This window comes from Streptomyces sp. NPDC002088 (assembly GCF_040296605.1).
Classification (GTDB): Bacteria; Actinomycetota; Actinomycetes; order Streptomycetales; family Streptomycetaceae; genus Streptomyces.
In genome coordinates, this window is sequence record NZ_JBEOXO010000005.1 from 113,055 (window position 1) to 330,773 (window position 217,719).

Consider the following 217,719-nt stretch of genomic DNA (forward strand, 5'->3'; position numbering starts at 1 on the left):
ACCTGCGTTTTGAAGTTGGTCCACGCGTTGGTGATGGCGGTTCGCAGCCCGGTCCAGAAGGAATCCCATCGGCTGCGGACGCTGGTCCAGATGCTGTTCCACGTGGTGACCAGCCAGGTCTTCAGCGTGTTGAAGATTTCCTTCGTCTTCGTCCACAAGCTGGTGAACCAGCCGATGATCGCGTTGACCAAGTCGGGGATGATCGAGTGGCCGACCAGCACGTCGTACAGCCACGTGAACCCGTCGACGATCCAGCCCACGACCTGCGCCGCAGCGTCCGCGAGCGCGGTCAGCCAGCCGATCACCGTGGTGATCACCGGGACGAGGATGCCGATCGCGCCCGCGAGGACCGTCGCCAGCAACGACGCCAACCCGGTGATCAGCGGCATGAGCGGGGTGATCACCTGCAACGCCAGATTCAGCAGTGCCACCGCCAACTGCGACAGCGGCGGGATCAAAGGCAGGATCGCCGTGACCAGTTGCGGGAGGATCGGCGCCATCGCCGCCAGGAACTGGCTGGCCATCTGCACGATCGGCACCAGCGCCGCCACCACCGGCACCAGCCCCTGAGCCAGCGCCGCAATCAACGGCACCAGCGCATCCCCGAGCGCCGACAGCATCGGAGCCCACGCCGACAGCAGCGTGCCGATCAGCTCGCCCAGTGGCTGGAGCAGCGGGAGCAGCCCGGTTACGACGCCCACCAGGATGTCGCCGATGTCGCCGACGATGGGCAGCAGCGCGTCGATGATCGGCGCCAGCGCCTTGCCCAGCGTCTCCGCCAGCTCGGCGAGGACCGGGCCGAACTTTGTCGCGAGGTCCGTGATCACCGGGGCGAGTGCCTCCAGCAGCGGAAGCAGCGCCTGGATCACCGCGCCGAGCGTGGTCGCGAAGAGTTTCGCGATGGCGTTGACCGCCTGGAAGATCGTTGTGAGGGCCTTCTGTACCTCCGGCATGGCCGTGATCCGCCGCAGCTCAGCGAACACGCTGCTGAGCGCACCCAGCGCGTTCCCGCCGCCCGCCGCCGCGGCACCCATGATGTTGCCGAGCGTGCCGAAAATATCCCCGAGCAGCTGGCCGAACTGCTTGGCGATCTCGACTGCGCCGTTGATCGTGTCCTCAAGCGCACCCGACTTGAACGCCGCGCTCAGCTTCTCCGAGATCCGGGTCGCAGCCTCACCGGCCGCAGTCGTCAGCCGCGCGAACGCCGGAGACGCGGCCACGCTGATCTGGGCAAGCCCGGTGATGATCTGCCCGGGCAGCTTGGACAGCGGCTTCATCCCCGCGGTGAGCCCGTCGAACATCTGCCGGAGCGTGCCCGTCTTAGCCAGCTCGGTCGTCGCCCGCATGGCGTTGGTCGCCATCGAGTTGAGGACGCCGGCCATGCCGACGAGGCCGTCCCGGACGGACGGCAGGACCGCCACCGACATGGTGGTGAACGTCTGCCCAAGCCCCTGGAAGAGGCGCTGCTGGACGTCGAGTTTCAGCGCCCGCCAGGCAGCGCCCTGCGCGATGACCGCGTTGACGAATGCCCGCGCGTTCGGGGCGAGTTTGGCCATCGCGTCGCCGAGCGCGTTCGTCCCCGACGACGCCTTCGTCTGCGCGTCGGCAAGAGCCTGCGCCGCCTGAGCGACAGCATCCTGCGCGTCCGCGATCGAGCGGGCGCCGTCCTTCGCCGCCTCCACCGCCGCGGCCTGCGCGTCCGCAACATCCCGCTGCGCGCGGGCAACACGCTGCGCCCCGTCCTCCTGCGACCGCGACGCCTCCAACTCCGCGTCCGCGAGCGCGCTGGTCTTGTCGGTGACCGCCTGCTTCGCGTTGGCAATATCCTCCTGCGCCTTCACCACCGTCTCGGAGCCCTCGACGCCGGCCGCGTTCGCCGCGTCCGTCTCCGTCTGCAGCCGCTGTGTCTCGGTGGTCTGCTCTTTCAGCCCTTGGACGGCCTTGTCGTAGGCGAGCTGTGCCTTGTCGAGGTCTTCCTTCGACGCGGCGGCGCCCTTGGCTTTGACTGCGGCGAGTTCCTGCTCGGCGTCTTGCAGGTCGAGGACGGCTTGCCGCTGGTCGAGCTGTGCGTCGACGAGTCGGCTGTTGAGGTCTTCGAGTTCCTGGGCTGCTTCCTTGCGGGCGCTGTTGAGGTCTTCTTGCGCTTTGCGGGCGTCGCGCTGGGCGTCGGCGAGGTCCCGTTCGGCGGTGGCGACCTGCTGTGCGGCCCGCCGGTTGGCGTCCGCTACGTCCTCGATGGTGTTCTTGAGGTCGAGTTGGGCGTCCTTGATGTCCCGGGCGGCCTTCACCCGTGCCTGGGCGGCGTTGACCTCGGCGTCTTTCACCGCCTGCTGGGCCTTCGCCAGGCTGCGTTCGGCGTTCTCGACCTGCCGCACCGACGACGTGGCTGCGCCCGCGCTCTTGGTGGCCGGTGCGAACGCGGCCTTGAACGCGGCGCCGACACCGGACATGCCGACCTTGATCGCGGCGAACGCCGTCGCCAGCGACAACACGGCCGGAACGGCCACCGCTGCGGCCGGGCCCATCGCTGCCAGGGACTGGCCGAGTGAGGCCATCGTGGGTAGCGCGCCGACGATGACCGCGGCGAGCCGGGCGATCGTCGACGACATCATGCCGACCCCACCACCGCCACCACCGCCGATCCGCGACAGCACCGCGAGGCTGGACCTGTTCACGTTCAGGCGGACGTCGACATCCCGCCTGCGGGTCAGCACCGCGATCTGAGCAGCGGCCGCGCCGGTGTCCGCGTCCGCCTGCACGGTCATCTGCCGACGGCGGGTGAGGGCGGCAAGAGAGTCGGCGGCGACGCGGGTATCGACGTCGATACCGATACGGACCTGCCGGCGCTGGGTCAGGTTGCGGATCTCGGCTGCAGCGACGCGGGTGTCAGCGGACGCGCGGATGTTGACGACGCGGTCTGCGGTGAGCCGGTCGAGTTGGACCTGTGCTCGGCGGAGTGCGGCGTCCTGCAGTTTGGGGATGAGGTTGACCGTGAGGTCTTGCATCCGCAGGCGGGATAGGGCGGTCTGGTCGAGGTTGACTTTGACCTTGAGGGAGCGCTCGCGGGAGAACCGTTCCAGTTGGGCGATGGCTTCGCGGTCTTCGAGCTTCAGCTGGAGGCCGACGGTGTTCCGCTTGGACTTCAGCCGGTCCATCGCCCGGTCGTAGGCGGACTCGTCGGCCGTGACCTCGACGTACCCCTCGGCGATGCGAAAGCTCCCGGCCATCTACCCTCCCTGTGCCACGCTCACGAGCCCCGGGAACTGGGCCCGGAACTGGGTCAGCGAAACCTCGGTCTCGCCTGCGCTCTGCCGTGGTGGCGGGGCGCTGTTCTGCGTGCGGGTTGGGGTGGTGCGCTGGGTTGGTTCGCGTGCCTCGCGTTCCTCTTCGATGCGGGCCGCCATCACTCCTTGGTAGGCGGGCAGGCGGTGTGCGAGGGCGAAGTAGCGGCGGCTGCTGATCTCGACGTGCTCAAGGTCGAGGTGGTAGATCGCAAGGAAGTCGGCGTCGAGATCCTCGACGTGGTCGAGGATCCACATGACTTGCTCCAGCCGGGCCCTGACTGCTTCGAGCCAGGCCGAGCCGAGGAGCCATTCATGCAGGCTGGTCAGCCACGCGCTTTTCCCTCCTTCTCCTTTTCCTTCTGGCCGAGAGCGAGATCGACGATGAGCTGCACGATCTTCTCCAGCTGCTCCTCCGTGACGGCCTTGGACTGCTCCAGCGCCATGTACGCGTCCTCGCCCAGAACACGGATCAGCAGCGGCGGGGTCGCCAGTTCGTGCCCGGACTCCCGGGCCTGGCGCAGGTACTGCAGTGCTGCGCCCGGTGGGATTTCCTTGGGGATCGTGTACTCGTCGGTGCCGATGTAGAAGAGCGGGACGCGTTCTTCCTCGACGTCGTCGTCGGCAGGGATGTGGATTGGCTCGAACTCAGCCAGCGGGTCGCTGCCTGCGGTCTTCTTGGCGGCGGCCCGCTTCTGGGCTGCGGTCGTCTGGCGGGTACGGGTGGTGGGTGCCATGGGTGGTGCTCCTCGCTACGGACAGGGACGGGTGTGCGCGTCAGCTGGTCTGGTCAACAATGTGGAAGGGGGCGATGGACGCGGACACGTAGTGTCCGGACAGCTTGATCGGGATGAGGGTCTGCTTGTCCTTGGTGTAGGCGAGCTCGCTGCTGTCGGTGTTGAGCATGCGGCGGCCGATGACCCGGCGGCGGAACTGGTTGGGCGCGTACCCGTCCATGATCACGGCGAAGTAGTTCGGCTGCGTCGCGCTGGACGAGACGTTGGGGTCGTAGCTCTTCCACCCCGCTCCGGACGCGGCGGTGCCGCCGTTGAGGCTCATGGAGAGGTTCTCCAACGTGGGCTCAGCCAAGCTGGTCTCGATGGTGAAGTCGACCTTCGTCAGGCGGGAGGCGACGCGGACGGTGATCTGGTCGACTTCCAGCTCCGAGTAGGTCTGGTCGATGGACAGCTTGACGCCGTCCTGCGTGCCGCCCAGGTCCGTCCACGCTGACGCGGCCGGGGTGGTGTTGACGGCGGAGTCGGTCGGCTCCAGCGCGCCAGCGGCGCCGGAGTACAGGGTCGCCGGTCCCTGAATCAGGTTGGTCGTGATCACGCTCACTGGTCAGTTCTCCTTGCTTCCGGCCGCGCCGGTCTTCTTCGTGGCCGCGGGTGCGGTCGTGGTGGTGGGCGCTTCGGCCGCGGTCTGCGGTGCGGGTTCCGGCTGCTCGCCGTCGCCGATGAGGAGGTCCTGCCGCTTCAGGTCGAGGTATTCGGCGTCGCCGACCTCGATCGGCTTGTCGGGCTGCATGGTGGTCCGGACGGTGGGCATCAGGGGTAGTCCTCCCGACGGAGTGGAAAGCGGTGGTGAGCGAACTGCGGCAGGTGCGGCAGAGCGATGGTCTGCTCGGGCGGGATCGAGCGGGGGCAGCCGATGATGCGGATGTCCCCGGTCAGCAGGAACTCCAGCTCGCCGCGGGAGTTGTGGACGATGACGCGCCCGTTCCAGGTGAGGAGGTCCCCGTGCGGGGTGTTCTCCCGGATGGCGTAGCGGCTCACGCAGCCACCTCCGTCCAGGCGATGACGAGGCCGGGGATCATGTAGCGGGCGTAGGACGACGGATCGTCGGGGATGCGGCGCGGGTCGCCGGTGGTGTACGCGGACAGCACCTGCGCCTGCGGGTAGCCGTCGGGCAGCGTGACGCGCTGCGGGACGGCGGGGTGATCCCAGCACGCAGCCTGAATCGCGGCCGCCAACGCGGCAGCCTTGTTCCACGGGGGCTTCTGCGACTGAGGGTTGACCGCCCAACAGTCGACGCCCATCACGGGGTCACGGAGCGGCACGTACAGGTTCGGAGTGCCGCCCGTCGTAGTCAGCGTGACGAACCCGCCGTCAGCCCACGAGATGGTGGCATCACCGCCCGGCTTGGGGAGGGTGGTGGACACGCGGTCGCCGACCACGCCCTTCAGCCAGGCGATGGCGACGAGCTCGGGGGTGGCGCGCAGCGCGGGCGTCGTCATGCCGTCCTCCGCTGGAACAGAGCCGGCCGAAGGTAGGGCATCGGCGGCGTGCCCGGGTGGTTGACGCGGGCCACGGGGTGATCGGCGCCGGGCCAGTAGAGGGCCTTCTTGTTCCGCGGCAGGATCACGTGCGGGGCCGTGCCGAGTTCGACGTCGGTGGCGTAGTTGCAGTCCAGCGAGCCGACGCGGAGCACCTTGTCGTGGCACTCCGCGCGGAGGGAGTCGTGCAGGCGGCCAGTGCGCTTGTGGACGTAGTCCCGCGCGTCACCAAGGATCGCGGCGCCGATGACGTCGCCGAGCCAGTCGTTGATGGCTGCATCGACGTGCTCGCGCGCGGAAGGGTCGATCCGCACACCGGATCGCGCCATGGCCGCCTCCTCTCCGAAGGTGGTGTCGTACTGGCCGGGCCCGGTCTCCCCGGGCACTGGTGGCCGATGCTGTTGTCAGGTCGTGCGCCGCAGGTCCAGCCGAAGATCGGCCGCCACTGCAGGGTTCGCCATCGAGGACACGGCTTCGACGATGTAGACCGCGCCAGTGCGCTCGTCACGCACCCGGTCCTGGTCGGTGATGTCCGTGCCGGCCGTCACGCGGGCGACGGCGTAGCGGACGATGCGGGGAGTGGGGTCATCGCGGGTGGTGATCCGGCGGGACTGCTCGGTGAGGCTGGCGGTGATCCCGGTCAGGTGCGGTGTGTCGGTGTCCTGCTCGTCGCCGTAGGCGTCGGTGGTGGTGCCGCGCAGGACGGTCAGGCGGGTGGTGGCGACGGCTAGCACGGGCCACCGTCCAGGGGCTGCCAGCGCGGATCGTCGTCGTCCGCTGTCGCTGAGGTCAGGTTCATCGTGCGCGGGATATGCCCGCCGCCCGCCATCGGCCCGATACGCAGGGGCCGGATCCGCTTCCACGACAGGCGGTCAATGCAGCGCTTCGCCAGGGGCGCCAGGACCAAAGCGTTCGCGTGGGCGAGGGTGCCGGATACCTGGTCCTGGTTGTAGTTCGTGAGGTCGATGTTGGTGAACGCGTCGGGGTGCTGGGTGATCCATGCCGCCTGGTAGGCGACAGCGAGTTGGAGTAGGCGCAGGTTCTTCGGCGAGATGTTTCCCGCGTCGGAGGCGTCGGTGGTGGTGTCGGCGAACATCTCGATCACGGCCTGCGCCTGGCCGAGTTGGCCGTCCGTCACGGACATGCCGGTAGCGTCGATGACCTGCTGCGGAGTAGCCCATGCCATGTCAGATCACCGGCCTGACGATGACCTCGTACAGCCACACACCACCGCGGGCGGAGGCAAGCAGGGCGTCGCCGCAGATACGGAACCCAGCGTCGACGGCTGCCGCGATGGTGGCCTGCCGGTTGGCGAGGTGGGTTTCCTCGTCCGGGCCGTCAGGCTCGGCGGGGAACTCCAGGTAGAACACAGAGAGCTCAGGCGCAATAGGCGCCTCGGCCGTGGCTGCGCCGGGAGTCTCCCGGGCGGCGACAGGGCCGTCTTCTTCTACGGGCGCCGAGTCCTGCGGGGCGTCGTGATCGGTGAGGCGTTCGATCAGCTCTGCGCGCGAGCGCGCCGTGCCGAGGCTGCGGCGCTGGCACTCAGCCCGCAACTCCTGCACGCTCATCTGCTCGTAGTCCACCACGCCTCCATGTGGTTCACCGGTGCCGCCGGGGTGGCACCCACCAAGCCCCGACGGCAGATCCGGGGATCCGTCACACGAGCGTCGACAGATCGACGCCCTACACGATCAGCCCGATCGTCAGACCCGCTCCAGGCCAGCCCACGCGTTCTCATTGCCGACGCCGAACGCCTTGCGGACACGGAACTTCACCGCAGTGTCATCGGTGGAGTCCTGCGCGCGAGCCTGGTCCACCAGAGACTGAGGCTGGGTCCGGTCGCCACGCTTGAGGTACTGCCGGTTCCCGAAGAACAGCAGGTCGTTCCCGCCCGGGGAGCCACTGTTGGTCGGCGACGTCTTGCAGCCGCGGGACCAGGCGATCGGCACGTCGAACAGGGTGTCCGGGGTGCCGGCCGTGCCCTGGATGAAGATCGGGCGGCCCTGGCCGTCGGTGGCCAGGCGCAGCGCGTCACGCCAGCCCGGGGCGGCGATGACGAGAGAGTCCGCGAGGGACCAGAACTTGCCGGCCTCGACCTTCTTGAACGTCGAGCTCAGCTTCTCGTACAGGGAGTTCCCGCCGCCGGACGCCGGGAAGGACACGTTCGTGCTGGTCCACTGGGCATAGTTCGCGTCCGCCGTGTAGCCGGTGGCGGAGTTGGTGGTGCGCAGCGCCTTGTACAGCGACGTGAACGGGACCGTGGTGCCGTTCTCCGTGCCGGTCACGGCGAGGCACGCGTTGTCGAAGGTGTCCGCGTAGCTGACGGCCCAGTCCATGCCCTTGGTCTGGATCGTGTCGATGACGCTGTCGGCGTCCGACAGGTCGTCCTCGTCGACGACGAACTGCGCGAGGAACCTGCGAGCCTGCAAGGTGATGTAGTCGTTGGCGCTCGTGTCCGCGGTGTACGTGGTGCCGGCGGACACGGTGAGGCCGCCACTGCGCAGGATGCGCTTGGTGGCGGAGGACATGATGTGCGGTCGGGCGTAGCGCTCGACTGCGGAGTCCATCTGGACGCGGGTGATGACGTCGGAGTCCCATTCGATCGGGATCCAGTTGTCGATGATGTCGGTGCTGGCCACGACGGGCACTCCATGGGAACGAGGGGCTCACAGCCCGCACGGATGGTGGGTGCCCTCTTGGGCGAACTGTGAGCGTCCTGCTCGTTCCTGCTGGACCCCGTGGGGTCCGGGTGCGCCGCTGGCGCGTTAGCCGTGTAGCGCCCGCGCGGCGAGGGTCTCGGCCCAGTTCTTGGGCTCGGGCTTCGGCGCGGGCTTGTCAGCCGTGTCAACCTTAGCCGCAGGTGCGCCATTCTGGCCAGAACCGGTGCTCCCGTTGGACGGAACGGCAGGGTTGCGGGTGCGTTTGGCGGGGGTGAAGCCCTCTGGGAACAGCTTCTTGACGTTGTCGACGCGCTCGGCGAGGTCCTCGGGGTCGTCGGCGTCAGCGCCGTCGAGGTCCGACAAGGGCATGATCAGGTCCAGGCGGGTGCCGTTCCAGCCTGCTTCCGAGAGGGCGCCGAGGAAGTTCGTGGCGAGCTTCTTCGCTCCGCGCATCCCCTCGATCTTCGCCTCGGCGACCGCGCGGTCGACACGCTTCTGCGCGTCCGCCTGCGACATCCCCGGCTGCTGGCCGTCGGCGGCCGGGCCTGTGGGCTCCGGTTCCGGCGTGGGCTCGGCGTCGAGCCTGTTGCCGGTCTTGGGGTCGATGCCGTGCTGCTTGAGGTACTTGCGGCGGGCCGCGGCCTCCCCGGATGCGGTCCTCAGCTTCGCGAGGGTCGCCTCGTACTCCTCGCGGGACGGCGGGGCCCAGTCGTCGGCGGGCTCGCCGTCCGGCTCCGGCTCAACGGACACCGTCGGGTCGGCCGCTGCGGGCTCGTCGCCGCCGTCGGCGTAGAGCACGAACGGGCTGTCGTAGGGGTGGGCCCAGCCGGGCATGTTGGGTGCCATGCGGTTCTCCTTCACGTGCGGGCTGCCGCGGTCGCAGCGGCCTGGCGCCGGACACGCGCGGACAAGCCACGCTGCGCCAGCAGTGCTTGAGCCGCCCTCCGCCGGGCGGCATGGGACTCGGACGGACGGCCCCGGCCCACGGCAATCGACTGCCACGCCTGGTCACGGAGCAGCGCGGGGAGGGTCCCCGGTCCGGTGTCCCAGTCGGGCAGCCAGGGCACAGCCCGGCAGTGGCAACTGATGTGAGCCGGCGGTCCGTCAAGGGCCGCAGCGGAAGCGCGCCGCGCCCGGGGGTCCATGGACAGCCCGCCCGGGAAGCGTCCGTCGCGGTTGGAGATGCGGCCGGCGTAGGCGAGGCAGGTCACGCACGCGTCGGGTTCTGTGACCCAGAGCAGGTGGGCGCCGTAGTGTTCTGCGGTCTGTGCGGCGCCGCCGTTGATGGCTCGGTGGATTGCCCACGCGATCGTCTGCCGCACCATCGTGATCGCCCGGCGTACGGCTCCGAGCCCGGTCAGGACGCCGCGCCATCCGTTGCCGGACACCATCCGCGGCGATAGCAGCCGGGCCGCCAGTCGCAACTGTTCGCCCACCGTCGTAGCTAGCGATGCTGCGGCGCGCACGGCATCCTCCGGCACGCCCACGTCCGGCACCTCGTGCCGTCGACCTGTCGCACGGGTCAGGAAGCCAGCAGCGTGCCGGGCGCCGAGCCGGGCCGCACTGTCGAGCGCACCTTCCAGAGCTCGTTGGGATCGGGTGTCGAGGCCGCGACTCGCCTGGTCCACGTCCTTGCGCACGCCCGCGAGCAGGCTCGTCAGCTTCGCGCCGGAGCCTGCCGCAGTGAGCGTGCCGAACGCGGCCACCCACGCAGTCAGGGAAGCGGCAACCAGCGCGGCCAGCTTCGGGCCCGCCCCACCGTCCGCCTCTTCGGCCACGGCGTCTTCGAGGGCAGTAGCCTCGGCGGCCTGCTGGTCCTGGACCAGGGTGGCGAGCTGCTGTGGGGTGGCGGGCATCAGCGGTTGGCCTCACTCTCGCCAAGGTTGCTGGCCGCACCGAGGACCTGGTCGAGGAGCTGGGTGACCTGCGCCTGATCGATGGCGCCCAGCTGGACGCCGGTGCCGAGGGCTTGGACGGCGTTGCCGATGGACGCGAGGAGGTCGACGCGGCGCTGAAGTTCGGCGTCGTCATCGAGCGCGGACATCCACTGTTCGACGAGTTCGGGCGGGCATCCGTTCTCGATGAGGGCGCGTTCACGGGGCACGCCTGCTTCGATCTTGCCGTTGACCGTGGCCCAGCCTTCAGGGTCGTCGCGGTAGTCGGCGGGCTGCCAGCGCACCGTGACGTCGATGTCGTCGTAGCCGAGGAGGAGAAGAGCGAACTCGAACGCGTCCCCGTGCGTCGCGCCGAAGCTGCGCTGCCGTGCCTGCACCCGAGCGGTCTGCGAGGCACGCGCCTCCACCCGGGCCTTCCCGCTGATGGCGTCGCCGGTCGAGTCGAACTCGGCGAACGGTGTTCCCGTCACCTGCGCCATCGCCTTCACGTACCGATCGAACGGCGCGAGGTAGACCTGCGGGTTCGCAGCCTCAAACTGGCCCACGCCCTTGAGGCCCTGCAGCATCCACATCTCGCCCGGGTCGTTCCTGAGCTGCGACGGATTGAGAGAGGACTCGGGGTCGCCGCCGAGGTCCTCAGGGTTGTCCGGGTCGAAATCGGCTTGCATGCCGGACTGGTCGACCTGCGGATCGATGAGCCCGTACCGCTGCGGCAGCGACTGGAAGTCCACCGTCGCCGCATGCGACACCACCAGCTTGTTGATCAGCGACTGGGGGCCGTAGGCGGCGTAGTGCTCGGGCCGGCCGTAGGGGCGGCCTGTCCGGTAGTGGAAGAACGGGATCACGCCGTAGGGATTGGGGAGGATCGCGTCCTGTCCATCGCCCGTGTACGGGGCCCACTTGTCGTTCTTCTTGGTGTGCTTGCCTTCCCACACCCAGCGCTCGATCCGGGCGGGGTCGTCGTCGCCGTTGTCGGGGTACCAGAGGTCGGCGCGGATGTTCTGGTCCTTGCCGCTGCCGACGCACCAGGACTTGATGGCGAGTTTCTTGCGGAGGGGGTTCTCTTCGTCGTAGATGACCCGCACGGTGGCCGCGCTGTTGACGAGCATGTCGACGCCGAGGATGCCGCCGTCGGCGTCGAGTTGGGGCCACACCATGAGGTACGCGTCGCCTTGGGAGCAGGCGCGGGTGTGGAGGCCGGGGAGTTCTTCGTCGAGCTGGTTGCGTTTGATCAGCTCGCTGATCTCGGCATCGGCGTCGCCGTCGCCTGTGGTGATCGCGGTGATGTGGAGGCGGTCGGTGACGGCGGTGACGGGGATCCGGGCGAAGTTGATCTCGTCGAGTTCGTCGAGGTTCGACTTGGCCAGCATGCGGGCGACCTTGTCGGAGGCGAAGATCTCGTCGACGTCGCCGTCGAAGTAGGCCTCGGCTTTCGCGTAGCCGGGGCGGGCGGCGGCGAGTTCGGCGTAGGCGTTGACGAGATCTGCTGTGCCTGCCATCCCTACACCTCCACCGTGACCTTTGAATCGAAGGTTACAGCCTCGCTCCACTGGCAGGTGTGAAGGTGGCGGGCTATCTCGGGCTCACAGAACTCAGCGCAGCACGCTTCCTGGCTACAGGAATGAACCTTCGGACCGCCGACCCCACCGCGTCGACCATGTCGTCGTTCGGCCCCTTCGGGAACGTACACATCTGCTGCTCCAATTCCGGCAGCTTCCGCGCATGCAAGACCCGCCCCCGCTGGTAGTGGTTCAAGACCCCTTCCGCGCGCGCGAACTTCGACTCCGACTGAGTCACCGGCTTCACCCTCACCGGTAGGTCATGCAGCACCGACCGCCACGTGTCGTGCCCCTGATTCACCTCCAGCAGAATCAATCCGATCTGCGGAAACTCGTCCAGGATCGCCAGCACCCGACTCCGCAGCAGCGGGCCCGGCGTCAACTTCACCGCCCACGCCGCGTGCACCGTGCAGCGCTGCCGCTGCGCCGACCACGACACGACCGCCAGCCCAGTGAAGTCGCTGCTCTTCTTCGCGGTGACCGCCGGATCGATGCTCAGCATCATGTGCGTCACCGAGTCGGCGCCGCCCTCATCCGGGTAGCGGAAGTCGTCCGGAGTCCACAGCGCCCCGTCCGCGGCGAGGGGGTCGTTCGCCATGTTCTTGGCATACGAGCGGGTGTGCCGAATCTCCAGCAGGTAGCCGATCGGCCACTTCGCCGGCCACATCGACCGCTCCGTGCCGTCCGGACGCTGCACGATCGGCAGGCTGTGGTGCGGGCGGATGCCTTCCTCTCGCACCCAGTCCTCGGCGTGGACGCCCTTCGCGGCCCGGACGAGCTGGTGGATGATGCTGCCCGGCATAGTGACGGTCCCGCAGATCACGACGCGGGCGTACACGTTGAGCGGGAAGATCGCGTCGACGAGGGTGGTGCGCCGCTTCCGGGCCAGCTCCGCCGAGTACGACGATTCGTCCGGTTCGATGTCGTCGCACAGCAGCAGGTCGGGGCGCTTCTCCTCGACCTTCATGCCGAGGCTGGAGCTGTCGATGCCGCGGGCCGCAAACACGAAGCCGCTCTTGGCGACGTACATGTTCTGCGTGTCGGCGACGCTCGCCCCGGACGGCCGCTTGGCCGGGGCGCACAGGTCGGCGAAGTCTCGGCGTAGGAGCGTGTTGTTGTCGATCTCCCGCTTGAACGTGGCGAGGTGCGTCTCCGCCTGCGTGGCGGACGCGGCGAACGCTGCGGCGAACTGGACGTGCCCGTGCGCGGCAGCCCACATCGGCAGCAGCAGAAACCACCACGTGCTCTTTCCCGTGTTGCGGGGGGCGATGTAGGCGTCCCGTTCCGCGGCAGGCTCGGTGGGCGGGCGGACCCAGCGACGGCCGGCGCGGCACCAGTCGAGGTGCGCATCGCCGAACGTGATCCGCCCCTCGGCGTCCTTGAGGTGGTGGCGAAGATAGGTCACGGCAAAGAGCAGGGGCGACAGGCGCGTGAGTGTCCGCCGCCCCTCGGGGGCGGCCAGCAGCCGCTCATCAAAGGTGGCCAGCCATCCTTCGAAGTCGAAGGTCTCCGCATTTGCGTGAGGGTCATAGGGGTCCGTGATCCTCGCGCCGCTCAGCTCGGGGAGCTGGATTGCTTCACTCGTCATCGCGCCAGCCAGTACGGGTGACGATCCGCTGGATCGTCGACTTGCTCAGGCCGAAGGCCAGTTGAAGCAGTCCGCGCGGTTCTCCGCCGTCGGCCCGCCGCCGAATCTCCGCAACGATCTCCGGCGTCACCTTGGCCATCGGGTGGTCAACGCCTCGCTTCGGTGCGCCCGCACGCTTGATCGCGGGTTTGTAACCCGAACTCGTCTCCGTCCATGAACGCCCTTGGAGCGCGCGTCCAATCGCGCTCAGGCTGATGCCGTACCGCTGGCTCAGGTCGCTGAGCTTCCAGCCTTGATCTCTCAGTTGCCTCGCCTCGGCAAGGTCTTCCTCGGTGAGTCGGGCCGCTGGATGTGACTCACCGGTACTGGGTGTCCTTCGATCGCGCTCAACCATCTGGCGCATGTTCTCTTGATGCGTTCCCTCAGAGAGGTGGGCCGGGTTGCAGCAGGGCGGGTTGTCGCACGAGTGCAGGCAATGTGGCTCTGGCCAGCGGCCGTGGGTCAAGAAGAAGGCGACGCGATGCGCGGGCTGATTGCGGCCGTTCAAGTGGAACATGCCGTAGCCGAGCCTTGTCGTGTTGGCGGTGTACGGCCAGCATTCATCGCTTCCCGTCTTGGCGACCTTGGACCAGAAGCGTTCGACGGCGGGTTCGTTCCGCATGTTGTTCTTGGTGGTGGGATCGCCGTGGGCGCGCCAGCGCTGATAGTGCAAGTTGCAGTATCCGCGCCCGTAGTGGGGGCGCTCGCAGGCGGGCACGGAACAGGTCTTTTCCATATCCACATGATACCGGCGAACTTGCTGCATGCTGGAGTGAACCAGCAATCCCGGACGCCCACTTGCGGTGCGCAAGGCGTGGGCGGTCATTCAGTCGACTCGCTCTTGAACTGGCGCTCCTGGGCGGCGACGCGGGCCTTGGCTTCGCGGAGCATCTCCTGGAGTTCGAGATCCTGCTGTGACACCTCGTGGACGGTGGTGTCGACCTTGACCGCGGCTTCGATCCCGGTGAGCTTGGCGCGGCGTTCGCTGTTCCTGTTGCGGGCGTCTTCGATTTTCACGAGGCGGTCGATGGCTTGGAGGACGGGGGCGTCGTCTTCCATCGGCTTGTTGGTGTCGGGGTGGAGGATGACGCGCCCGTTGTTGACGGTGATGTGCCGGGCTTCGAGAACCTTGCGGGCCTTGGCTTCCAGCCCGTTGAGGCGGACGAGCTGGGCGTCGAGGCGCTGGAGCTCCATCTGGATGAGTTCTTCGCCGGGTTCACGGATGGTGGCGCGGATGATGGTGGAGATCGCTTCGCTGACGGCTTTGGCGTTGGAGAAGCCGGGCACCATCTCGGCGATCTCGGTGTTGCTGTAGCCCTCGCTGCGGAGGCGTGCGGCCTGCGCGTTGCGTTCCGCGGTCTCGATGCTGGCGAGGTAGCGGCCGTTGCCGCCACGGCGGTCCTGGTTGGGGTTCCCGGGTGGGTTCGGCATTGGTCTACCTCCTGCCAGCCTGTACCTTTGAATCGTAGGTTACGGCAGGCGTGAGGCTTTGATTCGTACCCTGGATGGGGTGGTGGCGATGGTGTCAGCACGCGGAGGGCGCTACGGCTACGTCGCAACCACCCGCCAGAGAACGTACAAGGCCCTGCGCCGGCAGGGCGCATCGAAGTCCAAGGCGGCCCGCATCGCGAATGCGGGAATCACGCGGGCCGGCCGTAGCCGGATGGCGCGCAAGGCGGCCCGCACGCGGCAGATGCGGGGCAGGAAACGTCACTGAGGACAGGTGGCGGGCGGCAAGGGGCCCCGGGGTGGCTGTGGCGGCACACTCCGGGGCCCGGGCGCGTTCAGGGGCAGGTCTCACCGAACTTCACCGCGCCGAACTCCACTGGCTGACCGGACAACTTCGCGCCGGCCTTCGGGGTCTGGGCGCAGACCTGCCAGTTCGACTCGACGAGCACGAACCGGTCGTCGCTGCTGGCGTCCGTGACCGTGATGGACGTGCCGGAGTCGAGCGCGGCGCGGGCGGCCTTCACGGACTTGCCCTTGAAGTCGGGCATCGTGCCACCAGCTTCGGCCGGCTCGGCCTGATCGGTCTTGGGGCAGGTCTCGTCGAGCTTCACCGCGCCGAAGTCGAACTCGGTGTCCGTGGCCACGGTCTTGCCAGCGGCGACGTTCTGCGAGCAGACCTTCCAGTTCCGGTCGAGGGCTTGGAGGCGGTCGCGGCCGAGGGAGTCGTGGGAGGTGAGGCTGTAGAACCCGGCTGTTTGGGCGGTGTCTTGGGCGGATTGGAGGCCCATGCCGATGAAGTTGGGGACGGCCTTCTTCTCGCTGTTGCTGGCTTTGGCGTCGCTGCTCGTGGTGGAGCTGTTGGCCGTTGGTGCGCTGCTGCTTGTCGCGGCTGTGCTGTTGCTGGTGTTGTCGTTGCTGCCGATCGCGTTTCCGATGGCGCCGAGTACGAGAACTCCGCCTGCGATGCCGCCGATGATTTTCCAGTTGGCCATGGTTCCCCCCAGTGTGGTGCGGGTTGTGATGGGGGTGGAGCGTAGGCGTGGTGTGGGGTGGTTGTGGGGGTTGTGACGGGGCTGTGACCGGATCGGGTGGTCCGGGGGATACAACAGAGGCCCCCTCCCGCGTGGCGTGGGAGGGGGCCCTCTGGCATGCGTGGGGTCAGGCGTGAGGCGGCTTCTCAACACCGTCGAACTCCGCCTCCAGTCGCTTACGCGCCTCGGCAAGCTCGTTCTGATGCCCGGCCAGCGCGGCCCGCGTCCGCTCCAGCGCGGCCGCATGCTTCGCCTCCAACATAGTCAGCCGCTCAACCTGCGCCGCGTGGTGCGCGATCCGCGCACTCAGGATCTCTGTACGAGGCCTGTGCGGGCCGGCTGGACCGCGTGGCTGTCGCGGCTTGTTCAACTGGGCGCGGGCGAACGTGAGGAACTCGTCCCGCACCACCCACTTGGTGCGCCTCTCTCGCGGCCCAACCAGCCGGACGACCTTCGGGAAGTTGCCGTGGCGGTTGGCCCAGTTGGAGACGGCGGATCGGGTGACGCCTACGAGGTCGGCGGCGGCCGCGAGGTGGATGAGCTCGCTCTCGCGACCCTTGTACTCGGGGCGCAGCCAGACGGTGGCCTGGTCCATTAGTCCTCCCAGCCGCGGGCGACGTCCAGGGCGCGGCGCAACGCCGACGCGAGCGGCAGCCGCTGCTCCTCCGGCACGACGATCGACGCGGCGACGATGCCGTGATCGTCAGCCTCCTCCATGGCGGTCAGGACGAACCCGCCGCCGATCGGGCCGAGGACGAGCCCGTGGTGGTCGCCCAGCCAGGACCCGATACGGCCCTTCGGCGTGCCGTCGGGGTAGTGCGACTCGTGCTCCCACGCCTCGGTGATCGGCTCGCTCAGCACGGCGATCAGAGCGGGCAGGTCGATCGTGGTGATCGCGGCCTGCGCGGCGTGCGTCTTGTCTCGGGTGACACGGAGGTACACCTCGGCGGCGCCGGGGTCTTCGCGGAGGCCGGCGGGGATGACGGTGAGCGTCGTCCCGTCAGGCGCGGTGTAGTCCCAGGGCTGGGGGGTGAGTTCGGCGATGACGGTGTTGAGGGCGTCGCGGAAGTCCACGGGGTCTCCTTTGGGCGGGGCCGGTCGGCGGTTCAGGCGGTGGGGCGGAGGTCGGCAACCAGCACGGTGGCGTTGTCCGCGCGCCGGTCGGGGACGGAGCGGGCGGTCGCGACGGCCGTGTCGACGAAGCTCTCGGCAGTCTCGCTGAGGTCGCCCATGAGAAATGCCGAGAGGTCATGTCCCGCGTCCTCGTGCGGCTCGTACCCACCATCAGAGGCGAGGAGCAGACGGCAGCGCTCCGGCCCCCAGGTGACGGACTCGATGGCCGGGTGACCGTACTGGTCCTTGTTCTCCTGGTCGGTCTCGATCGCGCCGAGGCAGGAGGTGATGATGTTCCGGTTCCCGCCGGGCATGCCGCCCCGGGGAGGGAAGACGCGGCGCAAATTGTGGTCGGCCGTCAGGCGGCGAACCGTACCGCGGACGAAGATGTACGCGCGGGCATCGCCGCACCAGGCGATCGTCAACGGATGGCCGGGCGCGGTGACGGCGACGGCCGCCGCGGCGGCCGGCATGTGGTGGCGCATCCAGGTGTCATGGCGCTCGGGCTCGGCGGCGTACCGGTCGTACACGGCGCGCAGTCCGGTCTCGGCGTCGCCGCGGCGCGCGGCTGCACGGGCCAGCTTGCGGGCTGCGTCGCGGGTCCAGTCCCGGACCTCGTCAGAGGAGCCGATGCCGTCGAGGAGGACATACGCGCGGGCGCCGGACGGGGCGGTGTACACGGCGGTCGCGTCGCACTGGTGGGAGCGGTCGCCGATGAGCTGGGCAGTGGCGTAGTTGCGCATGATCTTCCTTACGCGGCGAGGGCGAGGCGAGCGGCGACGGTCTTGTAGGCGGGCTTCCTTGGCCGGTACACCGTGGCGATCGCGGCGACCTCGCGCACGGTGTAGCGGGTGCACTGGCGGGCGCGGCCGTGGGTGTAGCTGACGCCGGCGGTGCCGGTGACGCCCGCCTTGGTTGCGTTCTTCCGCAGACTGCCGGCCACCGTGCGGGCTTCCTTCGGCGCGAGGCCGGCGGCGATGCAGTGGGTGGCGAGGGTGCCGGCGCCGGTGCGGCGGATCTTCGCGGCGGCGCGGTTGGTGCGGGTGCGCTGGGCGAGGATGCGGCGGGCGGTGCGGGTGCGGTCGGTCATCGGGTCCCCCTTGCTCGTTCCTTGTGGCTACACAGTATCCATAACTGTGTAGCCACACAAGCTATTCGCCGAAGAAACTCTGTGGGAACATGAAAGGCATGACCGAGGCCACCGAGCACACCTTCATCACCCGCTTCCGCATCCCGAAACGGATGTGGCAGGCATACGGAACAGCCGCCGCACGACAGGGCGTTGACCGCAGCGCCGACCTCGTCGACCACGTCCGCGCGTTCATCAAGGAACACGGCAACGAGCAGGAACTCGCCGCGCTCGCGGCCGCCGAGCAGGAGCTGACCGAGCGCCGTGCGCGCAAGGGCGGCCGGCCGAAGAAGGAGCAGACCGCATGACGTACCGCCCGTACCCCGACGCCGACCGTGCCCTGCACCAGCTCGACCGGCACACTGCTACGCCTCGGCCGCTGCACTTCGCGTCGCCCGCCACTGCGCAGCTATTCGCTGGTGTCGCTGCTGCCGTGCAGGAGTTCGGTTCGTCTCTTGCCGCTTCGCTCGACAGGATGCGTGCCGCCTCGGAGCGCCCGGCGAGCAGCGAGGAGACGAGCGGATGAACGAGATCACGGGCCGCAGCAGCCCGTTACACGTGCGTCAGAAGGACCTACGCATCGGGGATGTCCTTTACGGAGGGGACGACGAGCCCCTAGGGGCAGTCTGCGAAGGCATCCGTCGCGGCAGAGGCGTCTACATCTACGCCACCTGGCGCATCGTGGCGACTGGCGAGACATTCACCGACGGCCGCCACGAGAACGACGGAAACTTTCTGATGCGGCGCGGACCGGCGGCCGGACCCCGTGAGGATCTGTGGGACAAGCTCGGCATTGATCCGGACCGGGTCAGCCGCGAGGAGTTCGAGGCGCACATGGACGCCTACGACCGGGCCGTAGCCACGGGCCCGGTGCGCCCGGGCGAGGAGCCCACGTGAGCCACCCCCTCGTGCGTTTCCTCCTCGCCCGCTACGACGAGGAAGACCCAGCCCACACCAACTCGGCCATCAACGAACTGCGTGACGAAGCCACCGAGATGGAATGCCACCTCATCGCCAGCGACGACCCCGACGCATACGGAGAGCCCAAGCGAGACGTCGCATGGGCGGTGCTCCGGCTACAGGCCCTCAAGTACCGGGACCACCCGGGCTTCAACGACACCTGGCGCCTGGTGGCCAACTCCCGCCAGCCACCGCAGGAACCCACGCCATGAGCAGCCGACCGCAGCGCACCCTCTGGAACGTCCGCCTCACCGTGCGCGGACGCTGGTGGCGCACCGCCGCCTACTGGGGCGACGCTCCGGGCAGTCACACGGGGTTCTGGCGCACCGACTACTGCGGGCTGAAGGGGTGGAACTACCGCGTCGGCAGCCTCGCCCGCTGCCTGACCGTCTTCGTCCACACTCGGCCAGCCCGCTGACCCACCGCATGACGAAGGCCCCGCCCGAACAACAGGCGGGGCCTCTGCGTGCGCCGGGTCAGCCCTGCGCCGTAACGTCAGTGATCTCCACCGACACCTTCGTGGACGCCGAAGCCGTCTGAATCAACGTCGGCGTGTAGTTCAGACTCGTCCGCTCCGACAACTCCGCCGTCTCAATCACCGGCCCAGACTCGTCACCGTGGATCTCGTAGGTGATCTCATACACCGCGTCCGGGTCGACGCTCCCACTGTCGACCGCAAGCGTCAGGTCCGGCTCCACGGTCAGGTTGCAGCCCGCGGACCCGAAGCACTGCCGCGACTTGGTCTTCAAGTCGATCGAGAAACTGCCCGCGTCAAGGGTGGTGTACGTCGGCTCGGTGTCCGCGGCAGCATCGGTCACGTCTGCGTCCGGGGTGCTCGACGCGGAGGCGGCCGCGGACGGCTTGCTGTCGTCGTCTCTGGACTGCACGACCACGACGCCCGTGCCGACGATCGCGGCGATGACGGCAACAGCAGCACCGATGATGATCGCGTTGGTGCGGTTCTTCTTCAGCGGGGCCGACGGTGCGGACGGCGGGAAGGCAGGCGGCAGCGGCGTGATGCTCATGATGTCCCCCCAGGACTTGAGTGTGCGGGGGATCGTAACCGCCGACACCGACAACACGGGGCGGAAACGGCGAAACCCCGCCGCGACGGGGGAACGCGGCGGGGCATCTTCAGGGCCGTGCCGGTCACCACCCGGCGCGAGACTCCAGTGTGACAGGCGCGGTCAGTCGTCGTCCTCGTCGAGCGCAATCTCAACCTGCTTGATCTTCCCGCTCGTCGACAGCTCCGCACGGACTGGATTGTCCTGCGGGACGCCAGCCTTCTTCGCAGCCTCGACGAACGCAGCGAGCTCGTCGAGGGTCATGTCTTTGTCTTCACCGGTGAAGCGCAGCGCGGCGGGCATGGACTCATAATGCCCCGTTACCGCTATGTCCCCAAGAGGAACGGACTTGGTGGTGTCGAACGGACTCGGCAGGGTCGTGCACGACGGTCGCGGCCAAACCAATGGGCTCTGCACGCAACCTCTCCCCTGACCCCTCGCCCGTGCCGTTGTTGCTGTTGTTGTTGTCGCCTGACCTGCAACAACAACCGTCCCCATGGGAGTCGGCAGCAACGGGGGAGGGGGCGGGCGGGATGGCCTCCCGGCGTACGGCCGGCCCATTCCCCTCTCGCGTACGGCTGGGCTTCCAGGGGATGCCCTCGGCCTCCAGGAGAGCTTTCACGGCCTTCGTGTTGGGGAGGCCTAGGTCGTCGCAGAGGACGGTGAGGAGGACGCCCTTGTCGTCGCCGACGAGGCGGCGCAGGGCCTCGCCAACGTCCGGCGGCGCGGCCTCCTCCTCGGTCTCGTCGTCGTCGCCGCGGCGCTGCCTGATCCATCCGGCGGCCTTCTGCCAGCCGAGACAGCCGAGGACACCAACCACGACGTACGCGGTCTCGGGAAGGACGGCGACGATCCCCCACATGGCCAGCACGGCTACGGCGGCGAGGATGAGCTTCGCGGTCCGCTCGCTCATCACACGCGGCTCCCCCGCGTCTTCGGGCTGCTCCTCCCCCACGGCAGTCTCGTCGTCGCTCATCCGAACACCCCGGTGAAGCCGACGCCGGCGAGGTTCACGCCGCTGCCCAGCGGAATCGCCGCGACACCAGCCACGTTCCCGGACAGGGCGATCAGGACCCCGGCGACGCAGCCCAAAAGGATCTTCCCCTTGGACTGCTTCGGCCCCCACTTGAGCAGACCCAACAGGACAACCGTCAGCAGGAACACGACCACGTAGCCGCCATCGGTGAGGGCAAGCTGGTGCGCCCGGGTCACGTCGGGCGCGTTGCCTCCGACGCCCCAGACCAGCGCCGTATACCCGGCGACATTGCCTGCCCAGAGCGCCACCCAGGCCGTGACCCCGAGCGCGGACCAGGAGCCGAGCGCGGCAAGCGCGGCAAGCATCCCGTACAGCAGGGCGAGGACGAACGGGACGAGCGCGCCCCACCGCTTCTTCTCCTTCAGGTACCAGCGCATGACGAACGCGAGGACGATGCCGACCCCGAGGGCTACGCCTCCGAGGTTGATGGCCATGTACGGCATTTCAGTGGCTCCAGATCGTGGCGACGTACGCGGTGGGCAGGGCGAGGAGGAGGACGGTGCAGGTGGCCGGCCACAGGTAGAGGCCAGGTATCTGGCGGGGTGCGATGCGGCAGAGGCCGATCGCGGCGAGGAGCGCGGCCAGGGGCCAAAGGACGGCGGTCACGATGCCTGCCCCTCGATCCGGCGCCGTGTCCGGGCGACGGTGTCCGCGGACACGTCCTGTCCGTGGATCTCGCGGACGTAGGACAGGACAGCGGACCTGTCCGTGATCCCGGACGCGAGGGCTGTCCGGACGGTGTCCGTGACGGTCTGTCCGGGCGGGGCGATCGGCCGGACACGGCGGACAGGCGGACGCTTTGACCTGCTGTCCGTCCTGTCCGGACGGCTGTCCGTGTCCTCATCGAGGATTGTCCGGACAGTGTCCGTGTCCGTGTCGATCCCGGCGGCCGCGAGATGGGCGACGATGTCCTCGGCGTCCGCGTCCGGGAAGGTGTCCGCGGCAGCCCGGACAGCGGACCGGACAGTCGCCGCGCGCCGGTTGTCCGGGCTCGTGTCGGTGTCCGGGGCGGACAGCCGCTGTCCGGTCTGGACCGGGTCAAGGAGATCGAGGCGGACACCGACCGCGCTGCGCAGGGTGTCCCACGACCGGCGCGGGTACATGATCCAGCCGAGGGTGGGGATGTGCGGGAGCCGCTCGGCGATGAGGCCGCGGGCGGCGCGCTGCTCGTCACGGATGTCGCGGCGGTGCAGCTCGAAGAGGAGCTCGACGCCGGCGGACAGGGAGGCGAATCCCGCGGCGGCCGGCATGCCGCCGAGGTCGTGGCCGTGGTTCCAGTTGAGGATGCCGGCGACGGAGACAAAGGCGAGGATCGCGAACCGGGGCAGTCCGGCGGGGGTGCCGCGTTCGACGGCGCGGCGGGCGTAGGTGGCGCAGATGAGGCCTGCGGCGTCGAACATGACGGAGAGTGCGATGGCCAGGCCGCGCGGCATGCCCCAGCGCATGAGCTGTCCGGAGAGGGACCAGGCGGCGGCGACGAGGAGCATGCCGAGGACGAGGGCCCATGCGAGTCGGGTGGGGTTGGAGAGTTTGCGGCCGTTGGCGGCTGGGGTCTTCACGGTGCTCCTCCGGAGCGGAGGCCGCCTCCCCGCGGGGGGAGGTTCGCGGGGAGGCGGCGGTCTGGGTGGGGTTATCGGCGTCGGGCTTTCCAGCCGTGCCAGGCGGCGAGCGCGAGGCCGACGGCTCCGGCGGCGACGAGGGTGATGGCGAGGGCTTGCTGCATGGCGTCCTCCGGAAGGAGGCCGGCCCCCGCGGGGGGAGTGTTCGCGGGGGCCGGCGGTCTGGGACGGTGGTCAGACTTGGCGGCGGCGGAGGGCGCGGCTGGGGTTGTCCCCTTCGCGGGCGACACGGGCGCGGTAGGCCTCGCGGCGTTTGCGGCTGGCCCGGTCGGAGGCGCTCTCCTGCCCGGCGTATTGGGTGGCGGCGAGTTGGCGGTCGTTGCCGGGTCGGAGCCAGGAGAAGGCGCCCATCAGTGCCCCCCGGTGTGGAGGACGAGGCCGAGGGCGGTACAGGAGACGAGGACCGCGATCACGGTGAGGGCGCGCAGGGTGGCACGGCCGGGCGGGCGGGTCACTGCTTCCGCCCCGCCTTCAGGACCTCGTCGGTGCTGTGCCCAGCGGCGAGCGCCTTGTCGAACAAGTCGTTGGCGCGCCATTCGGCGGCCTTCCAGTCGGGGTCGTCGTCGCAGTTGCGGACGCCGACGTTCTGCGCGATGTCGCGGCAGGCTTGGGCGGCCTCGGCGTAGGCGGTGAGCGCCGGGCTGTCCTGCGGGGGCTGTCGATCGGTACCGTGTGTCACGGTCGTTTCTCCTGGTAGCTCAGGGGATTCGGCTGGCCCCGGCAGGAGGTGCGAACTCCCGCCGGGGCATTTCTCATTGGCGAGCAACGGGCGGCTGCTCAGTACCGAGCGTACGGGATATCCCGTACACTGGCAACGCGGCCTGCCCACGGAAGGGACAGGGCATGGAGAAGGAGGTGCAGCGCGTGCTGGACGCTCTCGCAGGTCTCTCCGAGATCGACGACCCGAAGACGCGCGCGCTCGCTGTGGCGAGGGTGTTGAAGGAGTGGCCCGAGCACAGCAAGGCGCTGCGGGAAGTCCGGCGGCAAGCCGTGCTGGAGCTGCTCGCGCCCGAGGACGCCTCTGTTCGGAAGGTCGCAAAGGAACTGGGCGTATCGCCGACGACGGTCCAAGACATCACGGCGGGCTACTCGCGGTCCGGTAAGGACCGGGAGAAGAAGCCCAGCAGCGAATGAGAGAAGGCCGAGCGGTGTGAGAGACCGCCCGGCCGTAAGCAGCCCGACCCAAGCAAGAGAGAGGCGCTCCCTTGAGCGTAGACCACATCCACGGCGGCCTCCCCTGCGGGACGCACCGCACCTACAAGCTGGGCTGCCGCGAGTTCGACGCACTGCTCGCCCGGTCGGCGGGCCACTGCGAGGCCTGCGGCATCCCCACCGAGGAATCCGGGCTCCAGCAGCTCATCATCGACCACGACCACCGGTACGGCTTCGAGGCGGTACGCGGTCTGATCTGCTCGTCCTGCAATCAAAGGCTGGGCGGCATGGAGCACAGCGCCCCCGTCGGCGAGCGGCACTACATCCCGGAGTTCGCCGAGTACATCCGCAAGGCGTGGTTCGTACAGAGGTCGCGTCTCGCTCTACTGCAGGAGCCCGACCCGGATGCGCCAGATCAGGACTGGGTGACACGCTCCGTGCTCATCTTCGTGCGCAGGCTGACGACCGCGACGGGCCAGCAGCCGGAGGTAACGGTGTACCGGACGGACGCCCCTGGTGCGCTCCAGCTTCGCGCCATGGTGCGCCACGTGACGGCAGACCATGCGGCGATCGAGTGCTCCACGCGGCTCGTAGTGCGGAACGCAAGCCAGCAGGAGATCGAGATCGAGTCGATCCGTGTGCGCCACTACCACGTGGACGACTGGTTCGATGGCATCCCAACTGCGGTGAAGCACATCAAGGAGGAGCGCGCCTTCCACGCGGAGCGGCGTGCCCAGACTGTCGCAGCGCAGGAGGAGTTCTACGCCAAGTGGCGCGCCGAACGTGAGGCGAAGAAGGAGGCGCCGTCGCCGAACGTGGAGCGCGTCATTCTGGACCGCTTCAAGGGCGGTGTGCAGTTCTCCAGCCGCGACGTCATGGAAGCTTCCGGCTGCGGCCTCAACACAGCGCACCGCACGGTGAAGGCGATGATGGCGAGCGGCGCAATCCGCCCGGATGGTGTCGGCCCGAAGGTGAGCAGCATGGGTCGCGCGCCTGCTGTGTACGTAGTGGTTCCCTCGTGAAGTACAGGCCTCAACCCGACCAGCAAGGAGAGCCCGTGTCCACAACCGTTGATCCGCGTACCGAGATCCTGTCCGACCTGTGCCACCCCGAGTGGAATCCCGTCACCGAGTCGCACGGCCTTGCCCACGACGACGCCGTGAAGCTGGTCGACGCCTACCGGGCGGCAGTCGTCACCGAGGTGGTGGAGGCGCTCCAGGCGAAGGCGGGCGAACTCTCGGCTGAGGCCGAGGAGGAGATGCGCCGGGACCTGGAGGAGAAGGCGCAGGTCTGGCATGAGGCGGCTACCGTGGCGGCGAGGCTGAAGCGCGCGAAGGCGAGCGATCAGACGTGAGCAGCGCGCTCCCCGAAGGCCACCCAATCCCATGGGGCCAGCTCGTTCCGTACGAGCAGCAGCAGGGCGGCTACTGGCTCTACCCGCGAGGCTGCGACGTGTATGGCAGCGGGCGCGTGTGGGTCAGCGTGCCGCGCCCACAGAACAACCAGGGCATGTAGCCCTGGCCAACGGCAACGCCCCCGGCCAGACGGTCGGGGGCGTTCTTGCTGAAGAAGCCAATCAGCACCGCGGGCCGGTGGTTAGCAGCATGGAAACCACAACCCGCACACGAATCGTACGCGCGGGGGCCGGCAGGCACGGAACGCTCACATCATCCGGCAGACCCGCCACAGCCACTCGGCCGCACGGAGGCAGCGGTGTTCGACGAGCCAGCCGGCCGTCCCGTCGATGTGGTGGTGGGCGCGGAGCCGAGCGCGGGTGGCGAGTGAGAGGCGCGGTGCGAGGACGCGAAGTTCAGGCATCGGGCTGCTCCTTGATCCATGTGGCGGGCGCGAGGGTGAGCCGCCCGTTGGCGCGGTCCCACCAGTACGGCTTGCCGAACAGCCAGACGACACGGAGGGCATCGGGGTCCCGGATCACGGCTGCTCCTCTCCGTCGAGGGCGCGGATCGTTGGGCACGGGTACGGCACGCCGTACTCGTGGGTGCACTCGGCGCAGGACCCGTACTCCTCCCGGTGTAGCGCGCGGAGGCGGTCGATGGCTTGTGCGTCTTCGTCGCCGAGGAGTTGGCCGAGGGTTCGGTGGAGCGTGGTGGCTGTGTCGTGTGGCAGGAGCAGCGGCGGTTCAGTCGCTGCCGGGCGGGGCGGTATGTCGAGTGCGGCAAGGATGAGTGCGGTGTCGATGGTCACGGGGTGCGCGGCGGCGAGGGCCTGCACTTGGGCGAGCGCGGCCTCGGCGCGTTCCAGGCGGACGTTGGCGACCTCGGTCCGGCCGCGCATGCGGGCGAGTGCGGCCTCGCATTGGGTGAGCGTGTAGGTGGCGGTGGCGAGTTGGCGGCGCAGCTCGGGATCGGGGGCGGGCTGGTCGAGGGTGTCGCACATCGAGCAGGTGAACCCGGTGGCGACGCGGCCTCGGGCGACCGGGCAGGTCTCGCGGTGCAGCGCCTGGACGCGGGCGATGGCGGCCTCCAGCCCACGGATGCGCTCGGCGTACTCGCCCTTGGCCTTGCCGCGGCGCAGGGACTCGGCGCGGAGTTCGTCGCAACGCTTCTCGCTTCGGGCGAGCTTGGTACGGAGTCGCATGCAGGTCTCGTCGAGTTCGCTGATCATCGCGTTGCGCTTACGGAGTTGCTTGCGCGCGAGGAGCGCGATGAGCTTGTTGATCACTTGTTCCTCCGTGCTGCGCGTTTGAGTGCGCGTCGGGTGGCGCGGTTGGGCGGTGCGGGGTCGGGTGCGTCGTCGTTCACCAGCTGCTCGGTGCGGACGAGTTCGGTCTGCCAGGTGACGCCCGGCTTCGGCGCGTGCTCCCCGCGGGGTCCGCTGCTCGGCCCGGTCACGACGTGTGCTCTTCGGGTTCGGCGTGCAGCTGGGCGACGATCCCGTGGAACGGATCCGTGCACCGGTGATCGTGAACAGTGCCGTCGGCGTGTTCGCTGAGTCGGCAGCACGGAGTGAGCGGCGGCGGCACCTCGCCGAGCGCGCGGCGTCTGGCCCACTCGCACTCGGCGACGGTGCGACGGTGGTCGGCGCGCAGCCGGGCGGCGCACCAGGCGAGGAACACCGCGACGTACAGGCCAGACCCGGCCAGCCACGGGTGGTCGATGGCGGTGTAGCAGGCGCCGGCGGTGAGGAGGGTGGCGCCGGCTGTGCAGCCGTGGGCGTAGTGCAGGGTGCGGGTCATCGCTGTGCCTCCGGGGTGCCGAGGACCGCGCGGGCCACAGCGAGGGCGTGCGTGGAGGGGGCGCCGGGTCCGGTGGTGAGGAACGCGTCGTGTCCGGCGGGGTCGTCGTGGAAGACGTCGTCGGCTGCGCGGATGCCGCATTCGTAGTGGTGCGCGGCCGAGTCCAGCCAGTCGGCGAGGGCGAGGCCGACGGTCGGGTCCATGGCGGCGGCGTAGTCGGCGTGCTGGGTGTGCATGTGCGCCATCCGTTGGGACGAGCTTCCGCGATTGAGGAGTGGCCAGGAGATGGTGCGGCCGTCTTCGCGGGTGAGGTAGTCGCCGTAGAGGAGGCTGCTGCCGTCGGGGTCGTCGGGCCAGCGGGGGTGGGCGTGCCAGTTGGCGGTGGGGGTTCCGTCGGGGTCGGTGCTGGCGGCGGTGGCGAGGGTGCGGAGGCGGAGGGCTGCTGCTCGGATTTCGTCGGCGGGTGTCATTGCTGCTCCTGGTGGTGGGGGCCGCCCCGGGGTGCGGGGCGGCCGAGGGGCGGGGTCAGTTGGTGGGCCAGAGGAAGACGGCAGGGACCGCGTCGTCCGGAGCCTGGGTCCAGTCGTCGGGGTTCCGCTCGGCGAGGCGCTGCGCCTCGGGCATGTAGCGCTCGCCGAGCCATGTGGTGTCGGCGCGGTACATGGCGTGGTCGGCGTCGACGAGTGGCGAGTGGCCGTTGCCTTCGGCGTCTTTGGCGATGACGACGAGGGTGTCGTCGGGGAGGTTGAGGGCGTCGAGGGCGGCGCGGAGTTCGGCGAGGGTCATGCGGCTTCCTGTTCGGTTTGCGCCCACGAGGGACGCGAAGGGGGCTGTGCGGCTTTGAGAGTGGCGCGAACCCCCGGGAGTGCCCTCAGGGCCCGCGAGGCCGCGAGAGCCGCCGTGAGGGCCTCCCGTGCGGCCAGTGGTGCCCACGCGACGACCACAAGCACCGCGTGCAGGGCGAGCGCGCCCACGAGCGCGAGCAGAACGATCCACACGGCGAGCGCCCAGCCGAGGGTGATAACGGCGTCGAACGCCTCCCCGATCACGACGGGCTCCCGAACGGGCCACGCTCCGGGTAGCCGTTGCAGCGGACGGGGTCCATGCCGGGCTGCGGCTCCCAGCCGTGCGGGGCGTGGTGCACGCGGAGGGCCACAGCGCTGCACGGAACGGCGGGCGTCTGCGTCTGGGTGTCGGGCTGCTCCCCGACAACAGGCCGCTCGGCAGTGGGGTCGGTGCAGTCCTCGAAGGCGCAGGCGATCTCACCGTTGACGCGGATGTGGCTGTCCATGGTGTGGCCGCAGGCGAAGCATCGGCGGGTGTCCCCGGCAAACGGCTCCGTGGGGAGATGCGTCTCGGCGGGCTGCGCCTCGTCGGCCATGCGGCGCAGCCCGGCGAGCACGACCCGGTCGTCATCGGTGAGCCTGCCGCTGCGAGAGAAGTTCCGCTGCTCGACGAGATCCAGGGCATAACCGAGCATCTCCCGCTGCCCGGCGCTCAGCGCGGCCCGGTCGGCGGGCGCGTGCAGCACGGCCAGTACAGCCTCGGCGCAGCAGGCGTACTCGTCCGGGAGGTCGGGGTCGGCGAGGTGGACCAGGTCGTGCTCAGTGAGAGCGGCGGCGACCCGTTGCACCAGCGCGGCCCGGTCGGTGGCGGGCGACAGCACGGCCAGCACCGCGTCGGCGAGCTTGTCGTAGTGCTCGACCGTGGACGGGGCCATGTCCCGGAGTCCGAGACCGGACCCGTACTCCCAGCCGTCGGCGCGGGCGAGGGTCTCGGCGATCTGCTCTCGCAGCGCGGCCCGGGTGGTGGCCTCGACGGCAGGCACGGCGTCCCCGTCGAGAACCCGCAGCAGGTGCTGGCCCGCAACACGGCTCGGCTCGCTCATGGTCGGGCGGGCCCACGCCTCGGCGACAGCACGCACCCGGTCGAGCAGGTCGGTCTTCCGGTGCAGCGCCTTGCAGGCCTGCTCGTAGGCCCACGCGGTCGGGTAGGGCTGCCGGTCGTGGGCGATGGCGAGGTCCCGCTCGCGGCGCAACTCGGCCTGCTCGGCATCCGCGACAGCGATGACGGCGTTGGTGATCGCCTCGTAGAACGGGCTGTTCCCGTATGCGGTGTCGCCTGCCTCGCGGAGGGCCTGCGCGTACCGGTCGCGGCGCTCGTCGGCCTGCGGGTCAGGGGTGTTGGTCATGGTCGTCTCCAGGGGGTGCGTAGGGTTGGTCGGGCCGGCCGCCCCGATACCCGCGGGGCGGCCGGTCCTGCGTCGGGTGGGTCATGCGGGCAGATCGCTGAACAGGTCGAGGCGGTCACCGAGCGGACGGTTCGCCCACAGCACCTCGATGCGGGCCTTCGCGCCCTTCGCATTGCCGGTCATGGACGCCTGCTCGTACCGGTGCCAGCCCTCGTACAGCTCGTCGTAGAGCGGGCTGTGGTAGCCGGACAGGACGACCGTCGCCTGGCAGTCCGCCAGCGCGGCCGCGAGCCCGCGGTGCTCGGCCTCGGACTTCATCTCGCAGCGGTAGTTGTTGCCCCACCCGCGGGTCGTACCGAGGTACGGCGGGTCGACGTACAGCAGCACGTTCGGCCGCGCCCCGTACCGGGCGATCAACTCCAGCGCGGGCAGGGCATCGAGGGAAACCCCGTGCAGGCGCTCCGCAGCGGCGGCGAGGCGGTCGGCGTAGGCCTCGAGGTAGCCGGGCATCGACGTGGACGATCCGGCCGGGTCGATGTAGTGCCGCCAGCCCGTGTTGCGCAGCGTCCCGGATCGGCCCTGGGAGAGCCGCGACCAGATACGGCGGGCCAGCTCGAGCTCATCCGTCGTCGGGTCCCAGGTGGCGGCGAGCTCGGCGCGGCCGTGCGGGGTGAGCATGCAGGCGCGCAGCAGCTCGGTGGGCCGGTCGCGGAGCACGCGCCAGAACGTCATCAGCTCGCCGTCGAGGTCGTTGACGGTCTCCATGCGGGCGGGCTGCTTGGCGAGGAGGACGGACAGGCCGCCGGCGAACGGTTCGACGTAGTGGTCGTGGTCGGGGAGGAGTCCGGCGATCCAGTCGGCGATGCGCTGCTTCGATCCGAAGTACGGGACGGGTGACTTCAGCGGCGCGGTCACTGGTCGGCCTTGTCGTTGGCGGCGGCGTCCTCGGGCTCGGGCTGGTGTTGCGCCTCGATGACGTGGGTGGTGATCGCACAGACAAGGCGGTGCGCACGTCGTTCGCCGTACTGGGCAACGGTCTCGGCGTAGTCCGCGCGCGCGTCGTCCCCGTCGGTGGTGGCCGCGCTCCACGACGTCCACATGCCGCTCGCACGCCGGGACTCGATCTGCCACACGCGCTGGGTCGGGATCTCCGGGGCTGTGCCGAGCAGCGCTTGCCGGAGTTCGTACTGTGCGCCGAGGGCTTCGACGCCGGGGTCTGAGCTGTCGAGGATGAGATCGCCGAGGGCTTGGAGTGCTCGGCGGGCGGCGGCTTCGAGGTGGTTGGGCTGGTCGGTCACGGTCTGCTCCTGGCGGGTTGGGGTGGTTCGGGTTGGGTGTGGGTGGGGTCAGATGGCGGACTCGTCGTCGACCAGGCCGACGGTGCGGCGCAGCTCGTCGTGCTTCTCGTCGCCGGTGCCGCAGAGGGCACGGCCGTCCCGCAGTTCGTCCCAGCCCGCGCCGACCACGCCGTCGAGGGCGTCGCCCAGGGACGGGAAGTGGTGGTCGTACTCGGCTTCGTCGTAGCCGTAGCCGCAGGCGGCGCACTTGACGGTGATGCAGGTGTGCCGTTCGAAGCCGTCGGGCAGTTCGGTGGGCGTCTCCCAGACCATGCGGCGCCCGTTCGGCATGGCCGCGCTGCGGGGCCGGTCGGCGTGCATCTCGGCGTTGGTGTGGGGCTTCAGGGCGCAGACGAAGCGGCCGTCGGGGGACGGGACTCCGCACGTGCCGGGGAGGGGCCGCGGCCGGTTGTTTTCGACCCAGAGGCGGACGGCTCGCTCGACCTTGTCGAGGGCGGTGTTCCCTCGGCTGACAGCGGCGTTGTATTCCGGGCTGTCGGTGAGGGCGGCTGCGGCAGCGCGCACGCAGCGCTGGTAGGTCTTCGTCGGCTCCTCGATCTCGTTCATGAGGGCCATGAGGGCGAGGTGGCGGTCGGTGGTCATGGTCTGCTCCTTGGGCGGGTTGGGTGTGGGTGGAACCGGGGCCGTCACGCGGCTGCGGCAGTGGGGATGGCTCCGGATCCGCGGCAGGGGTTGGCGTGGGGTCCGTGGCGGCGGATGCGGCCGGCTTGGGTGAGGAGGTGTCGGACGGTGCAGGCCGGGCAGGCGGCGCGGGTGCGGGGTTGCGGTTCGGGGCGTGGGACGTGAAGGCCCCAGCCGCTTGTCATGAGGTATTCGGCGGCTCGTTCTGCTGCTGCTCGCGGGGTCTGCTGGTGGGTGGGGGTGGCGAGGCGGTAGTCGTCGAGGGCGGCGGCGATGACGGCGATGGCGGCGGCGGGGATGGTGGTCACTGGTCCTCCATCGGGAGTTCGGTTTGCTGGCCGGTGCGGGCGCTCTCGATGGCGAGGCAGCGGCGGCAGATGTCCGGGTAGTGGATGGCGAGGGATCCGAGGGCGATGGCGCGTTGGAACTTGACGTGGTCGGCGAGGGTGCCGTGGGCGGCCATGTCGTCGATTGCTTCGTTGGTCATGAGGGGTTCGTCGAGGGGCTGGTGGCAGCCGCAGGGGCAGCCGGTTTCTCCGGGGAGGCCGAGGGCGATCATGTGGGCCCAGCAGGCGTGGTGCTTGTGTTGGCGGCAGGCGGGGCAGATGGTCGTGTTTTCGCCGAAGGGGACGACGACTTTGCCGGGGCGGAGTTCGGAGTCCTTGGCGCGGTAGCCGTGGGTGCGGCCGGCTCCTCGGGTCATGGGGTGGTCTCCTCGTCGGTGTCGTCGTCTTGTCGGGTGGTGCGGTAGTCGTCGATGGCCTGGTCCCAGTCGGCGGCGGGGAGGTTGCGTTCCGGGGATGGGGCGGGCGGGCTGGTGCCGGTGGGCCATGCGCCGGGTCGGTGGTCGGGTGGGATGGGGATGGCGCCCCAGCTGGGCTTGCGTTTGCGTTTGCTGCTGACCGCAGGGTTCTTGGTGGGTTGGATGAGGCTGCGCATGTAGGCCTTGAGGTCGCCGTCGGCTTTGAGGGCGGTGATGTCGTCGCGGTGGACGGGTTGGTCGTTCATGCGGTGGTGGCCTCTTCCTGCTGCTCGCGCATGGCGGTCTGGGCTTCGTCGATGCGGGAGGGGTGTGGGGTGGCGCGGCGGCGGTTGCTGGTGGCTCCGCCCTTGGGGTCGATGCGGCGGGAGCGGCAGGGTTCGCCTATGTCGGCCTGGCACCAGTCGCAGGGGACGGAGAGGGCGTCGGGTTCGCCGGCGGTGAGGGCGGCTCGGCGTGCGGCTTTTATGGGGCGGTGGGCGTCGAGGAGTTCGTCGACCTGGCGGGGGACGTAGGTGCCGAGGGTCTTGAGGCGGGCGGTGACTTCGTCGGCCGCGGCTCCGGCGGTGATGGCCTTGACGGTGTTCGGCGGCTGGTAGCCCTGGGCGACGGCGGTGCGCTGGCCGCGGAGGGCGGCGAGGTAGCCGATGACGTCGTCGGGGTCGAGGTCGGGGAAGTCGTTCGGTTCGAAGGTGCCGTTGTCACGGTGGAGGCGGTCGCGGACTTTGGTGTTCCAGCGGTCGGCGATGTCGGAGGGCTTGATGGGGAAGGGGCTGGTGGCGTAGTGCTCGCCGACGGCGTTCATGGCGAAGTCGGCGGGGACGTCGGCGAGGACGGTGGCCCACAGGGCGGCGAGTGCCATGACTTCTTTGGGGTCGGAGGGCAGGAGTCGGGGGTCGGCGTAGGACACCTGCTTGAGGAGTTGGGGGATTTGGTCGCGGTTCACGTGTTGTCTCCTGCGGCTCGGAGTTGTTCGGTGAGTTGGTCGAGGACGTCGCGTGCGGCGTTGCGCTTGGCGAGCGCGGCGTCTTCGCGGGTCGTGAAGTGGCCAGCGCTGGGGAGGGCGCGCAGCTGGGGGAGGCCGTTGGATTCGGGCTGCGCGTAGTCGTCGTCGTAGCGCTCGTCGCGCAGCCAGTTGGCGGAGAGCTTGGTGAAGCGGAGGTCTTCGCCGGCGCGCTCGCGGGCGTAGGCCTGGGCGGCTTCGACGATCTTCTTGGGGTCGGCTCCGTTGGCGATGGCGTTGCGCCATGCGGCTTGGGTGGCCGGGCGGTCGCGGCTCTTCGGGTAGGTCAGCCAGAACGCACCGAAGGCGGTGAGGTCTTCGTCGGCGGGAGAGGACGTGTTCTTCCCCGTCTTCGTTTCACCGTTTTCTTCTTTAGACGTACCAGCGTGTGGCACGTCGGAAAGCGGTACGTCGGTGCGACCTGCGGGAATGGTCGTTTGTCCTGATGGGACCGACGTACCAGCAGGTGGTACGTCGGCGGGGCTCTCCGACGTACCGGCGTGTGGTACGTCGGACTGACCTGCGGGTTCCTTCGTTTGTGCAGGTCGCGCCGACGTACCGCCGTGTGGCACGTCGGTGAGGGTGAGCACGGTGCCGTAGCGGCCGCCGGGCAGGGCGTCCTTTCCGGCGGTGAGGTAGCCGTGTTCTTTGAGCTCGGCGAAGGCGGCGCGGAAGGCTCGGCGGCCGGGGCTGTTGCTGCCGTGCTTGGCGACGGATGCCCGCCACATGTCGTCGGCGGTCGCCTCCCAGCTGTCGGGGCGGCTGAGGAGTTCGATGAGGATGCCGCGGGCCATGTGGCTGAGCCGGTCGTCCCGCACGGTGGCGTTGGGGACTTGGAGGAAGTCGCCCGTCAGCCTGCTGCGCCGGATTCTCACGTGCTGTCTCTTCTCGTTTGCGCTGGTCAGGGCATGGCTGTGAAACCCCCAGTTCAGGGCGGCTTGATCGGCGCCTCGCCTGCGTCTGATTCTACTCCAGGGTGACCGGTCACCCGAGGGTCAAACGAGAGTCCAACTGTCACAGCCTGGTGACCGGCCAGTGCACGGTCAGCTACGCTGTCGATATGACGACGAAGGGGCTGCCCGGCCGCGTAGTCCGCATCGACGATGAGACGTGGGCGGACTACGAGAAGGTGTGCCAGGAGAAGGGGCTGGCCCGCGCTGCGGACATCCGTGTCTACGTGAAGCGCGAAGTTGCCGCGTGGCGCAAGCGGCAGCGCGACATCCAGGCTGCGAAGAACATCGCCGAGTCCTGACACCGTTCCCCTCCTCTCTCTTCCGGGCCCCGCCATCCGCGGGGCCTTCGTGCTGTCCGGCTACGCGATGCGCCCGGCTCGTGCCGCCCGGGTGCCGCGCCACACCCCGACCCGGGACCTCTCGCTGGTAGGTCGGCTACTGCGGTCGGTGCCGGCGTCTTCGATCAGGCGCTCGCGCGCGAACCTCTGTGCTGCGTTGCCCCAGTCCGCTTTCGGGTTCGGCGGTTCGGGGAGGCCGTACTCGCTGGCCACCTCGTAGGTGGTGAAGCGGCGGCCGGTCTTGGCGACCTCGACGAACGTGGGGCGGATGCGGTCGACCCATTCCGCGTAGGTGAGCTCGGCGACCGTGGGGAGGGTGCCGTCGAGGGTGGGCTGTACGGGCATCGGGTCCTCCGGGTGTTCGGTGGTGCGGGCGTCGCCTTTGAAGTGGGCCAGCGAAGGGGTTTGCCGGTAGACGGAGTTGGGGGTGGGCCCGCCCCGTTTGGGGGAAGTGCGGGGCGGGCCCGGTGGCGGCCGTGGGGGCGGCCGCCGATTCAGGCGGTCAGGAGACGTGCGCGATCAGCAGCCACTCAGCAGGGGGAACCTCCGCCAGACCGAGCGCCCGGCACGCCTCGACGAGGCTGGCCTTCCACTCGGCGTACTGCTCGGCCGTCACCCGCTCCGGCGCCACGACCACGGGATCGCCGAGTTCGGCCTCGGTGCACCGGGTGACGAGAAAGGTGTCCTCGTTGTCGTAGCGGCCCGCATGGAGGTAGCCGACGTGGTCGTCGCCCTTGGCGCGGGTCATGAGCGGGGCGAGGGCCTCTTGGAGGACGTCGCTGCTGGTGTCGGGGATCTGCATGCCGTAGGCGAGCCAAGCGGAGGTGTAGTAGCCCATCAGCCCGCCACCTCCGTCATGACGTGGCGCTCCCACTTGCCGCCGAACACGTCGTCGCGGAACCGGTTCGGCGTGACCATGCCGAAGTCCTTGCCGCACTGGCAGCGGCCGTAGAACTCGCAGTCGCCGTACTCGATGACGAGCGCGTGCCCGCCCTCCCAAGTGGTGCGGAAGTCTTCGTCGTCCTTCGGGAGGCTGGTCGAGGGGGCGTAGCGCTCGGTCAGGGAGTCCCAGCGGATGTGGGGGTTGGGGCCGACGGCGAACTTGATGCCGAGGGTGCGGGCTGCGTTGAGTGCGGCGACGAGCCGTATGACGTCGGTTCCCTCGACGGGGATCTGGAGTTCGGTTTGGCTGGTCATCGTGTTCTCCTTGGGGTGGGTGGCCCCGCCGAATTCGGGTCGGCGGGGCCGTCTGCTGGTCAGCTGTTCTGGCGGATCGTCCGGGTCGACACCCCGAACTCGGTCGCCAACTCCTTCACCTGCTCGCCGTCCGCGACCCGGCGACGGATCTCATCCCGCTGCGCGGGCGTGAGCTTGGTCGGCTCGTGGAAGGGGGGCGGGGGCGGCAGGGAACCCGGCTGCTGCCGGGGTGCGTGAGCCACGCACTTCCAGCCCGTTCGGAAGAAACGGACCTGCCCCTTGTGCTCGCCGACTGGCGCGTCGCACGGTTCCGGCTCCCGGGCGCTCACGCCGCGTCCTGCGTCTGCTCGGCCAGCCGCTTGCGGCGCTGCAACTCCTTGTGGAGAGCGTGCCGCTCCCCGCCCGTGAGCCCGCCACGAACCCCGAACCTGCGGTCCCGGCCGGCGTTGCCCTCGGCTGCCATCTCCGCGCGCAGACACGCCATCCGCACGGGGCACAGGTGGCACAGCCGCTTCGCTTCCTCGATGGCCTCAGCCCGGCGATCCGGCGCGAACCACAACTCGTCCTGCTGGCCGCGGTACTCGGGCTGTGCGCAGAGTGCCTGCATGTGCCAGCCGGGCGTGGTGGTGGTGTCAGGGATGGACCCGGTGTAGCTCATGCCGCCTCCCCGAAGATCGCCGCGTACTGGGTGTCGAGCTGGGCGCGCATCGGCTGGTCGGCGACGTGCGCCGGGGCAACGCACCAGGCGGCCCCGCAGCCGGGCCGGACCTGGCCGACCGGGTCACGCCGGTACTGCTGCCGGAACGCGATGGCGCGGGCCTGATGGCGGCGGTTGCCGTGGCAGACGATCGGTGTGCCGGCAGTGCCGCGGGGGCCGACCCACTCCAGGTGGCCGTCGTCCGTGGCGAGGGCGTAGGTGGCCCACTTCTGTTCGAGGGTCAGCACGTTGGCCCTGGCGGGTGGGAGTTGGAGTTCTGCACGGATACGTCGGATTCGCTTGGTGGCGGTGCGCAGTTCGCGGCCGATCGCGCGGTCGGGGTAGCCGGCGGCGAGGAGGCGGATGATGTCGGCGCGGGGTGCGCCTTGGGGTCCGGGCATCAGGCAGCCACCGCCGGCATGTTGTGCCACTCGACACCGCGCAGTGCCTGCTCCGCCCACGCGTCCGGTACTTCCGCGAGGACGTGGCCGAGGGAGTGCAGGCCGAGGGCAAGGAGGATGTACGCGTCGCTCTGGTCGTAGCGGTGCTTGCCCTCGGTCAGCAGCCCGTACCGCTCGTGCACGGCGTCCCGGACCATGGCCTTGCCGACGTCGTACCGCTTGTTCTTCGGGACCGAGGCGGGGACGGGGCGGGCCTTGCCGGTGGCGTACACGTTGCGGGACTGCGGGTTGATGACGGCGTAGGGGATGCCGCGCTTCCACAGGTCCTGGCGGATCATCCACCGCATGGCGGCGAGGGCGTCGGCGCCGGTGTTGTTCTTGGAGAATGCGGCGCCTTCGATGACGACGTAGTCGGCGTGGCGGTAGAAGGTGGCGCAGCCTTCGAGCTGTTGGGCGAAACGGGGGTGGAGGTCTTTGGCGGGGGCGTGGACGTAGTCGGTCCAGCCAACGCCAGCGACTCCGGTGACGATGGTTGCGGCGTCGAGTGCGATGACGAGGGGCCGGGGCCCGGCCGCCACAGGGGCGGCCGGAACCTCGACGTCGAAGAGAGTGCTCACGCCTCGCCCTCCTCGTCGGGCCACACGATGCGCGGCTCGATACGGACGGCCCGGCCGTCGCGGACGATGACCCGCCACAGGTCGGTGTTCTCCTCGCCCTCGCATTCGAGGCGGCCGGTGAACGTGTGACCGGGGAAGGAGTCGACCGCGGCCTGCACCTCGTCGACGAGGCCGCGCTCGCGGTACTCGTCGATCTCCCGCATGACGAGGGCGGTCGCGGTGCGCTTCAGCAGCGGGCCCTCGTCGGTGTCGACGCTCTCCTCGCTGACGCGGAGGACGAGCGACGGGTCGTAGCTGCTGGTGATGTTGTCCGGCGCGAACCGGCTGTCCTTGAACTCGGGCCAGGTGAGGGGCGGTTCGATGGTGAACTCGCCGCGGACGTGGGTGGTGTAGCCCATGGGTCAGTCCCCCGTGGTGGTGGTGATGGTGACGTGGCCGTGTGCGTCGCACCGGTGCGCGCCGTCGTGGACGACGACGGGCACTTCGGCGTGGCAGCCGATGCAGTGGCGGAATGCGGCGGTCGGCCAGCCGGGGCCGTGGACGGCGAGGGCGGGGATGAGGACGTGCGCGGGCACGTACTCTTCGGCCGGGCGGACACGGCGGGCGCGGTGTCGGCCCTGCTGTCCGCCGGTGATGGCGTAGCGGACCAGGAAGGCGGCGCCGACGAAGGAGGCGGCCAGCGCGGACACGCCAGCGTGGATGCGGTCGTTCACGACGGCCTCCTGCACGTGCAGCGCAGGTTCGCGGTGGTGATCGTGGCGAGCTGCGCCGCCAGATCCCGCGCGTGCGCCTTGGCCTGGCGCAACTCGTCCGACTCGGTGCGGGGCTTGCTGCTGCCGCCGTCGATCGGGCGTCGGGCTTCCCGCCCATCGGCCAGTTCCCCGGACAGTTCGACCAAGTCCGCGCGGGCCCGGTTCAAGTGGGTGTTCAGTCCGGCGATCTCGGCCGCCCGCTGTGCCGCGATCCTGTTGATGCGGGCCGCATCAGCAAGGAGGTCGTCCCAGCCCCGTTCCAGGCTGGCGTCCAGCGCGACCGCGAGGCCCTTGCGGTAGACGTCGGCGGACGGCAGCAGGTCGGCGTTCAGGAGCCTGCGGGCCTTGGTGAGGTCCTCGGTGAGACGCTCGTTGACGAGGGCGGTGTCGGTGTACTTCTCGGACACGGACTCGGCCGTGTACTTGAACGCGTCACGTTCCTCGATCAGTTGGTCGCGTTCGCTGCGCAGTCGGCCGGTCTCGGCGCGGGCGGCGGCCAGCTCGGCGTTGTGCCGGCGGCGGGAGACGAACCACATCACGCCTCACCCCCGACCGGGCGCAGCGGCCACGTACCGTCGATCACCGCGTCCGGATTGTGCTTGGCCCCCGACTTCTGCGGGTCCCGAAGCCACGCCTGATACGACGCCGCGTCCTCGGCAGCCCACCGAATCTGCCTGCGGTGAAGTTCGTCCACGTCGATGCCGGTGAGGTCGTTGAACCGGTCGTAGGGGCCGCGCCGGTTGCGCAGCTGCTGCACCCAGTCGGGCCGGTCCTCGGGCCGCGTGTGGGCGATCGCCCCGATCCGGTACGCCACCCGCGCGGACTGCAGGGCGTCGTACTCCGCGCCGTGCGCCTTGTCTTCCTCCCACGGCAGGTCGTACATCTCGGCGCTGGTGCGCATCTGGTACGGGCCCTGCGTCTCCGACACCCGCCGCCGGTACGGGGCGGCGTGCTTGTCGATCACCATCGTGTCGATCACGCGGGTCAGGGGCTGGCGGCAGATCCCTTCCAGCGAGTCACCGGAGTAACGCAGGCACTCCTGGTTGAGGAGGTTGAGGTCGTAGCTACCGAGGTTGTGGCCGACGAGCGGGACGCCGCTGGCGACGACCTCGGCCACGGACTTGGCGATCTCACCCACCGCCTGCTCGGCGGGCGCGCCGTGCTCGGCGAGGTACTCGTCCGTCAGCTTGTGGACCGCGATCGCGCCAGGCTCCTGCGCGATCCCCGGGTTGACCAGCCAGGTGCGGGTGTCGGTGGGCAGGCTGCCGCCGACGAGGATGAGGGCGCAGGAGACGATGCGCGCGGTCTGCGGGTCCTTGTCGCTGCTCTCGAAGTCCAGCGCTGCGAGACGCTGCGTGTGCCACGGGATGCCGGGACTCATGTGCTTCTCCGTTCGATGGTTCGTGTGGTGTCCTTGGACCGGCCGCCCCGCAATGCCCGCGGGGCGACCGTCAGTTGTGCGGGCTACCTGCTGCCGGGCTGCGCGACCGCGGGCCAACCGGCCGGCGGACGCTCCCCGTCCTCGACGACCTCGACGACATACGCGCCGTCCTCGTCCGGCCCGGGGTCCTCGCCGCCGCCCGTCGGCTGCTTGTTCTCCTCGTCCTTCGCCGCGGCGATCGCCATCAGCTGCTTCGACAGCGGGTCCGTGCCCTTCGGGTGGACGGCGCCCGCGTGCTGCGCCTCCATCCACAGGTCACGCACGTCGTCGGAGTGGAGCAGCCCCTGCGCCTCGGCGACCCAGTCGCGGCTTTTCGGCGCCTCGATCGCCGCCCGCGCCTGCCCGGCCGCGTCGGGGTTGAGGGCGGTCGCGGCGTTGACCGGTCCGGCGAGCGCCTGCCGCGGGGTGATGCCGCGCAGTTCGACGACGACGACGGGGAACTTCTTCGTCTCGCCGTTCGCGACGCGCTGGCGCGGTTCGATCCGCAGGTTGACCGGGATGAACCCCTCGCCGTTCGTTCCGGCGAGGACCATGTCGACCATGCCGCCCCACTCCTGCGCGGCGTAGAAGGAGTGGGTCTCGGCCCGCCACATGCCCATGCCGGACAGGTCCGGGAGCATGACGTTCAGGCGGGAGGTGGTGGAGCAGACGGTCCCCTTCTTCTGCTGGTGCCAGTCCTCGCCGAAGCGGGCCAGGCAGATGCAGGGCTGGCGGGAGATCGTCTCGGTCTCGCCGTCGCAGCGGCGCTGGCAGCCGCCCTTGGACCACATCTCGTTGTACTGGTTGAGCGGGTCGCCGGGGGTGATCAGCGCCTCGATGGAGGGCGTCTTCGTGATGACGCGCCACTGGGTGATTGTCGAGTTGAGGGGCTGCCACTGCTCGGGCTCGCCGCCCCACAGCTCGGCCGCGCGGCGGACGTGCTCCTCGCTGTGGGAGGTGACGACCCAGTTCACCGACCGCATGGGCCGGTTGCCCTGGGTGTAGCCGGTGCGCAGGCGGCCGTGCTCGGCCGCCCGGGCTTGGATGTTGCGGAGTCGGGCCCCCATGTCAGGCTGCCTTTCGGGTGGTGCGCGCGACGCCCTCGGGGGCGGTCAGCGCGGGGTAGGAGGACTTCGCGGCGTGCAGCCAGCGGGTGGTTTCGAGGGCGCCGCGGAACGCGCGGTGGGCTTCCCGGCCGGCGGGCATCGGCACCAGGGCGTGGCTCTTGGCGCGGAGGTTGAGGACGCCGGTGCGTTCGATCTTCGGCATGGGCTGCTCGGTGTCGTCGGGGAGCAGCACGGTCTCGGCGTAGCGGAGCGCGGCGAGTTGGAGGGTGTTCTCCGGGTAGACCGACGAGGCGCGGCGGGTGGCCGAGCTCTTGTAGTCGATCAGCCACAGTTCCAGCCGTCCGCCCGGCCCGGTGGGGAGCCAGATGATGAGGTCCCCGGTGCCGGCGTATCCGAGGCGCCGGTGCAGGACGGTGATCTCCGTGGCCTCAACGTGCTCGTCGAAGTCGACGCCCCAGGAGGCGAGCCACGTGTCGAACTGGTCCAGGTAGGGCCGGACCTGCGGGTCGTCGGGGATCGGTGCGTTGAGGAGGCGGGCCTCGGCGGCAGCGTGGACGCGGTCGCCGAGATCGGCGGCGTCCTCGCGCACCTGCCGGTGGATGGCCTTGATCTCCTTGGTGAGGCCGGCCCTGTCGAGGAGGACGCGGCGAGCGATGTCCACGACGTTGTCGAGGACGTACTCGACGGTGAGCTTCACGCCCCACGGGACGAGGGCCATGGACTTGTTGACGGCGGTGTCGATGACGTTGGTGACGGAGACGAGGTCGGGGCCCCCGGCGGGGTCGCTGTAGTAGCGGCCCTGCGGGGTGTCGTGGGCGTGCTTGGGGTTGGTCACCGGCCGCGGTCCTTTCGGTGGCAGGGGCAGGGCAGCCACGTCAGCGCGGCGAGTGCGGCCAGGCAGCCGGCGGTGACGTCGGCAGTCGACGCGGTGGCCGGGTCGGCCAAGGGCAGGAGGTTCGCGGCGTAGGTTGCGGCGAGCGCGAGGGCGAGGACAGCCGCCCAGTAGGCGACCGTGAGGAGGACGAAGCGGGCGCTCATCCGGTCACCTCGCCGGTGATCTCGACCCAGCCGTCCGCCCATTCCTCGTCCCGCAGCGACGCGGAACTCCAGGGACGGCCCGCGCCGGGCTGCTCGAACCCGAGCGCGCGCCGGTTGCCGGTGGTGGGGTGGATGGCCACGGCCACGCACTGGAAGTTGGGCCGATCCTCGGGAGCCCGGAACGGGGCGTTCTCGGTGTAGGTGCGGCCGGGCTCGAAGAACAGCGGGGCGACACCGGCAGGCAGCAGCGTGTTGTCCGGCCGGACCGCGCCGCGCGAGATCTTCGACGCCATCAGTTCGACGGCGTCGGCCTGCAATGCGTGCTGCTTGCTGCCTGTAGCGCGGTACTCGCGGGCCTTCTTGCCCAGCCATCGCATGATCTCCGCGTCGCGCTCGGCGATGACCTCGGCGGCATGTGCGTTGACCAGATGTTCGGCGTGGTCGACGTCGGCGAGGGTGGCGATCCCGCCGTAGCTGTCCTCGGACAGGGCGGCGATGAGCTTGCGGCGGGCGTTCATGCGGCGGCACCGCCCTTGCGGCGCTGCGCCGGGATCGACACCACGGCGGCCGTCTTGGGCTTCGGCTTCGGTGCGGCGGACAGCATCCGCTTCCCAAGCTTCCGCAGGGACTCGCCCCGTACCGGGATCTCGTGGCCCACCCGCTCAGCCAGCTGTTCCATCAGCAGATGCTCCGGCTCCCAGCCGTCGTGCTTACGCTCCCGAGCCATGCCCCGGTCCTCGACGAGCTCCAGGAACAGGCCGAGGATCTCCTCGTCGTCGGCGATCGTCTCGATCACGTAGGTGAAGTAGTCCTCGAAGTCGAGGAGCAGGCCGTCCGGGATGCGGCGGGTAGAGATCCGCATTGGGTCGGTGATGACGGGGCGGCGGAACAGGCGGTGCAGGGCGAGTCGGATGCGGTTCATCGGGCGGCTCCGTGCGGGGTGTTGAGGTGGAGAGCAGCAGCCAGCAGCAGGCCAGCGAACGTGACGCGCAGGTGGTCCAGCTCGGCGAGCAGCAGCTCGTGGGCCTGGGCCGTGGTCTTCACGGCGCGTCGGGCGAGGGGGCGTGGGTCGAAGTCGGCGAGGTCGGCGTCAACCGTGAGGAACCAGACGGCGGACGCCGCCCCGTAGATCCCGACGGCGAGGGAGCCCATCTGCGCCCACTCCGCGGGGGAGGTCGTGTGCGCGCTCACTCGTCGGCCTCCTCGTCGTACTCGGAGTCCAGCTCCAGAGCCGTGACGATGTAGCCCGTGGCGGACTCCTCGTTCTGCCCCGCAGTGACGACCAGCTCGGCGACGCGGTCCTCGTCGTCCTCGATCCAGTCGAAGGCGAGGGTGGTCCCCTTCGGCCACGAGCGGCGCTCCGTCGTCTCGCAGTGCTCGCGGGCGGCGGTCTCGGTGCCGTAGTGGCCGAGGGTGATGCCGGAGTCGGGGTGTTCGGCGCGGTAGACGGTGACCGGCGCGGCCTCCAACTCGGCGACCCGAGCGGTGGCGTCACCGAGGTCGGACTCCAACTCGGCGATCTGATCCGCCGCGCCAGCCAAGGAGGCCTTCAGCCTGGGGACCTCGGCGCGGAGGTTGCGGCGGTCCCGCTGAACCGCGAGCATCGCCGTCCGCAACCGCCGGTACGCCTGCTCCTCCTCCCACAGGGAGAGGCGCGCCCCGGTCAGCTCCTCCTCGACCACATCCAGCGTCCGCTCGCCGCCACGCATCTGCTCCCACAGTGCGAGCACCGCTGGGATCGCCGTCTCCAGCCCGCTCACATCCCAAGCGCCCATGTAGTAGTTGGCCGTCGACACGCACTTCTCGGGCCACGCGTCGCACATGCACAGGTGCTTGTGCATCGCGTCGTTCACCACGCGGTCCCCGGCGGCGGTGAGCGCCTCGATCTGCTGCGCCGACAGCGCCTGCGGCTCCGGGCCCACCGGCATCGGCAGCACATCCGCCACCGCCCGCAAACCGTGCTCACGAAGCTCGGCATACGACGCCATCACGTACTCCGGGCAGCACGCCGGCGCACCGGCCACCGCGTACAGGCCGCGGCCCTCACGCGTCATCGCGCGCCGCACCCATGACGACCCGTCCTGCAGCGTCACGAACTTCGGGTCGTGCGACACCGGGGCGCTCATGCCGCCACCGCCTCAGCGGCCACCGGCAGCGACAGCAGAACCTCAACCCGTACGTCCCGCCACGTCGACGTCAGCACGTGCTGCCGCATCCGCTCCCCACCGATCTCGTACGTGTGGTCGGCTCGGACGCTGCCGCCCAGGAACTTCATGCAGTCGTCGAGCACCTGCACGCCGCCGTCGTGGATGTAGCCGACGAGGACGGGGCTCGTCCGGGAGACCGTCCACGACATGTGCTCGGACAGGTCAGGACGCTCGGTCAAGAGCTGCACCAGCGCGATCGCCGCGCTGAGCTGGGTAGACTGACTGGCCATTGGGGCCTCTCTTCCTGTGGTGAAGGGGTCGCCGATCGGGGGTCGCCAGGCCGGTCAAAGCGGGCGGCCCTTCGGCGTTTGGTGGGTCAGGCGGCGTCAGCCGCGGGGACCGTCGGCCTCGCGAAGGCGGCCGAAGCGAACAGCGCCCGCAGATGCTCGATCTGCTCGGGCCGGAACTCCGGTGCGGCTGCTGCGATCTGCCGCGCTCGCTCGGCCGCGGCCGGGCCGAGGCGGCGCTCCGCTTCCTCGATGGAGAAGTCGCCCGCCATCAGGCCGGCACCGCCGCGATGTGTGCCTCGGTCGGTTCGACCGGGGCGGGGACGGTGCGGCCGGAGTGCTTCCAGAGCACCAGTAGGTCGACTCCAAGCCGTTTGGCAATTGCCAGAGCCTCGTCGTAGAGCGAGGTTTCGCGCCTGCCGTTGCGCAGGGCGTCGATCTTGCTGGGGTGGCAGCCGGCTGCTTCGGCGAGATCGCGGACGCTGACTGCCTGGCCGTCGCCGTCGCGCTTCATGAGCTGGACCAGGAGGTCAGCGCTTACGAGGACCATGGGGTTCTGCTGCGGACGCATGTATTCACCTCCGTAGACGCTTTGTGCGTTTGCGTGAACAAGGGCGACAGTACACGGGGGTAGACGTGCTGTCTACGGAAACGCACAGAGTAGTTAAATCGAGACATCACCCTTCGCGGGGATGGCGCGTGAGGGGTGTTCGCGTAGACACTTTGTGCTGAGCGGTGAACAGCTGTGTCCGCTGACCTGGCATTTGCTCAGTGATCGAAAGCCGTAACGTAGACATCAGGCGTCACGACGAGGAGCGAAGAGGCAGAATGCACGCCATGACTGAGCAGCGGACCGACTTCACCGACCTCGTGCGACAGCGGCGTGCGGAACTGAAGATCACCGTCCGCAAACTTGAAGAGCTGGCAGTCGATCCTGAGACGGGTGTTCAGGCCAAGTTCGGTTGGATCAGCAAGCTGGAGCGCGGCGGCAACACGGACGCGCCGTCGGCCGCCATCCTCCGGGCGCTGTCCGTCGGACTCTCCGTGCCGTTGCGCATCCTTCAGGAAGCTGCCGCCGCTCAGTACCTCGACATGGAGTCGTTCATCTGGAGCCAGGACCGCACAACCCGCGTGCTCGTCGCCCACATCGAAGAAATGACAGATGTGGAGCGGCAGCAACTGGCAGAGATCGCGGAGACCTTTGCCCGGAGGCGTGCGCAGCGTAGTGAGGGTGGCGGGGGCAAGTCGGACGATTAGTACGACTTTCCATTACTCAGTGATTCACTCTGGTCACACCCTGATCGGTATGGCATCGTCGGTGATCCGCCTGGGGGGCGCAAACGGATCACTCCGTATGGGCGCTCGAACGTTAGATCGAGCGCCTGATGCGGCTGTACCTGGGGAGGCAGTGCGATGGCGGATGAGGACACTACCGGGTCGCGTGACGACGACCCGTCCGGCGATGGAGCGTCTCAGCCGGACAGAGAAGAAGCACCCCGAGCGGAATTCAGGATGGAGCTGGTCGACCGGCTTCCCGGTGGCCGAGCGGTCATCGGAGTTGAGCAGGAGGGCGAGTTCATGTGGCTCGCATCCAAGGAGCATGTCAGCAAGCAGGCGGTCGACGAGTTCACCGACCAGTTGACGCGGATCGTGAACGAGGGCTGGTGGGTGCAGAACTGGCCCGGCGCTCGCGCCTGAAACCCACCCATTTGAAGCCGCAGGCCTACAGCCTGCGGCTTTAATGGTGTCTTTCGTGATACATGGGCGTGCCCATCGCGTAGCCCCCGATCAGGATCGTCCCGTCGTCCTGCGGGAAGAAGCCGACGGGGTTCGCCTGCGGCTGTCCATGCGGGTCGACGGTGGCCAGCCGCCCCAGCCGCTGCGACTTCAGATACGCGCGCTCGGCCTCGCTGAACTCGGTCATGGCAGCAGCCAAGCACGCGGGGCCGGACGGGCACATCGGATCATCGGCCTAGGTCCGAGGGCTTACCGCGGGGCCGGGGCCCGGTACGTCATCCCCACACCACCGCGCCCAGCCAGGCCCCCATGATCAGCAGGCAGGTGAACAGCTCTGCGAGGACGCTCCAGCCGCCGGCCCGCATCGCCGTGCGCACCGCCGCCCTGGCCGACCTGGACCGGCCGAGGCGGAGCCGTTCGCAGAGGTAGATGCCGCCCAGGAAACCGGGGATCGCGCCGAGCACGGGTATCAGGAAGAAGCCGGCGAACGCCCCGGCCCCCGCGTACACCGCCATACGGGGAGTGGCACCGCTCTCGCGCAGCCGTCGGGGCGGCAGGGCCCAGCGCACCACCTGGTAGAAGAACAGCGCGAAGGTGGCGCCCACGAGGACGCCCCAGGCGACCGGCCGCGGATCCTTCAGCGCCCACCACAGGACCCCGGCCCACACCAGCCACGATCCCGGCACGCCGGGCACCAGCACTCCGCACAGGCCGAGCAGGATGACGAGGCCGACCAGCAGGAGTTCCCACACTCCCATCTGCCCAGCGTGCCTGAGCCCGGGGGGAACCGCAGGTCAGTTCCGTGCCACCCAGCCCCGTTCGTACACGTGCCAGCCCAGCTGCAGCCGGGTCGTCACTCCGGTCAGTTCCATCAGCCGCTTCACCCGGCGCTGCACCGTCCGCAGGCCCAGGTCGAGCTGCTTGGCGACGCTCGCGTCGGTCAGCCCGGCCAGCAACAGAGAGAGGATCTCCAGGTCGGTGGCGTCGGGTCCGTCCGGCTCCTGCTCCGTGACCCCGGTCGCGCCGAGCCGCAGCGGCAGGGCGTTCCGCCACACCGACTCGAACAGGCCCGACAGCAGCTCCAGCAGCCCGCTGGAGTGCACCACGAGCGCCGCGGGTTCGGTCATCCGCGAGGTGAGCGGCACCAGGGCGATGGCCCCGTCGGCGACCACCAGCTTGGTCGGCACCTTGTCCACGACCCGTACCTGCTCGTCGCGGCCGAGCGCGGCGGACAGCTCCGTGATGCCGTGCGGCTGGTCGAGCACCGCCCGCTCGATCACCACCCGGTAGCGGACCCCGCGGTCGGCCGCCTGCTCCTCCGCGTCGTTCTCCATGCCGGTCACGGCGACCGGACGGTCGGTGACCAGGGCGCACACCTCCTCGCTCGCCCCGAGCTGGAGCTGGAGGAAGCGCTGGGTGACGGCGGCCGCGCCCGTCACCACCTCGACCAGGTCGTGCACGGCGGGCTCGGCCGCCGTCGCCCGGTACTCCTCGGCGAGCAGCGCCGCGGCGAGCTCCGCCTTCTCCAGTTCGTGCCGCTGCTGGGTGAGCAGCGCGCCGAGCGCCACCCCGGGCGGGGCGGCGACCCAGCGTCCGGGCCGGGCCGAGGACTGGGCCGCGAGCCCGTGCCGCTCCAGCCGGCGCAGGGCACGCTCGGTGTCGTGCTCCCCGAGGGTCAGCCGGCGCGCCAGATCGGGCACGTCTGCCGCGCCCACGGACACCAGCGCGCGGTACGCCGACTCGTGCATCGCGTCAAGACCTATCGCTCCCAGCATGGAGTGTCGTCCCTCCCCAAGACTTCCCGAAGGCAAAACCGGCGGTCAGGCCCGTGGCGGGAAACGGCCACGGCGTAAACCCGCCGCCGCACATCATCGCCGTACCGCCGGTCAGTCTGCCAATGTGGCGCTACGGCAGTGCAATGTGATCATCCGTCACAGCCGATCTTCAGGAAAGTGGTCCACACTCTGCCGGGGCTGCCGAAGGCGCCCGGGCCACCAGACGTCGCCGGGCGGTTCTCCCGTGGGGGGTGGAGCCGCCCGGCGACTTTTCCGCCTCACCTTTCGTTTCTTCTCGCCTCACCACTCGATTCTTCTCTCGCATCGCTGTTCGATTCTTCGCCCGACACGCCGTCCGACGCGACAAGACCGCGCCGGATTTTCCTGATGCCCCGTTTTCATACGGCCCGTGCGGTGGACAATCAGGGGCATGAACCAGCAGGGGGGAAGGCCCATCGGTCAGGAGGACGACTGGTGGGGGCAGCTGTACGACGACTTCACCGAGGACACGGGACCCGCGGCCGCGGCCGACTCGCTGGACGACCGGTTCGCCTCGGCGGCGGGGACGCTCGAGGCCGGGAGAGCGGCGCCGGAAGACGCGGTTGCCGGCGGCGGGCCGCCACGGCAGCGCGCGCCCTGGGAACCCCCGTCCACCACACCCGAGGGCCCCGCGGCCTTCCCGCCCGGACCGATGCCGCCGGGGTTCGAGCAGCGCACACCCCGGGAGCGTACGAGCTCCACGACCGGTCCCGCCGTGACCGGCGGTCGCACCTCCATGGAGGTCCCCGCCCCGGAGGCCGGCACCGCCGCCACCGCCGCCACTTCCGTCACCGCGGAAGGCGGCCCGCCCGGACCCACCTCCTCCCCGGCCGTCCCGCCCCGGGCCGTGCGCACGACGGAAGGCGCCGCCGCACCGGGCATCCGCACCGCCACCCGCCTCGACCTTCCCGCCGTCGACTACGTCGGCTCCGGCCCGCCCACCTACGACGCCGAGCCCACCGCACTGCCGACCGCCGACCCCGACGACCTCGACGACCTGGTCGCCGACACCGTGCTCGACGGGGCCCGCTACGGGGCCTGCACCCTGCGCGCGGTGTCCGCGCGCGGGGACTCGGCACGGTTCCGGGGCGAGCCGCGCCGCGACTCCCTGCTCACCGCACGCTTCGGTCACGGCGAGACGGCACTGGTGCTGGTGGCGATGGCGACCGGCGCCCGCGCCACGGCCGGGGCGCACCGGGCGGCCGCCGAGGCCTGCCACTGGATCGGCCGGGCCGTAGGCCGCAGCCACGCCCGGCTCGCGCAGGACATCCGGGCCGGCCGGCGAGGTGACCTCAAGTCCGGCCTGCACCGCCTCACCGACCGCAGCCTCGGCAAGCTCCGTGCCAGCGCCGCCGAACAGGGCATCGATCCCGACGAGTACGCGGCCGGCCTGCGCTGCCTGCTGCTTCCCGCCGACCCCGAATGCCGTACGCGTGTCTTCTTCGGCGTCGGCGCGGGTGGCCTGTTCCGGCTGCGGGACGGCGAGTGGCAGGACATCGAGCCGCGGGTCACCGAGATCACGGGGGAGCCGGTGGTCGGCTTCGGCTCGCTGCCCAGCGAGACCCCCGAGGGCGACCGGCTCACCATGGACCTGGGTATCCCGACCCCTCCGAGCCCGTACGAACCCGCCCCGGAACCGCCCCGCGAACCCTTCCGCTTCCGCGCCTCGATAGCCCGACCGGGTGACACGCTGCTGGTGTGCACCGGCGGCCTCGCCGAGCCGCTGCGCGGCGAGCCCGAACTGTGCGGGTATCTGGGCGGGCGGTGGTCGGGCCCGGTGGCGCCCGGCCTCGCCGCGTTCCTCGCCGACACCCTGGTCCGGGTCAAGGGGTACGCGGACGACCGTACGGCGGCCGCTGTTTGGGAGGCGTAACGGCACTCGCTGTGAATTCATGGAACCCAAAGGGATCCCCGGAGACCGAAGGGGCACACAGCGTCATGGCCAAGCAGAACGTAGCCGAGCAGTTCGTCGACATCCTCGTCCGCGCCGGAGTCAAGCGCCTCTACGGCGTGGTCGGCGACAGCCTGAACCCGGTCGTGGACGCCGTACGCCGTAACTCCGCCATCGACTGGATCCACGTCCGGCACGAGGAGACGGCGGCCTTCGCGGCCGGCGCCGAAGCCCAGATCACGGGGAAGCTGGCGGCCTGCGCGGGCTCCTGCGGGCCCGGCAACCTGCACCTCATCAACGGCCTGTACGACGCCCACCGCTCCATGGCCCCGGTCCTGGCCCTCGCCTCGCACATCCCCTCCAGCGAGATCGGCCTCGGCTACTTCCAGGAGACCCACCCCGACCAACTGTTCCGCGAGTGCAGCCACTACAGCGAACTGATCTCCAACCCGAAACAGATGCCCCGGCTGCTGCAGACCGCCATCCAGAACGCGATCGGCCGCGGCGGGGTAAGCGTCGTCTCCCTCCCCGGCGACATCGCCGACCAGCCCGCCCCGGAGAAGGCCGTCGAGACCGCCCTCGTCACCGCCCGCCCCTCCGTCCGGCCCGGCGACACCGAGATCGACCGGCTGGTCGAGATGATCGACGAGGCCGAGAAGATCACCCTGTTCTGCGGCAGCGGCACGGCGGGCGCGCACGCCGAGGTCATGGAGTTCGCCGGGAAGGTCAAGTCGCCGGTGGGGCACGCACTGCGCGGGAAGGAATGGATCCAGTACGACAACCCGTACGACGTCGGCATGAGCGGACTGCTCGGCTACGGCTCCGCCTACGAGGCCACACACGAGTGCGACCTGCTGATCCTGCTCGGCACCGACTTCCCGTACAACGCCTTCCTGCCCGACGACGTGAAGATCGTCCAGGTCGACGTCCGGCCCGAAAACCTCGGCCGGCGCTCGAAGCTGGATCTCGCGGTGTGGGGCGACGTGAAGGAGACGCTGCGCTGTCTCATCCCGCGGGTGCTGCCCAAGGACAACCGGCGGTTCCTCGACAAGATGCTCAAGAAGCACGCGGACGCGTTGGAGGGGGTCGTCAAGGCGTACACGCGGAAGGTGGAGAAGCATGTGCCGATCCATCCCGAGTACGTCGCGTCGGTACTCGACGAGCTGGCGGACGAGGACGCGGTCTTCACTGTCGACACCGGCATGTGCAACGTCTGGGCCGCCCGCTACATCTCGCCCAACGGCCGTCGCCGCGTCATCGGTTCCTTCTCCCACGGCTCGATGGCGAACGCGCTGCCGATGGCGATCGGCGCGCAGTTCACCGACCGTGGCCGGCAGGTCGTGTCGATGTCCGGGGACGGCGGATTCTCCATGCTGATGGGCGACTTCCTGACCCTGGTGCAGCACGACCTCCCGGTGAAGGTCGTCCTGTTCAACAACTCCTCCCTCAGCATGGTGGAGTTGGAGATGCTGGTCGCGGGCCTGCCCTCGTACGGCACCGCCAACAAGAACCCCGACTTCGCCGCCGTCGCCCGCGCCTGTGGCGCCCACGGTGTGCGCGTCGAGAAGCCCAAGCAGCTCGCCGGCGCCCTGAAGGACGCCTTCCAGCACAAGGGCCCGGCCCTCGTCGACGTCGTCACCGATCCCAACGCCCTGTCCATCCCGCCGAAGATCAGCGCCGACATGGTGACCGGCTTCGCGCTGTCCGCGTCGAAGATCGTGCTGGACGGCGGAGTCGGCCGGATGCTCCAACTGGCCCGCTCCAACCTGCGCAACGTGCCGCGGCCTTAGACCGACCGGCAAATGGGGGGCGGCGTCGCGGGGCTGGGCACGCACTCCCCCACTGCCTTGAGGGCGTGGGAGGTGCCCCCAGCGGCGTTGTCGTCAGTCAACAACTCCCCCATAGCCTTAAAGGCATGGGGGGACCCCCATCGCGTTGCCTCCCTCCTCCGCCTTGCAGCTGCACGCACCCAGCCCCGCTCCTTCTCCCACCCCCCATTTGCCGGTCGGTCTTAGCAGCCGACTCACGCCCGCCGCAGTCTCAGGGTGCGGATCTCGAACGGCCGCAGGACCGTGGGGCCGGAGGTCACCGACGTCTCGGGTCGCGGCCGTTCGAGGAGATCCGTCACCTCTGTCCGGGACACCGGGAAGTCCGCCGTCAGCTCGAACCGGGCCCGCCCGCCCCGGGACTCGTAGAGCCGTACCACCACGTCTCCACTGCGGTCGTCCGCGAGCTTGACCGACTCGATCGTCACGGCCGGGTCGTCCACGCGCACCAGCGGCGCGAGGAGCGGTGCCTCGGTCACCCGCAGTGGCAGGTTGAGCGCCAGCCCCTCCGCGACCGCGTCCCCGACGCCCGCCCCCGGCAGCAGCGCGTACGTGAAGCGGTGCGTCCCGAGGTCGGTCTCGGGGTCGGGGCTGTGCGGGGCACGCAGCAGGGTCAGGCGTACGGTCGTGCCGAGGCCGCCCTCGTACGGGGTGCGGGTCACGTCATGGCCGTACGTCGAGTCGTTGAGGACCGCAACGCCGTAGCCCTCCTCCGCGACCCGCAGCCAGCGGTGGGCGCAGATCTCGAAACGAGCCGTGTCCCAGGACGTGTTGGCGTGGGTGGGCCGGTGGATGTGGCCGAACTGGATCTCGGCGGCGGAGCGTTCGGCGTGCACATCGACCGGGAAGGCGGCCTTGAGGACCTTCTCGGACTCCTGCCAGTCGACGTCCGTGACGATGTCGAGGCGGCGGCTCGCTGCCGTCAGCCGGATCTCCTGGGTGATCCGGGACCTGCCGAACGTCCGGGTGACCCGCACCGTCGCCCGCAGCGGCCCGTCCGCCACCAGCTCCACCGACTCGGCGTCCGTCAGGTCCGTGTGCCGGCGCCGGTAGTGCCGGTCGATGTCCCAGGCATCCCAGGCGTTGGGGTGGTCGGGGTGCAGTTGGAGGAGGTTGCCCCGGCCGCACAGGACTTCACGGTCGGCGTTCAGGTCCCGCACGGACTCGATCAGACCGTCGGCGTCGATCCGTACCCGCGTCCAGGCGTTCTCCAGCACGATGGTGCCGCCCGTGCGTTCGGCCCGGACGGCCTCGGAGGCTGTCGCCGTGATCGCCGCGGTTCCCAGCCCCGGCACCGTCACCACGCCGTCCCCGACCACCTCGGTCCGCTCGTACGGCGATGAGTTGAGCACCGCCCGCTCGCCCGGCCCCAGCGCCCGCACCGCCTCCGCCGTGATCTCCGCCAGCTCCACCAGTACGCGCGCGTACGTCTCCCGTGCCTCCCGGTGCACCCACGCGATCGACGAGCCCGGCAGGATGTCGTGGAACTGGTGCAGCAGCACCGTCTTCCACAGCCGGTCCAGGGCGTCGTAGGGGTAGGCGTACGACGGATTGCGCACCGCCGCCGTCGTGCACCACAACTCTGCCTCGCGCAGGGCGTGTTCGCAGCGTCGGTTGCCCTGCTTGGTCTTGGCCTGCGTGGTGTAGGTGGCCCGGTGCAGTTCGAGGTACAGCTCGCCCGACCACACCGGCGCGTGCGGACCGTACTCCTCCTCGGCGGCCGCGAAGAAGGCGGAGGGCTTTTCGATCTCCACCCGTGGTGAGCCCTCCAGCGAACGCAGGCGCCGCGCCTTCTCCAGCATCTCCCTCGTGGGACCGCCTCCGCCGTCGCCCCAGCCGAAGGGGACCAAGGAGCGGGTGGCGCGGCCCTTGTCGGCGAAGTTGCGTTCCGCGTGGGCGAGTTCGCGGCCGTGCAGCTGCGAGTTGTAGGTGTCGACCGGCGGGAAGTGGGTGAAGACGCGTGTGCCGTCGATGCCCTCCCACCAGAAGGTGTGGTGGGGCATGCGGTTGGACTGGTTCCAGCTGAGTTTCTGAGTGAGGAACCAGCGGATTCCGGCCAACTTCGCGAGCTGCGGGAAGGCAGCGGTGTAGCCGAAGGAGTCGGGCAGCCAGATCTCCTCGGTCTCCACGTCCAGCTCCTCGGCGAAGAAGCGCCTGCCGTGGGTGATCTGGCGGGCCAGCGCCTCACCGCCGGGCATGTTGGCGTCCGACTCCACCCACATCGAGCCGACCGGCGCCCAGTTGCCGTCCCGCACCGCCTTCCTGATGCGCTCCCAGATGTGCGGCTGGTGCTCCTTCACCCACGCGTACTGCTGGGCCTGCGAACAGGAGAAGACCAGCTCGGGGTAGTCGGCGGCGAGCGCGGTGACGTTGGCGAAGGTGCGGGAGGCCTTGCGGACGGTCTCGCGCAGGGGCCACAGCCACGCCGAGTCGATGTGGGCGTGCCCGGTCGCCGAGACGCGGTGCGCGCTCGCCGAGGCCGGGCGGGACAGGACGTCCGTGAGGGCCGCGCGGGCCGCGGGTGCGGTGCCCGGCACGTCGTGCAGGTCGAGCGTGTCGAGCATGTCCTCCAGGGCGCGCAGGATCTCGTGGCGCCGCGGGCGGTCCGCGGCCAGCTCGTACATCAGCTCCGACAGCACCTCGATGTCGAGGACCAACTGCCACACGTGCTCCTCGAGTACGGCCAGTTCGGCAGAGCGGAATCGGTAGACGGGCCGATCCCCCGCGGTCAGGACGTCTCCCAGGTGCGTCGGCTCGAAGCCGTGCAGTACCGCCGGGTTGGCCGCCGCTTCCAGGAGCAGATGGACCGGCTCGCCTCCCCCCGCGGGGTGGCCGACGGTCAGGTGACGGTTGCGCGGGTGAATTCCCTTCAGCGGCACGCCGGCGGCGTCGTACAGCAGCCCCTCCGCCTGGAAACCGGGCCCGTCGCCGGTGAACCCGGGGTCGATCACCGCCTCCACCCGGCGGCCCGCCCACTCCTCGGGCACCCGCCCCTCCAACCGGAACCAGCTCGTCGACCAGGGCTTTCCCCACTCCGTGCCGGTCGTGAAGGGCTCGTAGGCCGCCTGCAGGGCTTGGTCCACCGGCACCGGCTCACCCGGCACGTGCCACACGGACAGGACCAGCGGCACCTTGGCCCCGTACTGCGCGGGCCGCACGAACTGTCGCAGAGCGCGCTCCAGGCGCGCCTCCACCAGGGTTCGGTCGTCGTGCACGGCGCTCTCCTCGGCGGCTCGGACGGCACTGTCAGATGTCCTGTACCCGCCCGGGCGGCTCTGCGGACACGTGTCCTGGCATCCGTCCGAGGCGCCGTGCGCGTGGCCGAACACCTGGTCGTTGAGGATTCGACATGACTGCCGCCGTGCCTGTGGGGCATGGATCCCCGTGAACGTGTTCGAGCTGGAGGGGAACCGACATCGGCGCGCGGGCGGGGGGTCATGAAGAGGCAGGCACGGGGGAGCGGTCCCATGGCGATCGGCGTCACCTCGGCGAGCACGAGGACAGCGGACGAAGAGGCCGACGGCGCCGGGGAGCGGGCGCAGCCGCCGCAGCTGCGGCGCAGACTGGGGCGGGCGGACCTGCGGGCGGTGCCCGAGGCACGCCGGGCGCTGCGCGAACTGCTACGGCACTGGGGGAAGCCGGGTCGGTCGGAGATAGCGGAGCTGCTCACCAGCGAGCTCGTCACCAACGCACTCGTGCACACCGACCGCGAGGCAATGCTGACCGCCACCGTCGGGCCCGACGGGCTCCGGGTGGAGGTACGGGACTTCGTCACCCGCCGGCCCCGGCTGCGGGTACCGGACACCGACGACGGTACGCACGGCAGGGGTCTGGTCCTGGTGCAGTCCCTCGCGGACGCGTGGGGTGTGCAGCCGCACGGGGTCGGGAAGGCGGTGTGGTTCGAGCTCGACGCGGAGGCCGCATGACGAACCGCATGACGAACGCTCATGACGAACGCTCATGACGAACGGGAGGGGGTGCGGCTCGCCGGAGCCGCACCCCCTCCCGTGATGCCCGGTCCCGGGCTGTCGGCTCAGCCGAACTGCTGCTCGAGGTCCTTGAGCTTGCGCTCCAGGGAGTCGAGGCGCGGCAGGGCCATGGTGTCGTCCTCGGTGGTCAGGTCGACGGTGATCGGGTCAGAACTGGTCCGTACGGGCTGAAGGGACGGACGTGAGGGCACGGGCGGCAGGGGCTCCGGCGAGGATATGGCAGGCTCCGCGGCGGCTCGCTCGGAGCCACGCTCGAGGGCCTGTGCCTCCATCTGGCGGCCGCCGCCGCGGCCCACGAAACCGCGGTGGCCCCGGCTGATCGCCTTGAGCTGCGCCCGCTCGACCCGCTCCTTGTCGCGGCGCCGCAGTCGGGCCGCTTCCTTCTGACGCTTGTCCTCGCGTACCTCGTCGACCGCCTCGTCCAGGCTGCGCACGCCTTCCAGGAGCATCAGCGACCAGGCGCTGTACGTCTCGCGCGGGGCCCGCAGCCAGCGGACGATGCGGATCTGCGGCAGCGGGCGCGGCACCAGACCCTGCTCGCGCAGCGCGGCCCGGCGGGTCTGCTTCAGCGCGCGGTCGAACAGGACCGCCGCGGAGAGGGACATGCCGGAGAAGAACTGCGGCGCGCCGTCGTGGCCGATGCCCCGGGGCGCGTGAACCCAGTTGAACCAGGCAGCGGCACCCGCGAACGTCCACACGAGTATCCGGGAGCCGAGGGCCGCGTCGCCGTGGCTGGCCTCGCGCACCGCGAGTACGGAGCAGAACATCGCCGCACCGTCCAGGCCGAACGGCACCAGGTATTCCCAGCCGCCGGAGAGGCCGAGGTTCTGCTCACCGAAGCCGACCAGGCCGTGGAAGGAGAGCGCGGCGGCCACGGCCGCACAGCAGAACAGCAGTACATAGGAGGCTGTGCCGTATATGGCCTCCTTGCGCCTGCGGCGCTCTTCGCTGCGCTCCCACGAGTCGTCCGCGCTCGCGTCCTTCCCCGAGGAGCGCTTTCCGCGCGCCAGCACCGCAACCGCCGCCAGCATGCCCAGGAGTAGTACGGCGCCGGGAAGCAGCCAGTTCAGCGATATGTCGGTCAATCTCATCTGGGGTCCCTTGCATTGGGATAGGGCGTAACGCCCGCCATAGTGGCCCAATTCCACCGGCCCTCAGGGGGTTTCGGGGCAAGAGGCCGCCAAGGAGGTGCAAGGGGATGCCCAGGGCGGCGTTCTGCTCGAACTGCCGCGTGAGGGGCGGGAGTTGAGTTCGAATAAGACTACCTGTACGGGTGGTTCCACGGAAAGTTCCTGCGGCAAGTGAGGAAGTTGTGAAGTGCCTGTAACCGTACGGGGGTCGCGTTCGTGGGTGATCTTACGGGACGCGTGGACGCGTCCCGTCCTGAGGGGGCGTTAACTCGCTGCGACGGCCGTCAGCTTGGTGACCCGGTCGGCGTCGCAGGTGCGCGGGCAGGTGGCGCAGGTGTCCTCCGGGCGCACCGTGTAGAACATGCAGCAGCTCGCCCGGTCCCGGGTGGGCAGCGGCTCGCCGTCCGGCCCGGTCAGCTCACGGAAGGCGGCCGAGCCGACGTACGGCTTGGTCGCGCCCGGCAGCAGCAGCTCCAGCTCGCGCATGGCGCGCCGCTCCTCGCCGAGCAGGTGGGCGACGTACCAGAGCCCCTCGACGACCTCGTCGGTCACCATGCCCCACAGGGCGCGCCCGCGCCGCCGCATGCGCGGTCCGAACCCGGCGAGTACCGGCTCCATGTGCTCGGCGACCGCCGCGCGTACCTCCGCGCGCAGCGCCTCCTCGCCGGCGACCACCCGGGCGCCGGGCAGCGCCGCCGCGGGATCGTCCGGCAGGCAGGCGAAGGAGGCGGCGCGGACGGCCATGCGGCCGGCGGTGCGGTCGTACGAGACGTGTGTCACGGGGATACGGGGCACCCGGCGGTGCAGGAACCAGGGCACGGTGATCAGCAGGCAGGCGGGCCAGGCGTACCGGTGCAGTCCGAAGCTCGCGACGACGTCCGGGCGTGCCTTCTGTCCGTAGTCCCGCACCACCTGCGCGTCGTCCCAGGCCAGGAAGGCCTCGAGCCCGGCGCCGTCGTCCGTGAGCGAAGCGGCGCCGACCCAGCCGTCGCCCTCGGGGGCGGCTTCCCCGGCGCCGAGCTCCGTGACGGCCAGCCCCGGGTAGACCTCGGTGAGGCGGGCGTACGCGTCCGTGACGGCCGATGTGAGCAAGGGCATACGGGGACCACCGAATCACGGTCGATTGAGGGCGACTGAAGGTAAGCCTTACCTTAGCCCGCATACGTCGGGATTTGAACGGGGGACTTCTGCGCCTAAGGTGCTTGACGGACGAGTAGCAACCCGCCGTAATGACCCCAAGTACCGACAAGCCCGGAGGAGGGCCTGTGAAGCCGAGCGCGCAGGGCTCCGCCGGGATGGGCATCCCCGAGACGCGTCCGGGAGAGGCCCGGGTGCCGGCGCGGCCGCAGGCCGCGGAACGGGGCCGGGACCGCGAGCGCGAGGTGCCGTCGACCGGCGCCGCCCGCGGCGAGCACACCCACTGCGAGCAGCCGATCCCGCACCCGCGTCCCGCCGTCCAGCGGTCCTCGGTGCGCGGGCAGATCCTCGACGCTTTGCGCACCGCGCTGGTGACCGGGGAGCTCAGGCCGGGCGAGGTGTACTCGGCGCCCGTGCTGGGCGAGCGCTTCGGGGTCTCCGCGACGCCCGTGCGGGAGGCCATGCAGCAGCTCGCGCTGGAGGGGGCCGTCGAGGTCGTCCCCAACCGCGGGTTCCGCGTGATCGAGCGCGACGCGCGCGAGCTGGCCGAGCTCGCCGAGGTCAGGGGCCTGATCGAGGTCCCGGTGATGTTGCGCCTCGCCCGCGCCGTGCCGGCCGACCGCTGGGCCGAGCTGCGTCCGCTCGCCGAGGCGACGGTACGCGCCGCGTCCACGGGCTGCCGCGCCACGTACGCCGAGTCCGACCGCAGCTTCCATCGCGCGGTGCTGGCCCTCGCGGGGAACGAACAGCTGGTCCGTATCGCCGACGACCTGCATCGCCGCGCGCAGTGGCCTCTGGTCGGGGGTGCGGTGCGGCAGCAGCGCGCGGAGCTGGTGGCCGACGCGGCGGAGCACATGGCCCTGCTGGAGGCGCTGACCGCGCGGGACCTGGATGTGGTGCGGTCCCTGGTGCGGGAGCACTTCGCCGGGGCGTCCTGAGCCGCGCACGTGCCGTGGGCTGCCGTGCGGGGTGGGTCGCGCAGCCCGGCGCTGCCGGGTTGCCGCCCGCGCCCACCCGTGCCGCCCCGGCGGCACGACTGCCCGCGGTCTGACGGGTCGGCTGAGGGGGCATCGGCTGTGCCGGTCTGTGTCGGCGCGGGTGGTGCGGCTGTCTGTGGTGTGACGGGTCGGCTGAGGGGTCGTCGGCTGTGCCCGTCTGTGTCGGCCCGGGTGGCGCGCGGCTGCCCGTGGCCCGGCGGAGCCGTTATGCCGTCGCGGCCGGTGGCGTCGGTGCCAGTTGTCGGGCCAGCCATGTCGGTACGCCTCCGAGGAGTCGGTACAGGCGTCGGGCCTCCTCGCGCAGGCGTGCTGCCTCCGGCTCTGTCTCCGCGTCCGCCAGGGACGCCAGGGCGGGTGCCGTGCCGACCAGGTAGCCCAACTCCTCCCGGATCCGGAGGGATTCGGCGAAGCCGTGCCGGGCCTCTGCCAGTTCGCCGTCCCGGAGGGCGAGGCCCGCGAGATGGCGCCAGGTGAAGGACAGGAGCAGTGCGTCCGAGTGCGCTGCGGCGCCCGCGTGGGCCCGGCGGTAGGCGGCGCGTGCCGCCTGCGGGGAACGCGACAGGTTCTCGGCGAGCAGCCCCCGACGGAAGTCCAGCAGGGCCCGCCCCGCCACCCCCGGAGGGATCAGCGCCGCCGCCCGCCCCAGCGCGGCCCGCGCCTCGTCCGCCCGGTCGCGCACGCCGTGCAGCGTCGCCGCGTAGGCGAGTTGCCCGCGTTCGCAGGCTGCCGCGCCGCGCTCCTCGTCACCGGCCGCCAGCGCCTCGGCCGTACGCAGCGCGTCCTCGGCGTCCTGCCAGCCCTGCTCGGTGTACAGACACCGTTCGACCAGCAACGCGGCCCGCTGCAGCGCGGCGGCCGGGGTCTCCGGCCGGAGCAGGGCCGCCGCGTCGGCCCAGCAGGCGCGTGAGCGCAACCGCCATACCGCGGTCTGGAGGGGATCGTCACCAGCGGTCGTTCCGTTACCAGACATGGCGGTATGCGCCACGTTGCCCTCCCCGAGCACGCCATCGAGCTTTGAGTGGTGGCGGCATTCCAGCACCAATCCTGGCGCCTGGCCAAGGGGGTGGGTGAAGGATTTCACAAAGTCGTGGGACGGGGAGAGCGCTTGATCCCCTTCCGTCCCACGCCGCCGTGACCTCAGCTCATGCGCAACGCCAGGAAGAAGTCCAGCTTGTCCTCGAGCCGCGACAGGTCACGGCTCGTCAACTGCTCGATCCTCCCCACCCGGTACCGCAACGTGTTGACGTGCAGGTGCAGCCGGGACGCGCACCGGGTCCAGGAGCCGTCGCAGTCGAGGAACGCCTCCAGGGTGGGGATCAGCTCGGCGCGGTGGCGGCGGTCGTAGTCGCGCAACGGGTCCAGCAGACGGGCGGTGAAGGCCCGGCGGACGTCGTCCGGCACGAAGGGCAGCAGGAGCACGTGCGAGGCCAGTTCCTGGTGGCCCGCCGCGCAGACCCGGCCGGGGCGCGCCGCCGCCACCCGCCGGGCGTGCCGTGCCTCCTCCAGCGCCCCGCGCAGTCCCTCCGCCGAGTGCACGGCCGCGCTGACGCCGAGCGTGAGCCGCCCGTCGTCGTCGAGGCCGGCCGACAGCGGGTCCCGTACGGACTCCAGGAGTACGTCGGCGAGGACCCCGGCCTCGGAGCCGTCGTGCTCGCTCGACACGGCCGGCAGCGGTACGAGCGCGATGGCCTCGTCGCCCGTGTGGGCGACGGCGATGCGGTCGGAGGGCTCGGGACCGGTGGCGAGCGGGTCGACCAGGATCTCCTCCAGGAGCGACTGGGCGACCGGGCCGCCCTCGATGCCGGCGCCCTCCCACTCGACCCGGGCCACGACCACCTGCCAGAGCGGGGCCGCCCCGAGGCCCGGCAGCAGCACCGGCGCCGCGACCCGCAACCGCGCCGCGATCTCGGCGGGCGCCGCGCCCGTCTGCACCAGTTCGAGCACCTCCTGCGCCAGACGCCGCCGGACCGTGCGCGCCGCGTCCCGCCGGTCCCGCTCGACCGCGATCAGCTGGGTGACGCCCTGGAGCAGGTCGAGCCGCTCCGCGGGCCAGTCCCCGGCGTCCGCCTCCACCGCCAGCAGCCAGTCGGACAGCACGGTCTCGCGCACGTCCCGGGAGCCCCGCGGGGAACGGCTGCTGCTGCGGATCGGGAAGAGCGAGTACGTGGCGGTGCCGAGCGTCACCCGGTGCGGCCTGTGCCGGCCCGTGCGGGTGGCGGTCAGGTGTTCCGCGGCCAGCCTGGCGCACACCTCGGCAGACAGTGCGGGGCCCGTCTTCGGGCCCGCGATGAGCCGGCCGGCCGGGGAGAGGACCCAGGCCCGCAGGTCCAGGTCCGAGCCGAGCAGATCGAGGACCACGTCCGGGCCGCCGCCCGCCGGGCCCGAGGTCATCATCCGGCGGTGCCGGTCGACCACGGCCGCGAGGTCCCCGGCGCGCTCACCGGACACCTGCCGGACGACGTGCTCGGTGATCGTCGCGAACGCCACCGACTCGTGCACCGCGAACAGCGGCAGCCGGTGCCGGGCGCAGGCCACGACCAGGTCCTCGGGCACGTACCCGAACTCGGCCGTACCGGCGGCGACACCCGCCACCCCGGCCACCGCCAGGGTCCGTACGAACGGCTCGGAGTCCTCGGCGTCCCGGCGCCACGCCAGTCCTGTCAGCACCAGCTCACCGCCCGCCAGATAGCGGCTGGGGTCCTTGAGGTCGGTGGTCATCACACCGCGTACGGTGCGGTCGAGCTCGTCCTCGCCGCCCAGCAGCCGCAGGCCCAGCGCATCGGTCTCCAGCAGTGCGCGCAGCCGCATTCTCGTCGCCGCCGTTCTTTGTCTCGAAATCTACGATGAATCTTGAAGGGTCTTGTGGTGAGGGGACCCGGCGAGAGGGTTCTCGGCGCGGGAGCACGTCGGCCCGGAGGGACCGGGCCGAGTCTCACGTTTCCACAGGAAAACCAAGAGGTTACTGATGCCCTCCGTTCATACGAATCTACAAGATGCCCGTGCTGGCCAGCCAACTCCTTCATGGTTTCGGTGACTGACCCCGTCGGAGTACCGCGCGGTGTACTGAGCCCACTCCGCGTAAACAGCACATGAACGAGCCGGCCCCGCCGCACACGATCTGGCTCGATCCGTACGACCCACGAGACGAAGAAGAAGAGAGCCGGTCATGGACTTCCTTCGCCCCGCCAGCTGGGAGGAGGCGCTCGCCGCTAAGGCCGAGCACCCCACAGCTGTGCCGATTGCGGGTGGCACCGATGTGATGGTCGAGATCAACTTCGACCACCGCCGGCCCGAGTACCTGCTCGACCTGAACCGCATCGGCGACCTCTACGAGTGGGAGGTCGGCGAGGAGAGCGTGCGGCTGGGAGCCTCCGTCCCGTACTCGAAGATCATGGAGAGTCTGCGCGCCGAGCTGCCGGGTCTGGCCCTCGCCTCGCACACGGTCGCCTCTCCGCAGATCCGCAACCGCGGCGGCGTCGGCGGCAACCTCGGCACCGCCTCCCCGGCCGGCGACGCCCACCCCGCCCTGCTGGCGGCCGGCGCCGAGGTCGAGGTCGAGTCGGTGCGCGGCTCGCGCCTGATCCCGATCGACGCCTTCTACACCGGTGTGAAGCGCAACGCGCTCGCCGCCGACGAGCTGATCCGCGCGGTGCACATCAAGAAGGCCGACGGCCCGCAGCAGTACTCCAAGGTCGGCACCCGCAACGCGATGGTGATCGCGGTGTGCGCCTTCGGCCTGGCCCTGCACCCGCAGACCCGCACGGTCCGCACCGGCATCGGCTCCGCCGCGCCCACCCCTGTCCGGGCGAAGGCCGCGGAGGAGTTCCTGAACGCGGCGCTCGAAGAGGGCGGCTTCTGGGACAACGGAAAGATCATCACCCCGTCGGTCGCCAAGCAGTTCGCGGACCTGTGCTCCGGCGCCTGCAACCCGATCGACGACGTCCGGGGCACCGCGAGCTACCGCCGCCACGCGGTCGGAGTCATGGCCCGCCGCACCCTGACCTGGACCTGGGAGTCGTATCGCGGCACCGCCGCCCGCACGGAGGGAGTCGCGTGATGCGCGTCAATTTCACGGTCAACGGCCGTCCGCAGGAAGCCGACGACGTCTGGGAGGGCGAGTCCCTGCTCTACGTGCTGCGCGAGCGCCTGGGCCTCCCCGGTTCCAAGAACGCCTGCGAGCAGGGCGAGTGCGGCTCCTGCACGGTCCGTCTGGACGGCGTGCCGGTGTGTTCCTGCCTGGTGGCGGCGGGCCAGGTGGAGGGCCGTGAGGTCGTCACGGTCGAGGGGCTGGCGGAGTACGCCAAGCAGCGGTCCTGCGGTACGGCCGCGTGCGGCACGACGCTCGACGAGGCTCAGCGGTGGCAGGCGAAGGGCACCGACTCCCACACCGGCGAAGGCACCGAACTCTCCCCGGTCCAGCAGGCGTTCATCGACGCCGGCGCCGTCCAGTGCGGCTTCTGCACGCCGGGCCTCCTCGTCGCCGCCGACGAGATGCTGGAGCACAACCCGAACCCGACCGACGCGGACATCCGCGAGGCCCTGTCGGGCAACCTGTGCCGCTGCACCGGCTACGAGAAGATCATGGACGCGGTCCGCCTGGCGGCCGCCCGGCAGGGAGAGGCGGTCTGACGATGCCGACCAACGGCGCACCCACGAAGATCACCCAGGGTTCCCGGACCAAGGGCGGCATCGGCGAGTCCACGCTCCGCCCGGACGGCACCCTCAAGGTCACCGGCGAGTTCGCGTACTCGTCCGACATGTGGCACGAGGACATGCTCTGGGGCCAGATCCTGCGCTCCCCGGTCGCGCACGCCGAGATCGTCTCGATCGACACGAGCGAGGCCCTCGCGCAGCCCGGCGTCTATGCCGTCATGACCTACGACGACCTGCCGACCGACGTGAAGAACTACGGCCTGGAGATCCAGGACACCCCGGTCCTCGCGCACGGCAAGGTACGCCACCACGGCGAGCCGGTCGCCATCGTCGCCGCCGACCACCCGGAGACCGCGCGCCGCGCCGCCGCCAAGATCAAGGTCGAATACCGCGAGCTGCCGGTCATCACCGACGAGGCCTCCGCGACCGCACCGGACGCCATCCTCGTCCACGAGGGCCGCACCGACCACCACATCGGCCACGTCCCGCACCCGAACATCGTCCACCGCCAGCCGATCATCCGCGGCGACGCCGCCGAGGCCGCCGAGCGGGCCGACGTGATCGTCAAGGGCGAGTACTACTTCGGCATGCAGGACCAGGCCTTCCTCGGCCCCGAGTCCGGTCTCGCCGTGCCCGAGGAGGACGGCGGCGTCCACCTCTACATCGCCACCCAGTGGCTCCACTCCGACCTGCGCCAGATCGCGCCCGTGCTCGGCCTGCCCGAGGACAAGGTCCGCATGACGCTGGCCGGCGTCGGCGGCGCGTTCGGCGGCCGCGAGGACCTGTCGATGCAGATCCACGCCTGCTTGCTGGCGCTGCGCACCGGCAAGCCCGTCAAGATCGTCTACAACCGCTTCGAGTCCTTCTTCGGCCACGTCCACCGCCACCCGGCCCGGCTCTACTACGAGCACGGGGCGACCAAGGACGGCAAGCTGACCCACGTCAAGTGCCGCATCCTCCTGGACGGCGGCGCGTACGCCTCCGCGTCCCCCGCGGTCGTCGGCAACGCCTCCTCGCTCGGTATCGGCCCGTACGTCGTCGACGACGTCGAGGTCGAGGCCATCGCCCTCTACACCAACAACCCGCCCTGCGGCGCCATGCGCGGCTTCGGCGCGGTCCAGGCGTGCTTCGCCTACGAGGCGCAGATGGACAAGGTGGCCGCGCAACTCGGCCTGGATCCGGTGAAGTTCCGGCAGCTCAACGCCATGGAGCAGGGCACGCTCCTGCCGACCGGCCAGCCGGTCGACTCCCCGGCGCCGGTCGCCGAACTCCTGCGCCGCGTCAAGGCGATGCCGCTGCCGCCGGAGCGCCAGTGGGAGAGCAGCGAGGGCGCGGACGTACGACAGCTGCCCGGCGGTCTGTCCAACACCACGCACGGAGAAGGCGTCGTACGCGGCATCGGCTACGCGGTCGGCATCAAGAACGTCGGCTTCTCCGAGGGCTTCGACGACTACTCGACGGCGAAGGTCCGCATGGAGGTCGTCGGCGGCGAACCCGTCGCCACCGTGCACACCGCGATGGCGGAGGTCGGCCAGGGCGGTGTCACCGTCCACGCCCAGATCGCCCGCACCGAGCTGGGCGTCGCCCAGGTGACGATCAACCCGGCGGACACGCAGGTGGGCTCGGCGGGTTCGACCTCCGCGTCCCGCCAGACGTATGTCACCGGCGGCGCCGTGAAGAACGCCTGCGAGATCGTCCGCGAGAAGGTCCTGGAGATCGGCCGCCGCAAGTTCGGTACGTACCACCCCGCCTGGGCCACGGCCGAACTGCTCCTGGAGGGCGGCAAGGTCGTCACCGACGGCGGCGAGGTCCTCGCCGACCTGGTGGACGTCCTCGGCGACGAGGCCGTCGAGGTCGAGGAGGAGTGGCGGCACCGGCCGACCGAGGCCTTCGACCTGCGCACCGGTCAGGGCAACGGCCACGTGCAGTACAGCTTCGCCGCGCACCGCGCCGTCGTCGAGGTCGACACCGAGCTCGGCCTGGTCAAGGTCATCGAACTGGCCTGCGCCCAGGACGTCGGCAAGGCGCTCAACCCGCTGTCCGTCATCGGCCAGATCCAGGGCGGTACGACCCAGGGGCTCGGCGTGGCGGTCATGGAGGAGATCATCGTCGACCCGAAGACGGCGAAGGTCAGGAACCCCTCCTTCACGGACTACCTGATCCCCACCATCCTCGACACGCCGACCATCCCGGTCGACGTGCTCGAACTCGCCGACGACCACGCCCCGTACGGGCTGCGCGGCATCGGCGAGGCCCCGACCCTGTCGTCCACCCCGGCGGTCCTCGCGGCCATCCGGAACGCGACGGGTCTGGAGCTCAACCGGACGCCGGTACGCCCGGAGCACCTGACCGGAACCGCGTAAGGCCGCTCAGGGCCACGCGAGTCCGACGTCCGCAGCACACCAAGTTCGTCTCGGGCCGTCCCCCGGGTCGTGCACCTTCCCAAAACCCGCGTCCGCCAGGGCGGATGCGCGGGTGCCCCTATGAACCTTGGGAGACGGCACCATGACCCAGCAGTCAGTGGAGCCCAGGACCACCGCCGAAGACGCGGGTGCGGGAACCCGCGTCCCGGCCGGCAGGTCCTGGCTCGACCGGTACTTTCACATATCCCGGCGGGGATCCACGGTCGCGCGCGAAGTGCGCGGCGGCGTCACCACCTTCATGGCGATGGCGTACATCCTCCTGCTCAACCCGCTCATCCTGTCCGGCAAGGACGCGGCGGGGAACACCCTCGGCCAGCAGGCCCTGATCACCGCGACCGCGTTCGCGGCGGCGGTCACCACGCTGCTGATGGGCTTCTTCGGCAAGGTGCCCCTCGCCCTCGCCGCCGGACTCTCCGTCTCCGGCGTCCTGTCCTCACAGGTCGCCCCGCAGATGACCTGGCCGCAGGCCATGGGCATGTGCGTGATGTACGGCGTGGTCATCATGCTCCTGGTCGTCACCGGCCTACGCGAGATGATCATGAACGCGATTCCACTGGCACTCAAGCACGCGATCACCATGGGCATCGGCCTGTTCGTCGCCCTGATCGGCTTCTACAAGGCCGGCTTCGTGCACCAGGGCAAGGCGACCCCGGTCACCCTCGGCCCGACCGGTGAACTCGCCGGCTGGCCCGTCCTGCTCTTCGCCCTGACCCTCCTGGCGATCTTCATGCTCCAGGCCCGGGGGGTCCCCGGCGCGATCCTGATCGGCATCGTCGGCGGCACGGTTCTCGCGGTGGTGCTCAACGCGGTGGGGGCCATCGACCCCGGGCAATGGGCAAGCGGGGCACCACAGTTGCATGGCAGCGCGGTCTCCATGCCGGACTTCTCGCTCTTCGGCGAGGTCGAGTTCGGCGGCTGGGGCGACGTCGGCGCGATGACGGTCGGCATGATCGTCTTCACGCTCGTGCTGGCCGGCTTCTTCGACGCCATGGCGACGATCATCGGCGTCGGCACCGAGGCCAGGCTCGCCGACGAGCAGGGCCGGATGCCGGGCCTGTCCAAGGCGCTGTTCATCGACGGCGCGGGCGGCGCGATCGGCGGTGTCGCCGGCGCGTCGGGCCAGACCGTGTTCGTCGAGTCGGCGACGGGCGTCGGCGAGGGAGCCCGTACGGGCCTGTCGTCCGTGGTCACCGGACTCTTCTTCGCCGCCTGTCTGTTCTTCACCCCCCTCACGGCGATCGTGCCCGGCGAGGTCGCGGCCGCGGCCCTGGTGGTCATCGGCGCCATGATGATGATGAACGCCCGCCATGTGGACTGGGCCGACCGCGCCACCGCGATCCCGGTCTTCCTGACCGTCGTGATCATGCCGTTCACGTACTCCATCACGGCGGGCGTGGCGGCCGGAGTCCTCTCGTACGTCGCCATCAGGATCGCCCAGGGCAAGGCCCGGGAGATCGGGTCGTTCATGTGGGGCCTGACGGCGATCTTCCTCGTCTACTACGCCCTGAACCCCATCGAAAGCTGGCTGGGCGTGCACTAGCCGGCTGGTGACAAGCGCCTTTCACGCAACCGCTGTTAAGGAGACCGAGACATGCTGGACATCGCCGAAGAGCTGCACCGGTGGGTCGAGCAGGGCCGCGACTTCGCCGTCGCCACCGTGGTGGCCGTCGGCGGCAGCGCGCCCCGCCAGCCCGGCGCCGCCCTCGCGGTGGACGCCGACGGCACGGCGATCGGCTCGGTCTCCGGCGGGTGTGTGGAGGGCGCGGTGTACGACCTGTGCCAACAGGCGCTGCAGGAAGGGGAAGTGGTCCTGGAGCGCTTCGGCTACAGCGACGAGGACGCCTTCGCCGTCGGTCTGACCTGCGGCGGCATCATCGACATCCTCGTCACACCGGTACGGGTCGGCGACCCCGTCCGACCGGTGGTCGCGTCCGCGCTGTCCGCCGCCGCGACCGGGGAGGCGGCGGCGGTGGCGCGGATCGTACGGGGCCCGGCGGAACTGGCGGGGCGCGCCCTGCTCGTCCGCCCGGACGGCTCGTACGAGGGCGGCTTCGGCGCGCACCCGGAACTGGACCGCACGGTCGCGGCCGAGGCGACGGCCTTCCTGGACGCCGGCCGCACGGGCACCCTGGAGATCGGAGAGCAGGGCTCACGCTGCGGAGCACCGCTCACGGTCCTGGTCGAGTCGTCGGTCCCGCCGCCCCGGATGATCGTCTTCGGTGCGATCGACTTCGCGTCGGCGCTGGTCAGGATCGGCAAGTTCCTCAACTACCACGTGACGGTGTGCGACGCCCGCCCGGTGTTCGCGACCCGAACCCGCTTCCCCGAGGCCGACGAGATCGTCGTCGAGTGGCCGCACAAGTACCTGGAGCGCACGGACGTCGACGCCCGCACCGTCCTGTGCGTCCTGACCCACGACGCCAAGTTCGACGTACCCCTGCTCCGGCTCGCGCTGCGACTGCCGGTGGCGTACGTCGGCGCGATGGGCTCCCGCCGCACCCACCTGGACCGCAACCAGCGGTTGCGGGAGGTCGGGGTGACGGAGCTGGAGTTGGCGCGGCTCAGGTCACCCATCGGCCTCGACCTGGGCGCCCGTACGCCCGAGGAGACCGCCCTGTCGATCGCGGCGGAGATCGTCGCCAACCGCCGTGGCGGCAGCGGGGTTTCCCTGACCGGCGCGCACACGCCGATCCATCACGACGTGACGTCGGTGCCGGCGGGCCGGATCGGGTCGGTCGCCTGAACCGCGCTCCGACGCACCGCCGGCTGGTCCGGCCAGGCGAACGCGTAGCCCGGGTCGTCGCCCTGGCTCACCCGCACATAGCGCAGCAGTTCGCGTGCGATGCCCGCGTTGCCCATCGCCCACCCGGTCTGCGGTTCGAGGTCGCTCGGCGTGGCCCGGTGCTCGACGTTCGACCAGCGTGCGCCGTCGGCGTCCCGGGTCGCCCGCGCGGCGAGGTCCGCGACCAGGAGACGGGCGAAGTGCGGGGCGTCCCCCTGCTCGGCCATCCGGTCGCAGGCCAGCGCCAGGACGCCCGAAGTGCCGCAGCAGCGGCCGTTGTTGTCCCAGAAGCCGGGGCGCAGCCGGCGCGGCAGACCGGAGTGGGTCACGGTGTGCCAGCAGCGGTCGGCGAGGTCCGACCAGACAGGTTCGGCGAGGGCGTCCCTGAGCAGCCGGAAGACCTGGGCGTCGCCGGCCGGGCCATGGCACCAGCCGTAACTGTGCCGCTCGATCAGGTCGGGGAGGTACTGCGGGTCGGAGTGGGGGACGAGGAAGCCCGCCGGTCCGGCCTCGTCGCGGGCCACCACGTCCGCGACACCGGCCCGCGCCAGCTCCACCAGGTCCGGGCGGCCGGTGTCCGTTCCGACGGAGGCCAGGGCGTACGCGATGCCGAGGGTGCCGTGCGAAATGTGGTGCAGCCGCTCCACCACGCCGCGGCGGAACTCCCAGGTGACGCCCGCCGGAGTCGCCTCGGCCGTGCGCGCGTAGGGCTCCAGGGCGAGTACGGCCAGGTCGGGGTCGCCTGCCGCCAGCGCGCCGAGGCCGATACCCGCGTTGCCGCCCATCAGCTCGAACAGGTCGCCCCAGCGGCTCCCGTCGAACCGGGACCGCACGCGCTCCAGGGCCCGGTCCGCCGCGGCGCCGGCCGCGCTGTCGCCCAGTTCGCGGTGGACGGTCCGCAGCACCAGCGCCATGCCGGTGAGGCCGAAGTACAGCGAGTCGTCCGGGTAGTCGTCGACGGCGGCGGCGAGACCGCGCGCCGCGCGCAGGGCGATGTCGGCGTACGCGTCGTTGTCGAAGTGCCGCCCTGCCTCCAGAAGCACCGGGACGACCCCGGCCGTCCCGTTGTAGAGCATCGGGTCGGTGTCGGCGTCCGAGGGCCTGACGGGCCAGGCGAGCCCGCCGTCCCCGGTGTCCCGCGCGGCGCCGAGCAGCCAGCGGAGGGCGTCCGCGGCCAGGGCCTCTACTTCCTCGACCGTCACATTCGCCGAAGTCATGTTCCCCGCCGTCATGTTCTCCGCCGTCATCTTCCCCGCGGCTACGTTCCCGCCTCCACGTCCCCACCCTGACATGCGGCGGGGCGTCCGACCAGAGGGTTCAGGGGCGCATCACGAAGCAGCGCACCCCGCCCGGCTCCAGGTCGTACCAGGTGCCGGGCGAGCGGTGTCACGGCCGGCGGAGCAGGCGGTTCACCGCCCGCCCGAAGACCGAGCGCGCCGCCACGCGCAGGAGCGGGTCGAAGAGGGACGGCAGCAGGCGCACCCGCAGCTCCTCCCGCCAGATCACCCGGGCCCGTCCTCCGGGCCCCGGCCGCACCTCGATCTCGGCCCAGCCCAGGACGACCCGGCCCCGCTTCTCCAGGCGGCACAGGCCCGGTTCGTCCTCGTACGGTGGCTGCCAGACGGTGACCTCCATCCGGTCGTCGAAGGAGAGCGGGCCGATCCCCGAACGCGCCACGATCAGCGTGCCCTCGTGGGTCGGCGGGGGTGTGACCACGGTGACTCGGGTCAGGGGGACCACGTCGCCATGCCGGGGCCATTCCGTGAGCCGGCGCCATGCCTCGTCGAGGGGGAGCGGTACCGTGCGTTCGAGTTGGAAGTTGACCACGGGACGATCGTAAGCAAGTGGTCCGGGTCACCTACGCGTTCGCCCCCGAGTCACCCCATTCGCCGAGTGGGGTGTCGCCAAGGAGACGTACAGGGAAACACCGGGTGTGCCGCGACGAGGTCGACGGCTCATGGCCGGTACACCTTGCCGGGTTCCGCCTTCCCCGGCGCCAGCAGCTGCGGCACCGTCACGAACACGTACCCCCGCTCCTTCAGCGCGTCGATGATCCCGGGTACCGCGGGCACGGTCCCCGGGTAGATGTCGTGCAGCAGGATGATCCCGTCCCGGGACGACTGGGCGAGGACGCGCTTCTGGATCAGGGCGGAGTCGTTCGTCGTGTAGTCCTTGGCGGTCACGCTCCACAGGACCTCCGACATGCCGAGCTCGCGGCAGATGGCGTGCACGGTGTCGTTCGTACGGCCCTGGGGCGGGCGCATGAGCGTCGGCCGGTGTCCGGTGAGGCGCTCTATCTCCTTGTTGGGCCGCTCGAGTTCCTCGCGTATCTCCTCCGGCTCGATCCGGGTGAGGATCTTGTGGTCCCAGGTGTGGCTGGCCACCTCGTGGCCCTCGGCCGCCATGCGCTTGACGAGCTCTGGGTACTTCTCGATGTGGTTCTTGCCCAACAGGAAGAAGGTCGCCGGGACCTGTTTCTCCTTCAGGATGTCCAGCAGGCGGGCGGAGTTCTCGCTCGGCCCGGCGTCGAAGGTGAGCGCGATGCACTTCGCCTCACTGCAGTCGACGGTCCCGAAACGGGCCTGGGCGGTGGGGTGGGCGCGGGCGGAGCTCGGTGCCGTGGTCTCGAGCCGGGTGCACCCGGTCAGAGCCAGTGCCAGGGAAGCGGCCGCCACCGACATGGTGACGGCACGCAACCCGGCCCCCGTTTTCTTCATCTTCTTGGTCCGAGAAGGCATGTTGGGACTATACACAGCGAGTATATACGCGGTGTATAGTCCTGTCCGCGTTCCGCGCGCGCGTCACTACTGGGCGTAGAAGGTCGCGTCCCCCTTGTCCGTGGTCGTGCTCGGGGTCTGGACGTACAGCAGGTAGTCGTAGTGGCGGACGTACCGGCCCGGGTAGTTGTACGACTCGTACGCGATCCCGGCGGAGTCGGCGAGTCCCGCCCGCTGGTAGAAGGTCGCGTCCGAGGCGAACTGGGACGTGCCGTCGTTCTTCTCCAGCCACACCTCGAAGTTCTTGTGCCGCAGGTAGTAGCCGGGGTTGTTGGCCGACTCCAGCGAGACGGTGCCCGAGCCGGCGAGGCCGGTGACCACGCGGAACTGGGAGTCGGCGAGGGTGGTGACGTTCGCGTCGATCCGCGCCCGGTAGTCGTAGTGGCGGATGAAACGGTCCGGGTAGTTGTACGAGGAGAAGCGCTGCGGGGTGACCCCGTCGGCGACCGGGATGCCGAAGTTCGGGGTGCCGTCGGCGTTCCAGTACAGCTTCTGCACGCGGGTACGGCGGTTGGGGTCGTTCAGCGGGTCGCCGCTGATGTCCTTGTAGCTGCGGTCGTGGTAGACGAGGACGTCGGACTTGCCGTCCTCGGAGACGGTGAAGGAGTTGTGGCCCGGACCGTACTGAGAGGTCGCGTCGTTGCTCTTGAAGACCGGCTGCGAACTCTTGGTCCAGGACGCCGGGTCGGTCAGGTCGGCGGTGGCGGACGCGGTCAGCAGGCCCAGGCAGTAGTTGGCGTCGGTGGCGCTCGCCGAGTACGACATGAAGACCTTGCCGCCGTGCTGGATGACCGCCGGTCCTTCGTTGACCTTGTAGCCGACGGTCTCCCAGGACAGTGTGGGCTGGGAGATCTCCGCCGGAGTCCCTTGAATCGTCCAGGGGTTGGCCATCTTGGCGATGAAGAGGCTGGTGTTGTTGTCCTCGGCCGGGTTGCGCTGGGCCCAGGCGAGGTAGCGGACGCCGTTCACGACGAAGGTCGTGGAGTCGAGCGAGAAGCTCTGCCACGCCGTCGTGATCTGGCCCTTCTCCGACCAGGTCGCGGTGAGCGGGTTGGCGCCGGTGCCCTCCAGGACGTACATGCGGATGGCCCACACGTCGCTGGTGGAGCCGGCCGCGAAGTACACGTACCACTTGCCGTCGATGTAGTGGATCTCCGGCGCCCAGATGTGGGCGCCCATCAGACCGCTGGCGTGCTTGGTCCAGATCGTGGTCTCGGCGGCCGTCGACAGGCCCTGGAGGGTGGTGGCCCGGCGCAGCACGATGCGGTCGTACTCGGGCACGGTCGCCGTGAAGTAGTAGTAGCCGTCGGTGTGCTTGTAGATCTGCGGGTCGGCGCGCTTCTCGGCTACGGGGTTGGTGTAGGTCACGGCGGGGGAGTCGGGCACGGCGGCGTGCGCGGCGGTGCCCGGGCCGGTGAGGGCGGCGGTGAGGGCCACCAGCACCGCCAGCAGCAGGCGTACGGCGTTGCGTCTCAAGGGGGTTCTCTCCGGATCAGGGGGAGTGATCAGGTGGTCGGCACGAGCTGCCACTGCTGGCAGGTGTTGTTCAGCCACGTCCACTGCCGTACGTCGGTGCCGTCCGCGGTGCCGCAGTCCGCCACGTCGGCGACCTTGCCGCTGTTCTCGTTGACGATCCGGACGTAGTCGCCGGAGGCGGTGAACACCAGGCGATAGCGCTGGCAGGTGTTGTTCAGCCACGACCACTGCCGGAGGTCGGCGCCGTCCGCGGCGGAGCAGTCGGCGGTGTCGAGCACGCCGCCGGTGGCCACGTTGACCAGGCGGTTGGTGTCGTCCGCGAGGTCCTCGACCTTCCACTTCTGGTTGGCCCCGCCGTTGCAGGTCCACTGGAGGACGTTCGCGCCGTTGGCGGTGCTGCCGCCGTCGACGTCCAGGCACTTGCCGCTGTTGCGGTTGACGAGGGTGTACGACGTCGGCGTCGCCGCGGTCTCGCCCGACGGGCCGGGCAGCGAGGTGCCGAGCGCGACCGGGGTGCCGAAGTTCGGGGTGCCGTCGGCGTTCCAGGTGAACTTCTGGGCGCGGGTGGTCCGTCCGTTGCCACAGCCTCCGCTGGAGGAGGAGTTGGCGTGGTAGACGATCCAGTTCTCCGTGCCGTCCGGTGAGCTGAAGAAGCCGTTGTGGCCGGGCCCGTAGACGCCGCCTGCGTCACTGCGCTGGAAGACCGCGGTCGACTTCTTCGTCCAGGAAGCGGCGCTGAGCGGGTCGGTGCCGGTCAGTTCGAGCTGGCCCAGCTTGTAGTCGGCCGTCTGGCAGTAGCTGGCGGAGAACGTGAGGAACGTCCGGCCGTTGTGGTAGAGCGGCTCGGGGCCCTCGTTGACCGGCGCGCCCGAGGTCTCCCAGCTGTACGTGGGGCTGGAGATGACGGTGAAGGTGCTGCTCGCCAGGGTGTACGGGTTGCTCATCGGCGCGATGACCAGGCTCTGCGCGCTGCCGTTCACGAAGCCGCTGCCGACCAGGTACAGCTTGCCGCCGTACTCCAGCACGCTCGCGTCGATCAGCCAGCCGTTCGGAGTGAGGTTGGAGCCGGTGAGCGAGCCCTTGTAGGTGTAGGGGCCCAGCGGGTCGGTGCCGGAGCTCTCCAGGACATGGGTGCGCTGGGAGTCGCAGCAGGAGACGCCGCTCTGGCCGGCCGAGTAGTACAGGTACCAGTGGCCGTTGAAGAAGTGGATCTCCGGGGCCCAGATGTTGGTGTTGCGCGTCGAGGTGGTGTCCGACCACACCTGCACGTTGGGCGCGGTGGCGAGGCCCGCCAGGGTCGGTGACTTGCGCATGCCGAGGACGCCCGTGAACGTCGTGGTGATCAGGTAGTAGTTGCCGTTGTAGTACTGCAGCCAGGGGTCGGCACCCTTGGACGACTTGAGCGGGTTGGTGTACGGGCGTCCTTCCGCGGCGGAGGCCGGCTGCGTGGCCGCCACCAGCGCGAGCAGTACGGCGAGCACGCAGAGAAACAGGGGTCTGCGATGGGTCCGAGGCATACGAGACCGTCCCTTGTCCGTAATTTCGAACGTGGTTCGTGAAATCGATCAGAAGATAGGTGGGGGGCATGTCCGCGTCAATGAGGTGGACAGTGGAAACCGGTCGGTTTACGATGGCGAGAAACCGATCGGTTTCCTCATGTGCCCCGGACTTCCCCGGGCCTTTCCTGGAGTCGGACATGACCACGATCAAGAACGCCACCGTCCTCGTCACCGGCGGCAGCCGGGGTGTCGGCCGCGCCCTGGTGGAGGAGCTGTACGCCCGCGGCGCCGCCAAGGTCTACGCCACCGCCCGCGACCCGCGCACCGTGACCCACCCCGACGCCGTCCCGCTGGCGCTGGAAGTGACGGACCCCGCCTCCGTGGCGGCGGCCGCCGCCCAGGCCCAGGACGTCACCGTGCTGATCAACAACGCGGGCGTCTCGGCCGGCACCCGCTACCTCGACGCCCGCCTCGACGACGTGCGCCGGGAGTTCGAGATCAACTTCTTCGGACCGCTGCTGGTCACCCGCGCCTTCGTGCCCGTCATCGAGCGCAACGGCGGCGGCCATGTCCTCAACGTCCACTCCGTGCTGTCCTGGTTCGCCAACGGCAGCACGTACGGCGCCACCAAGGCGGCGCTGTGGTCGCAGACCAACTCCCTGCGCCTGGAACTGCGACCGCGCGGCATCGGCGTCACCGGACTGCACATGGGGTACGTCGACACCGACATGACGGAGGGCATCGACGCGCCCAAGTCCAGCCCCCGCGACATCGCCGTGGCCGCTCTCGACGGCATCGAGACGGACGCGCACGAGGTACTGGCCGACGACCTCACCCGCTGGGTCAAGTCGGCGCTGTCCGGGGACGTGGAGGGGCTGTACGAGCAACTCGCGCAGTGACGCGCCCCAGCGCGAAGAACAGCGCCCACACCAGCGCGGCCACCGGCCCCGGCCGCCGCGAGCAGCAGCGGGCGCGGCCGGGCCGGGAGCGGCCCCAGCACGCCACTGGCGTTGACGTACGTCAGCAGCAGCGACCCCACCAGCGCTGTCGGCCCGGCGGCCGCCGAGAGCCTGTCGGGCCGCGGCCCGACAGGACGAACCGGCTCAGTACACGGGGAGCGGGGCGAGAGCCGGAGCGGGAGCCCGGCCCGGGATGCGTGCGGGAGTCGGCAGCGGGGCCCGTGCGGGGGTTGTGGGGGCCGGATTCGGTATCGGCGCGGGAGGCGGCGCCGGCACCGGAAGCAGAACCGGAGACCATGTCGGGGCCCGAGCCGAAGGCCGTGCCCCTGATGAACCTCCCCGGGAGCCACCGTGCCGCCGCGCACAGCCACACCCCGAGCCAGCCCAGGGCGAAGAGCCAGCCGGCGAGGACGTCGGTGAACCAGTGCACGCCGAGATAGACGCGGGTCAGGCCGACCAGTGCGCCCCAGCAGCCGACGACGACTCGGAGCGGGGTGCCGGCGCGAGGGGCGGCCGCGGACAGCGCGACGATCAGCAGTCCGGCGGTCAGTGTCGCCGTGGTGGAGTGGCCGGAGGGGAACGACCAGCCCGAGGCGTGCGTCTGCCAGTCGTGCTGCGGCGGGCGGGGCCGGTGCACCAGGGCCATTACGCCGTACCGCAGGAGCTGACCCGAGGCCAGGCAGGCGACGCCGAGCGCGGCGCCGAGCAGCCGGTGCCGCGCGGTGCGTCCGACGAGGGCTCCGGCCAGCGCGGCGAGTACGTACGGGATGACGCCGGTCCCGGTGGCGGTCAGCGCGCGGGCGACGGCCACGGCCACCTCCGGGCGGTGGCTGATGGACCAGGAGTGCAGCCGGTCGTCCAGAAACAGCGAGGCGCCGTCGCCGCCGACCACGACCATGGTCAGCACGCCGAACCCGGTCCAGGCGCCGAGCCCCACGCTGCCCGACAGCTCGCTGACGTCACCACGCCTCATGATGTCGGCTCCGGCGGACGGTGCAGGCGGGGCAGGGCCGGGATCATCAGGCCTCCGTCCTCTTCGCACTCGTCTTCGCGGCGCGCCTGGCGCGGTACAGCTCGGCGGCGAGCGGGAGCAGCGACACCACGACGATCAGTGCGACCAGGGGCAGCAGATAGCGGTCGACGTTCGGGACGGAGGACCCGAGCGCGTACCCCGCCAGCGTCAGGCCCAGCGCCCAGACGAGCCCGCCGACCACCTGCCACACGGTGAACACCCGCACGGGCACGTGCAGTGCGCCCGCCACGGGGTTGAGCACGGTCCGCACCACCGGCACGAATCTGGCCAGCACGATCGCCGTCGCATACCCGTACCGCTCCAGCAGCTCCTCCGCCCGGTGCGCCCCTTCGCGCAGCCGGGCCGAGCGGGTGCGGGCCAGCAGCGCCCCGCCCGCCTTCCGGCCGAGCAGATATCCGACCTGCGATCCGGCCAGGGCACCCAACGCCGCGACCACCAGCAGCGGCCCCAACGACAGCTTCACACCGCGGTCGGCGCTTCCGGTGCACAGCAGGCCCGCCGTGAACAGCAGCGAGTCGCCGGGCAGGAAGAAGCCGATCAGCAGTCCCGTCTCGGCGAACAGCACCGCGCCGACGCCGAGCACCCCGAAGGCGGCCAGCAGCGAACGGGCGTCGAGCACATTGACGGCGAGCTGGGACGATAGGTGGAGGGTGGTGGTCATCGTCGCGAGACCTTCCGATGAGTGACAGCTCAGTGACAGCTTGAACAACGCAAGAACAACCGCTTGAACAGCACTGCTCGAACAGCACTGCTTGAACAACTGCTCGATTGACTACAATCCTGTAGACGGTCTACGACACTGTAGACGAACGCTGGGTGAGGATCGTTCCCATGACCGACGCGAAGGACGAACGCCGGCCGGCGGGTGAGCTGGAGGCCGCCGTCATGGCCGTGCTGTGGACCGCGGACCTGCCGCTCACCGCGGCGCAGGTACAGCTCGAACTCGACTCCGGCCTGGCTCGTACGACCGTGACGACGATCCTGACCAGGCTGCACGAGAAGGGTGTCGTGCAGCGGGAGCGACATGGCCGCGGCTTCGCCTATCACCCGGCCCAGGACCCCCAGGGCCTCACCGCCCGCCGCATGCACACGGAACTCGACCGTGACAGCGACCGCGAGACGGTCCTCGCGCGCTTCGTCGCCCAGCTCGGCCCGGACGACGAACGAGTCCTGCGCCAGCTCCTGGAGGCGGACGAGACATGACCCTGCCGCCCGACGCCCGCCCGGCCCCCACCACGGGAGGCCGCCGCACGATGCCGCCCCACGACCGCCCCGCCCCCGCAGCCCCTGGCACCTCGACCGCGACCACCCACCCCCCGCACCGGGAGGCCGCCGCCCCATGACCGTCGTCCTGCTGATCACCCCCCTGCTGCTGCCCTTCGCGGTGCCGCCCCTGGCCCGGCGCGCACTGGAGGGCGCGCGCCCCGTTGTCGCGCTCTGGACGCTCACCGTCTGCGCCCTGGTGCTCGCGGGCGCCTGTGTGGCCTCGCTCGGTGCCCTGGTCCTGACCGGACTGCTGCGGGTGCCTGCCTTCGCCGCGCTCGGCGAACTCGTCCACCCCCTGCGTGCCCCCTCCGACCTCGTCGTCGCCCCCGCCGCCGCGCTCGCCACCGGCGCGCTGACCGTCGGCGCGGTGACGCTGGGGCGCTCGGCGGTCCGGCAGCTGAGGGCGTTCCGCCTCGCCCGCCGGCAGGCCGGCCGGCGCCCCGCCGCAGGCGACCTCTGTGTCGTCGACTCCCCCCATCCGGACGCCTACGCCCTGCCCGGCCGCCCGCACCGCATCGTCGTCACCACGGGGATGCTGCGCAGTCTGGGCCCAAGGGAGCGCGAGGCCCTCTTCGCCCATGAGCGCGCCCACAACGCCGGCGGCCACCACTACTTCCTGGCCGCCGCCGAGCTCGCCGCGCACTGCCACCCCGCGCTGCGCCCGGCCCGCGCGGCGATCCGGCTGGCCGCGGAGCGTGCCGCCGACGAGGCCGCCGCGACCGCCGTCGGCGACCGGCGCCTGACCGCCCACGCCATCGCGCGCGCCGCCCTGGCGGGCCACGCCGCCCACTCGCCCCGCCCCGACTTCGCACCCGCGGTGACGACCGGCCCCGTCCCCCAGCGGGTCACCGCCCTCCTCGCACCGCCAGGCCGCCCGTCCCGCGCCACGCGCCGCATCGCCGTCCTCCTGGCCGCCTGCGCGGTCCTCTCCGGCGCCGCCGCGTCGACCGGCGTACTCGACTTCCACCACGAGGTCGAGGTGGCCCAGGGAGAAGCTGCCCGCTGACCAGCGGGCAGGCGATGAGCGGTCCCGGCCGGCGTCAACCCGGGAACGACCGGGACGGTGGTCGACGCCGGTGCCGTCGGCCCCCAGAAGATGCTCGACTTCTGCGCCGCCTACGGCGTGGGCGCGGACGGCGAGGTCATTCCGGCCGACAAGATCGATGAGGTGTACGAGCGCGTCCACGCCTCGGACGTGCGCGACCGCTTCGTGATCGACGCCTCGACCCTGACCGCCTGACCGCCTGACCGCCTGACCGCCTGACCGACAGGAACCGTGCCATGACCACCATCGCCATCATCGGGGCGGGCCCCGGCCTGGGAGCCGCCGTCGGCCGCCGCTTCGGCCGCGAGGGCCACGACATCGCCTTCGTCGCCCGTGACCGGACCCGCCTCGACGCCTTGGTCGCCGGGCTGTCCGGCCAGGCCGTCACGGCGCGCGGCTTCGCCGCCGACGTACGGGACCCGGAAGCCCTCGCCGCGGCCCTCGACGCCGCGAACGCGACCCTCGGCCCCATCGAAGTCCTGCAGTACAGCCCGGTCCCGCACCGGGACTTCATGCGGCCGGTCCTGGAGACCACGCACAGGGATCTGCTCGGCCCGGTCGAGTTCTCCGTCTACGGCCCGGTCGTCGCCGTACAGCAGGTGCTCCCCGGTATGCGCGCCCTCGGCCGCGGAACGATCCTCTTCGTCAACGGGGGCACCGCCGTCGTCCCGCACCCGGACCGGGCCGGCACGTCGATCGCCTTCGCCGCCGAGAGCGCGTACGGCCACCTCCTGCACGACAGGCTCGCCGCCGAGGGCATCCACGTCGGGCAGCTGATCATCCCCGGGGCGATCATTCCCGGACACCACCGCAAGGATCCGGCCGTGCTCGCGGACACCCTGTGGACCATGCACCGGGACCGGCACGGGTTCCGGCACTTCGCCGACGACCTCGACAGCTGACCGACGGCGACGGCTTCGGGGTGACCGTGACGAACACGGCACCCACCCGCTCATCCCTGTGTGCCGGCCAACTTGAACTGCACCAGGTAGTCGCCGCCGGCCTTGGGGTCGAAGGTCTGGGCGATGGTTCCCGCGGTGCAGGCGCCGTTGAGGTTCAGCGACTGCCCGCCCTCGGCGGCCGGCCACCTCCGGGAGTGACAAACCCGTGGCTCATCGGGCATTTTCCGCCGGCCGGCCCGCGTGGCACGCCGCCCGGCGGAACGGTCAGGCGGCGTAGCCGAGCGCCGCAGGGTCAGCCGAGGCCGAGGCGTGGGCCACGGTCGCGTGCACGGGACGGGCGGTGCGGACGGTGGCCGCGGCCTGCGAACGGTTCCGCGCGAAGACGACGAGGCGCAACATCGCGAACCGCGCGACACCGGCGAGTGCGGAGGCGGACAGGTAGACGACCTGCTCGAGCGCCGCACCGGGCGCCGCCACCAACTGCTGCAGGACAAGCATCGCCAAGCAGGTCACCGCGTACGCGGCCGCCGCGGACCCGGCCGACTGCGCATGTTGGCGCCAAGTCGCGCGCCCGCCCGCGCCGAAGGTGAAGCGGGCGTGCAGCTCGGTGGCGAGGAGCGTGGAGACCACGGTGATCAGAGCGTTGGCGAAGACCCAGGGAATCCAGGAGGCGAGCGCTGCCACGGCGAAGCTGGAGGCGAGCCCCACCCCGCCGCCGCAGAGCACGAAGCGGGCGAAGGCGGTGAAGGCGCCGGGCGCCGCCTGCTGCTGGCTCTGTGCTGTCTCCATGATCCGACCCCTTTGATGGCTCACTCCGCGAAACGCGCACCCCTCGACTGCGAGGCCGAGGGGCGTGCTGCCAATGGCGCCATAATGGCACACGAGTGGCGCTAATGGGAGTCATTTGTGGTGCCGCCTACGGCATCAGTGGTGCCACGGCATGGAAGGGCTCTCAAATGTGCAGGTCGGCGACTCGGCGTAACTTCGGTGTGCGCCGTTGGCGGTCGCGCGACCCGCCGGGCGCGCCCTGGGTCTGGTCGGCCGGAAAGTCCCCAGCCGGGGGTGTCGTGGTGCCACTAGGTGTGCCAGAGGGGTCGAGGCCCCACTTGGCGCCGCGTTGACGCAACTCGATGTCGGCACGTTTCCGCAGGTCAGATGCGTCAGGTTGGCCCCATCCCGCAACTGCTCCCCTCGCGGGCTTGCGTATGGCGCCATAGTGGTGCCATCATGACGTCATGGATCTCACGCCGTATGTCGACAACCTCCGCCGCGAACTCGCGGTGGCCGCCGAAGCCGGCGGCGAAGAAGCCCGCGAGCTGGCCGAGCGGCTCACCGCTCCCCTGGAGTCGGCGACCCGGCTGACGATGCTCAATGTGCTCTCCGCCGCGATGGACGAGATCACCCGTGAACTTGCCCCGGGCTCGGTCGACGTACGGCTGCGCGGGCTCGACCCCGACTTCGTGGTGACGCGGCCAGTGGGCGATGAGGCGTACGAGGACCGGAGCGGGCCCGCCGAGCCGCTCAAGGCGCCGGCCCCGGCCCCGGCCGACGGTGACGAGGGCGGCACCGCCCGCGTCAATCTGCGCCTGCCGGCCCACCTCAAGGCGCGCGCCGAGGAGGCCGCGAGCCGCGAGGGCCTGTCGGTCAACGCGTGGCTGGTGCGGGCCGTGTCGGCCGCGGTCGAGGGCGGTGCCGCGCCGCGTGCAGCACGTACAGCACAGAAGACCCGCACCATCGGACAGAGCTTCACGGGCTGGGTGCGCTAGCCGCACCCGTGCCCGTCCCGCTTCACCTACACCACGTCCCACCTGCGGGGACGCCCCGACGACTGATGAGGACGACACAGCCATGCCTTCTTTCGACACTCCCCAGCCGATCTCGGTTACCGCCAACGTGGCAGCCGGCTCCATCCAGTTCTCCGCGAGCGACCGCCTCGACACCCTCGTCGAGGTGCGGCCCCGCGACCCGAAGAAGGACAAGGACGTGCGGGTCGCCGAGCAGACCGAGGTCACGTACGCGAGCGGCCTGTTGACCATCAGGACGCCCAAGGGGCGCTATCTCATCGGGCCCTCCGGCGCCGTCGACGTGACGGTCGAACTGCCCACGGGCTCGCGGGTGGAGGTGACCGGCGCCTGGACCCAGGTGCTCGGCGAGGGCCGGCTCGGCGAGGTCCGCGTGAAGACGTCGTCGGGTGACGTCCGCCTGGATGTGACGGGCCCGCTGCAGCTGACCGCGTCGCACGGCTCGATCACCGTGGACGAGGTCGAGGGCCTGGCCGAGATCACCACCAGCTCCGGCAGCCTGCGCGTCGGTGTCGTGGACGGCCCGGCCGTCCTGAAGAACTCGCACGGCTCCACGACCGTCGGCGCCGCGATCGGCGAGCTGCGGGTGAGCGGCGCCAACGGCGACATCGACATCCAGCGCGCCGAGAGCTCGGTCACCGCGACCACGGCCCACGGCACCCTGCGCGTGGGTGACGTGGCCCGCGGCACCGTCCAGCTGGAGACCAACTACGGCGCCATCGAGATCGGCATCCGCGAGGGCACGGCCGCCTGGCTCGACGCCAGCTCGAGCAACGGGCAGGTGCGCAACACGCTCGCCGCGTCCGAGAGCCCGGAGAAGACCGAGGAAACGGTCGAGGTCCGCGCCCGGACCCGCTACGGCAACATCGACGTCCGCCGCGCCCGGGTCTGACCCGCCCAACCTCCTGACAGTCAAGACCACTTCACCGCTCACCACGCCACGCCTTCGAAGGGGAGGGCCCCATGCCATCTTCTGTCATGCCCACGCCCAGGCAAGGCGACGGTCACCCGTCGCCGGCCGCCGTCTTCGCCGTCGGTCTGCGCAAGTCGTACGGCGACAAGACCGTCCTCGACGGCATCGACCTGCGCATCCCGGCCGGCACCGTGTTCGCGCTGCTCGGCCCGAACGGTGCCGGCAAGACCACCGCCGTGAAGATCCTGTCCACGCTCATCGCCGCCGATGGCGGGCAGGCCCAGGTCGCCGGGCACGACGTCGCCACGTCACCGGAGGGGGTGCGTGCCGCGATCGGCGTCACCGGGCAGTTCTCCGCCGTGGACGGGCTGATCACCGGCGAGGAGAACATGCTCCTCATGGCAGACCTGCACCACCTGTCCAAGCGTGAGGGACGGCGGGTCGCCGCCGAGTTGCTGGAGCGCTTCGATCTGGTGGAGGCCGCGAAGAAGCCGGCCCAGAGCTACTCCGGTGGCATGAAGCGCCGCCTCGACATCGCCATGACCCTGGTCGGCGACCCGCGGATCATCTTCCTCGACGAGCCGACCACCGGCCTCGACCCACGCGCCCGGCACACCATGTGGCAGATCATCCGCGAGCTGGTCACGGGCGGCGTCACCGTCTTCCTCACCACCCAGTACCTGGAGGAGGCCGATCAGCTCGCCGACCGCATCGCGCTGCTGAACGACGGCAAGATCGTCGCCGAGGGGAGCGCCGACGAGCTGAAGCGGCTGATCCCCGGCGGGCACATCCGGCTCCGGTTCTCTGATCCGGCGGCGTACCAGAGCGCCGCCTCCGCCCTGCGCGAGGCCACCCGGGACGACGAGGCGCTGGCGTTGCAGATCCCCAGCGGCGGCAGCCAGCGCGAGCTGCGCTCGATCCTCGACTGGCTGGACTCGGTCGGCATCGAGGCGGACGAGCTGACCGTGCACACCCCCGACCTCGACGACGTGTTCTTCGCCCTGACCGGCGGCGCCAACCAGCCGAACCAGCCCAAGGAGGCTGTCCGATGAGCTCCCTGACCCTCGCCGTACGCGACTCCTCCACGATGCTGCGCCGCAACCTCCTGCACGCACGGCGCTACCCGTCGCTGACCCTGAACCTGCTGCTCACCCCGGTCATGCTGCTCCTGCTCTTCGTCTACATCTTCGGGGACGTGATGAGCGCGGGCATCGGCGGCGGTGCCGACCGCTCCGAGTACATCGCGTATCTCGTCCCGGGCCTGCTGCTGATGACCATCGGCAGCACCACGATCGGCACCGCGGTCTCCGTCTCCAACGACATGACCGAGGGCATCATCGCCCGCTTCCGCACGATGGCGATCCACCGCGGCTCCGTGCTCATCGGGCACGTCGTCGGCAGCGTCCTGCAGTCAATCATCAGCGTGGTCCTCGTCGGCGCCGTCGCCGTGGCCATCGGCTTCCGCTCCACCGATGCCACCGTCCTGGAGTGGCTCGCGGCGTTCGGACTGCTCGTGCTCTTCGCCACGGCGCTCACCTGGATCGCGGTCGGCATGGGCCTGATCAGCCCGAACGCCGAGGCCGCCAGCAACAACGCGCTGCCGCTGATCTTCCTGCCGCTCATCTCCAGCACCTTCGTCCCGGTCGAAGCGATGCCGGGGTGGTTCCAGCCCATCGCCGAGTATCAGCCGTTCACCCCGGCCATCGAAACCCTGCGCGGGCTGCTGCTCGGCAGCGAGATCGGCCACAACGGGTGGCTGGCCGTGGTCTGGTGCCTGGGGCTGGCCGCGCTCGGCTACGTCTGGTCCAAGTCGGTGTTCAACCGCGACCCGAAGTAGCGGGCCGCAGCCTACGGACCGCGGCCAGCACCTCGCCCCACTCCAGGGCGGCGTACTCCGACACCGCGTCGGCGTACGCCGCCCCGTCGGCGTTCTCCGCACCTGCAGGGCCCGCGCCGTCGACACCGTCAGCTGAACTCGCGCTGCACAGGCCGGTGTGGTTGAAGGCGTACCAGGGGTTGGGGTGTTCTCGAAGGGGGCCGACGTCCCGGCGGTGGTCGCCGAGGCTGTCTAGCCGCGATCCGGCCTTGGCTCGGCGGTGTTGTCCGGGGTCGTTTCGGGTTTCGTGTAGAGGATCTCGCGGGCCTGCTCCGCGGCGCGGGCGATGCTCTCGGAGACGAAGTCGAGGAAGCGGGCGACGTTCTCCAGGCGGGTGCCGGCCGGGGTGCGGGGGCCGAGGACGCCGACACCCTGTCGTGCGATCTCGACGATGTGGGCGGTGGACCGGGCGCTGGCCATCATCGACTGGTACCAGACGTCATCGTCGACGACGTAGCGCTCGCGGCGGCGTTCGTCGCGTTCCCGGCGGATCATGCCCTGACTCTCGAGAAACGCGATCGCCTTGGAGACGGACGCCGGGCTGACCTGGAGGCGCTGGACGAGTTCGGACGCGGTGAGGCTGCCCGCGTCGGTGAGGCAGAGGCAGGCCATCACTCGGGACATCATCGTGGGCATGCCCGACTGCATCATGACGGTGGTGAACAGCTCCTCGTACTCGCGCACCGCCTCGGCGTCGCGCCCGTGGGCCTGCGCGGGCGCCTCCGTCCCCCGGGGCGCGGCCTGCCTGCGTCGGTGGGCGCGGCGTTCGGTGGCACGGTGGGCCAGGTCGGCGCGGTAGGTGGTGGGGCCGCCGTTGCGCATCACCTCGCGCGTGATCGTCGAGGTCGGGCGCTCAAGACGTCTGGCGATCTCCGCGTAGGCGAGGCCGTCGGCCAGCCCCAGCGCGATCTGCTGACGTTCGGGCTGAGTGAGCCTGCCTCCCGGCATCGCAATCTCCTTTGTGCTCAGTGACGCCTCCAGCATAGCGTTCACTTCCAATTCAACGCAACGAAAAGATGGGAGGTTGTTGCATTAGATTCGAGACCATTGCAACGATTTCTCGGCTACCACCTGTAGTGGTGGATATTTTTCGCAACGAGTCTGTTCCTGGAATTATGAATGCAACGTAGCGTTTCCCTCATCAGAAACAGCGGCAACCTTCATCCCCTGCCGGAGTGGTCCGCCGGGAGAAACCGCACTCAGTCGGACTGTCCCCACCTTCGACGGTCAAGCGTGTGCGCACTCCTCGATGATCGATGCCACCCGCTGCACCGAGGATGAGTTGCGGTGGGTCCGGCGGCCCAGGACGAGATCGATGGTCTCTGTCTCGGCGAGCGGCACGTAGGTGACGCCGTCGAGCCGCAGGCTCTGCACCGACGCCGGCACAAGTGCGACGCCGTGGCCGGCGGCCACGAGGACGACGAGGGTGGCGGTCTCGCCGACTTCGACGAGGGACGGGGGCTGGAAGCCGGCCCGGCGGCAGGCGGACAGGACGCGGTCGTGCATGGCGGATCGGGCCTGTGCGGGATGGATGACGAAGGGTTCGCCGGCCAGTGAACCCAGGGAGATCTGCGGGCTGGTGGCCAGCGGATGGTGAGCCGGCAGCACGGCCACCAGGGGCTCAGTGCGCAGCGGCGTGCTGTTCAGCTCTTCGGTGGCAGCGCCGGAACGAAAAACCGCCAGGTCGTAGGTGCCGTCGAGCAGGCCGTCCGCGAGCTGCGGAGTGAGCAGCTCGCCGCGCAGGTCCAGGGTGATGTGGGGCAGCCGGGCCCGTACGGTTCGTGCGACGCGTGGAAGCACATCGTAGGTGGCGGTGCCGATGAAGCCGACGGAGACGCGGCCCGCGTGGCCGGTGGCGAGCTCTGTCATGTGAACCCGCGCGCGTTCGGCCTCGGCGAGCAGCGTGCGTGCGTAACCGGTCAGATGCCGTCCTGCCTCGGTGAGTTCGACGTGCCGGGTGGACCGGTGAAACAGGGGAGTGCCCAGCTCGCGCTCCAGCTGCTTGATCTGCTGGGACAGAGCGGGCTGCGCGACGTGCAGACGGGCTGCCGCGCGCCCGAAGTGGCATTCCTCGGCGAGCGTGAGGAAGTAGCGGATCTGGCGGAGCTCCATGGGTTGATTCTATAAAGCGGCCTTATCAATGAAGAAGAACTAAGTCTTGGACGTGATGAAGTCCTCGCTCCTACCGTGAAGGCGTGACCGACAGTTACGTGTACGCAGCAGTAAGGACACCCTTCGGGCGGTTTTCCGGCTCCCTCGCCGGGATACGGCCGGACGACCTCGCGGCGCTCGCCGTGCGCGGCGTCCTGGCCAAGGTTCCGGCGCTTGATCCGGGCGAGATCGGCGATGTGGTCTGGGGGAACGCCAACGGTGCCGGCGAGGACAACCGCAACGTCGGCCGGATGGCCGTTCTCCTGGCCGGATTGCCCACTTCTGTTCCCGCCGTGACCGTGAACCGGCTGTGTGGCTCCTCTCTCGACGCCGCGATCATGGCCTCTCGCACCATCGAGACCGGTGACGCGGACATCGTGTTGGCCGGCGGTGTGGAGTCGATGAGCCGGGCCCCGTGGGTGCTGCCGAAGCCGGATCGGGCCTATCCCGCCAAGGACGTGACCGCAGTCTCCACCACGCTGGGGTGGCGGCTCGTCAACGAACGGATGCCGAAGGAGTGGACGGTCTCCCTGGGCGAGGCCAACGAGCAGTTGGCCGACCGGTTCGCCGTCCCGCGGGAGCGGCAGGACGAGTTCTCCGTCCGCTCCCACCGGCTGGCCGACGCGGCGTGGACGGCCGGCTTCTACGACGACCTGGTGGTGCCGGTCGCGGTGGACGGCAAGGGCGGCACGCTGACCCGGGACGAGGGCATCCGGCCGGGCTCCACGGCCGACACGCTCGCCGCGCTCAAGCCGTCCTTCCGCCCCGACGGTGTGATCACAGCCGGTAACGCCTCACCGCTGAGCGACGGCGCCTCGGCCGTGCTCCTCGGCTCGCAGACCGCCGCGGCCCGTATCGGCGCGGACCCGCTGGCCCGTGTCGCCGGCCGCGGGGTGTTCGCGCTTGACCCGCAGATGTTCGGTTTCGCCCCGGTGGAGGCGGCGAATCGGGCCCTGAAGAGCGCGGGCATCACCTGGTCCGATGTGTCCGCGGTCGAACTCAACGAGGCGTTCGCCGTGCAGTCGTTGGCCTGTGTGGACGCGTGGAAGATCGACCCGTCGATCGTCAACACCAAGGGCGGCGCCATCGCGCTGGGCCACCCGCTGGGCGCCTCCGGCGGCCGGTTGCTGGGCACCCTGGCCCACCGGCTGAAGGAGTCCGGAGAACGGTGGGGCGTCGCCGCGATCTGCATCGGCGTCGGCCAGGCGCTCGCCGTGGTCCTGGAGAACGTGACGGAGACGAGCCGATGACCGTCCACCTCTGTGCTCACGCCGACGAGGCCGTTTCCGGCATCCAGGACGGATCCACCGTGCTGGTCGGCGGCTTCGGCATGGCCGGCATGCCCGTCGACCTGATCGACGCGCTCATCCGCCAGGGCGCCACGGACCTGACCGTCGTGTCCAACAACGCCGGCAACGGCGACACCGGCCTCGCCGCGCTGCTGGCGAAGGGGCGCGTCCGCAGGGTGGTCTGCTCCTTCCCCCGGCAGAGCGACTCCTACGTCTTCGACGAGCTGTACCGGGCCGGCAAGATCGAGCTGGACGTCGTACCGCAGGGCACTCTCGCCGAGCGGATGCGGGCGGCCGGAGCAGGGATCGGAGCGTTCTTCTGTCCCACCGGAGCCGGGACCCTGCTGGCCGAGGGCAAGGAGACCCGCGTCATCGACGGCCGCACCTACGTGCTGGAGTATCCGATCAAGGGCGATGTCGCGCTGATCGGCGCCCACCGTGCCGACCGTATGGGCAACCTCGTCTACCGCAAGACCGCCCGCAACTTCGGACCCGTCATGGCCACCGCCGCGACCACCGTGATCGCGCAGGTCCGCGAAGTCGTCGACACCGGAGTGATCGACCCGGAATCCGTGGTGACGCCGAGTATCTATGTCGACCGCGTGGTGCAGGAGGTAAGCGCATGAACCCCGACCGACCCGCCGCGGACGCCCAGCAACGCCCCCTGGGCAAGCACGACATCGCCGCTCGCATCGCCCGGGACATCCCCCACGGGGCCTTCGTGAACCTCGGCATCGGTCAGCCGACACTCGTCGCCGACCACCTGCCGGCCGACTCCGGTGTGGTGCTCCACACCGAGAACGGCATGCTCAACATGGGTCCCGCAGCCCAGGGCGACGCGATCGACCCCGATCTCACCAACGCCGGCAAGATCCCCGTGACCGAGCTGCCCGGAGCGGCGTACTTCCACCACGCCGACTCCTTCGCCATGATGCGCGGCGGCCACCTGGACATCTGCGTCCTGGGTGCGTTTCAGGTCTCCGCGTCCGGTGACCTCGCCAACTGGCACACCGGCGCACCGGACGCGATCCCCGCCGTCGGCGGAGCCATGGACCTGGCGATCGGGGCCAAGAAGGTCTTCGTCATGATGACGCTGTTCACCAGGACCGGCGCGCCCAAGCTCGTACCCCGGTGCACCTACCCGCTGACCGGACCGGGCTGCGTCGACCGGGTCTACACCGACCTCGCCGTCTTCGACATCACCCCGCAGGGAGTGGTGGTTCGAGAGACCTTCGGCCCCACCGTCGGTGATCTCGCGGGCCGTCTGGACTTGCCGCTCCTGCCCGCCCGGATCTGACGTCAGCGGTCGGACGCGGGGCGTTCCTCAGGCTGCAGCTCCTCGTGGCGGCGCCTCTCACGGCGATTACTCAGAGCCAGTCTTTCCGCTTGAAGATGACGTACAAACTGGTACATACAACTGCCATCAGGATGATCGCGAAGGGGTAACCGAGTACCCAGTGCAACTCCGGCATGCTGTCGAAGTTCATCCCGTAGATCGTCCCGACCAGCGTCGGAGCGAACAAAATAGCCGCCCAAGAAGAGATCTTCTTGATCTCCTCGTTCTGTTCGAACCCCGCCTCCGCCAACGCCCGCATCTCGGCGTTCTGTTGCTGGGTGACCAGGGTCGCGTTCACCGTGAGGATCTCTTGGAGGGCCTGGCGGAAGCTGTCGACGCGTTCGCTGGTGTGGGTGACGTGGTCGGCCACGTCACGGAGGTAGCGCTGGAGTTCCTCATCCGTGCCGTACTTGGCGAAGCCGGCCATCAGGCCGTGCAGCATGCCGACGAGCGGGCGGGTGGCGCGCTGGAACTCGACCATCTCGCGAGAGAGTTCGTAGATGCGGCGAGAGACCTCGGGGTCGCCGCGGAAGACCTCGGTCTCGATCTCGTCGACGTCGTTCTGGACGCCTGCGACGACCGGGGCGTAGCCGTCGACCACGGCGTCGAGGATGGCGTACAGGACCGCCTCGGGGCCCAGCTTCAGCAGTTCCGGCGTCTCCTCCATACGGCGGCGGACGGCGGAGAGGTCGGGAGCCGCGCCGTGGCGGACCGTGATGACGAAGTCGGGGCCGACGAAGACGTGCAGCTCGCCGAAGTCGACCTCCTCGGGGGCGTCGAGATAGCGGGCGGCGCGCAGGACGACGAACAGCGTGTCGCCGTAGCGCTCCAGCTTCGGGCGCTGGTGAGCCTCCATCGCGTCCTCGACCGAGAGCGGGTGCAGGTCGAACTCCGAGGCGAGAGAGAGGAGTTCGGCCTCGGTCGGGCGGGCCAGGCCGATCCACGCCATGCCGGACGGCTGCTCGCGCAGCTCCCGGAAGGTCTCGGCGAGCGAGGCGGAGGAGGAGACCCGGACGCCGTCGCGGTACAGGGCCGCCTGGACGACGCTGGCCGCGTCGGCGGGCCCGGGGCCCGGGGCGTCGGCGGGCGGGGCGGGGTTCGGCGCCGGCGGTTGCGGCGGCGGCAGGGAGCGGCGCCAGACGGACTTCCTGGCGCCGTTCGAGGCGGGACGTCGCTCGGGCATCGCGGCTGCCTCTCGGTCGCGCCTATGGCTGCGTGATCTACGGGATCCGTGTCGTCCACGGGACCCGCGTCGTCCACGGGACCCGCGTCGTCCACGGGACCCGCGTCGTCCACGGGACCCGCGTCGTCCACGTGATCCACGTGATCCACGTGATCCACCGGATTTGCTTGATCACGTAGCAGGATATACGGGGCAAACGGCGTGCGGGTGTCGTGCGGGTCCAGGATCCGGTGAGAGTTGCGGACAGAAGGTGTCCGCAAGCGGCACTAGCGTGCCGAGCATGACGAAGACGACGACGGCCCCCCTGCTCGGCACCCGAGCCCTCAACCGCGCGACCCTCGACCGGCAGCTGCTCCTGCGCCGCTCGCCGCTGACCGCCGGGGCGGCCGTCGCGCATCTGCTCGGCCTCCAGGCGCAGAACGTGAAGCCGCCGTACTACGCGCTCGCCGCCCGCCTCGACGGCTTCGCCCCTGAGCAGCTGTCGGGGCTGATGGCCGACCGCGAGGTCGTCCGTATCGTCACCATGCGCTCGACCATCCACACGCACACCGCCGACGACTGCCTCACCCTGCGGCCGCTCGTCCAGCCCGCCCGCGACCGCGAGCTGACGAACTTCCGCAAGGGGCTCGCCGGCGTCGACCTCGACCGGCTGGCCGCCCTCGCCCGCGAGCTCGTCGAGGCCGGACCGCACACCATGAAGCAGTTGCGCGAGGCGCTGCTCGTGGAGTGGCCGGACGCCGACCCGCAGGCGCTCGGCGTCGCCGCGCGCTGCCGGCTGCCGCTCGTCCAGGTCACCCCGCGCGGGCTGTGGGGGCAGAGCGGTCAGGTCGCGCTCACCACCGCCGAGCGCTGGCTGGGCCGCTCCGCCGAGCCTGCCCCGGCACCGGACGCGACCGTCCTGCGCTACCTCGCCGCCTTCGGGCCGGCCTCCGTCAAGGACATGCAGACCTGGGCCGGCCTGACCCGTCTGCGTGACGCCTTCGAGCGGCTCCGCCCGCGACTCGTCACCTTTTGGGACGAGAGCGGCGTCGAGCTCTTCGACCTGCCCGACGCGCCCCGCCCCGACCCGGAAACCTCGGCCCCGCCCCGTTTCCTGCCCGAGTTCGACAATCTGCTCCTGTCCCACGCCGACCGCACCCGCGTGGTGCCGAAGGAGTACCGGGGCCGCAGCTGGCAGGGCAACCAGGCCTACTGCACCCTCCTTGTGGACGGCTTCCTGGCCGGTCTGTGGAGGCTGGAGGGCGATTGCCTGGTCATCGAGCCCTTCGGCACGCTCACCAACACCCAACGGGACGAGGTCGCAGCAGAGGGGGAGCGGATGCTCGGGGTCATGCACCCGGGTGCCGCGTACGACATCCGGTTCGGGACCGTCGTACGACGGTGAGGCCTCAGCGGTGGGGTGGGCGTTCAGTCCGCCCGGCCCCCGACCGCCGTGGCCACGGCGGTGCGACGGCCGTGGGCCAGCGCCCGGCCGATGACGAACAGGACGCTCGGCCCGGGAATCACGATCACCATCAGCGACATCGCCGCGAAGGCCAGATACCGGTCGGTGGACACCATGTCCCTCACCCCCCGTCCGGCAGCCGATCGAGGCCGTTCAAGGCCGTCAAGGCCATCCAGGCAGGCGACCCACGCTCCGGGCATGGAAAGGGGGCGCTGCGGGCTGCTCGTGGTAGCCCGCAACGCCCCCTGGCAATCACCTGAGGGGTGCTCAGGAGTCCTTCCGGGCTACGAGTTGACCTGCGCGGTCACCAGGCTCGAGAAGGTGGTCAGCCGGGTGTAGACACCCGGGTAACCCGCCTCGGCACAGCCCTCGCCCCAAGAAGTGATCCCTGCCAGGACGCCCCCGATGAGCAGGGGACCGCCGCTGTCGCCCTGGCAGGTGTCAACGCCGCCGGAGGTGTATCCGGCGCAAACCATGTCGGTCTGGACGAAGTCCGAACCGTAGGAGCTCTTGCAGCTGGTGTCGGACACGATCGGGACGGTCGCGGTCCGCAGCTGGTTGGAGGAGCTGCCGTTCTCCGAGGTGGTGCCCCAGCCGAGGATGCGGGCGGTGGTGCCGGCCGCGTACAGGCTGGTCTGGGAGGAGGAGACGTACGACGCCGTCGTGTACGGCATCGACGTCGAAAGCGTCAGGACGGCCACGTCGTCGCCGTTGGTGGCGTCCGTGTAGTCCGGGTTGATCCAGATCTTGCTGACCCTGCTGACCGTGCCGTTCGTGCCGTTCAGGTAGGTGCGCCCGCCGACGACTCTGATGCTGCTTGTGGTCTCGCCGACCATACAGTGCGCGGCCGTGACCACCTTGGTCGCCGACACCAGGGTGCCGCCGCAGAACTGGTTCTGAGAGGCGTCCGTGATCTGCATCATGAACGGGTACGTCGTCGTCGTGGTCGTCGTGCCGCCGACGATGGGCTGGGGGGCGGCTACAGCGGTGGGGGCGCTGAGCAAGGCGGTGGCGGCGGCAGCGGTCGCCGCGACGACGGCGGCGGTTCTCTTTGCGCGGTTGAGCCCGAACATGAGTCTCCTCAGTGGGGGGTTGCCGGTGGGGGGCGCGCGGGTGTGGGGGGTGGTGCACGGGGGCCGCGGGACCGACCCCCGTGTGCCCGGGCGAGCGGCACACCCCAAAAGCTAGGACCCGGAACACCTGCCTCCCAATGAGGGAACCCCCTAAGGGAGTTGGGCAGGGAAAACCCTCGGTGGCCCCTCGGCAAACCCGCCAGTGCAGTAAACCCGTGCGACGCTCACTTCGCGTGGTGCCTCGCCGCCAGCCGGACGATGTCCACCCGTGAGCGGATCCCCAGCTTGCGGTAGACCCGGGTCAGCGTCGCCTCGACCGTCTTGACGCTGATGTACAGCCGCGCGGCGATCTCCCGGTTGGTCGCGCCCTCCATGACGAGCGCGGCGACCTGACGCTCCATCGCGGCGAGGCCCTCCAACGCGTCGAGCGCGGGATCCCGCGGGGCGGCGACGACCGGTTCCACCGGCTCCTCCGCGGCCGCCGCGTCCACCTGCCGCAGCCAGGGCACCGCACGGCAACGCCGGAACAGCCGCGCCGCCTCGTCGTACGACGTCGGCCCGGGCCGCTGGGTGCGCAGCCGGGCCAGTGCGAACGCGGCCCGCGCCTCCTCCAGGCCGTATCCCAGCTTGGCGAGCCGGTCCTGAACGGACGTCAGCTGGGAGAGCGCGGCCTCCTGGTCGCCGCGGGCCGCCCGCACCAGCGCCTCCGAGCGGTCCAGTACGGCCAGCACGCTCTCCCGGCCCAGCCGCAGCGCGTGCTCGCGCGACACGTCGATCACGTCCTGCGCCTCGCCCGGCTCCCCGATCCGTACGAGGGCCTCGGCGAGGTCGCTCTGCCAGCGGCCGCGCGCCGGGTCGATGATGCCGAGCCCGAGCTCCAGTTCCCGCACCCGGCGCAGCGAACGGACCGTGCCCGCCGCGTCCCCGGCCACCAACTGGGCGTACCCGAAGGCGGCCAGGGCCCGGGAAAGGTACATCTGGTCGCCGTCCTCCTCGGCGCGCTTTGCCGCCTCCCGCGCCAGCTCCAGCGCCCGCTCCACGTCTCCGCCGGACGCCTCCGCGAGGGAGGTGAGCATGGCCGAGGCGCCCAGCCCGATCCCGGAGTCCCGGGCCAGCCGCAGGCTCTCGCGGGCCAGGTCCAGGGCCCGGCCGCAGTGTCCGGAGCGCAGCTCCGTCTCGGCCAGGAAGCGCTGGAAGTGCACCTCGCTCTCGACCATGCCGCGCCGCTGCGCCTCGCGCAGCAGCGCGGTGATGGTCGTACGGGCCTCGGGCAGCTGGTCGCTCATCAGCAGCCAGCGGAACCGGGCCGCGCCGGGGCCGTTGTGGTGGCACGCCACGTACGGGTCCTGGGGTTCCCTGAGCGCGCGCTTGATGGTCGCGGGGGCGTCCGAGTGGCCCATCAGGGTCTCGGTCGAGGCCTGGAAGGACAGCGCCATGAGCTCGGTGCGCCGGTCGCCGCCGCGCGCGGCCAGCTCCGCCGCGTGCGCGGCCTCCTGCCGGGCCTCGGGGAAGTCGCCCTCGACGACCAGTCCGCGCCAGGCCAGCTGGTAGTGGACCAGGGCGAGCAGCCGCGGGTCGTCGCCCGCGTCGGCCAGCGCCTGCGGGAAGACGGCGTCGACCTCGCCGAGGGCCTGCCCGGCCGACTCGATGACCACCATCCAGGCCCGCACCCGTTCGGCGGGCACCGTGGCCCGGGTCAGCACCTCGCGCGCGATGTCCCGGGCGAGCTCCACCTCGCCGGCGGTGATCGCGTCCTCCGCGGCCTGCAACCGCCGGTCGTCCGGGCCGGGCGTGCTGCCCGCCGGGGTGTGCCGGGCCGCGAGCAGCCCGAGTGACGCGGCGACCGACGGGGCGCCGCGGTCCCGGGCCAGCGCGGCGGCGCCGGCGAGCCGGGCGGCGACGTCCGGGTCGGTACCGGTGGTCGCCAGGGCCAGGTGCCGGGCTCGCTCGATCGGGTCGGACGCCGCCGTGGACAGTGCCGCGTGCGCGGCCCGCCGCTGCTGCGCGGGGGCCTCCGCGTACAGCGCGGCGGAGATCAGCGGGTGCGCGAACCGTACGGCCGGACCGTCCGGCTCCGTCGCCAGCAGCCCGAGCCGGGCGGCCTGGGTCGTCTCCGCCTCGGCGTTCTCGCGGCCGGCCGCGAGCAGCAGCGACAGCGTGGGGCGCGCGCCGGCACTGGCGACGAGCAGCGTGCGGCGGACGTCGTCCGACAGCATGTCGAGGCGGTTGAGGACCAGCGCCCGCAGCGAGGTGGGCACCGGCAGCGGCTCGCCCGGTCTGGGCGGGGTGGGATTCTCGCCGAGGGCGCGCCCCAGTTCGAGCGCGAACAGCGGGTTGCCGCCACTGGTGCGGTGGATGTCGCGGACCGTGGAGCGCGGCAGATCGGTGTAGCCGCGGTGGTCGAGCAGGGCGGAGACCTGGGCGCGGGAGAGGGGGTTGAGCCGCACGGCGAGGGTGTCCGGCGGGGACGCGCGTAGATGGCGGTCGTACTCCTGGCCTTCGGTGCGCACCGCGCACAGCATCTGCACCGGGGTGTCGCCCAGGCGGCGGGCGGCGAAGCCGAGGAGCTCGGCGCTGGCCGAATCGAGCCACTGCAGATCGTCGGCGACGATCAGGACGGGGCCCTCGGTGGCGAGGGCGCGCAGCGCCGAGAGCACGGCGAGGCGCAGTGCGAGGCCGTCACGCTGGAGGGTGGACTCGCCGCGGCCGGTGATCGCCGACTCCAGCGCGGTGCGCTGGGCGGCGGGCAGCTTGTCGGACACCTCGCCGAGGGCCAGACCGAGGAGGTCGGCCAGGGCGAGGAACGGGAGGTGGGATTCGGACTCCGTCGCGGAGCACCGCAACACGGTACGGGCCACCTGCCCGTATTCCGCGGTCAATGCCCGCAGCACGGTCGACTTTCCTATTCCGGCGGGGCCGTGCAGCAGCACACTGCCGCCTCGGCCGAGCTGCTCCCGGGCCGCCGTGAACAGCTCCTCCCGGCCGATGACCAGGTCGGGGCGGCATCGGGCAGGCTCCTGGAAGTCCCGTCGCACGGTTACCGCTCCCTTCCGTGTGTCGTGTCCGTACCAAATTCTAGGCAACGTCTCTTTGAAATTCGGACGGACGGAGTGGTGAGGGATATAACAATGGGCGATGCATATGTAAATTCACGGCCCGGACGAATGAATGAAGAGGCGCCACTTTGTCCGAAATGGGCCTATTTCAAGTCTTCTGGCCTGGAGCAGTGGATTCCTCGGTTACGGCAGCGCCCCTGTCCGGCGCGCCACCGCGACGGCCTCTCCGCGCGTACGGGCGCCGAGCTTGCGCATCGCCGACCTGAGGTAACCCTTCACCGTCTCCGGCCGCACTCCCAGCCGCTCCGCGGCCACCGCGTTGGTCGCCCCGGCAGCCACACACGCCAGCACGTCCAGTTCACGGGGCGCGAGACGCGCCGCGTCCACCGGAGCCGCCGGCGTCAGCAGCCCGCACGCGGCCAGCAGCTCGGCCCGCAGCGCCGGGTCCGTGATCCTCGGCGCCAGCGCGCGCAGCGCCGCATGCGCCTCCCGCACCTGCTCCCAGGCGGCCGCGGCACGCAGGTCGGCGGCCGCGGCCGGCCGGGCCGCCGTCAGCAGGTCCCGCGCCTCGTCCCGCACCACCAGCGCCTGCTCCACGTCCCGCGCCGCCTCGACGGCCGCGGTCAGCGCGCGGTCGCCCAGCGGCTGGGCCGTACGCAGGGCCCCGTACAGCACGCCGCGCACCCGGCGCCGTACGACGACCGGCACCGCCAGCACCGAGCGCAGGCCCTCCACGGCGACGGCGGAGTCGTACTCGTGGCTGATCTGCCGCGAGGAGGAATAGTCCGTCACCGCGCACGCGCGGGCGAGGGCCACGGCCTTGCCGCCCAGGCCGCTGCCCGCGGTCACCGCGAGCGCGCTCAGCGCCGGCGTCGCGTTGCCGCTCAGCTCGCTGATGCGCATCTGCTGCCGCCCGGCGTCGACCAGACCGCCGAAGGCCACCGGCAGCCCGGTCGTACGCCGCAGCCGGGCCAGGGCGCCGCGTATCTCCGTCAGTCCGGTCGCGTCTGCTGCCACGTCCTCGCCCCTTCATCGCGGCCTTCGTGCGGCTTTCGTGCGGGCACACCCCCGTTCGGGGGTAGTGAGACCTGCATCACGGATTACACGATGTCAGAGGGCCGCCCGGCAATGGTCCGGCACGGAGCGGGAGTGAGCCGCAGGGGCACGCCGGTGTCGAGAGTTCGAGTGCGTTCTCGACACCGGCTGGAGCGTCCCGGAGGCGAACGACCAAAAGAGGAGGACAAATGACGACGGCGACGGAGCTCTTCCGCAGGGCGCGGGACTTCCTGCTGGAACACCGCGAGGACTACACCACCGCCTACGAGGGCTTCGCCTGGCCGCGCCCGCAGCACTTCAACTGGGCGCTCGACTGGTTCGACGTGATCGCGGACGGCAACGACCGCACCGCGCTGCACATCGTCGAGGAGGACGGCTCCCAGACCCGGCTGTCCTTCGCCGAGTTGTCCGCACGCTCCGACCAGGCCGCGAACTGGCTGCGCGGGCGCGGGGTGCGCGCCGAGGACCGCGTCCTGGTCATGCTCGGCAACCAGGCCGAGCTGTGGGTGACGGCCCTGGCCGCGATGAAGCTGCGCGCCGTCGTCATCCCGGCCACCCCGCTGCTCGGCCCCGCCGACCTGCGCGACCGCGTCGAGCGCGGCCGGGTCCGGCACGTGGTCGTGCGCGCCGAGGACACCGGCAAGTTCGATGAGGTGCCCGGCGCGTACACGCGCATCGCCGTCGGCGGCGCACCCGAGGGCTGGCTGCCGTACGAGGACCTGTACCAGGCCGACGCCGCCTTCACGCCCGACGGCCCGACCCTGGCCGACGACCCGCTGATGCTCTACTTCACCTCGGGGACCACGGCCCACCCGAAGCTGGTCGAGCACACCCACACCTCGTACCCCATCGGGCACCTGGCCACCATGTACTGGATCGGCCTCAAGCCCGGTGACGTGCACTTGAACATCTCCTCGCCCGGCTGGGCCAAGCACGCATGGTCGAACCTGTTCGCCCCGTGGAACGCCGAGGCGACCGTCTTCATCCACAACTACACCCGCTTCGACGCGGCCCGGCTGATGGCGGAGATGGACCGAGCGGGCGTGACGACCTTCTGCGCCCCGCCCACCGTCTGGCGCATGCTCATCCAGGCCGACCTGACTCAGCTGCGCACCCCGCCGCGCGAGGTCGTCGCCGCCGGCGAGCCGCTCAACCCCGAGGTCATCGAGCAGATCCGCCGGGCCTGGGGCGTCACCATCCGGGACGGCTTCGGCCAGACCGAGACCGCCGTGCAGGTCGCCAACAGCCCCGGTCAGCCGCTGAAGACCGGCTCCATGGGCCGCCCGAGCCCCGGCTATCGCGTCGAACTCCTCGACCCGGTGTCCGGCGCGCCCGGCGTGACGGAGGGCGAGATCGCGCTCGACCTGTCCGCGCGGCCGGTGGGCCTGATGACCGGATACCACGGTGACGCGGACCGCACGGCGGAGGCGATGGCGGGCGGCTACTACCGCACCGGTGACATCGGCGCGCGGGACGCGGACGGATACATCACCTACGTGGGGCGCGCGGACGACGTCTTCAAGGCCTCCGACTACAAGATCAGCCCCTTCGAGCTGGAGAGCGCCCTGCTGGAGCACGAGGCGGTGGCCGAGGCGGCCGTCGTGCCCGCCCCGGACGAGCTGCGCCTGGCGGTACCCAAGGCGTACGTCGTGCTCGCCGAGGGCTGGGAGCCGGGCCCCGACACGGCGAAGGTGCTGTTCGAGCACTCGCGCGAGGTTCTCGCGCCCTACAAGCGCATCCGCCGCCTGGAGTTCGCCGACCTGCCCAAGACGGTCTCCGGCAAGATCCGCCGGATCGAGCTGCGCGAGGCGACGGCGGCTGGGTCGGCGGACGAGTACCGCGAGGAGGACTTCCGGTGACCGCACTCTCCTACACGCACGGGACCAGCGAGGTCCCGCTGCTCGGCGACACCATCGGCGCCAACCTCGACCGGGCGATCGCCGCGTATCCCGACCGTGAGGCGCTGGTCGACGTGCCGTCCGGGCGGCGGTGGACCTACGCCGAGTTCGGTGCGGCGGTCGACGAGGTGGCGCGCGGTCTGCTCGCCATGGGAGTGACCAAGGGCGACCGAGTCGGGATCTGGGCGGTCAACTGTCCCGAGTGGGTACTCGTCCAGTACGCCACCGCCCGCATCGGCGTGATCATGGTGAACATCAACCCGGCCTACCGCGTGCACGAGGTGGAGTACGTGCTGAAGCAGGCCGGTATCGCGGTGCTGGTCGCCTCCCGCGCGCACAGGACGACCGACTACCGGGTACTGGTCGACCAAGTCCGGGGCAGGTGCCCGGAGTTGCGCGAGGTCGTCTACATCGGCGACCCGTCCTGGGATGCGTTCACGGCGGGCGCGGCGCAGGTGCCGTACGGGCAACCCGCAGAAGCGCAGGCGGGGTTGAGCTGCGACGATCCGGTCAACATCCAGTACACCTCGGGTACGACCGGCTTCCCGAAGGGTGCCACGCTCTCCCACCACAACATCCTCAACAACGGCTACTGGGTGGGCCGTACGGTCGGCTACACGGAACAGGACCGGGTCTGCCTGCCCGTGCCCTTCTATCACTGCTTCGGCATGGTGATGGGGAACCTGGGGGCCACGTCCCATGGTGCGTGCATCGTGATCCCGGCGCCGTCCTTCGAACCGAAGGCCACGCTGGAGGCCGTCCAGCAGGAGCGCTGCACCTCGCTGTACGGCGTTCCGACGATGTTCATCGCGGAGCTGAACCTCCCGGACTTCGCGACGTACGACCTGTCGTCGTTGCGGACGGGCATCATGGCGGGCTCGCCCTGCCCGGTCGAGGTGATGAAGCGGGTGGTCGCCGAGATGCACATGGAGGAGGTCTCCATCTGCTACGGCATGACCGAGACCTCCCCGGTCTCGCTCCAGACGCGGATGGACGACGACCTCGAGCACCGCATCGGCACCGTCGGCCGCGTCCTGCCGCACATCGAGGTCAAGGTCGTCGACCCCGCCGACGGGGTGACCCGACCGCGCGGCACGGCGGGCGAGTTGTGCACCCGTGGGTACAGCGTGATGCTCGGCTACTGGAACGAGCCGGAGAAGACCGCCGAGGCCGTCGACGCGGGGCGCTGGATGCACACCGGCGACCTGGCCGTGATGCGTGAGGACGGGTACGTCGAGATCGTCGGCCGCATCAAGGACATGATCATCCGGGGCGGCGAGAACATCTACCCGCGCGAGATCGAGGAGTTCCTCTACGCCCATCCGAAGATCCGGGACGTCCAGGTCGTCGGGGTGCCGCACGAGCGGTACGGCGAAGAGGTCCTCGCCTGTGTCATCCCCGGCGACCCGGCCGACCCGCTCACACTGGAGGAGCTGCGGGCCTTCTGCGAGGGACAGTTGGCCCACTACAAGGTCCCGAGCAGGCTGCAGATCCTGGAGGCCTTCCCGATGACGGTGTCCGGGAAGGTGCGCAAGATCGAGTTGCGGGAGAAATGGGCCGTACGGGCTCACCCCGAGGCCTGACGGTCGCACCGCCGCCGTACGCGACGCCGCGGCCGAGCGGTCACCCCGCCCCCGACTCGTCCAGCTGGTCCGCCGGGCTGTTCACCGGGCGCGGGATGCCCGTGCGGTCGAGGACGAAGAGGGGGACGCCCAGGGTGTCCGCGCGGGTGCGGGCGTCCTCGGTGTAGCCGGCGAGGGAGAAGTAGACGCAGGTCGAGGAGTCCGTCATCGCCGTCAGCCACAGGCACTCCACGTCCCGGACGGAGGCCGGGCGTACCGTCGGGTCCACCTGGGCGAGGATGCCGCGGGCGGCCAGGCCGATGCCGGACGGGGGGCGCTGGTCGGCCCGGCGGATGTCCCGGTGGCCGAGCCGGTGCAGGTACAGGGCGGCGGCCGTGACCGCGTCCACAGCGGTGCGGATGGTGACGGAGTGGAAGGCGGGGCGCTCCACCGGGGGCGTGGGCCTTTTCGCGACCGGAACACGCAGCACCGTGCCGCACGGGCAGCCCAGCTCAGGTGTCGGCCACTGGCCCCGGCGGCCGCAGGACGCGCAGCGCACGGTGACCCACTGCTCCTCCCAGACACGGTGGGCGACGGCCGTCGGTGCCCCGCGCGGGTCGAGCGGCGGGGCGACGGGCGCGCCGCACGCGCACGGATAGGACGGCGCCGCGTAGAGGTGCTCGCGCCGGCAGGCCGGGCAGTGCACCGGCACGCTCTCGGACATGGTCCGCTCCAGGACGACGTCACGTGGGGGACAGTGCCCCCATCGTCCTCCACGAAAGCCCTGCTTGTCCGTCTCTTGACTGCCTTCGCCGACCCCACCTACATTACTTCCAGATAGTAGAAAGTAATTTCCACAATACGGAAGTCTGTAGGGACTTAGTTCTCACGCGGGGCGCGACGGGAGAGCGAATCCGACGGCCGAAGCAGGAGTACTCCATGGCTCGTATGACCGCTGCCCGCGCGGCAGTCGAGATCCTCAAGCGCGAGGGCGTCACCGACGCGTTCGGTGTCCCGGGCGCGGCGATCAACCCCTTCTACGCGGCACTCAAGGCCTCCGGGGGCGTCCACCACACCCTCGCCCGCCACGTCGAGGGCGCCTCGCACATGGCCGAGGGCTACACCCGCGCCCGTCCGGGCAACATCGGCGTCTGCATCGGTACGTCGGGCCCGGCGGGCACGGACATGATCACCGGGCTCTACTCCGCCCTCGGCGACTCGATCCCGATCCTCTGCGTCACCGGCCAGGCCCCGACCTCCGTGATCCACAAGGAGGACTTCCAGGCCGTCGACATCGCCTCCATCGCCAAGCCGGTGACCAAGATGGCGGTCACCGTGCTGGAGGCGGCCCAGGTCCCCGGCGTCTTCCAGCAGGCCTTCCACCTGATGCGCTCCGGCCGTCCCGGCCCGGTCCTCGTCGACCTGCCGATCGACGTCCAGCTCACCGAGATCGAGTTCGACCCGGAGACGTACGAGCCGCTCCCCGTCTACAAGCCGGGCGCGACCCGCGCCCAGATCGAGAAGGCGATCGGGCTGCTCAACGAGTCCGAGCGGCCGCTGATCGTCGCCGGCGGCGGCGTCATCAACGCCGACGCCGCCGAACTCCTCGTCGAGTTCGCCGAGTTGACCGGCATCCCGGTCGTGCCGACCCTGATGGGCTGGGGCGTCCTGCCCGACGACCACGAGCTGAACGCCGGCATGGTCGGCCTCCAGACCTCGCACCGCTACGGCAACGCGACCTTCCTGGAGTCCGACTTCGTCCTCGGCATCGGCAACCGCTGGGCCAACCGCCACACCGGCAAACTCGACGTCTACACGGCCGGCCGGAAGTTCGTCCATGTCGACATCGAGCCCACTCAGATCGGCAGGATCTTCGCCCCGGACTACGGCATCACCTCCGACGCGAAGGCAGCGCTGGAGCTCTTCGTCGAGGTGGCAAAGGAGTTGAAGGTGGCCGGCAGGCTGCCCGACCGCTCCGGCTGGGCCGCCGCCGCGCAGGAGAAGAAGGCGCGGCTCCAGCGCCGTACGCACTTCGACGACATCCCGATCAAGCCGCAGCGCGTCTACGAGGAGATGAACAAGGCCTTCGGCCCGGAGACCCGGTATGTCTCCACCATCGGCCTCTCGCAGATCGCCGGCGCCCAGCTGCTGCACGTCTACCGGCCGCGCCACTGGATCAACTGCGGCCAGGCGGGCCCGCTCGGCTGGACCGTCCCGGCCGCGCTGGGCGTGGCGAAGGCCGACCCGGAGGCGTCCGTCGTCGCGCTGTCCGGCGACTACGACTTCCAGTTCATGATCGAGGAGCTGGCCGTCGGCGCGCAGCACAAGATCCCGTACGTCCATGTCCTGGTGAACAACGCCTACCTGGGTCTGATCCGCCAGGCGCAGCGGGCGTTCGACATCGACTTCCAGGTCAAGCTGGAGTTCGAGAACATCAACTCGCCTGAGCTGGGCGTCTACGGCGTCGACCATGTGAAGGTCGCCGAGGGGCTGGGCTGCAAGGCGATCCGGGTCACCGACCCGGGCGAGCTGGGCGCCGCCTTCGAGCAGGCCAAGAAGCTCGCCGCCGAGCACCAGGTGCCCGTCGTCGTCGAGGCGATCCTGGAGCGGGTCACCAACATCTCCATGTCGACCACCAACGACATCAGCAACGTCGTCGAGTTCGAGGAGCTCGCCACCGAGCCCGGCCACGCGCCGACCTCGATCAGGACGCTCAAGGTCTGACACGTACGTCGGTGAGGGGCGGCCCGTCCAGCGGACGGGCCGCCCCTCGGTGTGCTCAGTCCGAGCCGCCGTCTCCGCCGCCGCAGGAGTAGGCGGCGCCTCCTGTGCCGCCGCGCGGGGAGTGCCGCAGGAGTCCTTTGTCCGCCACCTCCGCCCGGCCGGTCAGCCCCGCCCGGAGGGCGAAGCGCGGCACGAGCGCCCGCAGGGCGGCTTCGCCGTGCAGTGCGACGGCGAGCAGCTTGTCGTGCTCGGTCATGCCGCGCCTGCTCGCCGGAAGCGGGTGCCGCTCCCGCAGGTCCCGCACATGGCGGCGGGCGGCGCGGGTCGGGCCGAGCAGCGGATACCGCAGCAGCCCGGCTTCCGCGAGGCCGACGCGCATCAGGGCCACCGCCAGGCGGACGTCCGACCGCTTGGCCAACTTCCGCAACCCGGCGGGCTCGTGGAGGGACTCGAGGACCGCCTTGTCCAGGCCCTCAGGCGGCGGGAGGGAAGGCGGGGGCTGCCCCGCGTCCGCGTCACCCGCCTCCGACACCCGCATCGTGCCGGGCCGGCCGGCCTCGACGGCACCCCGCAGGTGCAGCGCGACTACGGCGACCGTCACGGCGGCGCGGGGACCGCCCCGCAGCAGTGCGATCTCGTGCGGTTCCAGCCGGATCGTTTCGGCGCTGCTCATGACACACCCCCGTGCGGGGGCCCGCCGCCCCCGTGCCGGCGGGCCCCGCGTCAAGAATGTGCCCGCTCGCGGGGGCGGTTGAAGCCTCGACGGCCGTGTTCAGAGCATGATTTGAGGATTGCGTAGACCGGGTACGCCCGGTGTCGTACGCGGCGTCACTACACCTCGTGCTCCGACAGCCCCGGCCAATCGTCCGGTCCCCCGCCCTGCCACTCGATGAGGTCGCTCTCCTCGACCTCGATCCGGTCCAGGTCGGCCATGCGCAGGATCTCGATCACGTCGTCCAGGTGAGAGGCGATCCCGAGCATCACGTCACCCTCGGTCACCCGGCGGGAGCCGTCCAGGGCCGGGGCGTGCACCACGATGTGCGGAAACTCCGTCGGTGGATGTGTCATGCCTTCAGGCTCCTGCGGGCGGGACGGATCCGCACCCCGGAAAGGCCGGGGAGCACCGGATGCGGGACCGTCCGCATCCGGCGCTCCCCGGCCGGTGAGGTTCGTAAGGATGGTGACCGTCCGACGGCGCGAGGCTGGGCGCGACAGGACGTTCGCGCCGCCGGACGGAGTACAGGCGCCCCGGTGTGAGGCAGATGGCTGGGACCGCGGCGGCGGCGACGGCACCGGGGGCTTCTTCCCTCAGGTCGAGAAGGAGGCCTCGGGACCTTCACCACCGCACTGGCTCGCACGCCGCCGCGGTCCTCGCCCGGCCCGCCCGGCCGGCGACCACCCCTCATCCGGGTCGCTCGGCGGCGGCGGGCTACGCGTCCGGGTGCATGACCTCCCGTCAGGCTCCGGACGCCGTCTTCGTGGTTCAGTTCTCGCGCAGGGCGCGGACCGCCTCCGCCACACGCTTGCCGTAGTCCTGGTCGGCGGCGTGGAAGTGGGCCAGGTTCTTCTCCATCACGTCGTCGCGGGAGACCTGGGACAGACCGCCGGCGATGTTCGCGACCAGCCGGGACCTCTCCTCCTCCGACATCAGGCGGTACAGCTCGCCCGCCTGGAAGAAGTCGTCGTCCTTGGTGTGGAGGGGGGTCTCGTGCGTACCCGTGTGGCCGGTCACCGCCGGCGGGGCCGACAGCGGGCGACCGGGCTCGACCGGGCCGTCGTACGAGTTCGGCTCGTAGTCCTTCGCGGCGCGGCCCTGCGCGTTGGCGGCGACCGTCGCCTTCGGGGCGTTGACGGTGAGCTGGGTGTGGTTGACGCCGAGGCGGTAGCGGTGGTTTCCGGACGGTGCCGGCGCCTGGGCGCGACAGGACAGATGTCAGCGGCGGCACCGCCCGGAAGCTTCTACGGGCTCTGGATCAGAGCTGGGCGCCCGAGAGGCGCTCCACGGCCCGCAGCAGGGCCGAGTGGTCCAGGCCGCCGTCGCCCTGCGCACGCAGGCTGGCGACCAGCTGGGCGACCACGGCACCGACGGGCAGGGCGGCGCCGACGTTGCGGGCCGCGTCCGTGACGATGCCCATGTCCTTGTGGTGCAGGTCGATGCGGAAGCCCGGCTTGAAGTCGCGGCCGAGGAAGTTGTCCTTCTTGCGGGTCAGCACGGTGGAGCCGGCCAGGCCGCCGTTGAGGACGTCCAGCGCCGCCTTCAGGTCCACGCCCGACTTCTCCAGGAAGACCACGGCCTCGGAGCACGCCTGGATGTTCACGGCGACGATCAGCTGGTTGGCGGCCTTCACGGTCTGACCCGAGCCGTGCGGACCGCACAGCACGATCGTCTTGCCGAGCGCCTCGAAGATCGGCTTCGCGATGTCGAAGTCGGCCTGCTCACCGCCGACCATGATCGACAGTACGGCCTCGATGGCGCCGGCCTCGCCGCCGGACACCGGGGCGTCCAGCACGCGGACGCCCTTGTCCTTGGCCGCCTTCGCCAGGTCGACGGAGGTCTGCGGCGTGATGGACGACATGTCGATCAGCAGCGCGCCGGACCTGGCGTTCTCGAGGATGCCGTCGGGGCCGTAGGAAATGGCCTCGACCTGCGGCGACGCCGGCACCATCGTGACGATCACGTCGGCGTCCCGCACGGCCGCGGCGATGGACCCGGCCGCGGTGCCACCGGCGGCGGCCAGGCGGTCCAGCTTGTCCTGCTCCAGAGTGAAGCCGGTGACGTCGTAACCCGCCTTGATCAGGTTCTCGGACATGGGGGAGCCCATGATGCCGAGACCTATCCAGGCGACCTTGGGAAGACTGCTCATGCTGGGGGTGCCTCTCTGACTGCTCTGCTGTGTCTGCGTGTTGGCGTTCAGCGGGCCGCTCGGGCCTCGGCCGGCAGCCAGCCGAATGCCTCGGCGCTCGGGCGGTCGCCCGGCTTGTACTCCAGGCCGACCCAGCCCTCGTAGCCGGCCTTCCTCAGCCGGCCGAGGAGGTCTTCCAGCGGGAGCGAACCCGTGCCAGGGGCGCCGCGGCCCGGGTTGTCGGCGATCTGCACATGGCCGGTCCTCGACGCGTACCGCTCGATCACCTGCGGCAGGTCCTCGTCGTTCATGGACAGGTGGTAGAGGTCCATGAGGAAGCGGGCGTTGTCGAGGCCCGTGGCCTGGTTGACCTTGTCGACGACGCCGGCACCGGCCGGGGCGGTCACCAGCGGGTAGAGCGGTGACTCCGGCTTGTTGAGGGTCTCGATCAGCAGGATCGCCCCGATCCGGTCGGCTGCCCGGGCCGCGAGTACCAGGTTCTCCAGCGCCAGCGCGTCCTGCTCTTCCGGGTCCACGCCCTCGACACGGTTGCCGTACAGGGCGTTGAGCGCCCCGCAGCCGAGGGACTGGGCGAAGTCCGCGGCCACGTCGATGTTGGCGCGGAACCTCTCCGACTCCTCGCCGGGGATCGACAGGGCGCCGCGGTCCGGCCCGGGGAGCTGTCCGGCGTAGAAGTTCAGGCCCGTGAGCTGCACGCCCGCGTCCTCGATCGCCTTCTTCAGGGCGTCGAGCTCGGACTGCTCGGGGGTGGGGGAGTCGACCCAGGGCCACCACAGCTCGACCGCGGTGAAGCCGGCCGCGGCGGCGGCCGCGGGGCGCTCCAGGAGCGGGAGCTCCGTGAAAAGGATCGACAGGTTGACGTTGAAGCGCTGCTCTGCAGCTGTGCCCGGTTCGAAGCCTGCCATAGGGGCCTGCGCTCCCCTCCGTGATCGTAATTCCGTATTGTGGAAGTAAGTTTCTGCGTAATGGAAGATTGCCGTCGGTTGTCGTAGCTTGTCAAGAGGGGTCGGCGGATGTCGGTGCCGCGCGTCAGGTTGAGTGCGTGCGAATGAGAGGGGAGTCCTGCGGCACGGATGTGCCCTGTGTTGGGTGGGTGAGTTGGGGCTGAGGGCATAGCATCCGTACGGCTTCGGCTTCGGCTTCGGCTTCGGCGGCCCGGTCCGGACAGCGCCACATGCTCGGCGCCCTGTGCGGCCGGCGGCGCACTCAGGCTCTGCGACAGCGCCGTACGCCCCTGCGGCGACCGTACGGCGAGCGCCCGAGGCCGCAACGGCGGACCGGTGTAGCCCACCACCTCGGCGTCGACCGTCTCGGCATGCCTCACCTTCCGCCACGTCGGCGACCGCCAAAGCCGGTACGTCGACGACGTCGGCTTCGCGACGACGGCCTCGACACCCGTGTTGTTTTGGCAGAAGACGTGTCCCGCGCAGGTCGTGCCGGATTGGCGGTGTCGGGTGGGGTCTTCGTGTCGCGTTGAAGTGGCCTGGGATGTCCGCGGTGATCAGTTGTTGGAACGGGTGTGTCCCGAGGTGCCTCGTTCCGCCGCCGCGGTCCTCGATCGCCTTTCGCACCGGGTGGCCGAGGGCTAGTGTTCGGGTGCAGCGAGTGACCCACGAGGAGCCAAGACATGGTCGGTCGTTCGAGCGCGCGTTGACGTTGTTGGCCGTGACCGGCCTGTCATCGCGTGCTGCCCTTGATGTTGCGGCACGGCGAGCCTTCTCCTGCCTGAACCGTCGGTGCACCTTTCGCGTGCTCGGTGGCGGGCCTCGTTGTCGGCAATCCAAGGGATCCCTGTGCCGTCCGCTTCCTCCGCTGTATCCGATTCCGGTCGACCTGTTCCGTCAAGCCTGTGGCGGGACGCCGATTTCCGCAGACTCTGGATGGGTCAGACGGCCTCCCAACTCGGCGAACATGCAAGTCTGGTGGTCCTGCCGCTCTTCGCCGTCCTGACCCTCAACGCCAGTGCCGGCCAGCTGGGTGTCCTGCGCGCGGTGGGGCAGGCGCCGATCCTGTTGCTCTCGCTCTTCGTCGGCGCGTGGGTGGACAGGTGGCGGACCCGCACGACGATGGTGCTCACGGACGTCGGCCGGACCCTGACCCTGGGCGCCGCGGCCGTGGCCGGCCTCTTCGGCTGGCTCGGCCTGCCCGCGCTGCTTGCGCTCGCCTTCGTCGTCGGGGCCCTGTCCGTGTTCTTCGACGTGGCATACCAGGCGTCTCTCGTACGGCTGGTGAAACGTGATCAGTTGGTGTGGGGCAACAGCGCGCTTGAGAGCAGCCGGTCCGCGGCACAGATCGGCGGTCCTGCCCTCGGAGGTGCGTTGGTGTCCCTGCTGTCGGCGCCGATCGCTGCGGCCTCCAGCGCCTTGTTCTTCGCGCTGTCGTTCCTGTCGATCCGGCGGATCCAGCGGATCGAATCGATCCCGGAGCGCTCGGAACGTCCCCCTCGGGTATGGCGGCGGATCCATGAGGGCCTGCGTTTCGCCGCCGGCGATACCGCGCTTCGCACCGTGTGCCTGGCCTCGGCCGCCTTCCAGTTCTCCTTCGCGGCCGTGATGACGGTCTATCTGCTCTTCCTGCCGCGGCAACTGCATATGTCGGGCACCGTCGTTGGGCTGGCGCTCGCGGCGGCGGGACCGGGTGCGCTTCTGGGCTCGCTGCTGGCCGCCCGTCTGCCGAGCCGGTTCGGTTATGGCGCTGTGCTCGTGTATGCGGCGGCACTCGGCGACGGCGTGTTCCTGTGCGTGCCCGCGCTGCACGGCTCCTCTGCGGTGACGGTTGCCGCGCTCCTTGCGGTCAGCTTCGTGTTCGGGACCAGCGGCCAGTTGGTGAGTGTCACGGTCATGGCCGTCCGGCAGGCCGTCACTCCGGACGGGATGCAGGGCCGCGTGGCCGCGACGATCACGTTTGTCGGCATGGGGTTGACCCCGCTCGGTTCTCTGCTCGGCGGATTTCTCGCGCAGGAGTGGGGGTTGCGCACCAGCCTCCTGGTTACGGCCGCAGGCATGATGCTGTCGCCAGTGGTGATGGCTTTGTCCCCGCTCGCACGCCTGGGCCGAGCGCTTCCGGCCTCGCAAGACACGTTCGACGGCGCGCCCTGAATGACCGATCAGGGCGTGAAATCGAGCTTCCTCCTGGCACCCCTGCACAAGATCGCAGCCGACCATCCACCATGGCGCAGATCGCCCTGGCCTGGGTGCGGAATCGGGCCCAGGCGCACGGCCTGACCGTCGTACCGGTCCCCGGGACCCGCAGGCGCAGCCGCCTCCTCGAGAACGCCGCGGCCTCCCGGATCACGCTGACCGCCGAAGAGCCGGCACTGCTGGAGCCCATCGACGGCCAGGTGGCGGGCGACCGCTACGTGCAGCGGTTCAGTTGTCGGGCCGGGCTTCGATGACGGCCATGCCGGCCACACCGATCTCGATGGTCCTGGTGTGCCGGTAACCGCTCTTGGCCAGCAGTGCCGCGTACTGGCTCGCGGTACGTTCCCTGCCTCCGAGACCGAAGAGCATGACCAGGTCGAGCACCGTGGCGGCGTCCAGTCCGGGCTGCTCGGGCAGCACGGCCTCAACGATCAACAGGCGCGCGGACGGATCGCCGTTGGCGCGGCGGCAATTGTGCAGAATCCTGAGCGCCTCGTCGTCGTCCCAGTCGTGCAGGATCCAACTGAGCAGATACATGTCGGCCGGCGGCACCGCCGTGAAGAAGTCGCCGGCCGAAGCGGTGCACCGGTCCCGCAGACCGCGCGCGTCCAAGGCCGCCCGCGCCGCCTCCACCTGGTGGGACTGGTCGAGTACGAACCCGCCGACGTGCGGATTCCGTGCGCAGATCTCAGCCAGCAGGGTCCCCAGCCCGCCGCCGATGTCACCGATCCGGCCGACGGTGCCGAAGTCGTAGGCATCGGCGACGGCACGTGCCGTGCGCCGGGTGAGGCACGCCATGGCCGCGTTGAAGACGGCCAGATCGTCGGGGTGCCGGGCCAGATGCTCGAAGAAGGAGGCACCGAACCGCTGTTGGAAGGAGGGCGTCCCGGTACGCAGGGTGGAGATCGGGTCGTCGAGCATGCGGTAGGTCAGGCGGTACCCGAGCTGGAACCAGGGGCGCAAGGAGTCCTCGTGGCCGGATTCCAGGAGCCGGCTGAGCGCTGTCGACGCGTAGGCGCCGTCGGCATCGCACGTGAACAGGCCGCACCCGACGAGCGGCCGAAGAAGACGGCCCAGAGCGTCGGGGCGCGTCCGCGTGGCTTCGGCGAGTTCATCGAGGGTGCGCGCTTTTCCAGTCACCAGGTCGGCGACACCCAGCTCGGCGACGACCTGTACGGCGCGGGAGATGAGGAACGAACCTGACAGGCCCATCAGGGCATCGGTGGCGGACGGCGCGAGGATGATGCCTCCTGAAAGTGATGAGTGACGGCAAGGTGCACAGTCGCGGGATGCGGTGTCCGATGTCCCCCGGACACATCACCGCATCCGCACACCTCTGTCGGTAGCTGCGGAGACCAAGGTGTCCTGCAGGGCGCGGAGGCCTGTTTCGTACCGGCCGACAACTGCTGCCGTCCGCCATGCCACGACACACAGATCGTCCTGGTAGTGCGCCGAATACCCATGCGTCCCGGGACATTCACGCAGGCCGAAACGGCCCCACAATATGTGCTGCCTGTCCTGCATACCGGAGACCGCGACCAGGGCATGGGCGTCCAGTGTGCGGGCCATGGCCATGAGCGCCGCGCCCACCGCCGCCATCGGACCCTGACCGCGGGACTGTGGTGCGACCACCAGCCGTCCGGCCTCCCAGACTCCCGCCACGTCCGTGTTCAAGGAGACCGTCATCTCGTGGAACCGTGCGTCGCCCAGATAGTCCCGCGTCTGGAAGTGGTGCGTAAGCTCCGCCGGACTCAAACGTCCGTACGCGACAACCGCGTTGTCGGCAGGGTCACTCACGGAGATGTGGAAGGACTCCTCGTCGATCTCCTGGGCGTCGGCATAGCATCCCCCGGCGGTACGAAATTCCGGGCGGCGCCCGTCCGCATGGAGCACCTGGGCCCGGAAGCCGCGTAATGCCCGCAGGCGCTCGCGTTCCCGGGGGACGGCGGAACCCAGACGCTCGATAGTGAGCCGCCGACCGTCCCAGGTCACGTCCAGGCGCCTCGGCCAGGTCTGCCACACAGCGGCTGACGGAGCCCCCGCCTCGCGGTGATCCGGCCGTACGCTCACTGAGACCCACCGGCACGGCGCAGGTCGTCCCCGGCCAGCCGCCAGCACTCGGTGATGAAGGCGGCGTAGCACTCCAGCGCCCGCGTGGCCGTCTCCACCATGGACGGCAACGCCTCCGGCCGCTCCTTGAGGACTCCGCCCAGTTGACGGCGGTTGAACGCCGTGTGGCCGACGTCGAGTTCGACGTGCTCGGCCAGGAAGGTGTAGGTCCCGACCGGGAGCAACCGCTCGCTGTTCTTGAGGATCTCCGGCCCGAAGGTCGTGGACAACTGCTCGATCTCCAGCTCGATCGCCAGTTGGCACCAGGGCTGATCCCCCTTGGTGACCCGCTCGTGCAGCTCGATGTAGTCGCGGCTGCTCGCCAACGGCGGAGCCGCCAGCAGAGCGTCCACATCGATGCGCACTCCGCGGTCCGCGTCCAGCCAGGAGCTCAGGGCACGGGCGTCGGCCACCATCATCCGGTCATGACCCGCCTCGGCCCGGGCGTGGCCGGACAGCGCCGTCGCCAGCGCCTCCATGCCGAGTTCCCCGCACCGCTCACCGGCCGTGGCGATCCACCGCTCGACGTCGTGGGTCATGTGTACGCCGTGTGCGCTGTAGCGCAGCATCCACAGGGCGAACAGATCCGTGTCACACTCCGCCGCCGTGAGGGCCCTGATTTCCGGGCCTTCGGCGAGTCGGCTGCGTACCTCGGTGATCTGGTCCTCGTACTTCTGCACCGCGTCGTGATTCGTGGCCGCCGATGTCATGGTCGATCCCCTCCCCTTGGTTACGGGCCGACGCTCCCGTGGCCCGCCGCACGGCCCGGCTGAATCCGGGCCGCACACTCACGGTGACAGTCGGCCGCGCGGGCCGCCATGAGCCCTCTAGTACATTCCTCCGTTTGTGTGCATTTATAGATAATTGGTTTGAGAGTGGTAACTCCCTGTAATCGCTGGAAGGGCGGGGGTGCGACCATTGCCGCACGTGCGACGGCTTCGTCGGCCGACTGCTCGACGTGATCCGGCACGGCACCGAGAGCGCCGCGTGACCGCGGCGCTCCGCGGTCACACATGTCCGCCGCGCCTGTGGTCTACGAGGTCGCCGAGCGGACCGCGGGATGGCTGCCCCGCGACGGCTGCTGAAACGCGGCCATCACCCGCTGACCGCAGACCCTCGGGCGGCGTACCGCCGACACCGCGTCGGCGTACGCCGCCCCGCCGGCGTTCCCGGCCATCCACCCGGCCCGGGCCGCGGACATCTCCGGCTGTAACTCCCGTAGCACGCCGGGCCGTTCGGCCGACGCGAGCCCGTTCTACCGGCCGACCCGTCCGAGCCGCAGGTCTCGGTGGAGGAACCACGCCGTACCTGCGACGACCGCCCCGCAGACCGTGGGTACGAGCAACCACGGGAGGCCCGTCCACACGGTGCACAGACCTACGACAGCGCAGGTGGCCCCCGTGACGATGAGCAGCCACTTGCCGTACGGGCGCCAGGTGAAGAGTCCGGGGTCGCGCGGCCTGGTCAGACGCCTCGCACCGAACATCAGCGCCAGCGCCGCCAGCAGCCCCGCGAACGTGCCGACGGCGGCTGTCATCTGGGGTTCGTCGCGAGGCGCGTCGGCAGAATTCTGCCGGAGGTCCCCCTCGGCGACCACCACGACGACGCCGCGCCAGACGGTACCGGTGACCCGGTCCCCCCGCTGAAGCCCGCTCAGCACCGGCCCCGAGTCGCCGAACGGCACGACCGTCCTCGGGAAGGGCTCCGGGCCGAGCAGGGTCGCCCGCATGTTCTTTTTGTGGGTTTTCACGGTGCCATCGACGGTGAAGGTGACCTTCCGCAGGCAGTCCTCCGACCTCGGTATCACCGTGCGGGCGGGGCACGCGTCGGCTGCCTTGTACTCCCGGTACCGGGTGCGATCCGTGGGCAACCAGGTGGTGAAGACGAAATAGCAGGTCAGTGCGGCGGCCAGGGACGAAACGATCAGCGCCGCACCCACCAGCCGGTTCCGGCCGGCCCTCGGCGGGGGCGGCGGCGGTCCGTCCGCCCCCTGGAGGGCGCCGATTTTCATCGTGCTCATCGCTTGTCTCCCCCGTCGTTCTCCACCGAAATCCGCAGGACAGCAGTCTCTTCCAGCCGCGTTCAAGCGGGCAACGAGATCGACGGGCAGTCGGAGGTCACTGGTCCAGCCGTCGCCAAGGCCGGCTTCTCAAGGACACCGGGCCCCACGCCCTACGGCATGCCTGCGCATCCCTGCTGATCGCTGCGGGGGAGTCCGTTAAGGTCGTGTCGGAGCGACTGGGGCACACCGACGCTGCGATGACCCTGAACGCCTACAGCCTCTCTTCCCTGAGTCGGAGGAACGGACCGGGGCGGCGGAGGACCGGGCGTTCGGTGCTCTGACGGGGGAATGTGCCCCGGATGTGCCCTCTCGGTCGGAGGACTGGGAGAACGCGCAGGTCAGAGCCGATGCCATGGGGGCACAGTGCGATTGAGACTGGAGTTCACGACCGAGCCCTTCGACCTCGAGGAGGCGCCCGCGCATGCGCTGGTGGCCCGCGAGGTCATCGAGGGTGCCGCGCTGGACGCCGTGGACGTCGGCCCGTTCGGCAACACGGCGGAGGGTGGCGCCGACGCGGTGCTCGCGGCCGTGGACGTCCTGCTGCGCAGAACCCTGGCGGCCGGTGCGACCCGGATCTCGTTCCAGGTCAACGTGGTCGGGGAGGGCGACAAGTGACCGGCACCGGAGACGAGCCCTTCATCACGGCCGTGAAGCCGCTGGTCGACGCCATGGGGGGCGAGATGCTCCCGCCCGACGAGGCCGGCCCCGACGACGTCGTACTGTCCTGGGAGGGTGTCGACGCCGTCGCCGTACGCCTGCCGCAGCTCGCCGACTCCCTCGATCACATCCTGGCCGCCATGGAGCGCAAGAAGGGCAAGCCGCTCGCCGACCTGGACCGCAAGGCCAAACAGGAGGTCGTGCGGATACTCGAGGCGCGCGGCGCCTTCTCCGTACGGCACGGCGTGGAGACCGTGGCGAGCGCACTCGGGGTGAGCCGCTTCACCGTCTACAACTACCTCAATCGCGAGAAACAGAGCTGACGGAGTCTCCCGGGTTTCGTCACCCAGAATTTTCAACAAAGTGTTGACGGGATGTTGCGGAGGGGCGTTAGCTAGCCGCAGCCCGTTCAGCACGAAGGCCGTTCGCGGCCACGGAGGCTCCCGTGACTTCCACTTCCACGCCCCCGGGCCTTGCCCGTTTCAACGACCTCGAGGAGTCCGCGGCCTTCGCCGCCCTCCACGAGGCGTGCGCCTCGACGGCATGGGCGAACCGGCTGCTCGCGGCCCGCCCCTACGCCACCGCCGACGAGCTGTACGCCGCCGGCGATGCCGCCATGGCCGAGCTGACCGCCGCGGACCTGGCGGAGGCGATGGCCGGGCACCCGCCGATCGGCCGCCCCAAGCCCGGCGACCCGACCTCCGCCCGCGAACAGCGCGGCATGGCCGGCGCCTCCGAGGAGCTCCGGGCGGAGATGCTCGAGCTCAACCTGGCCTACCAGGACAAGTTCGGGCACGTCTTCCTCATCTGCGCCACCGGCCGCACCGGCGAGCAGATGCGCGACGCGGTCAAGGAACGGATCGGCAACTCGCCCGAGCAGGAGCGGGAGATCGTCCGCACCGAGCTGGGCAAGATCAACCGCATCCGACTGGCCCGACTCGTCGAAGAGGACTGACGCAGCATGAGCACCAGCACCACGGCCTCGGTGTCCACCCACATCCTGGACACCAGCATCGGCCGCCCCGCCGAGGGCGTCGCCGTCCAGCTCGCCGCCCGCGCCGGGCGCGATGCGGACTGGCGGGCGCTCGGCGGCTCCGCGACCGACGCGGACGGGCGGTGCAAGGACCTGCCGGCTCTGCCGGAAGGGACGACCCACGTACGGCTCGACTTCGCAGTGGAGCCGTACCTCGAGAAATCCGCGAAGAAGCAAGCCGATGCGCAGCAGGACGCCCCCGCGAGTCGGGACAGCGGTGCGTTCTTCCCCGAGGTGGCGATCACCTTCGCCGTGAAGCCCGGCGAGCACTACCACGTACCGCTGCTGCTCAACCCGTTCGGCTACTCCGTTTACCGAGGGAGCTAGCTAATGACCGATCATTCCCGCCCTGCCCGCCCTGTGATCCTGGGACAGAACCAGTACGGCAAGGCCGAGAACCGAGTCGTAAAGATCACGCGGGACGGCGCCACCCACCACATCAAGGACCTGAACGTCTCCGTCGCGCTCTCCGGCGACATGGACGAGGTCCACTACTCCGGCTCGAACGCCAACGTCCTGCCGACCGACACCACCAAGAACACGGTGTACGCGTTCGCCAAGGAACACGGCATCGAGTCCGCCGAGCAGTTCGGCATCCATCTGGCCCGGCACTTCGTGACCAGCCAGGAGCCGATCAAGACCGCCCGTATCCGCATCGAGGAGTACGCCTGGGAGCGGATCGAGACCTCCGACGCCAACTCTCAGGTCATCGGCGCGGACAAGGTCAAGCACTCCTTCGTACGGAAGGGCCAGGAGACGCGCCTGACCCAGATCACGTACGACGGCTCGTCGTGGGAGGTCATCTCCGGCCTCAAGGACCTCGTCGTCATGAACTCGACCAACTCCGAGTTCTGGGGCTACGTCAAGGACAAGTACACGACGCTGCCGGAGGCGTACGACCGCATCCTCGCCACCCAGGTCTCCGCCCGCTGGCGGTTCAACTGGACCGACGACGCGGACCGCATGCCCAACTGGGAGAAGTCCTACGAGCAGGTGAAGAAGCACATGCTGCAGGCCTTCGCCGAGACGTACTCGCTGTCGCTCCAGCAGACCCTGTACCAGATGGGTTCGCGGATCATCGACAGCCGCAGCGAGATCGACGAGGTCCGCTTCTCGCTCCCGAACAAGCACCACTTCCTGGTGGACCTGGAGCCGTTCGGCCTGAAGAACGATACCGCCGACGGAGCCGTCTACTTCGCGGCCGACCGCCCGTACGGCCTGATCGAGGCGACCATCCTGCGGGACGGCTGCGAGCCGCACATCCCGGTGGACCTCACCAACCTCTGACGCGTCCCTCTTTCGGCACCCGTGGCCGGGGAGCCCGCCTCCCCGGCCACGGCACTCAAAACTCCCAGGGTCCTGCCGTGCCCTCTCCACAGAGCGAAAAGGACGAACCATGGCAGCAGCCCAGCGCATCGTCATCGAGAACTGTGCGATCGCGACCGTCGACGCCGCCGACACCGAGTACGCCTCCGGGTACGTGGTCGTCGCCGGCAACCGCATCGAGGCGGTGGGCGCGGGCAGGGCCCCCGAGGGCCTGGAGAACGTCGTACGCCGCATCGACGCCACCGGGCACCTGGTCACTCCCGGCCTGATCAACACCCACCACCACTTCTACCAGTGGATCACCCGGGGCCTGGCCACGGACCACAACCTCTTCAACTGGCTCGTCGCGCTGTACCCGACCTGGGCGCGCATCGACGAGGAGATGGTGTACGCGGCGGCGCAGGGCTCGCTCGCGACGATGGCCCGCGGTGGTGTCACCACCGCGTTGGACCACCACTACGTCTTCCCGAAGGGCTCCGGCGACCTGTCCGGCGCCATCATCGGCGCCGCCCGCGACATGGGCGTCCGCTTCACCCTCGCCCGTGGCTCCATGGACCGCAGCGAGAAGGACGGCGGGCTGCCGCCGGACTTCGCCGTCGAGACCCTCGAAGGCGCGCTGGCCGCCACCGAGCGAACCGTCGACGCGCACCACGACGCCTCCTTCGACGCCATGACCCAGGTGGCCGTGGCCCCCTGCTCCCCGTTCTCCGTCTCCACCGAACTCATGCGTCAGGGCGCGGAGTTGGCCCGTAGCAAGGGCGTGCGGCTGCACACCCACGGTTCGGAGACGGTCGAGGAGGAGAAGTTCTGCCACGAGCTGTTCGGCATGGGCCCGACCGACTACTTCGAGTCCACCGGCTGGCTCGGTGAGGACGTGTGGATGGCGCACTGCGTCCACATGAACGACTCCGACATCGCCGCCTTCGCCCGTACGAAGACGGGTGTCGCCCACTGCCCGTCGTCCAACGCCCGACTGGCGGCCGGTATCGCCCGCGTCCCCGACATGCTCGCGGCCGGCGTCCCGGTCGGCCTCGGCGTCGACGGCACCGCGTCGAACGAGTCCGGCGAACTCCACACCGAACTGCGCAACGCGCTGCTCATCAACCGTCTCGGCGCCCACCGGGAGGCCGCTCTGAACGCCCGCCAGGCACTGCGCCTCGGCACCTACGGCGGCGCCCAGGTCCTGGGCCGCGCGGCCGAGACCGGCTCCCTGGAGCCGGGCAAGCTGGCCGACCTGGTGCTGTGGAAGCTCGACACCCTCGCCCACGCCTCCATCGCCGACCCGGTGACCGCGCTGGTCTTCGGCGCCGCGGCCCCGGTGACCGCCTCGTTCGTGAACGGCCGCCAGATCGTGGAGAACGGGCGGCTCCTCACCGCCGACGAGGACGCGATCGCCCGCTCCACGCGGACGGAAGCACAGCGCCTGGCGCGGATCGCCGCCCAGGGCTGAGCAGTCGGAGAACTCCGGCCGGGAGGGACGGCTCCTGGCCGGCAGCCGTGGACCCGAACTGGGACCGCGGCGGCCGTCACCGGGGCGCGCGTGGACGCGCGCGCCCCGGCACGGTCACCGTCACCGTCACCCCCGGTCCCTCCCCCACTCTCGGCTTCTCCCCCACTCTCGGCTCCGCTCGAGCGGGGGGACCCCCATGAGCGGGAGGTACCCCCATGACCACACGCACCACCTCCTCGAACTCCGCGTCAGAGCCGACGTGTCACCCACCGGAGGAACCGCTGTGTCCGCTCACCCCGTCGACGAGAAACTCCCCGCCCTCAAGATGGCGACCACAGGTCTGCAACACGTGGCCGCCATGTACGCGGGAGTCGTCGCCCCGCCCCTGATCGTCGGCGCGGCCATAGGCCTGACCGGCACCGAACTGACCTTCCTCACCGGAGCCTGCCTGTTCACCGCGGGGCTCGCCACCTTCCTCCAGACGCTCGGGTTCTGGAAGATCGGCGCCCGCCTGCCGTTCGTCAACGGTGTCACCTTCGCCGGGGTGGCCCCCATGACGGCGATCGTCGCCTCCACCAAGGACAAGTCCGACGCCCTGCCGATCATCTTCGGCGCGGTGATCGTCGCCGGCGTCCTCGGCTTCGTCGCGGCCCCCTTCTTCAGCAAGGCGGTCCGTTTCTTCCCGCCGGTCGTCACCGGCACGGTCATCACGCTCATCGGAATCTCGCTGCTGCCCGTCGCCTTCGGCTGGGCACAGGGCCCGAACCCCGCCGCGGACGACTACGGTTCGACGACCTACCTCGGTCTCGCGGCCGCGACTCTCGTGATCGTGCTGCTGCTTCGCCGCTTCACCCGCGGCTTCGTCAAGCAGATCGCCGTCCTGCTCGGCCTGGTCATCGGCACGCTCGTCGCGATCCCCTTCGGTGTCACGGACTTCGCCCCGGTCGCGGACGCGGACGTGATCGGATTCCCGACCCCGTTCCACTTCGGCGCACCGCAGTTCCAGGTCGCCGCGATCCTGTCGATGATCGTGGTGATGGTGGTCTCGATGACCGAGTCGACCGCGGACATGCTGGCGCTGGGCGAGATCGTCGAACGCCCGGCGGACGAGCGGACCATCGCGGCCGGCCTGCGCGCCGACACCCTCGGCACGGCGATCAGCCCCCTGTTCAACGGCTTCATGTGCAGCGCCTTCGCGCAGAACATCGGCCTCGTCGCGATGACGAGGATCCGCAGCCGCTACGTCGTCGCCGTCGGCGGCGGTTTCCTGGTCCTGATGGGCCTGTGCCCGATGGCCGCCTCGCTCATCGCCGTCGTACCGCGCCCGGTGCTCGGCGGCGCGGGCGTGGTCCTGTTCGGCTCGGTCGCCGCCAGCGGCATCCAGACCCTGGTCAAGGCGGGCCTGGAGAAGGACAACAACGTCCTGATCGTGGCCGTCTCGCTGGCCGTCGGCATCATCCCCATCACGGCGCCCGAGTTCTACCACGCCTTCCCGGAGACTGCGAAGATCGTCCTGGACTCGGGCATCTCGACGGGCTGTGTGGCGGCGGTGGTCCTGAACCTTGTCTTCAACCACCTCGGCGGGGCTCGCGAGGCCGACGACGACGTCACGGCGCCGATGGAACCGGGCGAGGGGATCGTGGGCGCGCGCACGGCAGCCGCGCACTGACACTGACGGATGAGGGGTACGGCAGCGGCCGTACCCCTCATCCGTGTGTCAGTCGATCTCGTAACTGTCCCCGTACACCTTCCACTTGAGCGGTGTGTCGAGACCGAGGTTGCCGGCGTCGAGGAACACCCGCTGGGCCGTCTCGACCCGGCTGACGTCGCTGTGGGCCGCCTCCTGCTTCATCGCCCACACGCGGGCGTCGAGGAAGGCGTTCAGGTACGTCGTCTCGTCGCCGCCCTCCGCCGGGGTGTCCGCGTGTCCCCGGGCCCGCTCGCGGATGCCGCCGAAGCTGACGGCGTCCGTGCCGGGGCCGTGCATGACCATGGCGTCGTAGTAGACGAACTGCCCGAGCGTGCCCACGCCGTCCTTCTTGGCGCGCGCCACGGCCGGGTCGAAGTAGCCGCGGTCCCGCTCGTCGCACTGGGCCTCGCGGAAGCCCGACGTCTTCGCGGCCTTGCGCCAGGCGTCGGGGAAGCCCGGGTCGAGGCCCTCGTGCGAGTCGCTGCCGTTCACCGCGCGCAGCGCGGGCAGATAGCCGGCCAGGGCGTTGCCCGGGTGCCGCTCGGTGTACAGCTCGACCAGGGCCAGCATGTCGCTCGTACCGGAGCAGAAACCGATGATGCCGGCGGTGTAGCCGCGGCCGTCGCCGATGTCCTCGATGTACGCGTACTGCGCCTTCCAGTCCAGGGACGAGTTCTCCGCGCTGGACACCAGCCGCATGGCGATGTCCTTCTTCACCGGATCATCCAGCCCCGTCGCCGCGGTGTCCGCCTCGGCCGAGGGCCACCCCACGGCCGCCAGCGCGGCACCGAATGCGGCGATCAGGGTGCGACGGTCGGCTTTTCTGCGAAAGATCGGCACGTCATCTCCAAAGAGGGCGCTGTGGACGGCAGTCGAGACTCGCGTGCCAACCTGGCAATGCCGTGGGGTGGCCTTGGCAAGTTACTGTGAGCCGAGAGGGACCAGGGTGAACGAGTCCGACCGTGTCGAGGCCGCGGTCTACAGCCTCGGCATGGTCGCGATGGCCTCACCTTCCAGGCCCTGTGGTGGCACCTCACCCGTAGGGGGCACCTCTTCGATGCCCGCGCTTGCGGAGTGTGGCCGTCGCCGCGGGACGTCAGCCCTGCGCCCGCTCGGTGCGCTGCCGGAGTGCCACCGCCGCCAGCGTCAGCGCGCCCGTCGCGATCACCGCGGCCACCCGGAACGCCAGCCGGTAGCCCTCTGCCGTGGCCGGGATCAGCTCCGCGCCCCGGTCGAGCAGTCCGTCGGTGCGGCTCGCCGCGAGCGTCGACAGCACCGCCAGACCGAGCGAACCCCCCACCACCTGAGTGGTGTTGAAGAGGCCCGAGGCCAGCCCGGCGTCCTCCTCGCGGACTCCCGACATGGCGAGCCCGGTCAGCGCGGGCATCGCGGCCGCGAATCCGGCGGCGAGCAGGAGCAGGGACGGGAGTACGTCGGTGACGTACGAGCCGTCGACGGGGGCGCGGCCCAGCAGTGCCATCCCGGCGATGACGAGCACCAGTCCGGCGAGCAGTACCCGGTACGCACCGAACCGGCCGATGGTCCGCGCGGACAGGCCCAGCATCAGCACCCCGATCGCGATGGGCGCCGGCAGGAAGGCCGTGCCGGTGGTCAACTCGTCGTAGCCGAGGACGCGTTGGAGGTAGAGCGCGCCGATGAACTGGAAGCCGTACATCGTGGCGATCATCAGGACCTGGACGACGTTCGCCCCGCTCAGCAGCCGCGAGCCGAACAGCCGCAGCCGCAGCAGCGGACGTGCGGTCCGTGCCTGGCGGACTGTGAACGCCACGAAGAGGGCCAGAGCGAGCACCGCCAGGAGCAGGGTGGCCGTGGGCCCGCGGTCACCGGCGCCGACGATGACGTACACCGTGAGCATCAGCGCGCCGGTGACCAGTGCCGCCCCCGGATAGTCGGCGCCCCTGCCGAGGCCGGCACCCGCCTCCGGTGCGAGGACGCGAACCGCCGCGAGCAGCGCGACCACCCCGATCGGCAGGTTGATCAGGAAGATCCAGTGCCAGTTCAGTGCCTGTGTCAGCGCCCCGCCCAGGAACGTGCCGAGTGCCCCGCCCGCCGCACCGACCGCGCTGAACACCGCGATGGCACGGGCCTGTTCACGCGGCTCGGGAAACAGCGCGACCAGCATGCCCAGCACCACGGCCGCGGTCATCGCCCCGCCGACGCCCTGCACGGCACGCGCCGCGATCAGCACGCCCTGGCTGGTGGCTACCCCGCACAGCACGGAGGCCGCGGTGAACACGGCGAGCCCGGCCACGAACATCCGCTTGCGGCCGACCAGGTCGCCGAGGCGGCCCACCAGCAACAGGAGCCCGCCGAAGGGGATCAGGTAGGCGTTGACGACCCAGGCGAGCCCCGGCCCGCTGAAGCCGAGGTCGCTCTGGATCGCGGGCATCGCCACGGTGACGACGTTGCCGTCGAGGATCGTCATCAAAGTGCCCGCGCACAGGACGACGAGGGACGCCCAGCGGGAGTAGGTTCGGGGGAGCGACGGCCGTGTCGGTGACTCGGCCCGGCTGGACGTGGACATGGACATGGCCTGTTGGCCTCCGCATTCTCCGTAGGAACCGCGCGTGCCCTTGGCGCACGACTTGTAACGGAGTTCATGGTGGGTGACCATGGAGGCAGACGTAAGGAGGCAGTCGGATGTCCCAGAGGAACACCGGTGTTACCTCGCAGGTCGTGAACGCGCACGCCTGTCCCGTCCGCGAAGTTCTTGACAGGGTCTCGGGGAAATGGAGCGTGCAGATCCTCGTCGCCGCCGCGCACGGCCCCATTCGCTTCACCGAGTTGGAACGCAGCATCGAGGGCATCAGCCGCCGCATGCTCACGCTCACCCTGCGCAATCTGGAGCGCGACGGACTCGTCACCCGCACCGTGCACCCGACGGTGCCACCGAAGGTCGAGTACCAACTCACCCCGGTGGCCCGGGAGTTGCACGAAACCCTGCAGCGCCTGACCGATTGGGCCGAGCGGAACAGGGTCTACATCGCTCAGGCGCGTGCCGCCTACGACACCGCGCACGAGCCGGAGCTGGTCTGACCTACAGGCCGAACAGGCCGGGGACCGACGCCAGTTCCTTGAAGTAGTCCTGCGGATTCGCCACCATCCGCCGTTCCTTGAGGTCCAGCAGACCGCCGACCGCCGTGAGTTCGGCGGCCACCGTGCCGTCCGTCTTGCGGATGGTCTGCTGGATCCGGAACGTCTTGCCGCCGCCCCACTCGAAGACGCACGTCACGTCGACCTCGTCCCCGGCAAGGAGTTCGCGTTTGTAGCGGACGGTCGTCTCCAGGGCGACCGGGCCCACGCCCTTGCCGATCAGACCGGCCTGGCTGATGCCGGCCGCCTGCAACAACGACCAGCGAGCGTGTTCCGCGTAGTTGATGTACACGCTCTGGTTGACATGACCCTGTACGTCGGTCTCGTAGCCGCGGACGGTTATCCGGACGGAAAACGGCTCGCTCACTGCTTCCCCTTCTCGTCGACGGGAAATCGATGCCCTGGGCACCGATCTTGGCACGGCCATCACACCCGGCGTGGGGAAGCCAGCAGATAGCGCGCTCTGGTACGGGACTCGGTGTGCTCGCCGACCTGCCAGCCCGCCTTCTCCAGGGTGAGCGCGCAGGCCCGCAGCGCCTCGCCGTCCGGCTCGTGCACGGCGACGGCCTCCGGCTGAGGGGTCGCGCGCACCCGGTAGCCGTCCGTGTCACGGCCCGCGGGCCGGTGCCCGGCCGCTTCCAGGGCGAGCGCGGCGGCCCGCACCAGGTGTGCGCGCTCCCAGCCGCACGGCAGGCCGGTGGCGCCGCCCGGGTTGGTCATACGGCGCAGCTCCAGCAGGCCCTGCCAGGCGCTGTGCACCTCACGGGCTCGGGCCGGGCCGGGGTCCGCGTCCGGCTCGTCCTCGCCTCCGACGCGCGCGGCGAACACCCCGGCGGTCGCCGACGCCCCGGCTGCCGGCTCGGGGGGCGGCTGGGCTGCCGCCTCGCGTATCCGGTGCCCGGCCGGTGTCAGGAAGTGGTCGTGCGGCGGCCGGGGATGCCGGAAGGCGAGGCCCCGCTTCACCAGGGCCGTGAGCTGTGTCTCCGTCCCCCGCAGCCGTCCGGTCACGGGGTCGGCGGCATCGATCACACGCCGCTGCGCGGCGGTCGGCGGTCGTGTCACGGCATGCCCCCTCCCTGGCACGTGGACCCTGGTGCATGGACCTGGTGCATGGGCCCTGGCACATGGGTGGTCCTGGCGCGTGGGTCGCCGGACGACGACCCACCTGAAGGCTACGGCCGGGGTCTGACATTCCAGCCCGCGATCACCGGCCGCCCGTGCTCCGTGCCCAGCCTGGACAGTGCCCCCGTCCCCAGCTGGAACAACGCCCCGTCCGCCGGCGGAAGCCCCAGCCGGCGGGCGGTGAGGACCCGCAGGAAGTGGCCGTGCGACACCAGGACGACGACGCCCTCGGTGTTGGCGAGCGCGGCGTCCACCTTGGCCAGCACGCGGTCGGCCCGTTCCCCGACCTGCTCCGGAGTCTCCCCGGGGCGTTCGGGCGGCCCGGGCGCGACACCGTCCGTGAACAGGAACCAGCCCGGCCGGGTGCGCTGGATCTCGACGGTCGTGACGCCCTCGTACCCGCCGTAGTCCCACTCCTGGAGGTCCACGTCGAGCCGCGCCTCGTCGAGCCCGATGAGCTGCGCGGTCTCCCGCGCCCGCTGCAGGGGGCTGACGAACGCGGCGCCGACGCGATGCGAGCGGATCAGCGGCACCAGTTGGCGCGCCTCCTCCCGGCCGCGCTCGGTCAGCGGGACGTCCGTCCGGCCGGTGTGCCGTCCGGACCGCGACCACTCGGTCTCACCGTGCCGGACGAGAAAGAGATCACCCATGCCCCCAGGTTAGGAGGCCGCTACTGCCGGTACCCGCTGAGGAATCGCCCGATCCGTCCGATGGCCGCTTCCAGGTCGTCCGCGTGGGGGAGTGTGAGGATGCGGAAGTGGTCGGGGGTGGGCCAGTTGAAGCCCGTGCCCTGGACCACCTGGATCTTCTCCCGCAGCAGCAGGTCCAGGACGAACTTCTCGTCGTCGTGGATCTTGTACACCTTGGGGTCGAGGCGCGGGAACGCGTACAGCGACCCCTTCGGCTTCACGCACGACACACCGGGGATCTCGTTGAGTTTCTCCCAGGCCACGTTGCGCTGTTCGTGCAGCCGGCCGCCCGGCGCGGTCAGCTCGCGGATGGACTGACGGCCGCCGAGCGCGGCCTGAATGGCGTACTGGGCGGGGGCGTTGGAGCACAGGCGCATGGAGGCCAGCATGGTCAGGCCCTCCAGGTAGTCCTTCGCGTGCTGCTTCGGGCCCGTCACGACCAGCCAGCCCGAGCGGAAGCCCGCCACGCGGTACGTCTTCGACAGGCCGCAGAAGGTCAGGACGACCAGGTCGGGGGCGAGCGCGGCGGCCGAGTGGTGCACGGCGTCGTCGTACAGGATCTGGTCGTAGATCTCGTCGGCGAAGACCATCAGACCGTGCCGGCGGGCGAGGTCGAGGATGCCCTCGACGATCTCCTTCGGGTAGACGGAGCCGGTGGGGTTGTTGGGGTTGATGATCACGAGGGCCTTCGTGCGGTCCGTGATCTTCGACGCCATGTCGTCCAGGTCCGGGTACCAGTCGGCCTGTTCGTCGCACAGGTAGTGGACCGCCTTGCCGCCCGCGAGGGTGGTCACGGCCGTCCAGAGCGGGAAGTCCGGGGCGGGGACGAGGACTTCGTCGCCGTCCTCGAGCAGCGCCTGTACGGCCATCGAGATCAGCTCGGAGACGCCGTTGCCGAGGAAGACGTCGTCGACGTCGACCGCCAGGCCCAGGTTCTGGTAGCGCTGGGCGACCGCGCGGCGGGCGGAGAGGATGCCCTTGGAGTCCGTGTAGCCGTGCGCCTGCGGGAGCATCCGGATCATGTCCTGGACGATCTCCTCCGGCGCCTCGAAGCCGAAGAGCGCCGGGTTGCCGGTGTTCAGGCGCAGCACGCTGTGGCCCGCCTCCTCCAGCGCGTTGGCGTGCTCGATCACCGGGCCGCGGATCTCGTAGCAGACCTCGCTGAGCTTGTTCGACTGCCGGAACTCCATGCGCTGCGCCCTCCGGTTCGTGATGTTGCGTACTTGGTTTTACCAAGTGACTGCTTGGAAAGTCCAACAACATGTCTAGACTGCGTCGCATGTCACCTCGCCGAAGCTACGACCAGTACTGTTCCGCCGCCCGCGCGCTCGACACCGTCGGCGACCGCTGGACCCTGCTGATCGTCCGGGAGCTGCTCGCCGGCCCACGCCGCTACACGGACCTGCACGCCGACCTGCCGGGCGTGAGCACGGACGTACTCGCCTCGCGGCTGAAGGACATGGAACGCGACGGCCTGACCACCCGGCGCCGACTGCCGCCGCCCGGCGCGGTCTACGTGTACGAACTCACCGTACGCGGCCGGGAGTTGCTGCCGGTGCTCCAGGCCCTGGGCGAGTGGGGGCAGGTCGAGCTGGGGGAGCGGCGGCCCACGGACGCCGTACGCGCGCACTGGTTCGCGCTGCCGTTGCTGAGGGGCCTGCACGGGGAGGGTCTCGTCGAAGTCCGGCTGGAGGAAGGCGACTTCCACCTGTACGTAGGCGCCGAGGACGGGCCGGTCTACGGCGACGGGCCCGCGCCCGGCGAGCCCGACGCCCGGCTGGTCCTGGACACCGACACGTGCACGGCCATCGCGCGGGGGGAGTTGACCGTGCCGGACGCGGTACGCGACGGACGTATCGACGTGTCCGGCGACGGCACCCTCGCCAAGGTCCTGCGGGAGGCGTAAGACGGCAGAAGGCCCGCCGCGCTCCCGCGGCGGGCCTTCCGGTCTCGTGTCAGACGGTCGGGGGCACCCGTGACGGCCGTCCCGAGCCGCGCGTCAGCGCGTATCCGCCGATGCCCGCGAGCGCGGCCAGCATGCCGCCCAGCGCGGTCCACACCCAGCGGTCGGACCACCAGCCGGAGGACCAGCCGTCGTCGGGCTCGATGCTGGACAGCACCGCCGACGTCGTCGAATCGTCGGACTCGGCCTCGGACTTGACCGCGATCCCCGGCACCAGCGGCTGGGCCAGCGAGCCGTCCACCGCGGCCGAGCCGCCGATGTCCTTGGAGTCCACCCGCACCTCGGCGTTCACCGGCAGGCCCAGGTCGGCGGTCTTCAGGCCCACCACCGTGAGCCGGACGTAGTAGGTGCCCGGCAGCGGGTCGTTGTCCCACGCCTGCGACCAGGCGCGCACCGTGCGCAGGGTGCAGGCCAGCTCGACGGAGGTCGCGTCCTGGGCCGCGGTGCGCGTCTGCGCCCCGTACTGGCAGGCCTGGCGGCGGCGCAGACCGTCGTACACGTCGATCTGCCAGGACTGGCCGGCGTGCGACTCCGGCAGCTTCACCGTCGCCTTCACGGTCGGCCGCTGTCCGGCGTCCGCCGGGAACGACCAGTACAGGTAGTCACCGGCGGAGCCGCTCGCCGTGGCCGTCTGCCCCTGTTCGATCTCGGTCGCCGTACGGAACGACGTGCCCGCCTGGGTGGGCGCCTTTCCGTCGTCGGACGGACTCGCGGAGGGAGAGGAGTCGGCCGCCGCGGGGCCCGCGGCCAGCCCCAGTGTCAGCAGGGCCAGGCTCAACACACGGGTGATTCGCATCAGTTGGTCCTCCAGACCGCGACGCGCCAGCGTGACAGCCAGCCCCACAGCACACCGGCGAGGAAGCCGGCCAGGATCAGCGCACCGAGCAGCCACCAGCCGCGGCCGAGGCCGAAGGAGGCCACGTCGCTCGCCTGGGACGGTCCGTCCACGACGTCGACGGTCAGCTCCAGCGGCATGCCGGGCGTGGTCTTCACGCCGGAGGCCGCGGAGAAGGAGTTGGTCACCTGGAGGCAGACCGTCTCGGCGGGCGCGTCCTCCTCGTCGCTCTCGGCCTTCGGGTAGCGCAGCCCGGTCGAGATGACGTCCGTACGGCCGTTGCCGGCCGCCTCGCCGCGCACGATCTCACGGGCGTGCACGGTGACCGCCCGCAGCAGCACCCCGTAGTCGGGGTTCACGGCCCGGTCGGCCGCCACGCTCACCGAGGCGCGCAGCTCCTGGCCGGGGTTCACGTCCACGCGATACCAGCGCTCCTGGCCGAACTCCTCGCGGTCGGTGTACAGACCGGACTTCAGGGTCGGCGCCTGGGAGCACGCGGCCGCGCCCTCCGTGGCGACCGGCGTCACCACGGGATCGGCGGCCCGGTCCACCAGCTGGTTGACCTTGTCGGTCAGTTCGTCGGTGTGCTCCACCGAGGTGTAGGTGCCGCCGGTCGCCTCGGCGATGCAGCTCAGCTGCTGGCGCATCTTAGTGTTCGGCACCAGACCGAGCGTGTCGATGGTGAGGCCGATGCCCTTGGCCGCGATCTCGCGGGCCACCTCGCACGGGTCGAGCGGGGCGCAGGTGTCCTCGCCGTCGCTGATCAGCACGATGCGCTTGGAGCCGGTGCCGCCGTCGAGGTCGTCGGCCGCCTTCAGCAGGGCGGGACCGATCGGCGTCCAGCCGGTGGGCGTGAGCGTCGCCACCGCCGTCTTCGCCTCGGTCCGGTCCAGCGGGCCGACCGGGTAGAGCTGCGCGGTGTCCTTGCAGCCCGTCTTGCGGTCGTCGCCGGGGTAGTTGGCGCCCAGCGTGCGGATGCCGAGCTGGACCTCCTCGGGCGTCGCGTCCAGCACCTCGTTGAACGCCTGCTTCGCCGCGGCCATCCGCGACTTGCCGTCCATGTCGTTCGCGCGCATCGACCCGCTCACGTCGAGGACGAGGTCGACCTTCGGTGCGTCGGCGGTGGTCTCGTCGGCGACCGCCCCGGCCGGGAACGCGATCCCGGCCGTGAGCGCGGCGAGCAGGGCGCAGATCCCCGCCGCCAGCCGTTGTGTTCTGATCATCGGCGGATCCTATTGATCAGACAGGCCTCGCCACAAAGCGGGGTTGACCTGGCTTCAAAAACGGCGTTCGCCTCGCATCAGAACGGGGCCGTCCCGAACGGACTGGGCAGCTCCGCCCACTGGTCCCCGGCCACCCCCGGCGACAGCCGCATCAGCGTCAACGCCTTCGCCGGCAGCGGCTCTTCGAGCAGCGCCACCAGGTCCGGGGTGCGGGCCAGATCCGGTACGGCTGTATCGAGCGCCTCGCGCAGCGCGGCCGCCGACCCGGCCGTCCCGGCCAGCGCGCCCGCCACCAGCGAACCGAACAGCTTGCGCCGCAGGGTCGTCACATCGTCCGTGACGATCCGTCCGGTCAGCTCGGGGAGCGGGATGCCGTGCCGGGCCAGCCGCTGCGGGCTGACGCGGATGTCGGCGAGGTCGCGGTAGACCAGCCGTAGCGGGGTGCCCGTCTCCGACAGCACCACGAGGAGGTTCTGGCCGTGCGCCTCCAGGGCGACACCCAGCTCCAGCAGGCGCAGCCCGACCGTGAGCGCGAGCCGCGTGAACTCGGCCGACCAGCCGGGGGACTGCGGCAGCTTCGTGGTGGCGAGGGCGGCCACCGGCACCACGTGCTCGCCCGGCGCCCCGAACACCTGCGGCGACTCCCGCAGCACGGCCGCCAGGTCGGGCGAATGGGCCGTGGCCGCGCCCAGCGTGCGGGTGACGTGCAGCAGGCCGTCCGTGCGCGCCGCCAGTGCCTCCGCGAACGTCGAGAGGGTCGCGGACATCGAGACCGACGAGACGGAGATGTCCCGCACCGAGGACGTCAGCCGGGCACTGAGCGCCGTCTTCACGTGCGGCCCGCCGGGCAGGGCGAGGGTGCGCAGGGACATCAGCGGATGCGCGGCGAGCCCGGCGTCGCCCGCCCGCTTGAGCACGTGCGCCTGCTGCCAGGGATGCACCGGCAGCACCACCCGCTCCCCGTCCCGCAGCCACCCCGGCCACGCGCCCGTCACCAGGCACTCGTCGGCCGCCACCGACACCAGCCCCAGCTCCACCAGCGGCCGGTGCTCGGGCCCGTACGCGAGCTGCTCGGCGACCGAGAAGCCGGGCCGGGAACGGCAGTTGGGGTGAAACGGATGCCCGTCGACCACCCGCTGCTCCCACTCCCATTCGCTCGCGGGCCACTCGTCCGTGTGGTCCGGCTGCCCGGCCCGGGACAGCGCCAACGACGCCACACTGTGGCCGAGTTCGGCCGCGAAGGCCGCGCCGTGCGGCACGGCGAGCGCCGTGAGCAGCAGCTCCGGACGGTCGTACGCCACTTCCTCCAGTCGTACGGCGGTGACGTACGCGGCAGTGGCGTACGGGTCCGGGGCCGGGCCGTGCAGCCGGCGGCCGTCGGAGAGGCGCAGGGTGAGCCCGTCGCCGCCGGGTTCGCGGTGCGTGATCCACGGCAGCGGCTCATGGGCCAGCGCGCGCCACAGCCGGGTCAGGACCGCCGCCCGGGCACCGGGCAGCTCGGCAGCGAACCGTGACACGAGGTCGGAGCGCACGGCGGCCAGTTCGGCGGCGACCTCGGCCTCGGCGCTGGGGTGTCGGTACACGGACGGGCTCCTCGGGTACGAGTAGGGCGTCACGGCGGGCGGTGACGACAGCGATACTGATCGTCTCCGCCCGACTGGACCGTTAGGGAACGAGTGGATCGCGTGGACTTCCTGCCCTCGCCCGGCGACGACGACGCCGTACCGCCCGACGGTGCCGCCGCGGTGCTCGACGACATCGCCGACCTGGCCGACGCGTACGCGGCAGCGCCCCTGCTCAATTGTCTGCTGCGCGAGGTCGCCCGCCCGCTGGACGCCCCCGGCCGGCGACCGGTCCACCGGCTCCCCAGCGGGCGCCTGCTGCGCGTGCGCGGGACGCGGCGGCCCGTCGAACCCGAGGTCCACGCGGCGGGCGCCTGGCACCGCCTCGGCCACACCGAGCTCGTCAAACTCGTCGCCGAGGAGCTGCGCGGGCACACCGGCCTGTCCAACCACGAACTGCCCACAGAGATGATCGACAGCCGGGACGCGGTCGCCGCACTGCTCACCGCCCGCGCCCGCGCCACCCCGCCCGACGGCCTCTACCTGCGCTCCGAGCAGTCCCTGATCACCGGCCACCCCCACCACCCGGCCCCGAAGGCGCGCGGCGGCGGCCCGGTCGCCGGCTGGCTGCCGTACGCCCCCGAGGCGCACGCCCGCTTCCCGCTGGTGCTGCTCGGCGTGCGCGAGGACACGGTCGTCGAGGACGGCGACACCTCGGCGCTCGACTCCCTCGGCGAGGCCCCGACCGGCTACCGGCTGCTGCCCGCTCACCCCTGGCAGCTTGACCTCGTCGGCCGTGAGCTCGCCCCCGCCTTCGCCGACGGCCGTCTGATCCGGCTGGGCACGACCGCGTCCGAGGCCTGGCCCACGGCCGCGATACGCACGCTGTACGCCCCCGAGCGCGATCTCTTCCTGAAGTTCAGCCTGGACGTCCGCATCACCAACGACATCCGCCGGCTGTGGCGCCACGACCTGCTGAAACTGCGCCGCACCGACGCCGCGGTCGCACGCGCGTTCGCGTCGGCCGACGGATCCGCGGCCTGGCTCAGCGACCGCGGCTACCGCACCGCCGGCTTCGCCTTCGAGGAACTGGCCGTCCTGGTCCGCGACGGACTGCGCGACCACGTCCGCCCCGGCGCGACGCCACTGCTCGCCGCGGGCCTCGTGGAGGGCTTCGCGGGCAGCCCGCCGGCCGCTGCGGCGGACCCGGCGGCCTGGTGGGAGGCGTACCTGGGCGCCGTCGTACCCCCGGCCGTCGCCGCCTTCGCCGACCACGGCGTCGTACTGGAGGCACACCTGCAGAACACGCTGGTCGCCGTCGACGCCGACGGCACGCCGGTGCAGGCGCTGTTCCGGGACGCCGAGGGCGTCAAGCTGCTGCCGGACGTGTCCCGGGCGGCCGGCTGGGAGCGGCTGGTGTACTGCCTGGTCGTCAACCACCTCACCGAGTTCGCCGGGGCCCTGGCCGAACGCCACCCCGGCCTCGACCCCTGGCCCGCCGCCCGCCGGGAACTCGCCCGCCACGACCTCCCCGAGATCGAGGCCCTGCTCGTCTCGCCCACCCTCCCCGGCAAGACGAACCTGCTGCTGCGCTGGACGGGCGCGGACGGCGCGGACGCGCGCTACCGGCCGCTGCCCAACCCGCTGGCCGGGGCCGGGTGAGCGGCTGGCTTACCCTGGCCGGTGTGCTGCGCGATGTGACTGCTGTTCGATACGTGACCCCTCTGCGGTCCGGTGGCTCCGTGCCGGGAGTCGTCGAGGCCGACGACCTGGGCACCTACGTCGTGAAGTTCACCGGCTCCGCGCAGGGCCGCAAGGCGCTGGTCGCCGAGGTGATCGTCGGTGAGCTGGCCCGCGCGCTCGGGCTGCGGTTCCCCGAACTGGTCCTGGTGCGCTTCGACCCGGAGATCGCCGCGCACGAACCGCACCAGGAGGTCCGGGACCTGCTGAACGCCAGCGCGGGAGTCAACCTCGGCATGGACTACCTGCCGGGCGCGAAGGACTTCACGCCCGAGGTGGCCAGGACGTTCCCCGTCGACCCGCTGGAGGCGGGCAGAATCGTCTGGCTCGACGCCCTGACCGTGAACGTCGACCGCACCATCCACAGCTCCAACCTGATGGTCTGGCCCACGTTCGGGACCGCGCCCCCGCGCCTGTGGCTGATCGACCACGGTGCCGCGCTCGTGTTCCACCACCGCTGGGACGCCGCGGCACCCGGGAAGGCGTACGACTTCCGGCACCACGCCCTGGGCCACTACGGGCCCGACGTGCGGGCCGCCGACGCCGAACTGGCCCCCCGGGTGACCGAGGAACTGCTGCGCGAGGTCGTCGCCGAGGTCCCCGACGCCTGGCTGGCCGGCGAGCCGGACTTCGCCACGCCCGGCGACGCCCGCGCGGCCTACGTGGATCACCTCCACGCGCGCGTGCGGGCCTCCGAGGCCTGGCTTCCCACCGACTTCCCCAGCCGGGAGGAGCTCGCCGCCGAGGAGGCCCGGCGGGCTGCGAAGACACAGGAAGGCCGGCCGAACTGGCTCAAGCGGGTCCCGGACCTGCACGGCAAGCCGGCCGCTGAACAGGATTGGTCGGTGCACCTGGGATGACGGACGTCCAGCGCGTGGAGATCGAGTACTGCACCCAGTGCCGCTGGCTGCCGCGAGCCGCCTGGCTGGCGCAGGAGCTGCTGACGACCTTCGAGGCCGAGCTGACCGAGCTGGCGCTGAAGCCGGGCAAGGGCGGGGTCTTCGTCGTCCGCGTGAACGACGAGGTGGTGTGGGACCGGCGCGAGCAGGGCTTCCCGGAGCCCACGGAGGTCAAGAAGGCCGTCCGCGACCGAGTGGCCCCGGGGAAGTCCCTGGGCCACTCGGACAGGTGAGGGTGCTTGGGGTCCTGAGGGTTCAGCCCTTGAGCTGCTCGTAGGCGGGCAGCGTCAGGAAGTCCGCGTAGTCCTCGTCGAGGGAGACCGTCAGCAGCAGGTCGTGGGCCTGCTGCCAGTGGCCGGCCGCGAACGCCTCCTCGCCGATCTCCGCGCGGATGTTCGACAGCTCCTTTGCCGCCACCTTGCGGGCCAGCTCCGGCGTGGCCTTCTCGCCGTTCTCGAACTCGACGCCCGCGTTGATCCACTGCCAGATCTGCGAGCGGGAGATCTCGGCGGTGGCCGCGTCCTCCATCAAGTTGAAGATCGCGACCGCGCCGAGGCCGCGCAGCCAGGCCTCGATGTAGCGGATGCCGACCTGGACGGCGTTGACCAGCCCGCTGTACGTCGGCTTGGCGTGCAGTGAATCGACGGCGATCAGGTCGGCCGCCTTGACGTCGACGTCCTCGCGCAGCCGGTCCTTCTGGTTCGGCCGGTCGCCGAGCACAGCGTCGAAGGACGCCATGGCGATCGGCACCAGGTCCGGGTGGGCCACCCACGACCCGTCGAAACCGTCGTTCGCCTCGCGGTCCTTGTCCGCCTTGACCTTCTCGAAGGCGACCTTGTTGACCTCCTCGTCGCGCCGCGACGGAATGAACGCCGCCATGCCGCCGATCGCGTGCGCGCCGCGCTTGTGGCAGGTGCGGACGAGGAGTTCGGTGTACGCCCGCATGAACGGGGCTGTCATCGTCACGGCGTTGCGGTCCGGGAGCACGAACTTCGCCCCGCCGTCACGGAAGTTCTTGACGATGGAGAACAGGTAGTCCCACCGGCCGGCGTTCAGCCCGGAGGCGTGCTCGCGGAGTTCGTAGAGGATCTCCTCCATCTCGTACGCCGCCGTGATCGTCTCGATGAGGACGGTGGCGCGGACGGTGCCCTGGGGGATGCCGACGTAGTCCTGCGCGAAGACGAAGACGTCGTTCCAGAGGCGGGCCTCCAGGTGCGACTCCGTCTTCGGGAGGTAGAAGTACGGGCCCTTGCCGAGGTCGAGCAGGCGCTGCGCGTTGTGGAAGAAGTACAGGCCGAAGTCGACGAGGGCGCCGGGGACCGGGCGGCCGTCGGCGTCGACGAGGTGACGCTCGTTCAGGTGCCAGCCGCGCGGGCGCATGACGACGGTGGCGAGTTCGGCATCGGCCTTCAGGGCGTACGACTTTCCGCTGCGCTCGTCCGTGAAGTCGATGTTCCGGGTGTAGGCGTCGCTCAGGTTGAGCTGGCCGAGGACGACGTTCTCCCAGGTGGGCGCGGAGGCGTCCTCGAAGTCGGCGAGCCAGACCTTGGCGCCCGAGTTGAGGGCGTTGATGGTCATCTTGCGGTCGGTGGGGCCGGTGATCTCCACCCGGCGGTCGTTCAGGGCCGCGGGGGCCGGGGCCACCTTCCAGGAGTCGTCCGCGCGGACGGCGGCGGTCTCCGGGAGGAAGTCGAGCGTGGAGGTGCGGGCGATCTCGGCGCGGCGCTCCGCTCGACGGGCGAGGAGCTCGTCGCGGCGCGGCGTGAAACGCCGGTGCAGCTCGGCCACGAAGGCGAGCGCAGCGTCGGTGAGAACCTCATCCTGCCGGGGCAGGGGCTCGGCGTCGACGATGGCCAGCGGGGACGGCGCTGGTGCGGACATGAGCTGTCACTTCCTTCAGCGAGCGTGGCACCGGGTGCCAGGCGACCCGGGTAGGGCAAGGAGCGCCCGAAGAGCGGGCAGGCGCTTCTGAACAGTGGATAATAGTTTCCTCATGGTGGAAGTTCAATGTTTTGTTGATGTCGAGATTCTCCGAGTCGAGGCAAGGTGGCGCTCGGTGCCACCCCGCTCACTCGAGGTGGACCAGGTCGGCTTCCGTGTCGATGTCGTACGGCCGGGCCACGTCCCCGCACTCGACGAGCGTGATCGCCTCCGCGTGGTCCCGCAGATAGACGCGTGCCCCCCGGTCCCCGGTCGCAGTCGCGGCGATGCCCGCCCAGTGGTCGGCGCCGAACAGGACGGGATGGCCGCGCACGCCCTCGTAGGCGGCCGAGACCAGGGACGTCCCGTCCCGGAACTCGGCCAGGACCCGCCCCACCGCCTCCGCGCCGATGCCGGGCTGGTCGACCAGCGAGACCAGCGCCGCCCGTACGCCCGTCCCGGTGAGCGAGTCGAGTCCGGCCCGCAGTGAGGTGCCCATGCCCTGCTCCCAGTCCGGGTTGTCCACCAGTACGCAGTCGCCGAGCTCCGACCGCTTCCGTACGGCGGCCGCCTGTGCCCCCAGGACCACGTGGACGCGGTCGCACCCGGCCGCACGCAGCACCGCCACCGCATGCTCCACCAGCGGCCGCCCCCGATGCGTGAGCAGTGCCTTGGGCCGGCCGCCGAGCCGCCGTCCGCCGCCCGCGGCGAGCAGCAGTCCCGCAACCGCGGGCATCTCCCGAGTCGCAACCGTGGGCGTCTCCCGAGTCGTCTCAGGTGTCGTCATGGACCCTGCATACCGCATCGTGCGGGTGGTGGCCGGAGCGGCGCATGGGGTTGGATGACGCCATACGAAGACCGGGGGCGAAGTGGGCACTGGGGAGCGCGAGTTGGACTCGGCAGGGAACGCGGCGGCGAACGAGGGAGTCTTCAAGCCGCTGGAGACGGGGGACCCCGATGCGGTCGCCGGATACCGGATCTCCGCGCGGCTCGGTGCGGGCGGCATGGGCAAGGTCTATCTGTCGTACACGCCCGGCGGCAGGGCCGTCGCGGTCAAGGTGATCCGGCCGGAGTTCAGTGAGGACCCCGAGTTCCGGCGCCGCTTCAAGCACGAGGTCGACGCCGCACAGCGGGTCCAGGGCCTCTACACCGCGCCCGTGATCGACGCCGACACGGACGGGGCGCGACCCTGGCTCGCCACGGCCTACGTTCCCGGTCCCTCGCTCGCCGACGCGGTCGGCGCGCACGGGCCCCTGCCGGTGCCCACGGTGCTGCTCCTCGTCGCCGGGATCGCGGAGGCGCTGCACGTCATCCACGGCGCCGGCATCGTGCACCGCGACCTCAAGCCGTCGAACGTGCTGCTGGCCTCCGACGGTCCCCGAGTGATCGACTTCGGCATCGCGCGGGCGGCGGACGCGACCTCGCTGACGAGCAGCGGCGTCACCGTCGGCACCCCGTCCTTCATGGCGCCCGAGCAGGCGGCGGGACGGGAGGTCACCGCGGCGACCGACGTGTTCGCGCTCGGCCAGGTCGCCGCCTACGCGGCCCTCGGCACGCCCGCGTTCGGCGAGGGCACCGGTCACGGCGTGCTGTACCGGATCGTCCACGAGGACCCCGAGCTGACCGCGCTGCCCGAGGAGGTGCGGGAGCTGGTGACCCGTTGCCTCGCCAAGGACCCCGCGGCCCGGCCCTCCGTCATGGATGTCATCACGCTGTGCCAGGCGGCCAACGCGGAGACGGCCCTGCGCCGCCCGGAGGAGTGGCTGCCCAGCGCGGTCGCCGCGGACATCACCTCCCGAGTGGCCGCCCCGGCCCCGCCGCTCGCACCGCCCACGGCGCCGGCCGTGCCGCCGGCGCCGTCCACGGCTCCCGCCGTACCGTCCGCGCCGCCGGCCGGCTACGTGCCGACACAGGCCTCCACCCCGACCACGCCCCCGCCGGGCTTCGGCCCGGCCGCCGCGCCGTGGCCCCCCACCGCGCCGCCCGCCCCCGTGCCCCAGATGCCGACCCAGCCGTCGGTGGCCGTGACCTCGCCCGTTCCCGCGGCCGCTCCGGCGCGCCGGAGGGGCCGCCTCGTCGCGACCGTGGTGGCCGGGATCCTCGTCTTCGCGGCGGCGGGGGCCGGGACGGCGTACGTCCTGACCAAGGACGACGGAGGGGACAAGGGCACGCAGTCGGCTCAGGGCGCCGGGGACACCGCGAGCCCGGCGGGACAGGACACGACCCCGAGCGCGACGCCCAGTGGCGACGACGGACAGGGGACTGACGATGAGACTCCCGAGTCGACCGGATCGCCGAGCAGCACCGTCGACGCGGGGGCGGCACCGGACCTCGACAAGAAGGGCGTCAACGTCGTCGACAGCTACCACCTGACGTTCACCGACGACGCGCTCAGGCCGGTCGGGGACGACTCGGAGAGCGATGTCGGCTACAGCTGGCAGTCGGACTCGATCCAGACGGACGGCCGGCTCATCCTGCTCTCCCGTTCGGAGGCGGGCACGCTGGAGACCTGCCGCACGGAGACCCGCTACGCCTCCAGCGTGAGCACCAACAGCCTCTCCAAGGGGCAGCAGATCTGCGTCCTCACCGACGCCGGGGACGTCGGCCTCGTCACCTACCAGGGGCTCTCACCCGACTCCGACCCGAGCCGCTACGTCACCCTCGACGTGAAGGTGTGGCGCGGCGCGCTCTGAGCAGCCTTGGCGAAGTCCGGTGCGGTATCGCGCCCCGTAAGGGGCGCGGGGCTGTGTCGGTATGCGGCTCCGCCGCGTGGGCGCGACCAGCCTCCACCGGCCCGCGGGTTCGTCATCGCGCTTCCAGCGGAGCGCTCAGCCCTGCGGCAGCCGTACGACGGCCCTGTGGTGCAAGGAAGTTGACGACGCACCGGACTGGCGTACGCGGGCCCGCGTGGCGTTAACTGGGCGCCCGCACCGACCGGCCGGGCGCACGACCAGCGCCCGGTGCGGGGCATGCAGCAGAACGGAACGCGCACAACGACGTGCGAGGGGGAGGACTGCGTTGCGGAGTGTGGAGCAGAGGCCTGTGACCGGGAGCGAGAAGGATCCGCGGGTGACGGAGCTGCGCTCCGCCGTGTCCCGGCTGCGCCGCGAACTCGCCGCTCACCCTGCCGAGTTCCCCGACCGGGGCATCGCCGAGGAGGAGCTCGCCGCACTGAACGCCATGGCTCTCGGGGGCGCCCCCGAGATACCGCACCTGCGCCGCTCGCTGCTGCTGATCGCGGGCGCCATCGGCTCGGTCAGCGCCCTGGCGCAGGGGTTGTCGGACGTCCGCGCGGCGGTGGAGCTCTTCGGTGAGCCCCCGCGCCGCTGACGTCCGGCGCATTTCCGGCAGGGGTTACGCGCCGTTGCCGCCGCCCGAGCTGGCCAGGGCTTCCGACAGTTCACCGGCGACCTGCTGGAGCACCGGCACGATCTTCTCCGTCGCCGCCTCCGTGACCCGGCCCGCCGGGCCGGAGATCGAGATCGCGGCGGCGGTGGGGGAGTCCGGCACGGAGACCGCGAGGCAGCGCACGCCGATCTCCTGTTCGTTGTCGTCGACCGCGTACCCGGCGCGCCGCACGTCCTCCAGCGCCGCGAGGAAGCCCTCGGGCGTGACGATCGTCTTCTCCGTCGCCGCGGGCATGCCGGTCCGGGCGAGCAGGGCGCGTACCTCGTTGTCCGGGAAGCCGGCGAGCAGCGCCTTGCCCACGCCCGTGGAGTGCGGCAGGACGCGTCGGCCGACCTCGGTGAACATGCGCATCGAGTGCTTCGACGGCACCTGTGCCACGTATACGATCTCGTCCCCGTCGAGCAGCGCCATGTTCGCCGTCTCGCCGGTCTCCTCGACCAGGCGGGCGAGGTAGGGGCGCGCCCAGGTGCCGAGCAGCCGGGAGGCGGACTCGCCGAGGCGGATCAGGCGCGGGCCGAGCGCGTACCGGCGGTTGGCCTGCTGGCGTACGTAACCGCAGGCCACCAGGGTGCGCATGAGGCGGTGGATGGTCGGCAGCGGCAGCCCGCTGGTCGCGGAGAGCTCGCTCAGCCCGACCTCGCCGCCCGCGTCCGCCATCCGCTCCAGCAGGTCGAAGGCGCGCTCCAGTGACTGGACCCCACCACTGGCGGACTTGGCGGAGTCGGTGGTGCTGGCGCTGGACGTCGGCACGGCGCGTTCCTTTCGCGTGGCAGGGGAAGCAGCAGCCTACCCGGCGGTCGGTTGACTCCCCGCTTGTGCGGTAGCTACGTTCTGCCTAATGGAATTCTAATTCCACTTTGCGGAAATGTCCAGAGTGGTCGCGTCCGATGCACTGTGGAGAAGTGTGCTCTTGACGGCGCGAGGGTGGGAGTGAAGACTCCTTCAACAGAACGTTGAATTCCGTGACATGGAAGTAAATCCCCGTGTCTCGGAAGTAAACGGCGGCAGAGAGAGGGGTCCGGGTGTCCGACGCTGAACTGGTGCTGCGCTCGACGCGCGTCATCACTCCGGAAGGGACGCGCGCCGCCTCGGTCGCGGTCTCCGCCGGGAAGATCACGGCCGTACTGCCGTACGACGCCGAGGTGCCGTCCTCGGCCCGCCTGGAGGACTTCGGCGACGACGTCCTGCTGCCCGGCCTGGTCGACACCCACGTGCACGTCAACGACCCCGGTCGCACCGAGTGGGAGGGCTTCTGGACCGCCACGCGCGCGGCGGCGGCCGGCGGCATCACCACCCTCGTCGACATGCCGCTCAACTCCCTCCCGCCGACGACGACCGTCGACAACCTCCGTACGAAGCAGCAGGTCGCTGCCGACAAGGCGCACATCGACGTCGGCTTCTGGGGCGGCGCCCTGCCCGACAACATCAAGGACCTGGGCCCGCTGCACGACGCCGGCGTCTTCGGCTTCAAGGCGTTCCTGTCGCCGTCGGGCGTGGAGGAGTTCCCGCACCTCGACCAGGACCGGCTCGCGCAGTCGCTCGCGGAGATCGCCGGGTTCGGCGGCCTGCTGATCGTGCACGCCGAGGACCCGCACCACCTCGACGCCGCCCCACAGCACGCCGGCCCCAGGTACGCCGACTTCCTCGCCTCCCGCCCGCGCGACGCCGAGGACACCGCCGTCGCAGGCCTCATCGCCCAGGCGAAGCGCCTCCACGCGCGCGTGCACGTCCTGCACCTGTCGTCGAGCGACGCACTCCCGCTGATCGCCGCCGCCAAGGCCGAGGGCGTACGCATCACCGTCGAGACCTGCCCGCACTACCTGACCCTGACCGCGGAGGAAGTCCCCGACGGTGCCAGCGAGTTCAAGTGCTGCCCGCCCATCCGCGAGGCCGCCAACCAGGACCTGCTGTGGCAGGCGCTCGCGGACGGCACGATCGACTGCGTGGTCACCGACCACTCGCCGTCGACGGCCGACCTGAAGACCGACGACTTCGCCACCGCCTGGGGCGGCATCTCCGGCCTCCAGCTGAGCCTGGCGGCGGTCTGGACCGCGGCCCGCGAGCGCGGCCACGGCCTCGAGGACGTCGTCCGCTGGATGTCCACGCGTACGGCACAGCTGGTGGGGCTGGACGATCGCAAGGGCGCCATCGCGGCGGGCCGCGACGCCGACTTCGCCGTGCTCGCGCCCGACGAGGCCTTCACCGTGGATCCGGCGGCCCTCCAGCACCGCAACCGCGTCACCGCGTACGCGGGCCGGACCCTGTACGGCGTCGTGAGGTCCACCTGGCTGCGCGGCGAACGCATCGTCGCGGACGGCGAGTTCACCGAGCCGAAGGGCCGCCTCCTCACCCGCACCCCCTGATCCACCCCCCCGCACCCGCAGCGGCCGACTCTCGAAAGGAACCCCTGATCACCGTGACGGCGACTCCGACTTTCACCGGCGACGCGAACCCCTACGGAGGCGGCGATCCCTATGCGGACTACCGCACCGCCGACTTCCCCTTCACCCACCACGCCAACCTCGCCGACCGGCAGCTCGGCGCCGGTGTCATCGCCGCCAACGACGAGTTCTTCGCCCAGCGCGAGAACCTGTTGCTGCCCGGGCCGGCCGAGTTCGACCCCGAGCACTTCGGGCACAAGGGTAAGATCATGGACGGCTGGGAGACGCGCCGCCGGCGCGGCGCCTCGGCCGAGCACCCGTGGCCGACGGCGGAGGACCACGACTGGGCGCTGGTCCGCCTCGGCGCCCCGGGCGTCGTACGGGGCATCGTCGTCGACACGGCCCACTTCCGCGGCAACTACCCCCAGGCGGTGTCGGTCGAGGGCACCTCGGTGGCGGGCTCCCCGTCCCCGGAGGAGCTCCTCTCCGACGACGTGAAGTGGACGACGCTGGTCCCGCGCACACCGGTCGGCGGCCACGCCGCCAACGGCTTCGCCGTCTCGGTCGAACAGCGCTTCACCCACCTGCGCGTCAACCAGCACCCCGACGGCGGCATCGCGCGCCTGCGGGTGTACGGCGAGGTCGTGCCCGACCCCGAGTGGCTGGCGGTCCTCGGCACCTTCGACGTGGTCGCCCTGGAGAACGGCGGCCGGGCCGAGGACGCGTCGAACCTCTTCTACTCCCCGGCGACGAACACCATCCAGCCGGGCCGTTCCCGCAAGATGGACGACGGCTGGGAGACCCGCCGCCGCCGCGACCAGGGCAACGACTGGATCCGCTACCGGCTGGCGGCCCAGTCCCAGATCCGCGCCATCGAGATCGACACCGCGTACCTGAAGGGCAACAGCGCCGGCTGGGCGTCGGTGTCGGTGAAGGACGTCGATGAGGACGGGGCCGGCGACTGGCGCGAGATCCTCCCCCGCACCCGCCTCCAGCCCGACACCAACCACCGCTTCGTCCTGCCGGCCCCCGCCGTCGGCACGCACGCGCGCGTGGACATCTTCCCGGACGGCGGCATCTCCCGGCTGCGCCTGTTCGGCTCCCTGACGGAGGAGGGCGCGAACCGCCTCGCGGCCCGCCACCAGGAGCTGGGCGGCTGACACCCACACGCGCGTGGGGCACGCCGGCCGGACAGCACCGGCGCGCCCCCGCGGCGGGCGGCCCCGCCGGCTGACGTGGTCGAAACTCGTCGGAACTCTTCCCTCCACTTCCCGCGTTCTCTCCTCGTGACCCTTAAGCAAGAGATCGTCGGCAACGCCATGCAGATGGCGGTCGTCAACCTGTACCCCGGCCAGACCGTGTACTGCGAGGCTGGGAAGTTCCTGTTCAAGACGACGAACGTGACCATGGAGACCCGCCTGAGCGGCCCGTCGAACAGCGGCGGGCAGTCGCAGGGCGGCGGCGCGGGCGGCTCCGGCGGCATGGGCGGACTGCTGCGGCAGGCCATGGGGACGGCCATGCAGGTCGGCCAGCGCGCGCTCGCGGGCGAGTCGCTGGCGTTCCAGTACTTCACCGCCCAGGGCGGCGAGGGCACCGTCGGCTTTGCCGGTGTGCTGCCCGGAGAGATGCGTGCCCTGGAGCTCGACGGCACGCGCGCGTGGTTCGCGGAGAAGGACGCCTTCGTGGCCGCCGAGTCCTCCGTCGACTTCGGCATCGCCTTTCAGGGCGGCCGTACCGGCATGAGCGGCGGCGAGGGCTTCGTCCTGGAGAAGTTCACCGGCCGCGGCACGGTGATCATCGCCGGCGCGGGCAACTTCATCGACCTGAACCCGGCCGACTTCGGCGGCCGCATCGAGGTCGACACCGGCTGCGTCGTCGCCTTCGAGGAGGGCATCCGGTACGGCGTCCAGCGCGTCGGCGGTCTCAACCGCCAGGGCATCATGAACGCCGTCTTCGGCGGCGAGGGCCTGTCCCTGGCCACGCTCGAGGGCAACGGCCGCGTCATCCTGCAGTCCCTCACCATCGAGAGCCTCGCCAACGCCCTGAAGAAGGCCCAGGGCGGCGACAAGCAGGGCCCGACGGGCGGACTGTTCTCGACCCACGCCGGTTGAGGCGATGAGTTGCGGGTGCCAGTGGGGTCTGCACTGATGACGGCAGACCCCACACAAGGAAGCAGGCACTCGCCATGGGCAAGCTGGTCTCCACGATCTTCGTCACCCTCGACGGCGTCTACCAGGCGCCCGGCGGCCCGCAGGAGGACACCCGCGGCGGCTTCCAGCACGGCGGCTGGAGCTTTCCGTACGGCGACGACGACTTCGGCCGGTTCATCAACGAGGTCTTCGACGGCGTCGGCGCGTTCCTCCTCGGCCGCCGGACGTACGACATCTTCGCCTCGTTCTGGCCGAAGGTGACCGATCCCGCCGACCCGGTCGCCGGCAAGCTGAACGCGCTGCCGAAGTACGTCGCCTCCTCGACCCTCACCGCCCCCGACTGGGCCGGCACCACCGTCGTCAGCGGCGACCTGGCCAAGGAGGTCACCGTCCTCAAGGAGCGCACCGACGGCGAGCTCCAGGTGCACGGCAGCGGCGCCCTCGTGGGCTCCCTGCTGGCGCTCGACCTCGTCGACACCCTCCATCTGCTGACCTTCCCGGTGGTGCTCGGCACCGGCCTGCGCCTGTTCACGGAGGGTGCCGTGCCGACCGCCTTCCGGCACGTGGGCGGCCGCGTCACCGCCGCCGGTGTCTCCATCCAGACGTACGACTTCGCGGGACGGCCGGAGTACGGCTCGTACGAACTCCCGGACAACGGCTAGCCGCAGGTTAACTTCCCGAAAACTCATGGGACTTGACGGGAGAATCTGCGGGGTTGTCATTGACATGCCACGGTCTACGCGCGTCATCATGTGGGCATGAGATTCCCCCCACGAATCACCCGCATCGGAGCCTCGGCCGCCGTCCTGTCCGCCCTCCTCGTCGGCGGCACCGTCTCCGCCACGACGGCGCACGCCGCGGTCGGCAGCGTCTGCTACACCAAGCTGCCGTCCCAGGCGTACGACACGCTCGAACTGATCGAGGAGGGTGGGCCGTTCCCGTACTCGCAGGACGGGGCGGTCTTCCAGAACCGGGAGGGTGTCCTGCCCTCGCAGTCGACCGGCTACTACCACGAGTACACGGTGAAGACCCCCGGGTCGTCGACGCGCGGAGCGCGCCGCATCGTGACCGGGGAGAAGACCGACGAGGACTACTACACCGCGGACCACTACGTCACGTTCAACCTGATCAACTACGGCTGCTGAGCCGACTGTCCGATCACGGTTGACCGCGCAGGAACGGCGCGACCGGCCGGAGGTCCGTCCCCCACTCAGCCGGACCTCCGAGCAACTCCAGTAAGTGCTTCACGCCCCAGACCCTCGCCCCGCGGACCCCCCACATGCATCGGCCGCGGGGCGAGGCACCTACGACGGAAGCCTCCGGCCCGCCCGCGGTGGTCGCGTCGAAGGTCTGCGGTACGGCCTGGCCGACGGGCTCTCGAAGAAGAGGCCGGCCGCGCCGGGCACTGACCGCCCCGCCCGCGCGTTGTCGGTGCACCGGGAGCATCAGTGAGGGGGAGAGCCGATGACGGACGCGACGCACGTGATCGATCTGGGGGAGTTCGGCGACCGGTTCCGGGCCGATCCGCACCCGGCATACGCGCGGCTGCGTGAGCGAGGTCCGGTGCACCGGGTGCGGCTGCCCGCGCCCGACGCGTATGAGACCTGGCTCGTGGTGGGGTACGAGGAGGCACGCGCGGCGCTCGCCGACACTCGGCTGTCGAAGGACGCGAGCAAGATCGGAACGACGTTCCTCGACGAGGAGCTGATCGGCAAGTACCTGCTGGTCGCCGACCCGCCCGAGCACACACGGCTGCGCGGGCTGGTGTCACGCGCGTTCACCATGCGCCGAGTGGAGCGGCTGCGGCCGAGGATCCAGGAGATCACGGACGAACTGCTCGACGCGATGCTGCCACACGGCTCCGCCGACCTTGTGGAGTCCTTCTCGTTCCCGCTGCCGATCACGGTGATCTGCGAGCTGCTCGGCGTCCCCGAGATGGACCGTACGGAGTTCCGGAAGCTGTCCACGGAGGCGGTCGCGCCCACCAGCCTGGAGAACGAGCACGACGCCTTCGTCCGGCTCGCCGCCTACCTCGGCGACCTGATCGAGGACAAGCGCTGCGCCGGACCGGGCGAGGACCTTCTCAGCGACCTCATCCGCACGACAGCCGAGGACGGCGACCGACTCTCGCCCTCCGAGCTGCGCGGCATGGCCTTCATCCTGCTCGTCGCCGGCCACGAGACCACCGTCAACCTCATCACCAACGCCGTCCACGCGCTGCTCACGCACCCCGGTCAACTCGCCGCCCTGCGCGCCGACATGAGCCTCGTCGACGGCGTGGTCGAGGAGACCCTGCGCCATGAGGGACCCGTGGAGAACGCGACGTTCCGGTTCGCTGCCGAGCCTCTGGAGATCGGCGGCACGCGCATCGAGAAGGGTGAGCCGGTGATGATCGGGCTCACCGCCGCCGACCGGGACCCGGACCGTTTCCCCGCCCCGGACCGCTTCGACATCCACCGTGACGCCCGCGGTCACCTCGCCTTCGGCCACGGCCTGCACTACTGCCTGGGCGCCCCACTGGCCCGCATCGAAGCGCGTACGGCGATACGGTCCCTGCTGGAGCGCGCCCCTGGCCTCGCCCTCGCCGGCCCGGCGGGCGAGTGGCTGCCGGGGATGCTGATGCGCGGCGTGCGCAGCCTGCCGGTCCGTTGGTAGCCCTGGTGCGTTCGTAGCCCCGATGCGCTGGTGGCCCCGGCCGGCTGTGATCTGCGAGCTGGATCGGCGAGCTGTGATCGACGGGCTGTGATCGGCGGGCTGTGATCGGCGGGCTGTGATCGGCGGGCCGGCTCACCGTGACGCCGACGCCACCCCGCCCGGGATCTCCGCCAGACCCACCGCTCTGCGCTCCCGTCGGGACACGTCGCAGGCCTCGGCGATCCTGAGGGCCTGCAAGGCCTCGCGGCCGTCGCACGGATTGGCCAGCTCGCCCCGCACGACCTCGACGAACGCGCACAGCTCGGCCTCGTACGCGGGTCCGAAGCGCTCCAGGAAACCGGTCCACGGCTTGTCCGCGGCCGGCGGCCCGGTCGGCTCCGTGGACGCGATCGGCGTGCGGTCGTCCAGGCCGACCACGATCTGGTCCAGTTCCCCGGCCAGCTCCATGCGGACGTCGTAGCCCGCACCGTTCAGCCGCGTCGCCGTCGCCGTCGCCAGCGTGCCGTCGTCGAGGGTGAGGACGGCCACGGCCGTGTCGACGTCGCCCGCCTCGTGGAACATCGCGGGACCGGCGTCGGACCCGGCGGCGTAGACGTCCACCACCTCGTGGCCCGTCACCCAGCGCAGGACGTCGAAGTCATGGATCAGCGTGTCCCGGTACAGCCCGCCGGACAGCGGCAGCCACGCAGCCGGGGGCGGGGCCTGATCGGACGTCACGGCCCGGACCGTGTGCAGCCGGCCGAGCCGGCCTGAGCGGACCGCCTCGCGCGCGCCTGCGTAGCCCGCGTCGAAGCGGCGCTGGAAGCCCATCTGAAGGACCGTTCCTGCCGCCTCGACCTCGGCGATGGCCTGCAGGGTGCCGGGCAGGTCGAGGGCGATGGGCTTCTCGCAGAACACCGGTAGTCCCGAGCGTGCTGCCCGGCCGATCAGTTCGGCATGGGCCGACGTCGCCGTAGTGATCACCACGGCGTCCACGCCCCAGGTGAAGATCTCGTCCACCCCCGGCGCCGCCGTCTCGCCCAGCCGGTTCGCCAGCTCCTGGGCGCGCGCGGGGTCCACGTCCGTGAGGATCAGTGATCCGACCTCGCGATGGCGACTGAGTGTGTTCGCATGGATCGTGCCGATGCGACCCGTACCGATGACGCCGATGCGCATGTGAACAAACTGAGGGCAGACCCGGCACGCTGTCAATGCGTATGTCCAGACAATCGAACTACACGACTTCCCGTCAACCGGCCACGGGGCTACGCTCGCCCCGTGCCGAAACCAGAAGTGGACCCGACCGTGCAGCTCGAGCTCAGTGTGGACCGGAGCTCTCCCGTGCCGTTGTACTTCCAGCTGTCCCAGCAGCTGGAGGCCGCGATCGAGCACGGCACGCTCACTCCCGGCAGCCTGCTCGGCAACGAGATCGAGCTCGCCGCACGGCTCGGCCTGTCCCGGCCGACGGTCCGCCAGGCCATCCAGTCGCTCGTGGACAAGGGTCTGCTGGTGCGCCGCCGAGGCGTCGGTACGCAGGTCGTGCACAGCCAGGTCAAGCGCCCGCTGGAGCTCAGCAGCCTCTTCGACGACCTGGAGGCGGCCGGACAGCGCCCGGCGACCAAGGTCCTCGTCAACACCGTCGTCCCGGCCTCCGCCGGGGTCGCCGCCGCGCTCGCCGTGACCGAGGGCAGCGAGGTGCACCGGGTGGAGCGGCTGCGCCTCGCGCACGGGGAGCCGATGGCGTACCTGTGCAACTACCTGCCGCCCGGGCTGCTCGACCTGGACACCACGCAGCTGGAGGCCACCGGCCTGTACCGCCTGATGCGCGCCGCCGGCATCACCTTGCACAGCGCCCGCCAGTCCATCGGCGCCCGCGCCGCCACTGCCGCCGAGGCCGAGCGGCTCACCGAGCCAGAGGGCGCCCCGCTGCTCACCATGCAGCGCACGACCTTCGACGACACCGGCCGCGCGGTCGAGTTCGGCGACCACATCTACCGGCCGAGCCGCTATTCGTTCGAGTTCCAGCTACTCGTACGGCCCTGAACCGCGCCTGTTTTCGGCCCCTGGCTCCCGCCCGTTTTCGGCCCCTGTGCTGCGTCTGTTACCCGGCTGTGTTCGTCGCATTGTCAGGACAATGCGACCGGCTCACGGTCCCCGGTCACCAGGCGTGCGGTCCCTATGCTCCATACTGGGGCGTTTGGGGTAGGTGGTGTCACCGTCGGTGAGGCTGCCCGCCCCTTGCGTACCACTGAACACAGCAAGAAGGGCACCGCCTCGTGGCACGGTTTCGGACCTGGGCAGGGATCGCGTTGGCGGGGGCACTGTGCGTCTCCCTGGCCGGGTGCAGCAGCACCGGCGGAAAGCGCGCCGAGGACGCCCGCAAGGCCGCCGCGGCACAGGGCAAGGCGGCGGTGAACACGCCCCGCTGGACCTTCGCGATGATCACCCACTCGGGAGACGGCGACACCTTCTGGGACATCGTCCAGAGCGGCGCCGAGCAGGCCGCCGTCAAGGACAACATCAACTTCCTGTACTCCCACGACGACGAGGGCCAGCAGCAGGCCCAGCTCGTGGACGCGGCCGTGGACAAGAAGGTCGACGGCATCATCGTCACGCTCGCCAAGCCGGACGCCATGAAGGCCGCCGTCGCCCGGGCGGAGAAGGCCGGCATCCCGGTGATCACCGTGAACTCCGGCTCGGCCGAGTCCAAGGCCTTCGGCGCTCTCGCGCACATCGGCCAGGACGAGACGGTCGCCGGCGAGGCCGTCGGCGACGAGCTGAACAAGCGCGGCCGCAAGAAGGCCGTCTGCATCCTGCACGAACAGGGCAACGTCGGCCACGAGCAGCGTTGCGCCGGAGTGAAGAAGACCTTCGACGGAGAGGTGGAGAACCTCTACGTCAACGGCACCAACATGCCGGACGTGCAGTCCGCGATCAGCGCCAAGCTCCAGGCCGACCAGTCGATCGACACGGTCGTCACCCTCGGCGCACCGTACGCCGACACCGCCGTGAAGGCCCGGCAGGACGCGCGCAGCAAGGCTGAGATCGACACCTTCGACCTCAACGCCAAGGTGGCCGCCGAGCTCAAGGACGGCACGCTCGGCTTCGCCGTGGACCAGCAGCCGTACCTCCAGGGCTACCAGGCCGTGGACCTGCTGTGGCTGTACAGGTACAACGCCAACATGCTCGGTGGCGGCAAGCCCGTGCTCACCGGACCGCAGATCATCACCAAGGACCAGGCTGCCACGCTCGAGGAGTACACGAAGCGGGGCACCCGATGAGCGCGACGACCGATGAAAGGATCCTGCACACCTCTCCGCTCCGCAGGCTGCTGGGCCGCCCCGAACTGGGCTCGGTCGTCGGAGCGATCGCCGTCTTCGTCTTCTTCGCGTTCGCGGCGGACAGTTTCCTGCGCGCTTCCAGCCTCAGCACGGTCCTGTACGCGTCCTCGACGATCGGCATCATGGCGGTCCCGGTCGCGCTGCTGATGATCGGCGGCGAGTTCGACCTTTCGGCGGGCGTCCTGGTGACGTCGTCCGCGCTGATCTCGTCGATGTTCAGCTACCAGATGACGGCGAACGTCTGGGTCGGCGTCGGGGTCTCCCTGCTCGTCACCCTGGCGATCGGCGCCTTCAACGGCTTCATGCTCACCCGCACCAAGCTGCCGAGCTTCATCATCACGCTCGGCACCTTCCTGATGCTGACCGGCATGAACCTCGGCTTCACCAAGCTGATCGACAGTACGGTCTCGACCAAGACGATCGCCGACATGGAGGGCTTCTCGACGGCGCACGACGTCTTCGCCTCGACCCTCACCCTCGGCGGCGTCGACTTCAAGATCACCATCCTGTGGTGGTTCGGCCTGGTCGCCGTCGCCTCCTGGATCCTGCTGCGCACCCGCATAGGTAACTGGATCTTCGCGGTCGGCGGCAACAAGGACGCGGCCCGCGCGGTCGGCGTCCCCGTGGACAAGACCAAGATCGGTCTCTACATGGGCGTGGCGTTCGGCGCCTGGATCTCGGGCCAGCACCTGCTCTTCTCCTACGACGTCGTCCAGTCCGGCGAGGGCGTCGGCAACGAGCTGATCTACATCATCGCGGCCGTCATCGGCGGCTGCCTGATCACCGGCGGCTACGGCAGCGCGATCGGCTCGGCGGTCGGCGCGTTCATCTTCGGCATGACCAGCAAGGGCATCGTCTTCGCCGAGTGGAACCCCGACTGGTTCAAGTTCTTCCTCGGAGCGATGCTGCTCCTCGCGACCCTGCTCAACGCCTGGGTCCGCAAGCGCGCGGAGGCCACCAAGTGACGCATCCCACGGAGACCACGGAACGTACGGCAGAACGTACGGCGCTCGTGGAGCTGTCCGACGTCAGCAAGCACTACGGCAACGTCCGCGCCCTCGAAGGCGTCTCCCTGGAGGTGCACGCGGGCGAGATCACCTGCGTCCTGGGTGACAACGGTGCGGGCAAATCAACATTGATCAAGATCATTGCTGGGCTGCATCACCATGACGGAGGCGTCCTGCGCATCGAGGGTGAGGACACCCGCCTGTCCTCCCCGCGCGAGGCCCTGGACCGCGGCATCGCCACCGTCTACCAGGACCTGGCCGTCGTAGGACTCATGCCGGTCTGGCGCAACTTCTTCCTCGGCTCCGAACCCCGCAAGGGCAGCGGCCCCTTCAAGCGCATGGACGTCGACCACATGCGCAGGACCACCCACGCCGAACTGCTGCGCATGGGCATCGACCTCCGCGACGTGGACCAGCCCATCGGCACGCTGTCCGGCGGTGAACGTCAGTGCGTGGCGATCGCCCGGGCCGTGCACTTCGGCGCGAAGGTCCTGGTCCTCGACGAACCGACGGCGGCGCTGGGCGTGAAGCAGTCGGGCGTGGTCCTGAAGTATGTGGCGGCGGCACGGGACGAGGGCCTGGGTGTTGTCTTGATCACCCATAACCCGCATCACGCGTACTTGGTAGGCGACCGTTTCGTGCTCCTGAAGCGCGGCACGATGGTGGGCAACCACACGCGCGAGGGGATCACCCTGGACGAGCTGACAAGCCAGATGGCAGGCGGAAACGAGCTGGACGATCTACGTCATGAGCTGCAGCGCGGATAGGGGCGCGGGGCCGTATCGAGGTGCGGCTCCGCCGTCCGGGGGCGATCAGCCACAACGCACCCCCACTGCTCCCCGTACAGCACCCCGTGGAGCGGTGAGGCAGAATCGGGCCTGATGAGCACCTACCGCGACCTCAGCGCCCCCATCGGCTCGCGCCGCGCCCCCGTGCTGCGTACCGTGGGCACCCGCGAGCGCCGCTCGCACCTCACCGCACCCCGTGTGCCCACGGTCGGCATCGACATCGGCGGTACGAAGGTGATGGCGGGCGTCGTCGACGCCGACGGCAACATCCTGGAGAAACTCCGCACGGAGACCCCGGACAAGTCCAAGAGCCCGAAGGTCGTCGAGGACACCATCGTCGAACTGGTCCTGGACCTGTCCGACCGGCACGACGTGCACGCCGTCGGTATCGGCGCGGCCGGCTGGGTCGACGCCGAGCGCAACCGCGTCCTGTTCGCCCCCCATCTCTCCTGGCGGAACGAACCGCTGCGCGACCGCCTCTCGGGCCGTCTGTCGGTGCCCGTGCTCGTCGACAACGACGCCAACACCGCCGCCTGGGCGGAGTGGCGCTTCGGCGCAGGACGCGGCGAGGACCACCTCGTCATGATCACGCTCGGCACCGGCATCGGCGGCGCGATCCTGGAGGACGGCCAGGTCAAGCGCGGCAAGTTCGGCGTCGCGGGCGAGTTCGGCCATATGCAGGTCGTGCCCGGCGGCCACCGCTGCCCGTGCGGCAACCGTGGCTGCTGGGAGCAGTACAGCTCCGGCAACGCGCTGGTCCGGGAGGCCAGGGAGCTGGCCGCCGCCGACTCCCCGGTGGCGTACGGGATCATCGAGCACGTCAAGGGCAACATCGCCGAGATCACCGGCCCGATGATCACCGAGCTGGCCCGCGAGGGCGACGCCATGTGCATCGAGCTGCTCCAGGACATCGGCCAGTGGCTCGGCGTCGGCATCGCGAACCTGGCGGCCGCGCTCGACCCCTCCTGCTTCGTCATCGGCGGCGGGGTCTCCGCGGCCGACGACCTGCTGATCGGCCCCGCACGGGACGCCTTCAAGCGCCAGCTCACCGGCCGCGGCTACCGCCCCGAGGCCCGCATCGTCCGCGCCCAGCTCGGCCCCGAGGCCGGCATGGTCGGCGCCGCCGACCTCGCCCGCCTGGTCGCCCGTCGCTTCCGCCGCGCCAAGCGGCGCCGGGTGGAGCGGTACGAGCGCTACGAGCGGTACGCGGAGTCCCGCCGTACCCAGGACACCGCATGACCGCCTCGCTGCCCCGCCAGGCCGCACCCCCGGAAGAGCCGTCCCAGCAGGCCGAGGACCGACGACACCGGATCCGCCGCAGGGCGCTCACCCTGCTGATCATCGTGCTGCTCATCGGTGTCCCGGCCGGCTATCTGGTGATCTCCGCCAACCAGAGCCGCGACAGCGGCAAGGACAAGGAAGCGAAGTACTCGGCGACCGGCCTGACCGAGGGCTGGCCGTCGAAGGTGCAGCGCCGCCTCTACCAGGTGCCGGTCCCGCACCCGGCGAACAAGGTCGCGTACTACGAGACGAACAACTGGAAGACCAGCCGTCTCTACGTGCAGTTCCAGACCACGAACGCCGGCCTGAACGCCTTCCTCAAAGAGCTGGGCATCGGCCAGGAGCAGCTGAAGAAGGACGACATCGCCATCGGCGACCGCGACCAGGACGTCACCGGCTGGACGTTCACGGGTCCCGGTGCCCGTCAGGGCCCGTACTGGGGGTTCGTCCACGAGCAGAAGAACCCGCAGCCGACGCACGACGTGGTCGTGAACTGGGGCAACCCCACGTACCCCATGGTGTACGTCGTCGCTCGCACGGTTCCTTGATCCGGCGGGGCCCGGACGGTCGCCGGGGCCGATTGTCAGACCCCGCCCGTAGAGTCGAAGACGTCTGATCCGACACGCGGGCGGGAGGTGAACAAAGCGTATGAGTGACACGGCCGCGGTGGCCGAGCGTACGGGGGAGTCCGGGGCCGTTCCCCTCCGACTCGCCGCCGTCTTCCTGCCCGCGCTCCTCCCGCGCGACGGACGCGTCGCCTTCTGGGACCCGCAGGACGGACCGCTGCCCGCCGAGGGAGCCGAACCCACGGTACTCACCGTCGTACGACGCCACGGCGCCTCGGTCCGCCGCAGACAGGCCCACGCGCTGGCACTACCCATCGGCCAGGCGCTGCCCCTGCTCGTGCGCGCCCGCCGCGACCCCGCCGCCCACCCCGCCACCGCCTGCTGGGGCGCGGCCGCCCTGCACGCGCTGCGGCTCGCCGCCCGCGGACGGCTGCTGCCCGGCCTGACCCCCACCGGCCTCGACGCCTGGCGGGCCGGCCCCCTGGACCCCGACGACATCGCCCACCTGCGGGCGGTCGCCGCGGCCCTGCCGTACGAGGGTCACGCCGTCCCGCTGCCCGGCCCCGGCCCGCTCCGGCTACCGCAGCCGGAAGCGCTGATGCGCTCCTTCCTGGACGCGGTCGCGGACACCCTGCCCCGCACCCCCGCCGCTCCGTATGCCTACGGGAAGCCCTTCGCCGACCGTCGGCCGCAGCGGCTGCCCGGCGCCCAGGACTGGGCCGCCGAGGTCGCCGCCGGCATGGACGCGGGCGTGCGCATCTCGCTGCGCCTGGACCTGTCGGCGTCCGACCTGTTCGACAGCGGTGACATCGCCCGCAGCGCGGGCGCGGCGATCGTCCAGGTGCACAGCCTCGCCGACCCCACCCTCGTGGCCGACGCGGCGGCCCTGTGGGCGGGCGAGGCGGACGCGGCCTTCGGGCCACGCGCGCGCGTCGACGCCGCCCTCGCCGTCCGGCGCGCCGCCCGGGTCTGGCCGCCGCTGGACCGGCTCGCCGAGCAGGACGCACCCGACGTCCTGGCCCTGTCCGAGGAGGAGCTGGGCGACCTGCTCGGCGTCGCGGCCACCCGGCTCGCGGCGGCGGGGGTCGCCGTGCACTGGCCGCGCGACCTGGCACAGGACCTGTCCGCGACGGCGGTCGTACGGTCGGCGCCCGGCTCGGCGACCGACGGCACCGGCTTCTTCGAGAGCGAGGACCTGCTCCAGTTCCGCTGGCAGCTGGCACTGGGCGGCGACCCGCTCAGCGAGGCCGAGATGGACACGCTCGCCGAGGCCCACCGCCCGGTCGTACGGCTGCGGGACCAGTGGGTGCTGGTCGACCCGGCCCTCGTCCGCAAGGCCCGCCGACGCGAACTGGGCCTGCTCGATCCCGTCGACGCACTGTCCGTCGCGCTCACCGGCAGCGCGGAGGTCGACGGCGAGACGGTCGAGGCCGTCCCGGTCGGCGCCTTCGCGGCCCTGCGCGACCGGCTGACCGCCGGAGTACGGCCCGCGGAGCCGCCCGCCGGCCTGCACGCCACCCTCCGCGACTACCAGCTCCACGGACTGGCCTGGCTCGACCTCATGACCGGCCTCGGCCTCGGCGGCTGCCTGGCCGACGACATGGGACTCGGCAAGACGATCACCCTCATCGCCCTGCACCTCAAGCGCGCCCGCAGCGAACCCACCCTGGTGGTCTGCCCGGCCTCACTGCTCGGCAACTGGCAGCGGGAGATCACCCGGTTCGCCCCCGGCGTCCCCGTCCGCCGCTACCACGGCCCGGACCGCACCCTCGACGACCTGGCCGGCGGCTTCGTCCTGACGACGTACGGCACGATGCGCTCGACGGCACCGACGCTGGCCCAGCAGCGGTGGGGCATGGTCGTCGCGGACGAGGCACAGCACGTCAAGAACCCCTACTCGGCGACGGCGAAGGCGCTGCGCACCATCCCGTCCCCCGCGCGCGTGGCCCTGACCGGCACACCGGTCGAGAACAACCTCTCCGAGCTCTGGGCCCTGCTGGACTGGACGACACCGGGGCTCCTGGGCCCCCTGAAGTCCTTCCGCGCCCGGCACGCGCGCGCGGTGGAGAACGGCGAGGACGAGGAGGCGGTGACCAGGCTGGCCCGTCTGGTCCGGCCCTTCCTCCTCCGCCGCAAGAAGTCCGATCCCGGCATCGTCCCCGAACTTCCGCCCAAGACGGAGACCGACCACCCGGTCCCGCTCACCCGTGAACAGGCCGCGCTCTACGAGGCGGTGGTGCGTGAGTCGATGCTCGCCATCGAAACCGCGGACGGCATCGCCCGCCGGGGGCTGGTACTGAAGCTGCTGGGCGCGCTGAAGCAGATCTGCGACCACCCGGCGCTCTACCTCAAGGAGGAGGCCGCTCCCGGCGACCGTCTTGCCGCCCGCTCCGGCAAACTCGCCCTTCTCGACGAGCTGTTGGACACCCTGCTGGCCGAGGACGGCTCGGCGCTCGTCTTCACGCAGTACGTCGGCATGGCCCGCCTGATCGCCGCCCACCTCGCCGCCCGCGCGATCCCCATGGACCTCCTCCACGGCGGTACGCCGGTACCGGAGCGCGAGCGCATGGTGGACCGCTTCCAGAGCGGCGCGACGCCCGTCCTCGTCCTGTCCCTGAAGGCGGCCGGCACCGGCCTCAACCTCACCCGTGCGGGCCATGTCGTCCACTTCGACCGCTGGTGGAACCCGGCCGTCGAGGAACAGGCCACCGACCGTGCCTATCGCATCGGCCAGACCCAGCCGGTCCAGGTCCACCGCCTCATCACCGAGGGCACGGTCGAGGACCGCATCGCGCAGATGCTGGAGTCCAAGCGCGCCCTCGCCGACGCGATCCTCGGCTCCGGCGAGTCGGCCCTCACGGAACTGACGGACCGTGAGCTGACCGACCTGGTGTCGCTGCGGAGGGAGGCGTGATGGGGACGGAGGAGACACCGGTGGGGGACGGCCGGTCGCAGGACGGCCGGTTGCCGGACGAGTCACCGCGGCCGTCCGCTGAGGCGCGACCCGCCGATGCCGCGCGCCGGGCCCTGCGGGCCGCGCGCGAGCGCATGGGTGGCGGCGGGGGAGCCGACGGAGGTGGCGACCCGGCGGGGGCCGGGACCGAGCGGGGTGACGGCCGAGACCTGTCGGGTCGCGCGGACCGCGCGGAGCTTCCGGACAGTGGGGGCCGTGCGGATCTTCCGGGAGCCGTGAAGCCCGTGGAGCGACGCCCGGCAGCCAGGGAGACCACCGGCCGCCGCGCCGGACCGGCCGACGCGGCCCGCGAGGCGCTGCGACGAGCGGTGTCCGCCGGCCGCGGCGCGGGCGCGCTCGCGGACAGCGACATCGGCAGCGGCAGCGGCACGGGGATGGGCACAGCCATACCGCCCGAGGGGGTGAGGGCCGTCGGCTCCGGGGACGGGCAAGGGGCGATGGGCAGCCTTGGAGAGGCGGAGGTCACGCGTCCGGGGAGTCCCGGTGACGGTGACGCGGTGGACAAGCTGACCCAGACCTCCGACGGTTCGGCGAACGCCCGTGCCACGGCTGGTGAGAGGGAGCCCGATCCGCGAGGCGCGCGCCCTGCGGATGTCGCCCGTGAGGCGTTGTGGGCCGCTCGCGCCGAGGCACGGCAGGCCCGCGCGGACGCCGGAGAGACACGGGCCGAGGCCGCACCCCGGCCCGCCCGGCCCGAACCTGCTCTTTCCCGGCGCCGCGGCGATGCGCAGAGTCGCACCCCCGCCGCCAGGGCCCGTGAACTACGGGAGCTGCTCGCCGACGCCTTCCGGATGCCGTCCGACGCACTGGCACCCTCGGGTACCGGCGCCTCGGACTCCGGCTCTTCCGAGGTGGGCCGCTCCTTGGACTCCGGCTCCCCGGACACCTCGGGCTCCGAGGCCCCGGACCTCGGCCTGTCGGCCATGCGTGGCCTGGGCTCCGGCTCCGCGGACCTCGATCGCTCCTCGGGATCCGGCCTCTCGGGCTCCGAGGCCCCGGACCTCGGCCTGTCGGCCATGCGTGGCCTGGGCTCCGGCTCCCCGGACCTCGATCGCTCCTCGGGATCCGGCCTCTCGGGCTCCGAGGCCCCGGACCTCGGCTTGTCGGCCACCCGTCCCTCGGACGCCAGCCCCTCAGACCCGGGCCCCTCCCACACCGGCCCCTCCACCCTGCCCACAGCGTCTCCCACGCGCAGCACCCCCGCACCTCACCTGGCTCCCACACCCCACGGGACGTCCACGCCCCCCGCACCTCACCTGGCTCCCACACCCCACGGGACGTCCACGCCCCCCGCACCTCACCTGGCTCCCACACCCCACGGGACGTCCACGCCCCCCGCACCTCACCTGGCTCCCACACCCCACGGGACATCCACGCCCCCCACACCCTCCGACTCCCACTCACCCCGGACGTCCCCCACATCCCTCGCACCCCCCAGTCACTCTCCGAATCCCCCACACCCCTCCCACGCCCCAGTCACTCCCCGCGTCCCCCACTCCATGGCCTCCCCCCGCCGCGACGGCGATCTGCGCCGCACCTTCCCCGCGTTCGCACCCCTCACCTCTGACGGCGACAGCCGGTTCGCCGAGAGTTGGTGGGGAAATGCCTGGGTCGCCGCGCTGGAGGAGGGCGCGTTGGACGTCAAGCGGCTTGCGCGTGGACGGGGTTATGCGGAGCAGGGGTATGTGGACGCCATCACGGTGACACCCGGGCTCGTGCTCGCGTACGTGCAGGGCAGCCGCCCCCGCCCGTACCGCGTCCAGGTGCGGCTGCGCACCCTCGACGACGCCGACTGGGAGCGCTTCCTGGACGCCGCCGCCGATCGCCCGGGGCACATTGCCGCGCTGCTCGACGGGGAGATGCCCCAGTCTCTCGCCGACTGCGGGGTCGGGCTGCTCCCAGGCCCCGGTGACCTGGAACCGCAGTGCAGTTGCCCCGACCGAGGCCACCCCTGCAAACACGCGGCAGCCCTCTGTTACCAGACCGCCCGCCTGCTGGACGCCGACCCCTTCGTGCTGCTCCTGCTGCGCGGCCGCGGCGAACGCGAGCTGCTCGACGCCCTGTCCCGGCTGAGCGCCGCCCGCGCGGCCCGCGCCGCCCAGGAAAGGGAACCGGAGCCGCTCCCCGGCGTGCGGGCCACCGAAGCCCTCGTGGTCCGCCAACTTCCGCCACTCCCACCCCCGTTGCCCGTGCCCGCGCACCCCGAGCAGCCCCCCGTCTACCCCTCGGCGCCGGGCGGCCCCGATCCGTTCGCGCTGGACCAGCTGGCGACCGACGCCGCCGCGCGCGCCCACGCCCTGCTGAGCACCGGACGTGACGAGGCCGGCGAACTCACGCTGTGGCAGGACGCGGTACGACTCGCCGCGGCCCGCCCCGGTTCCGGACTCACCGCCGGTACCCGCGCCCTCTACTCCTCGCTCGCCTCCGCAGCCGGCCGCACCCCGGCCGAACTGGCCCGCGCGGTCGCCGCCTGGCGGCAGGGCGGGCTCGAGGGCCTCGCCGTCCTCGAAGAGCCCTGGGACCCGCCCGCCGGACGGTTCGACCGTGCCCGCCCGCTCCTCCTCGCCGCCGACCTGCCCGCCTTCCGCCCGGCACGCAACCGCCTCACCCACCCCCACGGCCAGGTGCAACTCCGCTTCGGCCGCGACGGCTTGTGGTACGCCTACGAATCGGACCCCGGAGACGACGACTGGTGGCCCCGCGGCACCCCCGACCACGACCCGGTCGGGGCGCTGACGGGCCTGGGCGGCACCGGCGAGTTCTGAGCCGCACCCGAACCGGCCCGACCCCCTGCCGACTTGGCCCCCACCCTCGTGCGATGTCACCCGTGATCCTCAACAGCCACCGCCCTGCCCCGCGGTACCGCGCGTACCTGTCGCGCGGCTGTTGTTGATCCCCCGCTCCTCCCTCGCACGCCTCGCCCGCGTCGCGCGCCGTGCCGCCCTGGCCGGGTCCGGCTCAGGCGTCTCACCCCCACGCGCCCTTCACATGCATTGCTCCCCCCCACGCGCGCGGGGGACGAGTGCAGGCGCCCTACCCCGTACGGCGTAGATACGTTCGTGCGGGCCGGTGCGCCGGGCGAGGGTGGCGCAGCCCGAGGAGGCGAGGTGTCCGCCCGGGAAAGCGTGATTCATGCCCGCCGTCCACCGGTCCTGGGCACCCGTGCGGGAAGGGGCTGCTCCGTCCAGATGGTCTTGCCGGTGCCGGTGTACCGCGTCCCCCAGCGTTCGGTGAGCTGGGCGACCAGCATGAGGCCGCGTCCGCCCTCGTCGAAGATGCGGGCGCGGCGCAGGTGTGGTGAGGTGCTGCTGCCGTCGGCGACCTCGCAGATCAGCGTCCGTTCCTTGATCAGCCGGAGCTGGATCGGCGCGCCCCCGTAGCGGATGGCGTTGGTCACCAGTTCGCTGACCACGAGTTCGGTGACGTAGGCAAGCTCGTCCAGCTCCCAGGCGTGGAGTCGGGCGATCGCCTGAGAGCGGGCACCTGCGACGACGGCCGGATCGCCGGGAAGGTCCCAGACGGCGACGTTCCCGCTGTCCAGGGCACGTGTTCGGGCGATGAGCAGCGCGGCGTCGTCGGTGGGCCGCTCGTCGAGCATCGCTTCGAGCACCTTGTCGCAGGTGGTCTCCAACGACGAAGCGACGGCGTCGGCGAGGGCACCGCGCAGGGCATGCAGGCCGGCGTCGACATCACCGTGGCGTGGCTCGATCAGGCCGTCGGTGTACAGCGCGAGGAGACTGCCTTCGGGTAGTTCGTGGTGGACGCACTCGAACGGCATCCCGCCCACGCCGAGCGGCGGGCCGGTGGGCAGTTCGAGGAAGTCCACTCGGCCGTCAGGGCGTACCAGTGCGGGCCAGAGGTGGCCCGCACTGGCGAGCGAGCACTTGCGGGAGATGGGGTCGTAGACGGCGTAGAGGCAGGTGGCTCCGAGTTCTCCGACGCTCGCCTCCGTTCCGGAGTCGGGCCCGGAGCTGAGCCGGACGACAAGGTCGTCCAGGTGGGCGAGAAGCTCGTCCGGGGTCAGATCGACATCGGCGAGGGTGCGTACGGCGGTGCGGAGGCGCCCCATGGCGGCCGAGGCGGCGATGCCGTGCCCGACCACATCGCCGACGACGAGGGCGACACGGGCGCCGGAAAGCGGGATCACGTCGAACCAGTCACCGCCGACGCCGAGCTTAGAGTCCGCGGGCAGGTAACGGCCGGTTACGTCGACGGCTGCCTGCTCGAGAATCCCCTGCGGCAGAACGCTGTGCTGGAGGGCCAGCGCTGTCGTGTGCTCGCGCGTGTAACGGCGGGCGTTGTCGATGCAGACCGCGGCTCGCGCCGCCAGTTCCTCGGCGATCTTCACGTCGTCGTGTTCGTACGGCGGGGCGGAGGGGTCCAGACGGGTGAAGAGGACGACGCCGAGGTTGGTGCCGCGGGCGCGCAGCGGCACCGCGATCAGCGAATGCGCGCGGTGCCGGCTCACCCAGGCGGCCCGGTCGGGGTCGTGGGCCAGCCAGCGGGTGATCTCGGGATCCCCGATCGGGTGCACGGTGCCGTGACCGGTGGCCAGGCAGCGGGCCACCGGCGAGAACTCCGGGTAGCGCGTCAGCTCGCCGACTGCGACGGCAGGCTTCACACCGGAGCGGATGGCTGCGCGCCGCAGCAGCAGAGGCCCGTCGACGGCGATCAGCGGGGGCTCGTCGCCGCGCAGCACGGCGTCAAAGAGATCGACGGAGACGAAGTCCGCGAGGGCGGGCACGGCTACGTCGGCCAGTTCCTGAGCGGTGCGGCTCACGTCCAGGCTGCTGCCGATGGTCCTGCTGGCCTCGTTGAGCAGCGCCAGGCGCTCGCGGGCCGCGTACTGGTCGGAGAAGTCCAGGGCGGCCAGCTGCACGCCCTGTACCAGCCCGTGGGGGTCCTTGAGCGGGCTGAAGTGGATGATCCAGGCGTGTGCCTGCGGCTCTCCCGGGACTTTGACGTAGTTCTCGATGTGCTCGGGCTCACCGGTCTCCAGCACGCGATCGACGGATCGCTCGGGAGCCTGGAAGGCCGAATCGGGCATGTGTTCTGTGATCCGGAGCCCCCGAAGCTCCCGCTCCGAGGCGGCGAGCTGCCTGGTCATGGGCTCGTTGACCCGCAGGAATCGGCCCTCGGTGTCGTAGATCGCCAGGGAGAACGGCGATTGGTCGAACGACCAGCGGATGAGCGGGTCTGCGTCGCGCTCCGCCTCCTCCCGCACCGGGATGCCCTCCAGCAACCAACAGGCCCGCCCACCACCCGTGGGCAGCGGACGCGCCCGCAACCGGCACTGCACCGTGGTGCCGTCCCGGTGGCGGAGTGCCACCTGCCCGGTCCAGTCCTCCTGCCGATCGAACCGTTCACGAGCAGCCGCGGGGAGGGCCGATGCGAGTAGCTCTGCCGCGGGCCGGCCGACGGCTTCGGCGGCGGAGTGCCCGAGCAATTGCTCCGCACCGGTGCTCCAGCAGGTCAGCGCACCGTCCGGAGCGGCCACTGCCAGAGCCCCAGCGGCGGAGAAGGAGTCACCAGGGCAACGCGCCGGTGGGTCCATGGTCGATCATCTCGCCTTCGGGTTCCCTGCTGATTCAAGGATCGCTCGGTCCTGGTGTCAGTTCTCGTCAAGTGATTGCACACGCTGGACGGTGTTGCCGCACAGTCGGCCCAAGGGACCTCACGGCCTGGGTGTGACCGGACGGCCACGGCCCACAAGCCCAGGGCCCCTCCGGCATGATGCGTTGCCGGCGAGCTGATCGGAGTCCTACGAACTCGCCGTCAACGGCCACTGACCCGCATGGTGAGCCCGCCCCGGGCCGCGAACGCAGCGCCACTCATACGCGGATGTGGGCTGGTGCCTCGACGCCGATCCGGTCGACGACCGTCTGCCGGAAGCGCGGGCACTGGGTGAAGTCCTCGTGGTCGCAGTGAAGGGCGCACTCGATGAGTTCGAGCGAGGCTTGGGCGGCGGCGATACGGCGGCGCAGAGCGTCGGCCTCCTGCCGGAGGATCTCCCGGCGGCCTGCCGGATCGCTGGTGGCGGACAGGGAGCGGATCGTGTCCAGGGACAGGCCGGCCTCTTTGGCCCGCAGGATGACGGCGACGCGGGTGAGGTGGTCGGTGCCGTAGCGGCGGCGACCCGCACTGTCGCGAGCCGGTGTCAGCAGGCCCATCGCCTCCCAGTGCCGTAGGACGTGTGTGGCCAGGCCGAAGCGCTCGGCGAGGGCACCGATGCTGAACGTCTCGTCTTCGCCGCTTGACTTCATGCCGACATTAAGTCGGAGCCTGGGCGGCATGGCTACTGATACGGAGCAGATGGACTCGTCGGCGTATGACCTTGTCGCACTGCTTGACGCGGCCGACCGGCTACCTGGCGCGGCCGACCTGCGTGCACACTCCTACGAGTTGTTGCGACTCCCGTCAGGGGCGGCTGTTGTGGACGTCGGGTGCGGGGCCGGGCGGGCGGTGGCGGAACTGACTGAGCTGGGCGCCGGGGCGGTCGGCCTGGATGTCGACCAGCGCATGATCGACATCGCTCGTGAACGGTGGCCGCGTGCGGACTTCAGGGTTGCCGACGCGTACGAGCTGCCGCTGGAGGACGGCTCGCTGGCGGGTTACCGCGCGGACAAGGTGTTTCACGAACTGGATGATCCGGGCAACGCTCTGCAGGAAGCCCGCCGGGTCCTCGCCCCGGGCGGTCGGGCCGTGGTGCTGGCGCAGGACTGGGACACCATCGTCATCGACTCCGACGTCCCCGCCATCACGCGCACCATCGTGCAGGCCCGCGCCGACCTGGTCCTTGCGCCACGAGTCGCGCGGAGCTGCCGAAACCTGCTGCTGACGGCAGGCTTCGAGGACGTGTCGGTCGAGGTTCGCACCGCAGTCTTCACGGGAGCGACGATGCTTCCCATGCTCGTCGGGCTCGCGGAGGGCGCCCATGCCTCCGGTGCCGTATCCCGGGAGGCCGCGCACGGTTGGATCGCCGAGCAGCGCGGTCGCGCGGAACGTGACCGCTTGTTCCTGGCCCTGCCGATCTTCGTCACCGCGGGGACCAGCCCGCGCTGACGCTGCGTGTGCCCGGCCCATCCCCCCAGCCGGGCGGGACGGGCCGGGCGGTCAGGGGTGAGACGGTCGGTTGACGTGCAAGGTGAATCTGCGCCGCTTCCGCGCTGCCGACCAGTAAGGGGCCGACCGAGCAGGTTGCCCGGGGCCCGGCGGCCCAGCGCGGCCGCCGAGCCCCGGTGGACCAGTCGTACTAGGAAGGGAGGACGGTGATGAGGCGAACAGGCCCGCCGGCAGTCCGAGCACGAGCAGCGCCCGCCACCGCCGCACCGGCGGTCGCGCGGAGCGCTGCTCAGGACTGGTTATCGGCGTCATCCTGTGCGGAGGGGGAGAGGCGGGCTCAGTGGTGGTGTCCGTTGTGCATACGGGCGTTGTCGTGCTCGTGTTCAACGTGGTCGGGCGAGCCGCCCATCATGCGCAGCATCGCCGGGCCGCCGGTGCGCAGGAAACGTACGACGAGGGCGGCAGCCAGGAGCAGGAAAGCGATGGGTGAGACCTGTGTGAGAGCGCGTGAGACGACGCAGCCCCGCCGGCACGCTCCGGCGGGGCTGCGTCGCGTAGCGGGCTACTACGCCGTGCGGTCGTGGGCGCGGGCACCGTTGCACTCCGGATCTCCGCTTTCCAGCACGTGCAGCAACGACGCCGCGACCACTCGTGTCGTACGGCCGATGCGCAGCACACGGCACGGGAACTCCCCGCGGCGCAGCGCGGGGAGAGACATCAAGTCGTCGCTGTGCTGGGCATCGGGGTTGCCGAAGGAAAGCAGGGGAGGAGTTCGTCGGCGAGTTCCTGGAGGACCTTCTCGACGGGGCGGTCGCCGGGGCGGAGGTTGAAGGAGACGTGGGCGACGCCCAGGTCACTCATCGCTTTGAGATGTTCGCGCAGGGCATGGCGGCCGGTGCGCAGGCCGAGGCGGATGGCGGTGGCTGGGGTGTCTGGGGCGGTGGTGAGGTCGAGCTGCATCGGCGTCAGGTACGGCTTGCCCTTGGCCAGCTTCTGCCACTCGCGCGTCTTCAGGCGCAACGCACCCAGCGGGCGCGGGTAGTTGAGCGAGGCGTCGACGTTCTGCGTGATCCACTCGGCGGACTGCTGGGCGTGCCCGGCGACGGCCAGGGGGATGGTCGCACCGGTCGGCTTGGGCAGGACGTCCAGGCCGCGGTCGCTGGGCAGGCCCACATGCGGCAGGTTCATGCCCTGCTCAGGCAGATGGGTCGCCCAGGCCGCGCGCAGGATGTCGACGTTCTGGCGGAAGGTGGCGCCGCGGGACGCGAAGTCCTCGCCGAAGAGGGGATACTCGACGGGGCGGTCACCGCTGGCCAGGCCGAGGATGAACCGGCCGCCGGAGAGGACGTCAACGGTGGCGGCCGCCTTGGCGACCAGCAACGGGCGGCGCAGGGGCAGAACGACCGCGGCGGTGCCGAGGACGGCGCGTTCGGTGAGGGCCGCGAGGTGGCCGAGGTGGGTGAAGGTCTCGAAGACCGAGCCGGCATCGCCGAACTGCTGCGGGTCGTACAACGGGACGTCGCGCACCCACAGGGCGGCGAAGCCCAGCTCGTCCGCGAGGCGCGCCAGCCGAGCGTGCTCGGTCAGGTCGGGGACACCAAAGGGGCGGCCTGCCGCGCGGTCGGCGCGCAGGCGGTTGGCACCCCAGTCGTTGTCCAGCGGGAGTTCGAGTCCGAGAGTGAGACGGCCGTCCGGCTTGACCAGGCGGTCCAGGGCGGTCGGGGTGGAGGGCATGGCGGGCACGGACCTTTCGAGGCGGTGAGGGCACGCATGCAGTGCGCGGGCTGCCGAAGTTCGGATGGGCCGGTGCGGGCAGGGGCCTGCCGTCCCTGTCCACACCGGCCGGAGCAACCGCGCGGGGCGGCTGTCGCCGCCCCGCGCGGGCCGGTCTGCGGGGTGGAGCGTCAGTTGAGGGTGTCGGGGTCGGGGCCGGTGCGCAGGCCGCGGTCGAGCGCGGCGATCGCGGCCATCTCCTCGTCCGACAAGGTGAAGTCGAAGACGTCGATGTTCTCCTGGATCCGGGTGGGCGTGACCGACTTGGGGATGACGATGTTGCCCAGCTGCAGGTGCCAGCGCAGAACGACCTGGGCCGGGGACTTGCCGCGCCGGGCGGCGATGTCCGTCAGCGCGGGCTCCTTCAGTACCGCGCCCTGCGCGAGCGGGCTCCAGGCCTCGGTGGCGATACCGAGCTCGGCGTGCAGGGCACGCAGCTCGGCCTGCTGAAGGCCGGGGTGCAGCTCGATCTGGTTGACGGCCGGCACGATCGAGGCGCCGTCCAGCAGCCGCCGCAGGTGGGTGGGCTGGAAGTTGGAGACGCCGGCGGTGCGGACCCGGCCGTCGGCCACCAGCTTCTCGATGGCCTTCCAGGACTCCCGGTACAGATCTCGGGCCGGGGTGGGCCAGTGGATGAGGTAGAGGTCGATGTAGTCCAGGCCCAGCTTGTCGAGGCTGGCGTCGAACGCCGTGAGTGTGGCGTCGTAGCCTTGGTCGGCGTTCCACAGCTTGGTGGTGATGAACAGTTCGTCACGGGTGAGGTCGGAGTCGGCGAGTGCGTTGCCGACGCCGGTCTCGTTGCCGTAGATGGCGGCGGTGTCGATCGAGCGGTAGCCGGACTCGAGGGCCGCGGTCACCGCCGCGGTGGTCTCGGCGTCCGGGACCTGGAAGACACCGAAGCCGAGCTGCGGGATCTGGATGCCGTTGTTGAGCGTGACGGTGGGAACGGTGGGGGCCATGTGTGGTTCCTTGCTTTCAAAGAGATGGTGCTCGGCGGGCGCAAGACCGCGAAGGGGGAGTCGGCGGTCCCGCCCCGTACCCGGCGATCGGTCCAGTGGCGGTCGGCTCGTGGCCGGTGAATGGTCAGGCCAGAGAGGCGATGGCCGTAGTAGCGAAGGCGTGGTCCTGCTCGGGGGCGCCGCCGCCGACACCGATGGCGCCGATCAGGCGGCCGTCGCGGTGGACGGGCAGGCCGCCGGCGATGAACAGCAGCGGCTTGTCGAGCGCGGTGGGCAGGCTGTGGAACGGCCCGTCGGGCTTGACCGCGTCGACCAGGTCGGCCGTGGGAGTGTTGAGCTGGAGAGCGGTGTAGGCCTTGCGGGTGCTGGTCTCACCAGAGATCAGGACAGCCTGGTCGTCGCGGCGGAAAGCCAGCAGGTGCCCGCCGGCATCCAGGACGGTGACGCTCACGGTGACTCCCGCGGCCTCGGCGGCTCGGCGGGCAGCGGCGAGGAGGACCTCCGCGTCCTGCGTGGTCAGCGGGGCGACGGCGGTGGCGGGGGTGCTCATGGCAGGTTCCTTCACAGTGGATGGATGACGGAGTGGGTGCGATGGCGTGTCGCGGTCAGAGCCGGACGGCGGCCGACGCGTTCTCGTTCGCCGGGGAACCAGCGACGACGCGGCCCGCTGCGCGGGTGCGGCGGTCGAGGTGGGCGGCGAGGAAGGCGAGCAACAGGGCGGTGCCGGAGAGCAGGGCACCGACCCAGTTGGGCGCGGTGTAGCCCAGGCCTGCGGCGATGACGATGCCGCCGAGCCAGGCGGCGAGGGCGTTGCCGAGGTTGAAAGCGCCGATGTTGGCGGCGGAGGCCAGGGTCGGTGCGGCCGAAGCCTGGTCGAGCACCCACTTCTGCAGCGGCGGCACGGTCGCGAAGCCGAGCGCACCGATCAGGGAGAGGGTGATCGCGGCGAGCACCTTGTTGTGAGCGGTCGCGGTGAACAGCAGCAGGACTGCGGTCAGGGCCGCCAGGGTGGTGAAGAGCATCGGCATCAGGGCACGGTCGGCGAACTTGCCGCCGAGCAGGTTGCCCAGGAACATACCGATGCCGAACAGGACGAGCAGCCAGGTCACGGCTCCCTCGGTGTATCCGGCGACCTCGGTCATCATCGGGGTGATGTAGGTGATCGCGGCGAACACACCGCCGTAGCCCAGAACCGTCATCGCCATGGCCAGCCACACCTGCACGTTGCGGAACGCAGCGAACTCGGTGCGTACGTTCTCCGTCTTCGGCCGGCCCATCTCGGGCACCAACTTGGCAACGCCCAGGAAGCCGACGATGCCGAGCGCGGCGACGAGGGTGAAAGTGACGCGCCAGCCGGCGGCCTGCCCGATGTAGGTGCCGAGTGGGACACCGACGATGTTGGCGATGGTGAGGCCCATGAACATCAGGGAGATGGCCGAGGCCTTCTTCTCCGGGGCCACCAGGTCGGCGGCGACCACGGAACCGATGCCGAAGAACGCGCCGTGCGCGAGGGAGGCGACGACCCGCCCGATGAGCATGACGCCAAAACCGGGCGCGAAGGCGGACAGCGCGTTGCCGACGACGAACAGCGCCATCAGGAACATCAGCATCTTCTTGCGGGACACCTTGGTGCCCAGCGCGGTCAGGAGCGGTGCGCCGACGACAACGCCGAGGGCGTAGCCGGAGACCAGCCAGCCGGCGGTCGGGACGGTGACACCGAAGTCATCTGCGACCTGGGGCAATACGCCCATGATCACGAATTCGGTGGTGCCGATCCCGAAGGCCCCGATGGCCAGGGCCAGGAGCGCGAGAGGCATGAGGAGCTGCCTTCCAAGTGGTTGCGTGAGGCGCTTACGTTCCAGAACAATACTTGCAAGCGCTGGATAAGTGCAAACGCGGCAAGAGGTTGAATGCATTTGCCGTCGTGTGCAATTGTTGGGGGAATGGCCCGAAGAAGGAGGCCCCGATGACCGCGACTGCCCCCGCGCTCACCGCCCTGGCTCAGGGCTGGTGCGCGCTGTCCCTGCTGCACGGCAGGATCGAGTCCCACCTGGAGCATGCTCTGCAGGCCGGGCATGGCCTGAGCGTGCGCGAGTACTCGCTGCTGGACGTGCTGAGCCGCCAGCACGACGGAGAGGGCGGTCACCTGCAGATGAAGCAGGTCGCCGACGCCGTCGTGCTCAGCCAGAGCGCCACCACCCGCCTGGTGACCCGCCTGGAGGACCGCGGACTGCTCTCGCGCTACCTGTGCCTCACCGACCGACGCGGCATCTACGCCGATGTCACCGAGGCGGGCCTGAAGCTCCTCGATGCAGCCCGCCCTGCGAACGAGGCGGCACTGCGCGAGGCGCTCGACGAAGCGGCTGCAGACCCCCGGCTGAAGCCCCTGGTGCGCACCGTTGAGGTGGTGCGGGTGCCGACGGTGGTTGCCGCATGAAAGCGATCATCCTCAGCGGATACGGCGGACCGGAGGCGCTCCGGCTGACCGACATCCCGGACCCGAAGGTAGCCCCGGGAGAGGTGCTGGTCCGGGTGAAGGCCGCCGGAGTCAACCCGGTGGACTGGAAACTCGCCGAAGGGCGCCTCGATGCGCTCATGGAGACGCACTTCCCTCTGGTCCCCGGCTGGGATGTGGCAGGAGTGGTCGAACGGGTGGGCTTCGACGTCGAGGAGTTCGCGCCCGGCGACGAGGTGTTCGGCTACATCCGCAAGGACTCCGTCCAGCATGGCGGCTACGCCGAACTGGTCTCCGCGCATGTGCGCATGCTTGCTCTCAAGCCCGCCGCGCTCTCCTGGGAGCAGGCCGCGGGCGTGCCCCTTGCTGGGCTGACGGCGTATCAGGCGATCAAGAGGGTCGGCATCTGTGCCCGTGACACCGTCCTGGTGCACGCGGCGGCAGGCGGAGTCGGTTCGCTCGGCGTCCAGATCGCCGTGGCGCTTGGCGCCCGCGTGATCGGCACGGCGAGCGCACACAACCATGTCCTTCGGCTGTGGTGCCTGCGGCCGGCCCGGCTCCGGGACCGGCCGTAGACGGCAGGTGATCAGTGCTGGGTCCGGGCGGGCGCGGGCGGTGAGGTGTGCGATGCGGTCACGTGCGGCCTGTTCGGCCGTGCGATGCGGTCGCGCGCGGCCTCTTCGGCCCGGCCTGGGATCGCGGCCTCAGGCGGGCAGTACGGTTCCTGATTCCACGACCCTCACCAGCGGGGCCAGCTCAGGGCGCACGCTCGCCTCGTCCAGCGCTTCGCGCAGGGCGGCGTCGTTGGTCGGCCGCGCCTCTTCCACCAGTTTCTGACCCGCCTTGGTGACGTTGGTGTAGATGCCGCGCCGGTCGGTCGGGCAGAGGTAGCGCTCAAGGAGCCCGCGGTCCTCGAGCCGGGTGACCAGGCGGGTAGTGGCGCTCTGGCTGAGCACGACGGCGTCGGCGACCTGCTTCATCTGCAGGTGACCGCCCTCTCCGTCGTGCTGGCGGCTGAGGACGTCGAGCAGGGAGTACTCGCGCACGCTGAGGTCGTGCTTGGCCTGCAGGGCGCGCTCGATATGGGCTTCGATCTTTCCGTGCAACAAGGAGAGTGCGCACCAGCCCTGAGCGAGGGCGGTGAGCGCCGGGTCTGTGGCGGTCATGGGGTCTGAAACCTCCGTATAGGTGCGGCTGAAGTCCAGGATAGGGGATGCCTGAAATTTCCAGCGGTTGCCTATATAGCGCATCTGCAAGTATTGCGTACGCGCATAAGGCGCGCCTGCGTCGGCGCCGTGGAATTTGTGATCACGGGCTTGCTTCCGCAGGTCGCCGGAGATTTCGGGGTCTCGATCCCCGCAGCCGGCCTGCTGGTGACCGACTACGCGCTCGTGGTGATCGGAGTCCCACTTCTGACCGTGCTGGGCATCAAGATCTCCCGCAAGAAGATGCTCCTGCTGCTCATGGCGCTCTTCGTCGTCGGCAACCTGCTCTCGGCGCCGGCTCCCGCCTTCAACGGCGACCGCATACCCGACCTGTGGGCTGTTTCCGCAGGCGGGACGGTCACGGCCAACCTGTTCACCAACCTGTCCAGCACCGCCCCGGCCACTCTGACGCGCGTCACCGAGGCCCTCACCACCAGTTGACGGATGACGGAGCGCGTCTCGACCACCCAGGACACCGCTTCCGCTGCGGGAGCTTGAACCTGCCTACCCAGCCTGGCGGCACCACTACGGCTTCTCAGTGAAACTCTCGGGGATGTGCGCCGCCCGACTGGCCTATGAAGCCATCCGATCAGCCGGTGATCGTCTGGGGGTGGTGCATGACGGGCCTCTTGGTAGCTGAAGGATCCAAACGCATCCCGAGTACCAGGAGGCCCTAATTGCCGCACTCTTTGGCACAAATGCGGCTTGTTCACCCTGCCAATGTTTTGTGGAGGGCGTCGAGGCCGTCGCGATAGATCCCGGTGAACAGGGCGACGACTTCGTCCTCGCTCGCTCCTTGGGGGGTGAACCGCCCGGACCACTGCACCTCGGCGGCGTGTTTGTCGCCGGGCACTTCATGCACGCGCAGGGTGGAAATGTAGCCGACGACCGGGAAGGGCGCTTCGAGGATGGCGTAGCTGTAGTGACGCTCTGTTTCGTTGAAATCCACGAGGCGCTCGAGGATGGTTTCTCCGTCCGGGTTGGCGAGCCGACGGACGCGGCCGCCCTCCAGAGCGGTGCTCTCGGGGATGTAGGGGAGCCAGTCCGGCAGGGAATCGAAACCGCCGATCAGCTGCCACACGCGCTCGGGGGAGGCCGGTACAACCCGGCTTACCGATGTCGATGCCATGATCTTTCTCCAAACTCGTTTGTTCTTCGGGAACGGTGGTCGCGTAAGAACTCAGGCATTGCCCGGGAGCGGAGCCTCGGGGCTGACCAGGCCGGCCTTGCGGAGTTCGGCCCAGAAGTCGGCCGGGACGTTCTCGCGCAGGGCGGAGAGGTCTTCGGCGATACGGCTGGGCTTGGTGGCGCCGGGGATGACGGCGGCGGTGACCGGGTGGGCAAGGGCGAACTGCAGGGCGGCCGCCTTGATGCTCACGCCGTGCCGGCCGGCGATGTCCTTGATGCGCAGGACCTTTTCGATGATCTCCGGGGGTGCGTCCTGGTACTCGAAGTGGGTGCCGCCGGCCAGGATGCCAGAGCTGTAGGGGCCGCCGACGACCATGTCCACTCCGTGCTCGGCGGCCATGGGCAGCAGCCGCTGGAGAGCGTGGTCGTGGTCCAGCAGCGAGTAGCGGCCCGCGAGGAGGAACCCGTCGGGCTGCGGTTCGTCCAGGGCAAGGGTCAGCTCGATGGGCTCGGTGCGGTTGACGCCGAGGCCCCAGGCCTTGATAACGCCCTCGTCGCGCAGGCGGGACAGCACGCGGAAGGCTCCGGTGCGGGCCTCCTCGAACTTCTGCAGCCACAGGTCGCCGTGGAAGTCCTGGGCGATGTCGTGCACCCAGACGATGTCGAGACGGTCCACGCCCAGCCGCTTCAGGCTGTCCTCGATCGAACGCTCGGTGGCCTCGGTCGTCCACTCGTGCACGATCTTGTTGGGGTTCCCGTGCTCGAACAGGCCGCCCTTTTCTCCAAGGTCACGAGAACCCGTCTCGAGCTCGTCCAGGATCACGCGGCCCACCTTCGTGGACAGGACGTACTGGTCCCGGTCCTTTCCGGCGAGAGCAGCCCCGAGACGTGTCTCGGACAGACCCGCGCCGTAGAACGGGGCCGTGTCGAAGTAGCGGATGCCCTGGTCCCACGCGGCCTGGACCGTCGCATTGGCCTCCTCATCCGGAATGGCGCGGAACATGTTGCCCAAGGGCGCAGTCCCGAAACCAATACGGTCAGGAAGGAGAGAGGTGATGGTCATGGCAGGTCCTTGTCCAGAGAGGAAACCGGATTTCCGGCCCTTCAGCCGGTCCGTCGTTCTTTCCTCTTCGACATTAGGATGGGGATATCAGACTGTCCAAGACTTCCTTGGGCACACTTGAGTCTTTTGAGGTCTTACATGCTTGACCTGCGGCAACTTCGCTATTTCATCGCCGTGGCCGAGACCGAACACGTCGGCCGCGCCGCCGAACAGCTCCGCATCTCGCAGTCCCCGCTCAGCCGGCAGATCGCCCAGCTCGAGAAGAAGCTCGGCCTCACCCTGTTCGAGCGCACCCAGCAGCGCATCCGCCTGACCCGTGACGGCGCAGTGTTCTTGAGCGAGGCCAGAGCGCTCCTGCGCCACGCCGACCGCCTGGAGAACCTCGGCCGCCGACTGGGCCGCGGGGAAGAGGGAGGCCTGTGCATCGGCTACGCGCCCGACGCCATGCACACGGGTGTGCTTCCCGGTGCGCTGCGCCGCCTGCAGGAGGAGCGTCCCGGTATTCACGTCGCTCTGTACAACATGTCCGCCTCGGAGCAGTTCGAAGGGCTGCGCCAGCGCAGCCTTGACATCGCCCTGGTACGGGAACCACCAGACCGCGACGATCCTGCGCTGCGGGCAGCGCCCCTGCTGGAGGACCCCTTGCTGCTCGTCCTTCCGGCCGGTCATCCGCTGGCCGCTCAGGACACGGTCACGGCTCATGACCTGGACCGCCAGCCCTGGATCGCCATCGAGGAAGAGGGCGATCCAGGATGGCGGGACGCGTTCGTCGCCTCATGTGTTGCCTCAGGCTTTACCCCCGACATCCGGCTCGACGCTCCGGAGCCCCTGACAGCGCTGGGCCTTGTCGCCTCCGGCCTTGGCCTGGCGCTGGTACAGAAGAGCATGGTGCGAGGTGTGACGGACGCCGTGGTGGTACGTGAACTGCCCTGGCGCGAGGCGTCCGTTCACCTGTGGGCCGTCTGGCACCACATCGACCTGCGTCCGATTGTCTCCTCGTTCCGCGAGACGGTGCTGTCGCACGAGCAGACGAGGAGCGAGGAACCGGTGTCCGCCTCTGCGACGTGAGGACGGCGACCTGTGCACGGCGGGTGCCTCCGTCCGCGACGCCCTCCAACGTGCGGTCGAAGACACGTCCGGGGCGGATCGAGCCGTCGAGGATGTGCGGCATCAGTTCCTCGATGTAGGCGCGGGCGGGGCGACGCCGCCGGTGAGGGTGATGATGCGCATGAAGTCGGAGAATCCGAACGGCACGTCGGTGAACTGGGGGCGCCGACGCGGCTGATGGTGCCGCCGTCGCGAACCACCCCGAAGCTCTGCACGAGGGCGTCCTTCAGTCCGACGCACTCCAGCACCCTGCGGGTGCCCTCGCCGCCGGTGAGTTCACGGACGCGGGCGATGCCGTCGTCTCCGCGTTCGGCGACCACGTCGGTGGCGCCGAAGTCGCGGCCCAGGTCGGTACGGGCCTGGTGGCGACCCATGAGGATGATCTGTTCGGCGCCGAGCAGCCGGGCGGAGATCACTGCGGACAGTCCGACCGCGCCGTCACCGATGACGGTGACGGTGACGGTGTCGCCGGGGTGGACGCCGGCGGTGTGCGCGGCGTGGTAGCCGGTGCAGAGCACGTCGGAGAGCGTGAGCAGGTCGGGCAGCAGCGCGGAGTCCTCGGCGACGGGCATCTTGACCAGGGTGCCGTCTGCTTGCGGGACACGGGCGGCCTGGCCTTGGCCGCCGTCGACGCCGTTCACGCCCCACTGGCCGCCGCGCAGGCAGGAGGTCTGCAGGCCCTCGCGGCAGTACGCGCAGGTGTTGTCAGCCCGGACGAATGGGGCGACAACGACGTCCCCGGGCTTGAGGGTGCGTACCTCGGAGCCGGTCTCCACGACGACGCCGAGGAATTCGTGGCCCATGTGGCGTGGGGTGTCGGTGGGTACGTCCGGCGTGGACGTCGCCGGTCCCGGACGAGGCTGCTGTGCGCACGGTGCCCCTTCAGAACGGTCTCTGTTCCGGCCCGGTCGTGGGTTGACCGGGCCCTCGGCTCCTCGGCCTCTTCCAGAGGACTGCGTCTCGGCGCGCGGGTGGGAGTCACTGCTCTTCCAGGTACTGGCAGTACCTCGCAGGCACTCGCCGACGGATCTACCGTGAGGAGACCGGCGTCTCGGAGGAGATCGTCGGCAAGGCCCTGAAGGACCGCCGCGAGGACGTGTTCCTGGCGACCAAGTTCTTCATGCCCATGGACCAGGACGACCCCAACCAGCGGGGCGGCTCACGGCGCTGGATCATCCGCGAGGTCGAGAACTCCCTGCGGCGCCTCGGCACCGACCACATCGACCTCTACCAGGTCCACCGCCCCAGCCCCGACACGGACGTCGCCGAGACCCTCGGCGCACTCTCCGACCTCGTGCACCAGGGCAAGATCCGCTACATCGGCTCCTCGTCCTACTCCGGCTCCCAGATCGTCGAGGCCCAGTGGACCTCGCGGGAGCGCCACCTGGAGCGGTTCGTGACCGAGCAGCCGCCGTACTCGATCCTGGTCCGCGGCATCGAGGCGGACGTCCTGCCCACCGTGCGCCGCCACGGCATGGGCACCCTCACCTACAGCCCGCTCTCCGGCGGCTGGCTCTCCGGCCGCTACCGCAAGAACGCAACCGAGGGCCCCGCCTCCGCGGCGCGCCCCCAGGCCCGCTTCGACATGAGCACCCCCGCCAACCAGCGCAAGCTCGACGCTGTCGAACAGCTCGCCGTCCTGGCGGAGAAGGCCGGCCTCACGCTCATTGAGCTGGCCGTCGCCTTCGTCATCAACCACCCCGGCGTCACCTCGGCGATCATCGGACCGCGCACCATGGAGCAGTTGGAGGCGTTCCTGCCCGCCGCCGACGTGACGCTGTCGGCCGACGTGCTCGACGCCATCGATGAGATCGTCGCCCCCGGGGTCACGGTCAACCCGGTCGACAACAGCTACGGCGACTTCGAGCTGCGGGCCGACCAGCGGCGGCGATGACGCGAGTCGGATCGGCGGGTCACGGTCGTCGACTCGCATCCCGGATCACGGGGGCGGTAGGCCGACGGGGTCAAGACCGGCGGAGGTGCGGCGCTCGCGCGGTGTGGAATCCGGCGCGAGTGCCTCGCGTCCCGACCCTGTGCTTGCCGCAGCCAGGTGTCACACCTCGCAGCAGTCGCGCGTGCGGCGTCATCACCTCTCCGTCATGACGCTCATTTGACGCTCGGTGCGTCCGATGACTGCTGGGGAAGCCGATAAACCGCTCCTGAGCTGCGGTTTTGCCGGGCCCGCTCGGGGTGAGGTGTTTCCCGTGACACATCATGTGGGGTGCGTCATGGCACGCCGTCCCGCCCGCGCGAAGCAAGAGGGCGCAGCAGGATCACGCCCGCGGTCTTGCCGAGGGAGAGGGCCGCTGCGGGGAGCGGAGTACGAGCAGGGTGATCTCGCTCGGGGCGAAGACGCGGAACGGTGGGCCCCAGAAGCCGGTGCCACGGCTGGTGTAGAGGAGGGTGCGGGTGCCGTGGCGGCTGAGGCCGGCGAGGGCGGGCTGGTCGATGCGGACCAGGTGGTGGAAGGGCCAGATCTGGCCGCCGTGGGTGTGGCCGGAGAGCTGGAGGTCGACGCCGTCGGCTGCCGCCCGGTCGACGAACTTGGGCTGGTGGGCCAGGAGTAGGACGGGGTGGTCGGGGTTGGCGCCGTCAAGGGCTCCGGCGAGATGGGCGCGGTGGCCGGCCAGGCCGGAGGATTCGGCGGTGACATCGTCCACGCCGGCGACGACGAGGGTGTCGCCGCCGCGTTCGAGCAGTAGATGGCGGTTGCGCAGCGGTTCCCAGCCCAGCTCGTCCATCAGGTCGACCCAGCCCTGGGCCTCGGTGTAGTACTCGTGGTTGCCGGTGACGTAGACCCGGGCTCGGGTGGCCTGCACGGTGCCGAGTGGGGCGGCTTGGGCGCGGCGGCGTTCGGCCGTGCCGTCCGCGATGTCCCCGGTGTGGCAGACCAGGTCGGCCTGCAGAGTGTTCACCGTCTCGCAGACCCGCGCCGACCAGCGGGCGCGGTCGAGCGGGCCGTAGTGGGTGTCGGTGATGAGGGCGACGCGCGTGCCGTCCAACCCGGCTCCCAGGCGCGGAAGTTGCACGTCGAGGCGGCGTACCCGGGGTACTCGGCGGGCCTCGGCGTACCCCCAGGCGAGCAGCACGGCGGCTGCGCCGAGGACCGCCCAGGTGACGATCCGGGCCCGGTCCTGGCCGTCGCCGACGCCGGTCACGGTCAAGGCGAGCCGCAGCAGGACGCCGAGCAGAACGGACCAGGTGAACAGGACCCAGATGGTGCCCAGCAAGGTGTCCCCGATGATCGCCGCCCAGTCCTGCTGGCGTCGGCCGTGGCCGCGCACCATCGCGAGCGGCATGCCGATCAGACCGAGGACGAACAGGGCGGTGCCGGCCAGCGTGACGGGGAGTGGCCAGTGCTGGCCGGTGTGCAGCAGCACCCAGCAGGGCACGGTCCACAGCAGGACGGGGGCGATCAGGGGGAGGTAGCGCATCAGGCGGCGCAGCCGGCTCTGCTGAGTCGCGTGCGCTGCACTGTCGGCGGGTCGGGTTTCGCTGGTGTCGGTCACGCTTCCCCTTTTCAAGCAACCAGGCTGCCGTCGCGCGCACTGTAGCCGGTTGTCTTCTGCAGGAAGGGGGGAGCGTCTCTAGAACTCTGTGTGTGCCCGGGGGTTTACGGGCTTTTCGGGCGCGGCGTGGCCGTGTGCGGTTGCCGTCCGGTGGTCCGATCCTCGGGGTGAGGGGGTGGGCCGGGGTGGCGTGCAGGTGGTGGAAGCCGGTCCGCTCGGCGGCGCGGGTGCGTCGTCGACAGGTTCTGCGGGAGAGCCGCCTGCGTCCGGGGGGAAGAAGGTCTTCCGCCTGGGCGTGGGCGGGTACTCCATGACCTGGCACCGGCCTGGGTGCTGCTGCCTCTTTTCCGGCAGGTGGGGTTTCAACGGATCAGCGGTCTTGGTACGCGAACCGCGCACCACCTTGCCGTCGACCGCGATCACCTGCCGCACCGGCTGCTTCCCCTCGGGCGAGGGTGGTGGCAGCACCCTGGCCTGCAGATACGCACTGATCGCCGAGTCCAGCGCGTCGCCGTCGACGCGTTGCAGCAGACGCCGCACCGTGGCGGCGTGCGGCACGGGCCGCAAGCCGGTGAACGGGCGATGCCGAAGCCGAGAGCGCCCAGGACGTGCTGCGGAGCATCCACGACCCACTCACTGATCGCGATGAGCGAGCGGGTCCCGGTCAGCACCGCCGCGACGGCCGTGCACAGCAAAGCGACCGCCGGATACCTCCGCCCCCGCACATCACGGGGATCGGGCACCAGGTTCAGGAAACGACACAGGTTGAACGTGTGGACGCCGCTGTGCTCCTCAACTGACCGTGGCTGACCGTTCGATCTGGCACGTATCTGGCCCGCGCAGCAGATCTACCGGAGGCAGGGTTCGCGGTGGAGACGCCCTCAGAGCCAGCAGGTGTGTGCAACCGGGGGCGGAGGTGCGTCAGTAGCCGGTGCCGCGCTTGACCTGGGCCCGCTCGCTCTCATGGGTCGCACCCTTGTCGTCCAAAGTGCGACACGCGTCGGCAATGTCCTGGCTCAGGTGATCGATCTGCTCGCGGCTCAGGGTCTCCTTGACCAGGGCACGCATGATCTTCACCCGCTCCGCGTTGGGCGGGAGCGTGTACGCCGGCACCATCCAGCCGCGCTCGGCCGAGAGTTGCCAGGCGACGTCGGACTCGTCGTAGGCGTGCTTGCCGGCGAGACGGAAAGCGACCAGCGGCAGCTGCTCGAGGTCGCTCCCGATCACTTCGAAGCGGCCGCTGCTACGCAGGTTGTCCGCCAACGCGTGGGCGTTCTCCTGCAACATCTTCATGACGTAGGTGTAGCCCTGGCGACCGAGCCGGACGAAGTTGTAGTACTGCGCGAGCACCATCGACGCGCCGGTGGAGAAGTTCAGCGTGAACGTCGCGTCGGTCTTGCCCAAGTAGTTCTCGTGGAACACAAGGTCCTTGGGCAGGTCGGACTCCTCGCGGAAGACCAGCCAGCCGATGCCGGGGTAGACCAGGCCGTACTTGTGTCCCGAGACGTTGATCGAACGGACCTGCTCGAGCCGGAAGTCCCATTTCGAGTCCGGGTAGAGGAAGGGCCACACGAATGCGCCGCTGGCTCCGTCAACGTGGATCGGGATGTCGAGGTCCCGCTCCTTGCGGACGTCCCGCAGGAGTTTGTCGATCCCGACGACGTCGTCCTTGTGGCCGGTGAACGTGGTGCCGAGGACGGCGACGACGCCGATCGTGTTCCCGTCGAGGTGAGGCTCCACGTCCTCCGGGCCGATCGTGTACTTGCCCTCGGCAAGCGGCACGATCCGCGGCTCGACGTCGAAGTAGCGGCAGAACTTCTCCCACACGACGTGGACGTCCCCGCCGAAGATCAAGTTGGGTCGGTCGACCGACAGATTGGCCGCCTGGCGGCGCGCCCGCCACTTCCACTTCAGCGATAGCGCCCCGAGCATGATCGCCTCGGACGAGCCCTGGGTCCGACATCCGGTTGTCTTGCCCGGCGCGTTGAAGAGGTCGGCGAGCATGCGCACGCAACGCTGCTCGATCTCGGCGGAAATCGGGTACTCCGCATGGTCGATGAAATTGCGGTGGAGATTCTCGGCGATGATCCGTTGCGCCTCCGGCTCCATCCAAGTGGTAACAAACGTGGCGAGGTTACGCTGCGGGTCACCCTCCATGGCGAGGTCGACATCCAGCAGCCTCATTGCGTCCGTCGCGGCCATGCCTTCCTCGGGGAAGGTCTCCGAAGGAGCAGGCACGGTCAAGAATCGGTTGCCGAACAGGGCCGCGTCGTCACGCTTAGTCATATGACGATTCAAACAGTGCCAGTGCCTGACTTGACGAGGGACACGCCGAGACAGAAACGGCTCGCCGACGACAGCAAGAACGACGAGGACGGTGAAGAGGCGGTGCTCCAGGCCACCCACATCACCCTATGTCTGCCGGCCCAGCGAATCGGGCAGCTCCCCGAGCAGATCCAGGACTTGGAAGACCGCCTGGCCCGGCTCGTGGAACACCATGCCCCGCAGCTGCTCACCGATCCAAGGGGAACTGGTCCGGCTCGGACACTCGATTCGCTGCGTTTCTTGCTCCGCGACCGGGACGCGAAGTACACCGAGTCCTTCGACGCGGTCTTCGCGGCCGACGGCATCGAGGTCGTGAGGACCGCGCCGCGGGCTCCTCGGATGAACGCGCACTGCGAACGAGTCATCGCAACCCTGAGGCGCGAGGTCCTCGAGCACCTGCTGATATGGAACGAGACGCACACTCGGCAGGTCCTTGATGCCTACGCCCGTCACTACAACCACGCCCACACCAGGCCGGGGGACAGCTTCCGCCCCTCGCCCACGAGCACCCAGCACCCATGACCGACCTGACCGCGCACCGACTCCTGCGCACCCGAGTACTCGGCGGCGCCATCAACGAGTACCGATACGCGGCTTGACCAGCAGCAACGAGTTTCCGAACGGCACACGGTGTCCCGGACCACATCCTCGCGCGATGGGCTGCCTCGCGCGATGGGCTGGGCATACGAACGTAAAGACAACCAAGCGGTGGTACGTCAAGCCGGATGTAGAGGATCTTCGCGGAGCCGCCACGCGAGAGTGGGACGAGGCCCGCTAGATTCACCCCGGCGATGTGACATCTGGTGACAGATGAGAGGCTCGGGCGGGTGAGCGAGACACCACCGAACACCCTGCAATACCGCTTTGACGGGCCGGACGACGCACCTGTCCTGATCCTGGGTCCCTCCCTGGGTACCACATGGCACAGGTCGTAAAAGCCGTCCAGGGTCGTCCATCCAGTCCCATGCGGACATGTTTGTCCAGTTTCGGAATCCCGTGGCGGGAGGGTGTCCACGGAGTCTGTGATTCGCGCGTGATACCTGACAGCACGAAGATGACCCGCTGGTTCGGCGGGGCATCATCGTGCGGCTGGTAAAGATGGGTTGGAGCTGCGCGAGGGCCCCGTTGTACCTCGGCCAGGGCCCTTTGATTTCGACATGCCGAACGCCTGGGCGGCGTCCTGGACGCGCGCGACGCCGCGCCAGAGGGAGGGCCACGCCGCGGTCGAATGCGAGATCGTTGCGTGATGCCTTCGCGCCGCACCACTGCAACCGCTCTCAGGGCGCGGGGTTGTCCACGTCCCCGACCGTCGCTTGAAGGTGCTCGGACAGCTCGCGCAGGGTGGGATGGAGATAGACATCCGACCAGGTGAGCGCCGGGTCGATCGTCATTATGCGCAGGGCGGTCATGGAGTCACCGCCCAAGGAAAAGAAGTTGTCGTCCCCGCGCACGACCTCGACACCCAGAGCTTGCCGCCACACTGCCGCGATCCGCTGCTCCCACGGTGAGGCCGCCAAGTCCTCCAGGGCGGCCGCGTCCGCTCCTCGGGCAGCCCGGGGGAGGGCGGGGGGCAGGGCGCTCCGATCGACCTTGCCGTGGGCGTTCAGGGGCATCCTCGCGATCTCTATCACTGTGCTGGGGACCATGTAGGCAGGCAGCCTGCGCGCGACGTGAGCGCGCACTTCCTGAGCCCGGAAGTCCTCGCCTCCGTGCATGACGACGTGGGCGACGAGTACGGGAGTGGCCCGCGCGCCGGACTCGGCAGTGACCACGGCCTCCTTGACCGCAGGATGTTCCAAGAGCGTCGTCTCGATCTCCGTAAGCTCGATGCGCAGGCCGTGGACCTTGACCTGGAGATCGGCTCGGCCGAGCAGTTCGATCAGTCCGTCCGCGTTGAACCGCGCGAGGTCCCCCGTCCGGTAGAGCCGTTCGTCGGCGAAGTCGCCGTAGGACCAGGTCACGAAGCGCTCGGCTGTTAAGGCGGGCTGGTTGAGGTACTCGCGCGCCAGGCCGATCCCAGCGAGATACAGCTCCCCAGTGACACCGGGTGGAACGGGCTGGAGCCGGTCGTCGAGGATGTAAGTGCGTTGGTTCGCCATCGGGCGCCCGTACGGGATGCTGGTCCACGCTGGATCGGCGGACTCCACCTCGTAGAGGGTCGAGTAGATCGACGCCTCGGTGGCTCCGCCGAGTGCGATGAACCTGAGGTCGGGTGCGTGCTTGCGAACCCGGTCGGGTAGCCGCACCGGAATCCAGTCGCCGGCGAGCAAGGCGAGACGCAGCGTACTCAGCACGGCGCCGCATCCGTCGCCCGCGTGCTCGACGCGCTCAAGAAGCAGCTCCAGCAGGGCGGGTGCGGTGTTCCACACCGTGATCCCGTGGTCCGCCGCCAGTTCCACCCAGTGCGCCGGGTCCTTGGCGCGGTTGGGGGAGGGCAGGACGAGCGTGCCGCCGGCCGCGGTGATACCGATGTACTCGTAGACCGACATGTCGAACGTGGGTGAGGACAGGCCCAGGATTTTGTCTCCGGGGCCGACGCCGAAGCGCGCGTTGAGGTCCGCGATGTTGTTGGTCACTCCGCGGTGGCACACGGCGATCGCCTTGGGGATGCCGGTGGACCCCGAGGTGTGAATGACGTAGCAGAGGTTCTCCGGGCCCGCCTTGGACGTCGGGTTATGGTCCGGGAAACCGGCGAGGACGGCCGCCTCATGGTCCAGTACAACGGTGCGGCCGGATGGCGAGGCGTCGTCGAGGTCGCCGGTGAGCTCACCGTTGGTGACTATCACCTCGCATGACGCTCCGTCGATCATTGCTTTGAGACGGGGTGTTGGGTGCGTCGGGTCGAGGGGGACGTAGGCGCCGCCCGCCTTGAGCACGGCGAGCATGGAGATCAGGAGATCGGGGGAGTGACGGAGGTACAACGCGACGCGGTTGTCAGGACCGACCCCCAGACCGCGCAGGCGGTGCGCCAACCGGTTGGCCGCCGCGTTGACCTCCCGGTAGGAGAGCCGCGTCGATCCCTGGATCACGGCGACCGCGTCTGGTCGCCGCTCCGCCTGGTCCTCGAAGGCGTCCTGAAGGCATGCCCCGGCGTAGGGGAGCGGTGTGGTGGTGTCGTTCCACTCGACGAGGACGCGCCGGAGCTCGTCCGGCTCAAGCAACGTGAGCCCGGCCAGCGCATCATCGGGGTGGGAGAGTCCGTCGCCGAGCAGAATGACGTAGTGCGTCAGCAACCGTTCCGCGGTCGCGGCGTCGAAGAGCCGTTCATCGTAGTGCAGTTCGATGCGCCGGGGTGTGTCCGAGGCCGGGGAGAGAGCGAACTCGATCTCGTACGGACGCGTTTCGATGGCTGCGGCGGCTGCGTCGAGTCGCACGGCGATGCCGGTCGGGCTGGGCGGGGTCTCTGTGACGGGGCGCCGGCCGTGGGCGGCCTCGGCCAGCGTGTGGAGGGTCGACGCACCGGTGACGGACAAGCGGATCAGGTCGCCGGAACCGGGAGCGCCCGCGTCGTGGAGATCGACGAGCTCCTGTCCGGTGTAGCGGTGGAGCAGCGCGGCGAATCCTGCCAGGAGTACGTGCTCGGGGACTGTCCGGCAGGCCGACGCCAGAACGTCGACGGCGTTTCCGAGCGGGACGGGTAATTCCTTGACCGCGACTGCCCCGCATCGGGGTGAGAGTGTGCCGCGCGGCCGATCCGTGGGGAGATGAACAGCGGAGGAAACCAAGTCCCTCTTCCTCCCTGATTGGGTCTGTTTCGGAGGCAGTTGAGCCATCAGTCAAGACGTCGGGGACCCTAATCGCATTACATCGGCGACCTCAATGTGAGTAGCCTCACAAGTGATCGACGGTCATCGTGGCCCAACACTAAGATCCACGCGACGTCAACCTGCGGTTACAGGGGAAACGGGGGGAAAGCCAGCGTGAATGCGTGGTCCGACTTAGCTTTCGACGGCCTCGACGAGTCAGACCTGTTACGCAGGGACGGCGAGAAATGGGCTGCTGTGGAGGCCGGCATGCTCTCCTCCTGGGTCGCCGACATGGACTTCCCCACCGCTCCCGTGGTGAGGGAAGCACTGCGTTGGAGAGTCGAGGGGGATCTGGGCTATCCCGCCTGGTTCGACCAGTCCGGCGGCGGCCCGCTCGGGGGAATATTCGCGGAGAGGATGCGCCGCCGATTCGGCGCCCAGGTGGATGAAACGCACGTGCGTCTGTTCACCGACATCAATCAGGCCATGCTGGCCACCCTCCAGGTCGCCACGCGGCCCGGAGACGCCGTTCTCCTTCACACCCCTGCCTGCCCGCCGTTCGTCGACGTCATCGAGAAGACCGGCCGCAGGCCGCTCACCGTCGCACTACAAGCGAACGGCTCCAGTTGGGAGTTCGACCCCGAGCTGATGGAACGTACGGCGGCGTCCCACGACCCTGGACGGCGCAAGGTTCTCTTCCTGGTGAATCCGCACAACCCGACCGGTCGTGTCTTCCGGCGCGACGAACTCGAGCACCTGGCGGAACTCGCCCTCCGGCACGACATGTTGGTCGTCTCTGACGAAGTGCACGCGGACCTGACTTACCCCGGCCACCGCCACATCCCGTTCGTCTCGCTGGGCGACGAGATCGCCGCGCGCACCGTGACGCTCACCTCCGGCAGCAAGGCGTTCAATCTCTCCGGTGTGCGCTGTGCCGTGGCCCACGTCGGACCGAAGGCCGTCCGGGACGCCCTCGACGAACAACACGGCCTGATGTTCGGGCAGGTGGGCGTGCTCGGCGTCGAAGCACTGAAGGCCGCCTGGACCCAGGGAGACGACTGGCTGGACGATGTCATCAGGGTGCTGGACCGCAACCGGCGGCGCGTGGCGGAACGCCTGCCCGACGGTCTTTGCTACCGCCTACCGGAGGCCACGTTCCTGGCCTGGCTCGACTGCCGCGGGCTGCGCCTCCCGGACCCGGACCCCATGCCTTACTTCCGGGACGAGGCGAAGGTGCTGCTCTTCTCCGGCCCCGCCTTCGGAGCCGCCGGAAACGGCTTCGTACGGCTCAACTTCGCGACCTCCGGGCCACTGCTCGACGAGAAGCTGGCGCGCATGGAAGCGGCCTCCCGCAGACGTCAGTGATCCCATCGGGTCGGATGCCGAGGAGAACAGGCCCGGAAACAGCTACCAGTCGACCGACATCGCGATCGAGTACGGAGGGTTTGTGATCACCCATGCCATCGAAGAGGCGGAAAGCGGTAGCGACCGGACGGTGATGCACCGGGTGGGGGATGCCATCGATGCAAAATCGTTCCTGGAGCGATGTCGACGGCGCCGAGCGCGGCTCGCCGACGATCTGGGGGCGGCACCGGATCGCACGCGGTACTTCCCGGTGCTGGCCGTCCTCGCGCCCGTGATGACCCAGGCCGAGGGGGAGATCACCTACCCCGGTGATCCCATGGCTCTCTACGCGGCGCTCAGCGTCGCCGTCCACCAGGCCGTGCACGACGCGGGTCCCCTGGAGGACGCCACGCACTACAACGACCTCGCGCCCGAGTGGACCGCCTTCCCGTCCAAGGCGTACCGGGCCGCCGCGGGTCACGACGGAGTCCGCCAGTACGGAGCCGCGCCCAACACGGACCAGATGGTGTTCGATCCGCGTGTCTGGGACGTGGCGGCCCGCAGCGCGTGGATCCGGCTGCTGCGCGAGGTCCGGCCGAGAGTCGTCCTCATCAGCGCCGTCTCGCCGGCGCACAGGTACGCATTGGAGATAGCCGCCCTGGTCAGGAGTGAGGTTCCGGGCGCCTATGTCGTCCTCGGCGGCCGTCACGCGGACGAGACCCTCGCGGCCGCACCAGGAGGAAGCGGACTGCTGGTCAAGCCCAGCGGCACGCCTGCCGTCATACAGAACGGCAAGGTGCCTCCAGTGATCGACGCCATCGTCGCCGGGGAGGCGTATCACGCGGTCGACGTGCTGATGAGGGCGCTCGCCCTGGCCATGGACCTCGAAGACCGGTGGGTCGACCGGGCCCGCGTACTGCCCTGCCTGCAGGGCTTACTCCACCAGGAGGGAGTCAAGCCGGGGAAGTCGGTCGTGTTCCTCTCGCCGTGGAGTGCGAGCGAACCCGCTCATGCTGTGCCGCTCGACGGCCCCGGCCTCGACCTCGCGTCGCTTCCCTCGCCGTACGAGGCGTTCGCGATCCGTTCGCACTTCCCGATCTTCGAGAATCCCGAGTCCGGCGCCCCGCTTCGCACCGCGCATTTCATGGTCTCCAGCGCTTGCCCGTACCGCTGCAACTTCTGTTCTGAGTCCGCTCGGGTCGGGCCCGGGCTGAGACGCTTCCGTGACGACGCGATCGGGAAGGCGATCGAGCGGATATGCGAGTACGTGAGCTATGGCGCGGAGGCGGTCTTCTTCGACGATTCCGTGTTCTGGAGCGGCCGCTACAAGGACATGACGGAGTTCTGCCGAGAGCTCCGCCTTGTCAGGGAGGCCGACCCCGCCACCCTCGACCCGCGTCTGCGCGCGCACCTCGTCGGCGAGGACGACACGGAGCGGCTGCGCAACCTCCAGTGGGGGGCGCAGTTGACCGTCGACACCCTGGTCGCGCTGCACTCCGCGGAGGAGTCCGGCGACATCCTCCGGCTGATGCGGGATGCCGGCTGCTCCTACGTGTACATCGGCATCGAGAGTATGTCGTCGCAGGTCATGGACGGCATCCACAAGAACCTCCGGCGCGACGTGGACCGGCCCTGGGCGGCCAAGGTGCGGGAGGCGACCGCGCTCGTCAAGAAGCACGGTCTGCGGCTGGGGACCTCCGTGCTCTTCGGACTGGACGGGGAGACACGCTCCAGCATCGACGAGACGATCCACGAAGTGGGTCGTCTCATTGACCACGGCCTGATCGATCTGGCCAGCCCCAACATCCTCACGTACCACCCGGCGACGCCCGTCACCCGGCAGCACGGCATGCACGAGCGGCTCGACTACCACTCGCCGCGCGTCGACAACCGAAAGCCGTACATCTACTTCGAGGAGGCGTTCCCCGGTGTCGTCTCCGTCCTCCTCACCGAGGATGACATCTGGCACATCCACAACGAGACCCGGATCCACTGGGGCCGGGCCCGCAACGACACCTCCGGCGACCCGAGAGCGGCCGGGGCGGCACCCGGTGAGCACGCTGGGGTCCCGGGGGACGTCCATGGCTGAGCAGTGGGTCACCGCGCATCTCACCGGACCGGACGACGCGCCGGCCGCCGCCCTCGTCCCTCTGGCGCCGACCCAGCGCCGCATGTGGGTGTCGGAGCAACTCAGGCCGGGGCGCACCGAGTACAACGTGGTCGACCTCTGGGCCATCGACGGCCGGCTGGACATGCCTGCCCTGGAGGCGGCCGTGAGCGACGTGCTCCAGCGCAACGAACCCCTGCGCACGACCTTCCACCTGATCGACGGCGAACCGGTGCAGCGGATCCACCCCGTGAATGCGGTGGGCCTGGAGGTGATCCCCGGTGCCCTGGACGAGGCCTCCGCACGCGAGCGCACCGAGAGCCTCGCGCGCACTCCCTTCGACCTCGCCAGTGCACCGCTCGTGCGCTGGACGATCCTCCGCACCGAGGCAGGTACCCATCTCCTCCAGTTCGTCGCGCACCATCTCGTCGTCGACGGATGGTCGCTGGAGATCCTGCTGAGCGACCTGTCCTCCTGCTACGCCGCGCGGCTGCGGGGCGCGGCGCCCCTGCTGCCCGCGGTACCCACGCCCTACCGGGCGTACGCGTCCCGACGCGCCGACCCCAAGGTTCTGGAAGCGCAGACGACCTTCTGGAAGCAGCTCCTCCGCGACCTGCCGCAGCCCCCGGCGTTGCCCTCGGCAGACCGCGGCGCGCCGTCCCGGGCGATCCGCGAGTCCCTCCCCGTCGATGCGGAGCTGGTCCGGCGGATCAAGGTGGTCGCCCGGACGGAAGGGGTCGCGGCGAGTGCCGTCTGGCTCGCTTGCTTCGCCGTCGTCCTCGGCCGCTGGGGCGGGACCCGCGACGTGGTCATGGGGACCCCGCTCAGTGGCAGGACCGGCGCGGATCTCCTCCAGACCGTCGGCTTCTTCATCTCCACGGCCTTGCTGCGCGTGCGGATGCTGGAGGCCGATACCGGGCGCGACGTTCTCAGGCGCGCCCACGAGATGCTGATCGGCGCCCAACTGCACCAGGACGTCCCGTTCGAGGACGTCGTGGCCGCCGTACGGCCGGCCAGGGACGAGGATCCCGCCGCGCCGTTCTCGGCGTGGTTCAACGTGCTCAGCTATCCGACCCACTCGCTGCGTCTCGGGACCGCGACAGCGCGGCGCCTGCCAGCACCTGTCCCGGGGGTGCCGTTCGGTCTGTCTCTCTACGTGGACCAGCGCGACCAGGACGCCGTACGGCTGGACCTCGTGCACGACACCGCGTTCCTGGAAGGCCCCTACGCGCGCGCCCTGCTGGCCCAGACCCTGGCCGTGGCACGCTCCTTCGCCGACGACGTGTCCGTACGCGTCGACGCCCTCGACCTCGGTGAGGGACGACAGCGGACAGCCGAGGCTCCCGCACCCGTGCCCGTACGGGACGGGATGCACGACAGACTTCGCAGACACCCGCCGACTGACCCCGCCGTCATCGACCACGAGGGCGCCTGGACCTACGCGGAGCTGCTCTCGGCCTCGGAAGCCGTCGCCCGGCGGCTCAGGGACGCCGGACTGAAACCCGGGGACCTCGTGGAGATCACGGAGGCCCCCGGCCGTCACCTCGCCTCGGCGGTGCTGGGCGTCTGGGAGAGCGGAGGCGTCTTCCTCGTCGTGGATCCGAACCACCCCGCCACCTGGCGCGCGCGGCTGCGGGAGAGGGCACGGCCGCGCTTCGCCCTGTGCCACAGCGACGACGGGATCGTCGTCGAGGAACCAGGACCCGGAACCCGGCCGCCGCTTCACCGGGTCGGCCGCGGTGCCGACCCGGACCCGGGGCGGCCGCTCTACCTGCTCCCCACATCGGGCACGACAGGTGAACCACGCCTGGTGCTCGGCGCGGAGCGGCCCGTCCTCGCCTACCTGGAGTGGTGGTCCTCGCGGTACGGGATCGGCCCGCACGACCGGTTCTGCGCGCTGTCCGGCCCCTCCCACGATCCTCACCTGCGCGACCTGCTGCTTCCGCTGTGGAACGGGGGGACGCTGACGGTCCCACCGCCCGGCCACCGGATCGATCCGGCCCGCGCCGCGCAGTGGCTCGCGGCCCACCGGACGACAGCGGTTCACACGACACCTATGGTCGGACGGCTGATCGCCCAGGCCGCGCGGCGCGAGGGCACGGCGCTCGACCACGTCAGGCTGGTGTGCTTCGGCGGCGACGTCCTTACCGACGACACGGTCGCCGCGTGGCGTGCCGTCGCCCCGGCCGCGCGCATCGTGTCCATCTATGGCACGACCGAGACACCCCAGGCCGCCAGTTGCCACGACCTGTCGGCCGGCGAACCCGGGCGCGACCGGCGCGAGACCCCCCTGGGGCACGGCGCCGTCGAGGCGCGTCTCGACGTCGTGACGCCGGCGGGTTTGCCGGCAGCCGTCGGCGAGGTGGGCGAGATTGTCGTCCGCGGCACGCTCCTGACGCTGGGCTACCTCGACGACGAGAAGGCGATGGCGGAGGCCTACGCGAACGACGGACAGGAGGGCTCCCGCTGGACCGCTTTCCGCACCGGGGACGTCGGCCGGCGGCTCGCGGACGGCTCGGTCGCGTTCGTCGGCCGCGGCGCCGCCCTGGTGAAGTCCCGGGGGCACCGTGTCTCGCCCGCTCACCTCGTCGCCGAATTGCGTGCTCTCCCTGATGTCGTGGACGCGGCGGTGGTGCTCCACGACGAGGGCACGGCGGGCCCGCGGCTGATCGCCTACGTAGTCCCCGCGGTCGATCACACGCTGGACCCACAGGACGTCCTGCGGCAGCTTGCGACGCTCCTCCCAGGCGGTTATCTGCCCGACGACGTGTGCCTGCTGACCTCCCTGCCTCTCACCCCCAACGGGAAGCTGGACACCGCCCGGCTGACGGACCCCGCGGCCCGTCCGAACCGGACCGGTACGGGAGTTGGGACCGGCCGGCCGGCGCCGTCCGTGCCGCCGCCGCCCTCCGCCGAACTCCCTCGCGGGCGCCTGCGAGGGACTGTCGAGAGCGTCTGGCAGGAGGTCCTGGGTCTCCCGTCGATCGGGATCGACGACAACTTCTTCGACCTGGGCGGCAGTTCCGCCATGGCGGTACGCCTCCGCATCCGGCTGGAGGAGGAACTGGGCCGACAGCTTCCGCCCCTGCTGGTCTTCCAGAGTTCCACGGTCCGGCGGATGACGGACCACCTGTCGGCGGCGCCGGTGGTGCCGGGCGAACGCCCCTTCGCGCCACCGGCACGCCACGTGAGCGCCCGCGATCTGCGGCGCGCCGCCAGGGCGGCCCTCCAATCCGAAGGAGACAACCGATGAGCCGAATCCAGGGAACGCGGGCGGAGGCGCGAAGCAAGTGGATCAGGGAACCCGCCCCGCGCTCCGGCACGCAGCGCCCGCGACTGCTGTGCTTCCCGTTCGCGGGCGGTGGCGCGACCGCCTTCCGCACCTGGCCGGGCCTGCTGGCGGATGTCGCAGACGTCCATGCCGTTCGGCTTCCGGGGCGTGAGGAGCGGCATCGGGAACCGCTGGCGACCGACCTTGACGCGCTGGCCCGTGAGGTCGCGGACGCGGTCTCCGACTGGTGCCTGCCGCCCTACGCCCTCTACGGCCACAGCATGGGCGCACGACTTGCTCACCGGGTGGTGCACGTTCTGGCAGAGCGTGATCTCCCGCTGCCGGGAATGCTCGTCGTTGCAGCGCACCGGGCACCCCACCAGCCGGCGCCACTGCCGCTGACGCACACCCTGCCCCGGGAGGAACTCATCCGTAAGATCGCGGAGTACGGTGCCACGCCGCGGGAGCTGCTGGACAATCGGGAGATACTCGACTTCTTCCTGCCGGTGATCCGCGCGGACTTCGCTCTGAGCGAGACGGCGGAGGAGCACAGCCCCCGGCCCCTGGACGTGCCGATCCTCGCTCTCGGCGGAGAAGACGACGTGCCGGTCGGGATGGAGGAACTGAACGCCTGGTCCCTGCACACGACCGCGGCGTTCCGGATACGACGATTCCCCGGCGGACACTTCTTCCAGTTCACGAGCCAGGAGCAGCTGATGGAGCTGCTCCTGGACGAACTGATCGGCCTCGCGCGCGGGGAGACCGGGGATCCGGACGCAGTGCGCCCTCAGCGGCCGACGTGGTCGTCCGCGAGCTGACGCACGACGACGTCGACGAGCCCCGGCACGTCGGCGCCGAGGAGGAAGTGGCCACCGGGCACGGACCGGGTGGTCAGACCACCTGCGGTGAGCGACGCCCACTCCTCCTCGCTCCCCTCGCCGAGGACGCGGTCGGCCACGCCCCGGACGGCGAGGACCGGTGCCGCGATCCGGCCGAAGTCGTTCGAGGTCCAGGTCTCGAACGCCTCGAAGTCGGCACGGATCGCGTGCTCGGTGAGGCCGAAGATCGATCGGCCGAACGGTCCGTCGTCCATGGCACCGGTGCCGACCAGCGAGGCGTACAGCTCGTCGGTCGGCAGCTCGTGCGTGAACCGGCCGTCCGGTCCCCGGCCCGGCACCGGCGCACTGGCTGCGACGAGCCGGACGACGTCGCACGCGCCGGCCTCCTCCAGAAGCTGCGCGACACGGAAGGCCACCGGTCCTCCGAAGCAGTGTCCGAACAGGGCCACGGGGCCGCTCTGATCCTCGAGTCCGGCGACGATGTGCCGGGCGACGTCCTCCATCGATGTGAGGAGGGGCTCACGCAGCCGGCTCTCCCGTCCGGGCAGCCGCACGCCGACGACGGAGATCCAGTCGGGGACCAGCTCGCTCCAGACCTTGAAGGGCGCAGCGCCGGCGCCGGCGTGCGGGATGCACAGCAGCCGCAGCCGTCCAGGCCCGGGTGATCCGAAGTGGACCAGCACCGGGCGGGACCTGACGGACCGATCGGCCGTCATCGTACGAGTCCGTAGAGGTCCCGTACCACACGGCTCTCCAGGCGCCCGGGCCCGAGGCCCTGGAACGACTCGTTGGTGGCCAGATGGCACACCACGAGCCCGCGTTCCATGTCGCCCACGGCGATCCCGCAGTTGGAACTGGTGTGTCCCACGACCTGTGAGCCGGAAGGTGCGCCGAACATCACGGGGTCGACACAGGCTCCGAGTCCCCAGGAGACGTCCAGGCCGCCGAAGTAGTCGTCCACCACCCCACTGCGGTGGGCGGCCGCGATGGTCGCGACCGCCTCGGGGCTCAGCACCCGGTTGCCCGCTGCCTCGCCGCCCCGGACCAGACATTCCACCAGGCGTGCCAGTTCGTGGGCGGGCCCGTGGGCGCCGACGCTCGGATGCTGGAGCAGGAAGGAGGCGGGGACGGGATCGGGCACGTCCTCCCCCTCGACCGGGTCCTCCTCCCAGCCGTAGAGGGGAAGCGGCACCACCGCGTCCTCGGTCCTCGGTTCCGGTGTGCCGAGCAGGGTGTGACGCAACCCGAGGGGCGACAGGAAGTTTCGGCGCACATAGTCCTCGTACAGGACCCCTGACAGGCGGCCGACCCACTCGGCGACCGCTGTCCAGGACCCGATGGGGCTGTACTGCGCGCGCGAGCCGGGCGGGGCGGCGAGGGAGGTCTCGCACAACGACGCGAACGCTGCCCCGTGGTCGTTCGTGTAGAACGGCGCCTCGGTGTCGATCGCGTACGGCACGGTGTGCGACATCAGCTGAGCGATCGTCACCTCGTGCTTGCCGTGGCGGGCGAACTCGGGAACGACCTCCGCTACGGGCGTCTTGGGGCTCATTCCGTGTTCGTCCAGCAGTCGGCTGACGGCCATCGCACCGAGCAGCTTCGTCGAACAGATCCAGGGGACGGCGTCGTTCCGGAGCAGGGGCGTTCCCGGGGACGCCTCCCCGAACACCTCGTCGACGACCGTCTCGCCGTCCACGGAGGCATAGAGCTGCACTCCCATGTGGCGATCGTTCGCTATGGCCGACCGGATGCGGTCGATCGCACGGTCTACAGGGTTCATGTCATCTCCCGATGAGGAAGGGCGGACGCCGGTGCGGCGGGTCAACCTGACAGCTCGATGGTTCCTCTGCGGCGCTCGCCCGCCACCGCCTGCTTGAGGAGGAGAATCCCGGCCAGCAGCCAGAACGCGCCCACGACGATCTCCTGGCCGACGGACGACAGGACATCGGGGGTGTTGCCGGAGCTCAGGGCCAGGCGCAGTGCGTCGAGCCCGTGGGTGAGCGGAAGGACTTGCGCGACCGTGCTCACAGGGGTGGACCAGTAGGACACCGGGACGTTCACTCCACAGAACGTCATGAGGGACAGATAGGCGAGGTTCAGCGCGAGGAACTGCAGGGCGGGGAAGCGCATGACGACGGCACCGATGGCGATTCCCAGCGCGTAGGCGGACGCGCCCGTCACGAGCATGAGGGCCGGCACCAGAAGGAGACCGGGGAAAGGCAGGTGGATTCCGAAGACAGCAGCCGCGACGAAGAGCACCGACGTGCTGCTGACGATGCCGACGATCAGACAGTAGATGCCGCGTCCGAGATAGGTGATCGAATAATCGGCGGGCGCCGCCACCTGGAGGGCGAGTGTCCCCAGGGCACGTTCTCGTACCGTGCAGGTGATGACGGCCAATGCCTCGATGCACACGACCGCGGCAGCGTTTCCGATGACCATGTACCGGATGCGCTCGGGCGACTCGACCAGCAGTCCGATGCTGCCGAAGAAGACGACCTGTGCCACCAGTCGGAGAAACCAGCCGAACACCCAGGCGCGCCAGGTGTAGAACGTCGAGAACTCGCGGAACCCGATACGCGCCGCAGTGGTGAAGACGCCGCGCCAAGCAGAAACCAGTCTCATTCCGTCCCCGTGATTCCCTGGGCGCGTGCACGGTGCATGAATCGGTTCACCACGAGGATTCCGAGACCGAAGGAGACGCCGCCCAGCAGGCACAGCGCTCCCAGTCGTGGTCCGAAGTCCTGGACGGGAGCCGGTTCTGTCGAGGAACGTAGGAGGCCGGCGCTCCAGTAGAGGTAGATGAACCAGCTGACCGGTTTGATCCACACAGGCAGGAACGTCACGGGCACCAGGACGCCGCCCAGGACGTAGAAGGGATACCCGAGGGCGTTGGCGAATCGCTTTGCTGATCGCGCGGTCACGAAGGCCCCGGCCATGACCGTCGCCGTGCCCGCCGTGGCGAGCACGGTCGTCAGAAGCGTCGTCAGGACATGCCACGGGTGCGCGGTGGGCAGCGGAATGCTGAAGAAGACGCGAGCGGTGAGAGCCGCTTCGGCGAAGGCGAGGAGGCCGGCCGCGGAGACGACGAGAACCCGGCCCGTGAGCATGAGGGAGAGGTTCGCCGGCGATGCGGTGAAGAGTTCCAGCATGCCCTCTTCGCGGTCGTCGTCGATGACCGAGCCGGCGAGGTCGAGGGAGACCAGCCAGAGCGCCATCAGGGTGGGCGCGATCACCGCATAGGGAGCGAGGTCCGAGCGGTCCGCGGCGTTCAGCGAGGAGAGGAAGATGGCCGAGAAGAACGGGATCGTGGTGAAGACCAGCAGATGGCCGGGGTTTCTCCGGAAGAGGCGGAGCTGGATCCTCGCTCCGGCGCAACACTCGTTCATACCAAGAGCCCTCGATCTCCCACCACGGCCACGTAGACGTCCTCCAGGCTCGGCAGACTGGTGCGCAGCATGGTGACTCCGCCCGCGACGAGCAGCTCCAGCACCGGGCGTATCGCTCCTGGGGAGTCCGTGTTGACCTGGATCCAGTCGCTCGGGCGGGTGTCGATCGAGGCGACGCCGTCGATGTCGCGGATCCTCTCGACCAGCTCGGCCGGGACGTGCTGCGCCTCCACCCGCTCGAACGCCGTGATCCACTGGCCGATGGTGTCGGGACTGGCCGTGCCTACGACCCGGCCGCGGTCGATCAGGGTGATGCGGTCGCAGACCGCCTCGGCCTCACGCATGTCGTGGGTGGTGATCAGGATCGTCCGACCGTCCCTGCGCAGGTCGTCCACCAGCGTGCGGAACTCGCGAGCGGCCACGGGGTCCATGCCCACGGTCGGCTCGTCCAGGATGACGACCTCGGGATCTCCCACCAGTCCCCGTGCCAGGTGGAGGCGCTGCTTCATGCCGCGCGACATGTGGTCCGCAGGCGTGTCCGCCTGCTCGCCCAGCCCTATGCGTTCCAGGAGGTCGCCGATGCGGGTGTCGCGGTCGCGCTTGGACAGGCCGTGGAGTGCCGCCCAGTAGTCCAGGTTCTCGCGGGCGGTGAGCCGGCCGTAGAGCCCGCGCTCCCCACCGAAGACGATGCCGATCCGGCGGCGGACTTCGACGGCGTCGGTGGCGACGTCGTGGCCCAGCACCGTAGCCTGGCCGGAAGTCGGCAGCAGCACTGTCGAGAGGATTTTGATGAGGGTGCTTTTCCCGGCTCCGTTGGGGCCCAGGATTCCCCGCACCTCACCGGATTCTATCTCCAGGTCGATGCCGTGAAGCGCCGTGAAGGACTTCTTCTCCGAGGAGCGGAACAGGCCGTTCCGGATTCTCGTGGTGTAAGTCCGCGTTAATTCCCCGACGGCGATGGCGTGATTCATTTCTGGTCTCCCCCGCCAGGTGATTGTGCGATAGCCGCGACGAGCAACCCGATTTCAGGTCTTTCGAATACGGTCCGCATGGTCACCGGCACACCGAAATTCGCTTCGATCCAGGTGCTGAGCTGAGCCGCGTTCACCGACGTGAGGCCGAGATCGAACAAGTCGTCGTTCTCTCCGGCCGCTGTCCCCGTCAGAACTTCCACCTGTTTTGTGACGAGTTGTCGCGTTTCCGCCTCGTCGAATTCGGGACGCATCGATCCAGGAGATCATGATTGGCCGAGAGGGGTCAAGACGCGTTCGGCAGGGCCCGGTCTGCGTTGCCGCGATGATACTGATGGCGCCCCTTAGGTCCGTCTTGTCGAGGTTCTCCGGGGTGATCAGGATCTCTCTTCCGATATCTCTGGACTACGGCAGTTCCGGCTGCGTACGTTGGGTCCGGGGGCTTGATCGTCTGGCGCCCGTGCACTCCCGTCCGGATGTTTGAGACGGGCGACGACGTAAGTGCTTGCCGATGTCTCCGGAAACCGTGGGGGTGTTGTGACTCACTTCAGGCGAGATCTCTACAGCGGCCGTGTCGTGGTCATCACGGGCGGTGCCACGGGAATCGGATTCGGTATGGCCCGCGAGTTCGGGCTGCACGGCGCGCACGTCGTGCTGACCTCGCGCAGCGAGGAACGTCTGGAGGCCGCACGGAATCGGCTCGACGGGCTCGGCGTGAGCTGTGCCGTCGTCCCCTGCGACGTACGCGACGAGGACGCCGTGGTGCGCATGGTGGAGGCGACGATCACCGACTCCGGCGGCATCGACGTGCTGGTCAACAACGCCGCGGGAAACTTCTATTCACCGGCCGAGACCATGTCCAGCCGGTCGTTCCGCACCGTGATCGACATCGATCTGCTCGGCACGTTCCACTGCACCCGCGCCGTGGTCCCGCACATGATCGAGCAGCGTGCCGGAGCCGTGCTCAACATCGTCATGACGGATCCCCACCGGGGGAGCGCCCACTTCTCCCACGCCGCGGCCGCCAAGTCCGGGGTGCTCGCCCTCACGACGAGTTGGGCACGGGAATGGGGCCGTTACAACATCAGGGTGAACGCGCTGGCCCCAGGCCCGACGCCCTCGAAGGCCGCCGTCAACAACATGGCGGTCGGCCGGCCGGGGGTGCCCCCGTCCTTCGAGAAGCACCGCAGCCGCATCCCGCTGGGCCGGCTGGGGAAGCCGCAGGACTCCGCCTTGGCGGCCCTGTTCCTCTGTTCGGACGCCGCCTCCTACATCACCGGCGTGAACCTCGCCGTCGACGGTGGCATCTCCCTCCCTGTCATGACCACGGAGATCGAGGACCCCGCGACCGAGTGACGCGGCGTCGATCCCGTGCCGGTGTGCGGCACGGTCTCAACCATTGGCAAGACAAAAGGAATCTGACTGTTCGATGGCCGCTGACGAAGATGACCTCATAGCAGTGATCGGCCTGGCAGGCCGATTCCCCGGGGCGCCTGATGCGGCGGCCTACTGGGCGAACCTGGTGGCCGGAGAGGTGAGCCTCTCGCCTCTGACCGACGAGGGATTACGCCGGGCGGGTGTGCCCGAGTCCAGCATTCAGGACCCGTCGTACGTCAAGTACGCGCCCCTGCTGGAGAACGCGGGCGACTTCGACGCGCGCCTTTTCGGGTTCACCCAGCGCGAGGCGGAGCTGCGGGACCCACAGCAGCGGATCTTCCTGGAGGTCGCCTACGCCGCACTGGAGGACGCGGGCGTCGACCCCCGGCGGACGGCGTCGTCCATCGGGGTCTTCGCGGGCGGCGTGACCAACCGCTACGCGGACCTGAACGTGCGGCGCAACGCCAAGGCGGTCCGGAGGTACGGCGAGATCGGGATCCAGGCTGGCAACCACAACGACTACATCTCCACCATCGTCGCCTACAAGTTGGACCTCCGAGGCCCGGCCTTCACCGTGGCCACGGCGTGCTCCACCTCGCTCCTGGCCGTGCACATCGCCTGCCAGACGCTGCGCAGCGGGGAGTGCGACGTGGCCCTGGCGGGCGGCGTACAGCTGGAGATGCCGTACGGCGCCGGTCACCGCTGGGTCAAGGGCGGCCTCTATTCGCGGGACGGCCGCTGCCGGCCGTTCGACGCGGACGCAGACGGGACGATCTTCGGCAGCGGCGCCGGCGCGGTCGTCCTCAAGCCCCTCGCGGACGCCCGGCGGGACGGGGACCGCGTCCTCGCCGTCATCCGCGGGTCCGCCGTCAATAACGACGGCAACCGCAAGGCCGGATTCACCGCCCCAAGCGTGGAGGGTCAGTTCGCCGCCGTCTTCGAGGCGTTGACCGTCTCCGGCGTGGACCCGGCACACATCGGCTACGTAGAGGGCCACGGGACCGGTACCGCGATCGGCGACCCCATCGAGGTGCAGGCACTCACCCGGGCGTACCGGGAGTTCACCGACAGGCGCGGCTACTCGCTGCTCTCCTCGGTCAAGGGCAACATCGGCCATCTCGGCCCCGCCTCCGGTGTCACCGGCCTCATCAAGGCCGTCCTCGCGGTCGACAAGGGACTGATCCCGGGCACCGCCAACTTCTCCACGGCCAACCCCCTGATGGATATCGCCACGACCCCCTTCGAGGTCACGGCGGACACCGTTCCCTGGCCGGTCTCGGGGCCGCGCTACGCGGGCGTCAGCTCGTTCGGCATCGGTGGCACCAACGTCCACGTGATCATCGAAGGACTGCCGGCGGCCGAGCGGGCCACCTCCTCGCGCCCCGCCCTCGTCCTGCCGCTGGCCGCCGCCTCACCCGTCTCGCTCGCCGAGTCCGCCCGCCGGATCAGCGAGCACCTCGACACGTCCGGAGACGACGGGGCCGATGTCGCCCACACGCTCCGGCGCCGTCCGCTCCACCACACGCACCGGCTTGCCGTCGTCGGCGACGACCCGGCCGACATGGCGGAAGCCCTGGCCGATCTGGCCGAACGCCCGACGGAAGCACCCTCGAAGGCCGGACCGCTCGTCTTCGTCTTCCCCGGCCAGGGTGCCCAGCACGCACGCATGGCCGCGGAGCTGTACACCTGCGAACCGGTCTTCCGCCAGGCGTTTGAGGAGTGCCTCACCTCCTTCGGTGAACCGGTCGCGGAGGCCCTGCGCGCGTGTCTGCTCTCAGCCGACCCGGACGCGGAAGCCCTCGCCACCGAGAGGCTGCGCGCCACCGACCTCACCCAGCCGGCCCTGTTCGCCGTCGAATGGGCCCTCACCCGGCTGTGGGCCTCCTGGGGCGTCCGTCCTGACGCGCTGATCGGCCACAGCATCGGAGAGATCGTCGCGGCAACCGTCGCCGGCGTGTTCGACCTTGCCTCGGCGGCCCGGCTGGTCGTCCGCAGGGGCGAGCTCCTCGCCCGCACTCCGCACGGCCGCATGATCGCGACGTCCATGTCCCGGGCGCAGGCCGAGACGTTCCTGGCCCACCACCCCGAGGTGTGGATCAGCGCGGAGAACGGTCCCCGGGCCTGTGTGCTCTCCGGAGCGTCCGAGGCGGTCGCCAAGGCTGTCGACGAGCTGTCCGCCCGGGGCCAGCGGACCGTGGAGCTCCAGGTCGACCGGGCCTTCCACACCCCCCTCACCCAGGACGCGGCGGACGAGCTCGCCCGCTTCGTCGCAACCCTGCCCCTCACACGCCCCGCCGTCCCCTGGGTCTCCAACGTCACCGGCCAGTGGATCAGCGACGAGGACGCCATCGACCCCTCCTACTGGGGTCGGCAGATGCGCATGCCGGTCCGCTTCAGCGATGCGGTGGAGGCGGCCGCGGAACTCGGCCGACCGCTGCTCCTGGAGGTCGGACCGGGCCAGCTGACGCCACTCGTACGACGCCAGGTGACCGGCGCCCGAGGCGGTCAGGCGGTGGCTTCGCTGCCCACCGGCAAGGAGACCGGCGGCGCTCTCAAGACGCTCTACCGTGCCGTGGCGAACCTCTGGCAGGCGGGCGTTGACGTCGACTGGGCGCGGCTCACCCAGGACGAACGGCGGCCGGGCGTCACCGTCCCCGGCTACGTTTTCGACCGGCAGACCTACTGGATCGACCCCGACCCTGACGCCGAGCGCGGAGCTCACGACACTGCGCCGGCCGCACCCACGGATGAGGCCGAGGGCGGATTCGTCGACGATCGCGTCACCGTCCCGACCTGGGTGGAAGCCCCCCCGCCGGAGCTAGGCTCCGACGCGGTGGCCGGCCGAGACTGGCTCATCCTTTCCCACGAGGCCGTACCGCGCTTCACCGAGCGCCTCCGTGCGGAAGGAGCGGCGCGCGTCACTGTGGAGGGCCCCGACGGGCGGTTCCCCGGTGGCCTGCCCGCCGCCGTCCGCGAGTGCCTGCGCGAGGGCTCCGAGCCGCTGGAGATCGTGCACCTCTGGGCGTTCGGGGCGCGGCCCGAGGGACTCTCCGACGCCCAGGCAGCCGAACACTGGCTGGAGCACGGATACCGCTCGCTCCAGCGGCTCCTGCTGGAGATCGGCAAGTACGCCGCCAAGGACCGGCCGATCCGGATCACGAGCCTGGTGAGCGGGCTGTGGGACGTGTCGGGAGCGGACAGTGAAGGCGTCGAGCCCGGTAAGGCGCCGATCGCCGCCCTCCTCGACGTCGCCGTCAAGGAACACGAAGCGCTGCGCACACGGGTCCTCGACCTGGCGCCCGGTTCGCCCGGCGAACTCGACTCCGCCCTGGCCGAGCGGTTCTGGTCCGAGATCGTCGATGACCACGGCACTGGTGCCGGGCGGTGCGCCGTACGCGGCCACCGGAGGTGGACGCCCTCGTTCCGCCCCGTCCCGGAAGACCTCGTGCACGCGGCCGTGCCCGCCGTGGCGGCCGGTGACGTATGGGTGATCACCGGCGGCCTGGGCGCGCTCGGTCTGGTGACCGCGGAACGCCTCGCCCGCTGTGGGCCGGTCACTCTGGTGCTCGCGGGGCGCGGCGGCCTGCCCGACCGCGCGGCGTGGTCCCGGCCCGACGCGCTCGACGCGAGCACGCGCCGGGCCGTCGAGGCCGTGCTCCGCATGGAGGAACTCGGCAGCACGGTCCTTCCGCTGGCCGTGGACGTGACCGACCGTGACCGGCTCCGCGCGGCGCTGGATCGGGTCCGTGAGGAGTTCGGCCCGGTCACCGGCGTTGTACACGCCGCCGGAGTCGCGGGCGGCGGCATGCTCGCGGTGAAGGACCCGGCCGAGGCGGAGAAGGTACTGCGTCCGAAGATCACGGGGGCCCTCCTCCTCGACGAGCTCCTCGGGGACCAGCCGGAGACCTTCATGCTGTACTCCTCAGTGGCTGCCGTCACGGGACAGTTCGGCCTGGCCGACTACGCGGCGGCCAACGCCTTCCTGGACGCCTTCGCCCACGACCGCAACCGTCGCCGCCCCGGCAGGACCGTCTCGGTCAACTGGCCCTCCTGGTCCGGAGGGGGCATGGCGGTTGACGCGGCGGCGAACCAGTCCCCGTTCCTGCGCGAGGCCGAGGACCAGCGGAGGAACGAGCCCGTCGTCATGCCGCTCCCGGACGGTCCGACGGGGGAGCGGTCGTTCCGCGTCCGGCTCACCCCCGCCTGCTGGCTCGTCGACGAGCACCGGCTGGGCGCCACGCCCGTGCTTCCTGGAACCGGACACCTGGAGCTCGTCCTCCGCGCCGCCCGGACGTTCCTGCCGCTGCCGGTCGAGCTGACGGACGTCACGTTCACCGCGCCCGTGGCCGTACCCGACACGGTGGAGCTCACCGTCACCTTCAGCTCCGAGTCCGGCGCGGAGGGCACCACATGGCGGTTCCGCACCGAGCGGGCCGACGGCGACGACGGGAAACGCCGGATCGCCCACGCCCAGGGACGGGTGTCCGCGACCGACGACGGTGCGCCGCCCCGCCACGACCTCACCGCACTGCACGCCGCTCACACGGAACCCCTGGCGTCGCCGCGCTTCAACGACGGCTGGGGACTGGTGACGGTGGGTCCGAGGTGGCTGAACGTGACCGGGGTGCGAGGCGACGGGCGGACCGCGCTCGCGGAGATCCGCCTGCCGGAAGAGTTCCGCGAGGACTGCGGCGTCAACGTCCTGCATCCCGCGATGCTCGACTGCGCCACCGCGTTCGCGGTCCCCCTGCCCGGCGACAGCAACGCGCTGCCCTTCACCTACCGGCGGGTCGTCGTGCGCGGCCCGCTGCCCGACCGGATCACCGCGCTGATCAGGGTGCGGCCGGACGCCCCGAAAGGCGTGCATCTGCGCGACGTGGCCATCCTGGACGAGCAGGGAGACGAAGTGGTCACCGTCGAAGGGTTCGCACTGCGTGAGGTCGAGCGGTCCATGGCGACCCGGGCCGTCCGGAACGCAGCGACGACGGCCGTACCGGAGCAGCCCCCAGGGGTCGGCGGCCCGGACGGCGACGAAACCTTCCTGGACGCCTCCGAAGGCGGACGGCTGTTCGAGGCGTTCACCGGCGCGGCGCTCGGCCCCCAGGTGATCGTGGCTCCGGAAGGTCTCTCCCGCAAACTGCGCCGTACCCGCTCGCTGACCATCTCGTCGGTGCGGCAGTCGGCGTCGTCGCGGCCCGTGCAGCCCGCCGCTCAGGCTCCTTCGCCGGAGAGCGCGGATCCCGCCGCGCCGACCGTGGACGCGAACGTGCGGCTGTTGTGGGCGGAGATCCTCGGCGGCTCCGGAGCACCGGACGACGACTTCTTCGAGACGGGGGGCGACAGCCTCGCGGCCGTCCAGCTCGTCGAACGGGTACGGGAGGAGCTGGGAGTGGAACTGCCGATCTCCGCGCTCTTCGACCACCCCACGCTCACGGAGTTCTCGACGGCCGTGGACAAGGCCCGCAACAGTGCCTGAGCCGAGGGCCGGCCAGCCCGGGCACCACGTCCCGCTCGCCGACGGAACCTTCGCGGTCTGGGACCAGTGCGTCCTGCGGACGGCGGGCATGCCGTTCGACTGGATCACCGGTCTCGAGGCGCCGGGTCTGCTCCCGGACCCGGGGGCCAGCCCCGTACCGGAGGAGTTCGCTGTCCCTTTCGCGCGGGAGCTGCGCGGCACGGTCGAGCGGCTGCGCGACGCCATCCGGCAGCCGCGGTTCCGCGAGGCCGTGGCGTGGCAGAACCCCCAACTGCTCGCGCGGTACGTGGACGCGTTCTCCGCAGGGCCGGTTCCGGAACGCCTCACCAAGAGCGACCGCAAGAAGGCGATGCGGCTCACCCGCTACCTGCAGCGGTACTGCACCAAGAACGAGACCATCGGCTTCTTCGGCCCGGTGGCCTGGACGCAGCTGAACGACGGCCATGGCCTGAGCGTGAGGACGGGCGCCCAACTGCTGCGAAGCCGGTCGCTGCACTTCGAGAGCTGGGCCGTCGACGCCGTCGGCGCGGCGCTCGTCAGGCGCTTCGGGCTACGCCCCTGGCTCGCGCCCCGACGCAACCCGTCCGTGGCGGTGGAAGGAGACCGGGCCGTCGCACCCCAGCGGCAGCCGGTCCTCCTGGACGAGCTGTCCCTCGCGCTGCTCAACGTCGCCGAGGGCACACGTTCCGCGGCGGCCCTGGCCGAGGAGGCTGCCTGGCTGGGGTTCGTCGATCCCGGAGCGGAGGACGAGGTCTTCGAAAGGCTCGACGACCTGGTGCAGCGCAGGCTCCTGCGCTGGGACCTGGTGCTGCCGCTCGGATCCTGGCCCGAGCGTGAACTCTGCGCACGCCTCGACGCGGTGGGGGACGCCCGGGTGCGGGACCGGGCCCGCGCGGAGGTGAACCGTCTGCTGGCGGCGCGGGACACGGCGCATGCGGCCGCCGGGGACGCCGACGCCGTGGTCCGGGCCGTCGAGGAACTCAACGCGGTGTTCGAAGAGGTGACGGACGCGGTGTCCTCACGCAGGCCGGGTGAGTTCGCCGGTGGGCGGACCCTGGTCTACGAGGACGCGCAGCGTGACGTCGACGTTCGGTTGGGCGGTGACATGCTCGCCGGGATCGGCGACGCCCTCGATCTCGTCCTGCGCTCGGCCCGGTGGCTGACCCACCAGGTCGCCGCGCACTGCTGCGAGGTCGCCGACCGGTGCTTCGACAAACTGCGGACACGCGGGGACGGGGGACCGGTCCGCCTGAGCGCCATGACCCTGCTCCTCGGGCCCCATCTCATCGACGGGAAGGACCTGATCACCGACCGCGCGGGCGCGGAACTGAAGAAGCGGTGGTGGGACATCCTGGGACCCGCCTGCGGGGACGGCACGGCTCCCGTGCGGCTGACGTCGGCCGAACTCCGCGAGCGAGTGCAGGCGGCGTTCGACTGCCCCGGCCCCGGTTGGACCGCGGCGCGGTACCACAGCCCGGATCTGATGCTGGTGTACCCCGGCGGCGCACGGAGCGCGACGGGCGGCACCTTTTTTGTTCTCGGTGAACTGCATGCGGCCGTGAACACGTTGGAGAACCGGGTGTACGCCGCCCAGCACCCGGACCCCGACTCGCTGGCGCGCCGGGTGGCGGACGACGGCCTCACCGGCCGCATCGTGCCGATGCTGCCCAAGAACTGGCGGGCCGTCACCTCACGGACGTTCCCGCCCCTGACCCACCTGCTGCCGGACTACACGTACTGGTCGATCGGTGACGATCCCGGCGGTGCGCCGGTCGACGACGTGCTGCCGGCCGGCGGTCTGCGCGTCGAGCGGCACGACGGACGGTTGCGGGTGCGGGACGAGAGCGGCACCTTCGACGCCGATCTCGTGGAAGTGCTGGGCGAGTTGCTGTCCATGGTGACCGTCGACTCGTTCGGTATGGTGCCGCCGCAGCCGCACCAGCCGAGAATCGTCGTGGACGACCTGGTCGTGGCGCGGGAGACATGGCGCGTCCCCATCGCCGCGACGGGGCTCACCCGGAGCGGCGACGACGCCGCCAGGTTCCTGGCGTACCAGCGGTTCGCAGAGCGACTCGGGCTGCCGCAGAGGGTGTTCGTCCGCGTCACCGGGGAGCGCAAGCCGGTGTATGTCGACCGGCGGAGCCCCTTGCTGATCACCTCGCTCCTGCACCTGGTGCGAGGTGCCGCCGAACGGCCCGGCGCGGAGGTGACGGTCACCGAGATGCTTCCCGACCGGGAACACCTCTGGCTGCCGGACGCCGACGGCGATATGTACACAAGCGAGTTCAGGCTTGTCGCCGTCGACCGAGCGGGAACACGCTGATCGGTAGACTGAAGGCCCGTACGTCTCCTGTGCTTCGGCTGGGAGGTGCTCTGAGTCTGTGCCGCGTCCCGTGGAGGAATGATCTCAGTGTTGACTATGCAAGAAGCTCTCCTGGTGCTGAACAAGTACTGGACCGAGCACGGCTGTTTGGCCGTTCAGCCCATGAACACTGAGGTAGGTGCGGGCACACTCAACCCCTCCACGTTCTTGCGGGTCCAGGGACCGGAGCCGTGGCGTGTGGCCTATGTCGAGCCGAGCGTCCGCCCCGACGACTCCCGCTACGGCGAGAACCCCAACCGTCTGCAGACGCACACGCAGTACCAGGTGATTTTGAAGCCGGAGCCCGGCAACGCCCAGGAGTTGTTCCTCGGCAGCCTGCGCGCCCTGGGGATCGACACGGCCGCGCATGACATCCGCTTCGTCGAGGACAACTGGGCCTCGCCCGCGCTCGGAGCCTGGGGCCTCGGCTGGGAGGTGTGGCTCGACGGGCTGGAGATCACCCAGTTCACCTACTTCCAGCAGGCCGGCGGCATCGCCCTGGACCCGGTGTCCGTCGAGATCACCTACGGCATGGAACGGATCCTGATGGCGCTGCAGGGCGTCAGCCACTTCAAGGATCTCGAGTACGCCCCCGGCGTCACCTACGGCGAGGCGTTCGGCCAGGCCGAATACGAGATGAGCCGTTACTACCTCGACGAAGCCGACCTGGACACCCAGCGGACGCTGTTCGAGGCGTACGCGGGCGAAGCCCGCCGCATGCTCGACGCGCACCTGCCCGTGCCCGCCTACTCCTACGTCCTCAAGTGCTCGCACACCTTCAACGTGCTCGACGCGAGGGGCGCCATCTCCACCACCGAGCGGGCACGCGCGTTCGCCCGGATGCGCGGCCTCGCCCACGAGGTCGCCGCCCTGTGGGTCGCGCGCCGCGAGGAACTCGGCTTCCCCCTGGGCACCGGCTCGGGCCCCGCCGTGACCAACGCCCCCGTGGCCGACGTCGCCGTGGCCGATGTCGCCGGGGCACCGGTCCTCGCGGGGGTCCCGGCGGTGTCCGACGCCCCGGCCGGGTCCCCGGCTCCCGGTGCCGCGCATCAGACCGAGGCCCCCGGGGACGCCGCCTCGCGGCAGGCGGCGACGCTGGTGCTGGAGATCGGTGTGGAGGAGATGCCGCCGGCCGAGGTCACCCGTACCTCGCAGGCGGTCCGGGAGACGCTGACGGAGAAGCTGGCCGCCACCCGGTTGGGCCACGGTGACGTCTCCGTCTTCGCGAGCCCCCGGCGCGTCGTGGCCGTGGTCGAGCAGGTGCACCCGCGCGAGTCGGACCACGAGCAGACAGTGCGCGGACCGCGGGTCTCCGCGGCCTTCGATACGGAGGGTAACCCCACGAAGGCCGTCATCGGCTTCGCGCGCAGCAACGGTGTGGACCCGGCCGACCTCGGCCGTGTCTTTGTCGGGGGCAAGGAACACGTGGCGCTCACCCGCCAGGTGGTCGGACGTTCCGCGGACGAGGTCCTCTCCTCCCTGCTTCCCGAGGTCGTGACCGGCCTCCGTGCCGAGAAGAACATGCGGTGGAACTCCCCGGGGCTCGCCTTCACCCGTCCGATCCGCTGGATCACGGCTCTGCTGGGAGAGCGGGTCATCCCTTTCGCGGTGTCGACCCTGACTTCGGGACGCATGACTCGGGTGCACCGTGACGCGGCCCATCCGACGGTGGAGGTGACGACCGCCGAGGGCTACCTCTCCCTGCTGGAGCGGCACGGCGTCCTCGCGGACGCGGCCGAGCGCCGGCGACTCGTGGTGGACGGTGCGACCCGGCTCGCCGCCGAGGTGGGCGGACGCATCGACGTGGAGCGCCACGGGGGACTGATCGACGAGATCACGAACCTGGTCGAGGCCCCGACCCCGATCCTCGGCAGCTTCGACCCCGAGTACCTCGTGCTGCCCGTCGACATCCTCGTCACGGTCATGCGGAAGCACCAGCGCTACCTTCCCGTCGTGGACGCGCAGGGACAGATGTTGCCGTACTTCGTGGCGGTGGCCAACGGAACGTGTGACCACGACCTCGTGCGGCGCGGTAACGAGGCCGTGCTGCGCGCCCGGTACGAGGACGCCTCCTTCTTCTGGAAGGCGGACCTGGAAACCCCGCTGGCCGAGATGAAGGAGAAGATCCGCCTCCTCACGTTCGAGGAGCGGCTGGGCTCCATGGCGGACCGGGCTGACCGCATCTCGGCCGTGGCCCGCCGGCTCGCGGACGCGCTGGGTATCTTCGGTGCGGACCGCGAGACGCTGGAGCGGGCGACCTCCCTGACCAAGTTCGACCTCGGTTCTCAGATGGTCACCGAGCTGTCCAGCCTCGCCGGTGTTATGGCGAGGGAGTACGCCGTCCGGGCCGGGGAGCGGGAGGAGGTGGCGCAGGCGCTCTTCGAGAACGAACTGCCCCGCTCTGCCGGCGACGTGCTGCCGGCCACCCTCCCGGGCGCCCTGCTCGCCCTGGCGGACCGCTTCGACCTGCTGGCAGGTCTGTTCGCGATCGGGGCGGAGCCGACCGGCAGCTCCGACCCGTTCGGCCTGCGGCGTTCCGCGCTGGGAGTGGTCAATATCCTGCTCAGCCGTGACGACCTTGCCGCCCTCACGATCCGGCAGGGACTGGAGATCGCCGCCGAACACCAGGCAGTTCCCGTCGAGGCGAAGTCCCTGGACGGCACGGTGCAGTTCGTGCTGCGCCGCTTCGAGCAGCAGCTCATCGAGGCAGGTTCGGCCACCACGGACGTACGGGCGGTGCTGGTGCGGGCCGAGACGCCGCTCCTGGCCGCCCGCACCCTGGAGGAGCTGGAGAGCCTGCGCGGCGATGACCGCTTCGCCGCCATGCTGGCGGCGTTCCAGCGTGTCCGTCGCATCGTCCCAGCCGGCGTGCAGGCCGGCTATGGCGCCGAGCTGTTCGAGGTGCAGGCCGAGCACGCCCTGCACGCTGCTCTGAGCAAGAGCCGCCAGGTGCTCGACGGGGAGACCTCGCTGCTCCGCTTCACGGCGGAGACCGGAGACCTGGTGGACGCGGTGAACTCCTTCTTCGACGACGTCCTGGTGATGGCCGAGGATCCGCGCGTGCGGGCGAACAGGCTGGGCCTGCTCGCCGCCGTGCGTGACCTCGCGGAGGGCATCATCGACTGGGAAGCGCTCGCCTGACGGGGCACGCCTCCGGCTGAACAGGACGGACAGGGCAACGGCCTGCGTCCCGTCCCGCGCACACGCGGGACGGGACGCAGGCCGTTCGCGTGCGCCGGTGCCGATTTCCGCTCGGCTCCGCGCCTGTTCCGGGGATATACCAGCGGTAGACCGTTCGTGTGGCCCGATATGTGAGGCTGATCTTCAGTGGTCGGAAAGCAAATGCAAACTGTCCACATCCTGCCCTTTCTTTAAGGAGGCTTTTGGATGCCCAAGCCACGCGAAAAGAAGGACAATCACCTGCTGTACGCCGATGCGGTCGCATCGCGGGGCAAGTCGGGCGTTTGGTTCGGCGAGCGTGAGGACTTCAAGTCCAAGCAGGTCAGCGTCATGGACGCTCTCAAGGAGAAGGTCGAGTGGGTCCCGGTCGAGAACGCTGTCATGGCGATCAGCCTTGACCCGCCCGGCATTGTGGTGATGGCTCCCAACCCGTCCCTGCCCGGCATCATCGTCCTCGCGGATGGCGCCACGGCGGAGAACACCGAGTACCTCAAGAAGCACTACACCGAGATAGTCCAGGGTGTTCTGAAGGACGAGGAAATCGCGGAAGAAGCGTAATTACGCGATTAGTCGTCACCCCCTGTTGCGGTGTCCTTGGCGCTTCGCGAAGACACCGCAACAGGTGCATGTGCTGTGCCATTCATACGTGAGCATGGCTGGTTCCGCGTGATTAGGAGGTCGCCATGACGAGCGATGTCGATCGACTCTGGAACAAGTATCTGCTTCTTGCACAGGGTTCCGAGGGGATTGTTTTCGACCCGGTATCCCTGGAGAGCGTCAGTCTTACCACCGACGAGATGCGGCGGCTTGAGGCGAGCGAGCCCGAGCTCCTCACCGAGATGAAGCAGCTCGGATTCTCCCCGGAACAGCCGACGGCGACGCAGCGTGAACGCGTCCTCGACCGGGTCCGCGGCATGGGGACGCCGGCCCGGATCAGCGGCTACCGCATCGTGGTGACCGACACCTGCAATATGCACTGCACCTACTGCTTCGTCGACACCAACACCGGGGCCGACGACATCACCATCCCCGACCTGCGCGAAGGGCTTGAGTACCTCTTCGAGCAGAACGCCGGCCGGGAAGAGGTCACCATCCAGTGGTTCGGCGGAGAGCCGACCACCCGGTTCGATCTGATGAAGTACGGCGACGAGTACAGTCTCGAACTGGCGGAGAAGTACGGGGTGGGCCGCGTCCAGTTCACCGTGGTCACCAACGGCGTCCTGCTCAAGGACGACATGATCGAGCACTTCAAGAAGTACAAGTACGGCGTCGGCGTCTCCTTCGACGGCCGCCCCGACGACAACAAGATCGAACGCTTCCTGCTTTCCGGGAAGCCTGCCGACGGACGCATTCACCGCAACATACAGCGGCTGCTCGAAGCAGGCGTGCACGTGGGATGCAACCTCACGCCCACGCCGACCAACGTGAGCGACCTGCCGGACACGGTGGAGTACGTTCTCTCGCTCGGCATCAACTTCATCTACGTCAACACGCCGATCCCGATCTCCGGACGCTGGCACGTCGACGGCGAGGCGCTGACCCGAGCGGTCTTCCGTTCCCGGCTGCTGGCGCTGTCCCGGGGTGCCATGCTCTTCTCCTCGCTGGACCGCATCTACCAGGCGCTGGACACGCGCCTGCCGAAGATGTATGAGCACATCCAGCAGGACGGCGGCCTCAACGCAGCGCTGCTCTCCCGCGGGCGGATCTCGATCCTCGACCTCAACTGGCGCGACGACTCCTTCGTCTTCCCGATCAGTGAACTCCGGGAGAACCCGGGTCTGCTGGGCCAGGCCGCCAAGAACCTGCTGCCGGCCCCGCAGTGTGGAGACTGCTCTGCCGCCGCCGTCTGCGGCGGCCCGTCGCGGAACGACGTCTCGCTCCGGCGCAACGCCGAGCCGGACCCGCAGATGTGCGACTTCTTCCAGGTGGGTCTTCAGCTGGCTCTCACCGACCACACGGGGCTGCAGTGAGCGATCAGATCGGCGCACTCCGAGGAGTGCTCGTCTCGACCGCTGACAACTGCGCGGTGAACTGCCGGTTCTGTTTCCGCGCCGACGTCGGCCGTGATGTCCTGAGCCTCGACACCTACGCACGGGCTCTGTCCCGCCTCCGCGAGATCGGCATCGACGAGCTGTGTCTCTCCGGCGGCGAGCCGACCGACCACCCGGAGTTCGGCCGGCTCGTGCGCGTGGCCCTGCAGTTCGGCTTCCGGGCCTCGGTGGTGACCGCCGCCCGGAGCGGACCGCGGCTCGACGCGCTCGCCGAGGTGGCGGGCATGCTCAGTCACGTCACGGTGTCCGCAGACAGCCGGAAGGCGGACGAGCTGGGCCGTACCGGCCGGACCATATCGTCGACCCCGAAGGTCTTCGAAGCGCTCGGGCACCACCGGGCCAGCCTGCACGTCACGGCCTACCAGCTGGACGACGACGATCTCACCGAGATCGCGGCGGTGGTCGAGGCCGCGGAGGTACCGGTCGAGGTCAGCCCGCTGCTGCCCTCGCCGACGTTCCGTTTCGAGAATCCGAACCTGGCACGCGACCTGGAACTGATCTCCACGTCGTTCGGCATGTCCGACCAACTGCGCACGGTCGTGTCGGACTACCACGCCTGGCTGCACGGTTCGGTGCAGCGGTCCTGCGAGTCCGTGCGGCTGTACCTGTCGGCCGACGGGTACCTCCGGCGCTGTCCCTACGACAAGTCGGGGCAGGTGTCGGTCACCGCCACGAGGCAGGCGATCCACGAAGCGCTCGACCGATCGTTCTGCACGCCGCCGACGACGGGACTCGCCTGCATGGCGATCTGCCGTCCGGACAACGAGGGGTGAGGTACGCATGGCCATGACCGGAAACCAGCCGGCCGTCGTGGTGGGCACCATGCGGTGCTCGGGATCGTTCAACGGCCTGATGGTCCTGGGGCGCGACCCGGAGGCGGGCGGTGCGTTCATCCAGCGGGCGGCTGCGAAGGGGTTCGCGGCCTTCGACACGTCTCCCATCTACGGCCGCGGGGCGGCGGAGGAGGACCTCGGCAACCACCTGCCCGGCGACGCCGCCGTGTGGACCAAGGTCGGTGTCGACATCACCAGCCCTCTGCCCACGCTCGACTACAGCCTCGAAGGGATGGCCGCGTCCCTGCAAGGCAGCCTGAGGCGGCTGCGGCGCGATCAGGTCGACGTCGCCTTTGTGCACAATCCAGAACCCGCGAGGGTCTCGGACATCGACCTGGCCGGGTTCGCCCGGCACTGCGCGGAGACCGGGCGGGCGGCCCTCATCGGCGTCAGCGTGCTCCTGCCGGAGGTGAGTCTGCCGCAGATCGCCGGCAGTCTGCCGGCCGGCAGCGTGGTCATGTGCGAGGCGGACCAGTTGGATCCCGACGACACCGCCACGCTCGCACTGCTCCGTGACTACCGTCTCGTGGTCCGCAGCCTCTTCTCGGGCGGCTCGCGGCTGCACACCGTGGCGTCCGACCTGAAGACGAAGTCGATCTCCGCCAGGATCGAGGAGATCCACGAGATGTACGCGCCCGAAGCCGTCGTCATCGGCCCCCGGACCGTCGAGCAACTGGACGACTATCCGGCCGGGTCCGTCTGGAGGACAGCTACCCGAAAGCGGTACTCAGCCCAGGAGACCCATGCAGACGCTTGAGCACAACGTGGCCCAGCAGCTCAGGGTGTTCGGCTTCGCCCGCATCGAACAGGCGGCGGCCGGGGTGATCGACGATCTGACGCGCGCCTTCGACCGGGTGATCGAGCCGCCGGCGGGGGATGTGCCGGACGAACGGGTGACCAAGTTCGATGTTCACACCGAGATGCCCGAACTCGCGCTCGTCACCGAGTCGGAGTGGGCGCGGACGGTCTGCCGAACCTTCTTCGAGCGACAGTTCCAAAACGTGACCAGTGATGCCAATCTGCTGGTCGGTGACTCGTACTGGCACTCCGACGGGTTCTACCACACGCCCTTCCTGCGCTTCGTGCTGTACCTCGACGCCACCGCGGACGATGCGGGAGCGCTGCGCTTCATCGCAGGATCGCACCGAGCCGACAACGGCTGGCTGGGAGACCCCACGCGGCACGTCATCCGGCACCACCAGGACCTCGGCCTCGACGGCAGTGACATACCTGGCGTCGTGGTCGAATCTCGGCCCGGTGATGTCATCGTCTTCGACACGAACGTCCTGCACTCCGCTTGGCACGGGGGCGTCCGGCGGCAGCTGGCCTTCAATTGCGTCGGCGAACCGGTGACCGAAGCCGAACGACGCGACACCCGTCTCTATTTCCTCAATCGCTACGTCTCCGGATCGGTGCCGATCGGATGAAACCAGCTCCCTTCTCAGTGACCGAAGCCGAGGTCACCTATTTCAGGACGTTCGGCTTCCTGCACCTGAGCGGTGTCCAGACCGACCTGGCGCCGGCGATCGCCGACGCCTTCGAAGGTGTCTTCGCCAAGGAACTCCCGAGAGTGGGCCGGCACGGTCGCGCGGGAGTGGCCCGTATCGCGGAGCGCAGCGAGGTGCTCCAGGAGACGCTGCTGACCGACGGCCGATGCCCGCTACTGGCGCGGCGGCTGCTGGGCGGGGACGCCGTGTATGTCGGCGGTGACGGGGTCCGCTACAACGGTGACACCTACTGGCACCGGGACGGCAACCACCGTGCTCTCCGGCTGCTCAAGATCGTCCAGTACCTGGAGCCGCTCGGTCCCCACACCGGAGCCCTCCGGTTCATCCCGGGTACGCACCGTCGGGGCGGGAGCTGGGACGGCTTCGCCGCGGAGATGGAGAGTCCGGCCCGCCATCTCGGCCTGAAACCGGCCGAGGTGCCGTGCTTCACCGTCGCATCCTCACCGGGTGACCTCATCGCCTTCGATCCGCACTCCTACCACGCGTCGTTCGGCGGCGTCGACAACCGGCGTCAGATCACCACCACATACGCCGCTGCTCCGGAATCGGCGGAAGCCAGGCGCGAATTGACCGAGTACCTGCTCGCCGATCGGTCTGTGCTGTGAGCCAGCGATAGAAGGGATGGGTTTGTCATGGATGACGCGACCAAGAGGATCGGCGTGCCGGCCCCTCACCGTGAGCTGATCAGCAGGCTGCGGTGGGAAGCCCATAAGTGGCTGCATGAACAGGGCTACGCGGAGATCGTCCTGCCGTCCATCTGGGTCCAGTCGGAGGAATACGGCGTCGAGGAGTTCTCGCTCGCGCACAGCAGGATGTCCGCCGACCTGGACCTCAGGCTCCTGCAGTCCCCCGAGTTTCCCCTCTTCAGCGCGATGGCCGAGGGGCTGACTCCGAGCTACACGTTCGGCCGCTGTTACCGGTACGAGGCGGACGCCTCGTTCTCCGACGGCAACTACCTGATGGAGTTCGAGCAGCTGGTCTTCGCCCAGAGCGGCACGACGGTCGAAGAGATGGCGGCGCTGACGGATCAGCTGGTGATCCATCTGGCGAAGGTGCTGGGGATCGACCTAGACCAGCGGGAGTTCTTCCACCTCGGCCCCGGCGGGCTCGTGCCCGAGCACATCACCAACGGTCTGGCCGTCGAGTGTCTTGCGTTCCTCACCCTTCCCGAGGAGAGCACGCTCGAACACCGCGACCGGCTGCTCAAGAAGCTCACGGATGCCGGGGCCCGTTGCTTCGCACTGGACGCGTCCGCGGACGAGCCCGGCCCGCAGACACTCGCCGCTCAGCAGCGGTACCTGATCGACTGGAGCGACGCCGACCACGACGCGGTCGAGGAGATCGTGCGGAAGGCTGCCGGCCCGGGTCTCAACGCCACCTGGAACATGTACCCGCCCTTCCACTGGCGGCCTTCCGAGGTGACCGACTCGACCTACCGGGTCCGGTCGATCACCTCGCGCCGAGAGCGGGCCGCCGACGGCAGCGAGTGCATCACCGACGCGGAGTTCTACCTGGGCGGCCTTGAGGTGATCCACATTCGCGGCTACGCGGACCACACCCAATTCCTGGAGAACCTCGAACACGCGGGTCTGCCCGACCTGCGCCGACGCTACGAGTACTTGCTGCCCGTGCTGGAAAAGGCCCCGTCGGGGATGGTGGCCAGCTTCATCGGGTGGGAGCGGCTCATAGCCGTCCTCCTGGGCCTCCCCTCGGCCTCCGACGTGCCCTACTTCCCCCGGGCCGGGAACGGGGCTCCCCGCTGGTGACCGGGACCCCGATGTCCCGGGAGACAGCACCTCTGGAATGGCTCGACGAGCTGCGCGAGTCCCATGGTGTCGCCTGGGACGAGAGCACGAGCACCTGGTACGTGACCCGCTACGACGACGTGTACGCGTTGCTCAGCGATCCCCGGCTCGGTGCACAGGTCGAGACATGGTGTCCACCCGGTCTGACGGAGGCGCAGCGGGAGACGTACTGGCGGGTGACGGAGTTCGTCGACCTCTGGCCGGTCTTCTCCGACCCGCCGCGCCACACCGGCATGCGGCGGCTGCTTCTGCCGCTGTTCACCCCCGCCGCCGTCGGCGGGGTCATCGCCGCGACGAAGGAGTCCGTGGCTGCGACGAATCCCGGGACCCCGGGGGACCGGGTCTTCGAGAGCGTGGTGAGGCCCGCGCTCGCGTCGGGTCTCGCCCGCTTGATCGACGAGCCGCCGGAGACCCTGGCGGAACTCGGGGACTGCGCCACCCGCATCCTCGCCGTCGGGCCGAGCGAGACGTACGACCCCTCCGTCGGCCTCGACGCTGCGAACGCGCTGGACGAGCTGACCGGTCATGTCGCGCGGCGCTGTGAGGCCGGGCGGGGCGCGCTCGCCTCCGCACTGCGTGACGCCATGGCCGAGGGGTCCTTGGACCTCCGGGACGCGACCGCGGTCTACGCCCAGCTCGTGTCCGGAGCCCTGGAGCCCGCCGCGACGGCCGTCGCGAGGCTGCTTGAGGCGCTGACGGGGCCGGAGGGCGAGGCGGTCGAACTCGCGGCGGACGTCGACTCGGCGGTTGACGAGGCCCTGCGACTGGCCACGCCCTTCCACCTGGCCATGAGGCGCGGACTGACCGACTTCACGCTGCACGGTCACTCGGTGAAGGCGGAGGCGCGGGTGGCTCTCGTCCTCGTGGCGGCCAACCGTGACCCGCGGAGGTTCGCGGACCCGCTCGCCTTCCGCACCGACCGGGCCGATGCGCGGCACGTCGTGTTCGGACGCGGCCGGCACGCATGCCTCGGGGCGGCCCTGACTCGGCATGTCATGAGAGAACTGGTGGTCGAACTCGCCGCGAGGGGAGTGCTGGAGGACCTCCCGCCGCTGAGCGCGGTGTGGAACGTCGACTTCGGCGGCCGATTCGTCCAGGACATGGTGGCCAGGCAACGTGTGTGACGACGGCGCGAGAGAAAACGCAGGTGGGAAATGCGGGTAGAGGAAGCAAGGTACGGGACCTGGTCGTCACCGGTCTCCGAGGAGCACACGGCGCACAGCGTCTTCCGGCTGGGCGACATCCAGGTCGACGGAGACGACGTCTACTGGGTGGAGGAGCGGCCTGAGGAGGGGGGACGGGCTGCCCTGGTGCGCCGCACGCCGGACGGTCGCGTCGCCGATGTCGGACCGCCCACGCTGAGCGTTCGCAGCAGCGTCTACGAGTACGGTGGCGGCAGCTTCCTCGTGGCCGGCGGCACGGCTTACGTGGTCCGCGACCAGGGGCTGTGGCGGTTCGGGGTGGACGGCGAAGAGGCGCCCCTCACGCCCGAGCAGCGGTCCGTACGGTACGCCGATCTTTCGCTCGACCACCGGCGGCAGCGGCTGGTGTGTCTGGCCGAGGTGCACGACGGCGGCCGGTACCCCGAGCACCGCCTCGTGTCCGTACCCCTCCACGGAGGGACGGAGAGCCCGGAAGTCCTCGTCGGGGACCGGGACTTCCTCTGTGCACCACGGGTGAGCCCGGACGGCGAGCAGTTGTGCTGGATAGAGTGGTCGGCGCCCAACATGCCCTGGGACGGCACCGAGCTGTGGCTCGCCGACCTGGACGGGGAAGGCCGGCCCATCGGAGCCCGCAGGGTGGCCGGCGGGCCGGCCGAGTCGGTGCTCCAACCGCAGTGGGGACCGGACGGAAGGCTGTACTTCGTCTCCGACCGGTCCGGATTCTGGAACGTGCACCGTCTGGTCGACGGGGGTGTCGAACCCGTCACCGCGCTGGACGTGGACTTCGGCCGCCCGCAGTGGGTGCTCCACCTCGTCAACTACGCCTTCCTCGACGCCACCACCATCGCCGCGGCCGGATCCGACAACGGGCGCTGGCGTCTCTACGTCGTTGACGTGCCGACGGCGACGGCCGAGGAGATTCCGCTTCCCTACACCGAGATGGGATTCGTCGTCCGCTCCCGTCGCGGTCGGATCGTACTCGACGCCGCCTCGTCCTTCGCGCCGCGATCGGTCGTCGAGGTCGCGCCGGACACCGGTGCGACCGAGGTACTCGGTCGCGTCCAGGCGGCGGCCCCGATCGCCGAAGCGTTCCTCTCGGAACCTGAGCATGTCTCCTTCACAGGGGCGGGAGGCGAGGTCTCGCACGCCTTCTTCTACCGGCCGTGCAACCCGGACTTCCGTGCCCCAGACGGAACACTGCCCCCGCTGCTCGTGCGCGCGCACGGCGGGCCCACGGCCGCGTCGAGTCCCATGCTCGACTACGCCATCCAGTACTGGACGTCGAGGGGCATCGCCGTGCTCGACGTGAACTACGGCGGCAGTTCCGGCTACGGCAGGGAGTACCGGGAGCGGCTCACCGGGCGCTGGGGTGAGACGGACGCCTTGGACTGCATCGCGGGTGCCGAGCACATGGTGGCCCGTGGCGAAGTGGATCCCGAGGGTCTCATCATTCAGGGAGCAAGTGCCGGCGGCTTCACCGTGCTCAACGCGCTGGCGTTCCACAAGACGTTCCATGTCGGCATTTGCTACTACGGCATTGCCGACCTCGAAGCCTTCGACCAGGGGACGCACAAGTTCGAGTCCCACTACTGCGAGCGTCTCGTGGGACCGTACCCTGCGGCGAAGGACGTCTATCGGGATCGCTCGCCGCTGTACTCGGCGCATCGGGTGAGCAGCCCGGTGATCCTCTTCCAGGGACTGGCCGACCCCGTGGTGCCGGCCGGCCAGTCCCGCGCCATGTACGAAGCGGTGCGTGAGAACGGTGTGCCGTGCGCCTATCTGGAATTCGAAGGAGAGGAGCACGGGTTCAGGGAGGCCGACAACATCCACCGGAGCATGCGTGCGGAGCTGTATTTCGTCGGGCGCGTCCTCGGGTTCGGCGATCCCTCGTCCGACGCGGTGGTCGAGATCGAGAACCTTCATTGAAGTGACCGCGCGTGGTCACGTCCGTACGATGTACGTGTTGCCGGGAAGCCGTCGGTGAGCATGGCGGCCTCCAGCCCGTCGGAAGCGTTCAGGGGGAAGATGTGACCGCGGCGGATGTCTCCGATCGCCTCGGCGTCGTCGGCGAGAATTGCCTGATGCAGCGCCTGCAGCTCGCGCCCGGGCGGAATGCCCAGCTCGGTCGCGAGGAGCTGGTACGCCTCGCGGTAGGTGGCGAGGGCTGCGTGGCGCTGACCGGACAGACACAGGGCCAGCATGAGGTCCACGCGCAGTCGCTCCTGGTGCGGATGGGCGGCGACGGCGGCGAGCAGTTCGGGGATGATCTCCACGTGCTGGCCGATGGTCAGCTGACTTCGGAAGTACTCCATCAGCAGGCCCAGCCGGAGCTGCTCAAGCCGCGCGGCCTCGGCCTGCATGACCGGGGTCTGGGTGAGTCCGCTCAAGGGCTTGCCGCGCCACAGCCCGATCGCCTCGAGGAACAGCTCGCCGGCCTGGCCGGGGTCGCCGCGCCGATGGCTCTCCTTGCCGAGCCGCAGCAAGTGCTGACATCGCTCCAGGTCCACTTGGTCCGGCGCCGCCGAGAGCTGGTAGCCGTCGCCGGCCGTCGCCAGTTCGACATGGTTTCCGAGCAGTTTGCGTAACCTGCTCACGTACAGCTGAAGATTCTTCCGCGCGCTTGCCGGCGGCCGCTCGCCCCAGGTGGCCTCGATGATGCTGCCGCTCGACACATGGCGGTTCGCGTTCAGGCAGAGATGTGCCAATAAGATCTGCGGCTTCGATCCTCCCGGTGTCACCGGGAGGCCGGATATGTGGATTTCGAGCGGTCCGAGAACTTTCAGAAGTATGTGAGGCAATGCGCGCTCGCTCTCATGGAATGCAAGGCGATGACGGGATGTCTGATGCTGGGATGCTCGGTGGACGGGAACGATAAGCCCAGTGGGAAGCCCGGCGCGGCAGTTCGGGAGAAGGTGTGCTGGTACTTCGCAGTCACGGATGGCGGCGCGGGCGAGAACTCCGGCGAATTCCGCGAACGGTCACCATGGGAATATCTCCTTAGTGTGTCAATGCGCATTCTGCTCGCGGGCGTGGGGTCGACTCCCAGAAGGAATGAAGGGTGGCGCGTTCTGATGGAAGCTACAGAGCGATGTTGGATCCCGTCAAGATCATTGGCCGGAACTGCACCATCCATGGAATGCGCGCAATCCGGAATCCTTCTTTCCGGTCGCCGCCTTGGCGGTGGAGAATCCCTTGTGCCAGATCAGGGATGTCGCCTTCACCGCCCGCACCGGGACCGCACCATGGGCCATGACGACCCTCCGTAACCTCGCCATCGGCGTCCTGAAACTCTCGGATCCGACAACACACCAAGACCGCGCGAGCGATCCGCGACGATCCCCGACGAGCACGCCCCATCCTGGGCATAACCAACGATCCGGACACCCACGGAACTTGATCAAGCCCTGCCTATAAGGCGGTCCCGGAGACAGTTCCGGATGGCGATGCTTCGAAGTGGAGATTTCGAAGTCAAAACTTCGAAAACCCCTTGTACTTGAGATTTTATAGTTATAGCTTCAGGTCATGATTTCGGCCGTCGAACACGGCCCTCTCCCAGGTCATGTGAAAGTAATCGCTGTCACGTTCCTGCTCTCGTGCCTGGGGGACGGTCTTGCCATCACAGCCCTGATGCTCGAATTCCACGACCGAGCAACCAGGGGCTTCGGAATTGCTGCTCTGTTCGCGGCCATGGCCGTGCCCGCGATCGTGCTGGCCGGCCTTGCCGGCCGGATAGCGGACCGCTGTCCGGCCAGACGGGTGCTTCCACCGCTGGGCCTCGCGCTGGTCGCAGTCTGTGCCCTGATGTCCCTGGCTCACAGTGTCGCTTTGCTCGTGATTCTGTTCGCCGTATTGTCGGGCCTGATGACGATCGCGGCGCCAGTCTTCGTCAAGGTCGTGCTCCAGGCTTCACCAGGGCCGTTGATGAGCCGTGCGAACGCGCTTGTCTCCATGGCATCCCAACTCGGTTTTCTCATCGGGCCGGCCATAGGTGCCCTGCTCATGGATGCCATCGGTCTGCGTGGAGTGCTCCTCGTGGACGCCGTCACCTACCTTGCTGTCCCGCTCGTCGCTTGCTTCATACCCTCACCGAACGCCTCTTCAGCAGCCGACGGCTCCGCGCGATCTGCCGAGAAGTCGGGATTCCTTGCCGGACTACGGCTCCTGATGCGGCACACCCCTCTGGCGCGGATCGTGCTCATCGGGGCGGTGCTGACATTCGCCCTGCAGGTCACCAACGTGGTGGAGGTGTACCTCGTCCGCGATGCCTATGGCGCCACGGCGACCGTGTTCGGCCTGGTGACGACGGCGTGGGCCGGCGGAAACATTATCGGCACCGGAATCGCCGGACGCTGGTTATCCGAACGGCACACCGCCCGGGCGGCCGTGCTCACCGCGTCAGTAGTGGTAACAGCACTGCTTGCCGTCGCCGCCATGGACAATCTACCCGGCCTCTTCGTCCTGACCACACTGGCCGGTGCCGCCGAAGGAGCATTCGGCGTCGCCCGCCAGACTACTCTCGGGCGCGTCATCGACCCCGCCGGCCAGGGGAGTGCGGTTGCCGCGCAACGGGCGCTTCTGAACACCGCCACCGTCCTGGCGCTGATGAGCGCGGGCCTTGTCTCCTCGTTGGTACAGCCCCGCATCGTCTACGCCCTCGCCGGCGGCCTGCTCCTGCTCGCCCTGGTGGCTCCATCGCAGGGCCGAATCCGCCCAGACGCCGGCATCCGATGCCGAGCGCGGCGTGACGGCGCCTTCCGCCACGGTCCTACCCACAGACTGATCCGCCGCCCCAAGGCCGCGGATCACGGCAGACCCGACACCACGGCTTCACCTGTGGCTTGAAGGGCGCTGCCTGTACCACAGCACATCCCGCACCAATCCGTATCAATCAACCCACGAACAAGGGGAGTTTGTCATGACGACTCTGGAGATGCGTCTGCAGTTGCTGACCGAGGAACTGGCGAAGGCCGAGCCGAGCGCGATCCACCAGGGCACGCCGGTCACGGGCGGGGACATCCTGTCCGACGACAACCTGCCGGGCCTGTGGCAGATCCCGCCGGCCGCCTGCTGACGCAGCCGTACACCCGGGGGGGGGGGGGGGGGGGCGCGCCCCCCCCCCCCCCCCCCCCCCCCCCCCCCAACCCACCCCCCCCCCCCCCCAACGAGAACACCACCGGCCAAGCCCCACCC

The 217,719-nt window shown here is 70.2% G+C and carries 221 protein-coding genes and 11 pseudogenes (1 of these 232 cut by a window edge); 94 read left to right on the forward strand and 138 right to left on the reverse strand.

The window, feature by feature from the left end; translation table 11 throughout:
• From ABT114_RS12655 to ABT114_RS12740, 18 genes are all read right to left on the reverse strand, one after another.
• Positions 1-3,227, reverse strand: partial view of a hypothetical protein gene (locus ABT114_RS12655; protein ID WP_351141593.1) — the 5' portion only. The gene continues 1,420 nt to the left of window position 1, outside the view; 3,227 of the gene's 4,647 nt are visible here — the first part of the coding sequence; the start codon lies at positions 3,225-3,227; its stop codon lies off the left edge, out of view.
• Entirely contained in the window at positions 3,228-3,539 is a 312-nt protein-coding gene (locus ABT114_RS12660; RefSeq protein WP_351141595.1) for a hypothetical protein, read from the reverse strand. It abuts the gene before it with no gap.
• Positions 3,540-3,607: 68 nt separating this feature from the next.
• On the reverse strand, positions 3,608-4,018 hold the full coding sequence (locus tag ABT114_RS12665) for a hypothetical protein (protein WP_351141597.1): 411 nt from the start codon (positions 4,016-4,018) through the stop codon (positions 3,608-3,610).
• A 40-nt stretch (positions 4,019-4,058) separates the two neighbouring features.
• On the reverse strand, positions 4,059-4,619 hold the full coding sequence (locus ABT114_RS12670) for a phage tail tube protein (protein WP_351141599.1): 561 nt from the start codon (positions 4,617-4,619) through the stop codon (positions 4,059-4,061).
• 3 nt (positions 4,620-4,622) lie between these two features.
• Entirely contained in the window at positions 4,623-4,829 is a 207-nt protein-coding gene (locus ABT114_RS12675) for a hypothetical protein (protein WP_351141601.1), read from the reverse strand.
• A complete protein-coding gene (locus tag ABT114_RS12680; RefSeq protein ID WP_351141603.1) occupies positions 4,829-5,056 on the reverse strand; it encodes a hypothetical protein in 228 nt (75 codons plus the stop codon). The genes ABT114_RS12675 and ABT114_RS12680 overlap by 1 nt, the downstream gene beginning before the upstream one ends.
• Positions 5,053-5,517, reverse strand: a complete 465-nt coding sequence (locus ABT114_RS12685) for a hypothetical protein (protein ID WP_351141605.1) — start codon at positions 5,515-5,517, stop codon at positions 5,053-5,055. The genes ABT114_RS12680 and ABT114_RS12685 overlap by 4 nt, the downstream gene beginning before the upstream one ends.
• Complete coding sequence (locus tag ABT114_RS12690) at positions 5,514-5,942, reverse strand: hypothetical protein (RefSeq protein WP_351141607.1); 429 nt, start codon at positions 5,940-5,942, stop codon at positions 5,514-5,516. The genes ABT114_RS12685 and ABT114_RS12690 overlap by 4 nt, the downstream gene beginning before the upstream one ends.
• Positions 5,943-5,960: 18 nt before the next feature.
• Positions 5,961-6,290, reverse strand: a complete 330-nt coding sequence (locus ABT114_RS12695) for a hypothetical protein (RefSeq protein ID WP_351141609.1) — start codon at positions 6,288-6,290, stop codon at positions 5,961-5,963.
• Entirely contained in the window at positions 6,284-6,700 is a 417-nt protein-coding gene (locus ABT114_RS12700; RefSeq protein ID WP_351141611.1) for a hypothetical protein, read from the reverse strand. The genes ABT114_RS12695 and ABT114_RS12700 overlap by 7 nt, the downstream gene beginning before the upstream one ends.
• A 43-nt stretch (positions 6,701-6,743) precedes the next feature.
• Positions 6,744-7,139 (reverse strand): SAP domain-containing protein, encoded by a 396-nt coding sequence (locus ABT114_RS12705; RefSeq protein WP_351141612.1) that lies wholly within the window; start codon positions 7,137-7,139, stop codon positions 6,744-6,746.
• 120 nt (positions 7,140-7,259) lie between these two features.
• Positions 7,260-8,195, reverse strand: a complete 936-nt coding sequence (locus ABT114_RS12710) for a phage major capsid family protein (RefSeq protein WP_351141614.1) — start codon at positions 8,193-8,195, stop codon at positions 7,260-7,262.
• A 126-nt stretch (positions 8,196-8,321) separates the two neighbouring features.
• Positions 8,322-9,062: a hypothetical protein gene (locus tag ABT114_RS12715; protein ID WP_351141616.1), complete on the reverse strand. Its 741-nt coding sequence runs from the start codon at positions 9,060-9,062 to the stop codon at positions 8,322-8,324.
• 11 nt (positions 9,063-9,073) lie between these two features.
• The gene (locus ABT114_RS12720) at positions 9,074-10,072 is read right to left on the reverse strand and encodes a hypothetical protein (RefSeq protein WP_351141618.1); all 999 of its coding nucleotides are present in this window, start codon (positions 10,070-10,072) and stop codon (positions 9,074-9,076) included.
• Positions 10,072-11,610, reverse strand: coding sequence for a hypothetical protein (locus ABT114_RS12725; protein WP_351141620.1), 1,539 nt, complete (start codon positions 11,608-11,610; stop codon positions 10,072-10,074). Before ABT114_RS12725 ends, ABT114_RS12720 begins: the two co-directional genes overlap by 1 nt.
• Before the next feature lie 73 nt (positions 11,611-11,683).
• Positions 11,684-13,258 (reverse strand): hypothetical protein, encoded by a 1,575-nt coding sequence (locus ABT114_RS12730; protein ID WP_351141622.1) that lies wholly within the window; start codon positions 13,256-13,258, stop codon positions 11,684-11,686.
• Complete coding sequence (locus ABT114_RS12735; protein ID WP_351141624.1) at positions 13,248-14,123, reverse strand: HNH endonuclease; 876 nt, start codon at positions 14,121-14,123, stop codon at positions 13,248-13,250. The genes ABT114_RS12730 and ABT114_RS12735 overlap by 11 nt, the downstream gene beginning before the upstream one ends.
• Complete coding sequence (locus ABT114_RS12740) at positions 14,120-14,728, reverse strand: hypothetical protein (protein WP_351141626.1); 609 nt, start codon at positions 14,726-14,728, stop codon at positions 14,120-14,122. Before ABT114_RS12740 ends, ABT114_RS12735 begins: the two co-directional genes overlap by 4 nt.
• 88 nt (positions 14,729-14,816) lie before the next feature.
• Here ABT114_RS12740 and ABT114_RS50575 point away from each other — a divergent pair, with 88 nt between their 5' ends.
• On the forward strand, positions 14,817-15,014 hold the full coding sequence (locus tag ABT114_RS50575) for a DUF7218 family protein (RefSeq protein ID WP_502988322.1): 198 nt from the start codon (positions 14,817-14,819) through the stop codon (positions 15,012-15,014).
• A gap of 67 nt (positions 15,015-15,081) precedes the next feature.
• On the opposite strand, the gene ABT114_RS12745 is transcribed toward ABT114_RS50575, so the two are convergent.
• The 5 genes from ABT114_RS12745 to ABT114_RS12765 form a co-directional block, all read right to left on the reverse strand.
• On the reverse strand, positions 15,082-15,738 hold the full coding sequence (locus ABT114_RS12745; protein ID WP_351141628.1) for a PASTA domain-containing protein: 657 nt from the start codon (positions 15,736-15,738) through the stop codon (positions 15,082-15,084).
• Positions 15,739-15,904: 166 nt separating this feature from the next.
• Entirely contained in the window at positions 15,905-16,372 is a 468-nt protein-coding gene (locus tag ABT114_RS12750) for a hypothetical protein (protein ID WP_351141630.1), read from the reverse strand.
• On the reverse strand, positions 16,372-16,851 hold the full coding sequence (locus ABT114_RS12755; RefSeq protein ID WP_351141632.1) for a hypothetical protein: 480 nt from the start codon (positions 16,849-16,851) through the stop codon (positions 16,372-16,374). The genes ABT114_RS12750 and ABT114_RS12755 overlap by 1 nt, the downstream gene beginning before the upstream one ends.
• Before the next feature lie 32 nt (positions 16,852-16,883).
• Positions 16,884-17,633, reverse strand: a complete 750-nt coding sequence (locus ABT114_RS12760; RefSeq protein ID WP_351141633.1) for a PP2C family protein-serine/threonine phosphatase — start codon at positions 17,631-17,633, stop codon at positions 16,884-16,886.
• Positions 17,634-17,641: 8 nt separating this feature from the next.
• Entirely contained in the window at positions 17,642-17,980 is a 339-nt protein-coding gene (locus tag ABT114_RS12765; RefSeq protein ID WP_351141635.1) for a hypothetical protein, read from the reverse strand.
• Between the two features lie 98 nt (positions 17,981-18,078).
• Here ABT114_RS12765 and ABT114_RS12770 point away from each other — a divergent pair, with 98 nt between their 5' ends.
• The 5 genes from ABT114_RS12770 to ABT114_RS12790 are packed head-to-tail and all read left to right on the forward strand — an operon-like array spanning position 18,079 to position 19,397.
• Positions 18,079-18,327: a hypothetical protein gene (locus ABT114_RS12770; protein ID WP_351141637.1), complete on the forward strand. Its 249-nt coding sequence runs from the start codon at positions 18,079-18,081 to the stop codon at positions 18,325-18,327.
• Positions 18,324-18,545 (forward strand): hypothetical protein, encoded by a 222-nt coding sequence (locus ABT114_RS12775; RefSeq protein ID WP_351141639.1) that lies wholly within the window; start codon positions 18,324-18,326, stop codon positions 18,543-18,545. The genes ABT114_RS12770 and ABT114_RS12775 overlap by 4 nt, the downstream gene beginning before the upstream one ends.
• On the forward strand, positions 18,542-18,916 hold the full coding sequence (locus ABT114_RS12780; protein WP_351141641.1) for a hypothetical protein: 375 nt from the start codon (positions 18,542-18,544) through the stop codon (positions 18,914-18,916). Before ABT114_RS12775 ends, ABT114_RS12780 begins: the two co-directional genes overlap by 4 nt.
• Positions 18,913-19,191: a hypothetical protein gene (locus tag ABT114_RS12785; protein WP_351141643.1), complete on the forward strand. Its 279-nt coding sequence runs from the start codon at positions 18,913-18,915 to the stop codon at positions 19,189-19,191. Before ABT114_RS12780 ends, ABT114_RS12785 begins: the two co-directional genes overlap by 4 nt.
• Complete coding sequence (locus ABT114_RS12790) at positions 19,188-19,397, forward strand: hypothetical protein (protein WP_351141645.1); 210 nt, start codon at positions 19,188-19,190, stop codon at positions 19,395-19,397. Before ABT114_RS12785 ends, ABT114_RS12790 begins: the two co-directional genes overlap by 4 nt.
• 58 nt (positions 19,398-19,455) lie before the next feature.
• On the opposite strand, the gene ABT114_RS12795 is transcribed toward ABT114_RS12790, so the two are convergent.
• The 8 genes from ABT114_RS12795 to ABT114_RS12830 form a co-directional block, all read right to left on the reverse strand.
• Complete coding sequence (locus ABT114_RS12795) at positions 19,456-20,052, reverse strand: hypothetical protein (RefSeq protein WP_351142206.1); 597 nt, start codon at positions 20,050-20,052, stop codon at positions 19,456-19,458.
• Positions 20,053-20,166: 114 nt separating this feature from the next.
• A complete protein-coding gene (locus ABT114_RS12800) occupies positions 20,167-20,346 on the reverse strand; it encodes a hypothetical protein (protein ID WP_351141647.1) in 180 nt (59 codons plus the stop codon).
• 4 nt (positions 20,347-20,350) lie between these two features.
• Positions 20,351-21,019 (reverse strand): hypothetical protein, encoded by a 669-nt coding sequence (locus ABT114_RS12805; protein ID WP_351141649.1) that lies wholly within the window; start codon positions 21,017-21,019, stop codon positions 20,351-20,353.
• Complete coding sequence (locus tag ABT114_RS12810; protein WP_351141651.1) at positions 21,016-21,522, reverse strand: hypothetical protein; 507 nt, start codon at positions 21,520-21,522, stop codon at positions 21,016-21,018. Before ABT114_RS12810 ends, ABT114_RS12805 begins: the two co-directional genes overlap by 4 nt.
• A gap of 1 nt (position 21,523) precedes the next feature.
• Positions 21,524-21,685 carry a hypothetical protein gene (locus ABT114_RS12815; RefSeq protein WP_351141653.1) on the reverse strand — a complete coding sequence of 54 codons (162 nt, stop codon included), beginning with the start codon at positions 21,683-21,685 and terminating at the stop codon, positions 21,524-21,526.
• Entirely contained in the window at positions 21,682-22,638 is a 957-nt protein-coding gene (locus ABT114_RS12820; protein WP_351141655.1) for a hypothetical protein, read from the reverse strand. The genes ABT114_RS12815 and ABT114_RS12820 overlap by 4 nt, the downstream gene beginning before the upstream one ends.
• A 234-nt stretch (positions 22,639-22,872) precedes the next feature.
• On the reverse strand, positions 22,873-23,049 hold the full coding sequence (locus tag ABT114_RS12825; protein WP_351141657.1) for a hypothetical protein: 177 nt from the start codon (positions 23,047-23,049) through the stop codon (positions 22,873-22,875).
• 100 nt (positions 23,050-23,149) lie between these two features.
• Positions 23,150-23,377 carry a hypothetical protein gene (locus tag ABT114_RS12830; RefSeq protein WP_351141659.1) on the reverse strand — a complete coding sequence of 76 codons (228 nt, stop codon included), beginning with the start codon at positions 23,375-23,377 and terminating at the stop codon, positions 23,150-23,152.
• Between the two features lie 164 nt (positions 23,378-23,541).
• Here ABT114_RS12830 and ABT114_RS12835 point away from each other — a divergent pair, with 164 nt between their 5' ends.
• From ABT114_RS12835 to ABT114_RS12845, 3 genes are all read left to right on the forward strand, one after another.
• Positions 23,542-23,832, forward strand: a complete 291-nt coding sequence (locus tag ABT114_RS12835; protein WP_351141661.1) for a helix-turn-helix domain-containing protein — start codon at positions 23,542-23,544, stop codon at positions 23,830-23,832.
• 71 nt (positions 23,833-23,903) lie between these two features.
• Positions 23,904-24,872, forward strand: coding sequence for an endonuclease domain-containing protein (locus tag ABT114_RS12840; RefSeq protein WP_351141662.1), 969 nt, complete (start codon positions 23,904-23,906; stop codon positions 24,870-24,872).
• 35 nt (positions 24,873-24,907) lie between these two features.
• The gene (locus ABT114_RS12845; RefSeq protein WP_351141664.1) at positions 24,908-25,204 is read left to right on the forward strand and encodes a hypothetical protein; all 297 of its coding nucleotides are present in this window, start codon (positions 24,908-24,910) and stop codon (positions 25,202-25,204) included.
• A 308-nt stretch (positions 25,205-25,512) separates the two neighbouring features.
• Here ABT114_RS12845 and ABT114_RS12850 read toward each other — a convergent pair whose 3' ends face one another.
• The 17 genes from ABT114_RS12850 to ABT114_RS12930 all read right to left on the reverse strand — a co-directional run bounded on the left by ABT114_RS12850 (position 25,513) and on the right by ABT114_RS12930 (position 33,854).
• Complete coding sequence (locus ABT114_RS12850) at positions 25,513-25,668, reverse strand: hypothetical protein (protein WP_351141666.1); 156 nt, start codon at positions 25,666-25,668, stop codon at positions 25,513-25,515.
• Positions 25,661-25,786, reverse strand: a complete 126-nt coding sequence (locus ABT114_RS12855; RefSeq protein ID WP_351141668.1) for a hypothetical protein — start codon at positions 25,784-25,786, stop codon at positions 25,661-25,663. Before ABT114_RS12855 ends, ABT114_RS12850 begins: the two co-directional genes overlap by 8 nt.
• Positions 25,783-26,532, reverse strand: coding sequence for a hypothetical protein (locus ABT114_RS12860; protein WP_351141670.1), 750 nt, complete (start codon positions 26,530-26,532; stop codon positions 25,783-25,785). Before ABT114_RS12860 ends, ABT114_RS12855 begins: the two co-directional genes overlap by 4 nt.
• Complete coding sequence (locus ABT114_RS12865) at positions 26,529-26,702, reverse strand: hypothetical protein (protein WP_351141671.1); 174 nt, start codon at positions 26,700-26,702, stop codon at positions 26,529-26,531. The genes ABT114_RS12860 and ABT114_RS12865 overlap by 4 nt, the downstream gene beginning before the upstream one ends.
• Positions 26,699-27,046 carry a hypothetical protein gene (locus ABT114_RS12870; protein WP_351141673.1) on the reverse strand — a complete coding sequence of 116 codons (348 nt, stop codon included), beginning with the start codon at positions 27,044-27,046 and terminating at the stop codon, positions 26,699-26,701. The genes ABT114_RS12865 and ABT114_RS12870 overlap by 4 nt, the downstream gene beginning before the upstream one ends.
• Positions 27,043-27,516: a hypothetical protein gene (locus tag ABT114_RS12875; protein WP_351141675.1), complete on the reverse strand. Its 474-nt coding sequence runs from the start codon at positions 27,514-27,516 to the stop codon at positions 27,043-27,045. The genes ABT114_RS12870 and ABT114_RS12875 overlap by 4 nt, the downstream gene beginning before the upstream one ends.
• 55 nt (positions 27,517-27,571) lie before the next feature.
• A complete protein-coding gene (locus tag ABT114_RS12880; protein ID WP_351141676.1) occupies positions 27,572-27,832 on the reverse strand; it encodes a hypothetical protein in 261 nt (86 codons plus the stop codon).
• Positions 27,829-28,095, reverse strand: coding sequence for a hypothetical protein (locus ABT114_RS12885; RefSeq protein WP_351141678.1), 267 nt, complete (start codon positions 28,093-28,095; stop codon positions 27,829-27,831). The genes ABT114_RS12880 and ABT114_RS12885 overlap by 4 nt, the downstream gene beginning before the upstream one ends.
• A complete protein-coding gene (locus tag ABT114_RS12890) occupies positions 28,092-29,237 on the reverse strand; it encodes a hypothetical protein (protein ID WP_351141680.1) in 1,146 nt (381 codons plus the stop codon). The genes ABT114_RS12885 and ABT114_RS12890 overlap by 4 nt, the downstream gene beginning before the upstream one ends.
• Positions 29,238-29,318: 81 nt before the next feature.
• Positions 29,319-30,152 carry a DNA adenine methylase gene (locus tag ABT114_RS12895; RefSeq protein WP_351141682.1) on the reverse strand — a complete coding sequence of 278 codons (834 nt, stop codon included), beginning with the start codon at positions 30,150-30,152 and terminating at the stop codon, positions 29,319-29,321.
• Positions 30,149-30,535, reverse strand: a complete 387-nt coding sequence (locus ABT114_RS12900) for a hypothetical protein (protein ID WP_351141684.1) — start codon at positions 30,533-30,535, stop codon at positions 30,149-30,151. Before ABT114_RS12900 ends, ABT114_RS12895 begins: the two co-directional genes overlap by 4 nt.
• A gap of 48 nt (positions 30,536-30,583) precedes the next feature.
• Positions 30,584-31,177, reverse strand: a complete 594-nt coding sequence (locus ABT114_RS12905; RefSeq protein ID WP_351141686.1) for a hypothetical protein — start codon at positions 31,175-31,177, stop codon at positions 30,584-30,586.
• Between the two features lie 44 nt (positions 31,178-31,221).
• Complete coding sequence (locus ABT114_RS12910; RefSeq protein ID WP_351141688.1) at positions 31,222-31,524, reverse strand: hypothetical protein; 303 nt, start codon at positions 31,522-31,524, stop codon at positions 31,222-31,224.
• On the reverse strand, positions 31,521-31,919 hold the full coding sequence (locus ABT114_RS12915) for a hypothetical protein (RefSeq protein ID WP_351141689.1): 399 nt from the start codon (positions 31,917-31,919) through the stop codon (positions 31,521-31,523). The genes ABT114_RS12910 and ABT114_RS12915 overlap by 4 nt, the downstream gene beginning before the upstream one ends.
• Positions 31,916-32,224, reverse strand: coding sequence for a hypothetical protein (locus ABT114_RS12920; protein WP_351141691.1), 309 nt, complete (start codon positions 32,222-32,224; stop codon positions 31,916-31,918). The genes ABT114_RS12915 and ABT114_RS12920 overlap by 4 nt, the downstream gene beginning before the upstream one ends.
• Positions 32,221-32,922 carry a zinc finger domain-containing protein gene (locus ABT114_RS12925; protein ID WP_351141693.1) on the reverse strand — a complete coding sequence of 234 codons (702 nt, stop codon included), beginning with the start codon at positions 32,920-32,922 and terminating at the stop codon, positions 32,221-32,223. Before ABT114_RS12925 ends, ABT114_RS12920 begins: the two co-directional genes overlap by 4 nt.
• Positions 32,919-33,854 (reverse strand): LvrA C-terminal domain-related protein, encoded by a 936-nt coding sequence (locus ABT114_RS12930; protein ID WP_351141695.1) that lies wholly within the window; start codon positions 33,852-33,854, stop codon positions 32,919-32,921. The genes ABT114_RS12925 and ABT114_RS12930 overlap by 4 nt, the downstream gene beginning before the upstream one ends.
• A 185-nt stretch (positions 33,855-34,039) precedes the next feature.
• On the opposite strand from ABT114_RS12930, the gene ABT114_RS12935 reads away from it, so the two are divergent.
• A complete protein-coding gene (locus ABT114_RS12935; protein WP_351141696.1) occupies positions 34,040-34,231 on the forward strand; it encodes a hypothetical protein in 192 nt (63 codons plus the stop codon).
• Between the two features lie 60 nt (positions 34,232-34,291).
• Here ABT114_RS12935 and ABT114_RS12940 read toward each other — a convergent pair whose 3' ends face one another.
• The 21 genes from ABT114_RS12940 to ABT114_RS13040 all read right to left on the reverse strand — a co-directional run bounded on the left by ABT114_RS12940 (position 34,292) and on the right by ABT114_RS13040 (position 44,464).
• Positions 34,292-34,615, reverse strand: coding sequence for a hypothetical protein (locus ABT114_RS12940; RefSeq protein ID WP_351141697.1), 324 nt, complete (start codon positions 34,613-34,615; stop codon positions 34,292-34,294).
• 157 nt (positions 34,616-34,772) lie between these two features.
• Positions 34,773-35,108: a hypothetical protein gene (locus ABT114_RS12945; protein WP_351141699.1), complete on the reverse strand. Its 336-nt coding sequence runs from the start codon at positions 35,106-35,108 to the stop codon at positions 34,773-34,775.
• Positions 35,108-35,467 (reverse strand): hypothetical protein, encoded by a 360-nt coding sequence (locus ABT114_RS12950; protein WP_351141701.1) that lies wholly within the window; start codon positions 35,465-35,467, stop codon positions 35,108-35,110. Before ABT114_RS12950 ends, ABT114_RS12945 begins: the two co-directional genes overlap by 1 nt.
• A 59-nt stretch (positions 35,468-35,526) precedes the next feature.
• The gene (locus tag ABT114_RS12955; protein ID WP_351141703.1) at positions 35,527-35,709 is read right to left on the reverse strand and encodes a helix-turn-helix domain-containing protein; all 183 of its coding nucleotides are present in this window, start codon (positions 35,707-35,709) and stop codon (positions 35,527-35,529) included.
• An 83-nt stretch (positions 35,710-35,792) separates the two neighbouring features.
• Complete coding sequence (locus tag ABT114_RS12960) at positions 35,793-36,125, reverse strand: WhiB family transcriptional regulator (RefSeq protein WP_351141705.1); 333 nt, start codon at positions 36,123-36,125, stop codon at positions 35,793-35,795.
• A complete protein-coding gene (locus tag ABT114_RS12965; RefSeq protein ID WP_351141707.1) occupies positions 36,122-36,565 on the reverse strand; it encodes a hypothetical protein in 444 nt (147 codons plus the stop codon). Before ABT114_RS12965 ends, ABT114_RS12960 begins: the two co-directional genes overlap by 4 nt.
• On the reverse strand, positions 36,565-37,182 hold the full coding sequence (locus ABT114_RS12970; RefSeq protein WP_351141709.1) for a hypothetical protein: 618 nt from the start codon (positions 37,180-37,182) through the stop codon (positions 36,565-36,567). Before ABT114_RS12970 ends, ABT114_RS12965 begins: the two co-directional genes overlap by 1 nt.
• Positions 37,179-37,580, reverse strand: a complete 402-nt coding sequence (locus ABT114_RS12975) for a DUF6205 family protein (protein ID WP_351141711.1) — start codon at positions 37,578-37,580, stop codon at positions 37,179-37,181. The genes ABT114_RS12970 and ABT114_RS12975 overlap by 4 nt, the downstream gene beginning before the upstream one ends.
• A gap of 3 nt (positions 37,581-37,583) precedes the next feature.
• The gene (locus ABT114_RS12980) at positions 37,584-37,895 is read right to left on the reverse strand and encodes a hypothetical protein (protein WP_351141713.1); all 312 of its coding nucleotides are present in this window, start codon (positions 37,893-37,895) and stop codon (positions 37,584-37,586) included.
• Positions 37,892-38,470 carry a hypothetical protein gene (locus ABT114_RS12985; RefSeq protein ID WP_351141715.1) on the reverse strand — a complete coding sequence of 193 codons (579 nt, stop codon included), beginning with the start codon at positions 38,468-38,470 and terminating at the stop codon, positions 37,892-37,894. Before ABT114_RS12985 ends, ABT114_RS12980 begins: the two co-directional genes overlap by 4 nt.
• Complete coding sequence (locus ABT114_RS12990; protein WP_351141717.1) at positions 38,470-39,315, reverse strand: exonuclease domain-containing protein; 846 nt, start codon at positions 39,313-39,315, stop codon at positions 38,470-38,472. The genes ABT114_RS12985 and ABT114_RS12990 overlap by 1 nt, the downstream gene beginning before the upstream one ends.
• A gap of 83 nt (positions 39,316-39,398) precedes the next feature.
• Positions 39,399-40,421, reverse strand: coding sequence for a recombination directionality factor (locus ABT114_RS12995; protein ID WP_351141719.1), 1,023 nt, complete (start codon positions 40,419-40,421; stop codon positions 39,399-39,401).
• Position 40,422: 1 nt separating this feature from the next.
• Complete coding sequence (locus ABT114_RS13000) at positions 40,423-41,256, reverse strand: hypothetical protein (protein WP_351141721.1); 834 nt, start codon at positions 41,254-41,256, stop codon at positions 40,423-40,425.
• The gene (locus tag ABT114_RS13005) at positions 41,253-41,459 is read right to left on the reverse strand and encodes a hypothetical protein (RefSeq protein ID WP_351141723.1); all 207 of its coding nucleotides are present in this window, start codon (positions 41,457-41,459) and stop codon (positions 41,253-41,255) included. Before ABT114_RS13005 ends, ABT114_RS13000 begins: the two co-directional genes overlap by 4 nt.
• Positions 41,456-41,977, reverse strand: a complete 522-nt coding sequence (locus tag ABT114_RS13010) for a hypothetical protein (RefSeq protein ID WP_351141725.1) — start codon at positions 41,975-41,977, stop codon at positions 41,456-41,458. Before ABT114_RS13010 ends, ABT114_RS13005 begins: the two co-directional genes overlap by 4 nt.
• Complete coding sequence (locus ABT114_RS13015) at positions 41,974-42,381, reverse strand: hypothetical protein (RefSeq protein ID WP_351141727.1); 408 nt, start codon at positions 42,379-42,381, stop codon at positions 41,974-41,976. Before ABT114_RS13015 ends, ABT114_RS13010 begins: the two co-directional genes overlap by 4 nt.
• Complete coding sequence (locus tag ABT114_RS13020; protein WP_351141729.1) at positions 42,378-42,650, reverse strand: hypothetical protein; 273 nt, start codon at positions 42,648-42,650, stop codon at positions 42,378-42,380. Before ABT114_RS13020 ends, ABT114_RS13015 begins: the two co-directional genes overlap by 4 nt.
• On the reverse strand, positions 42,647-43,585 hold the full coding sequence (locus ABT114_RS13025; protein ID WP_351141731.1) for a hypothetical protein: 939 nt from the start codon (positions 43,583-43,585) through the stop codon (positions 42,647-42,649). Before ABT114_RS13025 ends, ABT114_RS13020 begins: the two co-directional genes overlap by 4 nt.
• On the reverse strand, positions 43,582-43,896 hold the full coding sequence (locus ABT114_RS13030; RefSeq protein WP_351141733.1) for a hypothetical protein: 315 nt from the start codon (positions 43,894-43,896) through the stop codon (positions 43,582-43,584). The genes ABT114_RS13025 and ABT114_RS13030 overlap by 4 nt, the downstream gene beginning before the upstream one ends.
• Before the next feature lie 86 nt (positions 43,897-43,982).
• Positions 43,983-44,165 carry a hypothetical protein gene (locus tag ABT114_RS13035; RefSeq protein WP_351141735.1) on the reverse strand — a complete coding sequence of 61 codons (183 nt, stop codon included), beginning with the start codon at positions 44,163-44,165 and terminating at the stop codon, positions 43,983-43,985.
• Positions 44,165-44,464, reverse strand: a complete 300-nt coding sequence (locus tag ABT114_RS13040; protein WP_351141737.1) for a helix-turn-helix domain-containing protein — start codon at positions 44,462-44,464, stop codon at positions 44,165-44,167. The genes ABT114_RS13035 and ABT114_RS13040 overlap by 1 nt, the downstream gene beginning before the upstream one ends.
• 266 nt (positions 44,465-44,730) lie before the next feature.
• On the opposite strand from ABT114_RS13040, the gene ABT114_RS13045 reads away from it, so the two are divergent.
• Complete coding sequence (locus ABT114_RS13045; RefSeq protein WP_351141739.1) at positions 44,731-45,150, forward strand: XRE family transcriptional regulator; 420 nt, start codon at positions 44,731-44,733, stop codon at positions 45,148-45,150.
• Positions 45,151-45,405: 255 nt separating this feature from the next.
• Positions 45,406-45,591, forward strand: a complete 186-nt coding sequence (locus ABT114_RS13050; protein ID WP_351141740.1) for a hypothetical protein — start codon at positions 45,406-45,408, stop codon at positions 45,589-45,591.
• Between the two features lie 70 nt (positions 45,592-45,661).
• Here ABT114_RS13050 and ABT114_RS13055 read toward each other — a convergent pair.
• From ABT114_RS13055 to ABT114_RS13065, 3 genes and pseudogenes are all read right to left on the reverse strand, one after another.
• Positions 45,662-45,817: pseudogene (locus tag ABT114_RS13055) on the reverse strand (pyridoxamine 5'-phosphate oxidase family protein); the annotation flags it as partial.
• Between the two features lie 88 nt (positions 45,818-45,905).
• Complete coding sequence (locus ABT114_RS13060) at positions 45,906-46,388, reverse strand: DUF456 domain-containing protein (protein ID WP_351141742.1); 483 nt, start codon at positions 46,386-46,388, stop codon at positions 45,906-45,908.
• A gap of 36 nt (positions 46,389-46,424) precedes the next feature.
• Positions 46,425-47,405 carry a winged helix-turn-helix transcriptional regulator gene (locus tag ABT114_RS13065; protein ID WP_351141744.1) on the reverse strand — a complete coding sequence of 327 codons (981 nt, stop codon included), beginning with the start codon at positions 47,403-47,405 and terminating at the stop codon, positions 46,425-46,427.
• 430 nt (positions 47,406-47,835) lie between these two features.
• Between ABT114_RS13065 and ABT114_RS13070 the strand changes: the two genes are divergently transcribed.
• Together ABT114_RS13070 and ABT114_RS13075 are read left to right on the forward strand one after the other, a co-directional pair.
• A complete protein-coding gene (locus ABT114_RS13070) occupies positions 47,836-49,317 on the forward strand; it encodes a protein phosphatase 2C domain-containing protein (protein WP_351141746.1) in 1,482 nt (493 codons plus the stop codon).
• A 65-nt stretch (positions 49,318-49,382) separates the two neighbouring features.
• Positions 49,383-51,125, forward strand: coding sequence for a pyruvate dehydrogenase (locus ABT114_RS13075; RefSeq protein WP_351141748.1), 1,743 nt, complete (start codon positions 49,383-49,385; stop codon positions 51,123-51,125).
• A 233-nt stretch (positions 51,126-51,358) separates the two neighbouring features.
• Here ABT114_RS13075 and ABT114_RS13080 read toward each other — a convergent pair whose 3' ends face one another.
• Positions 51,359-54,376: an alpha-mannosidase gene (locus ABT114_RS13080; protein WP_351141749.1), complete on the reverse strand. Its 3,018-nt coding sequence runs from the start codon at positions 54,374-54,376 to the stop codon at positions 51,359-51,361.
• A gap of 252 nt (positions 54,377-54,628) precedes the next feature.
• On the opposite strand from ABT114_RS13080, the gene ABT114_RS13085 reads away from it, so the two are divergent.
• Entirely contained in the window at positions 54,629-55,087 is a 459-nt protein-coding gene (locus ABT114_RS13085; RefSeq protein ID WP_351141751.1) for an ATP-binding protein, read from the forward strand.
• A 107-nt stretch (positions 55,088-55,194) separates the two neighbouring features.
• On the opposite strand, the gene ABT114_RS13090 is transcribed toward ABT114_RS13085, so the two are convergent.
• The gene (locus ABT114_RS13090; protein WP_351141753.1) at positions 55,195-56,241 is read right to left on the reverse strand and encodes a DUF2637 domain-containing protein; all 1,047 of its coding nucleotides are present in this window, start codon (positions 56,239-56,241) and stop codon (positions 55,195-55,197) included.
• 303 nt (positions 56,242-56,544) lie between these two features.
• Positions 56,545-57,378 (reverse strand): (2Fe-2S)-binding protein, encoded by an 834-nt coding sequence (locus ABT114_RS13095; RefSeq protein ID WP_351141754.1) that lies wholly within the window; start codon positions 57,376-57,378, stop codon positions 56,545-56,547.
• A gap of 167 nt (positions 57,379-57,545) precedes the next feature.
• Here ABT114_RS13095 and ABT114_RS13100 point away from each other — a divergent pair, with 167 nt between their 5' ends.
• Positions 57,546-58,355, forward strand: coding sequence for a GntR family transcriptional regulator (locus ABT114_RS13100; protein WP_351141756.1), 810 nt, complete (start codon positions 57,546-57,548; stop codon positions 58,353-58,355).
• A 265-nt stretch (positions 58,356-58,620) separates the two neighbouring features.
• Here ABT114_RS13100 and ABT114_RS13105 read toward each other — a convergent pair whose 3' ends face one another.
• Both ABT114_RS13105 and ABT114_RS13110 read right to left on the reverse strand, forming a co-directional pair.
• Positions 58,621-59,400, reverse strand: a complete 780-nt coding sequence (locus tag ABT114_RS13105) for a hypothetical protein (protein ID WP_351141758.1) — start codon at positions 59,398-59,400, stop codon at positions 58,621-58,623.
• A 152-nt stretch (positions 59,401-59,552) separates the two neighbouring features.
• Positions 59,553-61,223, reverse strand: coding sequence for a PucR family transcriptional regulator (locus ABT114_RS13110; protein WP_351141760.1), 1,671 nt, complete (start codon positions 61,221-61,223; stop codon positions 59,553-59,555).
• 358 nt (positions 61,224-61,581) lie between these two features.
• On the opposite strand from ABT114_RS13110, the gene ABT114_RS13115 reads away from it, so the two are divergent.
• From ABT114_RS13115 to ABT114_RS13135, 5 genes are all read left to right on the forward strand, one after another.
• Positions 61,582-62,472: an FAD binding domain-containing protein gene (locus ABT114_RS13115; protein ID WP_351141762.1), complete on the forward strand. Its 891-nt coding sequence runs from the start codon at positions 61,582-61,584 to the stop codon at positions 62,470-62,472.
• Positions 62,472-63,044 (forward strand): (2Fe-2S)-binding protein, encoded by a 573-nt coding sequence (locus tag ABT114_RS13120; protein WP_351141764.1) that lies wholly within the window; start codon positions 62,472-62,474, stop codon positions 63,042-63,044. The genes ABT114_RS13115 and ABT114_RS13120 overlap by 1 nt, the downstream gene beginning before the upstream one ends.
• A gap of 2 nt (positions 63,045-63,046) precedes the next feature.
• Positions 63,047-65,431 carry a xanthine dehydrogenase family protein molybdopterin-binding subunit gene (locus tag ABT114_RS13125; RefSeq protein ID WP_351141766.1) on the forward strand — a complete coding sequence of 795 codons (2,385 nt, stop codon included), beginning with the start codon at positions 63,047-63,049 and terminating at the stop codon, positions 65,429-65,431.
• A gap of 142 nt (positions 65,432-65,573) precedes the next feature.
• The gene (locus tag ABT114_RS13130; RefSeq protein ID WP_351141768.1) at positions 65,574-67,031 is read left to right on the forward strand and encodes an NCS2 family permease; all 1,458 of its coding nucleotides are present in this window, start codon (positions 65,574-65,576) and stop codon (positions 67,029-67,031) included.
• A gap of 51 nt (positions 67,032-67,082) precedes the next feature.
• The gene (locus ABT114_RS13135; protein WP_351141770.1) at positions 67,083-68,234 is read left to right on the forward strand and encodes an XdhC family protein; all 1,152 of its coding nucleotides are present in this window, start codon (positions 67,083-67,085) and stop codon (positions 68,232-68,234) included.
• On the opposite strand, the gene ABT114_RS13140 is transcribed toward ABT114_RS13135, so the two are convergent.
• From ABT114_RS13140 to ABT114_RS13160, 5 genes are all read right to left on the reverse strand, one after another.
• Positions 68,186-69,490: a lanthionine synthetase LanC family protein gene (locus ABT114_RS13140; protein ID WP_351141772.1), complete on the reverse strand. Its 1,305-nt coding sequence runs from the start codon at positions 69,488-69,490 to the stop codon at positions 68,186-68,188. The genes ABT114_RS13135 and ABT114_RS13140 overlap by 49 nt on opposite strands.
• A 169-nt stretch (positions 69,491-69,659) precedes the next feature.
• The gene (locus ABT114_RS13145) at positions 69,660-70,100 is read right to left on the reverse strand and encodes an SRPBCC family protein (RefSeq protein WP_351141774.1); all 441 of its coding nucleotides are present in this window, start codon (positions 70,098-70,100) and stop codon (positions 69,660-69,662) included.
• Between the two features lie 128 nt (positions 70,101-70,228).
• Positions 70,229-70,990: a polysaccharide deacetylase family protein gene (locus ABT114_RS13150; RefSeq protein ID WP_502988323.1), complete on the reverse strand. Its 762-nt coding sequence runs from the start codon at positions 70,988-70,990 to the stop codon at positions 70,229-70,231.
• 87 nt (positions 70,991-71,077) lie between these two features.
• Positions 71,078-72,526, reverse strand: coding sequence for a family 43 glycosylhydrolase (locus tag ABT114_RS13155; protein ID WP_351141776.1), 1,449 nt, complete (start codon positions 72,524-72,526; stop codon positions 71,078-71,080).
• A 29-nt stretch (positions 72,527-72,555) separates the two neighbouring features.
• A complete protein-coding gene (locus ABT114_RS13160) occupies positions 72,556-74,043 on the reverse strand; it encodes a family 43 glycosylhydrolase (RefSeq protein WP_351141778.1) in 1,488 nt (495 codons plus the stop codon).
• 179 nt (positions 74,044-74,222) lie between these two features.
• Here ABT114_RS13160 and ABT114_RS13165 point away from each other — a divergent pair, with 179 nt between their 5' ends.
• Positions 74,223-74,924, forward strand: a complete 702-nt coding sequence (locus ABT114_RS13165) for an SDR family oxidoreductase (protein WP_351141780.1) — start codon at positions 74,223-74,225, stop codon at positions 74,922-74,924.
• 379 nt (positions 74,925-75,303) lie between these two features.
• Here the strand turns inward: ABT114_RS13165 and ABT114_RS13170 are convergent.
• Positions 75,304-75,957 (reverse strand): annotated as a pseudogene (locus tag ABT114_RS13170) (phosphatase PAP2 family protein); the annotation flags it as partial.
• Between the two features lie 46 nt (positions 75,958-76,003).
• Entirely contained in the window at positions 76,004-76,678 is a 675-nt protein-coding gene (locus ABT114_RS13175) for a DedA family protein (protein WP_351141782.1), read from the reverse strand.
• Positions 76,679-76,848: 170 nt separating this feature from the next.
• Between ABT114_RS13175 and ABT114_RS13180 the strand changes: the two genes are divergently transcribed.
• From ABT114_RS13180 to ABT114_RS13195, 4 genes and pseudogenes are all read left to right on the forward strand, one after another.
• Positions 76,849-77,220, forward strand: coding sequence for a BlaI/MecI/CopY family transcriptional regulator (locus ABT114_RS13180; protein ID WP_351141784.1), 372 nt, complete (start codon positions 76,849-76,851; stop codon positions 77,218-77,220).
• A gap of 136 nt (positions 77,221-77,356) precedes the next feature.
• Positions 77,357-78,289: a M48 family metalloprotease gene (locus ABT114_RS13185; protein ID WP_351141786.1), complete on the forward strand. Its 933-nt coding sequence runs from the start codon at positions 77,357-77,359 to the stop codon at positions 78,287-78,289.
• Positions 78,290-78,373: 84 nt separating this feature from the next.
• Positions 78,374-78,523 (forward strand): annotated as a pseudogene (locus ABT114_RS13190) (alcohol dehydrogenase); the annotation flags it as partial.
• A gap of 41 nt (positions 78,524-78,564) precedes the next feature.
• On the forward strand, positions 78,565-79,230 hold the full coding sequence (locus tag ABT114_RS13195; protein ID WP_351141788.1) for an SDR family NAD(P)-dependent oxidoreductase: 666 nt from the start codon (positions 78,565-78,567) through the stop codon (positions 79,228-79,230).
• A gap of 50 nt (positions 79,231-79,280) precedes the next feature.
• Here ABT114_RS13195 and ABT114_RS13200 read toward each other — a convergent pair whose 3' ends face one another.
• Positions 79,281-79,451 carry a hypothetical protein gene (locus tag ABT114_RS13200; RefSeq protein ID WP_351141790.1) on the reverse strand — a complete coding sequence of 57 codons (171 nt, stop codon included), beginning with the start codon at positions 79,449-79,451 and terminating at the stop codon, positions 79,281-79,283.
• Positions 79,452-79,494: 43 nt separating this feature from the next.
• The gene (locus ABT114_RS13205) at positions 79,495-80,019 is read right to left on the reverse strand and encodes a GtrA domain-containing protein (RefSeq protein ID WP_351141792.1); all 525 of its coding nucleotides are present in this window, start codon (positions 80,017-80,019) and stop codon (positions 79,495-79,497) included.
• A gap of 446 nt (positions 80,020-80,465) precedes the next feature.
• Between ABT114_RS13205 and ABT114_RS13210 the strand changes: the two genes are divergently transcribed.
• The 4 genes from ABT114_RS13210 (at position 80,466) to ABT114_RS13225 (ending at position 83,782) form a co-directional block, all read left to right on the forward strand.
• The gene (locus ABT114_RS13210; protein ID WP_351141794.1) at positions 80,466-80,996 is read left to right on the forward strand and encodes a hypothetical protein; all 531 of its coding nucleotides are present in this window, start codon (positions 80,466-80,468) and stop codon (positions 80,994-80,996) included.
• Between the two features lie 82 nt (positions 80,997-81,078).
• Positions 81,079-81,924 carry a DUF4097 family beta strand repeat-containing protein gene (locus ABT114_RS13215; protein ID WP_351141796.1) on the forward strand — a complete coding sequence of 282 codons (846 nt, stop codon included), beginning with the start codon at positions 81,079-81,081 and terminating at the stop codon, positions 81,922-81,924.
• Positions 81,925-81,995: 71 nt separating this feature from the next.
• Complete coding sequence (locus tag ABT114_RS13220; RefSeq protein WP_351141797.1) at positions 81,996-82,997, forward strand: ATP-binding cassette domain-containing protein; 1,002 nt, start codon at positions 81,996-81,998, stop codon at positions 82,995-82,997.
• The gene (locus tag ABT114_RS13225; RefSeq protein ID WP_351141799.1) at positions 82,994-83,782 is read left to right on the forward strand and encodes an ABC transporter permease; all 789 of its coding nucleotides are present in this window, start codon (positions 82,994-82,996) and stop codon (positions 83,780-83,782) included. Before ABT114_RS13220 ends, ABT114_RS13225 begins: the two co-directional genes overlap by 4 nt.
• 231 nt (positions 83,783-84,013) lie before the next feature.
• Here the strand turns inward: ABT114_RS13225 and ABT114_RS13230 are convergent, their stop codons facing one another.
• Together ABT114_RS13230 and ABT114_RS13235 are read right to left on the reverse strand one after the other, a co-directional pair.
• The gene (locus ABT114_RS13230; protein ID WP_351141801.1) at positions 84,014-84,769 is read right to left on the reverse strand and encodes a GbsR/MarR family transcriptional regulator; all 756 of its coding nucleotides are present in this window, start codon (positions 84,767-84,769) and stop codon (positions 84,014-84,016) included.
• A gap of 279 nt (positions 84,770-85,048) precedes the next feature.
• On the reverse strand, positions 85,049-85,933 hold the full coding sequence (locus ABT114_RS13235) for a LysR family transcriptional regulator (RefSeq protein ID WP_351141803.1): 885 nt from the start codon (positions 85,931-85,933) through the stop codon (positions 85,049-85,051).
• A gap of 83 nt (positions 85,934-86,016) precedes the next feature.
• On the opposite strand from ABT114_RS13235, the gene ABT114_RS13240 reads away from it, so the two are divergent.
• Genes ABT114_RS13240 through ABT114_RS13250 form a run of 3 tightly spaced genes read left to right on the forward strand, consistent with a single transcriptional unit; the run spans position 86,017 to position 88,558 of the window.
• Positions 86,017-87,222 (forward strand): thiolase family protein, encoded by a 1,206-nt coding sequence (locus ABT114_RS13240; RefSeq protein ID WP_351141805.1) that lies wholly within the window; start codon positions 86,017-86,019, stop codon positions 87,220-87,222.
• Positions 87,219-87,887, forward strand: a complete 669-nt coding sequence (locus ABT114_RS13245) for a 3-oxoacid CoA-transferase subunit A (protein ID WP_351141807.1) — start codon at positions 87,219-87,221, stop codon at positions 87,885-87,887. Before ABT114_RS13240 ends, ABT114_RS13245 begins: the two co-directional genes overlap by 4 nt.
• Positions 87,884-88,558, forward strand: coding sequence for a 3-oxoacid CoA-transferase subunit B (locus tag ABT114_RS13250; RefSeq protein ID WP_351141809.1), 675 nt, complete (start codon positions 87,884-87,886; stop codon positions 88,556-88,558). Before ABT114_RS13245 ends, ABT114_RS13250 begins: the two co-directional genes overlap by 4 nt.
• A gap of 70 nt (positions 88,559-88,628) precedes the next feature.
• Here the strand turns inward: ABT114_RS13250 and ABT114_RS13255 are convergent, their stop codons facing one another.
• Positions 88,629-89,780 carry a magnesium and cobalt transport protein CorA gene (locus tag ABT114_RS13255; protein WP_351141811.1) on the reverse strand — a complete coding sequence of 384 codons (1,152 nt, stop codon included), beginning with the start codon at positions 89,778-89,780 and terminating at the stop codon, positions 88,629-88,631.
• Positions 89,781-90,060: 280 nt separating this feature from the next.
• Here ABT114_RS13255 and ABT114_RS13260 point away from each other — a divergent pair, with 280 nt between their 5' ends.
• A complete protein-coding gene (locus tag ABT114_RS13260) occupies positions 90,061-91,164 on the forward strand; it encodes a winged helix DNA-binding domain-containing protein (RefSeq protein ID WP_351141813.1) in 1,104 nt (367 codons plus the stop codon).
• A 38-nt stretch (positions 91,165-91,202) separates the two neighbouring features.
• On the opposite strand, the pseudogene ABT114_RS13265 reads toward ABT114_RS13260, so the two are convergent.
• The 4 genes and pseudogenes from ABT114_RS13265 to ABT114_RS13280 form a co-directional block, all read right to left on the reverse strand.
• Positions 91,203-91,340 (reverse strand): annotated as a pseudogene (locus ABT114_RS13265) (LysE family translocator); the annotation flags it as partial.
• A 168-nt stretch (positions 91,341-91,508) separates the two neighbouring features.
• Positions 91,509-92,297, reverse strand: a complete 789-nt coding sequence (locus ABT114_RS13270; RefSeq protein WP_351141815.1) for a S1 family peptidase — start codon at positions 92,295-92,297, stop codon at positions 91,509-91,511.
• A gap of 224 nt (positions 92,298-92,521) precedes the next feature.
• On the reverse strand, positions 92,522-95,332 hold the full coding sequence (locus ABT114_RS13275; protein ID WP_351141817.1) for a helix-turn-helix transcriptional regulator: 2,811 nt from the start codon (positions 95,330-95,332) through the stop codon (positions 92,522-92,524).
• Between the two features lie 204 nt (positions 95,333-95,536).
• Positions 95,537-96,370, reverse strand: coding sequence for a helix-turn-helix transcriptional regulator (locus ABT114_RS13280; protein ID WP_351141819.1), 834 nt, complete (start codon positions 96,368-96,370; stop codon positions 95,537-95,539).
• Between the two features lie 227 nt (positions 96,371-96,597).
• Here ABT114_RS13280 and ABT114_RS13285 point away from each other — a divergent pair, with 227 nt between their 5' ends.
• The gene (locus ABT114_RS13285; RefSeq protein ID WP_351141821.1) at positions 96,598-98,268 is read left to right on the forward strand and encodes an AMP-binding protein; all 1,671 of its coding nucleotides are present in this window, start codon (positions 96,598-96,600) and stop codon (positions 98,266-98,268) included.
• On the forward strand, positions 98,265-99,890 hold the full coding sequence (locus ABT114_RS13290; protein WP_351141823.1) for an AMP-binding protein: 1,626 nt from the start codon (positions 98,265-98,267) through the stop codon (positions 99,888-99,890). Before ABT114_RS13285 ends, ABT114_RS13290 begins: the two co-directional genes overlap by 4 nt.
• A 40-nt stretch (positions 99,891-99,930) precedes the next feature.
• Here the strand turns inward: ABT114_RS13290 and ABT114_RS13295 are convergent, their stop codons facing one another.
• Positions 99,931-100,593 carry a hypothetical protein gene (locus ABT114_RS13295; RefSeq protein ID WP_351141825.1) on the reverse strand — a complete coding sequence of 221 codons (663 nt, stop codon included), beginning with the start codon at positions 100,591-100,593 and terminating at the stop codon, positions 99,931-99,933.
• A 215-nt stretch (positions 100,594-100,808) separates the two neighbouring features.
• Between ABT114_RS13295 and gcl the strand changes: the two genes are divergently transcribed.
• Positions 100,809-102,593 carry a glyoxylate carboligase gene (gene gcl / locus ABT114_RS13300; protein ID WP_351141827.1) on the forward strand — a complete coding sequence of 595 codons (1,785 nt, stop codon included), beginning with the start codon at positions 100,809-100,811 and terminating at the stop codon, positions 102,591-102,593.
• 55 nt (positions 102,594-102,648) lie between these two features.
• Here the strand turns inward: gcl and ABT114_RS13305 are convergent, their stop codons facing one another.
• From ABT114_RS13305 to ABT114_RS13325, 5 genes and pseudogenes are all read right to left on the reverse strand, one after another.
• Positions 102,649-103,266: a TIGR04222 domain-containing membrane protein gene (locus tag ABT114_RS13305; RefSeq protein ID WP_351141829.1), complete on the reverse strand. Its 618-nt coding sequence runs from the start codon at positions 103,264-103,266 to the stop codon at positions 102,649-102,651.
• A gap of 158 nt (positions 103,267-103,424) precedes the next feature.
• Positions 103,425-103,661, reverse strand: coding sequence for a hypothetical protein (locus tag ABT114_RS13310; RefSeq protein WP_351141831.1), 237 nt, complete (start codon positions 103,659-103,661; stop codon positions 103,425-103,427).
• A 415-nt stretch (positions 103,662-104,076) separates the two neighbouring features.
• Positions 104,077-104,484 (reverse strand): annotated as a pseudogene (locus tag ABT114_RS13315) (catalase-related domain-containing protein); the annotation flags it as partial.
• A gap of 82 nt (positions 104,485-104,566) precedes the next feature.
• Positions 104,567-105,457 carry a 2-hydroxy-3-oxopropionate reductase gene (locus ABT114_RS13320; RefSeq protein WP_351141833.1) on the reverse strand — a complete coding sequence of 297 codons (891 nt, stop codon included), beginning with the start codon at positions 105,455-105,457 and terminating at the stop codon, positions 104,567-104,569.
• A gap of 47 nt (positions 105,458-105,504) precedes the next feature.
• Positions 105,505-106,362, reverse strand: coding sequence for a TIM barrel protein (locus ABT114_RS13325; protein ID WP_351141835.1), 858 nt, complete (start codon positions 106,360-106,362; stop codon positions 105,505-105,507).
• A gap of 888 nt (positions 106,363-107,250) precedes the next feature.
• Between ABT114_RS13325 and ABT114_RS13330 the strand changes: the two genes are divergently transcribed.
• The gene (locus ABT114_RS13330) at positions 107,251-108,555 is read left to right on the forward strand and encodes an MFS transporter (protein WP_502988314.1); all 1,305 of its coding nucleotides are present in this window, start codon (positions 107,251-107,253) and stop codon (positions 108,553-108,555) included.
• A 30-nt stretch (positions 108,556-108,585) separates the two neighbouring features.
• Positions 108,586-108,851, forward strand: a pseudogene (locus tag ABT114_RS13335) (aldo/keto reductase); the annotation flags it as partial.
• Here ABT114_RS13335 and ABT114_RS13340 read toward each other — a convergent pair.
• The 4 genes from ABT114_RS13340 to ABT114_RS13355 form a co-directional block, all read right to left on the reverse strand.
• Positions 108,826-109,809 carry a methyltransferase gene (locus ABT114_RS13340; RefSeq protein ID WP_351141839.1) on the reverse strand — a complete coding sequence of 328 codons (984 nt, stop codon included), beginning with the start codon at positions 109,807-109,809 and terminating at the stop codon, positions 108,826-108,828. The pseudogene ABT114_RS13335 and the gene ABT114_RS13340 sit on opposite strands and share 26 nt — an antisense overlap.
• Before the next feature lie 105 nt (positions 109,810-109,914).
• Positions 109,915-110,589 carry a GNAT family N-acetyltransferase gene (locus ABT114_RS13345; protein WP_351141841.1) on the reverse strand — a complete coding sequence of 225 codons (675 nt, stop codon included), beginning with the start codon at positions 110,587-110,589 and terminating at the stop codon, positions 109,915-109,917.
• A gap of 74 nt (positions 110,590-110,663) precedes the next feature.
• Positions 110,664-111,416 (reverse strand): iron-containing redox enzyme family protein, encoded by a 753-nt coding sequence (locus ABT114_RS13350; protein WP_351141843.1) that lies wholly within the window; start codon positions 111,414-111,416, stop codon positions 110,664-110,666.
• Between the two features lie 545 nt (positions 111,417-111,961).
• Entirely contained in the window at positions 111,962-112,456 is a 495-nt protein-coding gene (locus tag ABT114_RS13355; protein ID WP_351141845.1) for a hypothetical protein, read from the reverse strand.
• Between the two features lie 149 nt (positions 112,457-112,605).
• Between ABT114_RS13355 and ABT114_RS13360 the strand changes: the two genes are divergently transcribed.
• From ABT114_RS13360 to ABT114_RS13395, 8 genes are all read left to right on the forward strand, one after another.
• On the forward strand, positions 112,606-113,049 hold the full coding sequence (locus tag ABT114_RS13360; protein ID WP_351141847.1) for a tyrosine-type recombinase/integrase: 444 nt from the start codon (positions 112,606-112,608) through the stop codon (positions 113,047-113,049).
• Between the two features lie 82 nt (positions 113,050-113,131).
• On the forward strand, positions 113,132-113,383 hold the full coding sequence (locus ABT114_RS13365; protein ID WP_351141849.1) for a hypothetical protein: 252 nt from the start codon (positions 113,132-113,134) through the stop codon (positions 113,381-113,383).
• On the forward strand, positions 113,380-113,748 hold the full coding sequence (locus tag ABT114_RS13370) for a helix-turn-helix domain-containing protein (protein WP_351141851.1): 369 nt from the start codon (positions 113,380-113,382) through the stop codon (positions 113,746-113,748). The genes ABT114_RS13365 and ABT114_RS13370 overlap by 4 nt, the downstream gene beginning before the upstream one ends.
• A 122-nt stretch (positions 113,749-113,870) precedes the next feature.
• The gene (gene uraD / locus ABT114_RS13375) at positions 113,871-114,380 is read left to right on the forward strand and encodes a 2-oxo-4-hydroxy-4-carboxy-5-ureidoimidazoline decarboxylase (RefSeq protein WP_351141853.1); all 510 of its coding nucleotides are present in this window, start codon (positions 113,871-113,873) and stop codon (positions 114,378-114,380) included.
• Between the two features lie 6 nt (positions 114,381-114,386).
• A complete protein-coding gene (gene uraH, locus ABT114_RS13380; RefSeq protein WP_351141855.1) occupies positions 114,387-114,785 on the forward strand; it encodes a hydroxyisourate hydrolase in 399 nt (132 codons plus the stop codon).
• 3 nt (positions 114,786-114,788) lie between these two features.
• A complete protein-coding gene (gene pucL, locus ABT114_RS13385) occupies positions 114,789-115,745 on the forward strand; it encodes a factor-independent urate hydroxylase (RefSeq protein WP_351141857.1) in 957 nt (318 codons plus the stop codon).
• 109 nt (positions 115,746-115,854) lie between these two features.
• Positions 115,855-117,234: an 8-oxoguanine deaminase gene (locus ABT114_RS13390; RefSeq protein ID WP_351141859.1), complete on the forward strand. Its 1,380-nt coding sequence runs from the start codon at positions 115,855-115,857 to the stop codon at positions 117,232-117,234.
• Between the two features lie 283 nt (positions 117,235-117,517).
• Positions 117,518-118,903: a nucleobase:cation symporter-2 family protein gene (locus tag ABT114_RS13395; protein ID WP_351141861.1), complete on the forward strand. Its 1,386-nt coding sequence runs from the start codon at positions 117,518-117,520 to the stop codon at positions 118,901-118,903.
• 48 nt (positions 118,904-118,951) lie between these two features.
• Here ABT114_RS13395 and ABT114_RS13400 read toward each other — a convergent pair whose 3' ends face one another.
• The gene (locus ABT114_RS13400) at positions 118,952-119,764 is read right to left on the reverse strand and encodes a chitosanase (protein ID WP_351141863.1); all 813 of its coding nucleotides are present in this window, start codon (positions 119,762-119,764) and stop codon (positions 118,952-118,954) included.
• A gap of 256 nt (positions 119,765-120,020) precedes the next feature.
• Positions 120,021-121,469 carry an MFS transporter gene (locus tag ABT114_RS13405; protein ID WP_351141865.1) on the reverse strand — a complete coding sequence of 483 codons (1,449 nt, stop codon included), beginning with the start codon at positions 121,467-121,469 and terminating at the stop codon, positions 120,021-120,023.
• 116 nt (positions 121,470-121,585) lie between these two features.
• Between ABT114_RS13405 and ABT114_RS13410 the strand changes: the two genes are divergently transcribed.
• Positions 121,586-121,981 (forward strand): winged helix-turn-helix transcriptional regulator, encoded by a 396-nt coding sequence (locus tag ABT114_RS13410; protein ID WP_351141867.1) that lies wholly within the window; start codon positions 121,586-121,588, stop codon positions 121,979-121,981.
• Between the two features lies 1 nt (position 121,982).
• Here the strand turns inward: ABT114_RS13410 and ABT114_RS13415 are convergent, their stop codons facing one another.
• The 4 genes from ABT114_RS13415 to ABT114_RS13430 all read right to left on the reverse strand — a co-directional run bounded on the left by ABT114_RS13415 (position 121,983) and on the right by ABT114_RS13430 (position 125,039).
• Positions 121,983-122,405 carry an acyl-CoA thioesterase gene (locus ABT114_RS13415; RefSeq protein WP_351141869.1) on the reverse strand — a complete coding sequence of 141 codons (423 nt, stop codon included), beginning with the start codon at positions 122,403-122,405 and terminating at the stop codon, positions 121,983-121,985.
• A 59-nt stretch (positions 122,406-122,464) separates the two neighbouring features.
• Positions 122,465-123,100 (reverse strand): hypothetical protein, encoded by a 636-nt coding sequence (locus ABT114_RS13420; protein WP_351141871.1) that lies wholly within the window; start codon positions 123,098-123,100, stop codon positions 122,465-122,467.
• A 110-nt stretch (positions 123,101-123,210) separates the two neighbouring features.
• Positions 123,211-123,810, reverse strand: coding sequence for a histidine phosphatase family protein (locus ABT114_RS13425; RefSeq protein ID WP_351141873.1), 600 nt, complete (start codon positions 123,808-123,810; stop codon positions 123,211-123,213).
• Between the two features lie 20 nt (positions 123,811-123,830).
• Entirely contained in the window at positions 123,831-125,039 is a 1,209-nt protein-coding gene (locus tag ABT114_RS13430) for a pyridoxal phosphate-dependent aminotransferase (protein WP_351141875.1), read from the reverse strand.
• A gap of 89 nt (positions 125,040-125,128) precedes the next feature.
• Here ABT114_RS13430 and ABT114_RS13435 point away from each other — a divergent pair, with 89 nt between their 5' ends.
• On the forward strand, positions 125,129-125,755 hold the full coding sequence (locus ABT114_RS13435) for a winged helix-turn-helix transcriptional regulator (protein WP_351141877.1): 627 nt from the start codon (positions 125,129-125,131) through the stop codon (positions 125,753-125,755).
• 49 nt (positions 125,756-125,804) lie between these two features.
• Here the strand turns inward: ABT114_RS13435 and ABT114_RS13440 are convergent, their stop codons facing one another.
• The 3 genes from ABT114_RS13440 to ABT114_RS13450 form a co-directional block, all read right to left on the reverse strand.
• Positions 125,805-126,608, reverse strand: coding sequence for a hypothetical protein (locus tag ABT114_RS13440; protein ID WP_351141879.1), 804 nt, complete (start codon positions 126,606-126,608; stop codon positions 125,805-125,807).
• Positions 126,608-127,870 carry a VWA domain-containing protein gene (locus ABT114_RS13445; protein WP_351141881.1) on the reverse strand — a complete coding sequence of 421 codons (1,263 nt, stop codon included), beginning with the start codon at positions 127,868-127,870 and terminating at the stop codon, positions 126,608-126,610. Before ABT114_RS13445 ends, ABT114_RS13440 begins: the two co-directional genes overlap by 1 nt.
• A 77-nt stretch (positions 127,871-127,947) precedes the next feature.
• Positions 127,948-129,453, reverse strand: coding sequence for an IucA/IucC family protein (locus tag ABT114_RS13450; RefSeq protein WP_351141883.1), 1,506 nt, complete (start codon positions 129,451-129,453; stop codon positions 127,948-127,950).
• A 93-nt stretch (positions 129,454-129,546) separates the two neighbouring features.
• Here ABT114_RS13450 and ABT114_RS13455 point away from each other — a divergent pair, with 93 nt between their 5' ends.
• Genes ABT114_RS13455 through ABT114_RS13465 form a run of 3 tightly spaced genes read left to right on the forward strand, consistent with a single transcriptional unit; the run spans position 129,547 to position 132,304 of the window.
• Positions 129,547-131,094: an IucA/IucC family protein gene (locus ABT114_RS13455; protein WP_502988315.1), complete on the forward strand. Its 1,548-nt coding sequence runs from the start codon at positions 129,547-129,549 to the stop codon at positions 131,092-131,094.
• A 23-nt stretch (positions 131,095-131,117) separates the two neighbouring features.
• Positions 131,118-132,032: a HipA family kinase gene (locus tag ABT114_RS13460; protein ID WP_351141885.1), complete on the forward strand. Its 915-nt coding sequence runs from the start codon at positions 131,118-131,120 to the stop codon at positions 132,030-132,032.
• Positions 132,029-132,304, forward strand: coding sequence for an Rdx family protein (locus ABT114_RS13465; RefSeq protein ID WP_351141887.1), 276 nt, complete (start codon positions 132,029-132,031; stop codon positions 132,302-132,304). Before ABT114_RS13460 ends, ABT114_RS13465 begins: the two co-directional genes overlap by 4 nt.
• A 22-nt stretch (positions 132,305-132,326) precedes the next feature.
• Here the strand turns inward: ABT114_RS13465 and aceB are convergent, their stop codons facing one another.
• Positions 132,327-133,952 carry a malate synthase A gene (gene aceB, locus ABT114_RS13470; protein WP_351141889.1) on the reverse strand — a complete coding sequence of 542 codons (1,626 nt, stop codon included), beginning with the start codon at positions 133,950-133,952 and terminating at the stop codon, positions 132,327-132,329.
• 187 nt (positions 133,953-134,139) lie between these two features.
• Entirely contained in the window at positions 134,140-134,727 is a 588-nt protein-coding gene (locus tag ABT114_RS13475) for a nucleotidyltransferase family protein (protein WP_351141890.1), read from the reverse strand.
• A gap of 154 nt (positions 134,728-134,881) precedes the next feature.
• Between ABT114_RS13475 and ABT114_RS13480 the strand changes: the two genes are divergently transcribed.
• Together ABT114_RS13480 and ABT114_RS13485 are read left to right on the forward strand one after the other, a co-directional pair.
• Positions 134,882-136,684, forward strand: coding sequence for a serine/threonine-protein kinase (locus ABT114_RS13480; protein WP_351141892.1), 1,803 nt, complete (start codon positions 134,882-134,884; stop codon positions 136,682-136,684).
• 349 nt (positions 136,685-137,033) lie between these two features.
• Positions 137,034-137,321: a DUF5955 family protein gene (locus ABT114_RS13485; protein WP_351141894.1), complete on the forward strand. Its 288-nt coding sequence runs from the start codon at positions 137,034-137,036 to the stop codon at positions 137,319-137,321.
• Between the two features lie 24 nt (positions 137,322-137,345).
• On the opposite strand, the gene ABT114_RS13490 is transcribed toward ABT114_RS13485, so the two are convergent.
• Entirely contained in the window at positions 137,346-138,149 is an 804-nt protein-coding gene (locus ABT114_RS13490; RefSeq protein WP_351141895.1) for an IclR family transcriptional regulator, read from the reverse strand.
• Positions 138,150-138,421: 272 nt separating this feature from the next.
• Here ABT114_RS13490 and allB point away from each other — a divergent pair, with 272 nt between their 5' ends.
• From allB to ABT114_RS13520, 6 genes are all read left to right on the forward strand, one after another.
• Positions 138,422-139,762 (forward strand): allantoinase AllB, encoded by a 1,341-nt coding sequence (allB, locus tag ABT114_RS13495; protein ID WP_351141896.1) that lies wholly within the window; start codon positions 138,422-138,424, stop codon positions 139,760-139,762.
• Positions 139,763-139,815: 53 nt separating this feature from the next.
• The gene (gene alc / locus ABT114_RS13500) at positions 139,816-140,940 is read left to right on the forward strand and encodes an allantoicase (RefSeq protein WP_351141898.1); all 1,125 of its coding nucleotides are present in this window, start codon (positions 139,816-139,818) and stop codon (positions 140,938-140,940) included.
• A gap of 126 nt (positions 140,941-141,066) precedes the next feature.
• Positions 141,067-141,891, forward strand: coding sequence for an AIM24 family protein (locus ABT114_RS13505; protein ID WP_351141900.1), 825 nt, complete (start codon positions 141,067-141,069; stop codon positions 141,889-141,891).
• Between the two features lie 74 nt (positions 141,892-141,965).
• The gene (locus ABT114_RS13510; protein WP_351141902.1) at positions 141,966-142,592 is read left to right on the forward strand and encodes a dihydrofolate reductase family protein; all 627 of its coding nucleotides are present in this window, start codon (positions 141,966-141,968) and stop codon (positions 142,590-142,592) included.
• A gap of 96 nt (positions 142,593-142,688) precedes the next feature.
• Positions 142,689-143,075, forward strand: a complete 387-nt coding sequence (locus ABT114_RS13515) for a guanyl-specific ribonuclease (protein ID WP_351141904.1) — start codon at positions 142,689-142,691, stop codon at positions 143,073-143,075.
• Between the two features lie 319 nt (positions 143,076-143,394).
• Complete coding sequence (locus tag ABT114_RS13520) at positions 143,395-144,585, forward strand: cytochrome P450 family protein (RefSeq protein WP_351141906.1); 1,191 nt, start codon at positions 143,395-143,397, stop codon at positions 144,583-144,585.
• Positions 144,586-144,717: 132 nt separating this feature from the next.
• Here the strand turns inward: ABT114_RS13520 and ABT114_RS13525 are convergent, their stop codons facing one another.
• Positions 144,718-145,740, reverse strand: coding sequence for a Gfo/Idh/MocA family protein (locus ABT114_RS13525; RefSeq protein WP_351141908.1), 1,023 nt, complete (start codon positions 145,738-145,740; stop codon positions 144,718-144,720).
• 129 nt (positions 145,741-145,869) lie between these two features.
• Between ABT114_RS13525 and ABT114_RS13530 the strand changes: the two genes are divergently transcribed.
• From ABT114_RS13530 to ABT114_RS13565, 8 genes and pseudogenes are all read left to right on the forward strand, one after another.
• A complete protein-coding gene (locus ABT114_RS13530) occupies positions 145,870-146,607 on the forward strand; it encodes a GntR family transcriptional regulator (protein WP_351142213.1) in 738 nt (245 codons plus the stop codon).
• A 233-nt stretch (positions 146,608-146,840) separates the two neighbouring features.
• Positions 146,841-147,845, forward strand: coding sequence for a sugar ABC transporter substrate-binding protein (locus tag ABT114_RS13535; RefSeq protein WP_351141911.1), 1,005 nt, complete (start codon positions 146,841-146,843; stop codon positions 147,843-147,845).
• Positions 147,842-148,870, forward strand: a complete 1,029-nt coding sequence (locus ABT114_RS13540; protein ID WP_351141913.1) for an ABC transporter permease — start codon at positions 147,842-147,844, stop codon at positions 148,868-148,870. The genes ABT114_RS13535 and ABT114_RS13540 overlap by 4 nt, the downstream gene beginning before the upstream one ends.
• Positions 148,837-149,679 (forward strand): ATP-binding cassette domain-containing protein, encoded by an 843-nt coding sequence (locus ABT114_RS13545; protein ID WP_502988324.1) that lies wholly within the window; start codon positions 148,837-148,839, stop codon positions 149,677-149,679. Before ABT114_RS13540 ends, ABT114_RS13545 begins: the two co-directional genes overlap by 34 nt.
• A gap of 114 nt (positions 149,680-149,793) precedes the next feature.
• A complete protein-coding gene (locus tag ABT114_RS13550; RefSeq protein ID WP_351141917.1) occupies positions 149,794-150,939 on the forward strand; it encodes an ROK family glucokinase in 1,146 nt (381 codons plus the stop codon).
• Positions 150,936-151,529: a sugar kinase gene (locus tag ABT114_RS13555; RefSeq protein ID WP_351141919.1), complete on the forward strand. Its 594-nt coding sequence runs from the start codon at positions 150,936-150,938 to the stop codon at positions 151,527-151,529. The genes ABT114_RS13550 and ABT114_RS13555 overlap by 4 nt, the downstream gene beginning before the upstream one ends.
• A gap of 100 nt (positions 151,530-151,629) precedes the next feature.
• On the forward strand, positions 151,630-154,461 hold the full coding sequence (locus ABT114_RS13560) for an SCO1167/SCO6262 family helicase (protein ID WP_351141921.1): 2,832 nt from the start codon (positions 151,630-151,632) through the stop codon (positions 154,459-154,461).
• Positions 154,462-155,993: 1,532 nt separating this feature from the next.
• A pseudogene (locus tag ABT114_RS13565) lies at positions 155,994-157,286 on the forward strand (SWIM zinc finger family protein); the annotation flags it as partial.
• Between the two features lie 365 nt (positions 157,287-157,651).
• Here ABT114_RS13565 and ABT114_RS13570 read toward each other — a convergent pair.
• Both ABT114_RS13570 and ABT114_RS13575 read right to left on the reverse strand, forming a co-directional pair.
• Positions 157,652-160,075 (reverse strand): SpoIIE family protein phosphatase, encoded by a 2,424-nt coding sequence (locus ABT114_RS13570; RefSeq protein ID WP_351141923.1) that lies wholly within the window; start codon positions 160,073-160,075, stop codon positions 157,652-157,654.
• A 277-nt stretch (positions 160,076-160,352) separates the two neighbouring features.
• The gene (locus ABT114_RS13575) at positions 160,353-160,784 is read right to left on the reverse strand and encodes a MerR family transcriptional regulator (protein ID WP_351141925.1); all 432 of its coding nucleotides are present in this window, start codon (positions 160,782-160,784) and stop codon (positions 160,353-160,355) included.
• A gap of 28 nt (positions 160,785-160,812) precedes the next feature.
• Here ABT114_RS13575 and ABT114_RS13580 point away from each other — a divergent pair, with 28 nt between their 5' ends.
• Entirely contained in the window at positions 160,813-161,583 is a 771-nt protein-coding gene (locus ABT114_RS13580) for a methyltransferase domain-containing protein (protein ID WP_351141927.1), read from the forward strand.
• A gap of 565 nt (positions 161,584-162,148) precedes the next feature.
• Here the strand turns inward: ABT114_RS13580 and ABT114_RS13590 are convergent.
• The 5 genes from ABT114_RS13590 to ABT114_RS13610 all read right to left on the reverse strand — a co-directional run bounded on the left by ABT114_RS13590 (position 162,149) and on the right by ABT114_RS13610 (position 166,132).
• Positions 162,149-162,301 carry a hypothetical protein gene (locus ABT114_RS13590; protein ID WP_351141929.1) on the reverse strand — a complete coding sequence of 51 codons (153 nt, stop codon included), beginning with the start codon at positions 162,299-162,301 and terminating at the stop codon, positions 162,149-162,151.
• A complete protein-coding gene (locus tag ABT114_RS13595; RefSeq protein WP_351141931.1) occupies positions 162,301-163,317 on the reverse strand; it encodes an LLM class oxidoreductase in 1,017 nt (338 codons plus the stop codon). The genes ABT114_RS13590 and ABT114_RS13595 overlap by 1 nt, the downstream gene beginning before the upstream one ends.
• A 170-nt stretch (positions 163,318-163,487) precedes the next feature.
• Positions 163,488-164,315, reverse strand: coding sequence for an aldo/keto reductase (locus ABT114_RS13600; protein WP_351141933.1), 828 nt, complete (start codon positions 164,313-164,315; stop codon positions 163,488-163,490).
• A gap of 124 nt (positions 164,316-164,439) precedes the next feature.
• Positions 164,440-164,865 carry a GlcG/HbpS family heme-binding protein gene (locus ABT114_RS13605; RefSeq protein WP_351141935.1) on the reverse strand — a complete coding sequence of 142 codons (426 nt, stop codon included), beginning with the start codon at positions 164,863-164,865 and terminating at the stop codon, positions 164,440-164,442.
• Positions 164,866-164,920: 55 nt separating this feature from the next.
• The gene (locus ABT114_RS13610; RefSeq protein ID WP_351141937.1) at positions 164,921-166,132 is read right to left on the reverse strand and encodes an MFS transporter; all 1,212 of its coding nucleotides are present in this window, start codon (positions 166,130-166,132) and stop codon (positions 164,921-164,923) included.
• Between the two features lie 149 nt (positions 166,133-166,281).
• On the opposite strand from ABT114_RS13610, the gene ABT114_RS13615 reads away from it, so the two are divergent.
• Together ABT114_RS13615 and ABT114_RS13620 are read left to right on the forward strand one after the other, a co-directional pair.
• Positions 166,282-166,752 (forward strand): MarR family winged helix-turn-helix transcriptional regulator, encoded by a 471-nt coding sequence (locus ABT114_RS13615; protein WP_351141939.1) that lies wholly within the window; start codon positions 166,282-166,284, stop codon positions 166,750-166,752.
• A pseudogene (locus ABT114_RS13620) lies at positions 166,749-167,294 on the forward strand (NADP-dependent oxidoreductase); the annotation flags it as partial. The gene ABT114_RS13615 and the pseudogene ABT114_RS13620, both read left to right, overlap by 4 nt.
• A 180-nt stretch (positions 167,295-167,474) precedes the next feature.
• Here the strand turns inward: ABT114_RS13620 and ABT114_RS13625 are convergent.
• Positions 167,475-167,936, reverse strand: a complete 462-nt coding sequence (locus ABT114_RS13625) for a MarR family winged helix-turn-helix transcriptional regulator (RefSeq protein WP_351141942.1) — start codon at positions 167,934-167,936, stop codon at positions 167,475-167,477.
• Between the two features lie 84 nt (positions 167,937-168,020).
• On the opposite strand from ABT114_RS13625, the pseudogene ABT114_RS13630 reads away from it, so the two are divergent.
• Positions 168,021-168,284 (forward strand): annotated as a pseudogene (locus ABT114_RS13630) (hypothetical protein); the annotation flags it as partial.
• A gap of 400 nt (positions 168,285-168,684) precedes the next feature.
• Here the strand turns inward: ABT114_RS13630 and ABT114_RS13635 are convergent.
• Both ABT114_RS13635 and ABT114_RS13640 read right to left on the reverse strand, forming a co-directional pair.
• A complete protein-coding gene (locus ABT114_RS13635) occupies positions 168,685-169,104 on the reverse strand; it encodes an SRPBCC family protein (RefSeq protein WP_351141944.1) in 420 nt (139 codons plus the stop codon).
• A 51-nt stretch (positions 169,105-169,155) separates the two neighbouring features.
• The gene (locus tag ABT114_RS13640; RefSeq protein ID WP_351141946.1) at positions 169,156-170,166 is read right to left on the reverse strand and encodes an aldo/keto reductase; all 1,011 of its coding nucleotides are present in this window, start codon (positions 170,164-170,166) and stop codon (positions 169,156-169,158) included.
• A 138-nt stretch (positions 170,167-170,304) separates the two neighbouring features.
• On the opposite strand from ABT114_RS13640, the gene ABT114_RS13645 reads away from it, so the two are divergent.
• Positions 170,305-171,234 carry a LysR substrate-binding domain-containing protein gene (locus tag ABT114_RS13645; RefSeq protein ID WP_351142216.1) on the forward strand — a complete coding sequence of 310 codons (930 nt, stop codon included), beginning with the start codon at positions 170,305-170,307 and terminating at the stop codon, positions 171,232-171,234.
• Positions 171,235-171,262: 28 nt separating this feature from the next.
• On the opposite strand, the pseudogene ABT114_RS13650 reads toward ABT114_RS13645, so the two are convergent.
• Positions 171,263-172,094, reverse strand: a pseudogene (locus ABT114_RS13650) (zinc-binding dehydrogenase); the annotation flags it as partial.
• A 206-nt stretch (positions 172,095-172,300) separates the two neighbouring features.
• Here ABT114_RS13650 and ABT114_RS13655 point away from each other — a divergent pair.
• A complete protein-coding gene (locus ABT114_RS13655; protein WP_502988325.1) occupies positions 172,301-173,167 on the forward strand; it encodes an aldo/keto reductase in 867 nt (288 codons plus the stop codon).
• A 379-nt stretch (positions 173,168-173,546) separates the two neighbouring features.
• Here the strand turns inward: ABT114_RS13655 and ABT114_RS13660 are convergent, their stop codons facing one another.
• From ABT114_RS13660 to gad, 3 genes are all read right to left on the reverse strand, one after another.
• Positions 173,547-174,782, reverse strand: a complete 1,236-nt coding sequence (locus ABT114_RS13660; RefSeq protein WP_351141948.1) for a metallophosphoesterase — start codon at positions 174,780-174,782, stop codon at positions 173,547-173,549.
• Between the two features lie 419 nt (positions 174,783-175,201).
• Positions 175,202-175,525, reverse strand: coding sequence for a transposase family protein (locus ABT114_RS13665; protein ID WP_351141950.1), 324 nt, complete (start codon positions 175,523-175,525; stop codon positions 175,202-175,204).
• 178 nt (positions 175,526-175,703) lie between these two features.
• Complete coding sequence (gene gad, locus ABT114_RS13670) at positions 175,704-177,068, reverse strand: glutamate decarboxylase (protein WP_351141952.1); 1,365 nt, start codon at positions 177,066-177,068, stop codon at positions 175,704-175,706.
• 57 nt (positions 177,069-177,125) lie between these two features.
• Here gad and ABT114_RS50580 point away from each other — a divergent pair.
• Positions 177,126-177,706 (forward strand): annotated as a pseudogene (locus ABT114_RS50580) (integrase core domain-containing protein); the annotation flags it as partial.
• A gap of 678 nt (positions 177,707-178,384) precedes the next feature.
• Here the strand turns inward: ABT114_RS50580 and ABT114_RS13680 are convergent.
• The gene (locus tag ABT114_RS13680; RefSeq protein ID WP_351141954.1) at positions 178,385-180,832 is read right to left on the reverse strand and encodes a non-ribosomal peptide synthetase; all 2,448 of its coding nucleotides are present in this window, start codon (positions 180,830-180,832) and stop codon (positions 178,385-178,387) included.
• A gap of 288 nt (positions 180,833-181,120) precedes the next feature.
• Here ABT114_RS13680 and ABT114_RS13685 point away from each other — a divergent pair, with 288 nt between their 5' ends.
• From ABT114_RS13685 to ABT114_RS13700, 4 genes are all read left to right on the forward strand, one after another.
• Positions 181,121-182,218, forward strand: coding sequence for a MalY/PatB family protein (locus tag ABT114_RS13685; RefSeq protein WP_351141956.1), 1,098 nt, complete (start codon positions 181,121-181,123; stop codon positions 182,216-182,218).
• An 82-nt stretch (positions 182,219-182,300) separates the two neighbouring features.
• Positions 182,301-184,286: a B12-binding domain-containing radical SAM protein gene (locus ABT114_RS13690; RefSeq protein ID WP_351141958.1), complete on the forward strand. Its 1,986-nt coding sequence runs from the start codon at positions 182,301-182,303 to the stop codon at positions 184,284-184,286.
• Positions 184,279-187,557: a condensation domain-containing protein gene (locus tag ABT114_RS13695; protein WP_351141960.1), complete on the forward strand. Its 3,279-nt coding sequence runs from the start codon at positions 184,279-184,281 to the stop codon at positions 187,555-187,557. The genes ABT114_RS13690 and ABT114_RS13695 overlap by 8 nt, the downstream gene beginning before the upstream one ends.
• Complete coding sequence (locus ABT114_RS13700; protein WP_351141962.1) at positions 187,554-188,393, forward strand: thioesterase II family protein; 840 nt, start codon at positions 187,554-187,556, stop codon at positions 188,391-188,393. Before ABT114_RS13695 ends, ABT114_RS13700 begins: the two co-directional genes overlap by 4 nt.
• Here ABT114_RS13700 and ABT114_RS13705 read toward each other — a convergent pair.
• The 6 genes from ABT114_RS13705 to ABT114_RS13730 are packed head-to-tail and all read right to left on the reverse strand — an operon-like array spanning position 188,363 to position 193,028.
• A complete protein-coding gene (locus tag ABT114_RS13705) occupies positions 188,363-189,130 on the reverse strand; it encodes a thioesterase II family protein (protein ID WP_351141964.1) in 768 nt (255 codons plus the stop codon). The genes ABT114_RS13700 and ABT114_RS13705 overlap by 31 nt on opposite strands.
• A complete protein-coding gene (locus ABT114_RS13710; RefSeq protein WP_351141966.1) occupies positions 189,127-190,194 on the reverse strand; it encodes a serine hydrolase domain-containing protein in 1,068 nt (355 codons plus the stop codon). Before ABT114_RS13710 ends, ABT114_RS13705 begins: the two co-directional genes overlap by 4 nt.
• Positions 190,195-190,235: 41 nt before the next feature.
• Positions 190,236-191,039 (reverse strand): ABC transporter permease, encoded by an 804-nt coding sequence (locus ABT114_RS13715; protein ID WP_351141968.1) that lies wholly within the window; start codon positions 191,037-191,039, stop codon positions 190,236-190,238.
• The gene (locus ABT114_RS13720) at positions 191,036-191,803 is read right to left on the reverse strand and encodes an ABC transporter permease (protein ID WP_351141970.1); all 768 of its coding nucleotides are present in this window, start codon (positions 191,801-191,803) and stop codon (positions 191,036-191,038) included. Before ABT114_RS13720 ends, ABT114_RS13715 begins: the two co-directional genes overlap by 4 nt.
• Positions 191,800-192,774 carry an ABC transporter ATP-binding protein gene (locus ABT114_RS13725; RefSeq protein ID WP_351141972.1) on the reverse strand — a complete coding sequence of 325 codons (975 nt, stop codon included), beginning with the start codon at positions 192,772-192,774 and terminating at the stop codon, positions 191,800-191,802. Before ABT114_RS13725 ends, ABT114_RS13720 begins: the two co-directional genes overlap by 4 nt.
• Positions 192,771-193,028: an acyl carrier protein gene (locus ABT114_RS13730; protein ID WP_351141974.1), complete on the reverse strand. Its 258-nt coding sequence runs from the start codon at positions 193,026-193,028 to the stop codon at positions 192,771-192,773. Before ABT114_RS13730 ends, ABT114_RS13725 begins: the two co-directional genes overlap by 4 nt.
• A 283-nt stretch (positions 193,029-193,311) precedes the next feature.
• Here ABT114_RS13730 and ABT114_RS13735 point away from each other — a divergent pair, with 283 nt between their 5' ends.
• From ABT114_RS13735 to ABT114_RS13795, 13 genes are all read left to right on the forward strand, one after another.
• Positions 193,312-194,130: an SDR family oxidoreductase gene (locus ABT114_RS13735; protein ID WP_351141976.1), complete on the forward strand. Its 819-nt coding sequence runs from the start codon at positions 193,312-193,314 to the stop codon at positions 194,128-194,130.
• A 73-nt stretch (positions 194,131-194,203) separates the two neighbouring features.
• Complete coding sequence (locus ABT114_RS13740) at positions 194,204-199,627, forward strand: SDR family NAD(P)-dependent oxidoreductase (RefSeq protein ID WP_351141978.1); 5,424 nt, start codon at positions 194,204-194,206, stop codon at positions 199,625-199,627.
• Positions 199,620-201,950, forward strand: a complete 2,331-nt coding sequence (locus ABT114_RS13745) for a lantibiotic dehydratase (RefSeq protein WP_351141980.1) — start codon at positions 199,620-199,622, stop codon at positions 201,948-201,950. The genes ABT114_RS13740 and ABT114_RS13745 overlap by 8 nt, the downstream gene beginning before the upstream one ends.
• A 96-nt stretch (positions 201,951-202,046) precedes the next feature.
• Entirely contained in the window at positions 202,047-205,130 is a 3,084-nt protein-coding gene (locus ABT114_RS13750; protein WP_351142218.1) for a glycine--tRNA ligase, read from the forward strand.
• A 246-nt stretch (positions 205,131-205,376) separates the two neighbouring features.
• The gene (locus ABT114_RS13755) at positions 205,377-205,727 is read left to right on the forward strand and encodes a hypothetical protein (protein ID WP_351141982.1); all 351 of its coding nucleotides are present in this window, start codon (positions 205,377-205,379) and stop codon (positions 205,725-205,727) included.
• A gap of 125 nt (positions 205,728-205,852) precedes the next feature.
• Positions 205,853-207,139, forward strand: a complete 1,287-nt coding sequence (locus ABT114_RS13760) for a radical SAM protein (RefSeq protein WP_351141984.1) — start codon at positions 205,853-205,855, stop codon at positions 207,137-207,139.
• A complete protein-coding gene (locus tag ABT114_RS13765; RefSeq protein ID WP_351141986.1) occupies positions 207,136-207,993 on the forward strand; it encodes a radical SAM protein in 858 nt (285 codons plus the stop codon). Before ABT114_RS13760 ends, ABT114_RS13765 begins: the two co-directional genes overlap by 4 nt.
• Before the next feature lie 13 nt (positions 207,994-208,006).
• Entirely contained in the window at positions 208,007-208,810 is an 804-nt protein-coding gene (locus ABT114_RS13770; RefSeq protein WP_351141988.1) for an aldo/keto reductase, read from the forward strand.
• Entirely contained in the window at positions 208,797-209,480 is a 684-nt protein-coding gene (locus tag ABT114_RS13775) for a phytanoyl-CoA dioxygenase family protein (RefSeq protein ID WP_351141990.1), read from the forward strand. The genes ABT114_RS13770 and ABT114_RS13775 overlap by 14 nt, the downstream gene beginning before the upstream one ends.
• Before the next feature lie 17 nt (positions 209,481-209,497).
• Positions 209,498-210,166 carry a phytanoyl-CoA dioxygenase family protein gene (locus tag ABT114_RS13780; protein WP_351141992.1) on the forward strand — a complete coding sequence of 223 codons (669 nt, stop codon included), beginning with the start codon at positions 209,498-209,500 and terminating at the stop codon, positions 210,164-210,166.
• 27 nt (positions 210,167-210,193) lie between these two features.
• Positions 210,194-211,327, forward strand: a complete 1,134-nt coding sequence (locus ABT114_RS13785) for an amino acid--tRNA ligase-related protein (RefSeq protein WP_351141994.1) — start codon at positions 210,194-210,196, stop codon at positions 211,325-211,327.
• An 11-nt stretch (positions 211,328-211,338) separates the two neighbouring features.
• The gene (locus ABT114_RS13790) at positions 211,339-212,490 is read left to right on the forward strand and encodes a cytochrome P450 (protein ID WP_351141996.1); all 1,152 of its coding nucleotides are present in this window, start codon (positions 211,339-211,341) and stop codon (positions 212,488-212,490) included.
• Between the two features lie 30 nt (positions 212,491-212,520).
• Positions 212,521-214,455: a S9 family peptidase gene (locus tag ABT114_RS13795; RefSeq protein WP_351141998.1), complete on the forward strand. Its 1,935-nt coding sequence runs from the start codon at positions 212,521-212,523 to the stop codon at positions 214,453-214,455.
• On the opposite strand, the gene ABT114_RS13800 is transcribed toward ABT114_RS13795, so the two are convergent.
• Positions 214,449-215,267: an AfsR/SARP family transcriptional regulator gene (locus tag ABT114_RS13800; protein WP_351142000.1), complete on the reverse strand. Its 819-nt coding sequence runs from the start codon at positions 215,265-215,267 to the stop codon at positions 214,449-214,451. The genes ABT114_RS13795 and ABT114_RS13800 overlap by 7 nt on opposite strands.
• Before the next feature lie 784 nt (positions 215,268-216,051).
• Here ABT114_RS13800 and ABT114_RS13805 point away from each other — a divergent pair.
• Both ABT114_RS13805 and ABT114_RS13810 read left to right on the forward strand, forming a co-directional pair.
• Complete coding sequence (locus ABT114_RS13805) at positions 216,052-217,371, forward strand: MFS transporter (RefSeq protein WP_351142002.1); 1,320 nt, start codon at positions 216,052-216,054, stop codon at positions 217,369-217,371.
• Between the two features lie 73 nt (positions 217,372-217,444).
• Positions 217,445-217,600: a hypothetical protein gene (locus ABT114_RS13810; protein ID WP_351142004.1), complete on the forward strand. Its 156-nt coding sequence runs from the start codon at positions 217,445-217,447 to the stop codon at positions 217,598-217,600.
• Positions 217,601-217,719: the final 119 nt, after the last annotated feature.

Coding starts and splice junctions, on each gene's coding strand:
- ABT114_RS12660 (WP_351141595.1), bottom strand. CDS start 3,539: ATGTGGATCCTCGACCACGTCGAGGATCTCGACGCCGACTTCCTTGCG.
- ABT114_RS12665 (WP_351141597.1), bottom strand. CDS start 4,018: ATGGCACCCACCACCCGTACCCGCCAGACGACCGCAGCCCAGAAGCGG.
- ABT114_RS12675 (WP_351141601.1), bottom strand. CDS start 4,829: ATGCCCACCGTCCGGACCACCATGCAGCCCGACAAGCCGATCGAGGTC.
- ABT114_RS12685 (WP_351141605.1), bottom strand. CDS start 5,517: ATGACGACGCCCGCGCTGCGCGCCACCCCCGAGCTCGTCGCCATCGCC.
- ABT114_RS12700 (WP_351141611.1), bottom strand. CDS start 6,700: ATGTCCGTGACGGACGGCCAACTCGGCCAGGCGCAGGCCGTGATCGAG.
- ABT114_RS12715 (WP_351141616.1), bottom strand. CDS start 9,062: ATGGCACCCAACATGCCCGGCTGGGCCCACCCCTACGACAGCCCGTTC.
- ABT114_RS12720 (WP_351141618.1), bottom strand. CDS start 10,072: ATGCCCGCCACCCCACAGCAGCTCGCCACCCTGGTCCAGGACCAGCAG.
- ABT114_RS12725 (WP_351141620.1), bottom strand. CDS start 11,610: ATGGCAGGCACAGCAGATCTCGTCAACGCCTACGCCGAACTCGCCGCC.
- ABT114_RS12730 (WP_351141622.1), bottom strand. CDS start 13,258: ATGACGAGTGAAGCAATCCAGCTCCCCGAGCTGAGCGGCGCGAGGATC.
- ABT114_RS12735 (WP_351141624.1), bottom strand. CDS start 14,123: ATGACCGCCCACGCCTTGCGCACCGCAAGTGGGCGTCCGGGATTGCTG.
- ABT114_RS12740 (WP_351141626.1), bottom strand. CDS start 14,728: ATGCCGAACCCACCCGGGAACCCCAACCAGGACCGCCGTGGCGGCAAC.
- ABT114_RS50575 (WP_502988322.1), top strand. CDS start 14,817: ATGGTGTCAGCACGCGGAGGGCGCTACGGCTACGTCGCAACCACCCGC.
- ABT114_RS12745 (WP_351141628.1), bottom strand. CDS start 15,738: ATGGCCAACTGGAAAATCATCGGCGGCATCGCAGGCGGAGTTCTCGTA.
- ABT114_RS12750 (WP_351141630.1), bottom strand. CDS start 16,372: ATGGACCAGGCCACCGTCTGGCTGCGCCCCGAGTACAAGGGTCGCGAG.
- ABT114_RS12760 (WP_351141633.1), bottom strand. CDS start 17,633: ATGCGCAACTACGCCACTGCCCAGCTCATCGGCGACCGCTCCCACCAG.
- ABT114_RS12765 (WP_351141635.1), bottom strand. CDS start 17,980: ATGACCGACCGCACCCGCACCGCCCGCCGCATCCTCGCCCAGCGCACC.
- ABT114_RS12770 (WP_351141637.1), top strand. CDS start 18,079: ATGACCGAGGCCACCGAGCACACCTTCATCACCCGCTTCCGCATCCCG.
- ABT114_RS12775 (WP_351141639.1), top strand. CDS start 18,324: ATGACGTACCGCCCGTACCCCGACGCCGACCGTGCCCTGCACCAGCTC.
- ABT114_RS12780 (WP_351141641.1), top strand. CDS start 18,542: ATGAACGAGATCACGGGCCGCAGCAGCCCGTTACACGTGCGTCAGAAG.
- ABT114_RS12790 (WP_351141645.1), top strand. CDS start 19,188: ATGAGCAGCCGACCGCAGCGCACCCTCTGGAACGTCCGCCTCACCGTG.
- ABT114_RS12800 (WP_351141647.1), bottom strand. CDS start 20,346: ATGCCCGCCGCGCTGCGCTTCACCGGTGAAGACAAAGACATGACCCTC.
- ABT114_RS12805 (WP_351141649.1), bottom strand. CDS start 21,019: ATGAGCGACGACGAGACTGCCGTGGGGGAGGAGCAGCCCGAAGACGCG.
- ABT114_RS12810 (WP_351141651.1), bottom strand. CDS start 21,522: ATGCCGTACATGGCCATCAACCTCGGAGGCGTAGCCCTCGGGGTCGGC.
- ABT114_RS12825 (WP_351141657.1), bottom strand. CDS start 23,049: ATGGGCGCCTTCTCCTGGCTCCGACCCGGCAACGACCGCCAACTCGCC.
- ABT114_RS12835 (WP_351141661.1), top strand. CDS start 23,542: ATGGAGAAGGAGGTGCAGCGCGTGCTGGACGCTCTCGCAGGTCTCTCC.
- ABT114_RS12850 (WP_351141666.1), bottom strand. CDS start 25,668: ATGCCTGAACTTCGCGTCCTCGCACCGCGCCTCTCACTCGCCACCCGC.
- ABT114_RS12870 (WP_351141673.1), bottom strand. CDS start 27,046: ATGACCCGCACCCTGCACTACGCCCACGGCTGCACAGCCGGCGCCACC.
- ABT114_RS12875 (WP_351141675.1), bottom strand. CDS start 27,516: ATGACACCCGCCGACGAAATCCGAGCAGCAGCCCTCCGCCTCCGCACC.
- ABT114_RS12880 (WP_351141676.1), bottom strand. CDS start 27,832: ATGACCCTCGCCGAACTCCGCGCCGCCCTCGACGCCCTCAACCTCCCC.
- ABT114_RS12890 (WP_351141680.1), bottom strand. CDS start 29,237: ATGACCAACACCCCTGACCCGCAGGCCGACGAGCGCCGCGACCGGTAC.
- ABT114_RS12905 (WP_351141686.1), bottom strand. CDS start 31,177: ATGACCACCGACCGCCACCTCGCCCTCATGGCCCTCATGAACGAGATC.
- ABT114_RS12915 (WP_351141689.1), bottom strand. CDS start 31,919: ATGACCCGAGGAGCCGGCCGCACCCACGGCTACCGCGCCAAGGACTCC.
- ABT114_RS12920 (WP_351141691.1), bottom strand. CDS start 32,224: ATGAACGACCAACCCGTCCACCGCGACGACATCACCGCCCTCAAAGCC.
- ABT114_RS12935 (WP_351141696.1), top strand. CDS start 34,040: ATGACGACGAAGGGGCTGCCCGGCCGCGTAGTCCGCATCGACGATGAG.
- ABT114_RS12940 (WP_351141697.1), bottom strand. CDS start 34,615: ATGCCCGTACAGCCCACCCTCGACGGCACCCTCCCCACGGTCGCCGAG.
- ABT114_RS12945 (WP_351141699.1), bottom strand. CDS start 35,108: ATGGGCTACTACACCTCCGCTTGGCTCGCCTACGGCATGCAGATCCCC.
- ABT114_RS12950 (WP_351141701.1), bottom strand. CDS start 35,467: ATGACCAGCCAAACCGAACTCCAGATCCCCGTCGAGGGAACCGACGTC.
- ABT114_RS12960 (WP_351141705.1), bottom strand. CDS start 36,125: ATGAGCTACACCGGGTCCATCCCTGACACCACCACCACGCCCGGCTGG.
- ABT114_RS12965 (WP_351141707.1), bottom strand. CDS start 36,565: ATGCCCGGACCCCAAGGCGCACCCCGCGCCGACATCATCCGCCTCCTC.
- ABT114_RS12975 (WP_351141711.1), bottom strand. CDS start 37,580: ATGGGCTACACCACCCACGTCCGCGGCGAGTTCACCATCGAACCGCCC.
- ABT114_RS12985 (WP_351141715.1), bottom strand. CDS start 38,470: ATGTGGTTCGTCTCCCGCCGCCGGCACAACGCCGAGCTGGCCGCCGCC.
- ABT114_RS12990 (WP_351141717.1), bottom strand. CDS start 39,315: ATGAGTCCCGGCATCCCGTGGCACACGCAGCGTCTCGCAGCGCTGGAC.
- ABT114_RS12995 (WP_351141719.1), bottom strand. CDS start 40,421: ATGGGGGCCCGACTCCGCAACATCCAAGCCCGGGCGGCCGAGCACGGC.
- ABT114_RS13005 (WP_351141723.1), bottom strand. CDS start 41,459: ATGAGCGCCCGCTTCGTCCTCCTCACGGTCGCCTACTGGGCGGCTGTC.
- ABT114_RS13010 (WP_351141725.1), bottom strand. CDS start 41,977: ATGAACGCCCGCCGCAAGCTCATCGCCGCCCTGTCCGAGGACAGCTAC.
- ABT114_RS13015 (WP_351141727.1), bottom strand. CDS start 42,381: ATGAACCGCATCCGACTCGCCCTGCACCGCCTGTTCCGCCGCCCCGTC.
- ABT114_RS13025 (WP_351141731.1), bottom strand. CDS start 43,585: ATGAGCGCCCCGGTGTCGCACGACCCGAAGTTCGTGACGCTGCAGGAC.
- ABT114_RS13030 (WP_351141733.1), bottom strand. CDS start 43,896: ATGGCCAGTCAGTCTACCCAGCTCAGCGCGGCGATCGCGCTGGTGCAG.
- ABT114_RS13035 (WP_351141735.1), bottom strand. CDS start 44,165: ATGGCGGGCGACTTCTCCATCGAGGAAGCGGAGCGCCGCCTCGGCCCG.
- ABT114_RS13040 (WP_351141737.1), bottom strand. CDS start 44,464: ATGCGTCCGCAGCAGAACCCCATGGTCCTCGTAAGCGCTGACCTCCTG.
- ABT114_RS13045 (WP_351141739.1), top strand. CDS start 44,731: ATGACTGAGCAGCGGACCGACTTCACCGACCTCGTGCGACAGCGGCGT.
- ABT114_RS13050 (WP_351141740.1), top strand. CDS start 45,406: ATGGAGCTGGTCGACCGGCTTCCCGGTGGCCGAGCGGTCATCGGAGTT.
- ABT114_RS13060 (WP_351141742.1), bottom strand. CDS start 46,388: ATGGGAGTGTGGGAACTCCTGCTGGTCGGCCTCGTCATCCTGCTCGGC.
- ABT114_RS13065 (WP_351141744.1), bottom strand. CDS start 47,405: ATGCTGGGAGCGATAGGTCTTGACGCGATGCACGAGTCGGCGTACCGC.
- ABT114_RS13070 (WP_351141746.1), top strand. CDS start 47,836: ATGAACCAGCAGGGGGGAAGGCCCATCGGTCAGGAGGACGACTGGTGG.
- ABT114_RS13075 (WP_351141748.1), top strand. CDS start 49,383: ATGGCCAAGCAGAACGTAGCCGAGCAGTTCGTCGACATCCTCGTCCGC.
- ABT114_RS13085 (WP_351141751.1), top strand. CDS start 54,629: ATGGCGATCGGCGTCACCTCGGCGAGCACGAGGACAGCGGACGAAGAG.
- ABT114_RS13090 (WP_351141753.1), bottom strand. CDS start 56,241: ATGAGATTGACCGACATATCGCTGAACTGGCTGCTTCCCGGCGCCGTA.
- ABT114_RS13095 (WP_351141754.1), bottom strand. CDS start 57,378: ATGCCCTTGCTCACATCGGCCGTCACGGACGCGTACGCCCGCCTCACC.
- ABT114_RS13110 (WP_351141760.1), bottom strand. CDS start 61,223: ATGCGGCTGCGCGCACTGCTGGAGACCGATGCGCTGGGCCTGCGGCTG.
- ABT114_RS13115 (WP_351141762.1), top strand. CDS start 61,582: ATGGACTTCCTTCGCCCCGCCAGCTGGGAGGAGGCGCTCGCCGCTAAG.
- ABT114_RS13120 (WP_351141764.1), top strand. CDS start 62,472: ATGCGCGTCAATTTCACGGTCAACGGCCGTCCGCAGGAAGCCGACGAC.
- ABT114_RS13125 (WP_351141766.1), top strand. CDS start 63,047: ATGCCGACCAACGGCGCACCCACGAAGATCACCCAGGGTTCCCGGACC.
- ABT114_RS13130 (WP_351141768.1), top strand. CDS start 65,574: ATGACCCAGCAGTCAGTGGAGCCCAGGACCACCGCCGAAGACGCGGGT.
- ABT114_RS13135 (WP_351141770.1), top strand. CDS start 67,083: ATGCTGGACATCGCCGAAGAGCTGCACCGGTGGGTCGAGCAGGGCCGC.
- ABT114_RS13140 (WP_351141772.1), bottom strand. CDS start 69,490: ATGACTTCGGCGAATGTGACGGTCGAGGAAGTAGAGGCCCTGGCCGCG.
- ABT114_RS13150 (WP_502988323.1), bottom strand. CDS start 70,990: ATGAAGAAAACGGGGGCCGGGTTGCGTGCCGTCACCATGTCGGTGGCG.
- ABT114_RS13160 (WP_351141778.1), bottom strand. CDS start 74,043: ATGCCTCGGACCCATCGCAGACCCCTGTTTCTCTGCGTGCTCGCCGTA.
- ABT114_RS13165 (WP_351141780.1), top strand. CDS start 74,223: ATGACCACGATCAAGAACGCCACCGTCCTCGTCACCGGCGGCAGCCGG.
- ABT114_RS13175 (WP_351141782.1), bottom strand. CDS start 76,678: ATGACCACCACCCTCCACCTATCGTCCCAGCTCGCCGTCAATGTGCTC.
- ABT114_RS13180 (WP_351141784.1), top strand. CDS start 76,849: ATGACCGACGCGAAGGACGAACGCCGGCCGGCGGGTGAGCTGGAGGCC.
- ABT114_RS13185 (WP_351141786.1), top strand. CDS start 77,357: ATGACCGTCGTCCTGCTGATCACCCCCCTGCTGCTGCCCTTCGCGGTG.
- ABT114_RS13195 (WP_351141788.1), top strand. CDS start 78,565: ATGACCACCATCGCCATCATCGGGGCGGGCCCCGGCCTGGGAGCCGCC.
- ABT114_RS13200 (WP_351141790.1), bottom strand. CDS start 79,451: ATGCCCGATGAGCCACGGGTTTGTCACTCCCGGAGGTGGCCGGCCGCC.
- ABT114_RS13205 (WP_351141792.1), bottom strand. CDS start 80,019: ATGGAGACAGCACAGAGCCAGCAGCAGGCGGCGCCCGGCGCCTTCACC.
- ABT114_RS13210 (WP_351141794.1), top strand. CDS start 80,466: ATGGATCTCACGCCGTATGTCGACAACCTCCGCCGCGAACTCGCGGTG.
- ABT114_RS13215 (WP_351141796.1), top strand. CDS start 81,079: ATGCCTTCTTTCGACACTCCCCAGCCGATCTCGGTTACCGCCAACGTG.
- ABT114_RS13220 (WP_351141797.1), top strand. CDS start 81,996: ATGCCATCTTCTGTCATGCCCACGCCCAGGCAAGGCGACGGTCACCCG.
- ABT114_RS13225 (WP_351141799.1), top strand. CDS start 82,994: ATGAGCTCCCTGACCCTCGCCGTACGCGACTCCTCCACGATGCTGCGC.
- ABT114_RS13230 (WP_351141801.1), bottom strand. CDS start 84,769: ATGCCGGGAGGCAGGCTCACTCAGCCCGAACGTCAGCAGATCGCGCTG.
- ABT114_RS13235 (WP_351141803.1), bottom strand. CDS start 85,933: ATGGAGCTCCGCCAGATCCGCTACTTCCTCACGCTCGCCGAGGAATGC.
- ABT114_RS13245 (WP_351141807.1), top strand. CDS start 87,219: ATGACCGTCCACCTCTGTGCTCACGCCGACGAGGCCGTTTCCGGCATC.
- ABT114_RS13250 (WP_351141809.1), top strand. CDS start 87,884: ATGAACCCCGACCGACCCGCCGCGGACGCCCAGCAACGCCCCCTGGGC.
- ABT114_RS13255 (WP_351141811.1), bottom strand. CDS start 89,780: ATGCCCGAGCGACGTCCCGCCTCGAACGGCGCCAGGAAGTCCGTCTGG.
- ABT114_RS13260 (WP_351141813.1), top strand. CDS start 90,061: ATGACGAAGACGACGACGGCCCCCCTGCTCGGCACCCGAGCCCTCAAC.
- ABT114_RS13270 (WP_351141815.1), bottom strand. CDS start 92,297: ATGTTCGGGCTCAACCGCGCAAAGAGAACCGCCGCCGTCGTCGCGGCG.
- ABT114_RS13285 (WP_351141821.1), top strand. CDS start 96,598: ATGACGACGGCGACGGAGCTCTTCCGCAGGGCGCGGGACTTCCTGCTG.
- ABT114_RS13295 (WP_351141825.1), bottom strand. CDS start 100,593: ATGTCCGAGAGCGTGCCGGTGCACTGCCCGGCCTGCCGGCGCGAGCAC.
- gcl (WP_351141827.1), top strand. CDS start 100,809: ATGGCTCGTATGACCGCTGCCCGCGCGGCAGTCGAGATCCTCAAGCGC.
- ABT114_RS13305 (WP_351141829.1), bottom strand. CDS start 103,266: ATGAGCAGCGCCGAAACGATCCGGCTGGAACCGCACGAGATCGCACTG.
- ABT114_RS13310 (WP_351141831.1), bottom strand. CDS start 103,661: ATGACACATCCACCGACGGAGTTTCCGCACATCGTGGTGCACGCCCCG.
- ABT114_RS13320 (WP_351141833.1), bottom strand. CDS start 105,457: ATGAGCAGTCTTCCCAAGGTCGCCTGGATAGGTCTCGGCATCATGGGC.
- ABT114_RS13325 (WP_351141835.1), bottom strand. CDS start 106,362: ATGGCAGGCTTCGAACCGGGCACAGCTGCAGAGCAGCGCTTCAACGTC.
- ABT114_RS13340 (WP_351141839.1), bottom strand. CDS start 109,809: ATGGGCCTGTCAGGTTCGTTCCTCATCTCCCGCGCCGTACAGGTCGTC.
- ABT114_RS13350 (WP_351141843.1), bottom strand. CDS start 111,416: ATGACATCGGCGGCCACGAATCACGACGCGGTGCAGAAGTACGAGGAC.
- uraH (WP_351141855.1), top strand. CDS start 114,387: ATGAGCACCAGCACCACGGCCTCGGTGTCCACCCACATCCTGGACACC.
- pucL (WP_351141857.1), top strand. CDS start 114,789: ATGACCGATCATTCCCGCCCTGCCCGCCCTGTGATCCTGGGACAGAAC.
- ABT114_RS13390 (WP_351141859.1), top strand. CDS start 115,855: ATGGCAGCAGCCCAGCGCATCGTCATCGAGAACTGTGCGATCGCGACC.
- ABT114_RS13405 (WP_351141865.1), bottom strand. CDS start 121,469: ATGTCCACGTCCAGCCGGGCCGAGTCACCGACACGGCCGTCGCTCCCC.
- ABT114_RS13410 (WP_351141867.1), top strand. CDS start 121,586: ATGTCCCAGAGGAACACCGGTGTTACCTCGCAGGTCGTGAACGCGCAC.
- ABT114_RS13425 (WP_351141873.1), bottom strand. CDS start 123,810: ATGGGTGATCTCTTTCTCGTCCGGCACGGTGAGACCGAGTGGTCGCGG.
- ABT114_RS13430 (WP_351141875.1), bottom strand. CDS start 125,039: ATGGAGTTCCGGCAGTCGAACAAGCTCAGCGAGGTCTGCTACGAGATC.
- ABT114_RS13435 (WP_351141877.1), top strand. CDS start 125,129: ATGTCACCTCGCCGAAGCTACGACCAGTACTGTTCCGCCGCCCGCGCG.
- ABT114_RS13440 (WP_351141879.1), bottom strand. CDS start 126,608: ATGCGAATCACCCGTGTGTTGAGCCTGGCCCTGCTGACACTGGGGCTG.
- ABT114_RS13445 (WP_351141881.1), bottom strand. CDS start 127,870: ATGATCAGAACACAACGGCTGGCGGCGGGGATCTGCGCCCTGCTCGCC.
- ABT114_RS13465 (WP_351141887.1), top strand. CDS start 132,029: ATGACGGACGTCCAGCGCGTGGAGATCGAGTACTGCACCCAGTGCCGC.
- aceB (WP_351141889.1), bottom strand. CDS start 133,952: ATGTCCGCACCAGCGCCGTCCCCGCTGGCCATCGTCGACGCCGAGCCC.
- ABT114_RS13475 (WP_351141890.1), bottom strand. CDS start 134,727: ATGCCCGCGGTTGCGGGACTGCTGCTCGCCGCGGGCGGCGGACGGCGG.
- ABT114_RS13510 (WP_351141902.1), top strand. CDS start 141,966: ATGGGCAAGCTGGTCTCCACGATCTTCGTCACCCTCGACGGCGTCTAC.
- ABT114_RS13515 (WP_351141904.1), top strand. CDS start 142,689: ATGAGATTCCCCCCACGAATCACCCGCATCGGAGCCTCGGCCGCCGTC.
- ABT114_RS13520 (WP_351141906.1), top strand. CDS start 143,395: ATGACGGACGCGACGCACGTGATCGATCTGGGGGAGTTCGGCGACCGG.
- ABT114_RS13525 (WP_351141908.1), bottom strand. CDS start 145,740: ATGCGCATCGGCGTCATCGGTACGGGTCGCATCGGCACGATCCATGCG.
- ABT114_RS13540 (WP_351141913.1), top strand. CDS start 147,842: ATGAGCGCGACGACCGATGAAAGGATCCTGCACACCTCTCCGCTCCGC.
- ABT114_RS13550 (WP_351141917.1), top strand. CDS start 149,794: ATGAGCACCTACCGCGACCTCAGCGCCCCCATCGGCTCGCGCCGCGCC.
- ABT114_RS13555 (WP_351141919.1), top strand. CDS start 150,936: ATGACCGCCTCGCTGCCCCGCCAGGCCGCACCCCCGGAAGAGCCGTCC.
- ABT114_RS13560 (WP_351141921.1), top strand. CDS start 151,630: ATGAGTGACACGGCCGCGGTGGCCGAGCGTACGGGGGAGTCCGGGGCC.
- ABT114_RS13570 (WP_351141923.1), bottom strand. CDS start 160,075: ATGGACCCACCGGCGCGTTGCCCTGGTGACTCCTTCTCCGCCGCTGGG.
- ABT114_RS13575 (WP_351141925.1), bottom strand. CDS start 160,784: ATGAAGTCAAGCGGCGAAGACGAGACGTTCAGCATCGGTGCCCTCGCC.
- ABT114_RS13580 (WP_351141927.1), top strand. CDS start 160,813: ATGGCTACTGATACGGAGCAGATGGACTCGTCGGCGTATGACCTTGTC.
- ABT114_RS13590 (WP_351141929.1), bottom strand. CDS start 162,301: ATGTCTCTCCCCGCGCTGCGCCGCGGGGAGTTCCCGTGCCGTGTGCTG.
- ABT114_RS13595 (WP_351141931.1), bottom strand. CDS start 163,317: ATGCCCTCCACCCCGACCGCCCTGGACCGCCTGGTCAAGCCGGACGGC.
- ABT114_RS13600 (WP_351141933.1), bottom strand. CDS start 164,315: ATGGCCCCCACCGTTCCCACCGTCACGCTCAACAACGGCATCCAGATC.
- ABT114_RS13605 (WP_351141935.1), bottom strand. CDS start 164,865: ATGAGCACCCCCGCCACCGCCGTCGCCCCGCTGACCACGCAGGACGCG.
- ABT114_RS13610 (WP_351141937.1), bottom strand. CDS start 166,132: ATGCCTCTCGCGCTCCTGGCCCTGGCCATCGGGGCCTTCGGGATCGGC.
- ABT114_RS13615 (WP_351141939.1), top strand. CDS start 166,282: ATGACCGCGACTGCCCCCGCGCTCACCGCCCTGGCTCAGGGCTGGTGC.
- ABT114_RS13625 (WP_351141942.1), bottom strand. CDS start 167,936: ATGACCGCCACAGACCCGGCGCTCACCGCCCTCGCTCAGGGCTGGTGC.
- ABT114_RS13635 (WP_351141944.1), bottom strand. CDS start 169,104: ATGGCATCGACATCGGTAAGCCGGGTTGTACCGGCCTCCCCCGAGCGC.
- ABT114_RS13640 (WP_351141946.1), bottom strand. CDS start 170,166: ATGACCATCACCTCTCTCCTTCCTGACCGTATTGGTTTCGGGACTGCG.
- ABT114_RS13645 (WP_351142216.1), top strand. CDS start 170,305: ATGCTTGACCTGCGGCAACTTCGCTATTTCATCGCCGTGGCCGAGACC.
- gad (WP_351141952.1), bottom strand. CDS start 177,068: ATGACTAAGCGTGACGACGCGGCCCTGTTCGGCAACCGATTCTTGACC.
- ABT114_RS13685 (WP_351141956.1), top strand. CDS start 181,121: ATGCTCTCCTCCTGGGTCGCCGACATGGACTTCCCCACCGCTCCCGTG.
- ABT114_RS13695 (WP_351141960.1), top strand. CDS start 184,279: ATGGCTGAGCAGTGGGTCACCGCGCATCTCACCGGACCGGACGACGCG.
- ABT114_RS13700 (WP_351141962.1), top strand. CDS start 187,554: ATGAGCCGAATCCAGGGAACGCGGGCGGAGGCGCGAAGCAAGTGGATC.
- ABT114_RS13705 (WP_351141964.1), bottom strand. CDS start 189,130: ATGACGGCCGATCGGTCCGTCAGGTCCCGCCCGGTGCTGGTCCACTTC.
- ABT114_RS13710 (WP_351141966.1), bottom strand. CDS start 190,194: ATGAACCCTGTAGACCGTGCGATCGACCGCATCCGGTCGGCCATAGCG.
- ABT114_RS13715 (WP_351141968.1), bottom strand. CDS start 191,039: ATGAGACTGGTTTCTGCTTGGCGCGGCGTCTTCACCACTGCGGCGCGT.
- ABT114_RS13720 (WP_351141970.1), bottom strand. CDS start 191,803: ATGAACGAGTGTTGCGCCGGAGCGAGGATCCAGCTCCGCCTCTTCCGG.
- ABT114_RS13725 (WP_351141972.1), bottom strand. CDS start 192,774: ATGAATCACGCCATCGCCGTCGGGGAATTAACGCGGACTTACACCACG.
- ABT114_RS13730 (WP_351141974.1), bottom strand. CDS start 193,028: ATGCGTCCCGAATTCGACGAGGCGGAAACGCGACAACTCGTCACAAAA.
- ABT114_RS13740 (WP_351141978.1), top strand. CDS start 194,204: ATGGCCGCTGACGAAGATGACCTCATAGCAGTGATCGGCCTGGCAGGC.
- ABT114_RS13750 (WP_351142218.1), top strand. CDS start 202,047: ATGCAAGAAGCTCTCCTGGTGCTGAACAAGTACTGGACCGAGCACGGC.
- ABT114_RS13755 (WP_351141982.1), top strand. CDS start 205,377: ATGCCCAAGCCACGCGAAAAGAAGGACAATCACCTGCTGTACGCCGAT.
- ABT114_RS13760 (WP_351141984.1), top strand. CDS start 205,853: ATGACGAGCGATGTCGATCGACTCTGGAACAAGTATCTGCTTCTTGCA.
- ABT114_RS13770 (WP_351141988.1), top strand. CDS start 208,007: ATGACCGGAAACCAGCCGGCCGTCGTGGTGGGCACCATGCGGTGCTCG.
- ABT114_RS13775 (WP_351141990.1), top strand. CDS start 208,797: ATGCAGACGCTTGAGCACAACGTGGCCCAGCAGCTCAGGGTGTTCGGC.
- ABT114_RS13785 (WP_351141994.1), top strand. CDS start 210,194: ATGGATGACGCGACCAAGAGGATCGGCGTGCCGGCCCCTCACCGTGAG.
- ABT114_RS13790 (WP_351141996.1), top strand. CDS start 211,339: ATGTCCCGGGAGACAGCACCTCTGGAATGGCTCGACGAGCTGCGCGAG.
- ABT114_RS13795 (WP_351141998.1), top strand. CDS start 212,521: ATGCGGGTAGAGGAAGCAAGGTACGGGACCTGGTCGTCACCGGTCTCC.
- ABT114_RS13805 (WP_351142002.1), top strand. CDS start 216,052: ATGATTTCGGCCGTCGAACACGGCCCTCTCCCAGGTCATGTGAAAGTA.
- ABT114_RS13810 (WP_351142004.1), top strand. CDS start 217,445: ATGACGACTCTGGAGATGCGTCTGCAGTTGCTGACCGAGGAACTGGCG.